Raw genomic sequence first — 181,296 nt, 5'->3', positions numbered from 1 at the left:
TCGTTCGTCTTCCGAGCCTTCGCTCGCTTGGCTCGCGAAGACGCCGGGATTGAGCAAACGCGAGGCGTTTGCGATGTTCGACGAGGGAACGAGACGAACGACGTGAGTCGAGTGGACTCGCCGGAAGACTCACTTCGTTCGTCTTCCGAGCCTTCGCTCGCTTAGCTCGCGAAGACGCCGGGATTGAGCAAACGCGAGGCGTTTGCGATGTTCGGCGAGGGAACGAGACGAACGACGTGAGTCGAGTGGACTCGCCGGGATTTGAACCGAAACCAGACGGTCACCCTCGCTTCGCTCGGATGCTGCGACTGGTAGGGGTTCAAATCCGGGCTTCGACTTGGATTCACGCCGCTCGCGAATTTGCTCGCGGCGCAAGAATTATGGACTCGCCGGGATTTGAACCCGGGGCCTCTTCCTTGCGAAGGAAGCGATCTGCCACTGATCTACGAGCCCGCACTGATAGTTCACGGACGGGGATAGTTGAATCCGACGATCCCGCGTACGCGTGAGAGCGACTGTTGTCCTCACAATGGACTGACCATGCCGGCAATGCCAGCGATCAGTCTTCGAGGACGATCTCGATGCTGACGTCGTTGGGAACCTGAATGCGCATCAGCTGACGGAGTGCGCGTTCGTCAGCGTCAATGTCGATCAGCCGCTTGTGGACGCGCATCTCCCAGTGCTCCCACGTGGCTGTCCCCTCGCCGTCGGGGGACTTCCGGGCGGGAACTTCCAGCGTCTTCGTCGGCAGCGGGACAGGACCAGAGAGTTCGACCCCGGTCTTGTTCGCGATCTCGCCAACTTCATCGCAGATGGCGTCGAGGTCTTCGGGACTCGTGCCCGCCAGACGGACGCGTGCCTGCTGCATTATTCGCGCTCGTTGACGCTCAGCACTTTGCCGGCCGCGATGGTCTGGCCCATGTCACGGATGGCGAAGCTGCCGAGCTCGGGAATCTCGCTCGACGGCTCGATGCTGAGGGGTTTCTGCGGTCGGACAGTGACGACCGCCGCGTCACCCGACTGGATGAAGTCGGGATTCTCTTCGGCGACTTCGCCGGAAGAGGGATCGATCTTCTTGTCGATGGACTCGATCGTACAGGCAACCTGTGCAGTGTGAGCGTGGAAGACCGGCGTGTAGCCGGCAGTGATCACGCTCGGGTGCTGCATGACGACGACCTGGGCCTGGAAGGTCTCGGCGACCGACGGCGGATCGTCAGCCGGCCCACAGACATCACCGCGGCGGATGTCGTCCTTGCCGATGCCACGGACGTTGAACCCGACGTTGTCGCCGGGGCCCGCGCTGTCGACCTCTTCGTGGTGCATCTCGACGGTCTTGACCTCGCCGCCCACGTCGCTGGGCTGGAAAGTCACGTCGTCACCGGGGAACATCTCACCGGTCTCGATCCGACCGACCGGGACAGTCCCGATACCCGAGATAGTGTAGACGTCCTGGATCGGCAGCCGCAGCGGCGCGTCCGTCGGCGGCTGGGGTTCGGGCAGGTCGTTGAGGGATTCGAGGATCGTCGGTCCGTCATACCACGGCGTGTTGTCGCTGAGGGACTCGACGTTGTCGCCCTCGAAGGCCGATGTCGGGATGAAGCTCGCGTTGTCCGTGTTGAACTGGACCTGCTTGAGCAACTGCGTGACCTCTTCGACGGCCTCCCGGTAGCGAGATTCCTCGTAGTCGACAAGGTCCATCTTGTTGACGGCAACGATGAGCTCGTCGATGCCCAGCGTGCGAGCCAGGAAAACGTGCTCCTGGGTCTGGGGCTGGACGCCGTCGTCGGCGGCGACCACGAGCACGGCGTTGTCGGCCTGGGACGCGCCCGTGATCATGTTCTTCACGAAGTCCCGGTGGCCGGGACAGTCGACAATCGTGAAGTTGTACTTCTCAGTGTCGAACTCCTGGTGGGCGATGTCGATGGTGACCCCGCGCTCTCGCTCCTCGGCGAGGTTGTCCATCACGTAGGCGAACTCGAATCCGCCCTTGCCCTTCTCTTCTGCTTCTTCTCGATGCTGCTCGATGACGTGCTCCGGAACGCTGCCGGTCTCGAACAGGAGGCGACCGACGAGAGTGGACTTCCCGTGGTCGACGTGTCCGATGATGGCGAGGTTCTGGTGCGCTATGTCCTCACTCATTGTAATCTCACGCGCAGAGGCGCTGTATCGCAATCGTTCGGCAGAAGTAATTAAAACGGTTTCGATACGCCACAAATCGCATCCCGATTATGTCCGGGAACTTGCGAACACATCCCACGGATTGGGGATCGGTCGACGACCTGTTCGATTCGATAGCTTCCACCGGATTCAATGGCTGGTTTCTGAGATGGCCGCTGATCGCTCTCTACAGAACGTGTTCACTCGAGCCGGCCAACGTCCGAGAGAATCGCTGTTGCAGTCTCTGGGCCGCCCGCGCCGCGGCCCGAGAGATTGAGTCGGCCGGCATTCTCAGTCTCGAGCTGGACGATATTCGTCGTTCCCGTTACCGCGAGCTCGCTGTGTTCGGGCACGAGTCGCGGGCCGACGCGGACCTCGCCGTCAGCTACCTCACCGATAAGTCGGATCGTCCGGCCATCCTCGCGGGCGAGTTCGAGCGCGCTACCCGGCACGTCTTTGATGCCCTCGACGGTCGCATCCGCCAGCGTGTACTCCCGGTCGCCCTGCGCGAGGACGTTCGCCAGGATCACGCACTTCAGCGCGGCGTCAGTGCCTTCCACGTCGAAGGAAGGATCCGTTTCGGCGACGCCGAGATCCTGGGCCTCGGCGAGCACGTGCTCGTAGTCCAGTCCCTCGGCGGCCATTCGCGAGAGGATGAAGTTCGCCGTCCCGTTGAGGATACCCCGGACAGCCGTCATCGTGCCCGGCCCGTAATCTTCGATCGTCGAGAGGACTGGGATCGCCCCGGCGACGGTTGCCTCGAAGCGGACGCTGCCCTCGCTTTGCCGTTCCAGGGCGCGCACATCGGCGTAGCGTTCGGCCATCGGCCCCTTGTTCGCCAGGACGACGTGGTTGTCCTGCTGGAGAGCGGCTTCGATGTGGTTGAATCCGGGTTGAGCGTCGCCAAGCGTCACAGGCGTCACTTCGATCAGGGCGTCGTACTCGGCCGCCAGCAGGTCATCGGGGTCGGCGTCGCCCAAGTGGGCCATTCCGTCAGTCCGTTGCCGGTCGAGCGCCGCGGCGACGTCGACACCGTCGGCGTCGATCGCCCCAGATTCGACGTTTGCCATCGCCGTGACCGTGTGTCCGTACTCGGAGGCGAGTTCGGCGACAGAACTACCGACCGTCCCGGTCCCCATGATCGCGAGGTCCATCAGGCGTCACCCCCCGGCGCGAGCGGCTCGACGACGCGCAAATCTTTCTCCTCGGCAACGGATCGTACTGCAGCGAGGGTGTCATTGACCGCACCTTGTTCTGTCTGAAGTCGCAACCGTGCGCTCGAGGGCTCACCGACGCCTTCCGGCGCAGATAGCGAGAGGTCAGCAACGGCCCCGTTTTCCGCCCGGAGTTGCGAGAGGGTATCCGAGAGGTCCGTGTCGACGAGGTGGCCGACCAGCAGAACAGTCACTTCCTCGCTATAGCGCTCCTGGCCAGCCTCGATCACGTTCACACCGGCGTCTCTCAGCGCCTCGACGATCCCGTCGAACCGATCGGGCGTCGCTTCCAGATCCACTTCGACGGGGATGTGCCCGCGGGGAGTTAGATTCCCGCGTTCGTGGTAGATACTGAGGAGGTTCCCGCCGTGTTCGGCGATGGGTGAAAGCGCCCGGAGGAGTTCCCCGGGTTCGTCGACGAGTTCGAGCCGAACTGTGTACGCCCGGACTTCGTCCTGCGGATCGCTCATCGAACACTCACCTCGGCTGCCGAAGACGCGTGTCTGGGCGCGTACATCGTATCCGGTTCACAGGCTGGGAGGTATAAGTATCTCTTGAACGACGACGCCCTGGGCGGGGCCGAGCGAACCAGATGGTCGTTACTCGAAACCGAACACCGGAACTGGCTCGTACGGTTCTTCGAGATACTCGACGTCGGAGTCGCTGAGATTGACTTCCAGCGCCTCGACTGCGTCTTCGAGGTGCTCGATGCTGGAGACGCCGACGATCGGCGCGTCGACGTTGTCGTTCTGGAAGTGCCAGGCCAGGGCGATCTGGGCCATCGAGACGCCCTTCTCGTCGGCGAGTTCCTCGACGCGGTTGTTGATCTCCTCGCTGCCCGGCCCTTCGTGATACGGCGTTCCATAATCGATCTCGTGCTCGCCACGCGTCGTCTCGGTGAACTTATCGTGCGAACGGGTGAGGTAGCCAGCCGCCAGCGGCGACCAGGGAATGACCCCAACGTTCTCCCGGTTCGTGATCGGGTACATCTCGCGTTCCTCCTCGCGATAGGTCAGGTGATAGAGGTCCTGCATCGTCTCGAAGCGGGCCAGTCCCTCCCGATCGGAGATGTGGAGTGCGCGCTGGAACTGGTGGGCCCACATCGAGGAGGCCCCGATGTGTCGGACCTTCCCGCGACGGACTGCATCGTCAAGCGCCCGCAGCGTCGTCTCGATCGGCGTATTGTAGTCCCAGCGATGGATCTGATAGAGATCAACGGTGTCCATTCCGAGTCGATCCAGTGAATGGTCGAGCTCCTGCTCGATCGTCTTCCGGGAGAGTCCCTTCGCGTTCCGGTGCTCTTTGGCGCCCGAGAAGCGGACCTTCGTCGCGACGACCTGCTCGTCACGGTCGTAATCGGCGAGCACGTCACCGAGGATCTCTTCGCTCTCCCCCGAGGAGTAGGTATTGGCCGTGTCGAAGAAGTTGATCCCGAGGTCGATCGCTCGCTCGACAAGTTCCCGGCCCTCGTCTGCATCCAGCATCCAGTCGTCCTGGCTGCCAAAACTCATACAGCCAAGCGCGATCTTCGAGACTTCCATCCCCGTTGATCCGAGTGTGGTGTATTCCATTGCCTTTCGACACACGAACCGTGATGAAATATATCTACTGGCGTGAACAACATTCGGGTGAATAAAGAATGGTCTCCGGTAGCAGTAAAACTAGTAGCAAAAACACAGCGAAACCAGGCAGCATACGACGGCGCGTGCGCCGTCGTTTTCCCGAGCGCCGCAGGCGCTCGGATGTTTTTGGTCCAGCTTTTTGCCAAGAGGGTCGCCGTCGGCGACCCTCTGAAGTAAAAAGGTGGTCTTTAGAAGTAATTGATCGCTTCGGGCAGTTCCGTCTTCATGCCCTTGCGCTCGCGAATCTGCTTGATCGTCTCGGGCTGGAGGTTATCGGCCATGACGCGGAACCCGGCGTTCTCGGTGTTCCAGGAAGCACGACCTTCCGTCGCGCTCCGGATGTCACTGGAGAAGCCGATCATCTCCTCGACGGGCGCGATGCCCTCGACGACCATGAGGTCGCCTTCCTGATACATGTCGTCGACGCGGCCACGCCGACCCTGGACTTCGCCGCTCGCCGCGCCCATGTGCTCGTTGGGCACGTCGATGCGGACATCCTGGATCGGTTCGAGCAGGCGGATCTCGGCGTCGATCAGGGAATTGTGGATGGCCTGACGGACGGCCGGGATGACCTGGGCCGGACCGCGGTGGATGGCGTCCTCGTGGAGGCGGGCGTCGTGGAGTCGGATGAGCGAGCCCTGGACCGGCTCGGCGGCCAGCGGCCCGTCGTTGAGGGCGTCCTCCATCCCTTCGAGGACGAGTTCCATCGTCTCGTTCAAGTGCTGGATCCCTTTCGTGTCGTCGATGATGACGTTCGTGCCGTGGATGTGCTCGACGTTCTGGGAGGTGTCCTTGTCCATGCCGGCTTCCTGGAGCGCCTCACGGCGTTCGAGTTCAGGCATGTCCATGGAGGCCTCGCCGTGCTGGATCGTCTCGACGATGTCGTTGTCCAGCGGGTGGACCGTAATGTAAAAGCGGTTGTGGCGGTTCGGCGAGATCCCCTCGACTTCGCGACTCTGCTCCTGTGGCGCTTCCCGGAAGACGACGATCGGTTCGCCCGTCGTGATCGGGATGCCCTGGTTGCGCTCGATACGCTGGGTGACGACTTCGAGGTGGAGTTCGCCCTGCCCGGAGATGAGATGCTCGCCGGTGTCCTCGTTGATCTCGATCTCGATGGTCGGATCTTCCTTACTGACCTGCTGGAGCGTCTCGATGAGCTTGGGCAGATCGTCCATCCGCTGGGCCTCGACACTTTTGGTGATGACCGGCTCCGAGATGTGTTCGATCGACTCGAAGGGCGTCATCTCGACGCTAGAGACGGTCGAGCCCGCGATGGCGTCTTTGAGACCAGTGACGGCCGCAATGTTGCCGGCCGGGACTTCTTCGACCTCCTCGCGCTCGCCGCCCATGTAGACGCCGACGCTCTGGACGCGGTTCTTGCCAGCTGTCCCGGAGACGTACAGCTCCTGACCTTCCTCGATCGTCCCGGAGAAGACACGACCCGCAGCGACCTCGCCAGCGTGGGGGTCGACGCCGATGTCGGTAACCATCAGGACAACGTCGCCGTCCTCGTCGACGAGCTGCATCTGCTCGGCGACCTCGCTGTCGGCGTCGCCACGCCAGATCCGCGGGACACGACGCGGCTGGGCGTCGATCGGATTCGGGAAGTGCTCACACACCATGTCCAGGACGACGTCGGCCAGGGGCGTTCGCTCGTGGAGTTCCTGGCGCTTGTCGGCCCGCTCAAGTTCCATGATCTCGCCGAAGTCCATCCCGGTGCGCTGCATCGAGGGCATCGAGACGCCCCACTTGTACAGCGCCGACCCGAAGCCGACGGTCCCCTCTTCGACGGAGACGGTCCAGTCGTCCTCAATGTCGTCCATCTCCTCGGTCATCCCACGGATGAGTTCGTTTACGTCGCGGATGACTGCGACGAGTCGCTCCTGCATCTCTTCGGGACCTTCCTGAAGTTCCGAGATGAGACGGTCGACCTTGTTGATGAACAGCGTCGGTTTGACACCCTCTCTGAGTGCTTGTCGGAGGACGGTCTCGGTCTGAGGCATCGCGCCCTCGACGGCGTCGACGACCACCAGTGCGCCGTCGACGGCCCGCATCGCGCGGGTAACGTCCCCGCCGAAGTCGACGTGGCCCGGCGTGTCGATGAGGTTGATGAGATGGTTGGTATCCTCGTACTCGTGGGTCATCGAGACGTTTGCCGCGTCGATGGTGATTCCACGTTCCTGTTCGTCCTCCTCGGTGTCCATCGCGAGCTGTTCTCCGGCGGTTTCGTCGGAGATCATGCCCGCACCAGCGAGGAGATTGTCAGTCAGCGTCGTCTTCCCGTGGTCGACGTGAGCCGCGATGGCGATGTTCCGGATGTTCTCCGGTTTGTCCATCAGCGTCTCACACTCCTGTACGATTTTTTTGCGTCGGCCCATGATACCCGATTCTACCGGCAGGCACGGTAAAAGGGTAGTGTTTCGGCCTGAGTGCGACAATTAGGAGCACGAACGCGGAAGCTCGTCAGGGAACGAGCGGAGCGAGTGGACTGACGGTGTTTCGGCGTAAGCGTGCGATTAGCACGCGAACAGCGAAGCTTAGGAGGTGCGGGCCGTTACAACAGCGCCACTGGATACTAGACCGTGTTTGTGAGCGACACGGAACTCGCTACCGACCGCTGCCGGGGCCAGAAGAGTCATACGGAACGAAACCATGTGAAAGCAACACATGGAATTGCTGGTCGAAGGTACCGGTCCGAGTGACCCGTTTCTGGGGGCACGGGACCGCTTTGAAACCGAATACGACCTCCGCCAGTCCGTGACAGTGAGGGTCCGCCGGGATCCTGACGAGCGGACACGCGTCAGTCACAATTCGCCTGGGCACACCCTGATTATCTCCCAGCAGGCAGCGACCAGTGCGATGGCACGGGAACTCGCCCTCCACGAGTTTGCCCACATGCACCAGCACGAACAGCACCACCCATCGCATACACTTTCGACGGATGAGGTCATCTTCCTCGCCCTCTCGGGCCGGAGCATCAAGCGCCGGACGCTCACACACTGTTATCAAATTGCTAATCATGCTAGGGATATCTACGCCGACGATGTGTGGATCGACGTGTCCCCAACGGCGAAACTAGGACAATTCTTCGAATCTGGACTTGCGGCCGCACTGGTCGATCGTCCGACTGAACCTGTCGGCTGGGAACGACTGACTGGTGATGCGGATCCGGAGATTACGGCCGTCAACGCAGCATTTGCCGTTGGTTTGATTGAGCGCCACGGACTGGTCGATCAGGATCATCGAATCTACGATTTGGCACAAGCGGCCGCAATAGACGCGCCGAATCTCGGGTTTAACTACTTTCGAGACCGCTTTCGAGATCTGCCCACGAATCCGACTGAGAGTGAGTTTCGATCTGCCCTGGTCGAATTGACACAAACGTATGTGGCACAAGTACAGTGCCAGCCAGAGCAGTCCGGTGCCGCTGACTAACGAATAAATAGCACAACGTTGGGGTCGCGGGAATAGAGTCAAGGACGAGATTTATGTGCGTCAGCCAGTCTCGAATACATTTATACTTCTACAACGCGATTTGTTCGCATAACCAATGAATCGCTGGGGGCCGACATCGTCGAATGTGGGTGCAGATCGAGGCGTGTCCGAGTTGCTCGGCTACGTCTTGTTGGTCGGGATCGTCATGACTGGAGCCGTTGCGATCGTGATCTTTGGGGCGTCCTCGATCGGCGGGATCCAGGAACAACAGGATTCGGAAGCGACCCAGACGATGATGCAGGAGGTCGACTCCAGGTTAGCAACCTTGTCGACCGCAAGCGAATCGCGTGCGGTCGAGTTTTCGTTTGCTGAAACGGATCAGACCGTCCAGCGATCGCCAGATTTAGTGACGGATAAAGGACAGATCAATATAACTGTCAACGGCAACGCGACGTGTTCGGCTGAGGTTCCACTCGATTCGATTCGTCTCGATAACGAGGCTGGCGCGGTGATCGTCTACGAAGCGGGTGGTGTCTGGCGACTCTCGGAGGACGGGGCAGCCTCGATCGTGACGCCGCCGACCGTCTCGATTCAGGACGGACAGCTCAGTCTCTCGCTGATGAACATGACTGGCAGTGTCGCCGGCGAGGGCAACCAGGCTGTCTTGAACGCGAGTTCGTCGGCGACCGATTCGACCGCGGCGATGGACAAACTGTTACAGGGCTCTTGCATGCGTCCCGATAACATTACCGTACGGATCCAGAGCGACATGTACGAGGCCTGGGGTGAGCACTTGGCAGGCGAGACGGGATATGATGTCCGATCGTCGCCGCCAGCGGGCGACGACAGTTACCTCGTCGTCAACGACAGCACGGAAACGGCAACAGTCTACCTGAACCAGAGTGCGTTGCCCGAGCGGACGAACGACGCGAAAAACAACGTCGTCGGCGTGACGAACGCCAGCTACATGCACGACGTGTCGGTGACGACTGATGGAATCTCTGTCAGCAAGGACGCGAACAATACGTATACTGTCTACGCGGAACCGGTGGCTGACGACATCGAAATCGGGTCCGTCGAGCGGATTTCTCAGGCCAATAACGTGACGCGGCCGCCACTCGACGTGGTGTTCGTGGTCGACGAGTCTGGGTCGATGGAGGATCCAGGCCCTTCCGGACAGGAAAAACGAGAATCTGTTAGAGGATCTATACGGAATTTCACGACATATTTAGATAGTGACATTGACCGTATCGCACTAGTTGGCTACCAAGAAATGCCAAATGGGTACGATGAAAATGATCCGTCTTCGACATGGAGATTTCCGTATCCACATCCGAATTACGGCCGTATTTATCGAACTAATAATCAGATGTTAACAGGCGATTTTGAATCATTTAATGATACTTCAGGTGGGCCTCTAGAACGACTACAAGCAAAGGGGTGGACCTACTCTACGGGAGGGATGAAAAAAGCCGCCCCCCTATTAGATCTCAAAAGTGACGAATCACGAAACAAGATAATCGTCCTCCTGTCCGATGGACGAAATAAGCACAGTCACGATGAAGATTGGTTGGTCAGCAGCCAGGAATACAAATCCCATCAATCGTACAATTATAATGGTCACTGGTATTGGGGGGATGAAGCAGGGACCGACTTTGCTACTATCAAAATCGCCCAGTTAGCGAGTGATTCTGGAATGACGACGTACACTATCGGATTCGGTATCGAAACGAATATTGACGAGGAACTCCTATCTGATGTCGCTAAAGCCGGCACTGGAGAATACTACTATGCCAAAAACGCGTCGGCTCTTGAGGATGCATTTTCTTCGATTGCTAAACGCGTTTCCAGCACAAAGCAGGTCGGTCGACTCCCGATGTCGACGAACCTTTCAGCCAACAACACCGCCCAACCACCACAGATTACCGGTGACGTCACCAGAATCGCAAACGTCACGCAAGGCGGTGAGACGTTCCTCAACGTCAACGATCCCTACGCACCATCGACGTTCAGTCACGCATTCACTGTTTCAGACGGCGAGATGGTGAACTTCAGCGCGACGGTTTACGGGTGTGATCGGTGGGTGGCGACGAGCATGACTGAGACAATTAACGGAAGCCAGTATCCCGTGACACGTTGTGCGGCGATGAACAAGTCTGACGGCACCACTGTTGAAGACAACAACGTCAGCGTCTACACGAACCACGCTTCGACCGCGTTCAAAAACGATCTGGCGAATTGGACGACGGCTGAGTGGCAGACGAACCTGACCGACGCACTCAACAAGAGTAATCTGTACAATACGACGACTGGCCAACTCACCCTCGAAAGCAATCAGGTCATCGTCGCGTATGACTTCCCGCAGCAATCCGGGGCAGAGACCGACAATATCATGCTCATGCTCTATACGATCGGTCTGAGTGAGGAGAACGCTCGACCGAGCGGTGTCATCGACATCGATCTCAACAACGTCAGAATCGAAAGTTGAAGCGTTGCGAGATTCCGGACTGGTGATTGGCGATCGTCACTCACCGAATTCGATCGTGACATTTTGACGACGGACGAAAGCTTGTTCGATCGGATCTGATGGACTGCCACATTGTGCCGTCGATCCCGAGACGGTCCAGTTTTCTGCCCGGTCGAAGTGATCGAGCCACGCATCGTCTCGCGCTGACGTGAACGAGACGCTAACATACTCAACGTCAGACACACTTCCTGAGCCGGACCGGTTAACGGGATACAGCAGGTCTGTCCCATTCGCCGTCGCAGTTACTTCTAAGGCTCCGCCACCGCTCGTCGACGTTTCCGGAGACTGTATCGTCACGAACGACAAGACAACCACGTCGTCCGTACAGACCTGGCCAGGCTTGTGTTTGATCGTGCCGCCCTTCTCCCGACCACGAAAGGTAGCACCACTTTCATACGAGATATTCGTCGAGTCTTTCGAGTACACCAACGCATTCATCGGGACTGAAATCGCTCTATTCGGCCCACCACTTCGATTGAGAGTTACCGTAGCCGTCGATCCTCGTTCGATCCCAATCGTTCCTTGATACAGATCCAATGACTCTTGACGAGTGAGTGCGCCACCTTCTTCGATCGAGTCGAAGGAGGTGGCAAAAATCTCGAACGTCTGTTCGGCGTTGTCGAGTTGCTGGCCGGCTTTGAAGTCCTCAAGTTGGGCAAACCCGACCGTCGAGACAAGGATGACCGAAGCCATGACGACCGAGAACGTGAGGATGAAGCCAATCAGATCGGAGACAGCACGCTCGCTGGTACCGATCTGACTCTGCGCGTATCGTTGGTTTCCAGAACCGTTGTTTGGGGCCGGGATTGATTGTTCGTCTGAGCGGGTATTTGACGCCGATGGCGCTCTTTCGTTGTGACCGCTCATTGTTCGTCCCTCTCGATCATGAGTCGGACCCCTCGAACATTGTCCGGTGTGACTCGCCGTTATGCCAATACCGAATTCCAATGATCACCGGGCTAGGATTTCCGTTCATTCCGTTGAATGTGACAGAAACAGTCTCTCCCGAGGGAATCGCAACCTGGTTGGGATCTTCAATCGCGATAATCTTCCCATCTGGTTTATCTTTGTCTTTGAAGCTAATTTCCCGATATTTCTCGTAGTCTCCGGAACCCCATTGAATATGTATCTCTGGATCACTGCTCGAATCTATTTTCACTTCACCGCCTTTCGAAAACTCAGGGTTTACGAGGATGTGGCTGATGACGATTTCATCGGGCCAGGTATTCTCATAGGAAAATGAGACTGTTTTGCCACCACCACCACCACCAGTGACAACTGTGTAGTCGGAATTGTACTCCATCCCGGAAACCGATACGTTCCTCGTTACCCGCGCCGTGTCGTCGTCATCGTCGACGACTTTCAGCGTCACGTTGTGATCGCCTGCTGGCAAGGTCTCTTGGTAGGTCACATTGTCGACGCCAGTGTCGCTTCCGTTGACGAACCAGTAGTAGTGTTCGATCGATCCATCGGGATCGCGACTCTCGGAGGCGTTGAATTTCACCGGCTCGTCGCTGACTGGATACGCTGTTTCGACCTCGAACTTGGCGATCGGTGGTCGATTCGTCGGCGAAGAGGTGTTTCCGTAGTTAATCCGACGTACGTCCGCTCCCACGCCGACCCGCAAATCCTGCTCGACCGGGACAACCGCGGCATCCGTCGTGACGCCTGTCGTTCTGGTGGCTGCCACTCCAAACGTGGAGTGATCGACGCGATCGATCGAGAGGACGACGTCGGACCGGTTCTGGACCGCGAACTCACGAACCGTGTTCTCACCGTTTCGGGTGACTTCCACCACCAGACACGCATTCGCCGCCATGCCGAGCGAACACTCTCCAGGGGACTGTATCTCCGCGGAATACGCATTCGAGACGACGTTTCGGGGCTGGCTGACCTGTAGTGAGACCTGCTGGCTATTCCGAGCGATCCTCCCGACGTTTTCTAGCTCTGAGGCCAGCTCAGTCCCGATATTCTCGATCACTTGATCGGCGGCATACCGCTGTTGGTCCTCGAGGTAGCCATTCGCAGCGATAAGCAGTCCCACAACAAGGACCGTCGTAATGCCGAGAGACAGGGTGTGCGTGATCGGTGTCGACAGTGCCCTGTCTGTCTCTTGACTGTTGCTGTGACTCGAAAGCGAACGCCGATATTGCGATCTTTCTGGCTGGGTTTCGTTCATGAACTCCCCCCGTAGACGCTGACGTTCCGCTGCTGGCCGAGTTGGACGCCGTCGCTTCGGTAAGTGAGATCGACTACCCCTTTCCAAACGGCCGGCGTGATGCACGTCTGGGCCAGTGGATCGGTTTTGCAGGCATCGTAGGCCCCCCATGGCATGCTCCAAGACGTGCTCCACGTTCGATTGGTGACGATTGCGTACTGGCCGGTGATCTCGGTCCCGTTGTCGATCTCAACGGTCGATGGCCCGAGGTTCGTCTCGATACCGGTGAACGTACACTCACCGGTCGGACTCGACCCGCCGTACAGATCCAGGAGCGTCCGTCCGCCAACCGACCGACAGGTCGTCTCGTCCAGCACGGCCCCTGTTCGGTCTTCGACGACGACACTCACATTGGTGTTGTCCGACTGGTTTATCGTGTAGGTGAGTCTATTGCTCCCGTCGTCCACACTGATCGTCGTATTCACTGTTGAAGTGTCTTGGACGTTCACGTTCAGGAGGAACCATCCGACAGCGGTGCCAGTTGGGCCGGGCACAACCTCCCAGTTACCGTCGGTCGGATCTCCCGGTTCTGAGAAGTTCCGGTCGCGCGACTGGACGATCCGCGTCCCGGTCTCGGCTGCCCCACGATACGAAACGTTGGTATACACTGTTCCCTCGATCGCGAACGAGCGGGCGAGACCGCTGCTATAGCCCACGATTGAGTGGTTCACGTCGGTCTGTAAGTCGGCTATCGATCGGTTTCGCTCGACGTGATTCGCCCGAAGCATGAGCGAGCGAGCGTTTCGGCTGACTTCGTGGGTGAACTCGTTGACCTCGTTTATCTGGTTGGCTTCTTGTCCTGAACCGATGTTTGCGGTGTACAGCACGGTGTTGATGACTAGCGCCAGGGCGACGATCGTCACGGCGATGAGCAATGCCCCGATCAGGAGCATCTGCCCCCGTTGTGCCCCGTCGAAGCGCTCCGTTCGCGGCTTGAATCGATCGGTCACCATACGATCAGTCGCACCTCCACGATGTTGTAGACGGGCCCATCGACGGCGTTCGGTACCGGGTAGTACCCACTCTTGTTGCCCGGGTTCCGCGTCGGGAGGGTGTCGTACTCCCGTAATTCCGCTGAACCGGCCGAGGGTGACGTTAACGTCATATTGTCATAGAGGACGACCCGGTGGGTCGCCACGACGGCACTCTCCGACGGTGTTCCCTGTGAGGCGATCGTGACTGTCCCCGTCCCGTTGGACGGATTCGGCTCCAGGAACGTCATCTCGACGTTGTACAGCCGTCCCCTGGTGGCGAAGGTACCGACCAGAAGCTCACCGAACGGCCCCGGTAGTTTCTCTGTCCCATAGCCCACGTCTGGATTGATCGCGCCCGCGAAGGTCCGGCTTCGCTGTGACCAGTTCCGGACGAGTGTCGAGAGGCGCTGTCGTTCCGACTGAGATGCGACCATCAGCACGTCCTCGGCTTGCTGGCGAAGGTCAACCCGGACTTCCGAATCGACGGTTCCGCCGGTCGTCGGCGTGATGATGACGACCTGCATTGCGTACCACAGCGCCGTCAAGATGAGAATTGCGCCGATCAGACCTTCGAGCGTGAATGCCTGTCCGCGGTCGTCGCCCCCTGCCCCCGATGTACGCGTTCGTTCCTGTCTCATGTTACCACGTCCGTACGACGAGTCGACACCCTGGATTACACCCAGAGGTGCCCGTTTTGATGATCCGCACAGAGACGGCAGTCCGATCACTCGTGACTGGGTTGCCGGACGCGTTGAGACGCGCCACCCCATCCAGTTGCTCTACTGATATATTTAGTGAGGTATCACTTGCTATTCCGAAGTCCGATCGCAACTCAGCGACGGATCGCGAGCTATTGAACACTGTCTGGTCCAGTTGTGTTGTATTCAGGACGTTCGGTTCAGCGGGCTCGGAGAAGTTCGAGACGATCTCGGCGCTCACCCGATCGGCTGCCGCCTCGGTATCGCCATCCAATGTCGATTCAAACGGCATCAGCAACCCTGGAAACAGCGCCAACACGAACATGAACCCGACCAGGAAAATGCTGATGCCCAGGACGTAATCTTGCATCGTCTGGGCACGGTCCTGCCGGTCGCTCTCCCGCCGACCTCTGTCGTTCGGTTGTATCGAATTTCGGCGTCTCATTGGCTCAACTCACGACGATCCAGACACTGAGCGTCACAGTCAACAACGCCACAGCATATTTCAGTCCGGCAACGAGACTCACGTTCCGGATGTAGCCGGCGATAATAGCCGAGGAGATAGCCTGCAGTGTCACGGCGTGCAGGAACAACATCGAGAGAAGATCGGGGCCAGGCATGTCAGAGCCAATGCTTTGGACGGAACTGCCCCCGTCCGCACCCGACGCTTGCTGAGAGAGCCCAGCCATCGTCTCGAAGAACTGCACTTTCAACATCGCAATCACACCCAGCAACGTCAGGAACGTCATGATGACGATCACGACCTGCATTCGCGTCCGGGACTTGCGGTCACGATCGATGTCGTCCTGGTTCTCGCTGGCCTGGGCCGCCGTCGAGAGGACATCCTGAATCTGGTTCGAGGCTTCCTGGGCCTCGCTGACGAGCTTGACCGTCCGGGCAAGTCGCGGAACGTGATACTTGTTGTTGAACTCCCGGAGGGCCTGTTTGAGACTCGTTCCATACTGCACTTTCCGGTTCATGACGGTGAACTCGTCGGCCAGTCGGCCCGATGAGGTGTCGGCGACGACTTTCAGCGATTCCAGCAGCGTCATCCCGGTTTCGTTGGCACTGGAGAGTTTCCGGAGGTTCTCGGACAGTTTGCCGATAATTGCCCTCCGATAGCGGACGTTCCACTCGTGGAAGATCGCCAGCGGGATGAAGTTGATGTAGGCGGGGACGTACAGCCAGAAGAACGTTCCCTGGAGGGGATCGCTCATCATTCCTTCCAGGGACGTGGGTGCCCAGCCCATGAGGACGGAAATCACCAGTGCCGTCAGCGTGGCCGGGATCGTCAATGCGAGCACGTACAGCGGGTTGTCCCGGAAGAAAATGTGGGGAGAACGCATGATCTCTAAGGCCTGGTGAGTTCCCTCTCGGTCGTTGATCCGATCGAAGATACTGTGTTCGCCCTTGTACCGTTCGATCAGGCCGAGATCAAAGAGGTTGGTCTGGCCCTCGATCAGGGCCTCCTTCTCGGGATTGTCCGGCTGTAAGTACCCACTCGAACTATCGTCAGACGTGACGGTCGACACCAGTACCAGGAAGGCGACGTTGATCAACGGGATCAGGCCGTACACAGTGATGTACATCAACTGCGTACTCGCGTTGCCCATCATCGACATCACCACGAGGATGATGATGAGCAGGAGGGGAAACAGCGAGAGGGTCATGTACATCTCGCCGAACAACTCCAGGGTCTCGAGCATGCGCTCTTGCTCCTGCTTGCTGGTGCGCATGTACTTGTCCTTCTGATCTTCGAGAAAGTCTGTCATGTTGCCCCCGGAGTCGACGATCGAGAGCATGTCCGTCAAGAACTGACTCAACTCGTCGCTTGGCGTCCGGATCGCCTGGTTACGGATTGCCGTCCGGTAGTCCGTATCGAAGTATTCCGTCTCGAGGACGATACTTTGGAACTCCTTTGCCACCTCGCCGTACGTGTCGTCGGCGTCGGCGATCGCTTCGAGGATGTCCAGTTGGTTGAGGCCGCCGACCGACAGCGCGTACATGAACGAGACGGCATCGGACAGCATGACGTTGATCTCTCGTTCACGGGCGCTGGCCCGGAAGTACGGGATCGACACCAGCGAGCCAAACCCGACAACAAAGCCGATCGTCCCGAACACGAGTCCGGAGACGAACACGAGGAAAGGGAGTTTCAGTGCCTGAACGATCGGCAGGATACTCTCGGGAAGCCCGAGTCCGAGAAACGATGGGACGCCGCCAGCGAACAACGTCGTCACGAGCAGGTAGCCGAGTAACATCCCGACCAACCAGAGTGAGGTGCCGGCGATCGTCCCGACGGCAAGCGCCCGTGAGAGGAACATCTCGACGTTGTCGGCCATTCGCGATTCGCCGAGTTTCGTCTCGACGTTGGCGACGAAGTCCCCATCCTCGTCGAACAGCCGCCGGAACAGCGGGTAAAAGGTATCGCCAAGACTACCGGCCTCACCGATCCGCGAGCCGGATTGGCGTCGTTCGAGGCTCATTCTTCCTCAGATCCCTCAACACCTGCTTTGGGCACAAATTGACCGAAGTCGACCGCGTCGTCGTCCTCCTCTTCGGCTACTTCGTTGCCACTCACGTCCGCGAGTGCGTTGACAATATCCGATCTGGCCTGGTCCTTGTACCGGTCGAACAGCGGCTGGGCGTTTTCGATGACGTCCTCAGCCTCGTCGACCAATTCGTCGGGCGGATCCGGTCGTGGCACCATCTCCTCTTTGGCTGGATCGACCGTAATCTGGACTGATTCCATCTCCCGGAGGTCTTCGAGACTGCGTTCGAGCTGGCCGTTTGCGATCAGCGTCATGATCGTTTCGGGATCGTTGATGAACGCCTGGACCGTCGCGGCAACCTCGGTGTAGGTATTCAGTCCCCGCTCGATGAGATGAGCCAAGACGACCTTTCGCATGAACAGTTCCTCGTCCAGCGTGTCCTGGTCCCACCCGCGGTCGAACTTGATCTCTTCGAGGGTCGAGGAGGATCCCATCTGTAAGAACTGATCGGACTCGGCCTGCCACTGGTAGACGTCCCTGACGTTGATCTCGTCGTTCTCCGGGGAGTACTCGTTGATCTCGGTCAACGTCTTGTTCCGGCGAACCTTTCGACCCTGGACGCGCGTCTGCGTCTGGATCGAGACGAGATCCAGGGCTGTAAAGAGTGTCTTCGAGACGTTGATCGGGTCGGTCGTGAACCGCTTGATCACCTCGCCGACGGTGTCGGCGTGGAACGTCGAGTAGCCGGTGTGGCCGGTCGACATGACCTGGAAGAGGTCACGCCCCTCTTCCCCACGAACCTCACCCATGACGATATAGTCGGGGCGCTGGCGGAGTGCGGCCTCCAGCAGATCGAACTCGTCGATGTCGCCTTTTTCGTCCTCGCCGAAGGACGGTCGCGTCACGCTCGCCACCCAGTTGCGCTGTGGCAACTCGACCTCGCGCGTGTCCTCGATGGAGACGATTTTGGAGTTGCTGGGGATGAACAGCGAAATCGCGTTCAGGCTGGTTGTCTTCCCTGAAGCGGTCCCGCCCGCAAAGATCATCGACTTGTTGTTCTCGATCGCCAGCCAGAGGAACGCCATCTCGTCGAGTGAGAAGGTGTTCCAGTTGATCAGGTCGATCGGCGTAAACGGGACATCTTTGAACTGCCGAATCGTGTAGTTGGTCCCGTGATCGGACACTTCCTTGCCCAGTGTCAACTGAGCACGCGACCCGTCAGGGAGTGTCGCATCAACCTGTGGTTGTCGTTTGGAGATCCCCTTGCCCGAGCGCTGGGCGAGTTTCACGACGAAGTCGTCGAGGTCGCTCTTGCCGTGCTCGACGTTTGAGATCGTTTGTTCGTAGTCAGTGTGGTAGACGAACACCCGGGAGTTGTACCCGTCACAGGAGATGTCTTCGACGTTGATGTCGTGTTTGATCGGGTCGATCTTGCCGTAGCCGATGTAGTCCCGCTTGAGCAGGTACAGCAGCTTCTCGACCTGATATTCGGTAAGTGTATCCGCATCTTCCTCGAGAATCGCTGGCTCCGGCCGGGCCGCGATACCGTCGAGTTCGGTTGACTGGGTCGGCTCGTCAGAGTCGGGTGAAGCCTCGCCCACCCCAAGCAGCTGTTTTACCCAGTCAGTCGTCGTTTGCCCCACACGATCCGTATTCGGTTCGTCGTAGATGTCGTACCGTTTGAGTAGTTCCTGGGCTTCTCGCTCGATGACCGACGCCCGACCCTCGGCGTCGTCACCGACGGCCACACCCTCTTCGGCGTACTTGATCGCCGTTTTGAGTTTGCTGCCGAGAAAGCTTTTGAGTTCGTGCTCGATCGCGTTCAGCGTCGGCTCGATCACGTAGTACTTGCGTTCGTTTTCTTTTATCGAATGAAAGAGGATAACACAGGCGTAAGGTTTGTTGACCCAGTAGCGCTCGACCTCTTCGAAGTGGCCCTTTTTCTCCATCGGGACAGCCTTCTCCAGATCGTACCGGTTGACGATCGTGGTGTGCCCCTCAGCCGTCGAGAAGAACTCGTCTTCGTCTAACTCCGGATTGACGTCGACTGTCCGCTGATCGACGAGTGCAGCCAGTTTGGTGGCCTTGTTCTCGCCGTGACTCAATCGGCCCTCGGTCTCCTCGGGTTCGAACCCAAGGTGGCTAGCTGGATCGAACGGGATTTTCGCCCCGTCCGAGTCCCGCGGCGCGCTGCCGTCGTCGTAATAAAACTCCTGCTTAAAGTGCTCCCAGCGGTACTCGCCTTTGCGGACGGGCGTCGTCGCCGGATTGATGAAATCCTGAAAATGTTCGTCGAGCGATTTCGCGTTCCTCGAGTGGTCGACGACCAACTGCTCGGTTCGCTGTGGATCGAATCCGAGGTATTCGCTTCGATCGAACGGCCCACCGTCGTGGAACTCGCGCCGGAAATCGATCCACGTGTACCCGTCGGGCTCGTCATCGTCCCCCCCTTCTGTGTCACTACCGTCATCGAACAAAGAACTCGCCCGCGACCGAAGCGAACCCTCGTCGTCGCCCTCTTTATCATCAATTGCCATTGTTGTAGCATCATTCACTCAAGCGAAAAAAGGTTACGTCAGACGATCACAACGTTTGTGGCTACAATCGTCATTCCGCCGATGTCGGCCCAAGGGCACTTCTCCGTTCTGGGCCGAGATTACGAGAGAAACGATTCGAACCGCGCCAGCGCTTCTTTCAGATCGCTAAGGCCAGTCGCATAGGAGACTCGCAGGTGACCACTGCCACCGTCGCCAAAGGCAGTCCCGGGCACGACGGCGACGCCCTCAGATTCGAGTAGTGCCTCAGCGAATGCCTCGCTGTCGTCCCAGGGCGATTCAGGGAAAGCGTAAAACGCGCCGCTGGCCGGGAAACAGTCGACGCCCATTTCTTCGAACCGCGAGAGGACGAACCGCCTCCGGCGGTTGTACTGGTTGTACATCTCCGCGACATCGTCCGCACAGCGTTCCAGCGCTTCGATAGCAGCGTACTGTGGCGTCGTCGGGGCCGACAGCATCGTGTACTGGTGGATGCGGTTCATCGCTTTGATCACTTCTGGCGGCCCCATCGCGTAGCCCAGTCGCAGGCCAGTCATGGCGTAGGCTTTCGAGAAGCCGTTGAAGACGATCGTTCGCTCGCGCATATCGGGTAGCGTCGCGATCGAGGTGTGCTCGTGTTCGTAACTCAGCTCCGAATACACCTCGTCACTCAACACGACGAGATCGTTCTCGCGCGCAAAGGCCGCCACCTCACCCAGTTCGGCTTCCGTCATCGTCGCGCCCGTCGGATTGTTCGGGTAGTTCATCACCAGCGCGTCGGCCCCAGCAGCGCCGCTTGCTTCCAGCACCGCACGCGTGAGCTTGAACTCATCTTCGCGCCTGGTCGCCACCGCCAGCGGATCGCCGCCCGAGAAGATTACACCTGGCTCATACGAGACGTACGCTGGCTGGGCGACTGCGACGGTATCGCCCGGATCAACGATTGCCCGGAGTGCGAGATCAACGCCCTCACTGACACCGGTCGTGACGAGTACCTCTTCCTCGGGATCGTAGTCCAGATCGTATCGCTGCTCGACGTCAGCAGCGATGTGCTCGCGCAGTTCGAGTTTGCCACGATTTGCCGTATACGAGGTCTTGCCGGCTTCCAGCGAGGCGATGGCCGCTTCGCGGGCACTCCAGGGGGCCGAAAAGTCCGGCTCACCGACTCCAAGCGAGATGATATCTTCCTGTTGCTCGGCGAGTTCGAAAAACCGGCGGATGCCCGACGGCGGGACTTGCTTGACGCGCTCGCTCGGCTCGATAGTCATGGCGAGATCGAGAGCCGATCGTCCTCCTCGCCATCGCCGAACTCGATGCCGTTCTCCTTGTAGGCGTCCATCACGTAGTGGGTCACAGTCTGGGTGATTTCGGGAATCGGCGCGACTTTCTCGCTGATAAACCACGACACCTCACTCATCGAGTCGCCTTCGACTTCCATGAGAAAATCGTAGTCACCGCTCATGAGCCGCAGGGCCGTCACCTCCGGGAACTTCGCGATCCGATCGGCGATGTCGCCGTAGCTGGTCTCTCGATCCAGCGTCACGTTGAGCTCGACCATCGCTCGCACGCGCTCGCGATCAAGTTCGTCCCAATCGACGATGGCCTGGTAGCCTCGCAGAGCCCCAGCGGCTTCGAGATCTGCGATCACCTCCTCGACGTGTGCTTCCTCCATGTCGGCCAACCGCGCGAGTTCGGCCGTCGAGTAGCGGGCGTTCTCTCTCAACAGCTCCAGGAGTTCGTCGCGACTGTCCATATGCACCGGCGGGCGAGCGTGCACAATAAGGTTTGCTACCTGGCTGAACCGGGCTGGGATACGGCACGCTCGATCGGCACACCAACATCGAGAGACCGGCACTCCCCGACTCTGGCCAGAATCGAGGCCAGTAGTCGGTTGCACTCGTGACCGGCGCGAAATCCGGCATCGACCAGGCGACGCTCGTCGCGCTCTCGGCCAACGGCCCGTCGATCAAAGGAGCCAACCGAGCAAGACGGGCTGGCCGAGACGGGCGATCTGGTCGCCCAATTCGACCTGCCGAACGGATGGTTCTCGGTCGCGAGCAGTGTACAGCGTTCTTCGAGGCGCGGTGATTGCACTGTGCACGGTCGCGTTCCCAGATTAGTTAACCGGCCCTACGTTCGGCCCCTCGTCAATAGCACCACCCTCGTCTTCGACGGGTTCCTGCGCAATCTCGACGGCCGACTCGGCGACCCCTACGCGGCCAAACTGCGTTCGAAGGTGTGCTTCAGCGACTTCGATCGCTCGATCACGATCCTCGAACCCCCGCTGGGCGGGCGTCTCGAAAGCGACGTTGACTGCACGATTGTCGATCTGCTGGACAGTCCCGCCACTCGCGACCTCGTAGAAGGCGTCACAGACCCAGACGTACGGCGCGTCCGCATCAGGGGCCCCGTCGTAGCTCGGTGGCGTCTCGCCAGGCTCGTACAGCGTCCCCGTCAGTGCGGTCCCGCCCGCCCGGCCACGAATGAGTAACACAGTGCTACTACGTCCGCCAACAACAAAAGTCGGTGGTCACATCTCGCGATGAGAACCGGACGGATCGACGTCGACCAGTACCGGGAGATGATCGGATGGAAACGCCCCACCGTCGTCGAAGTCGGTGCAAACACCATGCTGACCGACCGCGATGCCGTCGCTGACGAACACATGGTCGATCTTGCGATCCGGCAGCAGCGTCTCGAAGTCAGTCCGGGACGTCTTTGGCCCGTGGTGGGGTTCTGAAGACCGGTCCATGGCGTTCGACAGCGGCGAGATGGATTCCGTCCCTTCGGCCAGAATCTCGTGGGCCGAGTCGCCCGCGACAACATTGAAGTCGCCCGTCAACACGATCGGATTGCCGTCGGCGATTTGGGGAAGACGGTCCAGCAACAGCCAGGCACTCTCTCGGCGTGCCTTCGGGCTGTCGTGTGAGAAGTGCGTGTTCGCCTGAATGAATCGCGTGTCTGTCCGCCGGTCACGAAGGCGCGCCCAGGTGACGATCCGTGGATAGCTGGCGTCCCAGCCGACGCTCCCCGGTTGCTCGGGCGTCTCAGAGAGCCAGAACGTCTCTGTCGCCTCGCAAGCGAGGCGGTCGGTCCGGTAGCCGATCGGCGAGAACTCACCGCCATTCGCGCCATCTGAACGGCCAACGCCGACCCACTCCAGTTCCGGCACGCGCTCGGCGATGTCCGCGAGTTGGTGGTCAAGCGGTTCCTGCAAGCCGATCACGTCGGGCGCGTGAAAGCGAATCGTGCTCGCCACGCGATCACGCCGGTGTTCCCAGGCGTGTTTGCCGTCCTCGGCCGTATCGTACCGGACGTTGTAGGACATGGCCCGGAGCCACTCAGACATTACACGGGGTTTCTCGGGCCAGCGTAAGGACGTTTTTGACTTGGACGAACACGTCTCGACGGGCAGCGCGTGGGGAAACCGGTTTGGGCCTCGGCCCATAGTGTTGGGCTATGTCCGATCTCGGGGATTTCACTGAATTCGATGGCGACCGCGAGGACGACGAGCGGGCCGATCACACTGCCGGCCAGGCCGACGCGGGACAGACCGAAGTCGATCAGGAGACCGAGGACTTCGAAGCCGTCTCAGTATCGCCGGCCGGCGAGGAGCGTGGCATCGGCGTCCTCTCGGCAGCCCAGGGCCTGACCATCAGCGAGGACGGCGAGGACACGCGTCTGCGGGCCTACGTCACCGTCGGGAACCGTGCAGACGTCCGCATCGGCACGTATCTGCTCGCCCCCTATCCCGACAGCGCGACCGAGGAGCGACTGTTCTGTCGGATCACCGCCCTGGAATACGCCCGTGAGTTCCGGGCCGATGACGCGACCGAGATCCACGCCCGCCGGGCGATGCGTTCCAGTGGTATCGATGAGCAGGATTTCAAGTTCATCGCGGAACTGGAACCAGTTGCGATTCTGTATAGCGAGGCGCGAAGCGCCTCGGACAGTCGAGCGGCGAAGCCGCGAGACAGCGGTAGCGGCGAGCTGCAGCGGCGGATGACCGATCGGGTCCCCAAACCCGAAACGATCGTCAGCCACGCCGAGGAACACTCGGCGATCAAAACCGGCCTCAAGATCCCGGAGGAGGGGGTCTTCCTTGGGCATCTCTCGGTCGGCGGCCAGAAGGTCGAGACGGCCGCCCAGCCACCGACGATCGACTATCGACTCAAGGACGCCTACGACGCCGGCGATCCGCTGGTCTTTCGGCACACACTGGTGGCCGGCGGGACCGGGTCGGGCAAGACCCACCTCGCGAAGAACGTCCTCCGGCAGTTCCTCAGCGAGGAGCGGTCCTATCCGGTCGAAACGGGGAGTGACCGGACGATCCAGCCCGCCGTCGTCCAGTTCGACCCCCAGGACGAGTATGCCCAGATGCACGACGACGGCGAGCTCTCGGCGGAGTTTCGAAGGCGCTGTGAACGCGAAGGGATCGCCTGTGGCGGCCACGACGACACGGTCGCCTTCGTCCCGAAAGTCGGCGGCGCGACCTACTCGGCGGACGGTCACCGCGCCGAGCAAGTCGAGTTCACGATTCCGTTCTCGCTGGTTTACGACAACCCCTGGCTGATCGCCGGCAGCGGACTCAATGACAACCAGTACGGGGCTCTGGTGAACGTCCTGCTACCCCTGTTCCGCGACCAATATGGCCAGGAGGGGACCTACGACCAGTTCACCTCGTTCCTCGACGACCCCGCGCTGAAGGAGGAACTCGACGAAACCGGGCGCGTTCACGAGGCGACCTACGACGCCGTCCGCCGGCGAGCACGCGGGTTCGGGAATATCTTCGACCAGGACGCCCGCCCCATCACGGAGCTCGTCCACGAGTTCGTCCGCCCGGGCGGGCTCACGGTCGTCCCGACCTACCACATCAACGACTCGCGGGCGACCGAGACGGTCGTGCTCGCACTGGCCTCGCTGCTCGTCGACGAGAAACTCTCGAACGATCCGACCTACGAGCGCATCGAGGAGACGCCCCTGGTCGTGGGGATGGACGAGGCCCACAATTTCCTGACCGACGCCGACAGCGTCCAGGCCACCAAAGTCATTGGAAAGTTCACCGACGCCGCCAAGCAGGGCCGCAAGGAACGGCTAGGGCTCTTTCTCATCACCCAAGACCCACAGGACATCGCCGATCCCGTCTTCAAGCAGATCAACACCACCGTCGTCCTGAATCTGGGCGACGAGGACGCCATTTCGGCGGTGAACATCCCCAGCCACCTCGAAGCGAAAGTGCCCTACATGGAACAGGGCCAGATGGTCGTCTACTCACCCGATAACTCCGAACCCGTCGAACTGATCGGCCTCCCCGAGTGTGTTACCAGACACGGCCAGGAGTGAGGACCGAACGCGGGTGTGCCACGTTAGCGTCCCGAACCTTGATGCCGGATGCCGAGAAACGATTTAGTATGGGCAAGCGAATTCTGGTTCCGGTCGACGGCAGTGATCAGGCCCGAAAGGCCTGTGAATTCGCGATCGAGGAGTTCCCGGAGGCCGAGTTGACGCTGCTGCACGTGATCAACCCCGCCGATGCGGGCTACAGCGTCCAGGCGTCGATTCCGACGTTCTCCGAGGAGTGGTACGAACGGCAGAAAGCCGAGGCTGCGGATCGCTTCGACGAAATCGAAGCCGACGCGAGCGAACACGGAATCAGGGTCGAACGAGCGATCGAGGTCGGGAAACCGACCCACGCCATCGTCGAATACGTCGAAAACAACGACATCGACCAGATCGTCATGGGGAGTCACGGCCGCTCTGGCGTCTCTCGCATTCTGCTCGGAAGCGTCGCCGAGACGGTCGTCCGGCGCTCGCCCGTCCCGGTCACAGTCATCAGGTAACGGCAGAAGAAGTGGCGACGTGATCTCAGGTAGCGGCTTCGACGGCTTCTTTGACAGTGTCCCGCACATCTTCGAGCAGCGCCTTGGCGTCGTCGCTCTCAGCGTAGACACGGATGTACGGTTCGGTCCCGCTGGGCCGGACGAGGAACCACGACGCGTCGGGGCGTTCGATCCGAACGCCATATTCGAGCGAGATATCGCCGTCCGAGAACTGTTCGGGCAAGGTGGTTGCCAGGCGCTCCATGGCGTCGGCTTTCGCTTCCTCAGGGCAGTCGACCGGGTTCTTCTCCAGCGGTCGTTCGGTGACGGGTTCGAGCAAGGTATCCAGTCCCTCCGCAGCGATCAGCCGAGTCAGGACGGCCGCGGTCGCGATGCCGTCCGTCCAGATTCCCAATTCGGGGTGGATACACTTCCAGGGCTCGCCCGCGAAGGCGACAGCCGTCTCTTCTCCCTTGGCTTCGACCTCGGCGATTCCTTCGTGAAGGAGTCCGAGCGCGGTGCGTTCGACACGACCGCCGGCCGCCCGGACCTGTTCGTCGACACGGCCCGAGACGTTCGGCGTCGTCATGACGACCGGGTCTGTCACGTCGCTCTGCTCGACAAAGTACGACGAGAGCACGGCCAGAATGGTGTCCTCGTGAACGATCGAACCATCGGCATCGACGACGACAATCCGGTCGGCGTCGCCGTCGTGGGCGATCCCGAGGTCGACGGCCTCGCGCTCACGGACATACTGGATCAGGTCTTCGATGTTCTCCGGCGTCGGCTTGCTTGGCCGGCCGGGGAAGTGGCCAGTGACGTTTGCGTGTAGCGTGTGGACTGTCGCACCGAGTCGCCGAAGCACTTCCGGCGTCCCTAGTGCGGAAACGCCGTTGCCGGCGTCGACAGCGATCGTCATATTTTCGAGGGGGTCCCCGTGTTCGCTCGCGTACTCGACGACGGCATCGAGGTAGCCGTCGAGTGGCTCCTCGCTGGTCTGTCGACCCCACTCTTTCCAGGTCGCCGGATCGACGTCGTTGGCGACTCCTTCTTCGATGCGCTCCTCGTCGGCCGTCGTGTACTCTACCCCATCGACGAAGAACTTGATCCCGTTGTCTGGAGATGGATTGTGGCTCGCGGTGATCATCACGCCGTGGCGACCGTAGGAGGCAAAGCCAAGCGCTGGGGTCGGGAGCATCCCAGCACGCACAACGTCTGCACCTGCGCTCTCTAAGCCCGCCTCGAGTGCGGCGGCGATAGCGACACCGGTCTCTCGGCCGTCCCGAGCAATCACAAATTCCTCGCCGTACTCGCCGGCCGCACGCCCAACCGACAGCGCGAGTTCGGGAGTTACTTTCGTCGCGACTGGCCCTCTAATTCCCGTCGTCCCGAAGAGATCCATAGTCATGTCTATTCCTCGGTGTTATTCCGTTAATTCGAGGCCAGGGTGCCAGTGTTCGACGCCAGCTTCGGCCTTGGCTCGATCCATCTTTGCGAGGAGTTTCGTCGCAAGCGAGGCGACCTCCGAAGCACGCTGGTCGCTCTCGGTGCGGAACTCGCCGGTCACGCGGTTCGCGTAGACGGCACAGACTGCGCCTGCCCGCAGGCCATAGACGTTGGCGATCGTCAAGATAGCACTGGCCTCCATCTCGATATTGGTGACGTTGGCCTCCTGGAGATCCTCGACCAACCCGTCGGTGACGGGCGCGTCATAGCCCTCGAACCCGGGGCGGCCCTGTCCCGTGTAGAAGCTATCCGCGCTCATGGTCGTCCCGAGGTGGTAATTGTAGTCGAGGCGCTCGGCCGCGGCCATCAGCGCGCTGACGACTTCGTGATCAGCAGTTGCCGGGTAGTCCTCCCGGACGTACTCCTTGCTGGTCCCTTCCTGTCTGACGGCACCCGTCGTGATGACGAGATCGCCGACCGAAACCTCCTCGCGGATCGAGCCACACGAACCCACACGGATAAACGTGTCTGCCCCCACGCGTGCGAGTTCTTCGAGTGCAATCGCCGCCCCCGGCGACCCGATTCCCGTCGAAGTCACCGAAATCGGGGCGTCGTCGTACGTTCCTGTGACGGTTCGGTACTCGCGATGGTGGCCTTTCTCCTCGTAGTCGTCCCAGAACCGCACGATCTTCTCGATGCGCTCCGGATTCCCCGGTAGCAGAACCGTATCTGCGACATCTTCGGAGCTCACAGCGAGGTGATACTGTTCGTCGTCGTTGGGATCTTCACTGTCTCCGGGCATCCTGGTATCCCTTTTAAGCTGGATTTTTATATAATATTCGCCCTTGGATTGTTCCCGATTGGTGTGGCGTGTCACGTCGTTTTCCCCCGGACTAACGGTGTAGTAGCCGAAAATTGTCCCCTTTGTCGATCGGGAGGGAATCCAGTTCCGTTCGATCCAGCGTTCGTGGTTCGCGCCCAATAGGCAAGTCTCCCAACGACAATGGACAGTTATATTCAGAGCGAAGAATCTGGATATTACATAAATGGCGGTAATGACCAGCCAGCTCTCCGAATCCAGGGAGCGATTATCGGGTGACTAGTTTAAGTGCACCTCCCCTATTAAAAGGAAGGAAGCAGCAAAACTATTATCACCATTCAAGTCCCCATACAGATTGTAATGTCACGTAGTTACGATCGGCGGGCGTTCATTAAAGGTATCGCTGCGAGCGGAGTCGGGGTCGCGCTCGCAGGCTGTGGTGGCAACGAGACCACGGAAGCGAACAACGACGATACGCCAGCAGAAGGAGACAGTGATACGACCGAGTCAACCAGTGGTGAACCCCACAATGTCGGTATGGTGTACTCGACGGGTGGCCTTGGTGACAACTCGTTCAACGACATGGCCAACAGGGGCATCAAGTCAGCCGTAGAGCAGTACAACATCGAGTTCCAGAACGCCGAGCCGGAGTCCCCGAGCGAGTTCAGTACGTTCCAGCGGCAGTTTGCGACCTCATCGAATCCGGAATACGACCAGATCTTCGCGATCGGGTTCTCCCAGAAGAGCGCGCTCCAGGAAGTCGCGCCGGACTTCCCGGACATGAAGTTCACGTTCATCGATGCGACGACAGACCTGGACAACGTCGCGAACTACGTCTTCAACGAACACGAGGGGTCCTTCCAGGCAGGCATCCTCGCGGGGATGTTGACGAGTCAGGAGTTCTCCGCCGGTCCGAGTCAAACGAACACTGACTCGAACACCATCGGGTTTGTCGGCGGGAAAGAGACGGGCCTGATCAAGAAGTTCGAAGCAGGCTACCGATTCGGCGCAAAGCGAGTCAACGAAGACGTCGACATCAACATTGCGTACGCCGGTTCCTGGAGTGAGCCGAGTACGGGACAATCGATCGCGAACTCGATGATCGACGACGGCGCGGACGTCCTCTACCACGCCGCAGGAGGGACCGGTGTCGGCGTCCTCCAGGCCGCCGCCGAGCGGGGCGTGTTCGGTATCGGTGTCGACGCCCGGCAGTCCAAAACGCTCACCGAATACAACGGGGCGATTCTCGGTAGCATGGTCAAACAGGTCGACGAGGCAGTCGTTACCTCAGTCAATAACGCGATCAACGGCGAATTCCGCGGCGGCGAGGTAGTCACGCTTGGTCTCGAAGACGACGGCGTCGCGCTGCTGTACGGCACCGAGATCGGCGATCAGATCCCCCAGGAGATCAAAGACGAGATCGAGGCCCAGAGTCAGACGGTCACCGACGGCGACGTGACGGTGCCGTCCCACCCCGACGACCTCTGATTTGTCCTGGTCGCGCCGACTGTTGAAAATTATTTGATACGATGGCACAAACGACACAACCACCGGAAGATGATACCGGCGGAGGCACAGACCCGGGCCCGGCAGTCAAGATGGAGAACATCACCAAACGGTTCCCGGGCGTCGTCGCGAACGACCAAGTAACCCTCGAGGTGGAGCGTGGTTCGGTCCACACGCTGCTGGGCGAGAACGGCGCGGGCAAGTCCACGCTGATGAACGTCCTTTACGGGCTCTACCAGCAGGAGGGGGGAACGGTCTACCTGAACGGCCAGGAGCGGAATTTCCAGACACCCCAGGATGCGATCGACGCCGGGATCGGCATGATCCACCAGCACTTCATGCTGGTCGATACGATGACTGTCGCCGAGAACGTCACGCTCGGCAACGAACCACGCAAGTGGAACGGGCTCGCGTACGATGCAAAGAGCGCCCGCGAGGCAGTCCGAGAATTAAGTGACAGGTACAATTTCGATCTCGATCCGACCGCGAAGATCGAGGATATCAGCGTGGGTGAGAAACAGCGCGTCGAGATCCTCAAGACGCTCTACCGCGGAGCCGACGTGCTGATCTTCGACGAGCCGACAGCAGTGCTCACCCCCCAGGAGGTCGACGAACTGTTCCGGATCGTCGACGAGTTGACCGAACAAGGCAAGACGCTGATCTTCATCACGCACAAGCTCGGCGAGGCGATGGAGATCTCCGACGACATCACCGTCCTCCGAGACGGCGAAAACGTCGGGACGGTCGACCCAGAAACGGCGACACGTGAGAGTCTCGCCGAGCTGATGGTCGGCCGGGAAGTGATGCTCGAAGTCGAAAAAGAGGACAGTCAGCCAGGAGAGACTGCCTTGTCGATCTCCGATCTCGTTGTCGAGAACGACAACGGAGTTCGGCAGGTCAACGACATCGACCTGACAGTCCGTGAAGGCGAGGTACTCGGAATTGCTGGTGTCGACGGCAACGGCCAGTCACAGCTTGTCGACTCGGTCGTTGGCCTCGAAGTGCCCGACGAAGGTACTGTCGACCTCTACGGGGAGGACGTGACCGATATCTCCAGGCGCGAACATATCGAACGAGGCATGTCGTTCGTCCCCGAGGATCGCCAGGCGCGCGGACTCGTTATGGATTTCGATCTCGTCGAGAACGCGCTGCTTGGTAACCAGTACGATCCCGACTTCACAAGCGGCCCTCGCGTAGATTGGGAAGCGACTCGCGACCACGCCGAGACGATTATCGACCGGTACGACGTGCGGACACCAGGCGCCGATACCGCCTCGGAGTCCCTTTCCGGAGGGAACCAACAGAAGGTCATCGTTGGCCGGGAGATCCTCCGAGATCCCGACGTGATCGTCGCGTCCCACCCGACCCGTGGGGTCGACGTCGGGAGTATCGAGTTTATCCACGACCAGCTGGTCGAGCTTCGCGACGAGGGCAAGGGCGTCCTGCTAGTCTCCTCGAAGCTGGATGAGGTCCAGCAGCTCTCAGACCGTCTCGCCGTCATCTATGAGGGCGAAATTATGGATATCGTTGATCCTGAGGAAGTGACTGATCGGGATGTTGGCCTGCTGATGGCCGGTGAGGTCCCAGACGAGTATGGGGGTGGCAACGAATGAGCGATCGCCAGTACCCCGCACCGGTACAGCGATTCTTCCGGTTTTTCGTCGGCAATTCGGTCGTCGAGCGGATCCTGATCAGCATTGCCGCACTGATCACGGCCGTCATCGTCAGCAGCCTCATCGTCCTCGCAGCCGGGTATCTCTCCGGAGAAGCGTACAATCCTCTCGAGATTTTCGCCGTGCTGGTCAACGGGGCTTTCGGCTCGCCATTCGACCTCGACTCAGCGCGGCTGTTCACCGAAGGCTGGTCGCCAGTCAACTTCTCGATGGGAACGACCCTGAAGGAGACAACACTGTTGATCTTTGCCGGGCTCGCCGTCGCCGTTGCGTTCCGGGGCGACCTGTTCAACATCGGTGTCCAGGGACAACTCGTCCTTGGCGGGCTCGCAGCCGCACTTGCACTCGTCTGGGTCGCACCGTTCGTGCCAGGCGGACTGGTCGGCTCGCTCCTGTTGATCCCGTTTGGCCTCCTCGTCGGCGCGATTGTCGGCGGTTTATACGGGGCGATACCAGGGGCACTGAAGGCCTACGCTGACGCCAACGAGGTGATCACGACGATCATGTTGAACACCATTGCGACTGGGACGGCGTTTTTCCTCGTCTCGGCGTACTTCGCCGATCCGACGCTCCAGAGCGTCAAGACAAAGGCGATCCCGGATGTCGCCCGACTCAACGGGATCATCTTCCCCCAGGGCGGTCAGTTCTCACTGGTGGCGCTCGTCCTCGCACTCCTCGCGACGGTCGGCGTCTACTACGTCCTGCGGTACACGAGCTTCGGGTACGACCTACGCGTCTCCGGAAAACAGGCGAAAGCAGCGCTGTACGGCGGTGCCAACGCCGAGCGGATGGTCGTCTCGACGATGTCGCTATCGGGTGCCCTCGGCGGTATTGCCGGCGCGATGTGGTCGATGATGGTCATCGGCGCGTGGCGACAGGGTGTCCCCTCGATCGGGTTCGACGGCATCACCGTTTCGGTGCTCGCCGGGAACAACCCGATCGGCGTCATTCCAGCGTCGCTGCTCTTTGGGGTCCTGAAGGGAGGGTCCAACGCCATCAACTTCCAGCTCGGCGTCCCACCGGAGCTGGTGGCCGTCCTCCGAGGAATGATCATCCTGTTCATCGCGATGCCGGAAGCCTTCCGGATGCTTGGCAACCGGCTGGGCATCAAACCGAGTCAGGCTGCCGTAACGGGAGGTGGTGGCGATGAGTAACGCACCCGCCGACAGGAGTGCACTCGGAAGCGTTCGCAACTGGATCGCAAACATCGGGCGGATCCCGCGCCTCGTCATCGGCGCGTTGCTCGCCTCCATGTTCGTCGGCGCGATGATCAACGTCCTGATGCCGGGGACGCGTCCGGCGACCGTCGCCGGCATCTTCAATGTCAGCTTCGTCGAATCGACACTGCGGATCTCGGTGCCGATCGTCTTCGCTGGGCTGGGCGGTATCTTCGCCGAGAAAAGCGGCGTCATCAACATCGGTCTCGAAGGCCTGTTGATCATCTCGGCGTTCACCGCCGTCGCGGTCACCCACCTGCTCGGCGGTGACGCTCAGTCGGCGGTCTGGATCGGGCTGTTCGCCGGCGTCCTCGCGAGTACGTTCCTCGCGCTGGTCTTTGCCGTGCTCGTCATCGAGTTCCGGGCGGACCAGATCATCGCCGGGCTCGCCATCTGGCTGGTCGGACTCGGGCTCGGGCCGTTCCTCAGCATCGTGATCTGGGGGTCAGTCAACAGCGCGAGCATCTCGACGCTCAATACGGTGACGGTCCCTGGACTGTCTCAGATCCCGGTCCTCGGACCGATCATCTTCGACGCTAGCCCGATCGTCATCCTGATGCTGGTGACGATCGTCGTCTCGTGGTTCGTCCTCAACCACACGAGCTTCGGCCGGTGGATCGAGGCCAGCGGGGAGAATCCCTCCTCGCTCGACACCGCCGGTGTGAACGTCCACCGTGTCCGGTACGTCGGCGTCGTTCTCTCGGGGGTGCTCTCCGGGTTCGGCGGCGCCGGGCTGGTCGTCGGCCGTGCCGGTCGCTTTATCGGGAGCGGCCAGACGATGATCGCCGGGGATGGGTTCATTGCGATCACGACCTATCTCTTTGGCAACTACAACCCACTCGGAACGGCCGCGGCCGGGATCCTCTTTGCGGGGTTGGACGCCTTGCAGATCCGCCTCCAGCAGATCGCGTTCATCCCGGCTCCGAGCGAGTTGATCCGACTGGTCCCGTACGTCTCAGTCATCATCGTGCTCGCGTTCGTCGGGTATACTCGTATCCCGAGCGAAGTCGGCGAACATTACGAGTCCGGCGAGGAGTAGTCTCGACGTCACCGTTCTATTTTTTCGGAGTTCGAATTTCACGACTGTCCGCTGGTTCGGGCCGAGATCACCGCTATCGTGACGCCAGTCAGCAGACAGTCTCCTCAAAAGACGGGTGTCCGCTCGATCGTTCTCGACCGACTCGACGGCAGGATTACCGGTCTTGCAGGTTACCGGGCTTCATCGCGTCGGGGAGCAGTTCGCCGAGCGTATAGTGTTGGATTTCGCCGTCGTCCTCAGTGATGATCTCGAATGAATCGTCACAGAACTCGGCGAAGGTCTGACGACACATCCCACAGGGCGTGACCCCGTCGTGTTCCGCCGAGACGACCGCGACCCGCTCGAAGTCGGTGACGCCGTCACGGATCGCACCCGTCACAGCGAGTTCTTCGGCGTGAAAACTGTTCGAGTAATTGACAATCTCGACGTTGAAACCGCGATACACCTCGCCTTCGGCGGTCTCGAGCGCGGCCCCGACCGGATATTCCGAATAGGGAACGTACGCATCGGTTCGTGCCTCGTGAGCAATCTCGATAAGCTGGTCGTCGTCCATATCCGACCTACGATGTGGATCCACAAATAAGGCGGTGGTTTATAAGAATTCAAGTATATAATACATTTTTATCCCTCAAGCATATAAATTAGCCAATGCCACCAACACCCATTGAGAACAACGGGGCGTCTGGCGATTTGGCTGTGCGAACAGTGCTAAACGCTATGCCGATTCCGGCGTACATACTCGACAGCGACCACACGGTGATTCACTGGAGCGACGGACTGGAGCTGCTACTGGGCTTGTCCCGGGAGGAGATGTTGGGGACCAACGAGTACTTCGGTCGGGACGAAGACGGAAACCAGATCAAAGTCCTCGCAAATCGTGTCATCGAGGACCCCTTTGAAGCCGAAAAGCAAGAGCGAACTGAGCGGGTTGATTCGGAATATACTGACGCTCCGGTGTACGAGTCTGTCCACTGGTTGGAAAATGACGCGGGGGAAGAGCGATACATCCGGTTCAACGCGATGCCAATCTTCGAGGACGGAGAGCTCTCGGCGGTCATCCAGCTCTGTCGGGACGAGACCGACCGCCAACGCCGACAGGAACACACAGAAGCACTCGTCGAAGAGGTGATCGACACGATGGCCGCGCTGAGTGAGGGATCGCTGGGGGCCCGTGCGTCCTTCAGGGAAACCGACCACGTCGAAGGGCACCTACTGGATGTCCTCCATCAGGTAAACGAAACCGCGAGCCAACTGGAAACACTCGTCGAACAGGTTGACAACCAGGCCGAAGCACTGACCGAATCGGCGGGAGAAAGCGCTTCGGAAGCCAGTCGAATCACCGAGCTCGTCGGAAACCAAGCCGAGGATCTCGACGAGGCAGTCACCGAAATGGAGAACTTCAGTGCCCGGATGGAAGAAGTCGCGGCCAACGCCGACGAGGTCGCCACAGCCGCCGAAACAAGCCGTGAAACGGCAAACCGAGGGCTCGAATCCGGAAAGAAGGCCCGTGTCAGCGCCAACGAGCTAGCCGAAACTGGTGAAACACTCGCCCAGACAGTTGCCACCTTAGAAGAGCGGATGTCGGAGATCGGCACGATTGTCGAAATTATCCAAGACGTTGCCGACCAGACGAACATGCTCGCGCTGAACGCCTCCATCGAGGCTGCCCGCGCCGGTGAGGCGGGCGAAGGCTTCGAAGTCGTCGCCGACGAGGTCAAAGACCTCGCCGAACAGACGACCAGAAACGCCGAAGAGATTGCCACACAGATCGATGACGTCGAGACACAGACCGACCGGACGGTCGAGGAAATCGAGCGGGCGACCGACGGAATCGAGGCGACGATCGAACAGGTCGAAACAGCCCGGGACGCATTTACCGAGATCGAGCGCGAAATCGAGGACGTCTCGACTGGCATCAACGAAATCGCTGCGGCGAATGACGATCAAGCAGCGGCGATCGAGGAAGTAACAACGATGTTAGAGACGGTTCGCGACCGGGCCCAGCAAGCAAGAGCCGCGAGCCGCTCGATCAGCGAGCAGACTGAACAACAACGGCAGTCGATCGAACGGCTCGCCGAGCTCGTCGAAGAACTGGACAGCGAATAGAGGGAACGGTAGTGGACTGTTCTACGCAGTCGTCAGTTAGATACCAAGGACATCAAGCAAGTTGATACCGTAATCGAAGTAGCCCATGATACGGTACCCCAGGAAGATCCCGACAATGCCCATGACGCCAGCGAGACTCGGCGGGGCCGGAATGGGAACCTCCAAAAACCCGAATACGAGCCCGGTAACGAGTCCGGTTAGCGTCGCAAGGCCGACAAGTGTCGGATTCATGCGTGCTCACTCCTCGTATTCGCTCCGACTGTAGTCTGACTATACTCGTTCTGGGCCGACCGCCGACGCTCAGACCCGCCAGCCGTATCGTCACGACGGGCGCTATGAATCGGCAACGCTGACACAATCCGAGAAGTCGATCGGGGAGTCTGTGCGATTTTGGTCATGTACATGGCCGTTTAGCGGAATTTCACTGATAAAGACTGCGATCTATTATAAGTAGTATATCGTTTAAGGGGCACAGGACAACTCAGAGCTGTGTCGCCGCGTCAAGTGCGATCTCAATCGCTCGTCCAACGTTGTTCTTGGCCTTATCGGGGAGTTCGCGTTCGTCGGTCGCACCCTTCTGAGTCCCTTCGACGAGATTGCCATCAACGGTACAGATCGCGCCCGCCCGGATACCTCGACGACGTGCGAGCGTGAACAAGGCCGAGGCTTCCATTTCGACCGAAAGGATGCCCGCCGTCTCCCAGGTCGCGATGATCTCTTCGGTCTCGTTGTAAAAGGCGTCGTCCGTGGCGATCGGACCGACGTGGACCGCCTCGTCGTTTGCCTCGGCAGTGTCGACTAACGTGGAGAGGACGTCATAGTCCGCGGCAGCCGGGAACTCGGTCGGCTCGTAGCGGTCGCTCGTCCCCTCGTTTTTCGCCGCGGCGGTCGCGACGACCATGTCGCCGATTTCGATCCCCCGCTGGAGGCCACCGGTCGTCCCGACTCGAATGAGCGTCTCGACGCCAACGTTGGCCAACTCCTCGATCGCGATGGCAGCCGACGGCGAACCGATACCTGTCGAAGCGATCGTAAGGTTTCGACCCTCGTATGTCGCGTTGACGATTTTGTACTCTCTGTTTGTCGCGACCGTTTCGACGTTCCGGCAATAGGAAGCGATCCGGTCAACCCGATCCGGGTCACCCGGCGTCAGAACGAGGTCGGATAGCTGATCCATCTCGATCTGCAGGTGGGACTGTTTCAACATATCCCCCCATTCTCGATGGATGGACAAAAGACTATGTCCGATCGTGGGGGTTGCCGCATCTCGTCTAGGAAAGTTGACGGCGAGCACAGTCCTGCATCGATCTCACTGGAGTCCCGTATCGGTTAGCGGTCGACGTACTCCCCGACAAGTGGTTCGACGCGCTGATACGTTTCTTCAGGGATCACCTCGGGCTCCGTGTTGACGGTCCCGGCAAGGGCGCTGTGACAGTCACACGAGTGTCCGTCTGGGAAGGACTCAACGGCATGCTGGACGGCCTCTTTGAGGACGGATTCGTTTTTGGCCGCGTTTTCCAGTACCTCTTCAAGAGTGACTTCCGCATCAGCCTTCCAGACGTCCCAGTCGGTCACCCCGGTGATCGTCGCGTAACTGAGCTCGGCCTCACGGGCGAGTTTGGCCTCTGGGAGTGCCGTCATACCGATGATATCCCAACCTTGTGCCCGATAGAACTCACTCTCGGCACGCGTCGAATACTGAGGACCTTCGATACAGACGTACGTGCCGCCGCGCCGCGCAGTTTCGTTCGTTGCCTCGTCGACAGCGTCTGCGAGATGGCTCGCCAGGTCCGAGCAGAACGGATCGGCGAACCCCTGATGGACGACGATCCCGTCCCCGAAGAAAGAATACTCTCGGTGGCGCGTACGATCGAACAACTGGTCCGGGACGACGATGCTCCGGGGCGGGATATCCGTCGAAAGGCTCCCGACCGCGTTTGTCGCGATAACGTGGCTAACCCCGAGGTCTTTGAGAGCGTAAATATTCGCCCGATAGGGAACTTCCGTCGGCGAGTACTCGTGGTTCCGGCCGTGGCGCGGGACGAACGCGAGTTCTCGGCCCGTCCCGTCGAGCGTCCCGATTGTGATCGGCGCGCTCGGCTCGCCAAACGGCGTCTCAACGTCGACTGTACGTGTCTCCTCGAGGGGGAGTGCATCGTAGATGCCGCTCCCGCCGATAAATCCGATCGGCATGTCGTTAGATACCGTCGCCAATTATATAGCCGTTGCTGGCGAGCGCCACTCGCGGGAGAACTCTCGAGACGAAGGCGGCGGATTCTTAGTGATAGCGAGAGTGGGATCGCGTAATGACCCACCAGCGAGTCCGCTCGGTGTCGACGCAGATCGAAAACCGGGACATCCGTGGGGCCGCAACGATCGCTCGCGAAACGACCCAGGCGCTACAGGCCCAAGCAGCGGATGCAGAGGCGGACAGCCCCGAGGCCTTCCGGGCGACGATGCGGGAAACTGCCAGGATCCTTCACGACGCACGCCCCGCCGACGATAGTCTCTCGAACGCGCTGCGCTACGTCTTTCAGCGAATCGAGGGCGAGACCGTCAGAGAATTGCGGGAGTCGACGACGACCGCGGCTCGGACCTTCCAGGAAAATATCGAAAACGCACGCGAGAAACTTGGACAGATCGGATCGCGACGGCTTCGGGACGGCGACACGATCATGATCCACTCTCACTCCGCTGACGCACTCGCGACGGTGGAGCATGCACTGACAGACGACAAGGAAATCGAGGCAATCGTCAAGGAGACGCGCCCCCGGAAACAGGGCCATATCGCCGCCCAGCAACTCCAAGAATGGGGCGTAACCGTTACGCTGATCGTCGACAATGCGGCTCGGCGATATCTCGACGACGCCGATCACGTCATCGTGGGTGCGGACAGTATCGCCGCGGACGGATCAGTCATCAACCAGATCGGAACGAGTGATCTGGCTGTCGTCGCCCGCGAACGCGGGGTCCCGGTCACTGTCGCCGCCCAGACCCTCCGGCTGCACCCGGACTCGCTGACTGGCCACAGTGTCGATATCCAGATGCGCGAAGACCGGGAGGTTCTCGACGAACCGACCCGAGAACAGATCGGAGAGATACACGTCGAAAACCCCGCGTTCGACGTAACCCCGCCGCGGTACGTCGACGCGATCGTCACGGAACGCGGGCAGTATCCTCCCGAAAGTGTCGTGACGCTGATGAGGGAACTCTACGGCGGCTCGACCAGAGACCCCTGGCTCGAGAGCTGATCAGCCCCAGCCGAGACGATCGAACACGCGTTTTATATGCAAAGCGCCACTTAATAGATGCGTATGGACGACGTACGCTCCCGGATCGAGCACACTGTACTCGGCCCGGAAACGACATCCGACGACGTACGGACACTGCTGGACGAAGCGAGTGAATACGGATTGCGCGCGTGTATTCCACCGTGCTATCTGGAGATGGCCAGTGAGTACGCCCCCGACGTGGAACTTGCGACCGTGATCGCCTTCCCCCACGGAAACACTACCTCCGAAGTCAAGGCCCAGGAAGCGGTCGACGCCGTCGAGGCCGGTGCCGACGAGCTCGACATGGTGTTGAACGTCGGGCGGCTCAAGGCGGGGGACGACGACGCAGTCCGGGAAGACATCGAAGCTGTCGTGGCGGCGACCACACAGCCAGTGAAAGTGATCATCGAGACGCCGTTGTTGACCGACGAAGAGAAACACCGCGCCAGTCAGCTCGTGGCTGATGCCGGCGCGGACTTCGTCAAGACGGCGACCGGGTTCGGTGGCGGCGGTGCGACCGTCCCCGACGTCGAACTCATGAGCGAGTATCTGCCAGTCAAGGCCAGCGGCGGCGTCGGCTCCTGGGCGGACGCCGAGGCGATGTTCGAGGCGGGAGCCGAGCGGATCGGTGCCTCCAGCGGCGACGCGATCGCACAGGAATACCTAGACCAGCAAGAAGCGTAACCCGCTCAACCAGTCTATTTGTGGGTGAATGTGGATTTCATCGTCGAGCGTAGCGGAACGGTCGCTGTCCAAGAGCACCGCGAGTGCGCAGGTTCGTTTTCCCACCGGGAAAGCGAGGGCTCCCGAGCCCACACTACGTTCGCGTGGACCACGTTTTTGCCACGAGCGAGTGGGCCGACGGCCCGAAACCGGATAACGTGCCGAGAGACGGCGGATACCGTCGCCGGTCGGAGCGGATCACCGCCTCGCAATCACGACTGGGTTTCGATCGCGACAAATGGAGCGACCGAACCCGAGGAGCGAACCGTAGTCTCAGAAGATACTTGCCTGTTGATAGACGTCGATGCCGTCGAGAGTAATCGCGTAAGGCTTGGTCTGTCGTGAGTGGTTGGCGTTTCGGATTTTCTGAATCTCGACAGCCAGACGGGTTTCCTGGGTATCACCGCGGACGTACTGGAGGACGAACACGGCGTCAGTCAGGTACTCGATGATGCCGTGCCGAGAGGCGTAGGGGTTATCCTCGTTGGCCTCACTGGTCAGCATCGTGGTCACGCCGGCATTTTTCAACGAGCGGGTGAAGTCAAACACTTCCGTCCGGCGTTGGGCCTGGTCGTCGTACATCATCTCCAGTAGCGACACGGAGTCAAGGACCAGCCGGTCAGCATCAAATTCCCTGACAAGTTCGGGGAACTCCGCCCGGATGTTCTTGAGGCTATTTGCCATCTCGACCGGATCGAGATCGACAATCGCTAGCTTGTCGTCCCGTTCGTATTGCTTGAAGGCCCAGCCACGCTCGTCGGCCGTATCGAGGATACTCTCGCGACTCTGCTCGAGCGTGATGAAGACCGCGTTCTCGCCGTTTTCGAGTCCATGATGAAGGAACTGTAGGCCAAACGTGGTCTTACCAGTCCCCGGCGAGCCGATGACGACCATCAGATGGCGCTGGGGGACACCGCCCTGGATCATCTCGTCGAGTCCCTCGATACCCAGGTCGATTCGCGGGATTGCAGACTCGAAGTCCTCCTCGTCGAATCCCTCGCCGTCGGCTCCCTCACCACCGTCTCCGCCCGGGCCGCCCGTCGACTCCAGGGCGCTCGCGAAGTCTTCGTCGAACAGTGAGTCGTCATCTTCCTCGACCGTCGAGTCGCCATCTTCCTCGGCGGGATCTGACTCACTCGTCCCCTCGTCTTCGAACCAGTCCTCGTCAGGGCCGGCGTCTGTCGCGCTGTCAGTGGCGTCTGCGTTCGTCGGGCTCTCGCCTTGGGCGTCGACTGGGCCGTCCCCATCGCTCTCGGAGAGGGCCTGTTCGAACCAGTCCTCGTCGTCCTCGCTCATCGGCCAATCCTCCGGCCCGCAGCCATGGGCCATCGTTGGACCCAGGGCTCAATAACTCTATCCGTGCCACCGGAGGCAGATGAGGCGTATTTATCTGTCGGGACCGGCAAGTCGATGGCATGAAACTCGGACTCGTTGGCCAGAAAGACAATCCGCGGGCCCGCTCGCTTGTCGAAGCTGTTCGAATGGAACTGGACGACATCGATATCGTCGTCGACGACGTGACTGCCGAGGCACTCGCCGACGACCGCCAGGAAACCTATGGCGGCGTCGCCACGCCGGAACTGGACGCCCCCGAACGTATTCCCGTCGCTGATATGGCTGGCTGTGACATCGTCGTCTCGATCGGCGGCGACGGTACCTTTCTGCACGCCGCTCGCGGGGCAGCCGGGACACCGATCATGGGTGTCAACCTGGGTGAAGTTGGCTTCCTGAACGCCGTTTCACCGAACGATGCCATCGAGACAATCCAAAACGTCGTCGCCGACCTCCGAGACGATGGCGAGACGCCGACCCGGAAGCTCCCCCGGTTGGAAGCCAGTGGAGAGGACTGGACGTTACCGGCCGCACTCAACGAAATCGTGGTCCAAGGCCCCCAGCGCGGCCACGGCAACGGCATCGGCGTCACGATCCGGGCAGACGATGCCCTGTATACCAGCGGTCACGCCGACGGCGTCCTCATCGCTACGCCAACCGGGAGTACGGCGTACAATCTCAGCGAAGGCGGGCCACTCGTCCACCCCAACGTTCCCGTCTGGGTCGTCACCGAGATGGCCGCTGAACGTCCGATGCCGCCACTCGTCGTCGAAGACGACACGACGATTACGATCCGGATCGAGGACGCAACGAGTGCCTCTGTCGTCAGTGACGGCCGAACCACCCAGGAGGTCGACCCACCGACACAGATCACGCTCGAGCAAGCCGAGCAACCGGTCCACGTTGCCGGGCCGGCTCTCGAATTCTTCACTGCGCTCGGTAAACTCGAATAGCCGACGCTTCTGTGGGCAAGCGGCCGAAGTTACCGATCCAGAGCCAGTGAGGCGAACAGGTTGAGATCCTCCGCGCTAAAGCGCGAGGGTTTGGGCCTGCTCATCACAGAAGCTACCCACGAGCAGTCGATGAGCGAGATCGAAAGGGGCCGATGTGATTATCGCCGTGCCGTCACGTACAGTATCGGCGCGGCAAGTAACAAGACGAGTCCGAAGAACTTGTACTGGATGACAGAGCCAAGCAAACTGCCGCCACCCGGTTCGAGTGCACCCCCTGGCGTGAGGACGAGCAGGAGACCGACACCAAGCGCCTGCATCGAGAACACTTTCCGGGATCGCATTACGAGCGCGCCCAACACGGAGAGTCCGAGCAACAACAGCAACACGTCCCCTACGTTATACTGCAGAAGGACGCTGTCGATTAGCTGCAACGGTAGGAGCCCGTTCATTCCTGTCCGTGATTGGCTCTGACGCGGCCTTTAAACTTCCGCTACCCACCGGAATCGCCGCCACGCGGCGGGATACGTACGCTACGCGTCAGTTCCCGTCCAGATCCAGCGGGCGCAACCAGCCGTACCACAGTATCAAGATTGTGCCGACGTATCCACCACCCCAGACGGCCATGCCAGCCGTCGAGTAACCGGCACTCGTGAGTGCATAATCAGCGAGTCCGAAGCCAATGATCCCTGCAAGCGCGACCGCGACGAAGGCTAGCCGTCCGTGTCGCTTTGACCCAGCCGGCTGGAAAACACGTTGGTCCACTGGTCACCACTCCACACAGGACGGACACAGTAGATCGCCGTCCACGGTCCATCGACGCTGGGTGACTGTGCCACAGGCGTCACACGCCACACCACGTGGCAAATACACGTAAGTGGGTGTCGCCGGTCGGACCTCTGGCTCCGCCGTGTCGTCAATTGGCGGATCGTCCTCGACGGAGTGAAATTCGTTCAGCGTGGCGTCTTCGACCATACAAGATATGACGGCTGTATGCTCTTAGCCGTGACGGCGAAACAACGGGGGAGGATAACCGACACCGACGAACGGACGGGCTATAGCGAACAGTCAGTTGCCGGACCAGTATCACACTCGTAGACAGTCTCAGTGCTGATCGTATCCAGCGCGAAATAATGGCCAAATCGCTGTCGACCAAGGATACGGCCCTCGACAACCGGTGCTGGCCGCGTCGACTGGTGATCACACGAACGCAGCGTCTCCTCGACGGACATGCCGACATTGTAGGACTGGTCAGTGAGTTCACTGATAACGGCGTCGGCGTCGAAGGTCCCGGCACGTTCGACTGCCCCAGCGTACTGCATGACCTGTGAATAGGCTAGGTGTGTCGGCCCCGTCGGGACTTCATCGTATTGGGCGTCGGCACCGGTGTATTCCTGACCGTACGCATTAACCAACGTGCGGGACAACGGCGTTGGATCGAACCGAACCATGACGGGATCCCACGGAATCGTCCCCAGGACGCCAGCGATTTTCGAGCCAGCAGTTTCGGCAATTCGTCGAGTCAACCGCGGGACGACAATTGTAACATCGTCGTCCAGTATGTCCTTTGCCTGTGGAATAGCGACCGCCGCATCGAACCCCGGGAGATTGAGGAACAACACGTCAGGACTTCGCTGGTTGACTGTCTCCAGTATTGGGCCAAAATCTTGGGTGCCAAGCATCACTTCCTCTGTCCCGACCGTGTTCCATCCCAAATTCGCAAACTCGGTCTGGATGTGCGATTGTACCTCTCTACCCCAATCGTTGTTGGCGTGAATCTGATGGAACCAGATGCCGTCGCTCCCGAGACGTTCTGCTAACTCTGCCCGCAACACCTTGGCCATCGAATAGGAGTTAAACATCTCGCGGAACGAATACTGCGAGCAGTCCCCGCTCGTGAGCGCATCAAGCTGGGCCCCCGTGATCATATGAATCCGCTCTCTGTTCGCGGCCACGTCGGCCTGAGCGAGCGCTGGCTGCCCCGCGGTTCCTCCACAAAGCATGACTGCCCGATCAGTATCGAACGCGTCCTGAGCCGCACTGCGGGCCGTCTCAGTGTCGCTTTCAGTGTTGCGGACGGCAATGTCGACGGTTTTCCCGAGCAAACCATCACCAGAAAGCCCATCAAAGAAATCCTCCCCAACCCAGCCACCACCCTCATTGATGTGTTTGACGGCGAGTTCCGCGCCCCGACGCTCTTCTTTGCCCTGGACGGCATAATCGCCCGAGCTCGCCACATTAACCCCAATCGTAACTGTATCGCCAGCCGCCGGTCCCGGCTGTGTCGTCGTCTCCGAACCCGAGCCAAGACACCCCGCCGTGGCGATTGCTCCAATACCCGTTGCCGCCCGAAGGAACGTTCGCCGCGACGGCTCGGTAACCTTCGAATAGTTTTCTCTCCCCATGCCCAGGTATCCTGAGGCCCATTACATCAATGTTTGGAGTCGTCACAGCGTCCGCGTTCGCCCTCAATCCAGTCTGTCTAGTAGCCAATCTGATACGATGGGGCTGCCGAGGCAAACACACCGTACAACCACAAAACCGAACAGACAGACGCGTCAAACGGGATCGAAATTTAGCAGTTACGCTCCGTCGTCCGTTGGCGACGATCCAGGTCCTGTCGGGAAGTAAAACTCGTGTTCAGCTTCCGTTTCGAAGCTCCCGAGTACGTCACCCAGTGGCCGAGCGTAGCGAGTGAGATCCTCGGCCTGCTGTGTGACTTCACTGAGTTCCGCAGCCTGTTCTTCAGCCGCACCGGCGACGTTCTCGGCCTCGGCCATCGTCTGCTCAGTGAGCTCAGCGATGTCGTTGACGGTCTCGGCGACATCCCGGAGATCAGCAAGCTGGGCGGTAACGTCGATGTCGTTGTCGTCGGCGACCGTTTCGAGTTGTTGAATCGTCTTGTCCATCGTCTTCGACAGCGTGTCGAGACGATCCATCTCCTCGTGGGCATCGTCAGAAATCTTCTGGATCGAATCTGCGACCTGCTCGGAGGCGTCACGGACGCTTTCGGCGGATTTTTGGACCACATCACCCGCGTCGTTGACCTCTTCGGCGAAGCGTTTGAGCTGGCCGGTCGTCTTCTCTAACTCGTCGATCATCTCGTTGAAATCCTCGGCGATGCGATCCATCGCCTCGTTCTCGCCGTCCGGTTCCATCCGTTGGGTGAGATCACCTTTCGAACACTGTTGCATGATGGCCGAGTACTCCTCAGCTTTGTCCTGAAGATAAGTGCTCAGTTCCATGGCCTCAGCCCGGGACACTTCCGCTTCCTTCCGGGCCTGTTCAGCCTCCTGTATCTGGCGTTTAAGCGCATCACGCATGTTCCCGAAGCTGTCGTAGAGGCGACCGATATCGTCGATCCGGTTGGAATGTATCGCGACATCGAGGTCTCCGGACTCCATCGCATCAGCACGGTCCCGCAGACGATTGATCGACCGGGACGTACTCACTCCGAGGGTCGCCCCGACAAGACCGATGAGCAACACGCCAGCGACGGTGGCAATCGTCCCCCAATTCGAGACCGTCTGGACGAAGCCAAAGACGCTACTTCTGGGAGCGTGAACCAGGACGTACCAGTCAGTTCCGTCTACAGGTGCGTACCCAACTGTATAGGATTCATCAATGATCGCTGTCGAGGCGCCCATGTTTGAAATCACGCCGGCGCGTTGAGTGCTATCCTGACGGACCTGCTTTGCGTTTTCGAGTGGGGCCAGTGTTCGGTCGTTTGTCGCATACGGTTCTAACAGCCCCGAGGACCGCTCCGACATCTGTACGATCCCAGTATGGTTAACAATCTCGGTGAAGCCACCCTCAGCGCGCTCCGCGCCACGGAGTGTCGCTGAAATATCAGCGACGGACACTTCGACCAGTAACAGTCGTTGCTGTGAGACGCCGACCGGGCTCACGATGCCGACAACGTACTCACCACCAACCCGATATACATCTGATAGTTTCGTCTCGTCTGCTTGTGCAAACGAGAGGTCGCTCACCCACTCTCTGCCCGCTTGTGTGACATCCTGATCCGCCTCTGTACCGGCACCGGCGGCCACGTATCGAGCAGCCGTCGTGGTCCGGCGATCGATAACCAAGATGTCAGAGACGGCATCGAGATCAGACCGTTCGATCCGGAGGTTCCGACGCAAGTCTTCGGTACTGTTAGCTCCCCATTCCGGGTTCGTAGAGAGGAGCTGGGCCGTCAACTTGTGTCGATCCAGCTCGTTTGCGATCAGATCGGCCTCCTGTACAGCGAGATTTTCATATTCATTTTCGACGTTGTCCTCAACCTGATTCGTCATCCCCTGAGTCGCAACGATGCCGATAACGCCGACTGAGGCAGCCATTACGAGGAGGACAACACCGAACTTCAGCGCAAACCGCCGCCGAAGCACATTTGGAATCACTACTCGAAATATGCGAACGAAGACGGAGTCAGTAGGTGGCCCCTCGTCCTCACTCATCGCACATCACCCAGAGTGCACAGCAGTGTCGAGACCAAACGATCACGTCTGTCGTGTGATCGTGAGTAGCCGTACCCAGCGTCAAGAACAATCGGTACCCGTTCAAAGCACACCCGCTCAAGTCCCGCACTTCGCTCACCCATGTAGGTGAAATGCCCCGGGATCCCACATAAGTGTTTACTGACAGCCCGCCTGGACCACTGACCGTCTTACGCGGAGTCAGCGTGGTCTCGAAGCCACTCGGTGGTCTCTTCGGCCAGTACCTGCAGATCCTCGTCGGTCGCCCCTGTGGCGAGGTCGGCGATCGAATCGGCCGCGTCGATCGCTTCGAGATTGCCCAAGGCGCGGACCGCCCGGGCCTGAACAAAGACGGAGTCAGTCTCTAATTGGCCCTCGATGACCGCAGGTGCGGTTTCGGGAACTGCATAGCCGTGTTTTGACAGTTCACTGATGATATCAATCGCCGCGCCAGCGACGAGCGGATTGGACGCAGTTGTCGCCTCGAGAATCACGTCCGCGTGTGCTGTCACGGCTTCGGGCTGCCGGCGTGCAATTTCAACAAGTCCGTTGATAGCAACTTCTTTCGTGACGCTGTACTTCTGTTGTTCTTCCCTGTTGTGGGTCCGAAGCGTCTCCCGCTCGGACATATCAAAAACGTCTCCGGCCGCTTCGAAAATATCCGCATTGTGCGTCTCGGAAACGACAGTCACCATCTCATCGGTATGGGCTGTCAGTTCCCCAGGGTGCTCGCTGGCAATGGCCGAGTACGATTGGGCAGCGAGAACGCGAATCGTGCCAACTTCCGACGTGAGCGCATCGATAAACGTCTCGATATCGTCGGTGAATTCGTCGGTGTACTCAGGGACGACGACAGCTAACGCCGCGAGGGCCTGTTGGCGGACAGCGATGTAATCGTCCGCGGCAAGGTCGAGCAACTGTGATTGGTTCGCGAGGGCTACTTCCGACTCTGCATCGACAAGTTCAGCCGCTATTTCGGCCCCTCTCGCCCTAACGTCGTTGTTCTCGTGGGCCAGATACGACTCAATATCCGTCCAGTCGACGCGGCTGGGATCTTCTCGGGCCGTTTCGAGGAGATCCACAACGACATCCATGTCGTCGTGTCTCATATGACTGGCTACCCGGGCAGTTTGGAAATACGTGACGGTTCAGTCGCTAACCTGGTTGCGATAGACTGTGGTCAAAAGCGTGCTACTGTCGGATTTCGATACCGCTCGGGAAAGCAATCCGTGATCCGGTCGCCCCCAGAACCGCCGAACGACACAGCCACAATTTCCCGCATAACGAGTAGTCACCGCAACAGACCGACGACACTCGGCGTGAGTGTGGTTTACTCCATCGAGAGCGTGATGTCGCCCTCGAAGTTGAGAATGATCTTCTGAGTGAGGTCACCAAACAGTGCCTTCCCGGTCGGCGATCGCCGCTGGCCGACGAGGAACACGTGATCGCAATCGTGTTCACGGGCAGTCTCGAGCACGACATCAGCCCGATCACCCGCTTCTTCGACCTGGACGATGATCTCGTGGGGGACAGCCATGTCACCGATTGCGTCCTCGACGATGTCACGTGTATTCTTGTGCAACCCCTCGAAGATCGCGTCGTCGTCGTAGCTCGTGTGCTCGATCTCGCCGATGAGGTCCATCGTCTCTGCGACAGAGTCGTATTCCGACGGCGAAACGACCGCCAGGACGGCAAGTGGGGCGTTCGAGCAGTCGCTGAAGTTGGCGGCTTTCTGTAATAGTTCTTTCTCCGCGTTGCTTTCGGACAACAAAACGGCTAATCCACGTTCCATGTGACCACATTCCAATGAAACTCATTTGAATGTAGTGGTTTCTCCGATGGCTGCAAATCAAAAGGGCCCCGTCTAGCCCCGCTTTCACGGATACACACGTCGATTCGAATCGAGATTCCTGACGTTTATGAGACGGTACTGCCAAGCGCCACCATGGCCGAAGACAAGTGGTCGTACGTCTGCAGCCAGACGCAGTATCTCTACACACTCATCATCGCGTTGTTCATGGCGCTGTTGCTCACGTTCTTTGCACTTTTCTTTGGTGAACCAGGCACAATGTCGTACACGATCGCAATTTTCGACCTCGTACTTGTCGTGGTTGCCTTCGGGATTACCACCCTCATCTACCGGAAATGTCTACAGCGAGAAGACGTAACCGTTGGGTGATGCAAGTCACGGCGAATTATCGGAGCTGATTCTGCCGGTACTGGCGTGAAATACAACAGCGAGGGGTATCCGATTCGTCGGGGGACAGGGCCGACAACGTTGCTGCGTAGACGGAGAGCCCAGCCGGTTACTTAGTCCTGCAGGGGCTGGCTCTGCCAGTACTCGTGGTTGTCGTACTCACGGAAACACGACGCCCAGTGATCGATGTCGACGTTCTCAATCGTCTGGGGCTGGGGTGTCTCCTGCTTGCACGCTTCACGAGCTTCCGGACACCGCGTGTGGAACCGACAACCCGAGGGCGGATCGACCGGGTCCGGAATGTCGATCTTGCGCATCGGCATATCCTTCGATTGCTCGTCGAGGTTCAGGTTCGGCGTCGCCCACCGCAGCACTTCCGTGTACGGATGACGCGGGTTCTGGGTGACCTGTTCGGGCGGTCCGACCTCAACGAGTTCGCCCAGGTACATCCCACCGATGCGGCCGTCGCCGTGTTCGGTGAAGTACCGCGCGTTCGAGAGGTCGTGGCTGATGAAGAGGAACGACGTGCTGAACTGTTCTTGGAGGTCCAGCATGAGGTCCATCATCTCAACGCGCAGGGAGACGTCAAGCGCCGAAATGGCCTCGTCAGCCAGGATCATGTCAGGGTTCATCAACAGCGCCCGGCTAAGCGCAACGCGCTGTTTCTCGCCACCGGAAAGCTGGTGGGGATAGCGCTCGGCGTAGTCCGTGGCCGGCGTCATCCCGACGTGCTCCAGCAGGGAATAAATGCGCTCCAACATTTGGTTGGTGCTCATCTCCGGGTGGGTCTGTTCCAGCGGGACTTGCAGGATCGACTTCACCCGTCGGTTGGGGTTCAGCGACGACCCGGGATCCTGATGAATGATCTGCAGCGAATTGCGGATTTCCGAGAAGGGGATATCGGCATTGCCACGCCGTGCTTCCCAGACATCTGTACCGCGGAACTTCACACTGCCACCAGTCGGTTCCTGTAGGCCGATTGCGGTCTTGCCCAGCGTGGTTTTCCCACAGCCGGATTCGCCGACCAGCGCCACAACATCTTCCTCGTAAATATCGAGGCTGACGCCGTCGACCGCCCGGACGATCTCCGCGTCGTCAAAGAGATCCAGGAAGCCGCCCTGGTTCTCGAAGTGGACTTCGACGTTCTCTAAGGAGAGTAGCGGTTCTTCGGAACGCATCAGTTCTCACCTCCACGTTCGTCGTCGGTGTCACGCACCTGCTCACCGCTGTCATCGCGCGCCTGTAGATGATTAAGTGACATCCGCTCTTTGGCTTCCCGCCAGTTGAAACACGCGACGCCGTGGTCGGTCTCCGGCAGGAAGTACTCGGGTTCGGATTCGATACACTTCTCTTCGGCGAACGGACACCGGGGATGGTACGAGCACCCATCGGGGACGTTCACCGGATCTGGGCTCGCCCCTTCGATAGACTGCATCTCGTCAAGCGGTGCGTCTAGGTTCGGTGTTGAATTGAGAAGCGCACGTGTGTACGGATGTGCGGCCTTATCGAGCAAAGCCCGGGTCGGACCGATCTCGACGAGCTGGAAGGCGTACATGATTGCCATCCGATCGGCCAGCGAGGCCACCAGTGGCAAGTCGTGGGTGATGAACAGCATCGTCAGGTCGTAGGACTCCTGAAGCTCCTCCATAAGCATGAGGATCGATCGCTGCATCAGGAGGTCCAGGGCCGCCGTCGGCTCGTCCATCACCAGCACGTCCGGTTCCAGTACGACCGACAGCGCCAGCAACGCCCGCTGGCGCATACCACCGGACAGTTCGTGCGGATAGGAATTGAGGACCCGATCGGGCTGGAGATACAGGTCAGAAAGGAGTTCACGCGCTCGCTCCATCCCCTCTTTGACGTTGTGATCGTGCGTCTCCAGAGTCTCTTTGAAATGAGCTTTGACCGATAATACCGGGTTGAACGAACTCATCGCCCCCTGAAAGACCATCGAGATGTCTTCCCAGCGGACCTGCCGGAGCTCTTCTTTCGAAAGGGACAGCAGATCTATCTGATCGCGATCCTCGGGATTGTAGCGGATCTGGCCGGCCAATTGTCCGGGGTCCGGCACGGAGTCAAGCATCGCCGAGGCCAGCATCGACTTGCCTGAACCCGATTCCCCGACGACACCGATAATCTCCTCCCGTTCGAGTTCGAGATGGACGTCGTCCAAGACACGCGATTCACCACGATCCATGTCGTAGGTGACCCGCGCATCGTGGATCTGCATGATTGGATCGTGGGCGTCCAGACTCGTTACAGTCATTTCCACATCGTCATCCGTCGACGTATCGTCGTAATCTGTACTCATCGTTACATAGCACCTCCGAAGGTGTCGACTTCGCCTTCCTCAGCGTCACCTTCGACAGATTCTGATTCGCCGGCCAGCCGGGTCCGGACACGCGGGTTGAACACGCGGTCCATCCCCTGAGCGATGAGAATCAGCCCAAGCGACAGGAGCATGATCATCACGATCGGCGCCATAAGCCAGACGTACGAACCGCCGAGAATTGCACCCTGAGTGTAGGCGTTGTTGAGGACAACACCCCAGTTCGCGTTCGTATAGGGAAGGAATCCAAGGTAGTACAACCCGACCGAGAAGAAGATCACGGCCCGGCATGCGTTGACGAAGTTGACCGTGATGTACGGCATCAGGTTCGGGATGATATCCTTGAACATGATGCGCGGCGTGCTGACGCCCATTACTCGGGACGCCTCCACGTAGCTGTTCTCACGGATCGAGAGGGTCTGTGCCCGAATCGCTCGCGAGAGGCCTGCCCAGTAGTTGATCGTAATGATGATACCGATAATAGCGGGATTCGTCGGCCGCAATGTTGAGGTCAACACCAGGACGAGCGGGAGTCCCGGGATCGACATCCCGACGTCAGCGGCGAACATCAACGCGCTGTCGACTCGCCCGCCTTTGAACCCAGCGAAGGTGCCGACGAGCACGGCGATGACGATCGCGAAGACTGCCCCGGAGACGATCATGATGAGCATCTCCGGCGTTGCGTGAATCATCAACGAGAGGATATCCTGGCCGATGGTGTTCGAACCGAGGATCGCGGACCCTTCTTGGAAGGCCTGTAGCATCGGCATCTCCTGGCTCGCCTCTGGGGGCCGGTAGAGATTGAACTGTGCGATCACAGCGAAGAGGAGATACAATCCGACGATTGCGTAGCCGATCCGCGTTCGCCAGTCCGACCACGCGACGAGGCCCGGCTTGTAGAGATACTCCTCGTAATACTCGCGTAGCTTCTCACGACGCGTCATCCCGACTTCCTGGGAGGCGTCGTAGGTCCATTCGAGCCCGTCTTGGGAATCAGTTTCAGAATGCTTCACTTTGATCACCCGTTTCGATACGCGGATCGATCTTCCCGTAGGTCAGGTCGGCAATATAGATACCGACGACTAGTGCGACGGTGATCATGATGAACACGCCCATGATCACCGGATAGTCGCGGACTTCGAGCGCTTCGATAAACTTGAGTCCGATACCGGGATAGTTGAAGATCTCTTCGAGAATTACGGTACCGCCGAGCAACCAACCGAGCGAGAGTAGAAAGCCCGTATACAGCGGCAGGATTGCGTTCCGTCCGACGTACCAGAGCGCGATCCGGGAATCGGATAACCCACGCAGTCGGGCGACCCGAACGAAGTCCTCGCCGAGGATCTGGATGCTGTTCCCACGGAACGACAGCGCCCGAACGCCGTACTGGGTTATTACCATCGACGCGATCGGCAATGCCCCGTGATAGATTACGTCGAGGATGTACGTCACTGAGAGCCCTGGATCGATGGCGTCTCCGTACCGGTTCCCGACCGGGAACAAGCTCATTTCGTACCCGAGGATCCAGACGAGCACGATCGCGAGCACGTAGAACGGGATCGACGTGAACACGATCGCGATGGCTGAATTTACTGTATCGAACAGACTGCCTTCCCAGTAGGCCATCAACGCACCGATTACGACAGCCATGATGTGGAAGAGAATAATCGACGAGATGACGATAAACAGAGTCCACGGGAGTGCCTCTGCCAGAATCTCGGTGACTGGCGTCTGGCGCTGGATGAAGACAGATTTCCCCAGACTCCCGTTCAGGAAGATGTTACTCATATAGCTTATGTACTGATCCAACAACGGGGCGTCGGGGTTGACACTGAGATACAGTTCGATACGCTGGGCGATGACTTCCGAGGGAACATCATCTTGCATCAATTGAGCCCGTAACGCCGTTGCAGGGCCCCCTGGCAGGAAACGCACCAGCCCGAATGCAATGGTAACGACGGCATAGAGCGTCACTACCATTTGTCCAGTCCGTTTTATGTAGTAATTTACCATGTGTAGCTAGTCAGTTTGTGGTATTTGGCGATTATGAATTGGCTCAGAACGCGATCAGTGCGCTCTGTTCAGTTCTAGTCTCCTTTGTAGGAGATGTCGCCCTGCTTGGGCAGCCAGCACGAGGGCCACTTGACGCCTGCTGCCGTCGAGTCTTCGTCGGGGGCGGCCCACGCGTCACTCTGCTCGTACCACGACTGCTCGAGCTTCGTCGAGAGTGGCATGAACGCCTGATCGGCGTTGAGCACACGGTGAAGGTCACGCACCGTCTGTGTGAGTTCCTCCTCATCGGTGAGTCGGGGAATACTGTCGACCAGTTCGACCGGGTTGGCAGACAGTTCGCCACCGTTACCGTCTGGCACGGTGATCTCCTGCCCGTCGCCATCGTTCCAGCCGGGGTAATTGTGGATATTTCCAGCACTCCAGACGTATCCGACCTGGCGTCGAGCCGAGTAGTAGGGGAAGGCACCACGCGGCCCACCAGACATCCAGGAGTACGTGTGGATCTGGAACTTGCTGTTGGGCAAGATGTCGCCCCAGGCAGAGCCGCCGGGGACGGTGTTCAGCGAGGCATCGAAACCAAAGTCGTTAAGCTGGCTGACAATCGTCTGGGACGCCGTCACCCAGTCAGACCAGCCGGCAAAGACACTGACTTCGAGTGATGCAGCCTTGCCGTTGGAGTCTTTCCAGGTGCCGCCGTCTTGCGTATAGCCCGCTTCTTCGAGTAGTTCCTTGCCGCGTTCAACATCTTCGAAGCGGAGGTAGCTGTCCATGGTGTCACCGAGCCACTCTTCCTCCGGTTGGCCCGGACAGAGGGCACCAGGCGTCGCCGCCATCTCCTTGGTCCGCGGGCCAGCGTTTTGCTTGACAACGCTGCGATCGATCGCGTGCTGGATAGCCTGGCGGACCTCGCGGTGTTCGACGTGCGGACGCTCGTGGTTCGGCATGAGCCCATAGCCCCAGTACGCCGGTGGACGTGCCTCTTCGAACTTGTCCGGCACGTTTGCCGCGATCCGTGGCGGGGCATACAGGCTCATCACGCTGTTGACTTTGCCCGAGACCAGCTGGGACTGCTTGTGCTGGTTGCTCGGCGAAGCACCCCAGTAGTAGTTCGAGAAGTTAATGTTGTCAACGTCCGGATGCTCGTCGTTGCGCGACAGCCGAACCCCATTGGCGTCACCGCTATCAAATGTCCACGGCGCAGCCGTCATCGGCGGGCTCGATGGTGAAAAGTTCGACACTTCTTGGTTGGTGGAGTCACTCACCCCGTCAACCCCATTCTCTTGCATCTCCTTCCAGAGAGTGGCAAACGGCGTCCCCTCCTTTGCACGAATGTTCGTCTGGATGGCACCGATCTCGTGTTCTAGGGCTGTTGGGTTTGCGGGCTCAGGAAGTTCGAGAACCAGCGTCTTGTCGTCGGGCGTCTTGATGTTATCGAGCGTATCGATATAGTCCCAGACCCCGCCACCGACGATGTAGCTGGCAGCGATCTCCTGTTTGAGATGTATGGACGTGTAGTCTGTCCCGTCGGCCCACGCGTAATCGCTCCGAATATTGAGTTCAGCCCGCTGGGGCTCGATAGTGTAGTCTTCAAGCGCGTACGGGTAATACTCCCGCTCGCTGAAGTTGTACGCGATGAGTCGATCGGTCAGAGTCCACGCGATCCAGCCCGCGTACGAAGAGCTGTTGAGGTGGTTGTACTGCAGATCGGCGGTCGCCGCCGTCTGGTTGAGATTGTTGTATTCAGCGTCGAAGACCTGTGTCGAGGAGTCAGGCGTACTGTCGTCCGTCTCGCCGCCATCCATCGGCGTGTCTTCGTCACCACTCCCTTCAGTGGTCGTGTCGCCACCACCACAACCCGCGAGGGCTGCCGCCCCGGTCGCTCCAGCGATCTGAGCGAACCGACGGCGACTGATCGTACTATAGTCGTCTGACTGTTGGTTCTCCACCATAGTCCACGTGGAACTCGCCTGCCGGACAGTATTAAGTATTTTGGCTCCGGATCGGGGAAGGGTTCCAAACAACCGAGAAGGCCGGTCTGTATCACTCTATCCCAGTTCTGAAGAGATAAGTAACCAATCGTTAACGACAGGGAGTGAAGTACCAGACTCGCTACGGCTCGATCCGCTCGACACCCGTTTCGGTCCCGAGGTAGACGACGTCAGCGAAGTCGAGGCACAGTCCGTTTTCGACGACGCCGGGGAGCACCGAGAGGGCTGAAGCAAGCGCCGCTGGATCTGTGATCTCGCCAAAGTCACAGTCAAAAATTAGGTTCCCATTATCAGTGACGACGGGGCCACTCTTGCGTTCGGCCCGGCGAAGTATTGGTTCGCCATCAAGATCGTGGATTGCGTCGGCAGCGGTCCGACGGGCATCAGGGAGAATTTCGACCGGGATTGCGGCGTCGAGGACATCCGCTCGTTTCGTCGGGTCGACGACAATCACCAACTCCTCGGCCGCACCGTCCACAATCTTCTCGCGAGCATGGGCCGCACCACCCCCTTTTATCAAATCACTGCCGGCGAACTGATCAGCACCGTCGATTGCCACGTCGAGACGGCCCTCTGTCTCTTCGAGCGTTGTCAATTCGATCCCAACTTCGGTGGCGACTTCGCGGGCCTGGAAAGAAGTTGGCACACCGATAATATCCAAGCCGTCCGCAACCTTCTGACCGAGCAGGCGAATCGCATGTTCGGCCGTACTACCGCTGCCAAGACCAACCATATCGCCGTCCGTGACGGTCTCGACAGCACGTTTGCTGGCACGTCGCTTCGCCGCCTTGCGTGTGGATTCGTCCATGTCTGTACGGATTTCACGACGACTGAAATAGCTGCTGTTCCTAGGTATCGTTTCAACCCCTCCCTCTTCGCGGACTAACCTGCCGGCGGTAGACCTCCTCAAGCCGTCTCTGATTCTGTGTCCCGGTCAGCCGTAGCCGTAGTAGCGTCGCCGTCCGCTTCTGTTGCCTGGCGGTCGGCTTCGAGTTCGTCGTCGATGTCGTCCGTCCCCAGCGCCGCCATCGATTCGACAGTGATGACGTTACCACCGCCGGGGTCGACGACAATCACCTCCTCGCCGACGGGGATCTCCTCGTCGAACGCGCGGGCCCGGTAGAGCGGATTGAAGCCACCACTGTCGAGTTTCACTTCTCCGTCCGTGTCGGTGACGCGTTCGGTCACCCGACCAGTCTTTCCCTTCAGCGAGTCGGAATCACTCGTCCGGCCGGCACCCTTCCCGCCGTAAAAGTCGAACTGCCGGTAGATGTACAGCGAGATGCCCCCGACGGCAACCACCACGCCGGCCATAATCACCAGCGAGAGGACACCAAGGGACGCGGGGAGGGCAAGCCCGACCAACCCGGCGACCAGCAGCGCGATCCCCAGGACGATGAAGTGCGCCCCCGGAGCAAAGGCCTCGCCGATGATCAACAACGCTCCTGCCAGCAACAGTAACAGTGAGAGGTCCGTCCCGAAGACCATCGCCATACCCGCGTTTCGGCCCGGGATGGGTTAACAGTTCGGGCGCGTCACAGGAACAGTTGCCACGTGAGTACCAAACCAAGCGTCACGCCGATGACGACGAACAGTGCGTTCTCCAGGGTCGGGGACCCGGCCTCGATCTCCTCGTGTAAGTTCAACCAGTCGTCGTCGTCCTCCTCATCCACCGTGCCCCCGTCTTCGACCTCGTCCACGGAGAACCGCCAGCCTCCGGTGGCTGACTCCTCGCTGCCGTCGTCCGACGATTTCTCACCCGAAGGCGGATCGTCAGCTGACGGCTCGAAGTCCCCCGTGTCGTACTCCCACTCGTCGTCAGTCATATCCGAGTTAGTCGATCGGTCGGCTAAAATGCTGTGCCCAACTCAGCGGATCTTCGACCCGAGCGGTGCGTCCTCGTGGGTCGTCAGCAGGTCGGCTTCCTCGCCGGCGGCCAGCACCATGCCGTTTGACTCGTAGCCGAACAGTTCGGCTTTCTCCATGTTCGCCAACAGCACGACGCGGGTGTCCGGAAGGGTCTCAACGTCGTGGAGTTGCTTGATCCCGGCGACGACCTGCCGCGTCTCCAGTCCGATGTCGACTTCCAGTCGAACGAGGTCGTCGCTGTCCTCGATGGGTTCGGCCGCCACGATCTCGCCGACACGGATGTCGAGTCCCTGGAAGTCGTCGAAGTCGATACGCTCGTCAGCGAGTGGTTCGAGGTCCATATCGCCCCCCTCACTCTCGGTAGTGTCGTCGCTTTCGGTTTCCTCGCTGTCGGTCGCGTCCGCGACCCGCTCGTCGAGTTTCTCGTTGAGTTCCGCGACGCGTTCGGCGGGGATCTTCTCGAAGAGTTCGGTCGGCTCGCCGAACGACTCAGGGGGCGCTTCGAGGGCCGCCTCGAGTGTGGCGTCAGCGACCGACCCGTCCGCTTCGAGCTGGTCCCAGAGCCGGCGTGCCGTCTCTGGCGTGACCGGTTGCATGAGGACGGCGACGGCCTTGGCGATCTGGACGCAATCGCGGATGACCGGCGCGGCTGCCTCGTCGTCGAGATTCCAGGGCTCGTGACGCTGGATGTACTCGTTGCCAAAGCTCGCCAGGTCGACTGCAGCCTGCGTGGCTTTCCGGATCGAATAGTCGTTGACGCCAGCCTCGAACTCGTCGATCGCCTCGACGATGCGATCTTCGACCTCCGAGGAGAGGTCCACGTCGGGCGTTCCCTCGTAGTTGCGGTAGGCAAAGAGCAACGATCGGTAGGCGAAGTTCCCGACCGTGCCGACGAGTTCGCCGTTGACGCGCTCGCGGAACCGATCCCACGAGAAGTCGATGTCGTCCTGAAAGCCCCCGACGGTCGTCAGGTAGTACCGGAGGAGGTCCGGATGGAACCCCTCATCGAGGTACTCCTGGGCCCAGATCGCGCGGTTGCGACTCGTCGAGAAGGCGTCCCCGTCCAGACTCATGAACCCACTGGCGACGACGGCCCGGGGTTCGTTGTAGTCGGCGACGTGGAGCATGGCGGGCCAGAAAATCGTGTGGTGCTGGATGATGTCCCGCCCGATGACGTGGACGATCTCGCCGCTCTCTTTCCAGGTTTCCTCCCAGTCGTAGGTGTCGGGACCGACCCGCTCGGTGTATTGCTTCGTCGAGGCGATGTACTCGATCGGCGCGTCGACCCAGACGTACAGGACGAGATCCTCGGCAGTGTCGTCCTCGGCCGCGTCCGCAACCTCGGGGTATTCGAAGCCCCAGTCCAGATCCCGCGTGATACACCAGTCTTGCAGCCCCTCCTTGATCCACTGTCGGGGTTGGTTCTGGGCGTTTGGCGTCCCCTCCAGGCGGTCGAGGAATTCGGAGAGATACTCGGCAAGTTTCGAGACGGTGAAGAACTTGTGGGTGCGTTCGCGATACTCGGCGGGGTTGCCCGAGATCTTCGAGACGGGATCCTCGATCTCACCGGGTTCGAGGTGGCGGCCACAGCCTTCGTCACACTCGTCGCCCCGAGCCGTCTCGCCACAGTACGGACACGTCCCGACGACGTACCGATCGGGGAGTGGCTGGTCGTCGGCGGGGTCCCAGGCGACTTTGATCTCCTGCTCCTCGACGTAACCCTCTCGCTCCAGGGCTTCGACGATCTCGTGGGTCAACTCGCGGTTGGTCTCCTGGTGGGTGTGGCCGTAGTTGTCGAAGGCAACATCGAAACGAGGGAACGTCTCCTCGTACTGTTCGTGGTATTCGAGGGCGAACGCTTCGGGATCGATGTCGTCTTCGATCGCCTGGACGGCGATCGGCGTCCCGTGCATATCCGACCCGGAGACGAAGGCCGTCTCCTGGCCGAGTTTCTCCAGGGCACGGGTCAACACGTCGCCGCCGACGTACGTCCGGAGGTGACCGATGTGCAGGTCGCCGTTGGCATACGGCAACCCGCAGGTCACCACGGCGGGATCGTCGGTCGGAAACTCGTCGTGGCTCATACCCGAAAGTATCGCCATTCCGGCCTAAAACCCGCCGGTTTCCGGACGGCAACGGCAGTCGGACAGTCTATCCGTCAATCAGTGACGCTGACGCCACCAAAGGCGGCAAAGCCGGTCACGACCAGATCGACCTCGTCATGGTCGCGCTCCCGGCGCTTGCGTTCGTCCTCGGCCCCACCAAATATCGGCAGGACGTCGAGTTGGACGTTCCATTCGGGCGGAACAGATATCTCACAGCCGCCAAAGATCGCTGTCGCGTTGACCGTCGCTGGTCGGTCTTCGATCCCGGCCTCTCGGAGGTCGAGATCGACACCACCGAACAGCGCCGTCAAGTCAGCCCCTTCGAAGTCCGGCGTCGTCGATCGTTGTTGACCCCCGCCAAAGACACCGATCGAGCTGAGGAACGTATCCTGGACGGCCTGGGGCCGCGAGCGGACCTGCCGGAGGATGAGCGAGAGCCCGAAGGCGACGACGACCAGTGGCCAGAACTGCGTGATTTCTTCGGCCGTGACGTACTCGAGGGCGATCAACTGCCAGGCGGCGGCGACAATGATCACGACGACCGGACCGAAGACGTTGCGGAAGTCGCTGACGAGAAGGGCGTACAGGCCAAGCAGGACGAACAGCGACGGGACGTACTGCAGCAGGATCGACGCGTCGTAGGCGTCGGTCGTCTCGGCTAGCAGTGCGATCCCGACGACGACCAGAATCGCCCCGAAGACGACCTGACTGGTGAGGGGTCGACGGCTCATACCACCCGACTCACCCGGAGACGGCATAAAGATATATCCCGATCAGTCGAGTTCGCGAACGACGTTCGCTGGATTGCCGGCGACGACGGTCCGGTCGGGGACGTCCTCGACGACCACCGCCCCGGCGGCGATCACGGCGTCGTCGCCGACGGTCACGCCGGGCGAGAGGACAGTCTGGCCGCCGATCCAGACGTTGTCGCCGACGGTGATCGGTTCGCCGCTCTCGAGACCTTCGGCGCGGGCTTCGGGATCGATCGGGTGGGTCGCCGTGTAGGCGTGGACGTTCGGCCCGAGCAGGCACTGCTCGCCGAACGAAATCTCGGTGACGTCCAGGAAGACACACCCGAAATTGGCCTCGAAACCCTCGCCGACGCTGATGTTGTACCCGTAATCGACCCGGAGCGTGGGCTCGACGAATGCGTCCTCGCCACCCTCACCGAACAATTCTCCGAGCAGTGCCTGTTTCTCCTCGTAGGCACCGGGCGGCAGCTGGTTGAATTCCATGGTCAGTTCGCGAGCGCGTTCCCGATCGGCAACCAGTTCGGGATCGGTCGCATCGTACAGTTCGCCAGCGAGCATCTTCTCCTTCTCGGACGGCATACCCCAGTAATTGACAGCCACTCACCATGGACGTTCCCCTTCAGCCGCCGTCGACGTCGACTCACTCACAGGATGGCGATCGCACTGCCGGCAAGACCGATCGTCACGAGCAGGCGGCCGACGCTGCCTGCAAACGTCGCCAGCGCGAACTTGAGGTAGTCCTCTTCGAGGATCGTGAAGGCGTAAATCGAAATCGTGTCCGGAAATCCGGGAACGGATAGGGCAAGCGCGAGCCCGACGTACCCGAAGCGCCTGGCGATCTGTACTGTTTTCCGTTCTGACCACTCGATGACGTCAAACCGGGATCGTTTGATCCGCCTGACCAGTGGTCCGTACTCTTTGGCTTCCTGGCCGATGTGGAAGGCAAAAACGCTCCCAGCTGCCTTTCCGACCCCACTGACGAAAACGATGACAGCGAGCGTCAGCGAGTACGGAAGTCCGTCAAGCATGTGGCCGGCCGGAGCGAGGACGATTTCACTGGGAAGCGGCAGCACGAACGCGATGAGAAACGAATAGATGCCGATAAGGGCCAGGCCGAGTGGCCCCGTCGCTGATTGCACCGATTCCTCGAGCGCGCCGTAAAACCACCCCAGAAAGTCACCACCGGCTGCCAGGAAGTCCTGGAGCGGGCCCAACAGGCCGATTGCAAGGTCACCGACGAGTGCGACAGGGAGGACGACAGTCACGGATCTCCGGTTTAGCTCGTAAGGCGTAAACCTTCCTGTTTCTGTCGGTGCTGTGGCCGGTCAGAACCAGTCCAGGTCCGCGACGAACGTCCGCAACATCGAGCGCGTGACATGGGGCATACAGACGACGCGCATCTCACCGGAGCCCGTTTTGGTGACTCGCCAGCCACGATCTCGAAGCTGTTCGACGAGTTCAAGGGAGACATCCGCAGCAAGGAGCGGTAGTTCCGGGCCAACAACATCGTAGCCGCGCTCTTCGAAGCGATCGGCCAGCCAGTGGGCATTGTCCATCGAGGCCTGATACTGGTCACGATACCCGTCAGGCCACAGCGTCTCCATTGCCGCGACAGCGCTGGCAACCCCTGCCCCGCTCCGAGTGCCCGTCAGCGTGAATTGGGACTCCGATTCGAGATAGGGCGTATCGATCGTCAGTTCGTCTAAGTAGTCCGTCGAGCGCGCCAAGAAGCCACCAGCCGGGACGGCCGCCTGGCCGGCCTTGTGCGGGTCGATCGTCATCGTGTCGACGCCGGCGTGGGCGAAGTTCCACTCGATATCGGTAAAGGGGAGGAAGAACCCACCGAAGGCCGCGTCGACGTGCAAGAGCGCGCCGGCGTCCTCGGCCAGATCAGCCAGTGCGGGGATGGGATCGACGTGGCCGTACTCGGTCGTGCCCGCGACGGCGACGATTCCAACCGTGTTCGCGTCGACGACATCGGCCATCGCCGCGACGTCCGCCCGGTAGTCAGTCGTCGGCACTTCCCGGAGTTCGACGTCGAGCATCTCGGCGGCTTTCGTGAAGCTGAAGTGGGCACTCTCGGGGACAACGACGTTTGGCTCGTCGGCGTCGACGTAGTTGCGGGCGATCCGGACAGCCTGGATGTTCGCCTCCGTGCCGCCGCTAGTGATGTACCCGGCAGGATCGTCCAGTGCCGTTATCTCGCCCAGGAGTTCGACTGCTCGCTCCTCGAGCCTCGCGACTGTCTGGTAGGTCCCCGGATCGCCGGGGTTGGTCGCGAGGAACCGTTCGGCTGCCTCGCGAGCCGCTGGATGGGGCTCGGTACACATCGAGGAGAGCACGCGGTCGAAGTCCTGCGGCGCGGCCCGCTGCATACTCGTAGGATACGGGCTAGTCCCGTTTATCCGTTCCGCTCGCTGGATCCGATTGGTGCAAGCGATAACCGTCAGGCTTCGATGATCTCGCTGTCTTCTGTATCCGGGACAGCAATCTGGCCCGACAGCGTTGTCACCGCACGGCCACCGACTTTGACGCCGTCGGCAGTCCGAACTGACACGCGCCCCGGGCGATCGAGAAAGTCGCCCTGTTCACACCGGAACTCCGTCCCCTCGACGCCGCTAAAGCGCCGGAGGTAGGCCCCGACGGCACCACTTGCAGTGCCTGTCACCGGATCCTCGTCGACGCCGACCGACGGAGCGAACAACCGACCGTGGACCGTCGATTCACGATCGAGCGTGTCGAACGTGAACGCGTAGATCCCGGCCGCGTCGTGGGCCTCGGCGAGCGCTTCGATCGTAGCCAGATCGGGCGAGACGTCCCCGAGTTGCTCGAAGTAGTTGACCGGAACGATCAGAAACGCCATACCGGTCGAAGCGCGGGCGACCGGCAGATCCTCACCGACGCCGGCAAAGGCAGTCTCAGTGAGTCCAAGCGCGGCCGCGAGTTCGTCGTAGTTGATCTCGACAGTGCTGACCGACGGATCGGCGCCGTCAAGCCAGACCGTGCCGTCGGACTCGACCTCGACCGTTACCTGGCCGGCACCGGTCGCGACCGTCTCAGTGCCAGCGTCGACCGCGGCCCGGTCGAACAGGCGAGCGTAGGCGGCAATCGTCGCGTGGCCACAGAGGTCGACCTCCTGTTCGGGCGTGAAGTAGCGCAGCCGACGATCGGCCTGCCCGTCCTCCCGGACGAAGACCGTCTCACTGGCACCGAGTTCAGCAGCGATCGCCCGCATCTGGTCGGCTTCGAGGTCGTCGCCGTCGGGGACGACACCCGCTGGGTTGCCCGAAAACGGTTCGGTCGTGAACGCGTCGACGAGGTGTACCTCTCGTCGATCCTGGCCGGTCATACACACTCTCGGGCCAGGGGACGAATATGCCTGCCGACCGTCGGCGAGGCTGTGGGACTGACGATCGACCACGACCCAACCGGCGATCAATCATCGAGTGATCGTCTTGGTCCACGTGGCCAGATCAGCTACGACCGCGTCAGTGACGTGTCCCGACTCCGGGAGCGTTCCGGTCGCCAGCGGTCCCCGGCCCGTGGTCAAGAGATGGTTCACGCCCTCGTAGGTCTGGATTGTCACCGACGAACGATCGCCCAGCGCGTCCCGCCAGCGGGAGAGTTCCGTCTCGGGGGGCACCTGCACGTCGTTGCTCCCCTGCTGGATGAGAATCGGTACGTCGAGGTGTTCGGCAGCGGCGACCTGGTCGTAGTCGGCCAGACTCCGCCAGTAGGGCCGCCCGCCGCCCCAGACGGTTTCGTTCGCGCTGACGTTCCCGGCCGCGACACGGTCGGCAATCGACTCGATGCGTTCGAGGCGTTCGCGTTCGGCGTCCGAGAGGGTGCCGTCTCGCTCGAAGGCATAGCGTCGCTGAGAAGCAATGAGGGACGGCAACGAGCGGGCCGGCGGGGCGAGCATCACGATACCAGCCAACGCCGGATCGCGATGTGCGATTCTCGGTGCCACCATCCCGCCGAGGCTGTGGCCCGCGACGACCACGTCCTCGGCGGCGACGCGCTCGTGCTCGCGAAGGCGATCGACCGCCGCCAGTGCGTCTGTCGTCACCTCGTCGTCGATGGTGATCTCGGTGGCCTCAACGGCCAGCGGACAGGCGTGCGTCCGCTTGTCGTACCGAAGGACGGCGATCCCTTGACTCGCCAGTCCGACGGCGAGGTCGCGGTACACCTGCATCGAGCCGACGGTGCCGTTCCGGTCGCTCGGGCCTGACCCATGGACGATGACGACGCCGGGAACGGGGGTCTCGCCGTCGGGAACCGTTAGTGTCGCCCCCAACGTACAGTTCTCGGTCGCCTCGATCGAAATCGTTTCCGCGGTGTAGGCGTCGGGGTCGGCGTAGGACGGCCGTTCGTACTCGGCCGCTACTGTCGTCGTCCGCGTACTCCCTGGGGTCGTGACTGATGGATCGGGAACGCTGGAGGACCGTTCGGACGTGATCGAGCCGTCCGCGTCGGTCGTCTCTCCGAACCCTGTACAGCCGGTGAGTGTGGCCGTCGAAAGCGCCCCGCAGACCTGGAGGAAGCGGCGACGTCGCATCAACACGAGCGTTCGGGCGGGCCGACAAAAATACCCCCGGGTGACACGACGGGGCGTCGATGCGCATGTAAAACCCTAATTGTCGTCGTCACCAGGCTTCGATCGGTGACTACCTGATGGGCGATCTGCCGGAGGAGTTCCCCTGTACGATAACGAACTGGGAGTACATTTACGGCCTCTGTCGGACGGTCAGCGACGACGTCAAGGCCGACGACTTCGAGCCGGACGTCGTTGTCGCGCTGGCCCGTGGGGGCTGGTTTGCCGGCCGGACGCTATGTGACTTCCTCGGCCTGGACGACCTGACGAGTCTCAAGATCGAACACTACGTTGGGACCGCCGCCAAGGGCGATGAGCCCGAAGTGCGCTATCCGATGCCCGAGGGATCGGTCGAGGGCAAGGACGTGCTGATCGTCGACGACATCGCCGACACCGGGCAGTCGATCGCACATGCTTCCGAGTACGTCAACGATCGCAATCCAAACGCGGTTCGGACCGCCACACTACAGCTATTACAGACCAGTGAGGTCGAACCTGACTTCGTCGGCGAGCGGCTCGAAGAGTGGGCCTGGGTCGTCTACCCGTGGAACTTCATCGAGGACATGATCGACCTGACCGAAAGCGTCATGGAGAAAGCCGAGGCCGAGCAGTTCAGCGAGGGCGACGTTCGGTCACTACTGCGCGCCTACCACGAAATCGATCCCATCGAGATGGAGATCGCACAGCCGGATCGTCTCGAGGAAGTCCTGACGGAGATGGAGCGTCGCGACGTGATCGAGTACGCCGGTGAGGATTGCTGGACGGTACCCTGAGCAACATTTAATAGCTCGTCGTGTCGTCTATCGAAAACGTGGTCAACGGAGATGGCGATCGTCGGGCAGTCGGGATCGCGACGACGGTAGCTGGAGCGATCGCATTCGTGCACGTTGCCACCAGTACCGATGGGATCACCACAGCGGCGACCCACACGCTGGTGATGGCAGTCGTCATCGCAGCCGTTCCCGCTGGTGTCGTCGTGGGGCTGTGGAGCGACAAGTACAATCACCATCTGATCGAAGGCGGCTTCGCTGCTGTCTGTGGGACGGCAGCGGGTGTCCTCGGGTGGGCCGTGGTCAGAGCGGCCATCCTCGAAGGCGTCCCGATCGCTCATCGACTGGATGTCGTCTTCATCGTCGTGGCGGTGAATAGCCCTATATTCGCGGCGGCCGTCCCCTTCTTGGCTCTCGTCGGCGGGTATACGGCCGCGAGAGTGGGCGAGTGGCACAGCCGGTCGATCGATGACGACCTGACTGTCGGACTGTTCAAGTGACAACCGATAGCCGCGAGACGGAAGTCATCACAGCGGACCAATGATTTTATTTTTCAGTTACACAACATTCGGGACAATATGGTTTCCCGCCGCGAATTACTCGCTACGCTCGCCACGAGTGCACCCCTCCTCGCTGGCTGTTCGGTTTTGAACTCCCCACCCCCGGGCGTCGCGATAGTGGAAGTCAAGGCGGCAAACGATACCCCCGATGGCCAAACGATAGAATTCCAGATCGATCGGGACGATCGGACAGTGGTCGAGGAAACCGTTACGCTCCAACCGGACGAGCGGGCGTCCTCGTCGGGATATCGGCTCGATACGTACGAAGACCTTCGCGTTCGGGACGTCTATCGGGTCCGGTACCGGCTTGCTGGCAACGAGTGGCGGAGTACAACCTATGACGGTGAGGAAGCACCGTGTCGAATTCTCGAATTCAAAGCCCACGAGCATCACGATGGCCAGACGGTCGCGGGCCTCCTCTCCTATACAGAAACGATCGAACGATGTGGAGCACTGATACGGACACCAACTGAAACTCGGTAGTGAGTGTTCTCGTCTGAATTCTTCGCGACGGTCGAGATCCGAAGGGATTGTGAGCCACCCCGTCGAAGCCCCGAATCGTGTCCGGCCTCGAACTAGAATCACTCGTCGGCATTTTCGGAACAGCCATCCTGCCGATCGTCGCCATCGCCGCGGCCGGGTTCGCGCTGGGACGCGTCAAGGACGTCGAGGTTGGGCCGCTGAACACGATTACCGTCTACGTGCTGGTTCCGGCTCTGGTCTTTCATACGCTCGTGAAGACACCGATGAGCGGGACGACGGTCCTGACCGTCGCCGTCGGTGTCCTGGCGTTCTCGACGATCATGCTCGTCATCGCCAAGGGGGCCGGTCGGGCCCTGGGACAGAGCGAACCGATGCTCGGCGCGTTCATTCTCGCGGCCATGTTCGCCAACTCCGGGAACTTCGGCATTCCGCTCTCGAAGTTCGCCTTCGGCGCGACTGGCCGGTCGACGGCGGTCCTGTACGCCGCGATCCAGGGCGTCCTGTTGTACACGCTTGGCACGTACGTCGCCGCCCGCGGGACCGGTGGGGCCTTCGCTGGCGTGCGCCGGGCGGCCCGCATTCCGATCGTCCACGCCGTCATCGTCGCCCTGGCAGCCCGCTGGCTGGGACTCGCGCCGCCGACGGGCTCGACCGCGATGAATACGCTACAGCTCGTCGGCGACGCCTCGATCCCGGTCATGCTGCTCATCCTCGGCATCCAGCTTTCGGAGACGAATTACGCGGCGGCAGCCCGGCGCGTGATCGTCCCGAACGCACTCAAACTCGCCGTCGCACCGCTGGTCGGGATTGCCATCGCGCTCGTGCTCACCTCCGGCGTCTTCTTTCTGGGATTCGAGAACGAGACTGTCGCGCGCGTGTTCGTGCTCGAATGTGCCGGCCCATCGGCCGTGACGCCGATCATCCTGCTTGGGGAGTTCAGCGGTCCTGCCGACGGCCCCGTCTCGCCCACAGAATTTGCGAGTACGGCCATTCTCACCTCGACACTGCTGTCGATCCCAATACTGACGGTCCTGATCGCTCTCCTCGAAGCCGGCATCGTCGTCTGAGTCCCCTCACCGGCCGTCGTCGTGGACGTACTCCAGTGCCGCGTAGTAGCGATCCCGATCGAAGCGGTCATCCAGTTCGACCAGGCGCTCACTGACACGCTCCGGGGTCATGCCGTATGTGACAGTAGCACGGGCAGAAACTTAATGATTTATAACACACTCAATCGTCAGCAGCGGCCACGTCGGTCTGGTGAGTCGCGTCCGGATTTCTGAGCCAGAGGTCGCCAAAGAGCGTGTCTTGCTGGAGGTCGACCCGGCCCGCATCGGCCAAAAATAGCACACCGAGGAACGTCTCGATGCGGGACCCGCCCACGTCGTCGACTTCGGCAAACAGGACTTCTGTGCGCCCGGCATCGTATTGTGTTTCCAGTTTCTCGGCGACCGACTCGACCAGTTCCTCGACGTTCTCGCCGTGGGCCGTGCCGGTCACATCGGCCGCTGTCGGTTCAGCCTCGTCCCGGAAGTCGTCGCCTGCCCGGTAATCCAGTTGTTGGGTGCCACGCTGGAAGCCCCGCGGTGAGTCACTGGTGTCGTACTCGCGGGATTCCTTCCACCAGGAGTCGCGTTCGGCATCCCGCAACTCCCTGACGAGTTCGTCCAGCGTCTGTGGCGTCCCGCGGGCACGCTTGCGCTCCAGACGGCGATCCATCTCGTCTTCCAGAGCGTCGAACGGGTCGCCGTCGACGGTCCCGCCCGGCGCGCCGGCGAACGGCTCGGGTTCGGGCTCGGGTTCTGGCTCGTCGTCGCTTTCGAGCAATGCGTCGCTTTTCATCCGGAGGAGGACGCTCGCATAGAACAGCGCTCGCCCGGAAGACCGGAGGTCGGCCTCGTCGAGGCGGTCCAGGAACTTGTCCGTCACAACCACGACGTCGATGTCCCAGGGCTCGATCTCGCCCTCTTCGGCCATCGTTACCAATACTTCCACCGGCTCGACTTCGTCGTCGTCATCGATCGACGGGGCCTCAGTCGGCGGAGTTGCGTCCGTCAGGACCTCCGTCCCGCCGTCCGGTCGCTCGCGTCCGTCGTGGCCAGCGATGTCGAGTGGCACGTCGTCAGTCATCTATGATGTCCTCCAAGATTTGTCTGGTGCCAGGTGAGGCCCCCGCTGTCAGTCATCGGCGGGCACCTCCCCGGCACCGTCGCTCAGGTCGATCCCGGTGACGGCGCTGACGTTATCCTCGCCCATCATCACGCCGATCGCTCGCTCGGAGCGTTCGAGCATGGCCGAGCGATGGGAGACGACGACGAACTGGGCCTCGCCCGCGAGATCGTCGACCATATCGCCAACGAGATCGGCGTTTGCAGCGTCCAGGAACGCGTCTACCTCGTCTAAGGCGTAGAACGGTGCCGGGTTGTGTCGCTGGATCGCAAAGATGAACGCGAGGGCCGTCAGCGACTTCTCGCCACCGCTCATCGCCGCGAGTCGCTGGATCGGCTTATCTCCCGGCTGGGCCTTCATCGTCAGCCCGCCCTCGAAGGGATCGTCCTCGTTTTCGAGATGGAGGCGTCCCGTACCGTTCGAGAGCCGTTCGAAGATGTCCTGGAACTGCTCGTCGATCGCCTCGAAGGCGTCCATGAACGTCTCCTTCTTGCGGGCTTCGTAGCTCTCGATCCGGTCACGGATGCCATCGGCCTCCTCGACCAGTGTTTCCCGCTTGTCTTGGAGGTCCGTTAGATCCTCGTTGACCTCGTCGTACTCCTCGATGGCGAGCATGTTCACCGGCTCTAAAACCTCCATTTTGGAGTCGAGCTGGCCGATCCGCGTCTGGACGGTGTGGTGATCGGGAATCGCCTCGGGATCGTATTCGCCGACCGCCGACTCCAGCTCCTCGATCTCCCACTGTAAGCGCTCTTGAGTCTCTCGCTCGCTCTCTAAGTCGCTCTCGACCGCGTTGACCCGCTCGCGCTGCTCGTCGCGTGCCTCTCGGGCCGCTCGAACGTCCGCGCGCAGCTCCTCGCGTTCGGCCTTCATCTCGGCGAGTTCCTCCTCGAGTGCCGCGACCGCGTCCTCTTTGTCGGCCAGCAGTGCCTCCTGCTCGTCGATCTCGGCCGAAAGCTCCTCGATGCGTTCGTCCTGCTCGGCCTTGCGGTTCTGGGCCGCCTCGATCTCGTCGTGGAGATCCTCGATGGCCTCCTCGGCGTACTGTTTCTCCAACTGGAGTTCGTTCAACTGGGCGTCTAAATCTTCGAGTTCGTCCTCGCGTTCGTCTATCTCGGCCCGGATCGACTCTGCCTCGTCAGTCAATTCGGGCAGCTCAGAGTCCTCGATCTCGCCTTCCAGGTCGGCGATGGTCGCCTCGATCCCGTCGATCTCCTCGGTGACGGTCTCGATCTCGGCCTCGATCTCGTCCATCTGCTCGGAGACGTCCTCGCGCTCGGCCTCGATCTCAACCAGTTCGTCTTCCAGTTCCGCGATACGCTCATCGGCCTCCTCACGTTCGCGCTCGCGGCGCTCGATCTCGGCCTGGATTTCCCGGAGTTGCTCGGCCGCTTCCGAACGGCGATCCCGGGCATCTTCGAGGCGCTCCTCGATGTCACGGAGCTCCTCGCGGACGCTCGCGCGTTCGTCTTCCAGGTCCGTGATTCGCTCGGCAATCCGCTGGAGACGCCCCTCGCCGCCCGAGAAGGAGTATCGCGACCCACTCGAAGAGCCACCGGTCATCGCCCCGCTTTTCTCGACTAAGTCGCCGTCCAGCGTCACCAGCCGGAACTCGCCCATCAGGTCCCGAGCCGTCTCCATGTTCTCGACGACCAGCGTGTCACCGAGGACGTAGCTAAACACGCCCGAATACCGTTCGTCGAAGTCGACGAGGTTGTACGCGAAATCGACGACGCCCGGGAGATCGGGCGGGGCGGGCAGCGACCGATCGTTCATCTCGGTCATCGGCAGGAACGTCGCTCGACCAGCGTTGCGGGACTTGAGATGCTCGATACACCGCTGGCCGATGCCGTCGTCCTCGACGACGACGTTCGCCAGCCGACCTCCCGCGGCCGTCTCGCAGGCGTCTGCATACTCCGGATCGACGCCGCCGAGGTCACCGACTGGTCCGTGAACGCCCTCCACATCGGCCTTCTGAATCGTCGTCACCGCCCGGCCATACGAGCCGTCACCGGACGCTTCGGCGCGGGCCTCGAGTTCGGCATATTCCTGTTGGGCGGCCTCCAGATCATCCTCGATCTCGTCGATGTCTGCTTGCAGATCGCGTTTCTCCTCTTGGAGGTCCTCGACGACCTCGTCGATCGTCTCACGATTCTTGCTTGCTTTCCGGCGTTCGTCTTCCAGATCGTCGATCTCGGCGTCGATCTCGGGGATCGACTCCCGTTGACTCTCGATGGTCGACTCGATCTCACGCTGTTGGTTCGAGCGCCGCCGGGCCTCGTCGAGGAGGCGATCCTGCTCGCGCTGGTGGTCGTTTCGCCGCTCCTTTGCCGCCTCCAGTTCGGTCTTCTTGGCTTCGAGTTCCTCGCGGACTTCCTCGTACTCGGAACCGACTTCCTCGATCTCCTCTTCGACTTCCGCCAGGTCGACCTGCAGGTCGTCGATCTCTGCTTTCACGGAGGACTTCTGTACTTTCGTCTCGCGAACCTCCGTCTCCAGATCGTCGACGGTCTCCTGCTTGCGATCGATCTGGACGAACGCCTCCCGGCGGTCGTTCTCGGCGTCCTCACGCTGCTGTGTGGCGCTCTCGACGGCGTCTTCGAGGCGGGCGATCTCGCCTTTGATCTCCTCGATCTCGCGTTTGAGCTGGAGTTGTTCGTCCTCGCCTTTCCGCTCGATTTCCTCGTTGAGTTCGTCGAGTTCCTCCTCCAGCCGGTGGACTTTGCCCTGGCGTTCGTCGAGTTCGCGCTGGCGCTGTTCGAGCGAGGCTTCCAACTCGTCGATCTCAGCTTCGATTTCGGCCAGATCGTCGCGCTTGTCTTCGAGTTCGGCGGCCTTCTTGTAGGCCTCGTACTCCTGTTTCTCGTCTTTGAGCTCCTGGTACTCCAGGGCTGTCTCGCGTTCGTCCTCGAGCTGTTCGAGGCGAGTCTCCTTCTCCTCGATGCGGAGGTCTGCCTCGTCGATGCGTTCTTGGACGGTCTCCAGTTCCGCGAAGGCCTGCTCCTTTTTCTTGTCGAACTCCGCGACGCCGGCGATCTCGTCGATAATCTCCCGGCGAGCGCCCGCGGTCATGTTGATGATCTCAGTCACGTCGCCCTGCATGACGACGTTGTACCCTTCCGGAGTCACGCCAGCCTGGGCGAGCAACTCCTGAATGTCGCCGAGGTTGACCGAGCGACCGTTGATGTAATAATAGGAGTAGTAGTTGTCTTCGGTCTCTTTGACGCGACGCCTGATCTCGATCTCCTCGATGTCGCCGACGTTCTCGCTGCCGGCAGCGTTTTCGACCTGCGAGCGAGCGAGCGTCCGATCGGAATTGTCGAGGACGACCGTCACGCTGGCTTCGCGCTCACCGTCCGGTCGCGCTCCATCTTGATGACCGGGGTTGTAGATGAGATCGGTCAGTTTCTCGGCGCGGATCCCCGACGTACGGGCCAACCCGAGTGCGAAGAGGATCGCATCGACGATGTTGGATTTGCCCGACCCGTTCGGGCCGCTAATCGTCGTAAAGTCCTCGTAGAAGGGGATTCGCGTCTTGCGCCCGAAGCTCTTGAAGTTGTCTAGGACGACCTCTGTGATGTGCATGTGGGGAGACGACTCCTTCCGACTGAGATCCGGGCACCCTGTCGGATCTCAGGCGATGATGATGTCCGATTCTGTTTCGGCGTCGTCAGGGGTGTCGTCCCCCTGGGCCTTATCGCCTTCGGCCGCGTCCGGGTCGGGCGCCGAGTCGCGTTCGATATTGGCCGGCTGCTTGAAGCCAGTGTCGTCGTCGACGACGTTTTCGAGCTCCCGCAAGCGCACCTTGCACTCGACGAGTTCGTCGGTGAGCCCCTCGACGGTGGCTTCGAGATCCTTGACTTTCGCTTCCAGTTCCTCGACGCGATTGCTGCTCATATCACTATCACCACCCTCCGTCCGCTTAAACCTACGTCAGACATGCACATCCTTTCTGATACGTCGCCAGGCGATCAGCGGGTCTTCAAGCCAGTTGCAGTACCGAGGGATTTAATCGCCACGCGACGGATGAGACGGTAATGACTGCTCAAGCCGCCCAGGAACGCGAACATGCGGTCGTGATCGGGCTGGAGGTCCACGTCCAGCTCGAAACCGACACGAAGATCTTCTGTGGCTGTTCGACCGATCTCGAAGACGCAGAGTCTAATACCCACACCTGTCCGGTCTGTCTCGGTCTCCCCGGCGCGTTGCCGGTGCTCAACGAGGCGGCCGTCGAAGCCGCCGTACGAGTTGGCAAGGCCATCGATGCGTCGATTCCCGAACAGACTCGGTTCCACCGGAAGAACTACTACTATCCCGACCTGCCGAAGAATTTCCAGATTAGCCAGTACGACGCCCCGATTTGCCAGGACGGCGAGTTGGAATTTACCGTCGAAGGCGAGCGCCGTTCAGTCGGGATCGAGCGTGCCCACCTCGAAGAGGATCCCGGCAGCCTCACCCACCAGGGTGGAAACATCGACACCGCCGACTATACCCTCGTGAACTACAACCGCGCCGGCGTCCCGCTGATGGAGGTCGTCACCGAGCCGGACTTCCGTGACGCGACGGAGGTCCGGGCGTTCCTGGCGAAACTGGAAGAAGTCCTGGAGTACCTGGGTATTTTCGACGCGACGCGGGACGGGTCGCTCCGAATCGACGCCAACCTCTCGCTGGTCGATGTCGAGGAAGTCGACGAGGACGGCACAATCGACGACGACGTGCTGGCCGAGGCCAACCGTACTGAAGTCAAGAACATCTCCAGCCACAAGGGCGCGGAGAAGGCACTGGCCTACGAGGCTCAACGGCAGAAAAACGCCGTCAAGCGCGGCCGCGAGGTCGAGCAGGAGACCCGCCACTGGGACGAGTCCCGTGGGATCACTGTTTCGATGCGCTCGAAGGAAGAAGAGAAGGACTATCGCTACTTCCGTGAAGCCGACCTCCCGCCACTGGAAGTCAGTCACTGGAAGGAGGAGCTATCCATTCCCGAACTCCCCGACGCCCGCCGCGAGCGCTTTGGTGAGGAGTACGGACTCAACGAGGAGGCTGCCTCGAAGCTCACCACGACCAAGCAAGTCGCAGACTTCTATGAGGACCTGGCCGCGACGTTCGACCCCGACCTCGTGGCGACCTGGGTGGCCGACGAACTGCTGGGCGAACTCAACTACCGCGACATGGCGATCACCGACGTCGAGGGCCGTCTCGACGAGATCGAGCGACTCGTCGAACTTGTCGCAACTGAGGAGATCACCGCCAAGAACGCCCGCGAAACGGTTCTCCGCGGGATGCTCGACGACGGCGACGACCCAGATGCGATCGTCGACCGGGAGGGCCTGGGCAAGACCCAACGCGACGAACTTCAGGGAGCGGTTGAGGAAGCCATCGAGGAGAACCCAGACGCCGTCTCGGACTACCACGATGGGGAGGGCGGCGCGATCAACTTCCTGGTCGGCCAGGTGATGCAAAAGACCGGTGGGAGTGCGGATCCCGGCGACGTGAATGAGTTGTTGCGAGCCGAACTAGAGGAATAGCACCGAGCACGAGCGTAGCGAGGCTCGAAGGAAGTGAGAGCCTCGAACTGCGAACGGCGTAGCCGTGAGCGAAGCGACTGCTCGCCTTTTTGGTCCAGCTTTTTCGAGGAGCGGTCCCGGAGCGGAGCGACGGTACCCGACGAAGAAAAAGGTGGGATACCGGGCGACGTGAATGAATTGTTGCGGGCCGAACTAGAGGGCTAGATCCCCAGCCACTCGTCGACGCGGACCTCGTAGCCGTTCGATCGGCAGAACTTCGCGGCTTCCCGGCGAACGGCTCGCGAGCCGGGGAGTTTCCCCTTCTCGTCGATGTGCTCGACGATCCACTCGGTGACCACGTCGATCCCTTCGTCGTCGTCATCCGCCTCGATCGCCGCGAGTGCTTTCAAGGTCTTCTTGTAGGCGTCCCGCCGGGAGCCACCGAAATCAGCGTCCTGGAGTTCGTCACTGGCTTCGATGATTCGCTTCATCGCAGCGGCAACGGTCGGCCGCTGAACCTGCACGCTGACCGCCGCCGGGGAATCGAACGTCTCGGCGTCGGTTTCGGGCAGCAGTTCCGCCAGCCGATAGGTGCCCTCCGGCGACTCGATCTCACGGTCGCCGACCGTCTCGACCACCGCGGCCGCGGTCGTGGGGAACGACAGCGTTTCGAGGGCATCTTCCAGCTCGCCAAGTTCGGTCGCCGAGATCGGCGGCTCCGGTTCGTCCCGGCGCTCCAACTCCGTTTCGAGGTCGCGCTCGCGCTGTCGTCGCTCCTCGTCGTGGGCCTGTTTGTCACGGCCTCGTTTGTCGTCTGCCATTCTCTATTGTTGAATCCCGAGGCCGATAGACCTATTGCTCGTATATGTCGTCATAGTGAATAGAATCCGAGGCCAAAATCTCTTCTGATACGTGTACCTCGCGGACGCGGGCGAGCGACGCGTGCGCGCCTTGTCCCGTCGCAGTCTTGCGATTACACGCCGAAAGACATATCCATCGGTCTCCGCGTAGCGAGCAGTAATGACTCACCAGCGACCCGGTGGTGATCGGGCATGCGCCTGATCGTCACCGAGAAGGACAACGCCGCCCGACGGATCGCCGAGATATTGAGCGACGAATCGGCGAGCGCCGAGCGGCAAAACGGCGTCAACGTCTACCGATGGGGCGGTCAGCGCGTCGTCGGCCTCTCGGGGCACGTCGTCGGTGTCGACTTCCCGCCCGAATACGAGGACTGGCGGGACGTCGAACCGGTCGAGTTGATCGACGCCGACATCGTCACGACGCCGACCCGCGAGAACATCGTCGCGACGTTGCGTAGCCTTGCACGGAAAGCCGACGAGGTCGTGATCGCCACCGACTACGACCGCGAGGGCGAACTCATCGGGAAAGAAGCCTACGAGTTGATCCGTGAGGAGACCGACGCGCCCGTCGATCGAGTACGCTTCTCCTCGATCACCGACCGGGAAGTTCAGGAGGCCTTCGAGAACCCCGACGAAATCGACTTCGATCTCGCCGCAGCAGGCGAAGCCCGCCAGATCGTCGACCTGATCTGGGGGGCGGCACTGACGCGCTTCCTCTCGCTTTCGGCAAAGCAGCTGGGCAACGACTTCATCTCGGTCGGTCGGGTCCAGAGCCCGACGCTGAAGATTCTCGTCGACCGCGAGCGCGAAATCCAGGCCTTCGATCCGGATGACTACTGGGAGATTGTCGCCGATCTCGCGAAGAACGGCGACGCTTTCGAGGCCCAGTATTTCTATGATGACGACGGGAGCGAAGCCGAACGGATCTGGGAGGAGTCGGCTGCAGAGGCAGCCTATGCGGACCTCGGGGACGCGACCGCGGCGACGGTCACGGAAGTCCGACGACGTACGCGGACTGACGACCCGCCAGCACCCTTCGATACGACCGCGTTCATCTCGGCGGCCGGGTCGCTGGGCTACTCTGCCCAGCGCGCCATGTCGATCGCCGAAGAACTGTACACCGACGGGTATATGACCTACCCGCGGACGGACAACACGGTCTATCCGGACGACCTCGATCCCGAGGAACTCCTGGGTGCCTTCGAAGGAAGTTACGAGTTCGGCGAGGACGCCAAGCACTTGCTCGGGCAAGACGACATCGAGCCGACTCGCGGCGACAACGAGTCGACCGACCACCCACCGATCCACCCGACAGGCGAGATTCCCGATCGCGACGAGATCGGTGCGGACGCCTGGGAGGTTTATGAACTCGTCGTCCGGCGGTTCTTCGCGACCGTCGCGGAACCGGCCACGTGGGCGCACCTCCGCGTCGTCGCCCAGGCGGCGGGTCGCTCGTTGAAAGCGAACGGCAAGCGACTGATCGAGGAGGGGTACCACGCCGTCTATCCGTACTCCTCGGCGGGTGAGACGTTCGTCCCTGCTGTCGAGGAAGGCGACGAGCTCGCGATCAGCGACGTCGAACTGGAGGCCAAACAGACCCAGCCACCCCGGCGGTACGGCCAGTCGCGGTTGATCGAGCGGATGGCCGATCTCGGCCTGGGGACGAAGGCAACCCGGCACAACATCATCGAGAAGCTCTACGATCGGGGCTACGTCGAGGACGACCCGCCCCGGCCGACGAAGCTCGCCGAGGCAGTCGTCACAGCCGCCGAAGAGTACGCCGCCCACGTCGTCAGCGACGAGATGACCGCCCAGCTTGAGGCCGACATGACCGCGATTGCCAACGGTGACGTGTCCTTTGAAGACGTGACGATGGAGTCCCGGGAGATGCTCAGCGAGATTTTTGCGGAGCTTCGGGACTCACGCGAGGAGATCGGCGACTTCCTCCAGAAATCACTGAAGGCTGACCGGACACTGGGCCCCTGTCCGGAGTGTGGCGAGGATCTGCTCGTCCGGGAGAGTCGCCACGGCTCGCACTTCGTCGGCTGTGACGGCTTCCCGGAGTGTCGATTCACGCTCCCGCTGCCCAGTAGCGGCGAACCACAGGTAATGGACGAATCGTGTGAGGAACACGACCTCCGGCACGTCAAGATGCTCGCCGGCCGAGACACGTTCGTCCACGGCTGTCCGCGCTGCAAGGCCGAGGAAGCCGACGAGAGCGAAGACCGAGTGATCGGCGCGTGTCCCGAGTGCGGAAACAGCGCTGGGCCGGAGGGACAGCGAGACGGAGGCGGCGAAGCCGCCGACGGGGATGAGGGTGGTGACCTCGCGATCAAACACCTCCGGTCGGGCTCGCGGCTGGTCGGCTGTACGCGCTATCCTGACTGTGACTATTCGCTGCCACTACCCCGGCGCGGCGAGATCGTCGTGACCGACGAAACCTGTGATGATCACGACCTGCCACATATCGAGGTCCACGACGACGGCGACGACGAGCCCTGGGAACTGGGCTGTCCGATCTGCAACTACGAGGAGTTCCAGGCCCGCAACGCGGTCGAGGATCTGGAGGACCTCGACGGCATCGGCCCGGCGACGGCAGAGAAGCTCGAAGACGTCGGCGTAAAAGCCCCCGAGGATCTCCAGGACGTCGATCCCGACGCCGTCGCCGGCGACGTCCAGGGCGTCAGTGCCGATCGGATCCGAGAGTGGCAGACAGAACTGTCGGCCTGACCCCCACGCTGTCTGAATCGAAGGCCCGATCGTCCGAACGACGTCACGAGCACTGACGATCAGTACACGACGCGCTGAACGAGACGACCGAGCAGTCCCGGCTGTCCGTCGCTTCCCGGATGCAACACGAGAGCGTTCCCGCGTTTCGAAACAGTGACACCGGGACCGTCACGGAGGACCGCACCGCCGGTGTCCGCAACGACGACGACATCAGCGTCGTCCGTCGCACGGACCAGCGCCGCCGCGTCGTCGTCGCTTTCGACGATCGCTGACTCGGTCGGGACTGAACAGAGATCGGCCATCTCGTCGTGATATTCGTCGATCGAGTCACGCCGTTCCTGGGTCGCGTCGGGCGCGATCCCGTGGACGAGTTCGATCGTCGCTTCGTGTGCCATCGCCAGGGTGTTCGCAATGCGGACTTTCTCGGGATCGAACGGCCCCCCGTCGTCGACCAGGGCGATGCGATCGATCCCGTCAAGGCTCTCAGCGTCGACTCCCAGTACGTCGAACGAGCGGTTTGGCCCGAAGAGTACGTCCAAAAGCCCCTCAGTGAAGGTCGGGCCGGATTCGTCGACGACGACCAGGTCGTAGCCGTGGAGATCGGCGACGTTCGCCACCGTCCGATCGACATCGTGGCTGACAATTTCGCCGTACTCGACGGGTACGCCCGCGTCTTCGGCGATTACGGCCGTCCGTTCCTCGAACACCTGATCAGCCTCCGAAAGCGTCGACTCGGCGTACGACAACGGCGTCTGGTCGGGTACCTTGTCGAACTGGACGACCGTGACGGTCCCGTTCCGGGCCTGGGCGAGCGGAATCGCCACATCCAGCAGTCGTTCCTCGGCGGCCGCCGTCGTGTCCTCGGTAAGGGCCACGAGGACGTCCGAGTCGTCGGCGTCGTGACAGACCGATCGAGTCTCCTCGACGGCCCGCCGGTCGATGCCACGTCGGATCGCGTCAGTGAGTGCGCCTTCGCGGGCCACGTTGCGATGGGCGTACGCGAAGTACCACCCGACGCTACCGACGATGATCGCGATCGCACCGACGAACGCGATCAATCCCATCTGGGTAAGCAAGACGAGCCCACCCAGGACGCCGAATCCCTGCAACCAGGGATACAGCGGGGACTCGTAACTGGGATCGTAGGCGATGTCACTCTCCCGGAAGGCGATGAGGGCCACATTGATCAGCACGAAGACGAGGATCTGGAACGCGCTCGCGAGTTTGGCGATCTCCATGATCGGGACGAATGCGATCAGTGCCAGCATGACCAGACCGGTCAGCGTGATCGCCGTGATGGGCGTCCCGAAGCGCTCGCTGACTTTGGCGAACGTCGGCGGCGCGAGGTCGTCGCGGCTCATCGCAAAGGGATAGCGCGATGACGACAGGAGGCCCGCATTGGCCGTGCTAATCAGCGCGAAGATCGCAGCAATGACCACCGCGATGACGCCGGGCGTGGACATGGTCGCCTGGGCCACGTCGGCCACGGGCGTGTTCGAGCCGACGATCCCCGCCGGATCGACGCCGACGATCACCGCGACGACTAGTACGTACAGCAGCGTCGTAAAGCCCAGCGACCAGATCATGCCTCGCGGGATGACGCGATCGGGATCCTCGATCTCTTCGGCGACGCTGGCGATCTTCGTCACCCCCGCATAGGAGACGAACACGAAACCAGTCGCTTCGAGAATGCCACCGGCTCCCGCTCCCAGGAACGCGTCGAAGGAGGCAGTCTGGACCGAACCGAGACTCCCGCCGACGAACCAGGTCATCGCCGCGAGCATGACGGCCACGATAGCGACCTGAAGGCGCCCGGTCTGCTTGGCCCCCAAAAGGTTCACGAGGATGAGAACGGCCGCCAGCGCGAGGGCGACCGGTTTGATCGGTAACTCGAAGTACAACAACAGATACGGGACGCCCCCGACGAGCGCGAGGGCTCCCTTAAATGAGAGGGCGAACCACGTCCCGATGCCGGCGATCGTTCCCAACAAGGGCCCCATCCCACGTTCGATGTAGAGGTAGGTGCCGCCGGCTTCGGGCATCGCGGTGGCCATCTCTGCCTTGCTGAGTGCGGCCGGAAGCACGACTAGCGCGGCCAGGATATACGCAAGCACAACCGCGGGGCCAGCCATTTTCAGGGCCAGCGCCGGGAGAATGAAAATCCCGCTGCCGACCATCGCGCCGATGCTAATTGCCAGTACCGATGCTAATCCGAGGTCTCGCTCAAGTTCTTTTGGCATCGTGACTTAGGCAGTTTCCAGCGTCTCTTGGACGGTTCGAGTGTAAAGGTCGATCGGCGTGACCGTGTCCGTCGCGATGTCGTCGAACGCTTTCTCCCGGGTCGAGTCGTTGACTCGCACGATCACCCGGTCGACACCGTGACTGGTGCGGAGATGCTGGGCGAGAAGGAGATTGATTGAATCTCGCTGGGTCCCGAGAAAGGCGACGTCAGCCGTCAACTCCTCGCTATCGAACCCAGTCTCGAAGGTAGTCAGTTGCGCTGAGACGCCTGCGCGCTCAGCCCGTTGTTCCTGTTCGTTCCGGTCCGTGAGAAAGAGGACGGACTGGGAGTCCTGAAGGTGCTCTGCCAGGCCTCTGACGTCACTGGTCGAACCGACGACGAGGACGTCCACCCGGTCGATACCAGTCTGACTCATCCGGGCATGCACGCTCCGGCGTCGTTTCGGAGGTCGATCACCGTCTTGTGCATACAGTCTGCGGGACACATCGAACCGTGTTGTTGCATACAGTTGCCCTTCATTCACGGAACGTCATAAATCACTCGGTTACTTTGACGGTTCGTCAAATAAGTGGGCAAATATTGCGGAGGTGGAGTGTTAACTCGATAGGAGGAGGAACTGAGGGCCCAACGTAACTGAGACGCTCCGACGACGAGGAAGGATGTGTCCACGGACACCCATCGGTAGAGAACGAGATTGGCTGGATCGTTTGGAAAATAACGTGAGAACCTACCCGCAACAGCGTCTCCTGGCGCACTAGTCTTGAACGGCAAACCGTTCGTAGGGCGTCTCGTACTCGTTTCGAATGATGTCCTCATCTTCGATCGTGAGGCCGATCTCGTCGAGTTCCCGACCAATACGGTTCAAATCGTCACCATCCTGCCCGACAGCCTCGATGTGAACGTTTTCGTTCCCCGTCATCACTTCCCGGACAGCGACGACACCGCTTACTTCCTGGGCTTGTTCGGCGAGCCGTTCCCGTTCAGGAACCGGCGCTGTACAGAGGATAAGCGTGTGCAACTGTAATCCGGTTTGCTCGTAATTGATCTCTGCGTGATATCCCGTCAGCACCCCGTCGTCTTCGAGGGATTTGATTCGCGTCCGTACCGTACTCGGAGCAACATCCATGCGTTCGGCGATCGTACTCGTCGACATTTTCCTGGCGTCGTGCTGCAACGCATGGAGGATTGCCCGATCGAGGTCATCAAGCTCGTGAATTGCCATTACTCACCGTTTCGGGTGAACGAAAAGAAACGTTATGGTCGTCCTCGCCTCGCGACGCCGTAAACGGCTTACTGGTCGAATACGTCGACGATCTCGTCTGCAGCGGCGTCACTGTCCCAGTCAGTGATGAACGACGCGAAGGCATCAAGCAGTTCGATACGCGTCTGCGTGGTCACGCTGAGGCCATGGGCCATCGACTGTGGCTGATCGCGAGCACGCTCGAGTGCGCGCGCCTGATCCTGCCCGAAGACAGAGAGTTGGTCCGTCGGTGCGTCCGTCCGAGTCGGGAGTGAGCCCTTCGCCCTGGTGAACGGGACCTGACCGTCGGGTGAGCCAGCGTACTCCAAGAACGGACGAATGACGTCCATGTCGGCCGCTTTCGAGGGAGTCATCGCGTCTATACTGACGACGTACATGTCTTCGGTTCCGGGGAACGCTATGCGTTGCCAGTCTTCCTCGTAAGTAAACTCCGCCGCATCGACGAAGACGCCACCAGCCCAGTCACCCTGCTGATAGAACGGGGCCTTCCCGTCGATGAATCGCTCGTTAGCTTCGACCAGTGAGGTATAAACGGCGTCGTCGGGTGCCCCGGAGGCGAACGTCGCGACGATGTCGAGACAGTCCACAATCGCGTCCCGGTGGGTGCGAGCGCGGCCACCGGTCACGTCCTCGAACGTTTCGTGATCGAACTGCCCCAGCAAGACGAGTTCCCAGAGTTGCAAGACGAGCCACGGTTCCTTCATCGGCAGCAGAAACGCCGAGCCGTCGATATCAGCCTCAGTCACGAGAGTTGCAAACTCGCGGGGGGAATCGAGTGTCGCCGGATCGATACCCGCCGCTTGGGCCGCGGCGACGTTCACGTAGAGGTCGTTGATCCGATGCATCGAGTAGGGAACCGCTCGATACACGCCATCGACCTGTGCGGCGTCACGGGCGACATCCCGATAGTTGCGTTCCATCGCAGTGTCCGTGAATAAATCTGTCACATCCGCGAGCACGTTCGCCTGCTCGTAGGCCCGGAGATTCGCCCCAGCCCAACCGGTCCAGACATCCGGTGGATCGCCGTTCAGAATGCGACTTTTCACCTGTAAGCGCGTATTGTCGTAACTGATGGGGTCGACAACTGTCGTGTGGGTTCGCCGATATTCCTCTAGGAACGCCTCAAGTGCACGCTCACCGTCGCCACCAACGTGGTAGTGAACGAGCTCGATCGTCCCGGCCTGGGTTTCTCCCATCTCGGATGCCATATGCCTAATCTTTCATGAGAGAGTGACTTAAATACAGCTGTTCGTCGGTCTCGTTCACGCCGGTGCTATCGCGAAGCTACCGAGCAGGCGGGCGATGTCACGAAGACGTTGTGTGGCGAGTCAGGATAAGTGGAGTTTAATCCCCGGCGGCAAAATACCGGGGCATGCACGATCGGACGTACGCTGCTGCAGCCGAATCGGGCCAGACCGCGACCGTCGCGGGATGGGTGCACGAGATCCGAGACCTCGGTGGGATCGCGTTCCTTATCCTCCGTGACCAGACCGGAAAACTCCAGATCAAAATCGAGAAAGACGAACTACCCGAGGATATCGTCGAGACCGCACTCGACGTCCATCGGGAGAGTGTCGTCCGCGTCGTCGGGTCGGTTGAAGACGAGGAACGCGCGCCCACTGGCGTCGAGATCACGCCCGAGGAGTTCGAGGTGATCGCGCCCGCTGATCCCGAACTCCCACTGGACCCCTCGGGCAAGGTCGACGCCGAACTCCCGACGCGACTGGACAACCGCACTCTCGACCTTCGCAAGCCCGAGGTCAAAGCCATCTTCGAGATCCGCGCGGAAATCCTTCGATCCGTCCGTGAAGCCTTCCGCAACCTTGACGCAACAGAGATTAACACGCCGAAGATCGTCGCCACGGGGACCGAAGGCGGGACGGAGTTATTCCCGATCACCTATTTCGGGCAGGAAGCGTTCATGAACCAGAGCCCCCAGCTGTTCAAGCAGCTGATGGTCGGCTCCGGCTTAGAGCGGGTCTTCGAGATCGGCCCGATCTTCCGCGCCGAGGAGCACAACACGCCACGCCACCTCAACGAGGCCACATCGATCGACTTCGAGTCGGCCTTTTACGATCACACCGAAGCGATGGACGCCTGCGAGACGGTCGTCAAAGCTGCCTACGAAGGCGTCGCACAGAACTGTGCCGAGGAACTGGAGACCCTTGGCCTGGCCGCCGAGTTCGAGGTGCCCGAGGGCGAGTTCCCGCGACTCACCTACGAGGAGGCTATCGAGCGGATCAACGCGACGGGCGAACTCGATGACGTACTGGTCTGGGGCGACGACCTCTCGACGGAGGCCGAACACGCCCTTGGCCAGGACGTCGGCGAGCACTACTTCATCACCGACTGGCCCAGCGAGATCAAGCCCTTCTACATCAAGGATCACGACGACGATCCCGAGGTTTCGACAGGCTTCGACATGATGCACCCCTCGATGGAACTCGTCTCGGGCGGACAGCGTGAACACCGTCACGACCACCTCGTCGAGGGCTTCGAACAGCAGGGCCTCGATCCGGGTGCCTTCGAGTACTACACCAAGATGTTCAAGTACGGCATGCCGCCCCACGCCGGCTGGGGCCTGGGTGGCGAGCGCCTCGTCATGACGATGCTCGGCCTGGAAAACATTCGCGAGGGGGTTCTGTTCCCGCGAGACCGACAGCGTCTGTCGCCGTAGGCGACGGCGCAACTGTCGAGTGGGGGCTCGGTAAAGCTTGCTCTACCGGTGTCGCCGGCGCTTTGCGCCGGCTGCAAGCGATTCCTTCGGAATCGCCCTGTTCCCGCGAGATCGCCAACGTCTGAGCCTATAGCGAGACCGACCGAAGAGAGGTCTCGATTACGAGCGGGAGCGACGCGACACGCGAGCGGCGAGGACGTTGGGAGCGCACGAGAGCACGAAGTGGTCTCATGAGGCTGGCAGCGATTGAGTCCGTACACCGGTATCGGTCCAGTTGAGCGCCAGGCAGCCGTGACTCAGACGTCGCCGATAGCCTCGGCCCGGAGCTCGCCCGTCAGGTGGAGGCCGTGGCTGTCGATCCGGCGGACGATCCGTTTGGCTTGCGTCGTTTTCAGGTACTTGTCTTCGCTTGCGGCCCGGACGACAACGCCAAACGTGCCTGTGACTGTCGCCCCGAGCCCGTCAGCGATGGTCCGGAATGGCCGGTCGTCGGTGACGAGCCCGATCGGCGTCGCCTCATCGCGCTCACTCATCGCCCCAAGGACTGGCTCAAGTAGCCGACTCTCGACGACTGGCTCCGAGACGCCCAGGATTGCCTGGGCCTGCTCGGCGTACTCGGTGTCGATGAGTTCAATCGTGGCATCGCCGTCCGCAACGAACTTTGCCAGGTTCGTCTTGGCCGGTTCGGTCGAAACAGCGTCGGCGACCAGCTGGGGGACGACGATATCGCCGTCGAAGGCACCGAGCAGGGCGGTCTCTCCGACAGTCCCGAGATCGACTAACGGCACCGGTCCGACGTAGATCCGGGTCATAGCTCCCGGGCAGTCTCGACCTCGCGCTCGATGTCCTCACGCGTCAGTTGGACAGTCAGATTCCGATCGCGGGCGATCGTCAACCACTCGCCGACAGAAACGTTCGCCAGTCTGGCGGCCTCGGCGATTCCGACATCCCCGGACTGGTATTGCTCGACCGCGTGCCGAACGCGGAGGTCCGCAAGCCCCTCCCGAAGCGCCTTTCGGATCGTCGTACTGCGGTCTTCCTCCAGCAAGTCCGCGACCGATTCGAGTTCCGTCTTTTCGTCTTCGGACAACCGAACGCTGACTGACGGCATGTGTATACGATCGGAGACACCGTAAACGCACATCAATCTGGCGACATCCAGTGGCGTCCCGAAGGTTTCTACCGGACGGGGGTCGAAGGGCCGGCGATGACCGACGAGGCGAAGGCGTTCGTCCCGGGACACGTCACGGGGTTTTTCGCCGTCGAACGGACCGACGATCCGACGACGACCGGGTCACGTGGTGGGGGGATGGCACTGTCCGACGGTGTGACGGTGACGGTCAGACCCGCGGAGGAGACCGAAATCCTGCTCGGCGACGTCACAGCGGACATCGCAGCCGTCGAGGGTGTCTTGGATGCCCTCGGCGTCGAGGCGACGGTGATCGGCGAGACCGAACTGCCGATCGGGTCGGGCTTTGGCGTCTCTGGCGCGATGGCACTGGGAACGGCGCTGGCGGCCAATTCGGTTTTCGATCTCGACCTCTCGATGGCCGAACTCACGACCGTCGCCCACGGGGCCGAAGTGCAGGCAGGGACCGGCCTCGGCGACGTCGTCGCACAGGCACGCGGTGGGATGGTTTTGCGCCTGGAAGCGGGTGCGCCACGAACGAACGAACTGGACGCGATTCCGGCCCGGCCTCGCGTGGAGTACCTCGCGCTGGGCGAACTCGATACGAGCGACGTGATCGGCGGCGAGACCGATCGGCTCTCGGCGGCCGGTGGCGACGCCCTCTCACGGGTCGTCGAGGAACCGACGGTCGACCGTTTTATGTACGCCTCGCGGCGGTTCGCTCGGGAAGCCGACCTGCTGACGCCCGACGTCCGAGACGTGATCGAAGACGTGACCGAGGCTGGCGGCGAGGCGTCGATGGCGATGCTCGGGGAGACAGTCTTCGCGCTCGGGACGGGACTGTCCGACGCCGGCTACGACCCGGCGGTCTGTCAGCTCGATCCGACCGGGGCGAGTCTGATTGAGAAGTTAGAGACAGCAACCGAGGGTCGTCTGGGCTAGCTCGATGTGAACTATCCAGTGAGAATTAGTGGTATCAAATCGAGTGATTCCGGATTCTATCGTGGAGAGACACAGAGTCCCAATATCGGACCGACCATCTGACAGTCGCTGCGGTGTTGATCGAGGGGGAGTATAGGTACAGACCGTTTTGAAATCCAGAAATACAACGACGTCTACGAAAACGCACCAGTCGACGGCCCAGACAGCAGCAAACCCATCGACTACCAGGTCAGCCACCTCAACCTCGACATCCAATGCGCCCAAGGCAACCCATACGACTATGCTAACAGTAACCCCGACCGCTTTAACCCATACATCAAAGTTAGAAATGCATCCATCCCGTTAACCACCACAAAAGACAACCTGGTTGTTATGGAGTTGCCAGCGTGGACCAACACTGACAGGTATAAATGCTGGTACGGATTCCAACAAAAAGTCGGCGGATACGCCAACCAAGAAGGAGAACTACCCCGGTACCAGTACCTGACCTGGAAACAACGCGGCAACTTCCAATACGGATACTGGGACCTCTACCAAAACGTCAAAGGATACGGCGAACACATCCTCGAAGGCGTCAACACCTTCGGCAGCATCCGGTCGCTTGAAGGAAGCACATTACTGAATCCGACCAGTTATGATTACAGACCCAGCAACTACAACGACATGATCACCGAACTCAAAACCAAGGAAATCCCCAGCGAATACTACAACGGAAACCCATTCCAACACTACCCCGAAGGAGGAACTTATACTCCTGCTAGTTCCCGACATCCACTACTATCCTAGTGTGCTGCTTAGGAAATCATCCATCAGGCCATGTTCTAATTCTTCTTTCCTTTCTTCATTTACCACACTGAAGTCAAAGTCTTCAGCTGAGTATTCAGCGGGTTCAACTCCTGTATCTCCTGTATAGTCTACTTCCATGTATGCCTCATCTTCGTGGGCTACGTTGTTGTAGTAGAACATGGAGGCTTCAATTTCCAGTCCGTGAGCGACTTCTCCAACTGCTTCAGGTGCCTCGTTGATATCATTTGGATCAACGACATCTCCAACAACTGGGAAAGCCTCCGGAGTATAACTGATCTCAGATTCGTCTTTGTAGTTTGCACCAACAACGATGTTATCGTTCAAACGTCCTATCGCATCCTGAACTTGGTCTTTCGATCCTGCATCTATATCTTCGTCTTCGACATCATGTCTAATAGTACTCTTTATACCATCTGGATCAAAGTCTGACAGGGTTCGGGGTGCGTTGGGGTTCCACATGTCGGCGAAGGCTTCTTCGAATGTGTTTTCTGGTGTTTCGCTGGGGCTGAGGACGAAGAGGTTGTCGCCGTTTGGCCCGGTTTGTGGTTCTTCGTTTTCTGTGTGTTGGTAGAGTGTTTTAGTGTACCCGTCTTGTGTTTGTGCGAGGATTGAGGCTACGGGTGTGTTGTGTCCTTGGTCGTTTCTTGTCCGGGCGGCGACGAGTACTTGGTCTGGGTCGAGGCCGATTTTGTTGTATGCGATGTAGGCGACTGCTTGTGCGCCGATGTTGCGGTCTAGGTCGAAGTCTGCTTTGACTGCTGCGTGTGTGGCGATGTCTTCGATGAATTCTTCTGTGATTTCCGGGTCGGATAGGTCGTGACCCTGTTCCTCCATTTCTTGTTCAATCTGATCCCATGAGGCGTCAATATCTCCACGTACTTCAGAGGAATACAGTTCCTGGTTGTACACCTGTTTCAGATTATCGTACCGTGGTCCTTCCTCCGTAGTCGTGGTCTCAGTCTCTGTTTCCGTGGCAGTCTCGGTCTCTGTCTCAGTCGGTGTTTCCGTTTCCGTCGCCGTGGGGGTGGGTGTTTCAGTAGGTGTATCGTCGGGTGTCTGGGTTGCTCCCTGACCACTACAACCTGCAATAGACGTCGCCGTCGTCACCCCGGCCACTAGCAGGAAATGCCGTCTCGTGGTCTTCGTCGAATCGCTCGTGTCCATTGGTCGCAGTGTCAATCCCACGTGACAAACGTGTTACGGTCGTTTGGGGACACAATACCGACGCTTTTCATCGTCGCCGTCCGATCGTAGGGTATGAGCGACGTGGACGTTCCGGAGAGTCACCCGCGCTACGAGTCGCTGTTGACCCGCCACCGCATCGAAGAGGGGGTCGAAAAAGGGATCACGAGCCAGCAGGGGCTGATCGCCCAGGGCCGTGGCGAAGCGTTCGACTACTTGCTCGGCGAGCAAACGATCGACAGTGCCGACGCGGCCGAGCGCGTCGCAGCCGCACACCTCCTGCTGGCTGACCATCCAGTGCTCTCGATCAACGGCAACGTCGCCGCCCTGGTCCCTGGGGAAATCGTCGAGTTGGCCGAGGCGACGGACGCAGAGCTGGAGGTCAACCTGTTCAACCGGACCGAGGAACGGATCCGGGCGATCGCCGAGCACCTGCGCGAGCACGGTGCCCAGACCGTCAAAGGCTTCGCCGCCGACGAACGCATCCCGGGGCTGGACCACGAACGGGCGAAAGTCGATGCCGACGGGATCTACGACGCCGACGTCGTGGTCGTGCCACTGGAGGACGGCGACCGGGCCGAGGCGCTGGGCGAGATGAACAAGACCGAGATCGTCATCGACCTGAACCCCCTCTCCCGGTCGGCACAGGTCGCATCGGTCCCGATCGTCGACAACGTGATCCGGGCCGTCCCGAACATGACAGCCCATGCCCGCCAGTTGCGCGATTGCAACCACGAACAACTGCGCGCCATCGTCGACGATTTCGACGCTGACGTCGCCCTCGCCGCTGCCGAACGCGAGATCAGGGGCGGCGATATCGAGTAGTGTGCAGAGATCCACTCGAGTGGCGGAGTACTTACGTAGCCGCGCCGGGAAGAATGGGCCATGAGTTTGGAAGTGGACATCCGGAAACTCGATCTCTTCAACAAGATCGCGCGGGAGGGATCCGAGAAGGTCTCGGATCATCTCGATCAGATGGCTGGGCTCCAGACGGAGATTGCCGTCTCGAAGATCAACTTCCTCGACATTGAGGACGTCCGTACGCACATGGGCGAAGGAAAGCGCGTGGGCATCTACGTCGGATTGACTGAACCACCTCACGGCTACGTCCTGTTCATGCTCGATGCCGAAGACGCCAAGGAGTTGGCGAGCCTACTCGTCGGCGACATCAGCAGTGACGACAGCGAGGGCTTTTCTGATATGGAACGATCGGCGATTCAGGAGGTCGGCAACATCATGACCTCAGGGTACATCGACGGCTGGGCGAACGTGCTGGATACCACGATCGGGATGTCGACACCATCGTTTGCCTATGGCCCAGCGAGTGGCATCGTCGACAAGATGGGTGGCTGGCCCGACGAGGACATCGCGTTCGTGATCGACTCTCAGTTGACCGCAAGCGAGGGCGACGTTGGCCTGACGATCTACACCTTCCCCAAGCTGATCGAACTGGTCGATCTGATTCAGGACATCGATGTCGAAACTGTCGTCGGCGAAGATACGATCGCCTCCACGGACATCGCCGACAATGTCTGAGTCGATCGGTCATACTAGTCTCTTGATTCGAAACGGACAACCGGCTCTCCATCCGGGGCGAGCGTACCCGATGGTCCCCTCCCGAAGCGACGCGAACGCGTGCCCGATGTGTGGGAAGTCCGACAATCACGGATTGTCGTAGTTCGTGGCGACCAGCGGAGCGATCTGTATCTGAGTACAGTGGTCTGCTTTTCCGGAAGTTTCGCCAGCAGTGTGGGACTCGCCGAGATGTCGAAACCGACGAAATACGCATCGATGCGCGGCGGGCGGTCTCCTTCCGCGGGACAGAACTCGTATTGACCGTGTAACGCAATCGTCCGGGCCGATACAATACACACAGAGCAAGCAGCGCGTCGACGGTGCCCTTGTGACAAGAGCCACCAGTGATTTCGACTGGCAGAATCGACCGTGGTTACTTCGACACCGAGAGCTCGTCGAGTAATGAACGCAAGTGGGTCGCCTCGTCGGCCAGTTCACTCACCGTGTCGGTCATCTCCGTGATTGCGGCGGTCTGTTCCTCGGCGGAGGCCGAAACCGACTGCGTTTCCTCGGCAGTCTCGTCACCGATCTCGGCAATGCGTTCGATCGACTGATCGACATCCTCGGTAGTCCGGGCCTGGCTCTCGGTCGCCTCGTCAATCTCCTGAATCCCCGCGTTGACGTCCTCGATCCGCTCGACAACGTTTTCGATAGCACTCATGGCCTCTTCGATCGTGTCGGCACCGGTCTGGACACGTGACTCCATGGCCCCCATGCTATCGACCGCTGCATCGGCCTGGTTGCGCATTTCCTCGATGTGCCCTTCGATTTCTCGCGTCGCCTTCTGGGTGTTCTCGGCGAGAGTTTTGACCTCACCGGCGACGACGGCAAACCCTTCTCCGGCCTCGCCGGCGCGGGCCGCTTCGATCGAGGCGTTCAACGCGAGCGTGTTGGTCTGATCGGCGATATCGTCGATCAGGTCGACGATCTCGTCGACTTCCTCGATCCGCTCGTCAAGCGCCCGCACGTCCTCGGCAGTAGCGGTCGCTTCCGACCGAATGGCATTGACCTCCCCGACGGCCGTCTCCGAATCTGCGCGGGCCGAGCGGGCAGTATCTGTCACGTTTTGGGCGGTCCCCGCCACGTCGGCAGCAGAGGCAGCGATCTCCTCGATCGTCGCCGAGAGATCGTTCGTCTGGCCCGCAGCGTCGCTGAGGCGCTCTTGCTGGTCGTTTACGCCCGACGCAATACGTTCCATCGAGTCACTGATCTCGTCGCTGACCCGCGCGATCTCGTCACCGCTTGCGGCGGCATCGTCGCTGACCGTCTTGACGCGTTCGGAGAACTCTGTCACGTCGAGAACAGTCGACTCCAGGGCGTCAAGCATCTCGTTGAACGAGGTAGCGATCTCAGCCATTGCCTCACTGTCGGCGTCGGTGTCCAGCCGGCGCGTCAGATCGCCCGCGGCGACGGCTTCCATAACCGTGCTGTAGGCACGTGCCCGTTCCCGAAGGTGGCTAGCCGTCTGTTCGGCTTCCTGCCTGGCATTCTCGGCACGCTCTCGCGCCTGCTCGGCCGTCTCAGTGGCCTCCTGGGCTTCAGTGATTTGGGCCTGCAGGTCCCCAGCCGTTGTTTCGATCCCGCGATACACATCGTCGATGCCGTCCGCCCGCGTTTCGGCGATCTCGATATCGTACTCGCCCTCACTGATCGAATCTATCGCCGCATTCAATGTCTCGATGATCACGTACATTTCGCCGTAGATCCCGGCACCGACGCCGAACGTAACCACGAGAATCGCAAGGACCGTCAGCCAGGCCCCTTCGTACACCGCCATGGCCGCCGGAAAGGCCACGGCAGCCCCGGCAAAGAGCCACAGTTGTCCGTTTAGCGTTGATCGCAATCTCGTCGGGACGAACCGCTTGAGCGACTGCGAAACGTTTGCCATCCCCGCCCACAGTCTAGCGGTTCCAGTAGGCGTCGGCGAGATGGCTCCCGCGTCGTTCGACGCTGTCATCTGTTCACCGGCACTCATGAAGATCCATTATTAATTGGCCGTATTAACAGTTCGCCGCTAGTTTTCACGGCTAATAACGGTCGACTCTGATCGCTGTGGGTCAATCATACCATCACGAGTGCAATTGAGACAGGAGCGGAGGGCTCTTTACATCCGGTTCCGTGCGCACAACCAGTGCTGGCTGCACTCCTCGATTCCGCGTTGCTGGATCCGTTCGCGGTGATGAACACGATCGGACTCGTTGCGTTCGCCCTGGTCGGGGCAGCCAAAGGCATCCGCGAGGAGTTCGATGTCTTCGGTATCGGGGTTGTCGGCCTGGTGACGGCCTTCGGGGGCGGCGCGACGCGGGATGTCCTTGTCGGCCGGACGCCACTGGCCCTCCAGAACCTCGGTGAGATGGGGCTGGGCGTCCTGGGCGTTACCCTGGCGCTGGGTCTGAGTGTGCTCCTCGAATCGCCCGACGAGCATCCGATCACGCTCGTCGCCGACGCAGTGGGACTGGCCGCCTTCGCCACCGCCGGATCGATCGTGGCAACGGAGGCCGGCGTCAACGCCTTTGGCGTCGTCGCCGTCGCCACGATCAACGCCGCCGGCGGCGGGGCCTACGCCGACGTCCTGCTGGATCGCTCGCCGTTCATCCTCTTCGATGACTTCTATGCAAGCTGTGCCGTCCTGGGTGGGACGACGTACTGGGTGCTGACGGTCCTGGGCGCGTCGGCCAGCCTGACCGCCGCGGGCTGTGCCACAATGGTTGTCGGCACGCGCCTCCTTGCCGTCAAGTACGGGTGGGAACTACCGACGGCTCAGACGCTCGGGTTGACGCGAGGCGACGTGACCGAATAGTCCCGGTCGAAGAGTCACCAGTGGAGCACTTGCCAGGGGCGCGCCGGGACTGCCACCATCTTTCCCCGGATAGCCGACACCGAAACGTACTTCCTTTACCCAGTAATACCACCAAGTGGTATGAGCGATTCATCGTTCGATCAGTTCAGTGACGTCGGCGAAGCGGAAGTGACGCGAGCGATCGGTCAGGAGTGGACCGAGGAGTTCATGGACTTCTCGGATTCAGACGTCATCATCGTCGGGGGTGGCCCCTCCGGCCTGATGGCCGCCAAGGAGCTGTCCGAGCGAGGCGTCCAGACCATGGTCGTCGAGAAGAACAACTACCTCGGTGGTGGGTTCTGGCTCGGCGGCTTCCTGATGAACAAAGTCACCGTCCGGGACCCCGCCCAGTCGGTCCTCGACGATCTCGACGTCGACTTCAAGCGCTCCCAAGACAGCGAGGGACTGTACGTCGCCAACGGGCCGGAAGCCTGTTCAGGTCTCATCAAGGCCGCCTGTGACGCCGGCGCGAAGATGCAGAACATGACCGAGTTCACCGACATCGTGATCCGCGAGGACCACCGCGTCGGTGGCATCGTCATGAACTGGACGCCAGTCCACGCCCTGCCCCGGGAGATTACCTGCGTCGACCCGATCGCCGTCGAGGCCGATCTGGTCATCGATGCGACCGGCCACGATGCCATGGCGGTCAAGAAACTCGACGAGCGCGGCGTGCTGAACGCGCCGGGTCTCGAGGAGGAAGCAAGCGGCATGGACCAGACCGGCGACGACACCTACGGCGCACCCGGCCACGACTCGCCCGGCCACGACTCGATGTGGGTCGGCGAGAGCGAGGATGCCGTCGTCGAGCACACCGGCCTCGTCCACGACGGCCTCATCACGACTGGCATGGCGACCGCGACGACCTACGGCCTCCCGCGAATGGGCCCGACCTTCGGCGCGATGTTGCTGTCGGGCAAGCGCGGTGCCCAGGTCGCCCTGGACGAACTCGGTGTCGACGCCGACCCGGTCGAGATGACCACGCCCGCCACCCCCGCTGACGACTGACCCAGCAAGTCGCCCTCCGTACGCTTCCGCCGGCGACCACGGCGAGCAACGACGTTAACACGCCGTCGCCCGAGCACCAGACATGAACGTACTCGTCACCGGCGCAACGGGTGGTATCGGAAGCTGGGTCGTCGACAGCCTCGCGGCAGACAACCACGATGTCGTCGGCGTCGACCTGCGGCGACCACCAGGCGAGCGGGCCAACGTGCGCTTTCTCGGGGCCGATCTGACCGATCACGGCCAGGCACGCGAACTGATCCAGACCGCCCGACCGGACGCGGTAGTCCACTGTGCGGGCATCCCCCGGATGGGCGAGCGCCCGGGGGCGGAAACGTTCCGCGTGAACGCGATGGCCGCCTACAACGTGTTTGTGGCCGCCGGCACTGTCGATGCGGACGTGGTCTACACCTCAAGCGAGAGTCTCTACGGGATGCCCTACGCCGATCCGCCGTTCCTGCCGGATTATCTCCCCATCGACGAAGCGCACCCGAAGCGCCCGGCGGACCCGTACGGAGCGTCGAAGCTCGTCAGCGAACACCTCGCCCGTATGGCCGTCCGGAAGTACGATATCTCGGTCGCCTCGCTGCGGCCGTCGTGGGTGAACTACCCCGGCGACTACGATCTGACGGCGGTCCGGGACGGATTCGACCCGGAGACGGCAGCTCGATCGGGCAACTTCTGGTCGTACGTCGACATCCGCGATGTGGTCTCGCTCGTCGAAGCGGCGCTGGCGGCCGACATCGACGGCCACGAGGCCTACCTCGCCGTCGCGGCGGAGAACTACCTCGGCCGGCCGACCGCGGAAACCATCGAGACGGTGTTTGGCGACCTGCCGGACCGCTGTGGGCTGGAGGGCGAGGCGTCCGCCTTCTCGACCGCCAAGGCCCGCACGGACCTGGGGTGGGAGCCCGTCCACTCCTGGCGCGAGGCCGTCGACGAAGCGCTCGCCGGTCCGAAGTTCGTCTGAAACGATCAGCCCCAGTCCAGAACGCGCTACGACGCACTCACCGCAGCACGTCCAACCGCAGGACCGATGAGAAAGCTGCGTCCCGATACCGTGCCACAAGCGGTACTGGTCCGCAATGTGTTTTACCGCATGGTACTACCGACAGATATGGTCGAGCAGGTGACCCTATACCGGGCTCCGACAACGGCGGCGGAGGCCGATGCCATTGCCGAATGGCTCGACAAACGAGTGTCGGCAAGCATCAACGTCAGGGACCGATTCCTCTCGGGACACCAAAACGACACGGTCGCAGAGACGTTCGCAGCTTCCAGAGTACTCGATCCGTACGACCGCGAGACAGGCAACACGATGTTCGGAATCGTCCGCTACGAGGAGCGAGCGCTCGATGACCCCGAGCGGGCCGGCGGCGTACTCTACGACGGGCTCGCGGTCCAGCGGGCACTTGCCAAGCGTCTCCCGGCGAGCGAGCGCGGCCTCGATCACCTTCACGTCCCACTACTCGATCGCGTCCTCGGCACGTGGGGCGATCACGACGGACGCTGGCACAAGCGTGTGACCGTCCTCGGCCAGCCCGCCCTGATCTCCGTTCCTGGACTCTACGAGGCCCCCGCAAAACCCGAACAGTACTACAAGGAAAAGCAGAAACACGCGCTGCTTTCCGGGGATGCCCCACCGCGTGAGGTCCTCGAAAGCGAGGTCGAGGGAGACTTTCTGGTGGCGGACGATTCCCGGACGACCGACGTGGTGAAGGGGTACGTCCTCCAAGCCATCGACTATCTCGAAACCGGCGAGGAGTTCTGTGATGCAGAGGGCTGTCGGCTATCGAACCCGCATCGCCAGCCCGGCGTCATCGAGGCACAGCTTCGTGAGCCCAAATTCTGCCCTGATCACGCCCACTACGAGTGAGAACGCCCGAAAGGTGCTACGGACCGATGTCGACGTCGATCGTCTTGCTCTCGGTCCGGATCGTCGTCGCCGAAACGAACGACTCGTCACCCGCGATGAGGACAACCCGCTGTTCGTCCAGCATTCGGAGGCGGAACGTCTCAGACGTCTCGGGCGCTCTCTGACTGATATAGGTCCGGAGGCCCGTGTAGAAGCCCTCTGCAGAGGAGGGTTTGTCCCAGGCCGTCACCAGCACGAACCCCCCAGGACTGTCGGCATCAGACCCCCTCGAAACAGTCACCAGCCGGTCGTTGCCCCAGTTATCGGTAGCTTCGAGGGCATTCTCACGATCGAGGTGTGTCGCCAGTGCCGCCCGCAATGTGAGTTCTCCGAGGGTCTCCCGGGCCTCGACCTCCCAGGTATCTGATACAGTTGAGTCGACAGCGAGGTCGCGTGGCGGGTCGTATGCCGGGGAGAGATCGTGGATGAACTGCTCGCTGGTTTGGGGCTGATACTGAAACGCGTGATAGTACAGCGGTGAGAACTCGTCTCGCTGTTCGTATTTCTCGAAGCCAACCCTAATTGCTTCACGAGAGAGCCATCCCTCGCTTCCGGGTGCACGTGCCCAGTCCTGGTAATACAGCGTCGTGTTCAGGGTGAACGCCTCGGCGTACGTATCAGCCCCAAGCGTTGCCCCGCCGTGATGCGTGGCGTAGGCAAGTGCGCGACTGTCAATCGATCCATTCGAGGACCCGGCTAAGGGACCGGTCCAACCGCGTTGTTCGTGGAGTGATCGGGCATAGAGGTACGCGAGATTGTGGTCGAGTTCCGATCGACTCCAATTTGCAGTCACGAGGCGAATCGATGTTCCCCCGTTCTCGACTGTTCCGATCGTCGTCTCCGGCGCGACTGCCGGCCCAAGCCCCATCGTCGCTTCGAACCGATCAGGAACGTCGATTGAAACACCACCCCGCTGGACCGGCGAGTCAGCGAGACTGACCGTCGGTTGAGAGCCATCGGTCTGTAAAAGGGCCGTCAATCGCTGAAACGCAAGCGTGACGTCACGCGGGTGGCGTGGATCTAACGAGCCAGTCTGGGCCTCAGTCAGTGGTCCGGTGGCTGTCTCCCTCTCAGTGACCGTCTGTGTCGTCGTGACGACCTGATCGGGTGTCTCGTCACCGGGAATCGGCGCGGGCGTGACCGTCGAGACGTCGGTTTCACTCCCGAACAAGCCCGTACAGCCAGCGGTAGCGACGAGAAATATGACAAGGAATGTACGAATTGTCCAGGATACCATCCGCGGAGTAATTGTATGGCCGAGCGCTTAAGCATTCAGATTCCTCGAACCAACTCGATAGCACGGCAGACTCACGTTCGTCTCGACGCTCGCGTGGGCTTACTCGACCTGTCCACTGGACTGTCGAACTAGACCGAGCGCGCGTCGTCCTGACTCACTATCGCTGGACCGTTCGACGACACGGTCGTGAGCCTCCCGGACGCGACGAGCGAGGGTCACGGCCGGTGACGTGAGGTCACCTCGACTCGAGGGCGCGGACAACCGAGTGAACGCCCTGAACCCCAGATTCAACGGTCGCCCGGCCGGCCGGTCGCTGAGCGTCGCATCGAGCAATCCGATCCGACCCTCGCCTCCGAACAACCCACACCACTCGTTGACGATGGCGGCCGGATCGTCGAACATGCCGACGACGAACGTGCCGAGGATCGCATCAACGTCAGCCTCGATCGGCGGGTCACGGGCGTCGCCGACGAACAGGTCGACGTTCCGCCAGCCCGCTCGGTCGATGCGCCTGCGAGCGCGGTCGAGCATGCCAGGCGAAAGGTCGACACCGACGACACGGCCCTCTCTGCCGACTCGCTCCCGGAGGAGCGGGAAGTTCGCCCCTGTGCCACAGCCCATCTCGACGACGACGTCACCCGAGTGCAATTCGAGCGCATCGACCACATCGATCCGCCAGCGGCGGACAACCGGTCCGCCCGCCAGTCGGTCGTACGGTCCCACAATGCGATCGTAGAACTGCCGGATCGCGCGCCGGTCGGTCGGCATCCTCAGACGAGATCGCGCGCCAGCTCGGCGACCGTCGGCGCGTCCGACCCCAGCAAATAGACGATCGGTTCGACGCCGAATCCCCCTGTCTGGTAGAGGACATCCGCCTCGGCTATCCCATCGACCTCACCAAATGCACCGTCGAGATCCGCGTCGGCGTCGAACTCGACAGCGTTGTATCCGTCTCCTTCGAGGGTGTCGACCCGATCGGGTTCGTAGGCGACATTTAGCGTTGCTCTGGCGTCGTTGCCGTGTTCTCTAGCCATCAAAAGCACACTGGCGACGTGTTCACTGACCCCGAACTCCGGGTCGCCTGGGACCGACGCTCGACCCTTCACGTCGAGGATCCGTCCCGGGACGGCCGCAACGTCGTCGATCCCCGTCGCCTCAGGTAGACACTCCACAAGGTTCGACCCGACCGCCGGGATCAAGCCTGCGAACCCGCTCGTGTTCTCCAGAATGCCCAGGCCCCGACGGATCGACGAACGGACCTGTTCGGATTGGCGGACACGACCCTCCGGGTCGTGGATCGCGATCGTCCCTCCGTGTTCTCCCAGCGGCGGGAACGCCTCCTCGTGGAGCTGGGCCAGCAGATCGCCCTCCTCTAGGTGGCGGACGAACACCTCCGCTTCAGCCAGTGCCTGGACGGTGCTCATCTCACCGTCGGCGAGGCCGTCAGCCAGGCGCTCGACGAGTTCGTCGAGGCGCTGGTCGGCCAGCAAGGTCTCGTTGCGTTCGACCTCGCCGTGGGCGTACTTCGAGACCGCACTCTGGCTGATCCCCAGCAGATCGGCGACCTCTCGCTGGGTCAAGCCACGATCCCGGAGGCGCTCGGCCAGCAACGATCGGAAGGTCGGCAGGAACTCCTCGACGACGATCTCCTCGACGAATTTCATTGGTCACCACCGAATTCCCTATCGCCCTGTATCCGCGAGGCCTGTGGCCCTTCCTGGCCCTGATATTTCGAGCCGCGCTCCTCGCCGTAGGGGCGATCCGCCGGGCTGGACAGTTCGGTAAAGGTCAGTTGCGAGATGCGCATCCCCGGATTGAGCGCGACGGGTGCCGTCCCGAGATTCGACAGTTCGAGGGTGATCTGGCCCTCGTAGCCGGGATCACACAGTCCCGCTGTGTTCGAGAGAAACACACCGCCGCGACCCCCGAGGAAATTCTCGATAGTACGGCCGTTCGGCTGAACCTCGAGATCATACGTGGGTTCGACGCGGTCTGTCTCCTCGATGGAAACGACTTTCTCGAAGCGTACGCCGCCGTCGAGGATCTGATCGAGGCGTCCGGTGTCGGCACCGGCGTCGGCGTACGTGTCCCGAAATCGGCGAAGTGTATCACGTTTCACGGTGTCGTACTCCCTGTTTTCGACGTTGGAAACGCTCGATTTCGAAGCGTACCCCATAGCCTCTGCGGCGTCGATCATTCGCATATCAGCTTCTTCGCGGAGCTCTCTCAGGAGTTCGTTCGGGACTGGAATATACTGGCCCCGCTTGTGACGCTCGCCGCTCACGTCGACGGCCCACATCTCCCCTTCCCAATCGACATCACTCATCGGGATATGTTGTTCGCGTTCGCGACTGTACATGGACCCGAGGTTTCCGAGTCGCGTGGCGAGGTACATCACTTGGTTCGCGAGCGACTGATTGGCCGTGTAAAACGTATCGCGCTCGTCCCGCCGGCATCCGTCTCCGTCGAGGAGCCCCTCAAGGAGCCCCTCGAGTACGGGGCGTGGCCAATCGAACGCCTCGGACGGAATTTCTTTCTCACTTCCAGACCCGGCGAGACTTCGTACGATCTTCGACCAGAGTGCGGAACAGATCGTGAGTTTTGTTATTCGTTCTCGCTCGTCCCAAGACATGCTCGTGTCGTAGGCTTCGAAGTACGACGCGAAGCGGTCCAGATACTCGCGCTGCGTGTTGGCTACCTGTATCTGCTTTCTCCGGCCGGATCCTTCGGCGATATAGAATCCGAGGACCCATCCGAACTCTCTCGTGAGCGGAATCGAACGGGGAAGTCGCGTCGTGCTCTGTCGGAACGCGACTTCGACTTCCTCAGGCATTGCAAGCCGGGGGATCGCGTCCATGGGGGCGCTATCGTTCGCTTCGTAGTGTCGCCTCGAACCGCCTGGGACGGCGGACGTATCGACATGACCGACACCATCACTGGCGTAGATCGTCGTCTCGGTCGGTTCGACGTGATCAAGGACGTCAACAGATCGCCGCTCACTCGGAGAGCTGGGGAGATAGCTAGGTACCATGACGGCCGCCCCCTCGGCCTCGTCGCTCGGGATACGTGCCACGCCGCCATGCTCGTCGAGGGTGAACAGATTATGATCTTTCGTCACGAGCACTTGCCGCCCCGAATCGAGCGTCACGCGATAGATCCGCTTGGTCGGATTCGTGATGTAATCCGTAACGCGATGTGTACTCACTCCCAAAGACGTTGGGTCGAACGCTACCGCACGCGCGGGTCGTTCGTTTTCGACGATTTCCCCGATTTCGTAAAACCCGAACCCGTCCTCGGGCGTCCAGAGGAACACTTCCTCGTCGTACGGTAACGAAGCGTGGACCACGACCGCGAGACGACCCAGCGAGGAGCGGCCCTCGACGTGAGCGATCAAGTCGTCGGGGATCGCGACGCGTTCCTTGGTTGTCCCGAGAACGAAATCGCCGGGATGGAGAATAAACTCGCCACCCTCCTCGACGACGGTCTCTTCGACGTACTCGTCAACCTCCTGCTCGCTGTTGGGATGGATACACGGAATGTTTGCGTGCTGGAACTCCAGGAACTCACGACCCAGCCGAAGATCAACGCTCGCGGGCTGGACCTGTAAATCAAGATCGTCCAGTGGCTCGATACGGAGGTCGCCCGCCTCCAGACGCGCCAGGATGTCCCGATCGGAGAGGATCATATCGGTATTCCGGACCCGGTCGGTCTAAAGGTTCCCGATCAGCGACTCGCAAGCCGGATACCGGGCCTACACGAGGAAGAGGAGGAACCCGATCCCGAACGTCACGATCGCCGTTTTCGACAGCGAAATATCGTGGACGATAGCGAGCCCGATGGCTTGGACGGCCGCTTCCCAGAGTACTCTGAGGAATTCGACAACCAGGAGGCCGGTCGACCCCCTATTGAACTGCTCGACGAAGTCGATCGCAGCGTCAGGTTCGGCCGGGACCTGCCCAAGCACCACGTAAAACCCAATTGCTGACAGTGGCAACAGCGCAACGGAGACCAGCATTGCTTCGCCGACGACCGCTAGCGTGGCTCCGAACCAACGATCTGCGCCGGCAAACCACATGAAAAAGTGAATCACGACAGCGAGCAACAGCCAGCCGAAATACACGCCGAGAAACGTCAGCAGGAACTGGCCACCCAGTTCGGACATGGCTTCCTGGCGCACGGCGCCAGCGACGTCGATCCGGCTGATAACGCGATCGACGAACCACCAGACAAGCGCGATCGAGAGGACAGCACTGACCGTCACGATACCGGCTGCCGAACGGAGTGACGGCCGGTCGCGACGGCTAAAGTACGCAGCTGGATCGAGGAGCGGTGTACGCGGGGACATGACAGTGATTGCTTACAATCACCAAATAACGATGTCGATTTAGGGGCAGGCGTCGAAGCGTCGATATGAAACAGGCGATTGTCGCCCGCGCTGACCTGAACATGGGCGAGGGAAAGCTCGCCGCCCAAGTCGCCCATGCCTCGCTGATGGCGTACGAGGATGCCGACCGCCGGACGAAAAGCGAGTGGAAAGGCGAGGGCCAGAAGAAGATCGTCCTCCAGGCCGACGGCGAGTCACAGCTGTTCGAACTCGCAGATGTCGCCGAATGCGAGGGGATCGCTCACGCGATTGTCAGGGACGCCGGCCACACCGAACTCGAACCAGGGACCGTCTCCGCGCTGGCCGTGGGTCCCGCACGCGAAGATATTGTCGATCGCGTCACCGGCGACCTCTCGTTGTACTGACTGGCGACAGTTCGACATATCGACCGGCGACAACTCGACCGCTTTCAATCCTCCTATTTACCTCTTACTGAAGCCTTTATGTATCGCGTGCCCTAACTCGGAGTGAACACTCGACCTATGCAAGGAAACCAGCAACAACAGGCCTACGATCGCGGGATAACGATTTTCTCGCCGGACGGCCGGCTCTACCAGGTAGAGTACGCACGCGAGGCCGTCAAACGCGGCAGCGCGAGCGTCGGCGTCCGGACCGAAGACGGCGTCGTCCTCGCGGCCGACCGCCAGGCTCGATCGGACCTGATCGAGCGCGATAGCATCGAAAAGACGCACAAGATCGACGACCACATCGCCATTGCCTCGGCCGGTCACGTGGCCGACGCACGCAAACTTATCGACTTCGCCCGTCGGCGTGCACAGGTCAACCGGCTCCGGTACGACGAGCCGATGGGCGTCGAACCGCTGACGAAGGCCATCACGGATACGATCCAGGATTACACCCAAACTGGTGGCGCGCGACCGTTCGGTGTGTCACTGATCGTCGGTGGGATGGAGAACGGTGAGCCACGCCTGTTCGAGACCGATCCCTCCGGGACCCCATACGAGTGGTCGGCCCTGGCGGTCGGCGGCGGCCGTGAGGACATCCAGGAGTACTTCGAAGACAACTACGAGGAGGGTCTGACCCTCGAGCAGGGCGTCGGCCTCGCGCTCGAAGGGCTGGCCGAACCAGATGACGACGGACTCGACCCGGACGGCGTCGACCTCCAGACGGTCGACGAGGACGGCGTCCTCACGGTCGGCCAGGACGTAATCGAAGAGCATCTCGACGAACGCGACCTCCTAGGCGGTGATGACGAATGAATCCCGATATGAATCTCGACCCGACTGGCGACGACGCGATCGACCCGTACAGCCCGGAACTCGGCTCGATCGCGACCGAGAACGGTGACAAGGAAAACGTGACGAAGACCGGCACGACGACGGTCGGCCTCGCGACCGAGGAGGGAGTCGTCATCGCAACCGATCGGCGAGCCAGCCTGGGTGGCCGGTTCGTCTCGAACAAGAACGTCGTCAAGGTCGATCAGATCCACCCGACTGCGGCCATGACGCTGGTCGGTTCGGTCGGTGGTGCCCAGTCGTTCATCCGCACGCTACGCTCGGAGGCCAGTCTCTACGAGACGCGCCGTGACGAACCGATGAGCATCAACGCCCTGGCGACGCTTGCGGGCAACTTCGCCCGTGGCGGCCCCTTCTTCGCGATCCACCCGATCCTGGGCGGGGTCGACGAGGAGGGGAGCCACGTCTACACGATCGATCCGGCCGGCGGCGTCATGGAGGACGACTACGCTGTCACCGGCAGCGGGATGCAACTTGCCTACGGGACCCTCGAAGGCGAATACAATCCCGAGCTTTCGACCGAGGAGGCACGGGAACTCGCGACGCGGGCCGTCCAGGCCGCAAGCGAACGTGACACCGGCTCTGGCAACGGGCTCGTGATCGCCGAGATCACCGACGAGGGCGTCGAGATCGAGGAGTTCGACGACCTCGCTGAGGCGCTGTAACTCTCCGAATCACGTTCCCTCAGACGGGACTGTCGTCATCTCCAGACGTATTTTGCAGACAGTTTCCCGAGACTGGTGAGAACGGAAGTTCTCACCGCCCAGACGAGGATGTGAAAATGCGGATCCAGTCGATGTGAACTACCCACCCTGCTCGCGCTGATGCGCTCACAGAGGGAGGGACTTAGCGCCTCGATTCAGCTAAGTAGCCGATGCCCTGCGGAGTGACCGCGGTAAGTGTGACAGATGAGTACTCTTTTCACTCAGTCCGTCCGACACATCACAGAATAATGGTTCCTCTGACACGTCGGACCTTCCTTCACGGTGCCGTAGGAGTTACTGCTGCACTTGCTGGATGTGCCGGAATGGATGATGATTCCGCTGAATCGACGGAGATGCCATTCCCCGACCATGACGACAGCAGCCCGACGCCCCAAACGGTAACGGTCCCGGAGTCGCTCTTACTCCGTGTTGATACCGATCGCCCGCCGATTTGGCTCGACGGGTCAGACGGCGAATCCGACGGCCGTCCGACAGCAATCGACCCTGACAACTGGCGGGATTTCATCGTCGACGATTCGGCCCGCGCTGACCGTGTCACCGTTAGTGATCGCGTCGATAGTGGACAGGTCGAATCGTTTTCTCAGCGACAGACTTTGCAACTGAGACGGTCTACGTCGATCTGATACCGGTCGAGGAATGTATCCGCCTCACGCTTTGTCTCGTCGGTTGGACAGCAACCAGCATATCGACGGATTACAGCCGTCGTAGCCGACCATATACAGCGCGCTGTGAAGTCGACGAACAGGTCATCGAAGCGCGGCTCATTCGAATCCCCGATGCAATCGACGCCGACGACGTGCACAAATACTCACGTTCGATCGAAACCGGCGTCTGTGATCGTCACCACGGGGAAGCCCCTGCTCATTCTACGTCCGCCAACGAACGGAAGACCCGGACAGAAACGACACCAACCCACTCCGGGGATGGACAGTGATGCGAGAAAATAGTTCGTCCACGACAGAGTGGGGCCGAATAACTCGCCGTGGGTTGCTGGCCGTCGTCGGAACGAGCCTCTTTGCCGGCTGTACTCGCCTCGGGGGGCTAGGCGATGGAGGACAACAGACAATACACGCCGATGATCTGCTAGCCGATCCCGACGAGGATCCGAAACCAGTTGTGTCCGAATCGGTGCCCGTCGACATCGCTCCCGACCACCGTAATGGTGCCCGATCCAGGGTAAGGACGCTCCTTGGGCAACTCCCCAGGCCACTGGGGCCGGACGATATTCCCAATGGCTATCTCCGCGAACACCTTTCTGACGCTGCGAGCAATGCCGCTACTGGCCTCGACGACGCAGGCAACGCCCCAACAGGACTCGCAGCGCTCACATCACTTCAACAGGCCCGTGTTGCGGCGCGGTACGCCGCTGCTGGCTGGGGTGTCGCCGACCGAGATCTCACCGCCGAACCCTTCCAACGAGAGTACAGGCAAGTGGTCTCGGAAGCGCGGTCGCTTCGCGATGGATACGAGTACCTCGGCAGCGATCCCGTCCGAGCAGCCCTCGTTCACGAACGCATCGAAGACATGCTGGAGCAAGTGATCGATAGTCAGGTCCCCGGAGAGAAACAAGATCTCCTGCACGTTGCCGAGTGGGGTGAAACAGCTGAATCAGCACGGGTACATCTTGCTGACGCACGCCACCTCAGCAAGCAGTTCACTGCGTCCCTGCCCGCGGACGCCGGTACTCTCGAGGAGGCACTCACTGAAGCGGCCGAAACGCTACTCACAGCGGTCCGGTCGCGAAGAGCGGAATTGCCACCGGGGCTGACTGCCGAAGAGTGGGGCATCCTTGAGCGGGCGATTGACGACCTTCGCGGGGATGTCGACGATGGGATCGCCCAAATCGGAGACGCAAACGGACCAGCCAGTGCCGTGGTCAACGCGAACAGACGACTCACAGAGTTCCAAGCACTAGACCGCTTAGAGGGGCGCATCGATGACGGCAAGCCGCCCCGACTGGAGAGTGCCGAGGCGGTCCGGAAGCTCCGGTCGACCGCCATCGATGCGATTGAGGCCGCACTTGCGGAGAGTTCAGTACCGGAACTGACGCGAACGGCCCTCAAGAATGCTGTCTGGCGAGTTGTCGCCACTGACCGGCGACTCGCCCGACATGAGGGACCGATCGACGTTTCGTATCTCGAGATTCACGCCCCCGATTACCGTATCGCGACTGCTATCGCACGGGCAGCGCCCGCTGTCTCTCGGCAGACAGTCGAGACACTTGACCGTGTGTAGACGTCCGAACGATACCGCGAGAGCCCCTCTCTTGAGAAGTCGACAGCGTTCACCTTGTTCGTGACCACTGATCGAGATACTCCCACTCGTCTCACTCGCTCAAAGAGTGCCCTAAGCGAGCACGATGCCAGCTCGGGCAATGGTCTCATGATCGGCGAGATACCGACGAGGGTGTCGAGTTCGAGGAGTTCGACGACCTCGCTGAGGCGCTGTAAAGACACGCTGAGCACACCGTTTCAGCACGTTCTTACCGACTCATTCCTACCCTTCGGGTAGCTAATGCGCCAGGCACACCCAGTCGAAGACGCAGTCGGGATGGACTACTACGTCAGCGATAGCGACGGCGTCGGTGGGCACCTCCGCCGGGAACCTGCGGCCTTCGGCGTCCGCGAGATCGAGGCCTTCGACGTCGAGTCGATCGACGCCGAGCCCGGCGCGTACCCACACGTCGTCTTCCGGGCGACACTCGCCGGCTGGGACACCAACGACTTCGCGAGCGTGCTCTCGGATTCCCTGGGGATCAGCCGCGAGCGCGTCTCCTGGGCTGGGACGAAGGACAAACACGCCCGGACGACCCAGTTGTTCTCCGTCACGAAGATCGACCCTGGCGACCTCGATGCGATCGACCTCTCGAACGTCGAAATCGAGGTTCTCGGCCGAAGTGGCCGGCCGATCCTCTTCGGCGATCTGGCGGGCAATGCCTTCGAGATCGAGATCAGCGAGCCCGATCGACCCGAAAACATCGATGCCGTGCTCGACGAACTCGCCGCGTTCGCCGGCAGTGACCGTGACCGCGACGAGGGAAGTGCGACGACCGTCGGCGTGCCCAACTTTTTCGGCCAGCAGCGATTCGGCAGCGAGCGCCCGGTCACCCACGAGGTCGGACTCGCGATCGCCCGGAGCGACTGGAAGGACGCCGTCCTCGCCTACGTCGGCAACCCACACGACCGTGAGCGCGAGGACACGCGCGAGGCGCGAGCGTATGTTGCGGAAACCAGGGACTGGCAGGGTGCGCTCGATCGCCTGCCCAATCGCCTGGGCTACGAGCGATCCATGTGCCATCGCCTCGCCGAGAACGGGGCCAGCAATCCAGAAGACTTCCGGGACGCCCTGGAGGCAGTCCCGACCAATCTCCAACAGTTGTTCGTCAACGCCGCCCAATCGTACGCGTTCAACCGCATCCTCTCGGCCCGACTCGAGCGCGGGCTCCCCTTCGACGAACCGGTCCCCGGCGACGCGGTGTGTTTTGCCGACAACGACGGCCCCGACGGACTGGAACTGCCGGATACCGGTCGGACCCAGCGCGTCACCGAAGACAACGTCGGAACGGTTCGTCGGCACTGCGAGCGCGGGCGGGCGTTCGTGACCGCGCCGCTGCTCGGGACCGAAAGTGAGCTTGCCGAGGGCGAACCTGGTGAGATCGAACGCGCAGTCTTCGAGGAGTTGGGAATCGGGCCGGCGGACTTCGATCTGCCCGGGGAGTTTCGTTCGGAAGGAACACGCCGGGCGATTCTCCTGCGGACGGATCTGTCCGTCGAGCGCGATCCGCTGACGCTCTCGTTTGCGCTGCCGAAGGGCTCGTACGCGACGGTTGTCCTCCGGGAGATCACGAAGGCCGATCCGGCGGATCTGTAGATCGTCCAGCCACTCCGGGAGGCTTTTGCCTGAATGCAGGCGCTAAGCCCCAGTCCTCAAGGAGTCGTTCGAGAGGGCGAAGCTCTCTCGTAATCACGAAAATCCCCGATTTTCGGACGACAACGCAGGGCGAAGCCCGAGTAGCGTTAACGAGATCGAAGCTCTCGTCAACGCCTGTGGAGACTGCGCTCCCGACGAGAACCACTACGTTCTTGCATAGCGCGTCGTGGAAGCAGGAAGCCCTCCCCTCAAGGAACGAGCCGCGTCAGCGGCGAGTGAATAGGAGAGTTCACGGGAGCACAAACTGCTTCAGGCCGAAGACACGTTGCGGGAGATCTACGATCAGGTAGGGAAGACCGACGAGATCGGACGCTACGAGGCCGCGCCGCGACCCGAGCGGTGACCTGGTGATACCTGTCGAGATTGCTTTGCTAACAGTTACCCCGACATGAAATATATTCGAAAATCTTAATGACTGAACGACATAACGTCACTAACATGGTGCGCACTACCCGCCGGCAACTTCTTGCCGGTGTCACCATGGCCGCCCTACCCAGTTGTCTCAGTAGCGCCGTCGCAGGCGAACCGACAACTGCGTCCGAATCGTCCCCCTCCGAAACGGCGACGCCGACGCCCGACTCGGATGATACATCGCTCCCAGACACCCTCAAGGCGGTTCTCGATCCTGTTCCGGAATCCGTGGACAGCACGCAGGCTTCGCGAATATCGATTGCCACGCCGTCGCCCGAACAGGAGAGTACCTCCGTGACAATGTGGAACCAGCGCGCAGACGAGTTCGGTCTCGATGAAGACTCCGTGGATCGAATCGCGACCGCGATCTATGGTGAAGACCGAAACCGGATCATGACACTCGTCGGCTCGTTCGACGCCAATGATCCGAACGCTCCTGAAGAAATTCCGGACAGTGCGGTCCATCGCGACGACGGGCTCTTCATTCTCGGCATGGCCTCACAAGGCGGAGCCTGGACTGACGGTGTCTCAGTGGCGAAAGACGCAATCGATGACGACTTGGAGTTCTCCGAGGAGACACGCCTGGCGCTGGCACAGGTAGCCGACTCGTCCACCGTACAGGTGTTCCCCTCCTTCCCGCCGAGTACGGTCTCAGGACTCCCTGACATCGACACAGAAGTGCTCGAAAGTGTGGCTCTCGGTGTGGATCGGATCGATCCCACAGCAGTCCAATACGCTATCGTCGGGGTGTACACGGACGAATCAGCATATGACGCAGACGACTTCGAGACGCTTCTCAAGGACCCGGGATCAGGTGACGGCAGCGTCGGAACTGTCAAACAGGACGGTCGCGTCGCCATCGGTTCGATCGAAATAGCATCCCCATCGAGTGAGCTCCGGGAACGATCACCTGACCTCTGGTTACGGGTTCAGTATGATGCGGAAACAGGAACAGCCAAACTCCTCCACTCACAGGACGAGCCAGTCTCGACAGATGGGCTGGCGCTGTATATCGACGGCCAAGAAGTAACCGACGTCTGGAACGGCGAGGAATTCGGCCCGAAAGAGGCCATCACTGTCGAGGCTGACCTCCTCTCGTCGATCGTCCTCGAGTGGACCGACCCTGAGAACCCCGAATACCAAACAGTCGTCAGTCAGGAGCTGGTCACCGACAGAGTGAGGTTCGAGGAGGACTACGCTCGTGAGTCAGGGACGCTGACGCTGACGTATACCGGTCCCAAACCGATTACAGCCACTGACCGTATCGAGATCGAGCACCGTTCGTCATCGACTCAAGAGTATACCTATCGAGAACAGGAGGCAGACACCGGATCCCTCGCGGCGTATCATGACACGCTTTCTCCGGGCGACAAGTTCGAAATTGACGGTGTCACACTCCACGACCGTGTATCGCTCTCGGCAACGCATTCGGTCGAGCGTGGCACCACCACGCAGTCGTTGTCGAGTTCGGTGTATCATTTCCGTGCACAGGTACCCGGACACTTCACACTGGACCAACAAGAAGAGCCAACGCTCGTGTATGGTGGCCGGAGAGCTCGCGATCCCGCGAACTACCGGGTGACCGTCGCTGGCACCGAACTCTCGGACGGGTTGGAGGACGAATACGACACACTCGAGTCAGGTGACGAATTCCCGATCGACGGCGAGGTTGGCGATGAAGTCGTCGTCGAGTGGACTGGAGCTGGCGGTCCGGCAACGGCCTTCAACGCGTATATTACACCGCCGGTGTCCTTCGAGTTGAACCACGCTCCCGACGGATTCGAGCTCGTCTACCGGAGCGAACAAGGATATGAGGGAGACCCGGACGCGTTCAAGATAGAGGCATACGGGTCGGACTCAAAGACGAAGTTCACCGAGGAGTACGAGACGCTGGAGGACGGCGACAGCGTCGACATCGCGTTCGATCGCATGAGCTTCCTCAGGGTGGAATGGACTGTTCCCGAAGAACCCGTACGGATCGACGGGATCAGTCTGCGTCAAATGGTCGAGTTCGAGATGGATGGGACGTCGCTGAGGTTTGCGGGTGAGGGCGAGTGGTCAGCTGAGGCGTTCGGGGTGACGGTAGATGGCGAGTCAATCGACGGCTTCTCGGATACCATCACCAAAGGAGACAGTATCGATCTGGATGTCGATACTGGATCGACTGTCGAAGTCGTCTGGGAAAATGGATCGACTGAGGTCGACATTTTCTCGGAGACTGTCCACCCATCGTTCGAGTTCACGGTCGAATATGACTCCGAAGAGGAGTCGCTGACGCTCACCTCCGAGACAGATGCGAAACTCGATCCGGCGGAGGTAGCTGTCTCGACCTATGGTAGCCAGATTGAGACCAATCCGAGTGTCTGGGCCGAGGAATACGACGTGGTCGAAGCGGGCGATTCGATCACACTGTCGGTGTCCGGAGAGCCGGAGGGGCTCGCGGTCGAACACGAGTCCTGGAACGCATATTTCTCGAAGGGCATAGAGTAACGAGTGACGTGAGTGAGGGCTCCGTCGAAACGAATAGGGCACCATTTTCTACCGTGGCCGACCTGTTTGGCGTGATGACTGCGGTCATCGACGTTGAGATCAACCGGGCTGATGCAGATACTGAGAAGGATGTCAATCTTGACAACAGCCAACCAATCCTGAACAGCAGGTCCTACGCAGAACCCAGCCGGCTACGCAGTCCAAGGAACCTGAAACTGCGTGAGACGATCACCGAGCACGGACCCGAGAGTATCCGGGCGACCGCCGAGATGGTGCAACGGGACGACAAACAGGGCCATCAAAACCGGTCTGAACTCGACGATATCGGCATTATCGAGATCGATAGCGGCGGAGCGGGAAAGGCGAAGACGCCGACACTGGCCTACGACGAACTCGAAATCGACATCCCCTTTGCAGGATCGAACGGAAACGTCGGTGCGGCTACGCCGTGATCCATCGTCGATTCATTTCCGTTCAGACTACGAGCAATTGCAGCACGATACCCAGAGCAAATACCGCCACGCCGGCCAGTAGTGCCTACGCGTGTAGTCCGTATTCGGTGACGATCGGAGTGGACTCGTCGTTCACCAGCCCGTAGAGACCGCTCACAAGCAAGACGACTCCGCCGACGAGGACCATCCCGCCGCGGAGAGTCGATTCGCCGACAGTGACGATCCCCCACGCCGTCATGTGGAAGCCAACACTGAGATACGCAACCGAGACCGCTCGCGAGGGATGCACCATGCAGGAGTGATCTTTCGGCGAGCGAATGAATCTTCGGCTCGGACGACCGTCTCGATTGCTGAATCAAAATTGCTCGACCACGACTGGTCCCAAGAGAAGTATTTTGACGATTAGCGCTGAAGGTCGACACATGCCCGACGAGCAGGCTGAAGCAGCCGGACCCATCGATGCCTTCCGATCGTTCTTCGCACTCCGGCGGGACGTCCTCGTGTTGTCCCTGGCGATGTTCACCTTCAGTCTCGGATTCCAGATGACCAGTCGCTTCCTCCCCGAGTACATGCGCGCACTCGGCGCGTCGGGATTCATCGTCGGCCTCTTTGGTACGTTCGGGAACATCATCTCGGCGGTGTTCCCGTACCCTGGCGGCGCGATCTCGGACCGAATCGGCTCGCGATACGCCCTGACGCTGTTTGGCTTGCTCTCGACGCTCGGCTTTGCTGTCTGGCTGGTCGCCGGACAGCTCGACGCGTTCACGGCCGCCGGCCTGACCGTCGAACCGTGGGTGTGGATCTTCGTCGGCCTGATCCTGGCCCAGGCCTGGAAATCCTTCGGCCTCGGAGCGACCTTCGCCGTGGTCAAGCAGGCGACCGAGCCTTCGCGGCTGGCAGCCGGCTTCGCAGCGACCGAGACGTTCCGACGGGTGGCATTTCTGGTCGGCCCGGTGCTCGCGACTGTCCTGATCGGCCTCCACCCGTCGTTCACGGTGAGTTTCCAGTACGTCCTCGCGGTCGCTGTCGTCTTCGGCGCACTCGGCACGCTCGTCCAGCACTGGCTGTACGACGCAAGCGAGGACACTATCGGCGGCTCCTTCTCCGGACTCGGTCAAATACTGGCGGATCTCCGGACGATGCCCGGTCCGCTCCGGCCGCTACTCGTCGGCGACACGCTGGTCCGGTTCGCCAACGGCATGGTCTACGTGTTCTTCGTGCTCGTCGTCACCCGTTTCCACGAGGTCGGCCTGGACCTGTCCCTGGCGCTCGGTGGGTTCGCCTACGACCTCACGCTCTCGCCGGCGGCCTTTTTCGGCGTATTACTCGGCGTAGAAATGTTGGTCGCCCTACTGGTGATGGCTCCCGCAGCGAAGGTTGCCGAATACGTGGGGCTCAAACCGGTCATCGCCGTCGGCTTTGCGGTCTATGCGATCTTCCCGATCGTGTTGATCTATGCACCCCCGACCGCGACCGCGATGCTCGCCGCCTTTGCGTTCTCAGGCTTGCGCTTTGTCGGCCTCCCCTCCCACAAGGCGATGATCGTCGGCCCCGCGGAGCAAGACGCCGGCGGCCGGGTGACTGGGACGTACTACCTGCTGCGGAACGCGGTTGTCATTCCCAGTGCCGCGATCGGTGGGTACCTCTGGGAGTTCCTCAGCCCCGAGATCGCGTTCACGCTAGCCGCCGTCATCGGCACGGTCGGGACCGGCTACTTCCTCATCTTTGGGGAAGAGTTCGCGGCCTACCGCTGAGCAGTTCGGGCCCATAGATCGCCCCGCTTATTCGGCACGAGCCCCCACAGTACAGTAATGCAGTGCCGAGAGTGTGCCGCTGATCTCGATCGGCCGGGCGATTACTGCCTGGTCTGTCGAACAGCCAACGCCGACGTGGTCGTCCTCGATCTCGACCGGGACCGAGCGCGCGTGACGACCCTCAGCGGCGAGGAGATCCTGGGGGCGCGTGTCGTCACGACGACGCCGGAAGACGGCGAGTTGAGCGGCGTCGAGTTGCGCAACTTCGCCGGCCAGGTCGCCGACGAGGTCCACCGCAAGCGCCCGGAGGAAGTCTACGTCACCGGCGATCGGACGGTCATCGACGCCGTCCGGTCGCAGTTCCATTATGAGTGTTTTCGCGTCAAAGGCGACGATCCCGTCGAGCGCGTCATCGAACGACAGGGCGAACCCGCCCTGGATGTCGTCGAGGCCAGCGCAGCCGAGAAAATCGGCGGCACGCATTCGACGCTGATCGGCAACCGTGACGGCAAACGGGCGATCGAGACCGTTGCGGGGCATCCACACGTCAAAAAGATTATTCCGGGACCGATCGACGCCGGCGGTTCGAGCGCCCGTGGGGGCGTCCGGGCGAAAGCGACCCGCGCTGACGAGGGTGGCAACGTCCGGTTGTTGATCCGGGACGGCTCTAGCGTCCAGGAGAACCGCGTGGTGACGACCGCAGGCGACCGCGAACTCGGTGAACACGTCCGGGCAGACCTCAACGAGGCACTCAACGAGGCCGATCTGGCAGAGTGATTGGGCCGCCGTGCCGCCAGTGCCCGCGACTCAACAGGTTTATGAGCGCGCTCGCCCGAACTGCTGGTACTATGGCCGAACGAGGAGAGACCGGCAGCGCCGGCCGGTTCGGCGCACGCTACGGGCGAGTCGCCCGGCGTCGCGTCGCACAGATCGAAGAGGACATGCGCGACGAACACAAGTGCCCAGAGTGTGGCGAAGACCGCGTCTCCCGCCAGGGCACTGGCATTTGGGAGTGCAGCTACTGTGGCTACACGTTCACGGGCGGAGCCTACAGCCCGCAGACGCCGGGCGGTCGAGCGGCCGAACGGTCGATCCGGGCGGCACTCGCCGAGACGGCGACCGAGGAGGAATAACATGGCCTACAAGTGCTCGCGTTGCAAGCGTGACGTCGAACTCGACGAGTACGGTGGCGTTCGCTGTCCCTACTGCGGGCACCGGGTCTTGCTGAAAGAACGGTCCCGAGACGTCAAGGAAGTCACCGTCGAGTAGCGACGGACGCTCGTATGGATCACGAGGCAGTTCTCACCGCCACATACGACGACCACGACAGCGCCCGCCTCGTCGAGCGGAGTATCGCCCTCGAAGTCGACGAGATCGACGGCGGCCGCACGCACGCCATGGTCCAACGAGAGGGCGCGACGGTGACCGTCACGATTCGAGCGGCTGATCTGGTCGCCTTACGGGCTGGACTCACGACCTGGACCGGACTGGTCGAGGTCGCCGAGGGAGCAGCAGGGATCTGAGCTGTCAGGTTCCGGGCGGGACCCTACAGATCGGCCCACGGGCCGAAGTGTGGCGCAGTGCCGGGTTCGGTACGTTTATGCGAGAAATAGTCGTTACCAGTGGCATGGTCCAATTCAGTCAGCCCTCACAGTCGAACAGTGGCGTGCCGATCGTCGGCGGTATCATCGGCGGGGCAGTCGCGTATCTCGTTGGGATTCTCGTGATCTTCTTCGCAAAATCGGGAGTTATACAGAACGATCTCGCCCAGTCTCTGGGCCAAGTAGGACAGCTAAGTGGGGACGTGAGTCTTCCCGGGGCCTGGCAGGTGGGTGGGTGGATCTTCTATGCAGCCCACAACGTCGAGATCACGATGGACATCTCGACGGCAGGGCGATCGATGAGTCAGTCCCTCCCAGTCACCAACGGACTGATATGGGAACCATGGTTCCTCGTCGTCCCTGTCGTAGCGCTGTTGATCGCGGGATTTCTCGTCGCCAGCACCGTTCCAGCCCAGACCGCCACGAGCGGATTTCAAGCGGGCGCATCGGTCGTCCTCGGGTACGGGTTGCTCGCCGTCGTAGGTGTGTTTCTGACCGAGTGGGAGCTCTCGATTAGCCAGTTGGGTACCGAGGTGAGTGCAGCCGTCGGGCCGAGTCTCGTGCCGGGAGCCATCCTCGTTGGCCTCGTGTATCCGATTGTCGCGGGTGGAATCGGTGGAATCGCAGCTAGCAGGACGTGACACGGTCGATTATCGTGCAATCTGTGACGAGTCTCGAAAGGTGGGTTTTTCAGTACGCGTCCCAACTTGATTGGTATGCAGGGTAATCTACCACCTGAAGCACAAGAGAAGCTCGAAGAACTGCAGGACCTCCAGGAGACGGCCCAGGAAGTCGCCCAGCAGAAAGGGCAGGCCGAGACCCAGCTGACCGAGGCCCAGAACGCCTTCGACACACTCGAAGACATCGACCCCGAGACGGGGATGTACCGCGAGGTCGGCGAACTCCTCGTCGAGACCGACTACGAGACGGCAAACGAAGACCTCTCGGAGAAAGTCGACACGCTCGAGGTCCGTGTCGAAACCCTCGATAAGCAGGAAGAACGCGTCCAAGAGCAGTTCGAAGAACTGCAAAGCGAGCTCCAAGAGATGCTCGGCGGTGCCGGCGGCGGTCCGATGGGCGGCGGTCCCGATGTCGGTCCCGGTGCCGGCGGGGCATGACCACCGGTAACGACGACCCGGACGACGAAACGGTAGTCGAGACAGCCGTGGAAGCAGCCGAAGCCGTCGTCTTCTCGCGGTTTGACCGCTCGAATATCACGGACATCGACATAACCGTCAGCTTCGAAGACGGCCGACTCGAAGTCGACGTGTATCTCGATGCACCCGATGGGCAGGCGGATCCCGAAACTGTCGTCGACGACGCCGCGCTGGCGGCGCGTGCTGCGGTCGACGACCTCTTCTCGTCGTAAGTCAGCCGCGGTCCTCGAGGGAACCACCCTCGGCACGATCGCTGATAAATCCAGTCCGAAAGCCGATCCAGGCCAGCACTGAAATGAAGAGGATCGGCGGAAGGATCATGAATCCCCAGAGTGGATCGAGTCCCCAGCCGAGCAACAGGAGGAGATCAGCGAGACCCAGCGCCAGGAACGGCGTCACCGCTTTCAGGGCCTGTCGGCGGTCGAACTCTCGATCCGTCGGTCGCTCGTTCACACACTGTCTACGGGATGGGCGAGCAAAAGGACGACGGCCCCGGAACCCGAGCGGCGGGGGAGTACTTTTCAGGGGTCACATCCAACTTCACGGCATGGAACACGAAGCGACGATCGAGGGGGTTGGCGTTGGCGTCGGTGAGGACGGGGCCGGGGCACCAGTGGTACTATTGCGAGCCCACGAGCAACTGGTCCCCATCTTCGTGAGCGGCGATCAGGCCCAGTCGATGCAACTTGCTATCGAAAATGAGCCATTCGAGCGCCCGCTGACCCACGATCTCCTCATCGAGATGATCTCCGAGTTCGGCGCGGCGATCGATCGCGTCCGTATCGACGATCTTTCCGACGGCACCTTCTACGCGAAGATCGACGCCGAACAGTACGTCGAGGGGGCTCGCAAGAGCGCGGTCTTCGACGCCCGCCCCAGCGATGGGATCGCCATCTCCCTCCGTGAAGACTGTCCAATCATCGTGAGCGACGAGGTGATCGAACAGGCCGGACGACCACCGGAGGCGTTCGAGCCCGACGACGAGTCAGACCTGGACATCGATGAACCCGCGGGTTTCGACCCACGCGACCTCGAACCTGACGAGTCTGACGGGCCGGACGAGTTCGACTTCTGAGACGGCGTCGATAGCAAGCAGTGCGTTTTTGGAGTGATTGTCGATGTGCCCTGTCACCCGGCCCAGATCTCGGGACGGAGTGGCCTGCCTGACGAGTACGCGGTCCCGTCGAGGACGCAGATACTGATTTGTGTCTCGGTCTCGTAACCGGATACAAACGAATGTCCACACAATCGAACGACTACCGAGTCGACTCCGAGACGATGGCTGATCTGGAAGCGATCGTCGAGGACAGCGACCTCGCTGGGGCCCTGGACATCTTCGAGGCGCTCGCCGACGAGCGACGCGTCCTCGTGATGGGGCTGCTCGACGAATCGGAACTGTGCGTCTGTGACCTGGTCGAGATCTTCGATATCGAGTACTCGAAACTCTCCTATCACCTCAAGGTGCTCAAAGACGCGGGACTCGTCTCGGCCGATCGTGACGGCAATTACGTGACCTACCGGCCGACCGCCTGCGGCGAGGATGTCATCGACGTCATCGAGCAATTCGAGTGACGAGCGAGCGCCGAGCGGAACCGTCGCTCACTCTCGGTTTGCTTCCCACTCGCTTCGAGAGATGCTATAGCAGACAGAATCACGCGGTTCGCCATCGATCACGATGTCGTTGCGAACGGTCCCTTCCTTCCGTCCGCCAAAGCGATCGACGTACTTCTCGATCGCATGGCGGGAGTTGTCATTGTCAGGATCGTGGGTGACCCTGACGATCTCCAGGTCGAGTCGATCGAACGCAAGTTCGAGAAACCGGCCGGCCCGTTCCCCGGAGTAGCCCTGCCCCCAGAACGGCTTTCGGAACCACGTGCCGAGCGTCCCCCGCTTGCGATCCCAGTCCGCCCCCAAACTCGCGAGGCCAGCCAGTTCACCCGCCCGGTCCCCGTCCTTCGGTCGGACCACGTACGTCCCAGTGTCGCCGTTCTCGAACTCCGTGCCACAAGTCTCGACCCACTCGAAGGCCTGCTTCGGGTTCGAATAGGGCTCCCAGGTGACGTATTCGGTGATTTTGTCGATCGCCGGGGCACCCTCCCGAACGTGCTCGTAGAGTTCGAACGGGTCGACATCGTCGGGGTGGAGTCGCTCATACCGGAGGCGTTCGCTCTCCATGTCGGTCGGGAATAGCGACATTGCCTGGCCATCACGACGGGCCGTAATATGCGTTTCCCTGTGGCAGCTCCCGGTCAGAACGCAACGAACAGATCTCACCAATCAGCGGTGGCTTGCCGATCATCACTGGGCCACCCTGGCTGACCTACGCGTCTGTCCCGAACAGCTCGTCAAACAACTCGCGGACATTCGCCTCGACCTGCTCGCGGATCGCACGGACGCCCTCGGGGTCCTGGCCGTCAGGGTCCGTCAGCGCCCAGTCCCGGACCTCGACGTCGGCATCGAGTTCGAGCGTCGAACACCCCATCGTCGCCACGAGATCACACTCGTTGAGTTGCGCGGTCGAAATCTCGCGTGGCTCTCGATCCGAGAGGTCGATTCCGATCTCCGTCATCGTCTCGATCACCCCGTCGTGAACCGCCTCGGCCGGATCGGTCCCGCCGGTGACGATCTCCACCTCGTCTTCGAGGCCGCGACGATCGCGTTCCCGTTCGGCGAAGGCCGTCGACATCTGACTGCGGCCCGCGTTCTGGACGCAGACGAACGACAGCCTGGTTACGTCATCTGTCATCGAGTAGCGACAGGACTTCCTCCAAGGAGTAGGTTGCTATGTTCGGTACATAGCTCTCAGTATCCTGGCCTGGGAACGCACTCTCACTGATACGAAACGGTTGGTGCTTCAAACGGCTCCTCGAGTACCGTTGAGAGCGTCTCGGCCGCACCGACGAGTGGCGATTGGGCGGGTTCCGAGAGCGGGTCGTCGCTGCTCCAGGCGTACCGGACCGTCCAGTCAGGATCGACCACGAAGACCGCCCGCTCGGGAACGCCGGCGTGGCCGCGGAAATCCTCGGAGACGATCCCGTAGGCGTCAGCGATCGAGACGTGTAGGTCCGACAGGAGCGGGATTTCGATGTTACGAGTCTGGGCGTATTCCTCGTGGGCGAAGAGACTGTCCGAGGAGATGCCCCAGACCACCAGGTCGTCCCTGTCCAGCCACTCGCCAGCCGCGACCAGATCCGGCGTGATCGTCGGCACAAAGTCGACCGGATACCACAGCAACAGTGCCGCCGAACCGTCCCGAAGGGGATCCATCAGGTTGTAGTACTCGGGGTCACCGTCGACGATCCCAGGCAGCGAGAAGTCCGGAGCCATCGCGCCGTCCTCGATCATGGCCGATGTTCGGCCCGGGGAGTCCTGACCCTGTCGGCGGACTTGACGGATGGATCGACCGCGACCGGAACGCACTCACGCCTCGACGCTGAACACGTATCCATGTACGAGGCGGTCGTCTTCGACAACGACGGCGTACTCCTAGAGTTGACGGAGATGGCCCTCCATCGGCGCGCCGCACGCGACACCTTCGAACGGGTGGGCGTCGCCGATCCAGCCGAGGAGCACGTCGAGGCCATCAAGATCGGGGTGACGGTACCGAAGCTACACGCCGTCTGTGCGCACTACGATCTCGATCCCGACCACTTCTGGCACGAGCGCGACAGCCTGATGGCCCGCCGGCAACAGGACGCCATCCGCCGCGGGGAGAAAGGCGTCTATGACGACATCGCTGTGTTGAATGAACTGGACCGGCCGATGGGCGTCGTCAGTTCCAACCAGCAGGCGACCGTCGAGTTCGGCCTGGAAACCTTCGACCTCGCCGGACACTTCGAAACGATCTACGGCCGGGAACCGACCGTCGAGAGCCTGCGACGCAAGAAACCTGCCCCCTATTATGTGGAGCAAGCGCTTGCGGACCTCGACATCACAGACGCGCTGTACGTCGGCGACAGCGAGACCGATGTCGAGGCGGCCCACGCCGCCGGCATCGACGCGGCGTTCGTCCGTCGGCCCCACCGCGCGGGCAAGGACCTCTCGGTCACACCCGAGTACGAAATCGACGGGCTCACAGACCTACCGGCGATTCTCGACGGCGAGCGGCCCGCGAGTGACTGAAGACAGCGGCCAGCAGTGTTCAAGACCCGCCTGAGACGAGGTGCAGACCGACGATGCCGACGACAATCGTCCCGATAAAGAAGATCCGCGCGAGCGTGGCCGGCTCGTCGAAAAGAACAATTCCAAGCGAGGCTGTCCCGACGGCCCCGATCCCGGTCCAGACGGCGTAGGCAGTTCCGACGGGGAGTTCTTTGACGGCCTGGGCCAGCAGGAGCATACTGATTGCGAGGGCAACGGCCGTTCCCAGCGTCGGCAACGGCTTCGAGAGCCCGTCGGAATATTCGAGCCCGATCGCCCACGCAATCTCGAACAGTCCAGCCACGAACAGAATCCACCAGGACATCACGCTCGGGCTACTCCGCTCGTGCATCTAAACGCAGTGATCTGTATCGAAACCTTTCAGTCAGTCGTCCCCGTCTCACGGAGACAAGCGCTAAAGAATACCACAGTAGTATTCTGGGCGTACCGATAGCGAAAGCAGAGACGACGGTGAACACAGAGTGTGAGGCAGGTCTGCTGGCGACGAACAGTCGGCCAGGATCTTGCTGAGGAACAACGAACAACCGGACAGGTACCGTTCATGCAGGAACTTCGCGTCACAGTTGCGTTTGCTGCCGCCAGCGTCTCGCTCCTGTTGGCTATCTACGCGTTTGTCATCCGTCGGCATCGAGGACCGAGCAAGACGGTCGCGGCGTTTGGCGTACTGATGGTCGGGACGGCAGGGTGGGCGCTAGCCGCGGGATTAGGCGACGTCGCGCCGACGGGCGATGGGATGGAACTATGGCTCCATCTCGAACAGATCGCTATCGTACTCGTTCCCGGCGCATGGTTCGTGCTCGCAGTGTCGTATACAGGCCGCGAAAATTGGCTTACCCGCGAGACGATGACGTTGCTTGCCGTCGAGCCAGTCGTGACACTGCTGGCGACCGCGAGCAATCCCTGGTCTGGCCTCATGTGGGCCGAGACGGCCGTGGCGACGAGCCGAGACGGAGTGGTGTCGCTCGAATACACCTTCGGCGCGTATCACTACGTCCATCTACTGTACTCCTATGCGCTGGTACTGGGAAGCGTGGGGCTGTTGTTGTGGATGGTGCTGGACTCCGATCGGCTCTATCGCCGCCAGTCAGTTGCACTGACGATCGGCGCACTCGCCCCGCTCGCGACGAACGTCCTCGGCGGCAGCGGGCAGCCGTGGGACGTACTGTTCACCATGCCGACGGGATTTGCCATCGGGGGACTGGCACTTGGGTATGCCATTTTCCGCGTTCAGTTGTTGGACGTCGTTCCGGTCGGGCGGGCGACCGTCATCGAAAATATGCGCGATGGATTCGTCGTGGTCGACGAACACGATCGAATCGTCGATCTGAATGCAACTGCACGAACACTGACTGGTGACGATGCGATCGGCACGCAAGCGACGACGGCGCTTCCGGAGATGTCACAGCTGTTTGCATCCACCGACCAGAAGAGTTGCACCCACGACGATATCGTCGTCGAGACCGACGACGGACAGCGTTTCTATACGGCCCGCCTCACCCCCCTCCGGAACGACAGCTACCTGGGACGGGTTTTGACGATTCGTGACGTCACAGACAATCGACGCATCGAGAAACGCTATCAGGCACTCATCGAGAACGCATCGGACATCATCACGGTTGTCGATAACGAGGGCACACTCGAATACGTCAGCCCGTCGATCGACCGTGTCCTCGGGTACGATCCGGAGACGCTCCTCGGACAGTCACTACGCACGTACGTTCACTCGGACGACCGCGACCGAGTCGGAAACGCTCTGGATACCATTGGCGTCGATACCGATACTGTTCGATTCGAGTATCGAGTCGAAGACGCGGATGGTGCCGTTCGGGTCGTCGAATCTGTCGGACAGGATCTCACCGAGAACCCATTCGTCCAGGGGGTCGTCGTTCACACTCGTGACGTGACCGATCGGCACCAGCGAGAACAGGAACTCGAACGCGCCAACGATCACCTCGAGGCGTTCGCGAGTGCGGTCAGTCACGACCTCCGAAACCCGCTCAACGTCGCGGCGGGGAACCTCGAACTCGCACGGACCGAGGGAGACGAAGAATACTTCGCGCGCGTCGAGAACGCCCACGATCGGATGGAGACGCTCATTCGGGATCTACTCACGCTCGCGAAGCACGGCCAGACAGTCGCCGAGACGGATTCACTTGACCTCGGGACGGTCGCAACCGACGCCTGGGAGACCGTCGAGACGGCCCGATCGACACTCGACGTTCGGGAAACAGCCACCATCGACGCCGATCAAAACCGACTCACGCAGTTGTTCGAGAACCTCTATCGGAACGCGATCGACCACGCCGGTGCGGACGTCACTGTCCGCGTTGGGACAGTTTCGGACGGGTTCTTCGTCGAAGACAACGGTCCGGGCATCCCGGAGGAGAAGCGCGACGAGATATTTCAGAGTGGCTATACGAGCAGTGACAACGGTACCGGGTTCGGCCTCGCTATCGTCCGAAATGTCGTCGACGCTCACGGCTGGTCGATCCGGGCCGTCGAAAGCGAGTCCGACGGTGCCAGATTCGAAGTCCGGAGTGTCGAACCCGACCGCATCACCGGACCAGCACCCGAGTCGAGGGACGACGATTGATTCCCTGACTTGTCGGAGCGCAGACCTGATTGGAGAGTGTTCAACTGTGTGGAACGATCGCATGGCTCGCTCCGATCGATATGGAATCCGCAACGTGCTACTATCCGAGCTTCCGTCGCGGCCCTGTGGGAATGTCTTCTGCCATTGCTACCGTTGGAGGCGCCATCGGAGCGATCGCATATTCCATGCTCTGTGCAGTGTTGACTTTCTCCTCCGCCTGAAGGCGGAGGAATCTCGAGCGTTGAGATACTAATTGGACGAAACCTATCGCGAGATATATCAAGCATACGCGGCGCGAAGCGCCGCGTTTCGCCGAGCGCCGGAGGCGCTCGGGTGTTTTTGCTCCACCGGAAGACCCACTTCGTTCGTCTTCCGAGCCTCGTGCTCGAAAATCGGAGATTTTCGGCATGACGAGAGAGCTTCGCTCTCTCGAACCACTTCGCGTCGCTCAGCGAGACAGCTTTTTGCGAGGAGGGTTCGCGCCGCGAACCCTCCAAAGTAAAAAGGTCGTGGTCGGTTAGTCGTCAGCCACGAGGGGTTCGGTCTCCGTCTCGACCAGCCGGTCGATGGCGTCGACCATGGCCTCGACGGAGGCTCGAGTGATGTCGGCGTCACTTCGGGCGACCGTCACGGAGCGATCGCCCCGTGACATCTCGACCTCGACAGTGACGAGAGCGTCCGTCCGGCCAGTGATGGCATCGACATGGTAGGAATCGAGGTTCCAGTCGACGGTACGGCCGAGAGCGTCCTCGACGGCGTTCATCGCCGCGTCGACGGGGCCGTCACCGACCGCGGCCTCAGTACGCTCGACGCCGTCGATAACGACCTTGACGCTTGCGGTCGGCGTCCCGCTCCCGGCGACAGTCGTCAGATCCTCGACCCTGACACGGCGCTCGCGGTCGCGATCTTGGACGTCCTCGGCGATGGCGAGCAGGTCGGCGTCGGTGACGCGTTTGTCACGCTCGCCGAGTTCCTTGACGCGCTCGAAGACGGCATCGAGTTCCGCATCGACGACTTCGATGCCGTGCTCAGCGAGTGCGGCCTCGACACCGGCCCGGCCGGCGTGTTTGCCCAGCGCAAGGCGTCGCTCCCGCCCCACTTTCTCGGGCGGGTAGGGCTCGTACATCGACTCGTCCTTGAGCGTGCCGTCGGTATGGATGCCCGACTCGTGGGTGAAGGCGTTCTCGCCGACGACGGCCTTGTTGGGGGCCAGTGGAATCCCCGTCTTGTTGGCGATGAGTTGGGCGAGATCGTACACGCGCGTGAGGTCCATCGTCTCGACGCCGTAGCCATGATCCAAGGCGATGGCGACCTCCTCTAAGGCGACGTTGCCGGCCCGTTCGCCGATTCCGTTGATCGTCCCGTGGACGAGGTCGGCACCCGCGGCCAGCGAGACCAGGGCGTTGGTGACCGCCAGCCCGAGGTCATCGTGGGTGTGTGTGCTCGTCGGCCCAAGATCGGCGAGCCGGGAGACGGCGTCCAGCGTGCGGTCGGGAGTCGCGTGGCCGACGGTGTCGGCGTAGCAAACGCGATCAGCACCAGCGTCGAGGGCTGCAGCCATGAGTTCCTCGAGGAAGTCAAGGTCGGCACGGGAGCCGTCCTCGCCGATCACTTCGACCCAGAGGTCGTGATCGACAGCGTACTCGACCAACTCGGCGGTGTCGGCGATCACGTCCTCGCGAGAGGTCGAGAGTTTGCCCTCGATGTGGCGGTCGCTGGCCGGGACGACGAGATGGACGCCGTCGACATCGGTGTCTAAGGCCAGATCGATGTCCCCGCGGACGTTCCGGGCGAAGCTGGTGATCGTCGCTTCCAGATCCATCGACGTTACGCGGCGGATCGTCTCGCGTTCGCCGGGTCCTGTCACGGCGCTGCCGGCCTCGATTACGTCGATCCCGGCGGCGTCGAGTTGGCGGGCGATGCGTGCTTTTTCATCAGGAGACAGCGATACCCCTGGAGCCTGTTCACCGTCACGGAGCGTCGTATCGAGCAGCCCCACGGAAGAGAGCGAGTCGAGTGACTCGGTCGCGGGGTGCTCGCCGAACAATCCTGGCAAAATTCGGTCCTCACTACTGGGGGAGAATTTCGCGCCCAGCCGCCGTGGGGCGACTTCCTCTATCCTCGGTCGTCGGGTATTCCGACATTGTACCTGACGAAATGTGCTCGACATTCATGAAGATGCTGGTCCCGGCACGAGTAGAGTGAACAGCAGAGCCGTGTCGAAAAACGATCAGGCTGTATCGCCCTCGACGACAACGCGATCGCCCGCCTCTACCCCATCGGCTCCGCCGGGAGGGAGCTCGATCACGCAATCGGCCGTTGCCAGCCCGAAGCCGATCCAGGATCGGAGCGTCGAAACCTGCTGGACCTCCTCATCGCTGATCCACACGACGTCGATCGGCGTGCGGACGAACAACATGTCGATATCTCGGCGGCCGACGGCATCGAAGGGAAACACGAGAGCGAAGCTCTCCGAGATCGAGGAGCGCCCCCGGAGTCCGCGAAACTTCGCCCAGACGCCATCGGCGACGTGGACGTCCGTCGCGAGCGTTCGACGCTCGGTCCCGTCGGTCGGGTCGTGGACGACGCGCATACTGGAACGTCCCTGCGCCTGGAAATAATGGTTTGGAAGCGACCAAAGAGAGGCAAAGAGCGAAAATTTTAGTGAGAGGGATGTGAGCGTGGCATATCAATGCCGTACTGCCAGGAATGCGGGGCCGAAGTCGACCAGCACCAAGAGGCCTGTCACGCGTGTGGGGCCGTCCTTCGCTCCGGACCCGGCGGACAGGACCAACAATCGTCGGACCAGCCACAACAGGGACAGCCATCACAGGAGCAGCCGCCCCAGGGCCAGCCACAGCAGGGACAACCTCAGGGCCAACCCCCACAAGGACAACCACAGCAGGGCCAACCCCCACAAGGACAACCACGGCAGGGCCAACCGCCACGAGACCAGCCACCGCAAGGCCAACCCGCACAACAGCCACCCCAACAACAGGGACAACCCCAACAGGGGCAGCCATCGCAAGGTCAGCCACGACAAGGCCAACCACCGCAGGGACAACCACCACAAGGGCAACCGGCCCAGGGCCAGCCACCGCAAGGCCAACCCGCACAACAGCCACCACAACAGCAGGGACAGCGCGCCCAGCAGCCACCCCAGGGACAGGGACGCGCACCCCCACAACAACCCCGAACCGGGCCAGGCCCGAGACAGAGTGGTGGCGTCCGGCGACGGAATCTGCTCAAGTACGGGGGCGGCCTCGTTGCCTTGCTCGGTGGCGGGTGGCTGGCGTACGATCAGTTCCTCGGCGCAGGTGGACCGGTCGGGACCACCAAGTCGTTCATCAACGCCTTGGACGCCGGCAACGCCGAGAAAGCGAACGAACTCATCCACCGGAACGCCCCGATCAGTGGCATTCCGGAGTACGCAATCCAGCGATTCGAAACACTCGACATCAGCATCGATGAAGCTCAACTGGAAAGCGAAACGGAAACGAGCGCCACCGTCGCGGTGACGCTCACGGTGGCAGAGCAGATGACCGATCAAACCCAATCGACGACACAGACCGTTGAGCTTCGGACTGAAGACGGCGAGTGGAAGATCTACAATACAGGCCTCATCTGAAACTGTCTCGTCGAGACCGTCACACGCGGACGTTTTTATCGGGCCAATCCGTATCGCGTACTGGATGGAAAAGACCGACGCGGGGACGACCGTTGGCGTCGACGACCCCTACGCGTACGTCGACCGCTGTGACCACTGTACTGACGACGGTCGCTGTCGGTTTGCGGTCGAAAATGGCCACCAGGACCCATCGTTTGCCGACGAGTTGAGCGCCCAGGAATACCAGTGTCCAGTCGTCGGCGACCCGCTCGAAGACGGCCTGGCCGGTCCCTGGAGCTGGCAGGACTGCCCGCACATGCGATCGCGCGACCACGCACGGGAATGTGCGCGCTGTGGTCTCGAATCCCGCCGGTCGGCCCACGATGACGAGCGCCCACTGCTCGAAGAACACCACCTCTCCTATGCCGACGCGAGCACAACGTCCGGAGATTCGACGGAAAACCGCGACAGACAAACTCCAGCGACAGCTGACAGCCAGCGACCGAATCACGAGATTACGATCTATCTCTGCCGGTGGTGTCACGCGAAGGTCCACAACTCCTGGGCGAGTATCGACGATCCCGCGAATCCGGATCCCGACGCGATCGCGGCCCGCGAGCGACGGCGGAGTCACGAGCAAGCCCAACTGGATTTCGAGACGGCAGCCGACCGACGAGAAACCGAGTGAGCACCACCGGGAGTCACGCCGTCCCCACCCCATTTTCAATAGAGATAATCGGACGCGTAGTCATAAGTGAACGTGAAATAAATGACATCGTTGCGAACGAATGGTAGTGACGAAACAGGTGCTCGGCATCAATTACGTGATGGCGACCGGAATCGTGCTGAGCGCGCTGTTCGTCCCAACGCTGGATGGAGCTATATCGAGTCCGCCCATCATGATCGTGGGCGGAATGGGGCTCCTGGCAGCGCTCGTCCTCGCGACTGCTGGGTACTGGCTCGACCTGTGTCACATGCATGGTGAGCAAACCTGGCGGGTCGCCACACACGCGGGGCTTGGAATCGGCGTGCTGACGTTATCAAACCTCGTCGTCCTGCAGGCGGATGGGTTCGTTCCATTCGAGTCTCCCGAGTCGGCGATCCTGGCAAGTTCCATCGCCATCGGCGGTGCCAGCGGAGCCGCCCTCGGAATCGTCCGTGAGTACGACCGTTCGACGACGACGCTCACCCAGAGTACGGAAGTCCTCTCGCGAGCGTTGCGACACAATCTCCGCAACGATATGACAGTCATTCTGGGACACCTCGACCAGCTCGACGGCAACGAATCGGCTTCTCCGTCTGAGTCGGTGCAAGCGATCCGCCGGAAGATCGACGACGTGATGGCACTTTCCGAGAAGGCCCAGGAGATAGAACTCGCGGTAACGGGGAAAGACCGACATCGGCACCCGGTCGACGCAACGGCGTTCGTCTCGCGCCGCGTAGCCGCGGTCGAACACACGTATGAGGACGTGACTATCGAGACGAACGTGCCGGATCGGGCCTGGGTAGAGGGCGACTGGATGCTCGAAACGGCTATCGAGAACGTGTTCGAAACAGCCATCGTCAACGGCCAATCAGGTGCCGATCTGTTCGTCACGATCGAACACGTCGATCCCGGCTGGACGGCGATCAAAATCGTCGATCCGGACAATCACCTCCCGGCCACAGATTTCGATACGCTCAAAAACGGAACCGAGACGCCCTTACAGCACAGCCAGGGGCTGGGCCTATGGCTCGTCAATTGGATCGTCCAAAGCTACAACGGTCGTCTCGATCTGGACCGTGACGACGACGGATCGAACGTGACGCTCTGTCTCAGGCGAGCAGTGCCGACCCGGAGAGACCGATAGGGGCCACGGGCTTCGAAATGGATACCCGCCACAGCAGCGCCGTCCCGACCGTCTCTTGGTAGCCCCCTCAGAGAGGTTTCCGGGGATATTTATCCGGAACGGCGCTATCGCTCTCCATGACTCGCATCGACGTCATCGACAATCACGGCCAGTTTACGCATCTTGAACAGCGTGCCCTGCGCGAGCTGGGCATCGAAGTCGATCTCGTGGACAATACGACGCCACCCGAAGCGATCGAAGCCGACGGCCTCGTGCTCTCGGGTGGCCCGTCGATGGATCGCATCGGCAACTGTCCGGCCTATCTGGATCTGGACGTGCCGATCTTCGGGATCTGTCTCGGCATGCAGATTATGGCGAGTGAACTCGACGGCCGCGTTGGCTCGGGTGAGTACGGTGGCTACGCCGACGTCACGGTCGAGATCCGTGACGACTCGGATCCACTCGTCGGGTCACTCGCGCCGGAAACCCGTGTGTGGGCCAGCCACGCTGACGAGGTCAGGGATGTGCCCTCGGGCTTTGAGCGAACGGCGACCTCTGAGGTCTGTGACGTCGAGGCGATGAGCGACGAGGGTCGCGATCTGTACGGCGTCCAGTGGCACCCCGAAGTTGCACACACCGAACGCGGACAAGAAGTCTTCGAGAATTTCCGGGCTCTGTGTGAGTGACACAGACACTGTTTGCGGACACGGGTAGATACTTTTAACCGGATCGGGCATCCCACTCGTAGCAATGACGGCAACGCAGGGTGATCTCGCCCAGCTCTCCCGCTATATCTTTCGTGCGCCGCGGTGGTACTCCAGCATCAGCTTTGCGCTGATACTTGCTGCCATTGCCGGACTCGCAGCCTTCGACTCGCGATACCTCCTCGAAAACGCCTGGGAAGGGGTGTTCTACATCGGGCTCCCGACGCTGGCTGCCGGCGTCTCGACGCCGTACATCGATCGAGCGTTCGGTGGCCAACTGACGCCCAATCGGGCGTCGCTGCTCGCGCTCGGCTGTGAATTGCTTGTGATTGCCATTTTGACGGCCGCGAGCATCGCGACTGTCCTGACTCCGCTAGGGCAGATTTTCGTCTTCGACGCGCTGCTGTTCGCGCTGGCAGCTGTCTTCGCCGTTAGACTGTTGATCGTCATGGCAGTCTCACGTCACCGACTCCTGGTGGCTACGATTCCCGCCAGCATCCAGACCGTCGCTACCGCCGTCCTGTTGTTCGTCTACAGCGGGACGATGCGCTATCTCGAAGTCGGTGGCCCACTCGCCAGGTCATTTCTCTCACGGCCGGAACAAGCGCCCCCGGAGCTACTGGTCGTCCTCCCGAGTGACTTCGTCCTGCTTGGCTTGCTCTGTGCCTTCTATGGGTTCGCAGTGTGGCTGTTTCTCGTAGTGATCGATCAGCCTTGGCAGCGGAGCCTGGGTGTCAGCGCGCTGGACTTCTTGCAGGGGTTTATCGGCCACATCGCGGAAGGATCTCAGGAACTCGAATCCTTCTTCGAGGAAATCGGGGAAGACGCGCTCGTCCCGGTGACGGTCCTGGCCTTTCGTCGACCAGACGGGACCGAGAAAGCACGGTTCGTCCTCCCGATGATCCATCCCGGCCCGATGGGCGACATCGGGGGCGGGAACCTCCCGGAACGGATCGCAAACCAGGCCGACGGACTAGGCTTTCCGCCACACGCCACCGCCGGCCACGACTTCAACCTCGTGACCGAGCGGGAAGTCGACTCGATCCTGGAAGCAGCGACGACGGCCCACGACCGAATCGAATACGACGATACGGCGACCAAAGGTCAGCGTCTCCATGAAGGGGAAGCCACGCTGACCGGGCACGCGTTCGGTACTGACGCCTTTACAACGGTCACGTTCTCGCCCTCGTTCGCCGACGACATCGAGTACGCAGTTGGCCTCTCTGCCCGGGCGGAAGCGCGAGCTGGCTACCTCGAAGACGTGATGCTCGCCGATGCCCACAACTGCAACAACGGCCTCGAAGGCCCGAACCTGGGCCACGTCGTCCCCGGTGGCGAGCGCTCCTTCGAATTGATCCACGGCGCCGAACGGCTGGGCGAACGGCTCGCAGCCGCCGATCAGGGATCGCTTCGGCTTGGCACAGCCTGGGACGAAACTCCCTGGGAGCCGCAGGATGGGATCGGTCCGCTCGGCGTCCGCGTTGCAGCCATCGACGTCGACGGACAGACGACGGCCTACGTTCTCATTGACGGGAACAACATGGAGCCCGGACTGCGCGAGGAGATCGTCGAAGCCATCGACTCGGTGGACCTCGTGGAAGTGATGACATCGGACACTCACATCGTCAACACTGTCGAAGCCGAAAACCAGGTCGGCGACGCGATCGACAAGGTGGAGTTACTCGAATTGATCGACACCCTCGTCGCCGAGGCCATCGATGATCTCGAACCGGTCGAGGCCGGGATGGAAAGCGAACAGGCCGAGGTGACGGTCTTTGGCAACGACCGGACCGAAACACTGGCCAGTACCGCAAACGCGGTCGTCTCGCTGGGCGGCGCAATGGCGGGGGCGTTTATCCTCGCAGTCATGGCACTCAGCTTTATCCTGTTCCTGCTGGCGTGAATTCCTGAGTCGCTCGTCAACTGTGGACGTGTGAGTTCGCGTCCTACGAGCTTACCTATGATATGTCAGATAGTTCTCGCGGCGTGTGCAAGAGACAGGGCGCGTATCTTGCACGCTGACCTACTCGAATAGCGGGCGAGGTAAATCGACCGGCACAGGGAACCGACACAGCAACCTCTCCTCTACTACAGTGAAGCCACCTTACAGTCTCGGCCGTGATAGAGCACGCTCTTGGCTGCCTGCCACACGGTAGATTGTAATATCCGTAGTGATCGCCGAGCGGACTATAGTAACGTTATTCTACCCAGATATGTAACCTGCATAGGAGATGGCGTTTATTCCCGACGAGCAAACCGGGATGACCGCAGTGATCGGTGTCCTGTTGCTGGTGGTGACTACGGTAATTATCGGGGCGACGGTGGTTGTATTCACACTGCAGATCGGCGAAGGCATCTCTGACCCGGGACCCGATGCGCAGATGGACATTGAGTCAAACTACTTCGGTGACGGCGTCCAGTACAACGATTCAGTGACGATCACACACAGGGTCGGTGACAGACTGCGTCGGGACCGCTTGGAGGTGTATATCGGTGATGACCTCGTCTACAACGAGACGGACAACAGCGAGAGTAACATCGGCGAGGATGGCGAGAAGGTCCCCGGACTGATTCTTGAAGTCGACGACGACAATTTCAACGACCTGAATAAACCCTGCCGGTTCAAACCGAAGGACTGCACTTCTTCGGACCCGCCCGGTGACAGCGACGGTGCGGACCCGAGCGTTGTCTTCGAGTGGGAAGAGACTGTCAATGCTGGCCAACGACTGACGATTCAGGAACGAAACGCTCCGAACGATAGCTACGATGTAATAGATCCCGGGGACACCGTCAAAGTCATCTATCGCGGTGACGGGTACACTGAACTCATAGCCGAGAAGACCGTCGCACAGGAATAGGCAGACTGAGCGGCACTACCGGAGCGTGACAGGAGAGTCCGAAATCGTCGGTCAGCATAATCTACGCCCGGCGAACATATCATATCAGCACACTCATCGAGGGGCAATTTACGTTGCAGGCTTACTGAGTGGCTGGTCCACTGTCTCTGGTATAAAAATGAAGCTGCCGTGCTACATGGAACCTCTATATCGTGCACACCCTTTGTTGTCAGGAGTCAGTGCTATCGTTCCATCAATAACGGATGCACGTACGGCTCGAAGCTTGACGTACCATTGAGAAGCGCCGAGGGAGTGATTTGAACCGGACGAAGACGGTCGCTCACTACGTTCGCGCTGCGTCTTCCAGGGTTCAAACTCTCGCGTTGCACACCTTCCTCACGTCCGTTCGGAAGGAGAAGCGCCGAGGGAGCGATTTGAACCACGGTCGTTCCGCTTCGCTCCACTCCCTGATTCAAATCTCTTTAGCGTACAGACTCCTCGCGTTTGCTCGGAGTTAGAAACGCCGAGGGAGAGATTTGAACTCTCGAGTCCGTGAGGACACCTGCTCTCGAGGCAGGCGCCTTGGCCAGGCTAGGCTACCTCGGCAACGATTCCGGGTACACCGTTGCCGTGTTTATCCGTTTCGATCCCAGTCCGGCCCCGGTATCACTAAGTTTCACCCAACAAAGCTCTGGGGCATGGACGTTTCCGAGGCGAGCGATACCTGCAACAGACTTCTCGACGAGATCGAATCGGCAGTGATCACCGACCGCGAGTTTCTCGAAACGGTCCTGTTTGGCGTTCTCGGACGAGGACACGTCCTGCTCGAAGACGTTCCTGGAACGGGAAAGACCCTGACTGCCAGAATGGTCGCCGAAACGCTGGGCGTCTCCTTCTCACGCATCCAGTTCACACCGGACCTGCTTCCAGCCGACGTCACGGGAACCCACGTCTACAACGAGCGCGACCGCACCTTCGAATTCAGCGAAGGCCCGATCTTTGCCCACATCGTCCTCGCTGACGAAATCAATCGGGCCCCGCCCAAAACCCAGAGCGCGCTACTGGAAGCCATGGAGGAAGGGCAAGTCACCGTCGACGGCGAAACCCACGAGTTGCCGGAGCCATTCTTCGTCATTGCGACCCAGAACCCTGTCGAGATGGAGGGGACTTTCGAGTTGCCTGAAGCACAGGTCGATCGATTCGCGATCAAGACGACGATGGGCTACCCCGAGGAAGGCGGCGAGATCGAACTCCTGCGGCGTCGTCTCGGTCGCGAGCAACAGAGCCCGTCCGTCGAGACGATCCTTGACCCTGACCAGGTACAGGCGCTCCGGACCGCTCCCGAGTCCGTCCGCGTCGAGGAAGACCTGCTCACCTACATGGCTCAGATCACGCGAGCGACCCGAAAGCACCGCCACGTCGAGGTCGGCGTCTCCCCACGTGGGAGTCAGCGACTGCTAGAGACGAGCCGGGCGCGGGCAGCGCTGGTCGGCCGCGAGTACGTCACGCCGGACGACGTCAAACGCGTCGCCCAGCCAGCACTCGCACATCGGATCGTATTGACGCCCGACGCGCGCGTCGACGACATCGCCAAATCCGCCGTGGTCGATCGCGTCCTCGAAGACATCCCCGTCCCGACAGTCTGAGAACAGTCCAAGAGAGCAGCGTCAGTATCCGGCCAGATGTGACCACATCAGCCTATCGTCCGATCCTGAGTGCCGGGACAAGTGCGAGCAAACCGGCGAGCAACAAGACGACCGCCAATAACGGTAGGTCACGCGGCGTCACGGAGAATCCGACGAGGACGACTGCAAGCGCGCCGACAGCCACGATCACACTCCCGGCAGAGTGTGCCAGCAGGAGGCGACGGCGGTCGGGACCGGTACCCAACTGTCTGGCAATGCTGATCGCGTGATCGGCGATATCCCATGTCAACAGTGCCGCAATTCCGGCGACGGCAACGAACGCGGGGTCGTATCCCGCAACGCCGACGATCAGGACCGAAGCGAAGAGTCCGGCCACACCGACACCGAGCACGAGTCGACGCCCGAGTTCGACCCCCACGAGTGCCGCGAGCGCCCCAGCGATGGCAAAGAGGAGGCCCGCTCCGTTGCCCGCTACCGATACCAGACAGACCACAACTGGAACGAGTGTCATCGCCACACCGAACCGCGAGGGCCGAGCGGCTCGGCTCACCGTGACCACCGCCGTTGGGCACGGTCGAACGCCAGCGCCAGTCGTTCCGCTGGCTGCCAGTCGACGACGCGGGCATCTGCCTTCCGGAGCGTCGAAAGCCGGAGCTTGCGCTCGATGCGTCCAACAGTCTGGCCGACCGTCCCGTCGCTCGTCGGATCCGGGCTGATCACTGTCATCGGATAGCCGTGGGCCTGTAACTGGCGAGCGATCGACGAACTCTCGTCGTCACAGAGGGGCGAAAACATGACGATCTGGGCGTCAGAGGGGAGACGCTTGCGGAGTTTCGGCAGCCGGACATGCGGGTGAAACGCCTGGGTTGGTGGCTGCGTCGAGAATGCTGGATCCTTGGCAAACAACGCCTCCGCCCGCGCCCAGTGAACGTGCCCGGCCCCTGGCGGGAGCCAACACCCCCGCGGAGACAGGGCAGCCATCCCAACCCGGTCATCGGAATTCAGCAAGGCCCGAAACACGTCCGCGGCCGCCTGGACGGTCCGATCGACAGCTGACGGCGCTTCCTCATCAGGAGCAACGTACGCGGCTGCACGCGTATCGAGCAGCAACACGACCGTCGCCGAGCGCTCCTCGCGGAACTGCAGCGTCGCAAGTCCCTGTCCCTGGGCGGCCCGATTCCAGTCGATGCGCGAGAGTGGATCACCCGAGCGATACTCCCGGACGGAATGGAACTCCAACCCACTCCCACCGACATCCGTCAGGACGCGGCCGACGTGACTCGAAGCCTGTTGGCGGAGGGGAAAAGTCGCCTCGAAATCCGGCTGGAGCCGATAGGTGATGGCTCGATCGCCCTCGGTCGCCGTCCGAAACGTGCGTTCGATCGACCCCGAGAGGTTCCGCGTGATCGTATACGCAGACTCGAAAGTGTGGGTGCCCCGCTCAGCCTGTACCGAGTACTCGAACCAGGTCGAGGCTCCCGGCCGCAGGACGGTTCCGTGTCGTGGTGAGCCATCAGCGACGGTCATCCCGGCCGGGACGCCATCGACGATCCGGAGGTCTGGGACCCACCGCCCGGAATCGTTGTGAACGTCAACGCGCACTTGGACGCGTTCGCCGGGGTCGGGGTCGGTCGGTTCGACCGTCCGTTCGATGGTGATCGACTGCGGGGGCTCGACGTCCATCGCCGCGTAGCCGACGACGAGCAACAACGGCCCAGCAACCAGCAGCAATCCCGGTTTACCAAGGCCGGCTCCAAGCCCGATCGCGAGCAACGCGATAGCACCCAACCCGCGCCAGCGACCCGTCGAACGGACGGTGCCAAACGTCGACCGCCGCCGCGTGTTCGCAGACGTCTCGGGGGAGTTGTACCAGTCTGTCGCTCGATCAGGCAGGTATCGATCCGCCAGCTCACCGACGACTCGCTCAACGCTGAGGACGAAGAGGTTGGGACGCCCGAGACGGACGTTCTCGATGCGGTCACGCAAGGTACGCTCGGTTGCCTCCTCGGCGAAAAAGTCCCCTGCCATCGGGTCGTCTGTCCAGGTTCCCGCCGACAGGGCCGCCTCGATCGAGCTCGCATCACGATCGGTACTGGTCGAATCGAGAACGTCGATCGTCGCTTGCCGGAGGCGTTTCGAGACGCGCCGGCGTGCCTTGATCCGATCGCCCTGCGACGGAAATGGCCCACGAAGGAGTCGATCGAACGTCGACCCAGGGACGGACGTCGTCGAGCGGGCTTCGACAGTCGGGGGCGTCGATTCCGACACCGAGGCGAAGGTCCGTCGATAGCTGTACCAGATACCCGCGATGATCGCGACCACCGAGATCGCGTAAACGGCCAGATACTCCGTCGAAGTCCCGACGAGCGACGGCTTCCAGACGACGACGAATCCAACGCCCACGAGAAGACTCCCGATCGCACCGATCACCGGAGAGATGAACGGCTCGATTCGCTGTTCGGTTTCGACATCCTCCTCGAAAGCTGACTCCTCAGCGGCGTCGGATAGCATTTCACGCTGCCCGGTCATCGTGTATTCTCCTGTGTGTCAGTCCCGTCGGAATCCGCCTGCTGAGCTGTCTCCTCCGCCGTCGCGTACGCTGCTTCGATCCGTCGAAGCGCTCCCTCGGCGCGATCGATCCGATCGGGCAAGGGCGGTTCATCACCGTATCGGACAGCCTCGAAGAGTCGAGTGAGTTCCTGCACGTCGTCGGGGTCCATGCCAGCCTGGATTGCTGCCTCGGCGAACTCACCTGGTGTCGTCGTGTCCGGATTCGACACTTCGAGGGCGTCGGTCATCTCGGCCCAGGCGCGGTAGATGGCATTCATCGAATCGACACCGGCCGCCAATTGCGACGCCGCCCGGCCGGCCGCTGATCCAACAGCGTTCAATTCATCGATCGACTCCTGGTCGTCTAAGTCTTCGTCTTTGGATGGATCCGATCGCCCGCCCGAGAGGACGAACAGTGCCACAACTCCGACGAGAACGACCGCGATCCCCCCGAGTACCACAATCGGAATGTCAGTGCCTGGAACGGCGGGATTCACGGACCCCGAGCCACCTGAACCGGTGCCATTCGTGACGGGGTGGGTCTGCGGTTCCGACCCGGGAAAGCTCATCGAGAGATCGATGAGTTGGATCATGACGAAAATGACACTACCCGCGAAAAGCGATATCATGCCCCCCCTGAGCGTGAGAGTCTGTATCCGGATTAGCAACCCAACGACGGTGAACCCGAGAAACAGCGCCACGGCGATGGTACGAACCAGTGGCGGTATATCGACCGTAATGTCGAACTCGCGGGGTTCCTGGGATGATTGGTTGAGGGACACGCCGCCCGTCCCATTACCAGGTTGGCCCTCCTCAGTCTGGGTCGGAACAACAGCCGCCGCGACGATAACGATCGCAAACACAGCCAAAAGAACTGTCACACCGACGAGTATTCGCTGGCGGTTTCGTTTCACCGATTGACACCCGGTAACACTCTCTGACCGTCCGCCGGTACCGTAGAAAAAGTGTCGAAGTCACCGTCAACACGTCACCGACCAATCAAAGACGAAGCGAGGAGATGATAACGGAGAGCCGGAGATTGCGAACTCATTGCACCGAGACGACTGATAGCCGCGTGGACGAAGATCGGTCGGTCGAGATCGCCCGTCCAGCCGACCTGTGCGGCGACACTGATCGACTGCTCGCCGACGCCCCAGCCCAACACAGTCCCGACCATCGCGGCCGAGAGAAACGGAACTGGAAGGCCTTCGCTGCCGGCGCGGAACGTCCCGCTGTTCAGTACGAAGACCCCCCACGCCACGTATTCGCCGCGAGCCGACTGCCGTTCCCAGGAGCGCAGGGATGGCTCCAACCAGCCCGACAGTGAGGGCGAAAGAGACCAGCGCAAGCGATGTCACAGCAGGAGCGCGAACTCTCCGGTCGCGAAGAGAGGTCGCCCGTGGATCCGGGCGGTGATCGCCACTAGGACCGCCCCTGCTGGGCGCGCTTGACAGCGATCGCGGGTAACTCGTCTCGCTGCCAGTCGATACGTGAGAGGGGGGTCGCCCGCACGCTACTCCCGAATCGTGTGAATCTCCAGGCCGGCCCCACCGATGTCGGTCAAGACGCGCCCGACGTGTTTCGAGGCGCTCTGCTGGAGGGGCATCGAGAAGGTCGACGCTGTCGGCGCTCCGTGGCCACCCCTGCCTGACACCAGGAATGTGACACCCGTTCCGGGCGACGCCGCTCTGGTCGCTTTGACCAGGACCACGCCTCCGTCGATCTGATTCGCGCCTGGCTGTCTGTCATGCCCGCCTCGCGCAGACCGCCGTTGCGAGCAGCGTCTTAGAAGCGCATCGACGCCGCCGGGGGAGAGTCGGCCCCGTGAATCGGTCGACTAAAACCGACAAGCGTCTGTCCAGAGGTTCGGTGCCTACGTGAGAAATTAAGTGGGCGGGTGGCCTATCGGTCCATATGAGTGGATCAGGCCGCGATACGGAGTACGCAGTCGAAGACGTGACAGAAGTTTTCAAAGACCGAGACGATTACGCCGAGCCACTGACCGCAAGTGAGGTGGCCGAGGCGCTTGGGTGCTCTCGCCGGACGGCGCTGAATAAACTGCACGAACTCGAAGAGTCGACGGATATCACGAGCAAGAAAGTCGGTGGGCGCTCTCGCGTATGGTGGATCCCGGTCCACATCGACCGCTGATCGACCGTCACGATCAGGGAACGCTGGTCAAGGAAGGCCACCGACAGGTTTCCTTGCCGCCGCCTACGCCTGCTGTGCAGCATCCACCAGTTCGACCGCCAGCTGTGTCACTTTCAGGGCGTCCTCGCCGAGTACGTAGGTGATCGGCTCGATCCCGAACGCACCCTCGTGGTAGACGACATTTGGCACCGCGCCGCGGTCGCGGAACGCGGCTTCGAGGCGCTCCCGACGGTTCTCGTAGCCGGCGTCGAACTGGAGTGGCTCGATCCCCCGGTCACGCGCGGCCGTGAGCAGTGACTCGTCGGTCGCGAGGTTCAACGCCCCGCGCCTGGAGGGATCGACAGCCATCGCAGCGAGAATCGTCCGGGCGACGTGCTGAGAGCCGCCAAACTCCGGATTAGCAGGCACGTTGATCCGGCCACGCATCGCGTGGACTCGACCCGGCACCGCCGCGACATCGCGCTCGCCCTCAGCGTCGGGCAGCGCCATGCCCACGTTCGTGCCGACGTTTGGGACGTAGGCGACCATCGCTGTCTCCTCGGTCAGTAGTCTCGTAGCGTTCCGAACCGCCGAGAGGACCGCCCGCTCGTCGGCGACCGCTTCGTCGTGGCCCCGCACACAGAGATCACAGCCCAGTCCCGCAAGCGCCGGGACCGCTTCCTCGTGAATTTCACAGATCGGCCCCCGATCCTCGAAGGCCCGAATCACGTCCAGCAACGCACCGAGCGCGTCGTAGGCATCCATCGACCCGTCAGCGAAGCCGGCGGCGACATCCTCGATGGTCGACTGTAGCCGCGGATCCTCACTGAATCGAGATTCGATCTCGACGTCGCCGCTGACGTACTTGCTCACGGCGGCCTGGGTCACGCCGAGGTGATCGGCGATCTCCTGTTGGGTGAGTCCGTGCTCGGACAGTTCGCTGGCGAGCATGGCCCGGGCCGTCGGCAAGAAACGATCGACGACAATCTCGCTCGGGAATCGCATGCCGGTCGTTCCGACAGCGAGACCAAGAATCTGGCGACCCACCAGTCGGCTGCAGGTCGTGGCTCACCAGCGATGGTGGACGCCCACATGGACGTACTATCCGGACTTGTAGCGCCCGCTCTCGACGGTCGATCCGCCGACGGCGATCGACTGAGAGCGCGAGACAGATCCCTGAGGGGGTTCCGAACCGGATCGACGTTAGTGATCGTCGACCCACTTTGCGCGCCGCACGTCGTAACTCCCACACTCCGGGCAGGAGTGATACTGGACGGGCAGTGGCGTTTCACAGGATAGACAGAGATAGGGAAGCGTCTCAGCCTCGTCGGACCCCGAGCTGAATCTGCCGCGGTCGAAGACACCCATCGTTACCACGCCTGATCTGAGGAACGAGACACGCAAAAAAGACTGCGATTGTTCACGCTGATGATTCGACTGCAGTCTTGCGATTCTCTTGGCTTTAAGACCCGGTGGCAATCTGGGCGGAGCGTGATGCCGTACACCCCGAACCCACGCTTGGCGCAAAGAACTGATGAAAACTTACTTTCCAACTGCATTCGAGGGATCTATCATGGCAAAACTCGGCACGACGCAGGGGCCGTTCGATCGAGACGAGATCGATCTGCTGCTCCCCCACGAACACATATTCGCCGACCTCGGCCCGATGGAAGACGAAAACTGGAAAGACACCGAGCCCGAGGCAGTGATCGACCTCATCGGCCCGGAGATCGAGCGCGCAAAGGAAGCGGATATCGACGCCCTCGTCGAGTGTACGCCCGAAGGCGTCGGACGCCGCGTCGACATCGACCTCGCGGTCTCTGAGGCAACGGACTTCCCTGTGGTCGTGCCGACCGGGATCTATCAAGAGCCAAGCATCCCCCAGTGGGCCCGGGAGATGAGCGTCGAGGAACTCACCGAGTGGATGCTCGACGAGCTGACCGACGAGGTCGAGGACACCGGCGTCCAGGCGGCTTGGATCAAGGTGAGCACCGACGACGAGGATCCCGAGGGACTCTCGGCCGACGAAGAGAAGATCCTGCGGGCGGCCGCGCGGGCCGGCGACGAGACTGGCGCGGTCATCGGCAGCCACACGCTGCATGGCAATGTTGCCCACCAGCAGATGGACATTATCGAGGAAGAAGGCTACGACGCCTCGCGGTTCATCTGGATCCACGCTCGCGCCGAGGAAGAACTCGACTACCACGAGCGCGCGGCCGAACGCGGCGCATTCGTCGAGTACGACTGGATCGGCGGCCACGACCAGGACGACCAGACGTACATCGACCTCGTCGAGTACATGACTGAACGCGGGTACACTGACAACGTCCTGTTGAGTCAGGACCGGGGCTACTACGACCCCAGTCAACCCGACGGCGGCGGGGCCGACCCCTACACCTATATCGTCGATGAGTTCCTGCCGAAACTGCGGGCATCCGACGTTGACGACGAAGCCATCGAGACGATCGTCCACGAGAACCCGCTGGACGCGTACTGCCGGTAACTCTCGTTACTTGCGTCGTTTTCTTTCCCCGATTTGAACAGATGAAGACGGTCGGCCTCGCTACGCTCGGCCGCTGCGACTTCCAGGCTCAAATCGGGGAGTGATATACTCGACAGTCGACGTGTTACGTCGACAAAACGAGTCCGCCCTCCCCGATTTGAACACCGGAAGACGGTCCGACTCACTACGTTCGTCGGCTGCGACTTCCGAGCACGAAATCGGGTCGTGGGTTACACGACAGACGCCGCTGGCTCCCTTCGGTCGCAGTCGGCGTCAGAACGAGTCCGCCCTCCCCGATTTGAACGGGGGGCAAGTCGATCTACAGTCGACTGCTCTACCAGTCTGAGCTAAGGGCGGTTGCACCCCAACGTAGGCCCGGTGGGAGACTTAACGGTTATCATTCCAACCGAGAAATCGGGCGGCGTCGGCCGGTCGCCAGCACAACCGCTGACGTGCGTCAGACAGTCACGAAGATTGAAGTAGGCTGGCTGTCAACGCGTATGACAGGCCGTATGAGCAAGATCACGTTCCGCGCTGATGACGACCTCGTCGATCGGTTGGAGACCTTCGACGCCTCCAAGAGCGAGGTCATGCGCGAGGCGTTGCGAGCCTACCTCGACGGCGAGACAGCCGAGCCCACTCAGACGGAATCGGCCACCGCCGAAGAGAGTCTCGACGAGCTCATCGCGGACCGTGTCGACGCCGTCCTTGATGACCGGCTGGACGGGCGTTTCCGACCACAGCCCGAGCCCCAGGACGTCAACGTGAACATCGCCCTGGAAGAAGCCGTATCGACATCGACTCCACAACCGACGGCCGAACGGACGGCTGAGGAAGCGGCTGGTATCGACCCGGAAACCAACGGCGGCGAACGGACCTGCTCACAGTGTGGCGAGACAGTCTCGGGAGATCACGTCTACTGTCCGAACTGCGGGGAGAAAGCATCGCGTCGCATCTTCTGTGAGTGCGGCGACGAACTTCGGTCGGACTGGGGGTTCTGTCCGAGCTGCGGTCGTCGGACGCCAGCTGCTGACGTGCTTGATCAGTGAACAAGGCGTAAACGCACCGCTACGCCCTGAATTCTGGCGTTTGCGATCGGGCGTCTTACACTCAGGGAAACCTTTATAGTCCCACACTCTGTGGTACGGTAATGCGTAAGACGGGCTTGTCTTACACAGTGGCGTACCGGGCGCAACCGGCCGCTGTCTGGCGGTTCTTGTGTGTAAGACGAGCGGGCGACTCGCTGCGTCCGTCTTACCCAAAGGGGAACAATAAACATGGAGCGTGTGACACTACGGATTCCGAAGCAGCAGATCGAGGAGGTCGAGCGAATGGTCGAAACGGGGGAATACCCCAACCGGAGCGAGGCGATCCGGGCGGCCGTTCGAGATATGCTAGCCGAGCAAGAGACCGGCAAGGAGCGCCCATCCGAAAAGCGCAAGCGGCGCACGTGGGCGAAGGTGTAGACCATGCAGGACATTGTCAATTCGGCCCTCGAACACGAGGAACAGGAAAGCCGGGAGGTCGACGCCGACGGTGACGAGTTCGGCGACCCGCGCATCGTGATCGTCGGCTGTGGGGGTGCCGGTAACAACACCGTCAACCGGCTGTACAACATCGGCGTCGACGGCGCCGAGACGATCGCGCTGAACACCGACAAACAGCACCTCAAGATGATCCAGGCCGACACGAAGATCCTCGTCGGCAAGTCCCTGACCAACGGCCTCGGTGCGGGCGGCGACCCATCGATGGGCGAGCGCGCCACCGAGATGGCGCAGGGCACGATCAAGGAAGTGCTGGGCGACGCCGATCTCGTGTTCGTCACGGCCGGCATGGGCGGCGGGACCGGGACTGGTGCGGCCCCCGTGGTCTCGAAGATCGCCAAAGAGCAAGGCGCGATCGTCGTCGGCATGGTGTCGACGCCGTTCAACGTCGAGCGCGCCCGGACGGTCAAAGCCGAGGAAGGACTCGAAGAGCTCCGTGGCGAGGCCGACTCGATCATCGTTCTGGACAACAACCGCTTGCTCGATTACGTCCCGAACCTGCCGATCGGCAAGGCCTTCTCGGTGATGGACCAGATCATCGCCGAGACGGTCAAGGGCATCTCCGAGACGATTACCCAGCCGAGCCTGATCAACCTAGACTACGCGGACATGTCCGCAATCATGAACCAGGGCGGTGTTGCCGTCATGTTGGTCGGCGAGACCCAGGACAAGAACAAGACCGAAGAGGTCGTCTCCGACGCGATGAACCACCCACTGTTGGACGTCGACTACCGCGGCGCGTCGGGTGGCCTGGTCCACATCACGGGCGGCCCCGACCTGACCTTAGACGAGGCCGAGGGGATCGCGAGTAATATCACCGACCGCCTGGAGGCCAACGCCAACGTCATCTGGGGTGCCCGCATCGAGGAGGAGTACAAGGGCAAGGTCCGCGTCATGGCAATCATGACCGGTGTCCAGTCGGCCCAGGTCCTGGGCCCGACGACCCAGAAGCAGGCCAACAAGTCCCGGCAAGCTATCGAGGACGTCGACGTCGAGGATACTTCCTTCGACGCCGCCAGCAACGTCGGCACCGATGCTGGCAGTGGCGCCGACCGAAGCTTCGGTGAAACCGACGGCGGTCGCGATGCCGTCGAGCAGAACCACGGCCTGGACGTCATCCGAACCGACTGATCGACCACTCGATCGGACTCGTCCCGTTCGAGGTACCTCCGTTTTCAGGCACCCAGCGCATCTAACAACTGGCATCGCCGGCACCGATCACCCGTCGTCGGTCGCCCACAAGTGTCACACGACGCGTAGCCTCGGTCTCGGTCGACGTTCCGGGCCGCCTGCCGTGCAAGCTGTTCGTATCCGGCCATGATCGAGTGGCGAGTCCCCGGATGCGCTTCTTCGAGTTTGTACAAGAGTGACTGTATCTCGCCACGGAACGATTCCGAGGCGTGGGGACACTCCGTGATGTGTGCGGGGAGGTCCCGGAGGCGCGCGTACAGCGCGACCTCCTTTTCAGGGACGTCCCGAAGGGGCTTGGCGCGCGGGACGTGCCGATCGGTTAGCGTCCGCTCGTCGAGCGGCCCCAGGCTCGCGTCGAAGTGTTTTGCCATCTGGGCGACATCGCCTTCAAGGAAGTTCATCAGTGCCGTCTCTGCTTCGTCGTCGAGATTATGGCCGGTTAGCAAGAGATCTGCAGTGAACTCCTCGGCATACGTCGAGAGGAGGTCGCGCCGGAAGACACCACAGTACGCACAGGCTGCCATGTCCTCGGGATCGTCCTCGACGACTTCGTCCATCCGAACGCCGAATTCCTCTGCGTAGGCGATCGTCTCGTGACGAACTCCCAGGTCGTCGGTGAGCGATTCAGCCGCGTCGAGACTCTCGTCACGATACCCCTCGATCCCCTCGTGAATCGAAAGGGCAAGGAGTTCGATACGGGGATCCTCAGCGAAGGTCTCGGCGAGGATCTGCGTGAGGACGACGCTATCCTTGCCACCGGAGAGGCCGATCAACCACGTAACGGGGTCTTCAGGAGTGGCGGTTTCGGGGACGATGCCGTCTTCGCGAATGCGACGGCGAACGCGCTTCTCTAGGGAGTGTCGGAAGTGCTTCTCACAGAGGTGGGCTCCGGAGTAAGCCGCGTGCATCACCGCCGCCTCGCCACACCGATCACAATCCATTCACTGGCCCTCAGAGATCCGCGCCCGAGAGGATTACGCTTCCAGCCCGGCCGCCCCCTCGGACAGCACTGCACGCAATGTGTCGAGATGTCGATCACGCGACCGTGACGAGAACAGTTCGTGCCCCCCGTCGTAGAGACAGATCCGCTCGGCTGGGACGCGTTCGCCGATCGCTTGCGTCGAGACGACCTGGTCGGTCAGCGAACAGAAGACGACGGCGTCGTCCCCGATAGTGGGGAGCGTCCGGTGAGCCTGCTGGACCGTCCGGAGAAAGGGCGGTGAGACGCGATCGGCACCATCAGCGACCTGCCGCTCGGTGGCGTATTCGCCAAGCAGCGACGCACCGTCGATGCCACTCGGCAGGAGTTTTCTGTCGAGCGGGATCCGGGCGACGATGTCCAGCATGCGACCGCTGGTCGTCGGCGAGAACCCCCACCACGGACTGAGATACGTGGTCGTGCGCGCATCGACATCGGCGTGGGCGACACTGAGTCCACCGGCACTGTGGGCCAGGACAGCAGGGTCCGTGAGATCGGCGGCATACGCAGCGACTGGAGCGACCCACTCGCGTTGGACATCTGTGACGTGGACTGGCAGCGTCGCCGTGTGGACTTGCCAGTTCTCGACGAGTCGGTCGAGCAACCAGCGAACGGGCTCGTGTGTCGGCCGATTCCCCCAACCCAGTACGAACAACAGATCCGGATCGCTGTCGTCCCCGAAGCGGTCGAACTCCATGGCGGGAGTTGTCACCCGCGGCGGAAAAAACAACACCCACAACGACCGGAAACCGTTTGACCCTCCCGACCCGAACGCGACCGATGACTGAGTTCGACCGCGATACGGCCGTTTCCCGCCTCGAAGGCCTCCTCGAGACGGTCGAAAACGAGACGTTGCCGGTCCCAGTCAGGGAGGTGTGGGTGTATGGCGACCTGGCGCTCGGCCTCGATCCGGTCGATAGACTGGATGTCTACCTCACCAAGGACCTGCTATTCGGGCAAGCCGACGAGGAAGCGACGGCGTTGAACGCCGAGTTGGGCGTCGAGGGCATCGGCGAGACGGTTCGGACAGAGTGGGCCCGCGATCATCAAGAAGCGGTCACAGCCAACGCCAGCGGCCACGTCGCGCCCGAACAGTGTCTGGCTGCCCACCTGACCGAAGACGGCGAGCCAATCCATCTGGAGGTCTGTAATGCCTCCTTCGAGGACAACGTCACCCGGCGTCTCGAGGGTGCACTAGCCAGAGAGACGTACGAACAGGTACTCGATCCCCGAGGCGTCTGTCTCTGGCTTGAGGGCACCCAGTCGTCAGAGGCACTCGAAAAACTCCGGGCGGGCGAGTACGTCTTCCCCACACTCGCCGAGGCCCTCCAGCAGTTGGGTGCTGAGGAACAGCAGGCCACGGCGGCCGCACAGACGCTACAAGAGCGACGCGAACGCGAGCGTGGCGTCACCGTTCGTGGTGACGTCCACTGAAGGGTGGGCTCTGTCGAGAAATCACTCCGGGACGTGGCCGGTTGCGACGTAGAACGGGACCGTTTCTGTCCGCTCGTAGACGCCGTCGCGCATTTGGTCGATAACAGCCCGCCCCATCTCCCGCCAGCGCTCACGGAGCGCGTCGTACGCCTCGACGGAGAGATCGCCGGCCAACATCGTCGCCCGATCGTCGTCGAGTCCTTGTCCGCTGGCTTTTCGTCTGGCACCTTCGAGGTGCTGCTGTGAATATGGGGGTTCGATCGTCCGAGCGTGATCGTATCGAGCGACATCGATCGATGCCAGTCCGGACGCCGCCAGCAACGATCCCAGGTCCGACCCCAGTGCAATATCCGTCTCGACGCCCGAGCGGTAGTGCCCTCGCGCTTTCCGGGCGAGAGACGCTTCGGTCGGGACGGTCGATTCGACGGTGACGGCGGCGTTGTCCGGTTCGATCACCGCGACGCTGTCGCGCGAAACGCGGACGAACTCCGCAAGGGAACGCTCCGGTTCAGTGAGATTGATCAGGAGCGCTTGACAGACCACGAGATCGAAGGTATCGTCCGGGAACGGGAGTCGATAGGCGTCGCCGGCGACGGTCGGTGGTGCCACGTGAGTGAGCAATTCGGGGTCGGCGTCACATCCAACGACGTCGCCGTCGGCCTCGTCCCGAAGGACACGCGTCAGTTCGCCGGTTCCACAGCCGACATCGAGGACGCGATCGCGGGCCGGAAGGTCGAGCGCGGAGAGTGCCTCGCGGGACTCCGCCCACATCCCGCGGCGCGTGTGTTCGAGATACTCGGCGTCGAACCGGCGCATACGTCACCCTGGCTGTCTCCGGTGAAAAGCGAGTCGATCAGCGACTGTCCAGCCGAATGGTTAGGCGTCCTGGCGCAATTCCCGGGCTCGCTTGACGTTCCAGGCGAAGCCGCGCCCGTCCTCCGTGGGTGTCTCGAGAACGAACGGCAGGTCCCGGAGGTCGGGATGAGAGACGACCGCTTCGATGCCTGCCTCGCCGATCTCCCCCTCGCCGAGGTGGGCATGTTCATCTTTGTTCGTCCCGCAGGCGTGCTTGGAATCGTTGAGGTGGATACATTCGAGGGAATCCAGACCAACCACGTCGTCGAATTCCTCGACGGTCTCTTCGACCGCCGCAGCTGTCGAGAGATCATAGCCCGCGGCGAACATGTGGGCCGTGTCCAGGCAAATACCGAGATCCTCGTCGCTTCGTTCGATGACCGTGGCCAGGTGTTCGAACTCGCCGCCGAGCTTGGTGCCGCTGCCGGCGTCTGACTCGACCAACACCGTCACGTCGCCGGGCACATCGAGTTCATCGAGGGCGCTCGCGGCGTTGTCCAGCCCTGTATCGACACCAGCACCGGTGTGGGCCCCGAGGTGGACGTTCACGTACTCGATATCCAGCTCGTCGGCGACCTCGACTTCCTGCTGGAGACTGTCGATCGATTTCGCTCGGAGGTCGTCCTTTGGGGTACAGAGGTTGACGAGATACGACGAGTGGATAACCCACGGACCGACGTCTGCCGCCGCCGAGCGGTCACGAAACGCCGTCGCTTCCTCGTCCTCGACAGAGGGATCCTGCCAAACCTGCGGGGAGTGAGAGAATATCTGTCCGCAGTTACCATCGTACTCCAGTTGTTCCTCGAGGGCGTTCGAGACGCCGCCGGCGATCGAGGTGTGTGCACCGATTCGCATACCAGAAAATCCGACTGGCGCGCTCAAAGTCGCTTCGAAGGTGACAAGCCTCTCGACGAAGAGTCCGACCGAGATGGATTAGATATATCCGTATTTGGTATATAACTCCACTTTCTACCCCGACACGTCGGGCTTTTGCCCGCGAACCTCCTATAGAGGGTAATGGTCTCGAACGTCGCGCCGCACCTCGCGGAGTTAGAACCCGAGGATTTCCATCTACTCTCCGGGATCGAGCAGGGAATGCGCTTCTCGGAGTGGGTCGCCCGGGAAAAGCTCCCGGAATTTTCCCGGCTGACCGCAGAGGACGTCGATTACCGGTTAGACCGCTGTGAGGATCGTGACCTGGTCGAGCGCAAGACGATCCAGTACACAGGATTTCGACTTACATTCGAGGGGTACGACGCGCTGGCGTTGCATACCTTCGCCGAACGCGAAACGATCGAGGGAGTCGGGTCGAGCCTGGGCGTCGGCAAAGAAAGTGACGTCTACGAAGTCCGCTCCTACAAGCCACTAGCCCTGAAGTACCACCGCGAGGGATACACGAATTTCCGGGAAGTGATGCGTGAACGGGAGTATACCGCCGATCGCGAGCATGTTTCTTGGTTGTACACGGCGCGGAAAGCAGCCGAACGCGAGTACACCGCATTGGAGGACCTCTACCCTGGGGTAAGCGTGCCGAGACCGGTCGATCACAACCGTCACGCGATCATTATGGAACGGATGGACGGCGTCGAGCTCTCCCGGACCAAACTCGAACCGGGGCAAGTCCGTCCTGTACTGGACCTCATTCTCCAGGAAGTTGCCAGTGCCTACGAAGGCGGCTACGTCCACGCCGACATGAGTGAGTACAACGTCTTCGTCGGTGAGGACGGCGTGACGATATTCGACTGGCCACAGGCCGTCGAAACCGACCACGAGAACGCCGCGGAGTTATTGCAACGTGACGTCGAAAACATCATCGGGTACTTCGAGCGGAAATACCCCAGCCAGACCGACGATATCGACCCGTCCGCGTGCGCACGTGCGATCGAAAACGGGACGTTCGAGTCAGTAACTGCCTGAAAACGGCATTATATCCAGTGTCATTCCGGATTGATAGTTCTCGCGCGCAGTACCGATAAACTATATTTTGCTATATCAAATGCCAATCTGCAGTCGCAGTGACTAGCGTTTTTAGAAGTCGCGTTACTGGCCGACGAGGAGGTGACGAAGGACAGTCCCGAGTTGGCGGAGGTGATACCACGCAAGATCACGAGGCCCGGTTAGTTCCCGGAACGAGATGTCTACCGTCTCGATGCGGAGGTCCGCAGCCGTTGCGTCGAGTGCGACGACGCCACAGTCACAGACGGGACCAACAGTAACGTGAGGGAGCGCCGATGCCCTGATTGCCCACACGTCGGTCGAGGGGTCCGGGACGCCAGTTGTTCGAGTGACCAGCTTGTTCAACACCCACTCCGAAATCCGGTCGAGTTCCGATCGCGTTCCGAACACGATGTCCGCCTCACCATCAACAAGCGGGGCAACGACGTCAGCGACCTCCTCGGGATCGTACTCGCCGGTCGGTTCGAACATCGCGACGAGATCCCCGTCGACGTGGGCAAACCCCGTCCGGAGTGCATCGGCACGACCCTGTGGAGCGTCGTGGGAGACGACACTCGCGCCGGCAGCTTCGGCAGCAGCAGCCGTGGCGTCATCGGAGCCGTCGTCGACGACGAGCACATCGTAGGTCGCGACGAGCGTCGCGACGATCCCGCCGATTCGATCCGCTTCGTCTCGGGTCGGGACAACGACTGTGACCGATTCGTCCATAGTCGTGTTTCGGGTAAGCCGGAACTTGAGCCTGCGGGTATCGCCCGCGACGGGAGTTCGAAGCGCTTAAACGCCCAACAAGGGTACAATAGGTAACTCGCTGGTCTGCGGGCAGCCAGCGGGCACCTGTTCGACAGGTCGGAATGTGGCCGGACACCCGGCTGAACCATCCAACGCCCGCGGTGAAAGCATGGCACGAAGCTTCTATTCACACATCCGAGACGCCTGGAAAGACCCGGACGACGGCAAGCTGGCCGAACTCCAGTGGCAACGAATGCAAGAGTGGCGCGAACAAGGCGCCATCGAACGCGTCGAGCGACCGACGCGACTCGATCGAGCGCGCTCGCTCGGCTACAAAGCAAAACAGGGGATCGTCATCGCACGCGTCAGCGTCCGAAAGGGCAGCGCACGCAAGCAGCGACACAAAGCGGGTCGACGCTCGAAGCGACAGGGCGTCACGCGGATCACTCGCCGAAAGAACCTCCAGCGCGTGGCCGAAGAGCGCGCGACCAAGAAGTACCGCAACCTGCGCGTCCTCAACTCCTACTGGGTTGGCGAGGACGGCAGCCAGAAGTGGTTCGAATCGATTCTCGTCGACCCCGATCATCCGGCGATCGAGAACGACGACGACCTCAACTGGATTTGTGACGACACACAGACGGATCGTGCGCTTCGTGGCCTGACAAGCGCCGGACAGCGTAACCGTGGCCTGAACGTCCGCGGAAAGGGTGCCGAACACACGCGGCCGTCCAACAGCGGCGACAGCGGTCGCGCGAAGTAACGACGCGCCGATCTTTTCGGTTTAATTCGTCCAATAGCTGTGCCTCACGAGCAAGGGCTGAGAGGACGCGAAATCAAAAACACGGGAGCAGCGATCGGGAAAACGAAGGCGAAATTACCGAGCCGCAGCCGCGACGCGTTCTTTCTCTTCTTTCTGGTTGACAGCGTAGGTACCGACGTCGTTGTCAGCGGCACCCACAAGCTGCTGGGCGAGGGCCTCTTCGGCGTCAGTTGGCGTCTTGAACGAATCGTTGTAAACGCCTTCGGCGAGGAACTTCAGTGCCTGATCGACCCGGCGCTGGGGGGAAATGTCGACAGCTTTGGGCACCGAGATACCGCCGTATTTCAGGCGGACCGTCTCTTCTCGCGGGGCGCTGTTCTCGATCGCTCCAACGAGAATCTGGATCGGATTTTCGTCAGTCTGATTGTGCACAATCTCGAAGGCTTCCCGGACCATCCGAGTCGTCTGCTGTTTCTTGCCCGTGTTCTCGTCGGTCTGCATGAGACGGTTGATCAACCGCTCGACGATCGAGATTTCGGATTTCTGGAACTGCTTGGTGGCGTGACGGCCCATCGTGTGTGCGATCGGCGTGATCGTAATGTATCGTTCCGTCGACGGATCCAGATATTCGATCTCGTCGGTCGCCCAGCGACCGAACAGCTTCGCACCAGTCGTTCCCTCGGCGTCGTCGGCTTCGGAGTCAGACTCGGCACTCATGGTTATCGCACCGGTTTCTCGGCGTTACCGCGGACCAGTTCGATCATCGAGACGCCGTTTACTTTCTCGACTTTGTAGTTGACGCCCGAGAGGTCGCCCATCGCACGACCCTTCGCCCCGCCAATGCCGGCGATAGTGACTTCGTCGTGTTCGTCGATGAACGAGATGGCACCGTCACCGGGACAGAAGGCCGTAACCTGTTTACCGTTCTTGATGAGCTGGACCCGAACACACTTTCGGATTGCAGAGTTGGGCTGTTTGGCCTCGATACCGACTTTTTCGAGGACGATTCCACGACCCTGCGGTGCACCTTCGAGCGGATCGGACTTGGCGCCGAGCCCGCGTTCCCGGCGAGCGTAATCGGAGTCGGACCACCGGTGTTGCTGGCGGTCCTTCTTGAGTTTGCGTGCGGCGTACTTGCCGTTTGCCATAGTGACGGGAAGTACCCCGTGAAGCTACTTAAGCGTCTTCTTTCGAACCCAGAGTTATCAGCCGGCCAGGCCGTCGACTCGATACCGTGCCCCCACGGGTGTAGTTATCTCGATTGATACTGGTGGCGTAATGTTTAGGCAAATACTTCCCGAACTCAGTTGCAGATTACCCATATGAGTGATGGCTCGGGACTGTTGGCACGATTTGAACAGCTGTTACCGGATAGTATCAGACGACGGTATCTCCGAAAGTTTCTCCTCGTGGTAGTAGTTGTTGGCTTGGTTGTATTGAGCCTCGGGATCGTTACCCAACAAACGGTATCGGCAGAGCTTACCGAAAACCGGAACGATCAGTTGCGGGCTGCGACCGAGCGGACGGCAGACAACGTCCAACAGTGGCTCGAACAGAAACAGGGAAAAACGAACTCACTGTCGAAAGTCCCGGCGATAGCATCCGAAGAAACAGATGCAGGAATGGTAAACATCGCCCTGCAACGCGCAAAGCTGAACGGTGAAGAGAGTCTTGTCGCGGTTCACTACATCGATATTCCAAAGAGACAGATCCTCGATAGCACCACTGGTGGTCTCGAAAACACGTCACTTCAATCCCAAAACTTGCGGTGGGGGACAACTACGGGCGGGGAGGGGCTATTAGGGATCGATCGTGACAACGCAGGCACCAAAGAGATTTACACGGCCGACAATCGTTCGCTGATCGCGTTCTCCAGCCCGACACGGAGCTTCACGCACGGAGTGGTTATGGTCTACGATCTCGACGCCCGAAGCGAACAGTTCCGGAACGTCATCAAGGGCGGAACCACAGAAGTTGTCTCGACGTCAGGGTCGGTGATGATCCCCGCAAACGAGAGCCAGATCTTCGACCAGTACCCAGGCGGAGCCAACGCGACGGCGTTACAGCAAGGCGCAAATACGAGTGGGATCCTAAACCAAGGCGATGAATTGATCGCCTACGCGCCAGTCAATGGCACCGACTGGGTTGTCATCAAGAGCGTGCCGACCTCGAACGCGTACGCACTCAATAACACGATACAGACGTATCTCATCGGCCTCATCGGCACGGCACTGCTGGGCCTGGTCGTCCTCGCCGTCTACGTCGGCCGTGACGTCATTCCCCGGATCGCCACCGTGGGCGAACAGGCAGCTTCGATCGCCAAGGGAGACTTGGACATTTCCGTCAAAGACGAAGGGCGGATCGACGAGATCGGGCAAGTCAGAGACGCATTTCGGGAAACGACGGGCTATCTACGCACGGTTGCCTCACAGGCTGACGCCCTGGCCCGCCAGGATTTCGACGATCCGGCACTCGACGAACGAGTCCCGGGTGACCTCGGGGAATCGCTTGAGACGATGCAAGACGACCTCCAAGAATCCATCGAAGAGATCGAATCCGCCAGAGAGCAAGCCCAGGCCTCCAAACAGGAGGCCGAAGCCATGGCTCAGTCCCTGCAGCGACAGGCCGACGAATTCAGTACGGTCATGGCCGAGGCAGCTGACGGCGATCTCACCCAGCGCTTAGACGAGGATGTTGATGACGACGCGATGCGTGCGATCGCCGTTGGGGCCAACGAGATGCTCACAGAACTCGAACAAACGCTACAGGAGGTGCGTGCCTTCGCGGCGGATGTCGATTCGTCAGCCGAAGACGTCGCCGCGAGCGCCAGCGAAGTACGCCGGGTTAGCGAGGACGTCAGCGAATCGGTCCAGGATATCGCCGAGGGGGCAGATCGCCAAGACGAAACTGTCCAGAACGCTACCGACGAGCTGACCGATCTCAGCGCCGCTATCGAAGAGGTCGCCTCCTCGGCAGAGGGAGTCGCGCAGAAATCCCAACAGGCAGCCGACCTCGGCGAGACAGCGAGCGAATTCGGTTCAGACGCCCTCGGAGAAATGGATACCGTCGAGTCCCAGGCCGAGACGACGATCGATGAGGTCGAACGCCTCGAAAGCGCGATGACGGAGATCGGCGAGATCGCCGGCCTGATCGACGATATCGCCGACCAGACGAACATGCTCGCGCTGAACGCCTCGATCGAAGCCGCCCGGGCCGGCGAGGCCGGCGAGGGCTTTGCCGTCGTCGCCGACGAGATCAAGGGGCTGGCCCAGGAGACGGCCGAGGCGACCCAGGACATCGAGCAACGTATCGAGGAAGTCCAGGCGACGACCGACCACGTTGTCGGTGACATGCACGAAATGGGCGAGAGTGTCACCGACGGGATCGACGCCGTCGAGGATGCCGTCCAGCTCCTCGAGCAGCTCGTCGAACAAGTCGAGGATGCCGACACGGGCATCCAGTCGATCAACGACGCCACCGACGATCAGGCTGACTCCACGGAGCAAGTCGTCGCGATGATGGACGACGTGGGTTCGATCAGTGAACAGACCGCCCAAGAGGCCGAATCGGTCTCGGCGGCCGCCGAAGAGCAGACCGCTTCGATCACGGAAGTCAGCGAACAGATCCAGGCCCTCGCCGACCGCTCGAGTGGTCTCCGCGATGCTGTCGAACAGTTCACGCTAGAGGCGTCTGACCCCGAGTCCGACCCGGGAACGTCCGGGAAACAGGACACCGCAGCCGACGGCGGCGGACAGGACTGAGCGCCGGGTGACCTAGCACAGTCACAGTCCCAGGCCGGTGCTGTACTCCAGGGTCCCAAAGCCAGTCCCAAGGTTCGCGTCGGCGAGATTCGTGCCCTCAACGCGGCCGGCAAGTCCGGCCATGCGGAACATGTACTCGTTGTAGCTCCAGTGAGAAGATGCGCGGCCGCCCAGTCGCTCGCGTTCGAGCCAGTTGCGTGCGTGGCCGTAGGTCCGGGCGACGAAACGCACGTAATCGCCGTCGTCGTTCTCGACACGAACGTCGAAGTCCGGATGCTCACCGGTGTCAAGCAATGGTTCGACGGTGACGCGATCGAACTCGACGTGGCCACTCCCATCGCCCCAGTGCCAGAAGCCGGACTGTCTGAGCGGGATCGTCAGCCGTTCGAGACTGTTCGAGGCAAAGAATTTGTACCCCCGTCGCAACAGCTGTGGACCGACGAACGGAACCATCACGGAGAAGGACGTCCCGTCGGGGAAGATGGCCCAGATCCACTTCCAGGGGAACAACGGCACGTCAAAACACACGCGCTGGAAGTAACACGACCCGGACAGCGTCTCTTCGCCGTCGGGGAGGGCAAACGTCCCCTCGAAGTCCATCTGGCGCAACGCGACAACTTCGATGCCCCCCAGCGACGTGTCGATATTGACTGACTGCTGTGGCGCAGTCATCTTCGAATCGAGATCGGCCCAGGCCTCGAACTCCGCCTCGACGTCCTCACCGATAACAGTGGCTTCCAAACCGATCGGTCGATCCGAGAGCGCAGCCACCTCACTCCCGCGTCTGGTGCCGTCCTCGCGGTCTGCCCAGGCTTCGAGACGCTGCTCATCCTGGGAGAGCACTGCCTCGGCTGGCTGCGTGACGACGTGATCGTGCACCTGTTCGTCGTCACCGGCCCACCCGACAGTAGAGGCGTTGAATCGATCGACGCCGTCGGAAACAGGGCGATCTACGTCCATCCCCGGTGCCGGGAGATCGTTGACGCGACATTGCTCACCCACACAAGCAGCGACCGAGAACATAAGCTGTCTGGGACCGTACCCTGCCTCACCCTCGGGGAACAGCAGGAAGAACCACCACGAGGACGAACTCCAGTTCTGTCGCTCGGGATTCTGGGACCAAATTTTCTCGAAGACACGCTGGTGCTCGGCCATCGATCGGTCTGCAAACTCCTCTGTCATCGATCGTACGTGCCGATTGATTCCCTGGACAAAGCGTGCATCGGTTTCGACGCGGCTGTGGGAGACGTCAATCGCGCTCGACCACCCGAGGAGTAAGATATCAGTTCGTCCTATGCGCCCAGTTACGCCTCGGCCAGTTCGATATCGTCGATGTCGAAGTGGCGATCGGCGAGTTCCCGCACGAGTTCGATCTTCCGACCGTCCGTTCCGATCGCGATACCGAGATCACGCTCGTCGACATCGACTCTGGCGAGGCGGCCGTCCTCGCCCTCCTCGATCGTGACACCCTCGACTGCTGCTGGCGCAAACGCGTTTGCGAGAAACGCTTCTGCCGTCTCGGCGTCCTCGACGAGCGTGACATCCTGGCCGAGTCGCTGTTCGATGCGATCGACGGTCTCGCCGTCCCGACCGATCGCCCGGCCGATCTCGCCAGCTTTGACGACGAACACCACGCGGTCGGCGTCGTCGTCGAACAGGCAATCTCGAACGGTGACGTCAGCGACGTCTTCGGCGACGGCGATCGCGCGACGTTGCTCGTCGGACAGGGAGATAGTCATCCGTCAGTCGGCTGCGCCGCCGCCGGTGTGACTGCCCATCCGGAGGTCGACATCGCCAGTCCCGAGCTTGATCGGTTTCCCGACGATGACGTTCTCGGTGACGCCGTTGAGGTCGTCGATCTCGCCGTGGATCGCAGCGTCGAGCAGGTGTGAGACGGTAACCTCGAAGGCGGCCCGGGCCAGGACGGACTCCTTGCTGCCGGAAATGCCGTGGCGACCGATCGACTCGATGACGCCACGGTTGGTCATGATGTCCGCGACCAGCATGAGGTGGCGGATGTTCACGTCGTCTAGGCCCTGCTCTTCGAGCGTGTTCATCGTCTCGTTGATGATCGCGTTGCGGGCGGCCTCGACGCCGAGGTTACTGAAGATCTCGTGGATGTTGTTACAGGTCGTCCGGGAGGCATCGACGCCCTCGATACCAATGGCGTCGCCAAAGGCCGATCCCTCGGTGTAGAGGACGAACTCTTCGTTGCCGTCCTCAAGTTCTTCCTTGCGAATGACGACCCGGGAGACCTCTTCGATACCTTTGAAGACGATCTCCCGCAATTCTTCGACCAACTGGAGCAGATCGCGGTAGGACGGCTCTTCGGGGCCGAACTGGATGACCGTCTCCTTGCGGATCGTGTCGACGCCGAGCTGGCCTTCGATGGTGGTGGCGATTTCTTCGGCGACTTCCTCAACGCTATCGGCCGTCGGCCACCGCTCCTCGAGCGTCTCGGGGTTGAGGTCGACCTGGACAGCCATATCGGCGACGTTCGTCGAGACGTCACCGAGGGCGAGGATCCGCGTTGCCTCGATCTTCCAGACGACTTCGTGGGCCTTCTCACGCTCGGTCGCGTGCTCGCCGTCGAGATGGACCGTCATCATCGGCGTGTCGGGCTCCTTGCGAGCGTCGACCAGCTCGATGAGTCGAGGCAGCCCCTGCGTGACGTCGATCTCGGCGACACCGGCGTAGTGGAACGTGTTCATCGTCATCTGGGTGCCGGGTTCACCGATCGACTGCGCACTCACAGTCCCGACGGGGTCAAGCGGGTCGACCCGCGTGTCGATATACTGCGACTCGACAGCCTGGGCGATGTCGTTAGCGTGCTCAATAGAGACACCATCGCGGTCCTCGATCGTCTTGTAGACACGCGTCTTGAGTCGGCGCGGCAAGTTGGTGTCTTCGACGACCGCGCTGACGTCAGTGTCGACATGCTCGAAACGATCTATCGGATTGTATTCGGTGTATTCCCCGTTCATCAGTCATCACCCTCCGCGAGCCAGCGCTCGTCAGCGTGTTCAGAGAGGTTCGTCGGCAAGGCCTCCCGTTCGAGGAACTCCGCCTTTGCCGCGTCGTCGTCGAATTCAGCATCGATGATCCGGTCGGCGATCGATTCGACGTCGATGTCGAAGTCCTCACTGGAGGAGACATCCACGGGCGAGGTGCCGTCTTCGCCGAATTCGAACTGCACGACAGTGTCGCTGGTGTCCCGGACCGTGCCGTCGTACTGGGTCTCTAGTTCCGAGAGGGCGTTGATGAGTCGGCGCTGGAGATACCCGGATTTGGAGGTCCGGACTGCCGTGTCGACCAGCCCTTCCCGGCCACCCATGGCGTGGAAGAAGAACTCCTTGGGGTCTAGGCCCTCACGATAGGAGTGCTCGACGAAGCCATGCGCGTCCGCCGAGAGGTCGTTCGGTTTGAAGTGACTGAGCGTCCGATCCTCGTACCCGCGGTTGATCCGCTCACCGCGGACTGCCTGCTGGCCGACACAGCCGGCCATCTGGGTCAGGTTGAGCATCGACCCACGCGCCCCGGAGTCGGCCATCACGACGGCCGGGTTGTCCTCGGCGAAGTGGTCTTCGGCGATGTCACCCGCGCTGTCACGGGCCTGGCCCAGCGTCTGCATGATCTTCATCTCCAGGGTCTCATCGACCGTACGGCCTGGCAGCGATTCGAGATCGCCGGCTTCGTAGGTCGCGATCAGTTCCTGGACGCGCTCGTAGGCATTGTCGATGGCCTCGTCGACCTGTTCGGCCGCGTTCGGCGGGATCGACTCGTCGTCGATCCCGATCGAGAACCCGAAGTGCATGATCGTCCGCACCGCGAGCGTCGAGACCTCGTTGATGAAGATCCGGGCGCGCGTCTTGTCGTATCTTTTCGCGATGGAATCGACGACGTTCCCGCCGAAGGCACCGACGGAGCTGTCGTCGATCGTCCCTTCGACGAGTTGGCCGTCCTCGATGACGACGTCGTCGCCGGCCTCGCTCGTGAATTCGAGGTTCAGATCGTCCGGGAGCAGTTCCGAGAAGATAGAACGCCCGGTCCAGTAGGCCTCGCCGTTTTCCTCTCCATCAGGATCAGGCAGCGCGTCGACGTTCGTCGCCCGCAACAGGTCCAGGGCCTGGGTCTCGTTGAACGTCGGGTTCTGATGGGTCAGGAGATACATCGAGGTGACGTGGTCCTGAATCGCGCCGACGATGTTCTCACCAAAGCGCGGGGAAAGCATCTGCTCTTGCACCCGCATGAGGACGCGGGCCTCCGCACGGGCCTCCTCGTTCTGGAGGGCGTGCATGTTCATCTCGTCGCCGTCGAAGTCCGCGTTGTACGGCGGACAAACCGTCGTGTTCAGCCGGAATGTCTTGTATGGCATCACGACGACCTCGTGGGCCATGATCGACATCCGGTGGAGACTCGGCTGGCGATTGAAGATGATGATGTCGCCGTCGACCAGATGTCGGGCGACTTCCCAGCCGGCTTCGACCTTTTCTGCGAGTTCCTCGCAGTTCTTCTCGGTCACTTTCAGCCGTCGGCCGTCGGGCCGGCGAACGTAGTTGGCGCCGGGATGGGCCTCCGGTCCGTTGGCGACGTACCGGCGCGCGTCCTCGAGGTTGCGCTCGTTGACGTTCATCGTCTGGGTCATCTCACTGGCGACCCGATCGGGCACCCCGACCTCGTTGAGCGAAAGGGTCGGGTCCGGCGAGATGACGGTCCGGGCCGAGAAGTTGACGCGTTTCCCGGACAGGGACCCACGGAAGCGTCCCTCCTTTCCTTTCAGGCGCTGGGAGAGCGTCTTCAGCGGGCGGCCCGAACGGTGGCGGGCTGGCGGGGTCCCACTGATCTCGTTGTCCATGAACGTGGTGACGTGGTACTGCAGCAGTTCCCAGAGGTCCTCGATGATCAGCTGGGGCGCACCGGCCTCGCGGTTCTCCATGAACCGCTGATTGATCCGAATGATGTCGACCAGCTTGTGGGTGAGGTCATCTTCGCTTCGCTGACCGTTATCGAGCGTGATCGACGGTCGCGCGGTCACCGGTGGGACCGGCAACACGGTGAGGATCATCCACTCCGGCCGAGAGCGTTCGGGGTTGATCCCGATGGCTTCGATGTCCTCGTCGGGAATCTCCTCGAACCAGTCCCGGATGTCGCTCGGCATCAACTTGTCCATGTCCTCATCGAGCAGGTACGACGACGCACTCTCGATGTCCAGTTGCTCGCCGAGATGCTCCTCCAGGTCATTGAATCGGGAAAGCGCCTTGCCGATCTGTTGCAACGCATCGATATCGTTGCGATCGGGCCGATAGGTGCCAGAGAGCAGTTCCCGGATCCGGCCGGCCTCGAAGGCATCGTCGATGGCTTCGGCGAGTTCGTCGGGCGTGACGGGTTCGCCCTCCGGCGGGTCCATCGCCATGCTGAGGCGCTCCTCGATCTCCGGGTGAGGGACCTCGATGATCTCGTAGTAGGTCGTCGGTTTCTCGTGTTTGACGTCGAACTGCTCGGCCCCACAGTAGGGACACCGGCTGGCCGAGCGAGCCTGCCGGATGGCCGACTTCAGCACGTCGTCTAAGTCGTTGCCCAGTTCCGCCGTGCGACGGAGTTCCTGGCGGAAGTCGCGTTTCTTCTCCTCGGCGGCGGCCTCGGCGGCCGCGAGATCGACATTGCCATCGCCGTCGGTGAACTTCGAGGCGTCGACCGCGGTCAGGCGCGAACACTCCCGGCAGGTGCCTCGCAGGAGTCGCCGGATGAGTTTCGAGAAGCCGACGTGGATGACGGGCGCGGCGAGTTCGATGTGGCCGAAGTGGCCGTTACAGGCTCCGGAGTGTTTCCCGCACGTCTTACACTCCAGACCGGGGTCGATCACACCGAGTCGCGGGTCCATCAGCCCCATGTCGATGGGGAACCCGTCGTCGTCGTAGGTGTCGGCCGTGATGACCTTCGTGGCACTCATGTCCCGATACTCCTCTGGGTCCATCAGCCCGAAGCTGATCTTGCCGATCGACTTGGGTGATTGTCCTGTCGACATGTTAGACTGCGTCCTCCAGTTCGATCCGCGGCGCGATGCCCAACGCCTTCATCTCGTCTAAGAGGAGTTTGAACGCGTAACTCATCTCGACCTCGTGGACATCGGTCTCCTCATCGCAGTTGGGACAGTAGACGCGGCGTTGATCGACGTTCTCGACGGCGGTCATGCCACACTGCCCACAGACGTTGATCCACTCCTGGTCTGACTCATCGAGCAAGCGCTCCTTGAGCGTCAAGGCGGCACCGTGCCCGATGAAGACGTCCCGTTCCATCTCCCCGATACGGAGCCCACCCTCGCGGGCACGCCCCTCGGTCGGCTGGCGGGTGAGCACCTGCACGGGCCCACGGGAGCGGGCGTGGATCTTGTTCGAGACCATGTGGTAGAGTTTCTGGTAGAAAATGGTCCCGACGAAGATCTCGGCCTCGATCTTCTCGCCCGTAATCCCGGAGTACATGACCTCCTTCCCGGAGGACTTGAAGCCGTGGTCCTCCAGGGATCCACGGAGTTCCTCCTCGTCCTCGCCGGTGAAGGCAGTCCCGTCGACGCGCCGGCCTTCCAAGGCCCCGACCTTCCCGCCGATCATCTCCAGGATGTGTCCGACGGTCATCCGAGATGGCAGTGCGTGGGGGTTCAGAATGAGGTCGGGAACGACACCCTCCTCGGTGAAGGGCATGTCTTCCTGGGGGGCAAGGTGGCCGACGACACCCTTCTGGCCGTGTCGCGAGGCGAACTTGTCCCCGAGTTCGGGGATTCGCTCGTCGCGCACCTTGACCTTCGAGAGTTTCGAGCCGTCCTCACCCTCCATGAGAGTGACCGTGTCGACGACCCCACTCTCACCGGATCGCATCGTCACGGACGTCTCGCGGCGCTTCTGCGGGCTGAGCCCGCCCATGTCGTCCGGTTCTTCGAGGAACCGCGGCGGCGAGGTCTTCCCCAGCAGGACGGCGTTCTCGCCGACCTTCGTCTCGGGATTGACCAGTCCGTCCTCGTCGAGATGGGTGTAGGCGTCCTCGCCGCGGGCGCCCCTGACTTCCTCGTCCGGAATCTCGAAGCGATCCTCCTGACCGCCCGGATAGCGTCGTTCCTCACCTTCGTAGGTCCGGAAGAAGTGTGACCGAGAGAGGGCACGTTCGACCGACCCCTGGTTCATCACGAGTGCGTCCTCGATGTTGAACCCCTCATAGGACATGACCGCGACCGTGAAATTCTGGGCCGCGGGCCGGTCGTCGTAGCCGATCTGTTCGGTCGTCTGGGTCTTGACCATCGACAGCTGCGGGTAGTGCAGCAAGTGCTGGCGCGTGTCCGGGCGAACCCGGTAGTTTGCGCTTGGCAGCCCCAGACTCTGCTTGATCATCCCCGAACCCATCGTAATCCGCGGGCTGGCGTTATGCTCGGGGTAGGGAATCATCCCCGCCCCGATCCCGAAGATGAGTTGCGGGTCGACTTCGAGATGGGTATGGTCCTCAGTGAGTTCGTCCTTGTCGACTGCGACGAGGATATTCTCTTCCTCTTCGGCGTCGATGAACTCGACGTAGCCCCGATCGACGAGGTCCTCAAAGGAAAGGTCGCCATCCTTGACCGCCTCGACCTCCTCATCGGAGACGAGTGGCTCACCGTCACGAATGACCAGCAGTGGGCGGCGTGCCCGGCCGGCGTCGGCGTTGATGATGACCTCGTCGGTGCGGTCTTTCACCGAGACGTTGACCATCTCGCTGACTTCGCCGCGGCGGCGAGCTTCGCGGACCTGGTTTGCGAGCTGTTCCGGTTCGGGATGGGTCCCGACGAGACTTCCGTTGACGTAGACTTTGGCTTCGCGTCCCTGACTCATATTAATCGTCGGCGGGCTGTTGTGCGGCGGTTTCGATCGCGGGGATGCCCTGTACCCCCATCTCTGCGAGCGACTGTTTGAGATCGCGTTCGTCCTCGACGTGCTGGGAGAGTTCCATCGCCTGCGCGAAGTTCTTCACCAGCCCACAGTTCGGCCCTTCCGGCGTCTCGGAGGGACAGATTCGGCCCCACTGGGTGGCGTGCAGGTCACGCGCTTCGAAGTGCGGTTGGGACCGGCTGAGTGGCGACCGCAAGCGGCGCAGGTGGGAAAGCACACCCATGTAGTCGGTTCGGTCGACCAACTGGGAGACACCGGAGCGACCGCCGACCCAGTTGCCCGTCGCCAGCGGGTGTTCGAGCCGTTCGGTCAGCACGTCCGACCGGACGACTGTCGACACTGAAAGCTGGCGGTTACGCATGTTTGCGCGTTCGAGCTGGTATTTGACGTCTCGTGCCAGCTTGTTCAGCGCCGTCCGGAAGAGGTCCCGCATCAGGTCTCCCGAGACCTTCAGGCGCTTGTTGGCGTAGTGGTCCTTGTCGTCGCTCTCCCGGCGATCCAGGGCGAGTTCGAAACACGCCTCGGCCATCCGGCAGAGGTAGTAGGCCTTGTTGATCCGAACCTCCTCCTCCTCGACGCCCTCCTCGTGGAGGTGTGGCAGCAGGTACCGATCGATAACGTAGTTGGCCCGCTTGAGCTGGTAGTTCTTACCCTGGCCCGAGGCGACACGTTTGCCAAGCGTCTCGATGGCCCCTTCCTGGGACTGGACCTCTGCAGCCTCCAGGTTTTCGAGCATGAACTTCACGACCTCGGGATCGTCGCTGACGCGGTGGACGATCTCCTCGTCGCTCTCTAAGCCGAGTGCGCGAACGAGCGTGACGAAGTTGATCGAGCCCGAGACACTCGGGAAGGACACTTCGAGCAAGCCGTCTCGCGTCCGTTCGGTCAACACCAGCGCACGGTACCCCCGGCGCTGACTGAACGTCTTGGCAACCTGAATTTCGTCGCCATATTTGGTGTCGTACTCGGCGAGGATCTTGTTTGGGGCGAGGTCCTCGCTGGTCATCAGGACCCGCTCGGAGCCGTTGACGATGAAGTAGCCACCGGGGTCAGCGGGGTCCTCACCGATATCGATGAGTTCCTCGTCGGTGAAGCCGGCGATGTTACACTTCTCAGAGCCGACCATGATCGGCATCCGGCCGACCTTGGTTTCGGTCTGGTCGACGACCCGCTCTTCCTCCTCTTCGCCGCCCTTGACGATGGCCATCTCCATGAAGACGGGCGCGGAGTAGGTGATGTTCCTGAGGCGTGCCTCCTGGGGGTAGAGCAGTTCCTCACTGCCGTCGGCCTCACGGACGCGCGGCGTGAGGATACGCACATCTCCGAGTTCGACCCAGACAGGCTCTTCGCCCTCTTTGTCACCGATATCGGTGTCGATGGTCGCCTTCTCGTCGACGACCTCCTGCATGCCCCGGTCGAGGAAGGCGTTGAACGACCGGAAGTGGTGTTCGGCGAGTCGGTCCCTCGAGAAGTATTCCCTTGATATGGCGCGATGATCTTCCGTATCCATGTTATTCTACGACGAGTCGGTACACCACTGCGGTGTCGGTTGTTCGTGAATCCCGGACGACCTCGATCACGTCGCCGACTTCCGCCTCGTTAGGCAAGGCCGGGTCGGCGCGTTTGATCTTCGGCAGGTCGGTCCGTTTGATATCATACTCCGCGAGCACGTCCTCGAGTTCGTCATCTTCGAGGATGGTGTGTTCCGGAACGAGTTCGTGTTGGGTTACGTCTACCATGTGTGTGATGTCTGGTGTGGCGGGCTGGAGAAGGTTGTTGTCACGAGATACTACAGAGGGTTATCAGCGGAGGGCATATAACGCTTATCAAAACCTCGGCAGTGGCTGTCGGCGTGTGGGCGTTCAGTACCAGCACGTATGCCGACTTCAGGTAAATGTGTTCTGGTCGGATACCCCCTGGCAGTTCACTCAATTCGAAGTTAGCGATCGACACCGCTCGTCGTGGGAGCCAATCGGCACGCACTACGTCAATCATCACCACGTGAAGGACCGACAGTCCGGGTCTGTTTGGAAAGCCTTAATATTAGCACCCGGATACGATAGGATGCAGCAAGCCCGGATGGTGTAGTGGCCCATCATACGACCCTGTCACGGTCGTGACGCGGGTTCAAATCCCGCTCCGGGCGTACTTTTGCCGAACTCAACCCACAAGCGAGGCGTCTCGTCGCCGAGCGACTCGAGTTCGGCAAATACCCCGCGAGGGATTTGAACTCTAGAAGACGCAGCGCGAACGGAGTGAGCGACCGTCTTCCTCCGGTTCACAATCCTGAGAGACGCCACGGCGTCTCTCGACCTTCGAAAACGCTCGCGTTTGCTCAGTCCCGGAAGACGCGATCGTCTTCCGACCTTCGCGAATCCGACGGATTCGCTCAGTCTCGCTTCGGGCGTCTTCTACTGCGAACAATTTCCGACGAGCACCGCGTAGCGTGTGCTCGTCTTCGTGAGCGTCGAAACGCAAAGCGGGATTTGAATCACGCAACGCGAATGCAATAGCGTTACTCGATCGGGTAAACGGCGTCACTCCCACAGTCGGGACAGGTCTCGTAGTCAGTGAAAAATTCCGACTCGCAGTCCCCACAGCGATGGGTTGGCTCGCTGGCGTTGTCGGACGCGCCCTGCTTGAAGGACTCGACTTTGCGCCCGAGGTTTTCGAACAGTCCCACAGGCGCACAACGCGGGCGAGCACGAAAAGCGTGGCCCCCACGAGTCGATGGACGAGCTATCTTTAGGCAGCGAGAGAATCCCGCCGTTTCACGGCGGGTGTGAATCGCGTCACTCAACTACGCAATCTATCGTTCAATAGCAAACTGGATATTCAACGCCAATCCGAGCCATTAAGTAGGTATATCTATATAGGCTATGTATGGCGATTGAGGTCACGCGCACCTACGTTGGTTCCATCCAGAACCACCGGCAGGTCAAGAGTGATCTCGATTCGCTCGGAGACTCCGCCTCGAAAATCTGGAATGTCGCACGATGGACAGCCGACCGCGTATGGGATGCAACTGACGAAATTCCAAACGAGAGTGTGCTAAAGTCGTATATGAAGAATCAAGCGTGCTGGAAAGACCTGAACGCCCAATCCAGTCAGAAAGTCATCGAAGAACTTTCCGACGCTTTCCAGTCGTGGTTCGACCTGCGACACAAGGACGACGAGGCGAATCCGCCCGGCTTCTTCTCACGGGCGCGAAGCGCCCGTTCGAATGGTACGTGAGACCTCGGTCTCACGCTAACCGCAAGCACGGCGACACCCGACCGCGTTCGACGGTCACGTTCAAAGCAGACGGGTTCGAACACGATCCCGAGAACAACCGCGTCCGACTCAGCAAGGGGTCAAACCTCAAAGAATACTGGTCGGACTTCATCCTCTGCGAGTACCAGACTCGGCCGGACGTTGACCTCGGTGATGTCAACACGGTTCAGAACGTTCGTGCTGTCTGGAACGGCGACGAGTGGCAACTGCACTTCGTCTGTAAAGTCGAGCTCGAAACAAACGACTCAGTAGGCGACGAAGTGGCAGGAATCGACCTCGGCATCACAAACATCGCCACGGTTGCATTCCCTGACGAGTACGTCCTGTACCCCGGCAACTCGCTCAAGCAGGACAAGCACTACTTCACGCGAGCCGAGTACGACACGGAAGGTGAGAACGGCCCCTCGGAGAAGTCACTGTGGGCACGCCAGAAACTCGCTAATCGTGAGACGCACTTCTACCACACGCTCACGGACGCCATTATCACGGAGTGTGTCGAACGCGGTGTTGGCACGCTCGCGGTGAGTTGGCCTGAAGACGTGCGTGAGGCTGACTGGGGGAAGACCGGGAACAAAAAGTTGCACTCGTGGGCGTTCGACCGCATCTACCAGTACCTCGCATACAAAGGCAAGATGCGTGGTGTTGAGGTGCTGAAGGAGAACGAGTGGGACACCTCGAAGACGTGTTCACGGTGTGGCGATAGCACAAAGTCGAACCGTGTCGAGCGTGGTCTGTACGTCTGCTCGTCGTGTGAGTTGGTAGCCAACGCGGATTGTAACGGGGCGGAGAATATGCGCCAGAAGATAACTCCGAGTCCTCACGGCAAGGATAGGAGTAACGGCTGTGTGGCACAGCCATCGACATATCTGTTCGACCGCGAGAGCGGGACGTTCACGACAAGAGAACAGGTCGTGTCGTAGACCAGCAAATATCCCAACTGCGGGACGGGAAGCCCCGTCGTCGTCGGGCTACGCCCGACTGCCTGAGGGAGCGAAGCTCCCTCTCCGTTTACGACGGGGAGGATGTCACAGCGCCAGCAACGTCGAGATGCGTGCGTTTTCCTTCAGCCGGATGCCCTCACCACCTACCGAGAAGGGGACTGGATCCAGGTCGGTGACACGGAGCGAGGGGTGGAACGCCCCGGCCGTCCTGACGGCGTCACGGGTCTGCAGCCAGTACGACTGGTCAGTTGTGGTGAGAGACTCGTTGAACGCCAGCAGGTACTGGCCCGAATCGAGATGATACCACTCGTAGTCGTCGTCGCTGTGGCGACGTGTCGTCTGGACCGCGCGCAAGTCGGGGGCTTCGAGTTCGCCGCCGCCGAAGTCAACGCGGCCAGGGGCCGTGACTTCGGAGACGTCGGCCAGCGTGAGATCGAGACCGGGGCCCTCAGTCTGGGTCGGTTCGTAGACGATGCCGTCGACAACGTCAGTCAGATTCGAGGACATCAACTGGTAGTGACAGGCCCGACCGACAACAACGTTCGTCTCGGTTGGCTCGCGGGGTCACTCGGCGTCACTGGCGACGAGTGCTTGCAACTCGTCAAGCGTCGGTCCGTCGTAGGTGTCTTCGAGCAAGGCGACAAGCACGGCGACCCCCAGCGCACGGCGCATCGCGGGACTGAGATCGGTGTCCGGCGATACCCCGGCTTCGAGGGCTTCGAGTGCGTCGTCGTCGACGTCGAGCACGTCCGACAGCGCAAGTCTCTCGACGTTGGCCAGGTGCGAGAAGTCCTCGATCGCGGCGATCAGCTCCGTCTGAAGCTGCTCGTGATAGGCGGTCGATGGATCCAGTGGTCGCGCCCCGTGGCGCACGCCCTGGAGGTACTGAATCGAGGTCCGTTCGAGAAAGCCGTCCCGATTGTCCCCCTCGAAGACGAGTCGCTCACCACACCGATCACAGTACCGTGCCCCCGCCTCGGCATCGGCCCCGCAATACGGACACTCACTCATACAGCGGGGTTGTTCCCAACCGGCCTACTGTCTTTCGGCGCACTGTGGCCTCGCTCTCGAGGGGGCTCGATACCGGACACCGCGCCCCCCAGGCAGACATGAACCGTTCCGGCAACCGCTCCCGGCGGGAAGGGTTTAGTGACAGGGCCCAAAGAAGCGGCTATGGACCAGCCGGACGATTCCGGAGAGTTACCGGGGTTGCTCGTCGAGGAGTACCTCGAACGGGAAGCGGGCGTACACGCGTTGCTCGACGATCTCGAACGGCAGGCCCTGGAGGGCGAGCACGAGGCCATTCGGGACCGCATCCGACGACTCGCCGAGGAGAACCGGAGCGTCTTCTTCACTGTCGCGCTAAGCCTGACCGGCTCGGCACAGTTCTTTGGCGACGTCGAGGCACAGCTGGACGTGACCGCAGCCGACCGGTTACGGGACCTGGCCGACACCTATCCGTCCTTAGCGGAGCCGTTCAGCATCGTCCGGAACGAACAGGCTCGCGACCGCCAAAACCCCGTCACCGGCCTGGAAACGACGACGAGCTACCACGCCGAAGAGGCGCTGCCGCTGATTCGCTATACCGTCAAGTCAGGCGAAGTCGACCTCTATGAGGGCTGTGAGTCACCGGAGGAAGTACTCGAAGTTGGTACACAGTTCGTCCGTTCGACGACCGACGCCCTCGAGGCCGCAATGGACGACGATTTCTCGGTCAATACCGAGGAACTGAGCAACCTCATCGACCGCCGCGAGGAACTGGAGTCCGAACTCGATCGCCTGCGGAGCCAGATCGACGAATTGCGACGCCGGCCGGTCGGCGACGAGTGAGCGAGAGCGGTCGGCAGCCTCCTACAGGGCTTCGAGCAACCGATCCACGTCTTCCTCCGTGTTGTACGCGTGGACGGACGCCCGAACCGCCCCGGCGGGGAAGGGCAACGACCGGACAATCACCCCTGCCTCGGCCAGTCGCTCCACCGTCGTCTCGGGGTCGTCTGTCTCGAAGGTGACCAGTCCCGACTCGTACTCGCGGGGACTGATGAGTCGATCGCCCAGACCCGCCTTCAGACGGTCGGTCAGCCGCTCGATCCTGGCCTGGACGGTGTCCATGCCGATCGATTCCAGCAGATCGATCGACGCGGCGAGGCCGACGTGCGGGGCCGGCGAGGTCGTCCCGAGTTCGAACCGGGCGGCACCCGACTTGTACTCATAGGGTGAACCAGTAGGCTCCTCGACGCCGCGATACCCGATCCGTCGTGGGGTGAGCGTGTCGATCGCGTCGGGCGCGACGTAAAGGAAGCCGGCACCCCACGGACCAAGGAGCCACTTGTGGCCCGAGCCAGCGACGAAGTCCGCGCCCCAGGATTCGAGATCGACCGGGCGCTGACCGGGCGACTGAACGGCGTCAATCAGGACCCGCGCGCCGGCGTCGTGGGCGATTTCGACCGCCTCCTCAACCGGGAGTTGGGTGCCGTGACTCCAGGAGATCGAACTCATCGCGAGCAAGCGCGCATCCGCGACAGCGTCCCGAAGGACGTCCAGATCGAGACGGCCATCGGTGGTCTCGAGAGTGCGTACCTCGACGCCATGGAGATCGGCCATGCGGTCAAACGGGAGCACGCCAGCCGGGTGTTCAAGGTCGGTCCGGACGATCACGTCGCCAGGCACCCAGTCGATCGAAGACGCGACCACTGAGATCCCCTCTGCGGTGCTTCCCGTGAGTCCGATCGTCTCGGGCGACGTGCCCAGAAACCCGGCGATTGTCTCGCGGACGGCCTCGTAGGAGTCCCAGGCGTGCGGGTACATGCCCTCCTCGACGGGGGCCTCGAAATTGTGATACTCGAGCCAGTCTGTCATCGCCTCGACGACCGGGCGTGGGGCAGGACTGCTCGCACCGGTGTTCAGATACGCAACCTCGCTCATAACGGGCATTGCCGCGCGAAGATCCTCCGGATTCATACGAAAACGGAGGATCGGGAGGCACGTGAACCCCGCGGCCGGCGAGGGAGCGAGCCGGCGACGGTGACCGCTACCCGACGAGGATACTGACGACCAGCGTGCCCAGTCCGACGGCGAGGAGTGCGCCAGCCAGGTGTGCCGTCGCATTGGCGAGCGCGCGACGGCGACGCCCGTCTTCGTAGAGGCGAACGGTCTCGAAGGCGAACGTCGAGAACGTCGTGAACGCGCCACAGAAACCAGTACCAAGCGCCAGCGCGACCGGATCGTCGAGCGGCGCGGCCACGATCGCCCCGAGCAGGAAGCTTCCGAAGACGTTGACCGCGAAGGTGTCCCCGCCCTCGCGTTCGACCCGCTGGCCGACGGCGTGACGGGCGAGTGCGCCCGCGATCCCGCCGAAACCGACCAGTACGGCGGGATTCATGCTACCAGCCCCCTGGAGACGGCCCGACCGGCGAGGACGCCAGCGATGCCGAGTGCGTAGTTAGCGAGGATGTTCCCGACAGCCCACGTCGGCGAGAGCGCGGCCGTCTGGACGGCGAACGTGCTGTAGGTGGTGAACGACGAGAGAAAGCCGGTCCCGACCAGCAGCCGGGTTTCCGTCGAGAGCAGGTCGGCCAGACGCGCCTCGTAGAGGACGATCCCGAGGCCGAAACTCCCGAGAGCGTTGGCTGCGAGCGTTCCGAGGACGACGTTGGGCAGTCCAGACGAAAGTGCGTACCGCAAGATTGCCCCAGCGAACCCACCGACGGCGATCAAGACGAGTGGTTCAGCCCGTTTGAGGGGGTGGGGCTGGCCCGGTTCCATCAGTGGCAATTTCGAGTCAGCACACTCGTGGGTTTCGATGCGACGACGCGTCGATCTGATCCCCTGGAACCGCCAGAAACGCAGAAGGCAGGGATCGATACGCGATTACGCCGACTCGGCGTTCTGTTCCCGAAGTCTGACGTACGCTTCTGTGATGGTGGCAATCGAGAAGACGCCGACGATACTGGAGACGACCACACTGACGAGGGATCCAGCAGTGCCGGGAACGATGCCCGGGAAGAGTAGGATGACAAATCCAATGAGGAACAACACGACAGCCAATCCAAATAACATCCAGCGGTTGCCCTTCGTGAGTTTCCAGGTGCCCGAGAGGGCCGCCATCGGCCCCTTATTGGCAATGGCAATCTCCTGGCGGAAAAACAGCGTCCCGACGTAAATGAAGATCCCGGGGATGGCTGCCAGCACCAGTCCCAGTCCGATCGCGATGTGCAACACTGTCCCACCGAGAAAACCATATAGCGTCGCCATCGTCAGTCGACGCGTCGCGAGGTCGCGTGGGATCCCATCGAGCGCACCGTCGGCAAAGGCTCTAACAGCGACGATATTGACCGCTTCGCCCAGCAATGCGAGCGCGAAGATGGCGACGACGATTACGGGAAGCGAGACGTCGAGGGTCAGTCCCATCGCATCGATCGTCCGCTCGAGTTCGGTCAGCGCCGTCTGTACCTGCGGGTCGGCCAGATCGAAATTCTCACGCAGGTACGACAGCATCGTTTCGCTGACTGTCAGCTGAATCGACTGCCAGAGAACGGTACTCACGATGCCAACAGCGGAGATGAGAACCACGAGTTGGGCCCCGGTCCGGGACAGCAATCCGTCGAGACCATCCGCCAGTAGCGACCCGATATCCAGCGACTTGGGTTGCTCTAGGTCGACGTCGGGGTCAGCCGTTGGGCGGTCTTCGTCCATCAGTCACGCCCCGCAACGATCGCAGCTGTTTCCGCTCGATGGCCCCTCTCGACGACTGCGTAACGTCGAAGTCCAACGATAGATCGCACCATTACTTGAGGGTTCGCCCAGCCACCACAAAAATCCACGTCAATCGAGGGCGTGCGTCGAGGCGGTCGGAAGATGCCGACAACTCCGCCCCGGACACACACGACGGACTCACTACCCGTCCCAGTCGATCCAGTCTTGCTCCCAGCCGGTCCGTGACTGGGCCGCCTGACGAGCGCGTTCTTCATCCTCACGGTGCATCCGATTGCGCTCGATGGCACCGACCTGTTCGCCCTCGACGAGCATCGGCCGGAACGCCACAGCCCCACACTCCTCGACGACCTCGCCATCTTCGAGGACGGTCAGCGTCTGCTCACGGGCCCCAAGTGGCATGACCAGTCGCCCGTCGGGGGCAAGTTGGTCGAGGAGGGTCTGTGGCGGCTCGACGGCCGCCGCTTCGAGGAGAATACGATCGTACGGAGCGTACTCGGGAAGGCCGTCGGCCCCATCCCGGCAGTCGACGAGTACCGACGCATAGCCCGCGTTCGCCAGGTTCCCTCGCGCCTCGTAGACGACCTGCCGGGTGATGTCGACCGCCTGGACGTTGCGGGAACCGACGATCGCAGCCGCGACCGCTGGCGTGTAGCCGACGCCGGCACCGACGAGCAACACCGAATCGTCCGGCTCTATGGCTGCGGCCTCGAACAACCTGGCGACCGTCGAGGGTGCGAGGACGCGTGTCCCCACGCGTTCGGTCTCCCGGTCGGCGTAGGCCGCCCGCTCGTCGTCGAAAAAGGCATGTCTCGGTACGGCGTTCATCGCCGTCGCGACAGTCTCGCTGTCGAGGACACCACGGCTCTCGTGGCGGAGTCCATCGATCATATCCTCACGCAACACCGCGGGATCCATTGGGCCGGGTTACGCGTCCACCCTAATGAACGCCGCGTTCGCCGGTGGTCCGTGCCCGAAAGTCACGGCGACTCCTCGCTACCCTGCATCTGGACGAACCGGACGCCACCGACGTCCTCGCGCTCCGTCGATCCGTCCGGATGCTTGCTGACCCGGACCAGTCGCTGTGATCGCGTGCCGATCGGCCCGAGAAAGACGCCACCGGGCCGGAGTTGGTCGAGTACAGTCGCCGGGACCTCCGTGGCAGCACAGGTGAGATAGGCACGGTCGTACGGTACGTGTTCTGGCCAGCCTGCGTGACCGTCACCGACGCGGATCGACACGTCGCCGTAGCCCAGGTCGGCCAGGCGCTGCCGGGCCTGTTCGGCAAGTGTGGCGTGATATTCGACGCTGTAGACGTGCTCGGCCCCGACGACTTCAGCGGTGACGGCCGCGTGATAGCCACACCCGGTCCCGATCTCAAGGACGTCCAGCCCGGGTTCGAGGTCGAGGCGATCGACCATGATGGCGACCATGTGCGGCGCGCTGATGGTCTGGCCCTCGCCGATCGACAGCGGCCGGTCGGCGTAGGCCGCTCGACGAGTCGCCTGGGGCACGAATTCGTGTCGCGGCACGGCCGAAAGCGCGTCCAGCGCGCGGTCGCTCACCCGATCGCGCTCACGGAGGCCGTCGAGCAGGGCTTGCCGTCGCTGTCGCCAGTCCTCATCCCCACCGTCGGCGGCCGGGGTATCGTCCCGGTCGGTACCCCACCAGCGAGCCATCCTTACCACGCCGACCAGGCGTCGCTTTCCTCGTCCCGGAGGTAGAGCCGGTTGACGTCCTTGGCGGGGGCGCTGTCCCGGTCGTGATCGAGTTTCTCGTAATCGTAGCCGCGAGCGTCATCCCGGAGATGAATCCCCTCGATGGTATAGGTGAAGTCACCCAGTTCGTCGGTCTCGCCGACGACGAACTCGTAGTCGCCGGGGACGTGCAGCGTCTCACTTCGCGTCTCGTCACGGGCCCCCGATTTGGGGTGGATCGTCGCGTTGACGCTGACGTTGCCCACCGCGCGCGTCCAGATCGTCTGGACATCCTCGACGGGAGCCTCCTCGACGCGTCCTTGGGCGAGTTCGAGGCTGGTGATTCGGACGGTCATGATCGCCTCCTCGGTCTCTAAGACGAACTCCTCGCCCACCGCCAGAGTCTCATCGGCGGGCGGTTCGGCCGTCCCCGTGAACGACTCGCCATCCTGTGAGACGACGACATCGCGTTGGACCGTCTTGGGCTCTGGGAGAGTCGTCTTATGCACGTGGTCACACTCGGTACACCGAACCGTTGCCTGCCCGCCGTCGTTGAGAACGTCATGGACCGTCTCCAGATCGGGCGAACAGGCCGGACAGGGAAGCCCCACCCGCTGTGTTGAGTCTGTCATGGCTGACGGTACTCGACGCGAACGTAAAAGAACGCCGTCGGAGCGACGCGGTCGAAGCGGGTCCAGCGTGGGCTTCAGGGACTCGGCAGTGTGATCTCCTCGCCGTCGACGGAGACTGTCGGGTTCCGGAGGATGCCATCGAGGTGGATCGGTGCCTCGGTATCGCCGCCAAAGCCCGCGTCGTCGCCGATCGCGAAGTGGACCGTCCCACCGGCCTTCTCGTCGAGTAGTACCGACCCGACCAGTTGACGGACGCCGACGTTAGTGCCGATGCCGAACTCCGCGAGGTTGTAGGCGTCCTGGCCGACCGACTCAGCAGCTTCCTCGACCTGCCCGCGGATCGTCTCGTCGTCGATCTCGGTGACGTAACCGTCTTCGACCTCGATGTGAACTGCCTGATCATCGCTGAGTCGTCCGTGTGGTGCCATCGTCCCCGTCACAACGATGGTTCCAGTCACAGTCTCTGGGCTGATGAACACCTCGCCGGCTGGCAAGTTCGACATCACCCCCGCGTCGTGGACGATCCCCGTGTCGAGTTGCCACTCTCGATCACCTGGCTGGAGCCTGATGTCAGTGCCCTGATCAGACGTGACCCGAATCTCAGCGGCGTCAGCGACCCGATCGTACATGGTTTCGCTGTGATCCTGAATCTCGCCATAGTCGACGTTCAGTCCGGTCGTGAACACGTCGTCAGTGATCCCTGGCAGCGTCGCTACCCGGGCGCCAGCCTCGTTGGCCTCGGTCCGGGCCCGCGTATGGCTCAGGCTCTTGGTCGTCGGGGCGAGAACGACGTCGGCACTCGCCATCGCCGTGGCGACCGTTTCGGGGGGCTCAGCTCCGTGCTGCTCACCGGGTGGGTACTGGAGGATCATCGCGTCGTCTGTCGTCTCGCTGGCAACCGCGTACAGCGCCTCGGCGATCGGACGGCGCTGGTCGTCGGTGACAATCAAGCAGGATTCGTCGGTGTCGAGACCGAGACACTGCTGGATTGCCGTTTCCGCTGGCCGTCGAAAATCAGTATCTCTCATGGCAAGGGGTACGCGGGCGAACAATTAGTGTCTTCGGCCCCAACGGAGTTCGAATGCGTCGGTCGAGCCAGTTGTCGTCTGGATGACGAGCGTCGCGGGCGGATTTGGCGCTGCCGGGATCGGCACGCCGCTGGGATTGAGTTGAACCGTCCCGTCGGTTCCGTTTTTCGCGTGCTCGCTCGTGGGTGTGCCCACAGAGGGCAGTCCTACGAGCCAGTGTCGACGAGCGCGTCGATGAGAGGCTCGCTGGTACCGTGATAGACGGCAAACTCGATATCGTCAAACGCCAACTGACCCATTTCGTCCAGGTACGTGCCGGATACACGCACCGTGTCCGCGATGACGCCGATCTGTATACGACATCCAGATACGACAAGGCGCCCGAAAACGAGTGGTGGGCAGATCGGACGGATGTCTTCTCCGACCCAAGCCACGACCCGTGCCTCGACAAATAGAGCGAGGCCCATACCGAGCCCCTCACAAAGCTGGCTACCTGTAGCAATCACAGGAGCATAACAGTCGTCGTGAATACGGCAATTTCATTCACGGGATTTGTAACAAGCAGCTATTCAATACAGACGAATATATATATAGTTGGAGGATATAATTGAAAGTATGTCCGAAAACGAAGACGGCAGAGAGTCCGACGGAGAGGACGGGAAAATCGAGTGGCTTGATCGCATCGTCGATTTTTGGGCCACATATATCCCATGACTGCCGGCGGTATTCCTCACTGGTAGATTCGCACGCTTATTGACCAGTTATTTCACCCAGTTAGATGAATAAAGGAACTATATTCACAAAAACTCATAAGATAGGTTTACTTACATCTCCATGTATATGGATTTATCCCGATATGACAGAAAAGAGAATTATGAGGGCGGAGATCGTTTGATCAGTCAGGAATAAACCGATCCGACTCAGACAGACAAATGCGAAAATGATCGCGTCAAGCGCGCACAAAATCCGATAAAGTCGAAATAACTACTCCGATACTGGCGATTTACGAGCGAATAGCATAAGATACGAAAGAGCGCGGACAATCAGATCAGGGGTAAATTCCACGAAGGGTGTCGTTTTAGCGTCACAAAGAACATTGAACACGCCAAGCAACTAACTGAATACTATGCTTGAACGTACCGATGAAATATACCATACGTGATTATGATGGGGCGGACCATCGACGGACGAAGAAGGCGAATGCGTCGAAAGAACACAAAGCGGCGTGGAATAAGTGAGGTGTAGGGACACCACGACAACGAATAGGAGACGCACAGCGTCCGTCGTACCGACCTATTGGATCTCGATACTGGCTCGCGAAAATTCGAGATCGAGCCAGCCAAGTCGAGCGATAGAACACCTCGAACAGCATAATAAGACATGAGGACACAAACTGGGCCGAGATCTCGTCCGGGGGATAGATCTTTCCAGGAAAGTGTCCGGTGAACCGGCTCTAAACCATCATATGACGTATTATTCATATATACCTTAAATTTAGATGCATATTTGGGCAGCCAGTAGGCAATGTCGGGCTCGGAAGAGATATATTCTGATTGACTCAGAATTAATATACCATCATCTATAGAGAATATTTGTGAACGAACAATATGTTTAAATGGACATGGCGTCCACTCCCGCCTGTGAGTTTACAAGATCAACAGCCAGGGGTCGCGTCGTTCGCCGTCGAAAACATCGGCGGGATCACGTCGACCGATGTCGACGTGGAGCCTGGGGTCACCGTTCTGGTGGGCGACAACGCGACCAACAGGACGTCGTTTTTACAGGCAATTATGGCTGCGATGGGGTCGGACCAAGCGTCGCTCAAGGCCGATGTCGATGAGGGACGCGTCGAGATGACGCTGGGAGAAGACGAGTACAAGCGGACTCTCGAAGCGGCTGGCGACGCGGTGCATTACGAAGGGGACGGATATCTCGACGATCCGACGGTTGCGGAGCTGTTCGCCTTTCTGCACGAAGCAAACGAGGCGCGGCTGGCCGTCTCACGTGGGGCAGACCTCCACGAGCTCATCATGCGACCGATCGACGTCGAGGAGATCAAACAAGAGATCGAACGCCTCCGCGACGAGAAGGGATCGATCAACGACAAGCTGGCCACGATCGAGTCCCGCAAGCGTGATCTCCCGGAGCTCGAACAACGCCGAGATACGGTCGAAGCCGAGATCGAAAGCAAGCGCGAAGAGCTGGCCGAACTCGAGGAGACGATCGACAAGAGTTCAAATAACATCGAGGAGAGTCAGCGGGTCAAAGCGGAGTTCGAGGATGCACTGGAAGAACTGCGATCGGTCCGCTCCGAACTGGAAACCGTTCGACGAGATATCGAAACCCAACAGGAGAGTATCTCGTCGCTGCGGAGCGAGCGGTCGGAACTAGAGACGGAATTGTCGGAGCTCCCGGATCCGGAGGGCGACGACGAGCTGGCGGACCAAATCGAGACACTCCGGAACCGTCGGCAGTCCCTGAACAGCGAGATCAGTGACCTCCAGAGCCTCATCAACTACAACCAAGAGCGGCTCGAAGAAGAGGACTACGAGTTGCTGGGTGACGTCGAAAACGACGCGGGGTCACGGAACGGCGACGTCACGGACCAGCTGCTTGAGGATGTCGACGAGGATGTCGTCTGCTGGACGTGTGGGTCACGCGTTCAGCGCGACCAGATCGAAGAGACAGTCGAGTCCCTCGAGGACCTTCGCGAACAAAAAGTCCGGACGCTTAACGACGTCAACGACACACTCGACGAGGACGAAACCCGGCGCCGGGAGATCGAACGTACCCGGCAGCGACGCGAGGAGATCGAACGCGAACTCGAAGATATCGACGCAGAGGTCGAGCGACGGGAAGAGCGCCTCTCCACACTGAAAGACAGCCGTGAGGAACTTACCGAAGAGATCGAGCATCTCGAAACGGCGGTCGACGAATTCGAGGACACCAATTTCGAGGAGATCCTTTCACTTCACCGGGAAGCCAACCAGCTCGAGTTCGATATCGAGCGCCTCGAATCGAGCCTCGAGGACGTAACCGAGGAGATCGCCGAGATCGAATCGATGATCGAGGAAGCCGAAGACTTGCGAGAGCAACGCGAACGGCTAGGAGAGGAGCTCACGGACGCCCGGACGCGGATCGAGCAGATCGAGAAGGAAGCGGTCGAGGCGTTCAACAAGCACATGGACGCGATCCTCGATATCTTGGAGTACGAAAACCTCGATCGAATCTGGATCGACCGGACGACAGAGTCGGTCCGTCAAGGTCGGGAAACAGTCGACCGGACTGTCTTCGAACTCCACGTCGTCCGCACGACGGACAACGACGTGGCATACGACGATACGATCGACCACCTCAGTGAGAGTGAACGGAAGGTTACGGGACTGGTCTTCGCACTCGCCGGCTACCTCGTGCACGACCTCCACGAAGACATCCCATTCATGTTGCTTGACTCTCTCGAAGCGATCGACTCCGAGCGGATCGCCAGACTGATCGACTACTTCGCCGAGTATGCGGAGTTTCTGGTCGTAGCGCTACTGCCCGAAGATGCCCAGGCTGTCGACGACGACTACAGGCGTCTTACGTCCTTATGAATCCCATATCGCCGGGTTTAGAGTTCGATAGACGAGAATTGACCCATGGCTGATGAACAGACAGACAAACCGTCGAGCAAAGTGGCTCGGTTGATCGACCGGTACGCCCTAGAGGAGCTCGGCGAGGAACTCGAATCGCGCTGGACGGCCGATGGTGACCGACGGCTGAGCCTACGGGACTTAGCCGAGCTATTCAATAAGCGACTCTTGGCACAGACGTTGGTTGATGCAGGGATGAGCACGCTCGAACACGATGTCGACACGATATATCGGAACCTCACCGACACGGACGTCAGCGCCGGTGTCCGAACCGATGCCCGTGAACGCCTCCAACGCAACGGTGTCGATCTCGAACAGCTCGACCGTGATTTCGTCACCTACCAGGCGATTCGCTCGTACCTGAAAGAGTGGCGGGGCGCCGAGTACGAGCAGCCATCAGCCGAGGAGAAAATCGAGAAGGATCAAGAGTCGATTCAACGTCTACAAACACGGCTGGAAGCGATCACGGAAACCCGGATCGATAACCTCGGCGAAACAGACCGAATCGATGTCGAAGACTTCGAAGTGTTTGCGAGCGTCCAGGTGTTGTGCCAGGAATGTGGGACGCAATACGACGTCAATTCCTTCCTTGAGCAGGGCGGCTGTGACTGTACGCGTAGCCACAAGTGACCGGACTGCTGTGGGATATCGTTCGGTCACGACGTGCCGGCCCTCGCTGTCCCTTCCGACTTGTTGTCCATCGCCACTCATAGAATCGAGAAGTATCATTCGGCACCGAACTACCTAACATGTCAAGTTACAATACTACATATTTTCCAGATATGGAGTGAACGGTGCGTCGTGAAAACCGAGTGCGCAAGCAGAGCAACAACCGAAACAGAGACAGCGCTACGTACGACACGACCGAGAAGGACGAAGGCGAATGGCCACGCAGCACTAGATAGACACCGAAAAGCGCCGGAAAAAGCCAGGCGAAATAGCCGCGTCGCAAGAATCGCCGAGTTTTAGTTGGCCTGTTCGATCAGCACTTCGGCCGCTTCCAGTTCCTGGCCAGTCAGGGCGTTGAGGTACGCACCGCCGGCGATGGAGATGTGGTCGTAGTTGTCCTCACTCAGTCCGTACATCGACAGCGTCCGGGCGGTGTCACCGCCGCCGACCACCGAGAAGCAATCGGTCCGGCCGATCGCGTCGATAAGTTCGACCGTGCCATCACTGAAGCGTTCGTCCTCGAAGACGCCGACCGCGCCCTTCACGAAGACGGCCTCGCTCTCCTCGATGATGGGCACGTACGAATCGATCGTGTCGTGGCCGATGTCGAGGTAGCCCGTCTCCTTCTCCTCGATGTCGTCGAGAGCGATTTCAGCGCGTTCGCCGTCGTCGTTCTCGTAGGCGAAGTCGACCGGAAGTTCGAACTCGTCGCGGCGGTTCGCGACCAGATCCTCGAGCGTGTCTTTGGTCTCGGCCCACTGGTCGTCAAGCAGGTCCATCCCGCCGACGTCGTACCCGACGGGCTTGCCTTCCGCGCGGAGGAACAGTTCGCCGGGCAGGCCGCCGATGAGGAACGTGTCGATGGCGTCGCCCAGATTGTTGACGACGCTGATAACGTCCTCGCTCTTGTTGCCACCCAGAACCATCGTGACCTGGCCCTCGGTCTCGCGGGCGCGCTCGGCGACGCCCGTGTTGTACTCGTACTCGGCTTCCATCACGCGGCCCGCGTAGGCGGGCAGTGCCAGCGCGAACCCGACCGTCGAGGCGTGGGCACGGTGGGCCGCCGAGTAAGCGTCGTTCACGAAGGCATCGAAGTACGGCGAGAGGGTCTTCACGAAGTCGCTCTCGGCGTGTTCTTCGGGGGCCTTCTCGGGCAGTTCGTCGTCGACCATCCGGGTGTTCTCCAGCAGGAGGATCTCACCCGCTTCGAGAGCCTCGATGGCGTCGATGGCGTCGTCGCCGACGGTGTCTTCGATAAATTGGATATCCTTGCCGACGTACTCCTCGAGAATTTCGGCGTGTTGGTCGAGGGAAACGAAGTCGTCGCGGCCAGGTCGGCCCTGGTGGGCCATCAGGACGACTTTGTTGTCCCGATCGGCGAGTTCCCGGACCGTTTCGGCGTAGCGATCGAAGCGGTGGTTGTCCTGAACGACGCCGTCCTCGACCGGTGAGTTGAGGTCGACGCGAACCAGGACGCGCTGTCCATCTGCGAGGTCATCAAGCGTGTTGAATGCAGCCATGATTGGTGGGTTTCGTGTTCTGAAAGAAATTGCGTCCCTGTACACGACGGGGGAGGGATGGATCCGATGATCAGACGATGTCTTCGGCCAGGCGCATCATCTGGGACGTATAGCCCATCTCGTTGTCGTACCAGGCGAAGATCTTCGCAAGCTTGCCGTCCTGGACGGTCGAGGTCTTGCCCAGGTCGACGGCAGAGCCGTTGTGTCGGCCGATGACGTCACGCGAGACGATCGGATCGTCGATGACACCCATTGCGCCGTCGAGTTCGCCTTCGGAGTACTCGACCATCGCGTCGTTGATCTCATCGACGCCCGGGTTGCCGGGCAGGTCGACGACAATCTCGGTGATCGATCCGCTCGGCACCGGAACACGGATCGCCATCGCTTCGAACTTGCCCTGCAGTTCGGGCAGGATCTGGGGCGTCGCCGTCGAGGCACCAGTCGTCGTCGGGACGATGTTCTCGGCGGCCGCGCGGCCACGCCGGGTCTTGGACTTGGGGCCGTCGACGATGGCCTGGCTGCCCGTGTAGGCGTGGATCGTGGTCATTTCGGCAGCGTCGACGCCGAACTCCTCCAGCAGGACGTACATCGGCGGCGAGACGCTGTTCGTGGTACACGAAGCGGCGGAGACGATGTCCTCGCCGTCGTACTCGTCGTCGTTGACACCGTAGACGAACTGCGGGACGGGCTTGTCACCCTTCGGCGGTGCGGAGATCAGCGCTTTCTCCGCGCCGGCGTCGAGGTGGGCACTCGCCTCGTCCTTCGTCCGGAAGATACCGGTGGACTCGATGGCGACGTCGACATCCAGCGAGTCCCAGGGAAGTTCCTCGGGGCTCTGGACGTTGAGGAGGTCGATCTCCTCGTCGTCGACGACCAGCGTATCGCCGTCGAGGTCGACGTCGTACGGGAGCGTGCCCAGCGCACTGTCGTACTTCGTCAGATATTCCATCTTCTCGAAGTCCATCACGTCGTTGATACCGACGATCTGGACATCGTCATTCTCGAGGGCAGCACGGAGGGTACAGCGGCCGATTCGACCGTAGCCGTTGATCCCGATGCGGACCGGATCGCTTGCACTCATAGTAGTATAGCTCCGTATGAAGGTAGCGGCAACATTGAGTAAATGTTTTTCGATATGGCGAAGTGAAAGATGAGTATCTCACGATCGATACTCGTGAAGGCGGTATATATCACGATATGCACCGACAGACGAACGTACGTGCAATCGAATTCGAGGAGACAACAACTGACGGATATTTCGCCGTTCAGAAGGCTTTTGATGCGTTCGGCCCAATTGAGAGGCATGCGAAGAGACGACCGCGACGACCCGTTCAACGATTTCTTTCGCGAGCTTGAGCGGATGATGAACGACATGACGAGTGGGGAATTCGACATGCACGTCGAACGCCGCGAGGGCGAGTCAGCGACGACGAACGACGTCCATCTCGATGTCTACGAAGAGGACGAGCGACTGCGTGTTGTCGCTGACTTGCCGGGTGTCTCGAAGGACGCGATCGACCTCAAGTGTGATGGCGAGCGACTCACAATCGATGCTGCTGGCGATCAACGGGAATACCACGAGCGGGTCCAACTGCCGACCCGAGTCGATGAGCACACGGCCGAAGCGAGTTACAACAACGGTATTCTAGAAGTTACGTTCGAGACAGGCGACGACTCAGCGGACATTGATCTCTCTTGACGCTGTTCGGTCTTTGTATAGGCGTCAAAATGGCGACACCAGGCGATCAAACACGCCATTCGTAGCCACAGGACAGACACTCATAATGGCGCCAGTCGGTACCTCCGGGTACCGAATCCTGACCCACCTTCTGTTTCTCGTCGCTTCCACACGCCGGACACTGATGCAGTTCCACTGCGGACATAGCATCAACTAGTTGTACACGGTCTATAATAATGTTTTTGTAACAAAATATCACCTGTCTATACCACAGGACACTAGCTGCTCGATAGACCGGATTGCAATATATCAATTGGTACCAACCACCACAAAAGATATGGCAGTTTCCATATGTTTCCCACGAAGGCACTTCGGAGAAGCAAATGAAGACAGCAGTGACGTTACTCGCGTTCAGAACCGGACGGCAGCCTGGCGGTTCGACGGACAATATCGGCAATACGGTCCCAGAAACCAGCAACGTATTTATCGGCGTCGTCAATCGTCGGCCGGGCGTTCGTCTCTGTAATGACGGCGCTGTCGGCCGTCACGAGCAAGTCGATACCGACGATGGGAATGTCCATCGCCGAGGCGGCCTGTTCGGCGAGTCGACGGTATTGGTCCGTCAGATCGACGGCCTGGGCGGTCGCGCCGCGGTGAACGTTGTGCTTCCAATGGCCCCCGGAAGCGTCGTCCAGCCGGCGCTCGACGGCACCGACGTACTCGCCATTGAGGACCATCACACGATAATCCGTCGCGTCCGCGAGAAACTCCTGGACAAGGAAGGAACGATCGCCAGTTGCCCGGTAGTCGTGGACGAGATCCAGATAATCACAGATACCCAGGAAGGAATCCAGGTCGTGGGCCAGCGTCACCCCAGTCCCCCGAGTCGTCGAATTAGGTTTGACCACGACGGGTGGGTCGAACTGCTCGAAGACGGATTCGAGAGCCTCGCGATCGACGGGGTTAGAGACGAGCGTGGTCTCCGGCGTCGGTAGCCCGGCAGCATCGAGTCGGGCCAGCGTCTCCGCCTTGTTGCGTGAGCGCAGCACGCACGCGCGGTCGTTTACCCACGGCACGTTAAGGGAAGCCACCGCGACGCCGCCTTCCATCAGTCGCGGGGGGAAGACATAGCCCACGTCCACGTCGGGAAACGGATCGCGACCGAGTGGGACGGTCCGCTCGTCGGTTCGAATCGGCACCACCTCGATATCGCGGTCAGCAAGCGGATCCCGCATGCGTTCGTAGGTCTCGGCTTGCGTCGAGACCGCCAGCCGGAGCATATGCCGAGTGGGACAGGCACCCGGAAAACTGTTCGGTCACGTGGCCCCGAAAACCGCCGTCATTCCGTCCCGAGCGCGGTCTGCAAATCGGTCGTCATTCCGTCCCCAGTGTGTCGTGCATATCGGCCGCCACGTCCTGGACGATCGTCTTCGCACGGTCGATGTCCGCGGTCGCAAAGCCGTGAATCATGTCGTCCTCATGACGGTGTGTGACGGCGACGCCGTCGGCTTCGAGTCGTTCGGCGTACTCGATCCCGCCGTCCCGGAGTGGATCGAACCCGGCCGTGACGACTGTCGCCGGCGCGACGCCACCCAGATCACGAGCGTGGGTCGGATCGGCGTAGGGGTTGTGACTGTCGAGGTCGCTCTCGTAATAACACTCCTGGAACCACACCAGATCCTCAGAAGCGAGGA

General features: G+C 61.1%; 177 protein-coding genes, 4 tRNA genes and 3 pseudogenes (1 of these 184 running past the window's edge). 71 read left to right on the top strand and 113 right to left on the bottom strand.

What is annotated here, in order from left to right; translation table 11 throughout:
• Window positions 1–381 precede the first annotated feature (381 nt).
• The 7 genes from HZR20_RS05745 to HZR20_RS05715 all read right to left on the bottom strand — a co-directional run bounded on the left by HZR20_RS05745 (window position 382) and on the right by HZR20_RS05715 (window position 7,371).
• Window positions 382–453, bottom strand: a tRNA-Ala gene (locus HZR20_RS05745).
• A gap of 106 nt (window positions 454–559) precedes the next feature.
• Complete coding sequence (rpsJ, locus tag HZR20_RS05740) at window positions 560–871, bottom strand: 30S ribosomal protein S10 (RefSeq protein WP_199268329.1); 312 nt, start codon at window positions 869–871, stop codon at window positions 560–562.
• Window positions 868–2,139: a translation elongation factor EF-1 subunit alpha gene (gene tuf / locus HZR20_RS05735; protein ID WP_181685629.1), complete on the bottom strand. Its 1,272-nt coding sequence runs from the start codon at window positions 2,137–2,139 to the stop codon at window positions 868–870. The genes rpsJ and tuf overlap by 4 nt, the downstream gene beginning before the upstream one ends.
• Window positions 2,140–2,357: 218 nt before the next feature.
• Window positions 2,358–3,311: a homoserine dehydrogenase gene (locus tag HZR20_RS05730; protein WP_181685628.1), complete on the bottom strand. Its 954-nt coding sequence runs from the start codon at window positions 3,309–3,311 to the stop codon at window positions 2,358–2,360.
• The gene (locus tag HZR20_RS05725; protein ID WP_181685627.1) at window positions 3,311–3,841 is read right to left on the bottom strand and encodes an amino acid-binding protein; all 531 of its coding nucleotides are present in this window, start codon (window positions 3,839–3,841) and stop codon (window positions 3,311–3,313) included. The genes HZR20_RS05730 and HZR20_RS05725 overlap by 1 nt, the downstream gene beginning before the upstream one ends.
• A gap of 129 nt (window positions 3,842–3,970) precedes the next feature.
• A complete protein-coding gene (locus HZR20_RS05720) occupies window positions 3,971–4,942 on the bottom strand; it encodes an aldo/keto reductase (RefSeq protein WP_181685626.1) in 972 nt (323 codons plus the stop codon).
• A gap of 239 nt (window positions 4,943–5,181) precedes the next feature.
• Window positions 5,182–7,371 carry an elongation factor EF-2 gene (locus HZR20_RS05715; protein ID WP_181685625.1) on the bottom strand — a complete coding sequence of 730 codons (2,190 nt, stop codon included), beginning with the start codon at window positions 7,369–7,371 and terminating at the stop codon, window positions 5,182–5,184.
• Window positions 7,372–7,660: 289 nt separating this feature from the next.
• Here HZR20_RS05715 and HZR20_RS05710 point away from each other — a divergent pair, with 289 nt between their 5' ends.
• Complete coding sequence (locus HZR20_RS05710) at window positions 7,661–8,428, top strand: DUF5781 family protein (protein WP_181685624.1); 768 nt, start codon at window positions 7,661–7,663, stop codon at window positions 8,426–8,428.
• A gap of 145 nt (window positions 8,429–8,573) precedes the next feature.
• Window positions 8,574–10,916, top strand: coding sequence for a vWA domain-containing protein (locus HZR20_RS14715; protein WP_181685623.1), 2,343 nt, complete (start codon window positions 8,574–8,576; stop codon window positions 10,914–10,916).
• Window positions 10,917–10,952: 36 nt separating this feature from the next.
• Here HZR20_RS14715 and HZR20_RS05700 read toward each other — a convergent pair whose 3' ends face one another.
• From HZR20_RS05700 to HZR20_RS05650, 11 genes are all read right to left on the bottom strand, one after another.
• Window positions 10,953–11,822 carry a DUF7289 family protein gene (locus HZR20_RS05700; RefSeq protein WP_181685622.1) on the bottom strand — a complete coding sequence of 290 codons (870 nt, stop codon included), beginning with the start codon at window positions 11,820–11,822 and terminating at the stop codon, window positions 10,953–10,955.
• Between the two features lie 16 nt (window positions 11,823–11,838).
• A complete protein-coding gene (locus tag HZR20_RS05695) occupies window positions 11,839–13,134 on the bottom strand; it encodes a DUF7266 family protein (RefSeq protein WP_449272330.1) in 1,296 nt (431 codons plus the stop codon).
• Window positions 13,131–14,126, bottom strand: coding sequence for a DUF7261 family protein (locus tag HZR20_RS05690; RefSeq protein WP_181685620.1), 996 nt, complete (start codon window positions 14,124–14,126; stop codon window positions 13,131–13,133). The genes HZR20_RS05695 and HZR20_RS05690 overlap by 4 nt, the downstream gene beginning before the upstream one ends.
• The gene (locus HZR20_RS05685) at window positions 14,120–14,785 is read right to left on the bottom strand and encodes a DUF7288 family protein (protein ID WP_181685619.1); all 666 of its coding nucleotides are present in this window, start codon (window positions 14,783–14,785) and stop codon (window positions 14,120–14,122) included. The genes HZR20_RS05690 and HZR20_RS05685 overlap by 7 nt, the downstream gene beginning before the upstream one ends.
• Before the next feature lies 1 nt (window position 14,786).
• The gene (locus HZR20_RS05680; RefSeq protein ID WP_449272329.1) at window positions 14,787–15,290 is read right to left on the bottom strand and encodes a DUF7287 family protein; all 504 of its coding nucleotides are present in this window, start codon (window positions 15,288–15,290) and stop codon (window positions 14,787–14,789) included.
• A gap of 4 nt (window positions 15,291–15,294) precedes the next feature.
• A complete protein-coding gene (locus HZR20_RS05675) occupies window positions 15,295–17,331 on the bottom strand; it encodes a type II secretion system F family protein (protein WP_181685617.1) in 2,037 nt (678 codons plus the stop codon).
• Window positions 17,328–19,874: a type II/IV secretion system ATPase subunit gene (locus HZR20_RS05670; RefSeq protein WP_181685616.1), complete on the bottom strand. Its 2,547-nt coding sequence runs from the start codon at window positions 19,872–19,874 to the stop codon at window positions 17,328–17,330. Before HZR20_RS05670 ends, HZR20_RS05675 begins: the two co-directional genes overlap by 4 nt.
• Before the next feature lie 119 nt (window positions 19,875–19,993).
• Window positions 19,994–21,139 (bottom strand): pyridoxal phosphate-dependent aminotransferase, encoded by a 1,146-nt coding sequence (locus HZR20_RS05665; protein WP_181685615.1) that lies wholly within the window; start codon window positions 21,137–21,139, stop codon window positions 19,994–19,996.
• On the bottom strand, window positions 21,136–21,624 hold the full coding sequence (locus tag HZR20_RS05660) for an Lrp/AsnC family transcriptional regulator (protein WP_181685614.1): 489 nt from the start codon (window positions 21,622–21,624) through the stop codon (window positions 21,136–21,138). The genes HZR20_RS05665 and HZR20_RS05660 overlap by 4 nt, the downstream gene beginning before the upstream one ends.
• A 363-nt stretch (window positions 21,625–21,987) precedes the next feature.
• Entirely contained in the window at window positions 21,988–22,365 is a 378-nt protein-coding gene (locus HZR20_RS05655) for a DUF7113 family protein (RefSeq protein WP_181685613.1), read from the bottom strand.
• Between the two features lie 36 nt (window positions 22,366–22,401).
• A complete protein-coding gene (locus tag HZR20_RS05650) occupies window positions 22,402–23,220 on the bottom strand; it encodes an endonuclease/exonuclease/phosphatase family protein (protein WP_258560366.1) in 819 nt (272 codons plus the stop codon).
• A gap of 110 nt (window positions 23,221–23,330) precedes the next feature.
• On the opposite strand from HZR20_RS05650, the gene HZR20_RS05645 reads away from it, so the two are divergent.
• Both HZR20_RS05645 and HZR20_RS05640 read left to right on the top strand, forming a co-directional pair.
• Window positions 23,331–25,214, top strand: coding sequence for an ATP-binding protein (locus HZR20_RS05645; RefSeq protein WP_181685612.1), 1,884 nt, complete (start codon window positions 23,331–23,333; stop codon window positions 25,212–25,214).
• A 68-nt stretch (window positions 25,215–25,282) separates the two neighbouring features.
• The gene (locus tag HZR20_RS05640; protein WP_181685611.1) at window positions 25,283–25,711 is read left to right on the top strand and encodes a universal stress protein; all 429 of its coding nucleotides are present in this window, start codon (window positions 25,283–25,285) and stop codon (window positions 25,709–25,711) included.
• A gap of 25 nt (window positions 25,712–25,736) precedes the next feature.
• On the opposite strand, the gene HZR20_RS05635 is transcribed toward HZR20_RS05640, so the two are convergent.
• A complete protein-coding gene (locus tag HZR20_RS05635) occupies window positions 25,737–27,092 on the bottom strand; it encodes a phosphomannomutase (protein ID WP_181685749.1) in 1,356 nt (451 codons plus the stop codon).
• Between the two features lie 21 nt (window positions 27,093–27,113).
• A complete protein-coding gene (locus HZR20_RS05630) occupies window positions 27,114–27,938 on the bottom strand; it encodes a nucleoside phosphorylase (RefSeq protein WP_181685610.1) in 825 nt (274 codons plus the stop codon).
• Between the two features lie 378 nt (window positions 27,939–28,316).
• Between HZR20_RS05630 and HZR20_RS05625 the strand changes: the two genes are divergently transcribed.
• Genes HZR20_RS05625 through HZR20_RS05610 form a run of 4 tightly spaced genes read left to right on the top strand, consistent with a single transcriptional unit; the run spans window position 28,317 to window position 33,391 of the window.
• Window positions 28,317–29,444 (top strand): BMP family lipoprotein, encoded by a 1,128-nt coding sequence (locus HZR20_RS05625; protein ID WP_181685609.1) that lies wholly within the window; start codon window positions 28,317–28,319, stop codon window positions 29,442–29,444.
• Window positions 29,445–29,485: 41 nt separating this feature from the next.
• Window positions 29,486–31,075, top strand: coding sequence for an ABC transporter ATP-binding protein (locus tag HZR20_RS05620; protein WP_309484901.1), 1,590 nt, complete (start codon window positions 29,486–29,488; stop codon window positions 31,073–31,075).
• The gene (locus HZR20_RS05615; protein ID WP_181685608.1) at window positions 31,072–32,289 is read left to right on the top strand and encodes an ABC transporter permease; all 1,218 of its coding nucleotides are present in this window, start codon (window positions 31,072–31,074) and stop codon (window positions 32,287–32,289) included. Before HZR20_RS05620 ends, HZR20_RS05615 begins: the two co-directional genes overlap by 4 nt.
• On the top strand, window positions 32,282–33,391 hold the full coding sequence (locus HZR20_RS05610; protein WP_181685607.1) for an ABC transporter permease: 1,110 nt from the start codon (window positions 32,282–32,284) through the stop codon (window positions 33,389–33,391). The genes HZR20_RS05615 and HZR20_RS05610 overlap by 8 nt, the downstream gene beginning before the upstream one ends.
• A gap of 154 nt (window positions 33,392–33,545) precedes the next feature.
• On the opposite strand, the gene cdd is transcribed toward HZR20_RS05610, so the two are convergent.
• Window positions 33,546–33,944, bottom strand: coding sequence for a cytidine deaminase (gene cdd, locus HZR20_RS05605; protein ID WP_181685606.1), 399 nt, complete (start codon window positions 33,942–33,944; stop codon window positions 33,546–33,548).
• 95 nt (window positions 33,945–34,039) lie between these two features.
• On the opposite strand from cdd, the gene HZR20_RS05600 reads away from it, so the two are divergent.
• Window positions 34,040–35,497 (top strand): methyl-accepting chemotaxis protein, encoded by a 1,458-nt coding sequence (locus HZR20_RS05600; RefSeq protein ID WP_181685605.1) that lies wholly within the window; start codon window positions 34,040–34,042, stop codon window positions 35,495–35,497.
• 36 nt (window positions 35,498–35,533) lie between these two features.
• On the opposite strand, the gene HZR20_RS05595 is transcribed toward HZR20_RS05600, so the two are convergent.
• The 3 genes from HZR20_RS05595 to mtnP form a co-directional block, all read right to left on the bottom strand.
• Window positions 35,534–35,728 (bottom strand): XapX domain-containing protein, encoded by a 195-nt coding sequence (locus tag HZR20_RS05595; protein ID WP_181685604.1) that lies wholly within the window; start codon window positions 35,726–35,728, stop codon window positions 35,534–35,536.
• Window positions 35,729–35,978: 250 nt separating this feature from the next.
• Complete coding sequence (locus tag HZR20_RS05590; protein WP_181685603.1) at window positions 35,979–36,704, bottom strand: nucleoside phosphorylase; 726 nt, start codon at window positions 36,702–36,704, stop codon at window positions 35,979–35,981.
• Window positions 36,705–36,826: 122 nt separating this feature from the next.
• Window positions 36,827–37,690, bottom strand: a complete 864-nt coding sequence (gene mtnP, locus HZR20_RS05585; protein ID WP_181685602.1) for an S-methyl-5'-thioadenosine phosphorylase — start codon at window positions 37,688–37,690, stop codon at window positions 36,827–36,829.
• A gap of 113 nt (window positions 37,691–37,803) precedes the next feature.
• Here mtnP and HZR20_RS05580 point away from each other — a divergent pair, with 113 nt between their 5' ends.
• Window positions 37,804–38,748 carry a ribose 1,5-bisphosphate isomerase gene (locus HZR20_RS05580; RefSeq protein ID WP_181685601.1) on the top strand — a complete coding sequence of 315 codons (945 nt, stop codon included), beginning with the start codon at window positions 37,804–37,806 and terminating at the stop codon, window positions 38,746–38,748.
• Window positions 38,749–38,805: 57 nt separating this feature from the next.
• Window positions 38,806–39,453: a deoxyribose-phosphate aldolase gene (deoC, locus tag HZR20_RS05575; protein ID WP_181685600.1), complete on the top strand. Its 648-nt coding sequence runs from the start codon at window positions 38,806–38,808 to the stop codon at window positions 39,451–39,453.
• 312 nt (window positions 39,454–39,765) lie between these two features.
• On the opposite strand, the gene HZR20_RS05570 is transcribed toward deoC, so the two are convergent.
• A complete protein-coding gene (locus HZR20_RS05570; RefSeq protein WP_181685599.1) occupies window positions 39,766–40,788 on the bottom strand; it encodes a KaiC domain-containing protein in 1,023 nt (340 codons plus the stop codon).
• Between the two features lie 119 nt (window positions 40,789–40,907).
• Between HZR20_RS05570 and HZR20_RS05565 the strand changes: the two genes are divergently transcribed.
• Complete coding sequence (locus tag HZR20_RS05565) at window positions 40,908–41,777, top strand: NAD(+)/NADH kinase (RefSeq protein WP_181685598.1); 870 nt, start codon at window positions 40,908–40,910, stop codon at window positions 41,775–41,777.
• A 158-nt stretch (window positions 41,778–41,935) separates the two neighbouring features.
• Here HZR20_RS05565 and HZR20_RS05560 read toward each other — a convergent pair whose 3' ends face one another.
• The 7 genes from HZR20_RS05560 to HZR20_RS05535 all read right to left on the bottom strand — a co-directional run bounded on the left by HZR20_RS05560 (window position 41,936) and on the right by HZR20_RS05535 (window position 48,044).
• Complete coding sequence (locus tag HZR20_RS05560) at window positions 41,936–42,226, bottom strand: hypothetical protein (RefSeq protein WP_181685597.1); 291 nt, start codon at window positions 42,224–42,226, stop codon at window positions 41,936–41,938.
• 88 nt (window positions 42,227–42,314) lie between these two features.
• The gene (locus tag HZR20_RS05555; RefSeq protein ID WP_181685756.1) at window positions 42,315–42,539 is read right to left on the bottom strand and encodes a hypothetical protein; all 225 of its coding nucleotides are present in this window, start codon (window positions 42,537–42,539) and stop codon (window positions 42,315–42,317) included.
• A gap of 3 nt (window positions 42,540–42,542) precedes the next feature.
• Window positions 42,543–42,749, bottom strand: a complete 207-nt coding sequence (locus HZR20_RS14865; protein ID WP_449272328.1) for a DUF7573 domain-containing protein — start codon at window positions 42,747–42,749, stop codon at window positions 42,543–42,545.
• 80 nt (window positions 42,750–42,829) lie between these two features.
• Window positions 42,830–44,179: an ABC transporter substrate-binding protein gene (locus HZR20_RS05550; RefSeq protein ID WP_181685596.1), complete on the bottom strand. Its 1,350-nt coding sequence runs from the start codon at window positions 44,177–44,179 to the stop codon at window positions 42,830–42,832.
• 177 nt (window positions 44,180–44,356) lie between these two features.
• A complete protein-coding gene (locus tag HZR20_RS05545; RefSeq protein ID WP_181685595.1) occupies window positions 44,357–46,117 on the bottom strand; it encodes a HAMP domain-containing protein in 1,761 nt (586 codons plus the stop codon).
• Window positions 46,118–46,443: 326 nt separating this feature from the next.
• Complete coding sequence (locus HZR20_RS05540) at window positions 46,444–47,361, bottom strand: hypothetical protein (RefSeq protein WP_181685594.1); 918 nt, start codon at window positions 47,359–47,361, stop codon at window positions 46,444–46,446.
• 221 nt (window positions 47,362–47,582) lie between these two features.
• Window positions 47,583–48,044 carry a universal stress protein gene (locus tag HZR20_RS05535; protein WP_181685593.1) on the bottom strand — a complete coding sequence of 154 codons (462 nt, stop codon included), beginning with the start codon at window positions 48,042–48,044 and terminating at the stop codon, window positions 47,583–47,585.
• A 153-nt stretch (window positions 48,045–48,197) separates the two neighbouring features.
• On the opposite strand from HZR20_RS05535, the gene HZR20_RS05530 reads away from it, so the two are divergent.
• The gene (locus tag HZR20_RS05530; RefSeq protein WP_181685592.1) at window positions 48,198–48,431 is read left to right on the top strand and encodes a hypothetical protein; all 234 of its coding nucleotides are present in this window, start codon (window positions 48,198–48,200) and stop codon (window positions 48,429–48,431) included.
• A gap of 131 nt (window positions 48,432–48,562) precedes the next feature.
• Here HZR20_RS05530 and HZR20_RS05525 read toward each other — a convergent pair whose 3' ends face one another.
• The 15 genes from HZR20_RS05525 to HZR20_RS05455 all read right to left on the bottom strand — a co-directional run bounded on the left by HZR20_RS05525 (window position 48,563) and on the right by HZR20_RS05455 (window position 64,063).
• Window positions 48,563–49,627 carry an oligopeptide/dipeptide ABC transporter ATP-binding protein gene (locus HZR20_RS05525; RefSeq protein WP_181685591.1) on the bottom strand — a complete coding sequence of 355 codons (1,065 nt, stop codon included), beginning with the start codon at window positions 49,625–49,627 and terminating at the stop codon, window positions 48,563–48,565.
• Window positions 49,627–50,715 (bottom strand): ABC transporter ATP-binding protein, encoded by a 1,089-nt coding sequence (locus HZR20_RS05520; protein ID WP_181685747.1) that lies wholly within the window; start codon window positions 50,713–50,715, stop codon window positions 49,627–49,629. Before HZR20_RS05520 ends, HZR20_RS05525 begins: the two co-directional genes overlap by 1 nt.
• A 47-nt stretch (window positions 50,716–50,762) precedes the next feature.
• On the bottom strand, window positions 50,763–51,791 hold the full coding sequence (locus HZR20_RS05515; protein ID WP_309484900.1) for an ABC transporter permease: 1,029 nt from the start codon (window positions 51,789–51,791) through the stop codon (window positions 50,763–50,765).
• Window positions 51,778–52,791, bottom strand: coding sequence for an ABC transporter permease (locus tag HZR20_RS05510; RefSeq protein WP_181685590.1), 1,014 nt, complete (start codon window positions 52,789–52,791; stop codon window positions 51,778–51,780). The genes HZR20_RS05515 and HZR20_RS05510 overlap by 14 nt, the downstream gene beginning before the upstream one ends.
• Window positions 52,792–52,865: 74 nt before the next feature.
• Entirely contained in the window at window positions 52,866–54,740 is a 1,875-nt protein-coding gene (locus HZR20_RS05505) for an ABC transporter substrate-binding protein (protein WP_181685589.1), read from the bottom strand.
• Window positions 54,741–54,900: 160 nt separating this feature from the next.
• On the bottom strand, window positions 54,901–55,587 hold the full coding sequence (gene rpiA / locus HZR20_RS05500; protein ID WP_181685588.1) for a ribose-5-phosphate isomerase RpiA: 687 nt from the start codon (window positions 55,585–55,587) through the stop codon (window positions 54,901–54,903).
• 98 nt (window positions 55,588–55,685) lie between these two features.
• Window positions 55,686–56,273: an NfeD family protein gene (locus HZR20_RS05495; RefSeq protein ID WP_181685587.1), complete on the bottom strand. Its 588-nt coding sequence runs from the start codon at window positions 56,271–56,273 to the stop codon at window positions 55,686–55,688.
• Between the two features lie 41 nt (window positions 56,274–56,314).
• Entirely contained in the window at window positions 56,315–56,605 is a 291-nt protein-coding gene (locus tag HZR20_RS05490) for a DUF7312 domain-containing protein (RefSeq protein ID WP_181685755.1), read from the bottom strand.
• Between the two features lie 42 nt (window positions 56,606–56,647).
• Window positions 56,648–58,732, bottom strand: a complete 2,085-nt coding sequence (gene metG, locus HZR20_RS05485; protein WP_181685586.1) for a methionine--tRNA ligase — start codon at window positions 58,730–58,732, stop codon at window positions 56,648–56,650.
• Window positions 58,733–58,806: 74 nt separating this feature from the next.
• Window positions 58,807–59,484 carry a LiaF transmembrane domain-containing protein gene (locus HZR20_RS05480; protein ID WP_181685585.1) on the bottom strand — a complete coding sequence of 226 codons (678 nt, stop codon included), beginning with the start codon at window positions 59,482–59,484 and terminating at the stop codon, window positions 58,807–58,809.
• Window positions 59,485–59,526: 42 nt separating this feature from the next.
• On the bottom strand, window positions 59,527–60,084 hold the full coding sequence (locus tag HZR20_RS05475) for a sugar O-acetyltransferase (RefSeq protein WP_181685584.1): 558 nt from the start codon (window positions 60,082–60,084) through the stop codon (window positions 59,527–59,529).
• A 65-nt stretch (window positions 60,085–60,149) separates the two neighbouring features.
• Complete coding sequence (locus HZR20_RS05470; RefSeq protein WP_374057586.1) at window positions 60,150–60,728, bottom strand: YqaA family protein; 579 nt, start codon at window positions 60,726–60,728, stop codon at window positions 60,150–60,152.
• A gap of 102 nt (window positions 60,729–60,830) precedes the next feature.
• Window positions 60,831–61,880: a tyrosine decarboxylase MfnA gene (gene mfnA / locus HZR20_RS05465; RefSeq protein ID WP_181685582.1), complete on the bottom strand. Its 1,050-nt coding sequence runs from the start codon at window positions 61,878–61,880 to the stop codon at window positions 60,831–60,833.
• Between the two features lie 71 nt (window positions 61,881–61,951).
• Window positions 61,952–62,854, bottom strand: a complete 903-nt coding sequence (locus tag HZR20_RS05460; protein ID WP_181685581.1) for a PhzF family phenazine biosynthesis protein — start codon at window positions 62,852–62,854, stop codon at window positions 61,952–61,954.
• Window positions 62,855–62,944: 90 nt separating this feature from the next.
• Window positions 62,945–64,063: an alpha/beta hydrolase family protein gene (locus tag HZR20_RS05455; RefSeq protein WP_181685580.1), complete on the bottom strand. Its 1,119-nt coding sequence runs from the start codon at window positions 64,061–64,063 to the stop codon at window positions 62,945–62,947.
• 116 nt (window positions 64,064–64,179) lie between these two features.
• On the opposite strand from HZR20_RS05455, the gene HZR20_RS05450 reads away from it, so the two are divergent.
• From HZR20_RS05450 to HZR20_RS05435, 4 genes are all read left to right on the top strand, one after another.
• Window positions 64,180–64,872 (top strand): phosphoribosyltransferase, encoded by a 693-nt coding sequence (locus tag HZR20_RS05450; RefSeq protein WP_181685579.1) that lies wholly within the window; start codon window positions 64,180–64,182, stop codon window positions 64,870–64,872.
• A gap of 38 nt (window positions 64,873–64,910) precedes the next feature.
• Window positions 64,911–65,369: a hypothetical protein gene (locus HZR20_RS05445; protein WP_181685578.1), complete on the top strand. Its 459-nt coding sequence runs from the start codon at window positions 64,911–64,913 to the stop codon at window positions 65,367–65,369.
• A gap of 78 nt (window positions 65,370–65,447) precedes the next feature.
• A complete protein-coding gene (locus HZR20_RS05440; protein ID WP_181685577.1) occupies window positions 65,448–65,912 on the top strand; it encodes a hypothetical protein in 465 nt (154 codons plus the stop codon).
• 77 nt (window positions 65,913–65,989) lie between these two features.
• Window positions 65,990–66,979, top strand: a complete 990-nt coding sequence (locus tag HZR20_RS05435) for an AEC family transporter (protein ID WP_181685576.1) — start codon at window positions 65,990–65,992, stop codon at window positions 66,977–66,979.
• Between the two features lie 160 nt (window positions 66,980–67,139).
• Here HZR20_RS05435 and HZR20_RS05430 read toward each other — a convergent pair whose 3' ends face one another.
• The 3 genes from HZR20_RS05430 to HZR20_RS05420 are packed head-to-tail and all read right to left on the bottom strand — an operon-like array spanning window position 67,140 to window position 71,975.
• The gene (locus HZR20_RS05430) at window positions 67,140–68,039 is read right to left on the bottom strand and encodes a segregation and condensation protein A (protein ID WP_181685575.1); all 900 of its coding nucleotides are present in this window, start codon (window positions 68,037–68,039) and stop codon (window positions 67,140–67,142) included.
• 48 nt (window positions 68,040–68,087) lie between these two features.
• A complete protein-coding gene (gene smc, locus HZR20_RS05425; protein ID WP_181685574.1) occupies window positions 68,088–71,663 on the bottom strand; it encodes a chromosome segregation protein SMC in 3,576 nt (1,191 codons plus the stop codon).
• A 48-nt stretch (window positions 71,664–71,711) separates the two neighbouring features.
• Window positions 71,712–71,975, bottom strand: a complete 264-nt coding sequence (locus HZR20_RS05420; RefSeq protein ID WP_181685573.1) for a DUF7518 family protein — start codon at window positions 71,973–71,975, stop codon at window positions 71,712–71,714.
• A gap of 140 nt (window positions 71,976–72,115) precedes the next feature.
• Between HZR20_RS05420 and gatB the strand changes: the two genes are divergently transcribed.
• Complete coding sequence (gene gatB, locus HZR20_RS05415) at window positions 72,116–73,603, top strand: Asp-tRNA(Asn)/Glu-tRNA(Gln) amidotransferase subunit GatB (RefSeq protein ID WP_181685572.1); 1,488 nt, start codon at window positions 72,116–72,118, stop codon at window positions 73,601–73,603.
• Between the two features lie 200 nt (window positions 73,604–73,803).
• Here the strand turns inward: gatB and HZR20_RS05410 are convergent, their stop codons facing one another.
• Window positions 73,804–74,403 carry a DUF5789 family protein gene (locus HZR20_RS05410; protein WP_181685571.1) on the bottom strand — a complete coding sequence of 200 codons (600 nt, stop codon included), beginning with the start codon at window positions 74,401–74,403 and terminating at the stop codon, window positions 73,804–73,806.
• Between the two features lie 231 nt (window positions 74,404–74,634).
• Between HZR20_RS05410 and HZR20_RS05405 the strand changes: the two genes are divergently transcribed.
• The gene (locus tag HZR20_RS05405; RefSeq protein ID WP_181685570.1) at window positions 74,635–77,172 is read left to right on the top strand and encodes a DNA topoisomerase I; all 2,538 of its coding nucleotides are present in this window, start codon (window positions 74,635–74,637) and stop codon (window positions 77,170–77,172) included.
• A gap of 59 nt (window positions 77,173–77,231) precedes the next feature.
• Here the strand turns inward: HZR20_RS05405 and HZR20_RS05400 are convergent, their stop codons facing one another.
• The 4 genes from HZR20_RS05400 to HZR20_RS05385 all read right to left on the bottom strand — a co-directional run bounded on the left by HZR20_RS05400 (window position 77,232) and on the right by HZR20_RS05385 (window position 81,883).
• The gene (locus HZR20_RS05400; protein ID WP_181685569.1) at window positions 77,232–79,412 is read right to left on the bottom strand and encodes an amino acid permease; all 2,181 of its coding nucleotides are present in this window, start codon (window positions 79,410–79,412) and stop codon (window positions 77,232–77,234) included.
• Between the two features lie 6 nt (window positions 79,413–79,418).
• A complete protein-coding gene (locus tag HZR20_RS05395) occupies window positions 79,419–79,829 on the bottom strand; it encodes an NAD-binding protein (RefSeq protein WP_181685568.1) in 411 nt (136 codons plus the stop codon).
• A gap of 339 nt (window positions 79,830–80,168) precedes the next feature.
• Window positions 80,169–80,636, bottom strand: coding sequence for an Lrp/AsnC family transcriptional regulator (locus tag HZR20_RS05390; protein WP_181685567.1), 468 nt, complete (start codon window positions 80,634–80,636; stop codon window positions 80,169–80,171).
• A 68-nt stretch (window positions 80,637–80,704) separates the two neighbouring features.
• Window positions 80,705–81,883: an ABC transporter substrate-binding protein gene (locus HZR20_RS05385; protein WP_181685566.1), complete on the bottom strand. Its 1,179-nt coding sequence runs from the start codon at window positions 81,881–81,883 to the stop codon at window positions 80,705–80,707.
• Window positions 81,884–82,047: 164 nt separating this feature from the next.
• Between HZR20_RS05385 and aspS the strand changes: the two genes are divergently transcribed.
• Window positions 82,048–83,352 carry an aspartate--tRNA(Asn) ligase gene (gene aspS, locus HZR20_RS05380; RefSeq protein ID WP_181685565.1) on the top strand — a complete coding sequence of 435 codons (1,305 nt, stop codon included), beginning with the start codon at window positions 82,048–82,050 and terminating at the stop codon, window positions 83,350–83,352.
• A gap of 296 nt (window positions 83,353–83,648) precedes the next feature.
• On the opposite strand, the gene HZR20_RS05375 is transcribed toward aspS, so the two are convergent.
• The gene (locus HZR20_RS05375; RefSeq protein ID WP_181685564.1) at window positions 83,649–84,164 is read right to left on the bottom strand and encodes a hypothetical protein; all 516 of its coding nucleotides are present in this window, start codon (window positions 84,162–84,164) and stop codon (window positions 83,649–83,651) included.
• The gene (locus tag HZR20_RS05370) at window positions 84,161–84,463 is read right to left on the bottom strand and encodes a UPF0175 family protein (protein ID WP_181685563.1); all 303 of its coding nucleotides are present in this window, start codon (window positions 84,461–84,463) and stop codon (window positions 84,161–84,163) included. Before HZR20_RS05370 ends, HZR20_RS05375 begins: the two co-directional genes overlap by 4 nt.
• A 96-nt stretch (window positions 84,464–84,559) precedes the next feature.
• Between HZR20_RS05370 and HZR20_RS05365 the strand changes: the two genes are divergently transcribed.
• Together HZR20_RS05365 and HZR20_RS05360 are read left to right on the top strand one after the other, a co-directional pair.
• Window positions 84,560–85,423, top strand: a complete 864-nt coding sequence (locus HZR20_RS05365; RefSeq protein ID WP_181685562.1) for a pantoate kinase — start codon at window positions 84,560–84,562, stop codon at window positions 85,421–85,423.
• A 372-nt stretch (window positions 85,424–85,795) separates the two neighbouring features.
• Window positions 85,796–86,209, top strand: a complete 414-nt coding sequence (locus HZR20_RS05360) for a hypothetical protein (RefSeq protein ID WP_181685561.1) — start codon at window positions 85,796–85,798, stop codon at window positions 86,207–86,209.
• Here HZR20_RS05360 and HZR20_RS05355 read toward each other — a convergent pair.
• Complete coding sequence (locus tag HZR20_RS05355; RefSeq protein WP_181685560.1) at window positions 86,201–87,394, bottom strand: hypothetical protein; 1,194 nt, start codon at window positions 87,392–87,394, stop codon at window positions 86,201–86,203. The two genes, HZR20_RS05360 and HZR20_RS05355, sit on opposite strands and share 9 nt — an antisense overlap.
• A gap of 93 nt (window positions 87,395–87,487) precedes the next feature.
• On the opposite strand from HZR20_RS05355, the gene HZR20_RS05350 reads away from it, so the two are divergent.
• Window positions 87,488–88,237, top strand: a complete 750-nt coding sequence (locus HZR20_RS05350) for a 4-phosphopantoate--beta-alanine ligase (RefSeq protein ID WP_181685559.1) — start codon at window positions 87,488–87,490, stop codon at window positions 88,235–88,237.
• A 60-nt stretch (window positions 88,238–88,297) separates the two neighbouring features.
• The gene (locus tag HZR20_RS05345) at window positions 88,298–88,948 is read left to right on the top strand and encodes a chemotaxis protein CheC (protein ID WP_181685558.1); all 651 of its coding nucleotides are present in this window, start codon (window positions 88,298–88,300) and stop codon (window positions 88,946–88,948) included.
• Between the two features lie 412 nt (window positions 88,949–89,360).
• Here HZR20_RS05345 and HZR20_RS05340 read toward each other — a convergent pair whose 3' ends face one another.
• Window positions 89,361–90,962: a methyl-accepting chemotaxis protein gene (locus HZR20_RS05340; RefSeq protein WP_181685557.1), complete on the bottom strand. Its 1,602-nt coding sequence runs from the start codon at window positions 90,960–90,962 to the stop codon at window positions 89,361–89,363.
• 204 nt (window positions 90,963–91,166) lie between these two features.
• Here HZR20_RS05340 and HZR20_RS05335 point away from each other — a divergent pair, with 204 nt between their 5' ends.
• From HZR20_RS05335 to HZR20_RS05320, 4 genes are all read left to right on the top strand, one after another.
• The gene (locus HZR20_RS05335) at window positions 91,167–91,787 is read left to right on the top strand and encodes a trimeric intracellular cation channel family protein (protein ID WP_181685745.1); all 621 of its coding nucleotides are present in this window, start codon (window positions 91,167–91,169) and stop codon (window positions 91,785–91,787) included.
• A gap of 120 nt (window positions 91,788–91,907) precedes the next feature.
• A complete protein-coding gene (locus HZR20_RS05330) occupies window positions 91,908–92,834 on the top strand; it encodes a sulfide-dependent adenosine diphosphate thiazole synthase (protein WP_181685556.1) in 927 nt (308 codons plus the stop codon).
• A gap of 82 nt (window positions 92,835–92,916) precedes the next feature.
• A complete protein-coding gene (locus HZR20_RS05325) occupies window positions 92,917–93,801 on the top strand; it encodes an NAD-dependent epimerase/dehydratase family protein (protein ID WP_181685555.1) in 885 nt (294 codons plus the stop codon).
• A 147-nt stretch (window positions 93,802–93,948) separates the two neighbouring features.
• The gene (locus HZR20_RS05320; protein WP_181685554.1) at window positions 93,949–94,707 is read left to right on the top strand and encodes a DUF7001 family protein; all 759 of its coding nucleotides are present in this window, start codon (window positions 93,949–93,951) and stop codon (window positions 94,705–94,707) included.
• Window positions 94,708–94,723: 16 nt separating this feature from the next.
• Here the strand turns inward: HZR20_RS05320 and HZR20_RS05315 are convergent, their stop codons facing one another.
• The 6 genes and pseudogenes from HZR20_RS05315 to HZR20_RS05295 form a co-directional block, all read right to left on the bottom strand.
• Entirely contained in the window at window positions 94,724–95,983 is a 1,260-nt protein-coding gene (locus HZR20_RS05315; protein WP_181685553.1) for a hypothetical protein, read from the bottom strand.
• Window positions 95,984–96,082: 99 nt separating this feature from the next.
• A complete protein-coding gene (locus HZR20_RS05310; protein WP_181685552.1) occupies window positions 96,083–96,751 on the bottom strand; it encodes a class I SAM-dependent methyltransferase in 669 nt (222 codons plus the stop codon).
• Window positions 96,752–96,753: 2 nt separating this feature from the next.
• Entirely contained in the window at window positions 96,754–97,647 is an 894-nt protein-coding gene (locus HZR20_RS05305) for a thiamine-phosphate synthase family protein (RefSeq protein WP_181685551.1), read from the bottom strand.
• Window positions 97,644–99,296 (bottom strand): dCTP deaminase domain-containing protein, encoded by a 1,653-nt coding sequence (locus tag HZR20_RS05300; protein ID WP_374057585.1) that lies wholly within the window; start codon window positions 99,294–99,296, stop codon window positions 97,644–97,646. Before HZR20_RS05300 ends, HZR20_RS05305 begins: the two co-directional genes overlap by 4 nt.
• A gap of 18 nt (window positions 99,297–99,314) precedes the next feature.
• A pseudogene (gene dcd, locus HZR20_RS14485) lies at window positions 99,315–99,668 on the bottom strand (dCTP deaminase); the annotation flags it as partial.
• A gap of 66 nt (window positions 99,669–99,734) precedes the next feature.
• Window positions 99,735–100,328, bottom strand: a complete 594-nt coding sequence (locus HZR20_RS05295) for a YIP1 family protein (RefSeq protein WP_181685549.1) — start codon at window positions 100,326–100,328, stop codon at window positions 99,735–99,737.
• Window positions 100,329–100,393: 65 nt separating this feature from the next.
• On the opposite strand from HZR20_RS05295, the gene pth2 reads away from it, so the two are divergent.
• The 9 genes and pseudogenes from pth2 (at window position 100,394) to HZR20_RS05255 (ending at window position 109,631) form a co-directional block, all read left to right on the top strand.
• Entirely contained in the window at window positions 100,394–100,732 is a 339-nt protein-coding gene (gene pth2 / locus HZR20_RS05290; protein ID WP_181685548.1) for a peptidyl-tRNA hydrolase Pth2, read from the top strand.
• 117 nt (window positions 100,733–100,849) lie between these two features.
• Complete coding sequence (gene psmA, locus HZR20_RS05285) at window positions 100,850–101,587, top strand: archaeal proteasome endopeptidase complex subunit alpha (RefSeq protein ID WP_181685547.1); 738 nt, start codon at window positions 100,850–100,852, stop codon at window positions 101,585–101,587.
• Window positions 101,584–102,288: an archaeal proteasome endopeptidase complex subunit beta gene (gene psmB / locus HZR20_RS05280; RefSeq protein ID WP_181685546.1), complete on the top strand. Its 705-nt coding sequence runs from the start codon at window positions 101,584–101,586 to the stop codon at window positions 102,286–102,288. Before psmA ends, psmB begins: the two co-directional genes overlap by 4 nt.
• A gap of 362 nt (window positions 102,289–102,650) precedes the next feature.
• On the top strand, window positions 102,651–102,971 hold the full coding sequence (locus tag HZR20_RS05275) for a hypothetical protein (protein WP_220132664.1): 321 nt from the start codon (window positions 102,651–102,653) through the stop codon (window positions 102,969–102,971).
• A 310-nt stretch (window positions 102,972–103,281) separates the two neighbouring features.
• Entirely contained in the window at window positions 103,282–104,583 is a 1,302-nt protein-coding gene (locus HZR20_RS05270; protein WP_181685544.1) for a hypothetical protein, read from the top strand.
• 279 nt (window positions 104,584–104,862) lie between these two features.
• Window positions 104,863–106,218, top strand: coding sequence for a tRNA pseudouridine(13) synthase TruD (gene truD / locus HZR20_RS05265; protein ID WP_181685543.1), 1,356 nt, complete (start codon window positions 104,863–104,865; stop codon window positions 106,216–106,218).
• A 295-nt stretch (window positions 106,219–106,513) separates the two neighbouring features.
• Window positions 106,514–106,621: pseudogene (locus HZR20_RS14775) on the top strand (transcriptional regulator); the annotation flags it as partial.
• Window positions 106,622–106,716: 95 nt separating this feature from the next.
• Complete coding sequence (locus HZR20_RS05260; RefSeq protein ID WP_181685542.1) at window positions 106,717–109,179, top strand: hypothetical protein; 2,463 nt, start codon at window positions 106,717–106,719, stop codon at window positions 109,177–109,179.
• Window positions 109,180–109,253: 74 nt separating this feature from the next.
• Entirely contained in the window at window positions 109,254–109,631 is a 378-nt protein-coding gene (locus tag HZR20_RS05255) for an HVO_A0114 family putative DNA-binding protein (protein ID WP_181685541.1), read from the top strand.
• Window positions 109,632–109,716: 85 nt separating this feature from the next.
• On the opposite strand, the gene HZR20_RS05250 is transcribed toward HZR20_RS05255, so the two are convergent.
• A complete protein-coding gene (locus HZR20_RS05250; RefSeq protein WP_181685540.1) occupies window positions 109,717–109,923 on the bottom strand; it encodes a hypothetical protein in 207 nt (68 codons plus the stop codon).
• Window positions 109,924–110,053: 130 nt separating this feature from the next.
• Between HZR20_RS05250 and HZR20_RS05245 the strand changes: the two genes are divergently transcribed.
• The 8 genes from HZR20_RS05245 to HZR20_RS05210 all read left to right on the top strand — a co-directional run bounded on the left by HZR20_RS05245 (window position 110,054) and on the right by HZR20_RS05210 (window position 114,355).
• Window positions 110,054–111,385, top strand: a complete 1,332-nt coding sequence (locus HZR20_RS05245; protein WP_181685539.1) for an MFS transporter — start codon at window positions 110,054–110,056, stop codon at window positions 111,383–111,385.
• Window positions 111,386–111,442: 57 nt separating this feature from the next.
• Window positions 111,443–112,162: a DUF2103 domain-containing protein gene (locus HZR20_RS05240; protein ID WP_181685538.1), complete on the top strand. Its 720-nt coding sequence runs from the start codon at window positions 111,443–111,445 to the stop codon at window positions 112,160–112,162.
• A 71-nt stretch (window positions 112,163–112,233) separates the two neighbouring features.
• Window positions 112,234–112,518, top strand: coding sequence for a 50S ribosomal protein L37ae (locus HZR20_RS05235; RefSeq protein ID WP_181685537.1), 285 nt, complete (start codon window positions 112,234–112,236; stop codon window positions 112,516–112,518).
• A gap of 1 nt (window position 112,519) precedes the next feature.
• Window positions 112,520–112,654, top strand: a complete 135-nt coding sequence (locus tag HZR20_RS05230) for a DNA-directed RNA polymerase subunit P (RefSeq protein ID WP_181685536.1) — start codon at window positions 112,520–112,522, stop codon at window positions 112,652–112,654.
• A 14-nt stretch (window positions 112,655–112,668) separates the two neighbouring features.
• Window positions 112,669–112,908: a KEOPS complex subunit Pcc1 gene (locus HZR20_RS05225; protein ID WP_181685535.1), complete on the top strand. Its 240-nt coding sequence runs from the start codon at window positions 112,669–112,671 to the stop codon at window positions 112,906–112,908.
• Window positions 112,909–113,012: 104 nt separating this feature from the next.
• Window positions 113,013–113,627 (top strand): hypothetical protein, encoded by a 615-nt coding sequence (locus HZR20_RS05220; RefSeq protein ID WP_181685534.1) that lies wholly within the window; start codon window positions 113,013–113,015, stop codon window positions 113,625–113,627.
• A 75-nt stretch (window positions 113,628–113,702) separates the two neighbouring features.
• On the top strand, window positions 113,703–114,104 hold the full coding sequence (locus tag HZR20_RS05215) for a prefoldin subunit beta (protein ID WP_181685533.1): 402 nt from the start codon (window positions 113,703–113,705) through the stop codon (window positions 114,102–114,104).
• Window positions 114,101–114,355: a DUF3194 domain-containing protein gene (locus tag HZR20_RS05210; RefSeq protein WP_181685532.1), complete on the top strand. Its 255-nt coding sequence runs from the start codon at window positions 114,101–114,103 to the stop codon at window positions 114,353–114,355. The genes HZR20_RS05215 and HZR20_RS05210 overlap by 4 nt, the downstream gene beginning before the upstream one ends.
• 1 nt (window position 114,356) lies before the next feature.
• Here the strand turns inward: HZR20_RS05210 and HZR20_RS05205 are convergent, their stop codons facing one another.
• Window positions 114,357–114,596 (bottom strand): hypothetical protein, encoded by a 240-nt coding sequence (locus HZR20_RS05205; protein ID WP_181685531.1) that lies wholly within the window; start codon window positions 114,594–114,596, stop codon window positions 114,357–114,359.
• A gap of 94 nt (window positions 114,597–114,690) precedes the next feature.
• Here HZR20_RS05205 and HZR20_RS05200 point away from each other — a divergent pair, with 94 nt between their 5' ends.
• Window positions 114,691–115,218, top strand: coding sequence for a bifunctional nuclease family protein (locus HZR20_RS05200; RefSeq protein ID WP_258560362.1), 528 nt, complete (start codon window positions 114,691–114,693; stop codon window positions 115,216–115,218).
• 161 nt (window positions 115,219–115,379) lie between these two features.
• Window positions 115,380–115,715 (top strand): ArsR/SmtB family transcription factor, encoded by a 336-nt coding sequence (locus HZR20_RS05195; protein ID WP_181685530.1) that lies wholly within the window; start codon window positions 115,380–115,382, stop codon window positions 115,713–115,715.
• A gap of 27 nt (window positions 115,716–115,742) precedes the next feature.
• On the opposite strand, the gene HZR20_RS05190 is transcribed toward HZR20_RS05195, so the two are convergent.
• From HZR20_RS05190 to HZR20_RS05180, 3 genes are all read right to left on the bottom strand, one after another.
• Window positions 115,743–116,339: a GNAT family N-acetyltransferase gene (locus HZR20_RS05190; RefSeq protein ID WP_181685529.1), complete on the bottom strand. Its 597-nt coding sequence runs from the start codon at window positions 116,337–116,339 to the stop codon at window positions 115,743–115,745.
• Between the two features lie 124 nt (window positions 116,340–116,463).
• On the bottom strand, window positions 116,464–116,889 hold the full coding sequence (locus HZR20_RS05185; protein WP_181685528.1) for an arsenate-mycothiol transferase ArsC: 426 nt from the start codon (window positions 116,887–116,889) through the stop codon (window positions 116,464–116,466).
• An 83-nt stretch (window positions 116,890–116,972) separates the two neighbouring features.
• Complete coding sequence (locus tag HZR20_RS05180; RefSeq protein ID WP_181685527.1) at window positions 116,973–117,488, bottom strand: redoxin domain-containing protein; 516 nt, start codon at window positions 117,486–117,488, stop codon at window positions 116,973–116,975.
• Between the two features lie 102 nt (window positions 117,489–117,590).
• Between HZR20_RS05180 and HZR20_RS05175 the strand changes: the two genes are divergently transcribed.
• Window positions 117,591–118,265 (top strand): HAD family hydrolase, encoded by a 675-nt coding sequence (locus HZR20_RS05175; RefSeq protein WP_181685526.1) that lies wholly within the window; start codon window positions 117,591–117,593, stop codon window positions 118,263–118,265.
• A gap of 19 nt (window positions 118,266–118,284) precedes the next feature.
• Here the strand turns inward: HZR20_RS05175 and sugE are convergent, their stop codons facing one another.
• The gene (gene sugE, locus HZR20_RS05170) at window positions 118,285–118,608 is read right to left on the bottom strand and encodes a quaternary ammonium compound efflux SMR transporter SugE (protein ID WP_181685525.1); all 324 of its coding nucleotides are present in this window, start codon (window positions 118,606–118,608) and stop codon (window positions 118,285–118,287) included.
• A 159-nt stretch (window positions 118,609–118,767) separates the two neighbouring features.
• Between sugE and HZR20_RS05165 the strand changes: the two genes are divergently transcribed.
• Entirely contained in the window at window positions 118,768–120,897 is a 2,130-nt protein-coding gene (locus HZR20_RS05165) for a histidine kinase N-terminal 7TM domain-containing protein (protein WP_181685524.1), read from the top strand.
• Between the two features lie 517 nt (window positions 120,898–121,414).
• Here HZR20_RS05165 and HZR20_RS05160 read toward each other — a convergent pair.
• On the bottom strand, window positions 121,415–122,953 hold the full coding sequence (locus tag HZR20_RS05160) for a (R)-citramalate synthase (protein WP_258560361.1): 1,539 nt from the start codon (window positions 122,951–122,953) through the stop codon (window positions 121,415–121,417).
• A 174-nt stretch (window positions 122,954–123,127) separates the two neighbouring features.
• Window positions 123,128–123,490 carry a DUF192 domain-containing protein gene (locus tag HZR20_RS05155; protein WP_181685523.1) on the bottom strand — a complete coding sequence of 121 codons (363 nt, stop codon included), beginning with the start codon at window positions 123,488–123,490 and terminating at the stop codon, window positions 123,128–123,130.
• Window positions 123,491–123,589: 99 nt separating this feature from the next.
• On the opposite strand from HZR20_RS05155, the gene HZR20_RS05150 reads away from it, so the two are divergent.
• From HZR20_RS05150 to HZR20_RS05125, 6 genes are all read left to right on the top strand, one after another.
• Window positions 123,590–124,525 carry a zinc ribbon domain-containing protein gene (locus HZR20_RS05150; protein WP_181685522.1) on the top strand — a complete coding sequence of 312 codons (936 nt, stop codon included), beginning with the start codon at window positions 123,590–123,592 and terminating at the stop codon, window positions 124,523–124,525.
• A 64-nt stretch (window positions 124,526–124,589) separates the two neighbouring features.
• Window positions 124,590–125,192 (top strand): DUF7097 family protein, encoded by a 603-nt coding sequence (locus HZR20_RS05145; RefSeq protein ID WP_181685521.1) that lies wholly within the window; start codon window positions 124,590–124,592, stop codon window positions 125,190–125,192.
• 100 nt (window positions 125,193–125,292) lie between these two features.
• Complete coding sequence (locus tag HZR20_RS05140) at window positions 125,293–126,354, top strand: sensor histidine kinase (protein ID WP_181685520.1); 1,062 nt, start codon at window positions 125,293–125,295, stop codon at window positions 126,352–126,354.
• Window positions 126,355–126,470: 116 nt separating this feature from the next.
• Window positions 126,471–127,019 (top strand): GMP synthase subunit A, encoded by a 549-nt coding sequence (locus tag HZR20_RS05135; RefSeq protein WP_181685519.1) that lies wholly within the window; start codon window positions 126,471–126,473, stop codon window positions 127,017–127,019.
• A 64-nt stretch (window positions 127,020–127,083) separates the two neighbouring features.
• A complete protein-coding gene (locus HZR20_RS05130) occupies window positions 127,084–128,940 on the top strand; it encodes a DUF2070 family protein (protein WP_181685518.1) in 1,857 nt (618 codons plus the stop codon).
• A gap of 328 nt (window positions 128,941–129,268) precedes the next feature.
• Window positions 129,269–129,895: a type IV pilin gene (locus HZR20_RS05125; RefSeq protein ID WP_181685517.1), complete on the top strand. Its 627-nt coding sequence runs from the start codon at window positions 129,269–129,271 to the stop codon at window positions 129,893–129,895.
• A 500-nt stretch (window positions 129,896–130,395) separates the two neighbouring features.
• On the opposite strand, the gene HZR20_RS05120 is transcribed toward HZR20_RS05125, so the two are convergent.
• Window positions 130,396–130,480, bottom strand: a tRNA-Ser gene (locus tag HZR20_RS05120).
• 92 nt (window positions 130,481–130,572) lie between these two features.
• Here HZR20_RS05120 and HZR20_RS05115 point away from each other — a divergent pair.
• The gene (locus tag HZR20_RS05115; RefSeq protein ID WP_181685516.1) at window positions 130,573–131,520 is read left to right on the top strand and encodes an AAA family ATPase; all 948 of its coding nucleotides are present in this window, start codon (window positions 130,573–130,575) and stop codon (window positions 131,518–131,520) included.
• Between the two features lie 52 nt (window positions 131,521–131,572).
• Here the strand turns inward: HZR20_RS05115 and HZR20_RS05110 are convergent, their stop codons facing one another.
• From HZR20_RS05110 to HZR20_RS05095, 5 genes are all read right to left on the bottom strand, one after another.
• The gene (locus HZR20_RS05110) at window positions 131,573–132,070 is read right to left on the bottom strand and encodes a DUF7519 family protein (protein ID WP_449272327.1); all 498 of its coding nucleotides are present in this window, start codon (window positions 132,068–132,070) and stop codon (window positions 131,573–131,575) included.
• The gene (locus HZR20_RS05105; protein ID WP_220132663.1) at window positions 132,067–134,049 is read right to left on the bottom strand and encodes a DUF58 domain-containing protein; all 1,983 of its coding nucleotides are present in this window, start codon (window positions 134,047–134,049) and stop codon (window positions 132,067–132,069) included. Before HZR20_RS05105 ends, HZR20_RS05110 begins: the two co-directional genes overlap by 4 nt.
• A complete protein-coding gene (locus HZR20_RS14710; protein ID WP_181685514.1) occupies window positions 134,046–134,984 on the bottom strand; it encodes a DUF4129 domain-containing protein in 939 nt (312 codons plus the stop codon). The genes HZR20_RS05105 and HZR20_RS14710 overlap by 4 nt, the downstream gene beginning before the upstream one ends.
• 74 nt (window positions 134,985–135,058) lie before the next feature.
• Complete coding sequence (locus HZR20_RS14860; protein ID WP_449272326.1) at window positions 135,059–135,331, bottom strand: DUF7519 family protein; 273 nt, start codon at window positions 135,329–135,331, stop codon at window positions 135,059–135,061.
• Between the two features lie 252 nt (window positions 135,332–135,583).
• Entirely contained in the window at window positions 135,584–135,781 is a 198-nt protein-coding gene (locus HZR20_RS05095; RefSeq protein ID WP_181685513.1) for a hypothetical protein, read from the bottom strand.
• Window positions 135,782–135,984: 203 nt separating this feature from the next.
• Here HZR20_RS05095 and HZR20_RS05090 point away from each other — a divergent pair, with 203 nt between their 5' ends.
• Complete coding sequence (locus HZR20_RS05090; protein WP_181685512.1) at window positions 135,985–136,221, top strand: helix-turn-helix domain-containing protein; 237 nt, start codon at window positions 135,985–135,987, stop codon at window positions 136,219–136,221.
• Window positions 136,222–136,284: 63 nt separating this feature from the next.
• Here HZR20_RS05090 and HZR20_RS05085 read toward each other — a convergent pair whose 3' ends face one another.
• Both HZR20_RS05085 and HZR20_RS05080 read right to left on the bottom strand, forming a co-directional pair.
• A complete protein-coding gene (locus HZR20_RS05085) occupies window positions 136,285–137,205 on the bottom strand; it encodes a thiamine-phosphate synthase family protein (RefSeq protein ID WP_181685511.1) in 921 nt (306 codons plus the stop codon).
• 198 nt (window positions 137,206–137,403) lie between these two features.
• Window positions 137,404–137,568 (bottom strand): hydrogenase maturation nickel metallochaperone HypA, encoded by a 165-nt coding sequence (locus HZR20_RS05080; RefSeq protein WP_220132674.1) that lies wholly within the window; start codon window positions 137,566–137,568, stop codon window positions 137,404–137,406.
• 205 nt (window positions 137,569–137,773) lie between these two features.
• Between HZR20_RS05080 and HZR20_RS05075 the strand changes: the two genes are divergently transcribed.
• Window positions 137,774–138,703 carry a phosphotriesterase family protein gene (locus HZR20_RS05075; protein WP_258560360.1) on the top strand — a complete coding sequence of 310 codons (930 nt, stop codon included), beginning with the start codon at window positions 137,774–137,776 and terminating at the stop codon, window positions 138,701–138,703.
• Between the two features lie 283 nt (window positions 138,704–138,986).
• Here the strand turns inward: HZR20_RS05075 and HZR20_RS05070 are convergent.
• Window positions 138,987–139,060: transfer RNA gene (locus HZR20_RS05070), tRNA-Tyr, on the bottom strand.
• A gap of 155 nt (window positions 139,061–139,215) precedes the next feature.
• Here HZR20_RS05070 and HZR20_RS05065 point away from each other — a divergent pair.
• The 3 genes from HZR20_RS05065 to ftsZ all read left to right on the top strand — a co-directional run bounded on the left by HZR20_RS05065 (window position 139,216) and on the right by ftsZ (window position 141,378).
• The gene (locus tag HZR20_RS05065) at window positions 139,216–139,752 is read left to right on the top strand and encodes a double zinc ribbon domain-containing protein (RefSeq protein WP_181685509.1); all 537 of its coding nucleotides are present in this window, start codon (window positions 139,216–139,218) and stop codon (window positions 139,750–139,752) included.
• A gap of 228 nt (window positions 139,753–139,980) precedes the next feature.
• Window positions 139,981–140,169, top strand: a complete 189-nt coding sequence (locus HZR20_RS05060) for a ribbon-helix-helix domain-containing protein (RefSeq protein WP_154551134.1) — start codon at window positions 139,981–139,983, stop codon at window positions 140,167–140,169.
• Window positions 140,170–140,172: 3 nt separating this feature from the next.
• Window positions 140,173–141,378 carry a cell division protein FtsZ gene (ftsZ, locus tag HZR20_RS05055; protein ID WP_181685508.1) on the top strand — a complete coding sequence of 402 codons (1,206 nt, stop codon included), beginning with the start codon at window positions 140,173–140,175 and terminating at the stop codon, window positions 141,376–141,378.
• Window positions 141,379–141,422: 44 nt separating this feature from the next.
• On the opposite strand, the gene ncsA is transcribed toward ftsZ, so the two are convergent.
• A complete protein-coding gene (gene ncsA / locus HZR20_RS05050) occupies window positions 141,423–142,379 on the bottom strand; it encodes a tRNA 2-thiolation protein NcsA (protein ID WP_181685507.1) in 957 nt (318 codons plus the stop codon).
• 33 nt (window positions 142,380–142,412) lie between these two features.
• On the bottom strand, window positions 142,413–143,114 hold the full coding sequence (locus HZR20_RS05045; protein ID WP_181685506.1) for an alpha/beta hydrolase: 702 nt from the start codon (window positions 143,112–143,114) through the stop codon (window positions 142,413–142,415).
• Between the two features lie 83 nt (window positions 143,115–143,197).
• On the opposite strand from HZR20_RS05045, the gene HZR20_RS05040 reads away from it, so the two are divergent.
• The gene (locus HZR20_RS05040; protein ID WP_181685505.1) at window positions 143,198–143,851 is read left to right on the top strand and encodes a DUF7095 family protein; all 654 of its coding nucleotides are present in this window, start codon (window positions 143,198–143,200) and stop codon (window positions 143,849–143,851) included.
• A gap of 21 nt (window positions 143,852–143,872) precedes the next feature.
• Here HZR20_RS05040 and HZR20_RS05035 read toward each other — a convergent pair whose 3' ends face one another.
• On the bottom strand, window positions 143,873–144,667 hold the full coding sequence (locus HZR20_RS05035) for a class I SAM-dependent methyltransferase (protein ID WP_181685504.1): 795 nt from the start codon (window positions 144,665–144,667) through the stop codon (window positions 143,873–143,875).
• Window positions 144,668–144,727: 60 nt separating this feature from the next.
• Complete coding sequence (locus HZR20_RS05030) at window positions 144,728–145,561, bottom strand: deoxyribonuclease IV (RefSeq protein WP_181685503.1); 834 nt, start codon at window positions 145,559–145,561, stop codon at window positions 144,728–144,730.
• A gap of 162 nt (window positions 145,562–145,723) precedes the next feature.
• On the opposite strand from HZR20_RS05030, the gene HZR20_RS05025 reads away from it, so the two are divergent.
• Entirely contained in the window at window positions 145,724–146,623 is a 900-nt protein-coding gene (locus HZR20_RS05025; protein WP_181685502.1) for a serine/threonine-protein kinase RIO2, read from the top strand.
• Between the two features lie 123 nt (window positions 146,624–146,746).
• Here HZR20_RS05025 and HZR20_RS05020 read toward each other — a convergent pair whose 3' ends face one another.
• Window positions 146,747–147,370, bottom strand: coding sequence for a glycosyltransferase (locus HZR20_RS05020; protein ID WP_181685501.1), 624 nt, complete (start codon window positions 147,368–147,370; stop codon window positions 146,747–146,749).
• Window positions 147,371–147,560: 190 nt separating this feature from the next.
• Here HZR20_RS05020 and HZR20_RS05015 point away from each other — a divergent pair, with 190 nt between their 5' ends.
• Window positions 147,561–148,151, top strand: coding sequence for a 50S ribosomal protein L15e (locus HZR20_RS05015; RefSeq protein WP_181685500.1), 591 nt, complete (start codon window positions 147,561–147,563; stop codon window positions 148,149–148,151).
• A 114-nt stretch (window positions 148,152–148,265) separates the two neighbouring features.
• On the opposite strand, the gene HZR20_RS05010 is transcribed toward HZR20_RS05015, so the two are convergent.
• Window positions 148,266–148,868 carry a 30S ribosomal protein S7 gene (locus tag HZR20_RS05010; RefSeq protein WP_181685499.1) on the bottom strand — a complete coding sequence of 201 codons (603 nt, stop codon included), beginning with the start codon at window positions 148,866–148,868 and terminating at the stop codon, window positions 148,266–148,268.
• A gap of 2 nt (window positions 148,869–148,870) precedes the next feature.
• Window positions 148,871–149,299: a 30S ribosomal protein S12 gene (locus tag HZR20_RS05005; protein WP_154551123.1), complete on the bottom strand. Its 429-nt coding sequence runs from the start codon at window positions 149,297–149,299 to the stop codon at window positions 148,871–148,873.
• Window positions 149,300–149,587: 288 nt separating this feature from the next.
• Between HZR20_RS05005 and HZR20_RS05000 the strand changes: the two genes are divergently transcribed.
• Window positions 149,588–151,912, top strand: coding sequence for a methyl-accepting chemotaxis protein (locus HZR20_RS05000; RefSeq protein WP_181685498.1), 2,325 nt, complete (start codon window positions 149,588–149,590; stop codon window positions 151,910–151,912).
• Between the two features lie 21 nt (window positions 151,913–151,933).
• On the opposite strand, the gene HZR20_RS04995 is transcribed toward HZR20_RS05000, so the two are convergent.
• The 7 genes from HZR20_RS04995 to HZR20_RS04965 all read right to left on the bottom strand — a co-directional run bounded on the left by HZR20_RS04995 (window position 151,934) and on the right by HZR20_RS04965 (window position 161,561).
• Window positions 151,934–153,094 carry a hypothetical protein gene (locus tag HZR20_RS04995; protein WP_181685497.1) on the bottom strand — a complete coding sequence of 387 codons (1,161 nt, stop codon included), beginning with the start codon at window positions 153,092–153,094 and terminating at the stop codon, window positions 151,934–151,936.
• Between the two features lie 122 nt (window positions 153,095–153,216).
• On the bottom strand, window positions 153,217–153,651 hold the full coding sequence (locus HZR20_RS04990; protein ID WP_181685496.1) for a NusA-like transcription termination signal-binding factor: 435 nt from the start codon (window positions 153,649–153,651) through the stop codon (window positions 153,217–153,219).
• Window positions 153,652–153,654: 3 nt separating this feature from the next.
• Entirely contained in the window at window positions 153,655–154,896 is a 1,242-nt protein-coding gene (gene rpoA2 / locus HZR20_RS04985) for a DNA-directed RNA polymerase subunit A'' (RefSeq protein ID WP_181685495.1), read from the bottom strand.
• Window positions 154,896–157,937 carry a DNA-directed RNA polymerase subunit A' gene (locus HZR20_RS04980; protein ID WP_181685494.1) on the bottom strand — a complete coding sequence of 1,014 codons (3,042 nt, stop codon included), beginning with the start codon at window positions 157,935–157,937 and terminating at the stop codon, window positions 154,896–154,898. Before HZR20_RS04980 ends, rpoA2 begins: the two co-directional genes overlap by 1 nt.
• A gap of 1 nt (window position 157,938) precedes the next feature.
• Window positions 157,939–159,765: a DNA-directed RNA polymerase subunit B gene (gene rpoB, locus HZR20_RS04975; RefSeq protein WP_181685493.1), complete on the bottom strand. Its 1,827-nt coding sequence runs from the start codon at window positions 159,763–159,765 to the stop codon at window positions 157,939–157,941.
• Window position 159,766: 1 nt separating this feature from the next.
• Window positions 159,767–161,332 carry a DNA-directed RNA polymerase subunit B'' gene (locus HZR20_RS04970; RefSeq protein ID WP_181685492.1) on the bottom strand — a complete coding sequence of 522 codons (1,566 nt, stop codon included), beginning with the start codon at window positions 161,330–161,332 and terminating at the stop codon, window positions 159,767–159,769.
• A gap of 1 nt (window position 161,333) precedes the next feature.
• A complete protein-coding gene (locus HZR20_RS04965; RefSeq protein WP_181685491.1) occupies window positions 161,334–161,561 on the bottom strand; it encodes a DNA-directed RNA polymerase subunit H in 228 nt (75 codons plus the stop codon).
• Window positions 161,562–161,895: 334 nt separating this feature from the next.
• Between HZR20_RS04965 and HZR20_RS04960 the strand changes: the two genes are divergently transcribed.
• Window positions 161,896–161,968: transfer RNA gene (locus HZR20_RS04960), tRNA-Asp, on the top strand.
• Window positions 161,969–162,337: 369 nt separating this feature from the next.
• On the opposite strand, the gene HZR20_RS04955 is transcribed toward HZR20_RS04960, so the two are convergent.
• A complete protein-coding gene (locus HZR20_RS04955; RefSeq protein WP_181685490.1) occupies window positions 162,338–162,505 on the bottom strand; it encodes a hypothetical protein in 168 nt (55 codons plus the stop codon).
• A 200-nt stretch (window positions 162,506–162,705) separates the two neighbouring features.
• Between HZR20_RS04955 and HZR20_RS04950 the strand changes: the two are divergent.
• Window positions 162,706–164,015 (top strand): annotated as a pseudogene (locus tag HZR20_RS04950) (RNA-guided endonuclease TnpB family protein).
• A 105-nt stretch (window positions 164,016–164,120) separates the two neighbouring features.
• On the opposite strand, the gene HZR20_RS04945 reads toward HZR20_RS04950, so the two are convergent.
• The gene (locus HZR20_RS04945) at window positions 164,121–164,543 is read right to left on the bottom strand and encodes a dCTP deaminase (RefSeq protein WP_181685489.1); all 423 of its coding nucleotides are present in this window, start codon (window positions 164,541–164,543) and stop codon (window positions 164,121–164,123) included.
• Window positions 164,544–164,600: 57 nt separating this feature from the next.
• Window positions 164,601–165,047 (bottom strand): zinc ribbon domain-containing protein, encoded by a 447-nt coding sequence (locus HZR20_RS04940; protein ID WP_181685488.1) that lies wholly within the window; start codon window positions 165,045–165,047, stop codon window positions 164,601–164,603.
• A gap of 162 nt (window positions 165,048–165,209) precedes the next feature.
• On the opposite strand from HZR20_RS04940, the gene HZR20_RS04935 reads away from it, so the two are divergent.
• Window positions 165,210–165,866 carry a hypothetical protein gene (locus tag HZR20_RS04935; protein ID WP_181685487.1) on the top strand — a complete coding sequence of 219 codons (657 nt, stop codon included), beginning with the start codon at window positions 165,210–165,212 and terminating at the stop codon, window positions 165,864–165,866.
• A gap of 21 nt (window positions 165,867–165,887) precedes the next feature.
• On the opposite strand, the gene HZR20_RS04930 is transcribed toward HZR20_RS04935, so the two are convergent.
• The 10 genes from HZR20_RS04930 to HZR20_RS14475 all read right to left on the bottom strand — a co-directional run bounded on the left by HZR20_RS04930 (window position 165,888) and on the right by HZR20_RS14475 (window position 172,432).
• Window positions 165,888–166,994, bottom strand: a complete 1,107-nt coding sequence (locus HZR20_RS04930) for an aminotransferase class V-fold PLP-dependent enzyme (protein WP_181685486.1) — start codon at window positions 166,992–166,994, stop codon at window positions 165,888–165,890.
• A 70-nt stretch (window positions 166,995–167,064) separates the two neighbouring features.
• Complete coding sequence (locus HZR20_RS04925) at window positions 167,065–167,415, bottom strand: fluoride efflux transporter FluC (protein ID WP_181685485.1); 351 nt, start codon at window positions 167,413–167,415, stop codon at window positions 167,065–167,067.
• Complete coding sequence (gene crcB, locus HZR20_RS04920) at window positions 167,412–167,798, bottom strand: fluoride efflux transporter CrcB (protein WP_181685484.1); 387 nt, start codon at window positions 167,796–167,798, stop codon at window positions 167,412–167,414. Before crcB ends, HZR20_RS04925 begins: the two co-directional genes overlap by 4 nt.
• A 105-nt stretch (window positions 167,799–167,903) precedes the next feature.
• Window positions 167,904–168,728 (bottom strand): hypothetical protein, encoded by an 825-nt coding sequence (locus tag HZR20_RS04915; RefSeq protein WP_181685483.1) that lies wholly within the window; start codon window positions 168,726–168,728, stop codon window positions 167,904–167,906.
• A gap of 201 nt (window positions 168,729–168,929) precedes the next feature.
• The gene (locus HZR20_RS04910) at window positions 168,930–169,664 is read right to left on the bottom strand and encodes a protein-L-isoaspartate O-methyltransferase family protein (RefSeq protein WP_181685482.1); all 735 of its coding nucleotides are present in this window, start codon (window positions 169,662–169,664) and stop codon (window positions 168,930–168,932) included.
• Window positions 169,665–169,726: 62 nt separating this feature from the next.
• Window positions 169,727–170,425 carry a protein-L-isoaspartate(D-aspartate) O-methyltransferase gene (locus HZR20_RS04905; RefSeq protein WP_181685481.1) on the bottom strand — a complete coding sequence of 233 codons (699 nt, stop codon included), beginning with the start codon at window positions 170,423–170,425 and terminating at the stop codon, window positions 169,727–169,729.
• A gap of 2 nt (window positions 170,426–170,427) precedes the next feature.
• Window positions 170,428–171,075 (bottom strand): HVO_0476 family zinc finger protein, encoded by a 648-nt coding sequence (locus HZR20_RS04900; protein ID WP_181685480.1) that lies wholly within the window; start codon window positions 171,073–171,075, stop codon window positions 170,428–170,430.
• 74 nt (window positions 171,076–171,149) lie between these two features.
• Entirely contained in the window at window positions 171,150–172,103 is a 954-nt protein-coding gene (locus tag HZR20_RS04895) for an aminopeptidase (protein ID WP_181685479.1), read from the bottom strand.
• A gap of 24 nt (window positions 172,104–172,127) precedes the next feature.
• A complete protein-coding gene (locus tag HZR20_RS04890) occupies window positions 172,128–172,298 on the bottom strand; it encodes a hypothetical protein (protein WP_181685478.1) in 171 nt (56 codons plus the stop codon).
• Between the two features lie 11 nt (window positions 172,299–172,309).
• Window positions 172,310–172,432 carry a hypothetical protein gene (locus HZR20_RS14475; RefSeq protein ID WP_258560359.1) on the bottom strand — a complete coding sequence of 41 codons (123 nt, stop codon included), beginning with the start codon at window positions 172,430–172,432 and terminating at the stop codon, window positions 172,310–172,312.
• A gap of 1,311 nt (window positions 172,433–173,743) precedes the next feature.
• On the opposite strand from HZR20_RS14475, the gene HZR20_RS04885 reads away from it, so the two are divergent.
• Together HZR20_RS04885 and rdfA are read left to right on the top strand one after the other, a co-directional pair.
• Complete coding sequence (locus HZR20_RS04885) at window positions 173,744–175,696, top strand: archaea-specific SMC-related protein (RefSeq protein ID WP_309484899.1); 1,953 nt, start codon at window positions 173,744–173,746, stop codon at window positions 175,694–175,696.
• A 45-nt stretch (window positions 175,697–175,741) separates the two neighbouring features.
• Window positions 175,742–176,365, top strand: a complete 624-nt coding sequence (gene rdfA, locus HZR20_RS04880; RefSeq protein WP_181685476.1) for a rod-determining factor RdfA — start codon at window positions 175,742–175,744, stop codon at window positions 176,363–176,365.
• Window positions 176,366–176,700: 335 nt separating this feature from the next.
• Here the strand turns inward: rdfA and HZR20_RS04875 are convergent, their stop codons facing one another.
• Both HZR20_RS04875 and gap read right to left on the bottom strand, forming a co-directional pair.
• Window positions 176,701–177,924, bottom strand: a complete 1,224-nt coding sequence (locus HZR20_RS04875; RefSeq protein ID WP_181685475.1) for a phosphoglycerate kinase — start codon at window positions 177,922–177,924, stop codon at window positions 176,701–176,703.
• Between the two features lie 70 nt (window positions 177,925–177,994).
• Window positions 177,995–179,005, bottom strand: coding sequence for a type I glyceraldehyde-3-phosphate dehydrogenase (gene gap, locus HZR20_RS04870; RefSeq protein WP_181685474.1), 1,011 nt, complete (start codon window positions 179,003–179,005; stop codon window positions 177,995–177,997).
• Window positions 179,006–179,227: 222 nt separating this feature from the next.
• Between gap and HZR20_RS04865 the strand changes: the two genes are divergently transcribed.
• Window positions 179,228–179,623: an Hsp20/alpha crystallin family protein gene (locus HZR20_RS04865; RefSeq protein ID WP_181685473.1), complete on the top strand. Its 396-nt coding sequence runs from the start codon at window positions 179,228–179,230 to the stop codon at window positions 179,621–179,623.
• Between the two features lie 380 nt (window positions 179,624–180,003).
• On the opposite strand, the gene HZR20_RS04860 is transcribed toward HZR20_RS04865, so the two are convergent.
• Window positions 180,004–180,882, bottom strand: a complete 879-nt coding sequence (locus HZR20_RS04860) for an ATP-grasp domain-containing protein (protein WP_181685472.1) — start codon at window positions 180,880–180,882, stop codon at window positions 180,004–180,006.
• 94 nt (window positions 180,883–180,976) lie between these two features.
• A protein-coding gene (locus HZR20_RS04855; protein ID WP_181685471.1) for an alpha/beta hydrolase crosses the window boundary here: on the bottom strand, window positions 180,977–181,296 show its final stretch. The gene runs 616 nt beyond the window's last position; the window shows 320 of its 936 coding nt (coding positions 617–936); its start codon lies beyond the right edge, outside the window; its stop codon occupies window positions 180,977–180,979.

Source organism: Halorhabdus salina, assembly GCF_013839425.1.
Classification (GTDB): domain Archaea; phylum Halobacteriota; class Halobacteria; order Halobacteriales; family Haloarculaceae; genus Halorhabdus; species Halorhabdus salina.
Note: the sequence above shows the minus strand (reverse complement) of the source record. Positions and strands in the feature narration are given on the sequence as shown.

Excerpts from the sequence above, each read along its gene's own strand:
- HZR20_RS05595 (WP_181685604.1), bottom strand. The coding sequence starts at position 35,728 with ATGAATCCGACACTTGTCGGCCTTGCGACGCTAACCGGACTCGTTACC.
- HZR20_RS05015 (WP_181685500.1), top strand. The coding sequence starts at position 147,561 with ATGGCACGAAGCTTCTATTCACACATCCGAGACGCCTGGAAAGACCCG.
- HZR20_RS04925 (WP_181685485.1), bottom strand. The coding sequence starts at position 167,415 with ATGAATCCCGCCGTACTGGTCGGTTTCGGCGGGATCGCGGGCGCACTC.
- HZR20_RS05035 (WP_181685504.1), bottom strand. The coding sequence starts at position 144,667 with ATGCGCCGGTTCGACGCCGAGTATCTCGAACACACGCGCCGCGGGATG.
- HZR20_RS05320 (WP_181685554.1), top strand. The coding sequence starts at position 93,949 with ATGGTCGAGCAGGTGACCCTATACCGGGCTCCGACAACGGCGGCGGAG.
- HZR20_RS05560 (WP_181685597.1), bottom strand. The coding sequence starts at position 42,226 with ATGAACGGGCTCCTACCGTTGCAGCTAATCGACAGCGTCCTTCTGCAG.
- HZR20_RS05295 (WP_181685549.1), bottom strand. The coding sequence starts at position 100,328 with ATGTCCCCGCGTACACCGCTCCTCGATCCAGCTGCGTACTTTAGCCGT.
- HZR20_RS05455 (WP_181685580.1), bottom strand. The coding sequence starts at position 64,063 with ATGCGACGTCGCCGCTTCCTCCAGGTCTGCGGGGCGCTTTCGACGGCC.
- HZR20_RS05600 (WP_181685605.1), top strand. The coding sequence starts at position 34,040 with ATGCCACCAACACCCATTGAGAACAACGGGGCGTCTGGCGATTTGGCT.
- HZR20_RS05325 (WP_181685555.1), top strand. The coding sequence starts at position 92,917 with ATGAACGTACTCGTCACCGGCGCAACGGGTGGTATCGGAAGCTGGGTC.
- HZR20_RS05310 (WP_181685552.1), bottom strand. The coding sequence starts at position 96,751 with ATGCCGACCGACCGGCGCGCGATCCGGCAGTTCTACGATCGCATTGTG.
- HZR20_RS05145 (WP_181685521.1), top strand. The coding sequence starts at position 124,590 with ATGGAAAAGACCGACGCGGGGACGACCGTTGGCGTCGACGACCCCTAC.
- HZR20_RS05025 (WP_181685502.1), top strand. The coding sequence starts at position 145,724 with ATGGTCTCGAACGTCGCGCCGCACCTCGCGGAGTTAGAACCCGAGGAT.
- cdd (WP_181685606.1), bottom strand. The coding sequence starts at position 33,944 with ATGGACGACGACCAGCTTATCGAGATTGCTCACGAGGCACGAACCGAT.
- aspS (WP_181685565.1), top strand. The coding sequence starts at position 82,048 with ATGCACGATCGGACGTACGCTGCTGCAGCCGAATCGGGCCAGACCGCG.
- HZR20_RS05495 (WP_181685587.1), bottom strand. The coding sequence starts at position 56,273 with ATGGCGATGGTCTTCGGGACGGACCTCTCACTGTTACTGTTGCTGGCA.
- sugE (WP_181685525.1), bottom strand. The coding sequence starts at position 118,608 with ATGTCCTGGTGGATTCTGTTCGTGGCTGGACTGTTCGAGATTGCGTGG.
- HZR20_RS05675 (WP_181685617.1), bottom strand. The coding sequence starts at position 17,331 with ATGAGCCTCGAACGACGCCAATCCGGCTCGCGGATCGGTGAGGCCGGT.
- HZR20_RS05185 (WP_181685528.1), bottom strand. The coding sequence starts at position 116,889 with ATGACAGATGACGTAACCAGGCTGTCGTTCGTCTGCGTCCAGAACGCG.
- HZR20_RS05150 (WP_181685522.1), top strand. The coding sequence starts at position 123,590 with ATGCCGTACTGCCAGGAATGCGGGGCCGAAGTCGACCAGCACCAAGAG.
- HZR20_RS05650 (WP_258560366.1), bottom strand. The coding sequence starts at position 23,220 with ATGTCTGAGTGGCTCCGGGCCATGTCCTACAACGTCCGGTACGATACG.
- HZR20_RS05720 (WP_181685626.1), bottom strand. The coding sequence starts at position 4,942 with ATGGAATACACCACACTCGGATCAACGGGGATGGAAGTCTCGAAGATC.
- HZR20_RS05060 (WP_154551134.1), top strand. The coding sequence starts at position 139,981 with ATGGAGCGTGTGACACTACGGATTCCGAAGCAGCAGATCGAGGAGGTC.
- HZR20_RS05305 (WP_181685551.1), bottom strand. The coding sequence starts at position 97,647 with ATGAAATTCGTCGAGGAGATCGTCGTCGAGGAGTTCCTGCCGACCTTC.
- HZR20_RS05210 (WP_181685532.1), top strand. The coding sequence starts at position 114,101 with ATGACCACCGGTAACGACGACCCGGACGACGAAACGGTAGTCGAGACA.
- HZR20_RS05540 (WP_181685594.1), bottom strand. The coding sequence starts at position 47,361 with ATGAGACACGACGACATGGATGTCGTTGTGGATCTCCTCGAAACGGCC.
- HZR20_RS05225 (WP_181685535.1), top strand. The coding sequence starts at position 112,669 with ATGGATCACGAGGCAGTTCTCACCGCCACATACGACGACCACGACAGC.
- HZR20_RS05275 (WP_220132664.1), top strand. The coding sequence starts at position 102,651 with ATGGATGATGATTCCGCTGAATCGACGGAGATGCCATTCCCCGACCAT.
- HZR20_RS05235 (WP_181685537.1), top strand. The coding sequence starts at position 112,234 with ATGGCCGAACGAGGAGAGACCGGCAGCGCCGGCCGGTTCGGCGCACGC.
- HZR20_RS05175 (WP_181685526.1), top strand. The coding sequence starts at position 117,591 with ATGTACGAGGCGGTCGTCTTCGACAACGACGGCGTACTCCTAGAGTTG.
- HZR20_RS05180 (WP_181685527.1), bottom strand. The coding sequence starts at position 117,488 with ATGATCGAGGACGGCGCGATGGCTCCGGACTTCTCGCTGCCTGGGATC.
- HZR20_RS05410 (WP_181685571.1), bottom strand. The coding sequence starts at position 74,403 with ATGGCAGACGACAAACGAGGCCGTGACAAACAGGCCCACGACGAGGAG.
- HZR20_RS04930 (WP_181685486.1), bottom strand. The coding sequence starts at position 166,994 with ATGAATCCGGAGGATCTTCGCGCGGCAATGCCCGTTATGAGCGAGGTT.
- HZR20_RS05040 (WP_181685505.1), top strand. The coding sequence starts at position 143,198 with ATGACTGAGTTCGACCGCGATACGGCCGTTTCCCGCCTCGAAGGCCTC.
- HZR20_RS05405 (WP_181685570.1), top strand. The coding sequence starts at position 74,635 with ATGCGCCTGATCGTCACCGAGAAGGACAACGCCGCCCGACGGATCGCC.
- ftsZ (WP_181685508.1), top strand. The coding sequence starts at position 140,173 with ATGCAGGACATTGTCAATTCGGCCCTCGAACACGAGGAACAGGAAAGC.
- HZR20_RS05030 (WP_181685503.1), bottom strand. The coding sequence starts at position 145,561 with ATGCGAATCGGTGCACACACCTCGATCGCCGGCGGCGTCTCGAACGCC.
- truD (WP_181685543.1), top strand. The coding sequence starts at position 104,863 with ATGCGCCAGGCACACCCAGTCGAAGACGCAGTCGGGATGGACTACTAC.
- HZR20_RS05730 (WP_181685628.1), bottom strand. The coding sequence starts at position 3,311 with ATGGACCTCGCGATCATGGGGACCGGGACGGTCGGTAGTTCTGTCGCC.
- HZR20_RS05700 (WP_181685622.1), bottom strand. The coding sequence starts at position 11,822 with ATGAGCGGTCACAACGAAAGAGCGCCATCGGCGTCAAATACCCGCTCA.
- HZR20_RS04935 (WP_181685487.1), top strand. The coding sequence starts at position 165,210 with ATGGACCAGCCGGACGATTCCGGAGAGTTACCGGGGTTGCTCGTCGAG.
- HZR20_RS05690 (WP_181685620.1), bottom strand. The coding sequence starts at position 14,126 with ATGGTGACCGATCGATTCAAGCCGCGAACGGAGCGCTTCGACGGGGCA.
- HZR20_RS05200 (WP_258560362.1), top strand. The coding sequence starts at position 114,691 with ATGGAACACGAAGCGACGATCGAGGGGGTTGGCGTTGGCGTCGGTGAG.
- HZR20_RS04980 (WP_181685494.1), bottom strand. The coding sequence starts at position 157,937 with ATGTCGACAGGACAATCACCCAAGTCGATCGGCAAGATCAGCTTCGGG.
- HZR20_RS05630 (WP_181685610.1), bottom strand. The coding sequence starts at position 27,938 with ATGCCCGGAGACAGTGAAGATCCCAACGACGACGAACAGTATCACCTC.
- HZR20_RS05385 (WP_181685566.1), bottom strand. The coding sequence starts at position 81,883 with ATGGCATCCGAGATGGGAGAAACCCAGGCCGGGACGATCGAGCTCGTT.
- HZR20_RS05125 (WP_181685517.1), top strand. The coding sequence starts at position 129,269 with ATGGCGTTTATTCCCGACGAGCAAACCGGGATGACCGCAGTGATCGGT.
- HZR20_RS05005 (WP_154551123.1), bottom strand. The coding sequence starts at position 149,299 with ATGGCAAACGGCAAGTACGCCGCACGCAAACTCAAGAAGGACCGCCAG.
- HZR20_RS05085 (WP_181685511.1), bottom strand. The coding sequence starts at position 137,205 with ATGCGATTCCCGAGCGAGATTGTCGTCGATCGTTTCTTGCCGACGGCC.
- HZR20_RS05115 (WP_181685516.1), top strand. The coding sequence starts at position 130,573 with ATGGACGTTTCCGAGGCGAGCGATACCTGCAACAGACTTCTCGACGAG.
- mfnA (WP_181685582.1), bottom strand. The coding sequence starts at position 61,880 with ATGCAGCGGGCCGCGCCGCAGGACTTCGACCGCGTGCTCTCCTCGATG.
- HZR20_RS05490 (WP_181685755.1), bottom strand. The coding sequence starts at position 56,605 with ATGACTGACGACGAGTGGGAGTACGACACGGGGGACTTCGAGCCGTCA.
- HZR20_RS05565 (WP_181685598.1), top strand. The coding sequence starts at position 40,908 with ATGAAACTCGGACTCGTTGGCCAGAAAGACAATCCGCGGGCCCGCTCG.
- HZR20_RS05390 (WP_181685567.1), bottom strand. The coding sequence starts at position 80,636 with ATGGCAATTCACGAGCTTGATGACCTCGATCGGGCAATCCTCCATGCG.
- HZR20_RS05245 (WP_181685539.1), top strand. The coding sequence starts at position 110,054 with ATGCCCGACGAGCAGGCTGAAGCAGCCGGACCCATCGATGCCTTCCGA.
- HZR20_RS05220 (WP_181685534.1), top strand. The coding sequence starts at position 113,013 with ATGGTCCAATTCAGTCAGCCCTCACAGTCGAACAGTGGCGTGCCGATC.
- HZR20_RS04995 (WP_181685497.1), bottom strand. The coding sequence starts at position 153,094 with ATGACAGAGGAGTTTGCAGACCGATCGATGGCCGAGCACCAGCGTGTC.
- HZR20_RS14865 (WP_449272328.1), bottom strand. The coding sequence starts at position 42,749 with ATGGTCGAAGACGCCACGCTGAACGAATTTCACTCCGTCGAGGACGAT.
- HZR20_RS05645 (WP_181685612.1), top strand. The coding sequence starts at position 23,331 with ATGTCCGATCTCGGGGATTTCACTGAATTCGATGGCGACCGCGAGGAC.
- HZR20_RS05240 (WP_181685538.1), top strand. The coding sequence starts at position 111,443 with ATGCAGTGCCGAGAGTGTGCCGCTGATCTCGATCGGCCGGGCGATTAC.
- HZR20_RS05190 (WP_181685529.1), bottom strand. The coding sequence starts at position 116,339 with ATGTCGCTATTCCCGACCGACATGGAGAGCGAACGCCTCCGGTATGAG.
- HZR20_RS05395 (WP_181685568.1), bottom strand. The coding sequence starts at position 79,829 with ATGAGTCAGACTGGTATCGACCGGGTGGACGTCCTCGTCGTCGGTTCG.
- HZR20_RS04875 (WP_181685475.1), bottom strand. The coding sequence starts at position 177,924 with ATGGCTGCATTCAACACGCTTGATGACCTCGCAGATGGACAGCGCGTC.
- HZR20_RS05440 (WP_181685577.1), top strand. The coding sequence starts at position 65,448 with ATGGTTTCCCGCCGCGAATTACTCGCTACGCTCGCCACGAGTGCACCC.
- HZR20_RS05680 (WP_449272329.1), bottom strand. The coding sequence starts at position 15,290 with ATGAGACGCCGAAATTCGATACAACCGAACGACAGAGGTCGGCGGGAG.
- HZR20_RS05365 (WP_181685562.1), top strand. The coding sequence starts at position 84,560 with ATGACCGACGAGGCGAAGGCGTTCGTCCCGGGACACGTCACGGGGTTT.
- HZR20_RS05270 (WP_181685544.1), top strand. The coding sequence starts at position 103,282 with ATGCGAGAAAATAGTTCGTCCACGACAGAGTGGGGCCGAATAACTCGC.
- HZR20_RS05695 (WP_449272330.1), bottom strand. The coding sequence starts at position 13,134 with ATGAACGAAACCCAGCCAGAAAGATCGCAATATCGGCGTTCGCTTTCG.
- HZR20_RS05450 (WP_181685579.1), top strand. The coding sequence starts at position 64,180 with ATGGGCGATCTGCCGGAGGAGTTCCCCTGTACGATAACGAACTGGGAG.
- HZR20_RS05105 (WP_220132663.1), bottom strand. The coding sequence starts at position 134,049 with ATGACCGGGCAGCGTGAAATGCTATCCGACGCCGCTGAGGAGTCAGCT.
- HZR20_RS05570 (WP_181685599.1), bottom strand. The coding sequence starts at position 40,788 with ATGAGCGAGGACGACGAGGACTGGTTCGAACAGGCCCTCTCCGAGAGC.
- HZR20_RS04895 (WP_181685479.1), bottom strand. The coding sequence starts at position 172,103 with ATGAGAGATACTGATTTTCGACGGCCAGCGGAAACGGCAATCCAGCAG.
- pth2 (WP_181685548.1), top strand. The coding sequence starts at position 100,394 with ATGAAACAGGCGATTGTCGCCCGCGCTGACCTGAACATGGGCGAGGGA.
- gatB (WP_181685572.1), top strand. The coding sequence starts at position 72,116 with ATGACTGCTCAAGCCGCCCAGGAACGCGAACATGCGGTCGTGATCGGG.
- HZR20_RS05665 (WP_181685615.1), bottom strand. The coding sequence starts at position 21,139 with ATGACTATCGAGCCGAGCGAGCGCGTCAAGCAAGTCCCGCCGTCGGGC.
- HZR20_RS05590 (WP_181685603.1), bottom strand. The coding sequence starts at position 36,704 with ATGTTGAAACAGTCCCACCTGCAGATCGAGATGGATCAGCTATCCGAC.
- HZR20_RS05715 (WP_181685625.1), bottom strand. The coding sequence starts at position 7,371 with ATGGGCCGACGCAAAAAAATCGTACAGGAGTGTGAGACGCTGATGGAC.
- HZR20_RS05065 (WP_181685509.1), top strand. The coding sequence starts at position 139,216 with ATGAGCAAGATCACGTTCCGCGCTGATGACGACCTCGTCGATCGGTTG.
- HZR20_RS05255 (WP_181685541.1), top strand. The coding sequence starts at position 109,254 with ATGACTGCGGTCATCGACGTTGAGATCAACCGGGCTGATGCAGATACT.
- HZR20_RS05260 (WP_181685542.1), top strand. The coding sequence starts at position 106,717 with ATGGTGCGCACTACCCGCCGGCAACTTCTTGCCGGTGTCACCATGGCC.
- HZR20_RS04970 (WP_181685492.1), bottom strand. The coding sequence starts at position 161,332 with ATGGATACGGAAGATCATCGCGCCATATCAAGGGAATACTTCTCGAGG.
- HZR20_RS05010 (WP_181685499.1), bottom strand. The coding sequence starts at position 148,868 with ATGAGTGCCGAGTCTGACTCCGAAGCCGACGACGCCGAGGGAACGACT.
- HZR20_RS05375 (WP_181685564.1), bottom strand. The coding sequence starts at position 84,164 with ATGACCCGGATCTACGTCGGACCGGTGCCGTTAGTCGATCTCGGGACT.
- ncsA (WP_181685507.1), bottom strand. The coding sequence starts at position 142,379 with ATGGATTGTGATCGGTGTGGCGAGGCGGCGGTGATGCACGCGGCTTAC.
- gap (WP_181685474.1), bottom strand. The coding sequence starts at position 179,005 with ATGAGTGCAAGCGATCCGGTCCGCATCGGGATCAACGGCTACGGTCGA.
- HZR20_RS05080 (WP_220132674.1), bottom strand. The coding sequence starts at position 137,568 with ATGGGTGTCTTCGACCGCGGCAGATTCAGCTCGGGGTCCGACGAGGCT.
- HZR20_RS05130 (WP_181685518.1), top strand. The coding sequence starts at position 127,084 with ATGACGGCAACGCAGGGTGATCTCGCCCAGCTCTCCCGCTATATCTTT.
- HZR20_RS05610 (WP_181685607.1), top strand. The coding sequence starts at position 32,282 with ATGAGTAACGCACCCGCCGACAGGAGTGCACTCGGAAGCGTTCGCAAC.
- metG (WP_181685586.1), bottom strand. The coding sequence starts at position 58,732 with ATGAGCCACGACGAGTTTCCGACCGACGATCCCGCCGTGGTGACCTGC.
- HZR20_RS05020 (WP_181685501.1), bottom strand. The coding sequence starts at position 147,370 with ATGGACGAATCGGTCACAGTCGTTGTCCCGACCCGAGACGAAGCGGAT.
- HZR20_RS05090 (WP_181685512.1), top strand. The coding sequence starts at position 135,985 with ATGAGTGGATCAGGCCGCGATACGGAGTACGCAGTCGAAGACGTGACA.
- HZR20_RS05135 (WP_181685519.1), top strand. The coding sequence starts at position 126,471 with ATGACTCGCATCGACGTCATCGACAATCACGGCCAGTTTACGCATCTT.
- HZR20_RS05635 (WP_181685749.1), bottom strand. The coding sequence starts at position 27,092 with ATGGATCTCTTCGGGACGACGGGAATTAGAGGGCCAGTCGCGACGAAA.
- HZR20_RS05140 (WP_181685520.1), top strand. The coding sequence starts at position 125,293 with ATGGTAGTGACGAAACAGGTGCTCGGCATCAATTACGTGATGGCGACC.
- HZR20_RS05545 (WP_181685595.1), bottom strand. The coding sequence starts at position 46,117 with ATGGCTGCCTCAGTCGGCGTTATCGGCATCGTTGCGACTCAGGGGATG.
- HZR20_RS05725 (WP_181685627.1), bottom strand. The coding sequence starts at position 3,841 with ATGAGCGATCCGCAGGACGAAGTCCGGGCGTACACAGTTCGGCTCGAA.
- rpoB (WP_181685493.1), bottom strand. The coding sequence starts at position 159,765 with ATGAGTCAGGGACGCGAAGCCAAAGTCTACGTCAACGGAAGTCTCGTC.
- HZR20_RS05615 (WP_181685608.1), top strand. The coding sequence starts at position 31,072 with ATGAGCGATCGCCAGTACCCCGCACCGGTACAGCGATTCTTCCGGTTT.
- HZR20_RS04905 (WP_181685481.1), bottom strand. The coding sequence starts at position 170,425 with ATGGCTCGCTGGTGGGGTACCGACCGGGACGATACCCCGGCCGCCGAC.
- HZR20_RS05640 (WP_181685611.1), top strand. The coding sequence starts at position 25,283 with ATGGGCAAGCGAATTCTGGTTCCGGTCGACGGCAGTGATCAGGCCCGA.
- HZR20_RS05420 (WP_181685573.1), bottom strand. The coding sequence starts at position 71,975 with ATGAGCAGCAATCGCGTCGAGGAACTGGAAGCGAAAGTCAAGGATCTC.
- HZR20_RS05195 (WP_181685530.1), top strand. The coding sequence starts at position 115,380 with ATGTCCACACAATCGAACGACTACCGAGTCGACTCCGAGACGATGGCT.
- HZR20_RS05340 (WP_181685557.1), bottom strand. The coding sequence starts at position 90,962 with ATGAGTGCCGGTGAACAGATGACAGCGTCGAACGACGCGGGAGCCATC.
- HZR20_RS05505 (WP_181685589.1), bottom strand. The coding sequence starts at position 54,740 with ATGGTGGAGAACCAACAGTCAGACGACTATAGTACGATCAGTCGCCGT.
- HZR20_RS04945 (WP_181685489.1), bottom strand. The coding sequence starts at position 164,543 with ATGTCCTCGAATCTGACTGACGTTGTCGACGGCATCGTCTACGAACCG.
- rdfA (WP_181685476.1), top strand. The coding sequence starts at position 175,742 with ATGGCTGATGAACAGACAGACAAACCGTCGAGCAAAGTGGCTCGGTTG.
- HZR20_RS04910 (WP_181685482.1), bottom strand. The coding sequence starts at position 169,664 with ATGGATCCCGCGGTGTTGCGTGAGGATATGATCGATGGACTCCGCCAC.
- HZR20_RS05360 (WP_181685561.1), top strand. The coding sequence starts at position 85,796 with ATGGAGTTGCCAGCGTGGACCAACACTGACAGGTATAAATGCTGGTAC.
- rpiA (WP_181685588.1), bottom strand. The coding sequence starts at position 55,587 with ATGGACGAATCCACACGCAAGGCGGCGAAGCGACGTGCCAGCAAACGT.
- HZR20_RS05215 (WP_181685533.1), top strand. The coding sequence starts at position 113,703 with ATGCAGGGTAATCTACCACCTGAAGCACAAGAGAAGCTCGAAGAACTG.
- HZR20_RS05250 (WP_181685540.1), bottom strand. The coding sequence starts at position 109,923 with ATGGTGCATCCCTCGCGAGCGGTCTCGGTTGCGTATCTCAGTGTTGGC.
- HZR20_RS05335 (WP_181685745.1), top strand. The coding sequence starts at position 91,167 with ATGAACACGATCGGACTCGTTGCGTTCGCCCTGGTCGGGGCAGCCAAA.
- smc (WP_181685574.1), bottom strand. The coding sequence starts at position 71,663 with ATGCACATCACAGAGGTCGTCCTAGACAACTTCAAGAGCTTCGGGCGC.
- HZR20_RS05520 (WP_181685747.1), bottom strand. The coding sequence starts at position 50,715 with ATGACTGTAACGAGTCTGGACGCCCACGATCCAATCATGCAGATCCAC.
- HZR20_RS05155 (WP_181685523.1), bottom strand. The coding sequence starts at position 123,490 with ATGCGCGTCGTCCACGACCCGACCGACGGGACCGAGCGTCGAACGCTC.
- HZR20_RS05045 (WP_181685506.1), bottom strand. The coding sequence starts at position 143,114 with ATGGAGTTCGACCGCTTCGGGGACGACAGCGATCCGGATCTGTTGTTC.
- HZR20_RS05370 (WP_181685563.1), bottom strand. The coding sequence starts at position 84,463 with ATGCCGTCAGTCAGCGTTCGGTTGTCCGAAGACGAAAAGACGGAACTC.
- HZR20_RS04915 (WP_181685483.1), bottom strand. The coding sequence starts at position 168,728 with ATGGACGAAGACCGCCCAACGGCTGACCCCGACGTCGACCTAGAGCAA.
- HZR20_RS05230 (WP_181685536.1), top strand. The coding sequence starts at position 112,520 with ATGGCCTACAAGTGCTCGCGTTGCAAGCGTGACGTCGAACTCGACGAG.
- HZR20_RS04940 (WP_181685488.1), bottom strand. The coding sequence starts at position 165,047 with ATGAGTGAGTGTCCGTATTGCGGGGCCGATGCCGAGGCGGGGGCACGG.
- psmA (WP_181685547.1), top strand. The coding sequence starts at position 100,850 with ATGCAAGGAAACCAGCAACAACAGGCCTACGATCGCGGGATAACGATT.
- HZR20_RS05530 (WP_181685592.1), top strand. The coding sequence starts at position 48,198 with ATGGCCGAAGACAAGTGGTCGTACGTCTGCAGCCAGACGCAGTATCTC.
- HZR20_RS05400 (WP_181685569.1), bottom strand. The coding sequence starts at position 79,412 with ATGCCAAAAGAACTTGAGCGAGACCTCGGATTAGCATCGGTACTGGCA.
- mtnP (WP_181685602.1), bottom strand. The coding sequence starts at position 37,690 with ATGCCGATCGGATTTATCGGCGGGAGCGGCATCTACGATGCACTCCCC.
- rpoA2 (WP_181685495.1), bottom strand. The coding sequence starts at position 154,896 with ATGAACGGGGAATACACCGAATACAATCCGATAGATCGTTTCGAGCAT.
- HZR20_RS04900 (WP_181685480.1), bottom strand. The coding sequence starts at position 171,075 with ATGACAGACTCAACACAGCGGGTGGGGCTTCCCTGTCCGGCCTGTTCG.
- HZR20_RS05315 (WP_181685553.1), bottom strand. The coding sequence starts at position 95,983 with ATGGTATCCTGGACAATTCGTACATTCCTTGTCATATTTCTCGTCGCT.
- HZR20_RS05510 (WP_181685590.1), bottom strand. The coding sequence starts at position 52,791 with ATGGTAAATTACTACATAAAACGGACTGGACAAATGGTAGTGACGCTC.
- HZR20_RS05430 (WP_181685575.1), bottom strand. The coding sequence starts at position 68,039 with ATGACTGACGACGTGCCACTCGACATCGCTGGCCACGACGGACGCGAG.
- HZR20_RS04990 (WP_181685496.1), bottom strand. The coding sequence starts at position 153,651 with ATGACTATCTCCCTGTCCGACGAGCAACGTCGCGCGATCGCCGTCGCC.
- HZR20_RS05625 (WP_181685609.1), top strand. The coding sequence starts at position 28,317 with ATGTCACGTAGTTACGATCGGCGGGCGTTCATTAAAGGTATCGCTGCG.
- HZR20_RS05330 (WP_181685556.1), top strand. The coding sequence starts at position 91,908 with ATGAGCGATTCATCGTTCGATCAGTTCAGTGACGTCGGCGAAGCGGAA.
- HZR20_RS05620 (WP_309484901.1), top strand. The coding sequence starts at position 29,486 with ATGGCACAAACGACACAACCACCGGAAGATGATACCGGCGGAGGCACA.
- HZR20_RS05550 (WP_181685596.1), bottom strand. The coding sequence starts at position 44,179 with ATGGGGAGAGAAAACTATTCGAAGGTTACCGAGCCGTCGCGGCGAACG.
- HZR20_RS05660 (WP_181685614.1), bottom strand. The coding sequence starts at position 21,624 with ATGGACAGTCGCGACGAACTCCTGGAGCTGTTGAGAGAGAACGCCCGC.
- crcB (WP_181685484.1), bottom strand. The coding sequence starts at position 167,798 with ATGGAACCGGGCCAGCCCCACCCCCTCAAACGGGCTGAACCACTCGTC.
- HZR20_RS04965 (WP_181685491.1), bottom strand. The coding sequence starts at position 161,561 with ATGGTAGACGTAACCCAACACGAACTCGTTCCGGAACACACCATCCTC.
- HZR20_RS05075 (WP_258560360.1), top strand. The coding sequence starts at position 137,774 with ATGGCAAAACTCGGCACGACGCAGGGGCCGTTCGATCGAGACGAGATC.
- HZR20_RS05350 (WP_181685559.1), top strand. The coding sequence starts at position 87,488 with ATGAGCGACGTGGACGTTCCGGAGAGTCACCCGCGCTACGAGTCGCTG.
- HZR20_RS05345 (WP_181685558.1), top strand. The coding sequence starts at position 88,298 with ATGAGTTTGGAAGTGGACATCCGGAAACTCGATCTCTTCAACAAGATC.
- psmB (WP_181685546.1), top strand. The coding sequence starts at position 101,584 with ATGAATCCCGATATGAATCTCGACCCGACTGGCGACGACGCGATCGAC.
- tuf (WP_181685629.1), bottom strand. The coding sequence starts at position 2,139 with ATGAGTGAGGACATAGCGCACCAGAACCTCGCCATCATCGGACACGTC.
- HZR20_RS04865 (WP_181685473.1), top strand. The coding sequence starts at position 179,228 with ATGCGAAGAGACGACCGCGACGACCCGTTCAACGATTTCTTTCGCGAG.
- deoC (WP_181685600.1), top strand. The coding sequence starts at position 38,806 with ATGCGTATGGACGACGTACGCTCCCGGATCGAGCACACTGTACTCGGC.
- HZR20_RS05460 (WP_181685581.1), bottom strand. The coding sequence starts at position 62,854 with ATGACCGGCCAGGATCGACGAGAGGTACACCTCGTCGACGCGTTCACG.
- HZR20_RS04860 (WP_181685472.1), bottom strand. The coding sequence starts at position 180,882 with ATGCTCCGGCTGGCGGTCTCGACGCAAGCCGAGACCTACGAACGCATG.
- HZR20_RS05710 (WP_181685624.1), top strand. The coding sequence starts at position 7,661 with ATGGAATTGCTGGTCGAAGGTACCGGTCCGAGTGACCCGTTTCTGGGG.
- HZR20_RS05480 (WP_181685585.1), bottom strand. The coding sequence starts at position 59,484 with ATGAGCCGTCGACCCCTCACCAGTCAGGTCGTCTTCGGGGCGATTCTG.
- HZR20_RS05535 (WP_181685593.1), bottom strand. The coding sequence starts at position 48,044 with ATGGAACGTGGATTAGCCGTTTTGTTGTCCGAAAGCAACGCGGAGAAA.
- HZR20_RS05580 (WP_181685601.1), top strand. The coding sequence starts at position 37,804 with ATGACCCACCAGCGAGTCCGCTCGGTGTCGACGCAGATCGAAAACCGG.
- HZR20_RS05355 (WP_181685560.1), bottom strand. The coding sequence starts at position 87,394 with ATGGACACGAGCGATTCGACGAAGACCACGAGACGGCATTTCCTGCTA.
- HZR20_RS05475 (WP_181685584.1), bottom strand. The coding sequence starts at position 60,084 with ATGCCGTCCGAGAAGGAGAAGATGCTCGCTGGCGAACTGTACGATGCG.
- HZR20_RS05685 (WP_181685619.1), bottom strand. The coding sequence starts at position 14,785 with ATGAGACAGGAACGAACGCGTACATCGGGGGCAGGGGGCGACGACCGC.
- HZR20_RS05670 (WP_181685616.1), bottom strand. The coding sequence starts at position 19,874 with ATGGCAATTGATGATAAAGAGGGCGACGACGAGGGTTCGCTTCGGTCG.
- HZR20_RS05525 (WP_181685591.1), bottom strand. The coding sequence starts at position 49,627 with ATGCGTTCCGAAGAACCGCTACTCTCCTTAGAGAACGTCGAAGTCCAC.